This window comes from Agrobacterium sp. Ap1 (assembly GCF_017313375.1).
GTDB lineage: Bacteria > Pseudomonadota > Alphaproteobacteria > Rhizobiales > Rhizobiaceae > Neorhizobium > Neorhizobium cellulosilyticum.
This window is the reverse complement of sequence record NZ_JAFLMY010000010.1, coordinates 1-195604: the sequence shown is the minus strand read 5'-3', so window position 1 is coordinate 195604 and position 195604 is coordinate 1. Positions and strand designations below refer to the sequence as shown.

204 protein-coding genes, 1 tRNA gene and 13 pseudogenes are annotated in these 195604 nt (G+C 56.8%); 104 read left to right on the top strand and 114 right to left on the bottom strand.

The features are described 5' to 3' along the window. Window positions 1-377 (bottom strand): transposase (locus JZX87_RS19945; RefSeq protein ID WP_206827491.1); only part of this gene is annotated, 377 nt, incomplete at its 3' end. A gap of 299 nt (window positions 378-676) precedes the next feature. After that, window positions 677-811 carry a hypothetical protein gene (locus JZX87_RS31830; protein WP_353654223.1) on the bottom strand — a complete coding sequence of 45 codons (135 nt, stop codon included), beginning with the start codon at window positions 809-811 and terminating at the stop codon, window positions 677-679. Window positions 812-1347: 536 nt separating this feature from the next. On the opposite strand from JZX87_RS31830, the gene JZX87_RS19935 reads away from it, so the two are divergent. Further along, on the top strand, window positions 1348-1566 hold the full coding sequence (locus JZX87_RS19935; RefSeq protein ID WP_148148710.1) for a hypothetical protein: 219 nt from the start codon (window positions 1348-1350) through the stop codon (window positions 1564-1566). Window positions 1567-1607: 41 nt separating this feature from the next. On the opposite strand, the gene JZX87_RS19930 is transcribed toward JZX87_RS19935, so the two are convergent. From JZX87_RS19930 to JZX87_RS19920, 3 genes are all read right to left on the bottom strand, one after another. Then, complete coding sequence (locus tag JZX87_RS19930; protein WP_183688182.1) at window positions 1608-1775, bottom strand: hypothetical protein; 168 nt, start codon at window positions 1773-1775, stop codon at window positions 1608-1610. 105 nt (window positions 1776-1880) lie between these two features. Next, window positions 1881-2375, bottom strand: coding sequence for a DUF429 domain-containing protein (locus JZX87_RS19925; RefSeq protein ID WP_353654221.1), 495 nt, complete (start codon window positions 2373-2375; stop codon window positions 1881-1883). A gap of 333 nt (window positions 2376-2708) precedes the next feature. Then, on the bottom strand, window positions 2709-3098 hold the full coding sequence (locus JZX87_RS19920; RefSeq protein ID WP_206827490.1) for a response regulator: 390 nt from the start codon (window positions 3096-3098) through the stop codon (window positions 2709-2711). 198 nt (window positions 3099-3296) lie between these two features. On the opposite strand from JZX87_RS19920, the gene JZX87_RS19915 reads away from it, so the two are divergent. The 4 genes from JZX87_RS19915 to JZX87_RS19900 are packed head-to-tail and all read left to right on the top strand — an operon-like array spanning window position 3297 to window position 5395. Next, entirely contained in the window at window positions 3297-3737 is a 441-nt protein-coding gene (locus tag JZX87_RS19915) for a pyridoxamine 5'-phosphate oxidase family protein (protein ID WP_206827489.1), read from the top strand. Window positions 3738-3777: 40 nt separating this feature from the next. Next, window positions 3778-4044 carry a hypothetical protein gene (locus JZX87_RS19910; protein WP_206827488.1) on the top strand — a complete coding sequence of 89 codons (267 nt, stop codon included), beginning with the start codon at window positions 3778-3780 and terminating at the stop codon, window positions 4042-4044. Between the two features lie 16 nt (window positions 4045-4060). Then, on the top strand, window positions 4061-4837 hold the full coding sequence (gene xth, locus JZX87_RS19905; RefSeq protein WP_206827514.1) for an exodeoxyribonuclease III: 777 nt from the start codon (window positions 4061-4063) through the stop codon (window positions 4835-4837). Window positions 4838-4843: 6 nt separating this feature from the next. Then, window positions 4844-5395, top strand: a complete 552-nt coding sequence (locus JZX87_RS19900) for a GXWXG domain-containing protein (RefSeq protein WP_286194947.1) — start codon at window positions 4844-4846, stop codon at window positions 5393-5395. Here the strand turns inward: JZX87_RS19900 and JZX87_RS19895 are convergent. Continuing rightward, the gene (locus JZX87_RS19895; RefSeq protein ID WP_148148705.1) at window positions 5379-5591 is read right to left on the bottom strand and encodes a hypervirulence associated TUDOR domain-containing protein; all 213 of its coding nucleotides are present in this window, start codon (window positions 5589-5591) and stop codon (window positions 5379-5381) included. The genes JZX87_RS19900 and JZX87_RS19895 overlap by 17 nt on opposite strands. A gap of 412 nt (window positions 5592-6003) precedes the next feature. Next, on the bottom strand, window positions 6004-6315 hold the full coding sequence (locus JZX87_RS19890) for a hypothetical protein (RefSeq protein ID WP_206827487.1): 312 nt from the start codon (window positions 6313-6315) through the stop codon (window positions 6004-6006). A 1579-nt stretch (window positions 6316-7894) separates the two neighbouring features. Here JZX87_RS19890 and JZX87_RS19885 point away from each other — a divergent pair. The 3 genes from JZX87_RS19885 to JZX87_RS19875 all read left to right on the top strand — a co-directional run bounded on the left by JZX87_RS19885 (window position 7895) and on the right by JZX87_RS19875 (window position 9068). Continuing rightward, the gene (locus tag JZX87_RS19885; RefSeq protein ID WP_183688196.1) at window positions 7895-8065 is read left to right on the top strand and encodes a hypothetical protein; all 171 of its coding nucleotides are present in this window, start codon (window positions 7895-7897) and stop codon (window positions 8063-8065) included. A gap of 473 nt (window positions 8066-8538) precedes the next feature. Continuing rightward, window positions 8539-8685, top strand: coding sequence for a DUF982 domain-containing protein (locus JZX87_RS19880; protein WP_148148861.1), 147 nt, complete (start codon window positions 8539-8541; stop codon window positions 8683-8685). 80 nt (window positions 8686-8765) lie between these two features. Then, window positions 8766-9068, top strand: coding sequence for a DUF982 domain-containing protein (locus tag JZX87_RS19875; protein ID WP_206827486.1), 303 nt, complete (start codon window positions 8766-8768; stop codon window positions 9066-9068). A 176-nt stretch (window positions 9069-9244) separates the two neighbouring features. On the opposite strand, the gene JZX87_RS31415 is transcribed toward JZX87_RS19875, so the two are convergent. The 4 genes from JZX87_RS31415 to JZX87_RS31400 are packed head-to-tail and all read right to left on the bottom strand — an operon-like array spanning window position 9245 to window position 10149. Beyond that, complete coding sequence (locus JZX87_RS31415; RefSeq protein ID WP_286194958.1) at window positions 9245-9433, bottom strand: LysR substrate-binding domain-containing protein; 189 nt, start codon at window positions 9431-9433, stop codon at window positions 9245-9247. Next, a complete protein-coding gene (locus JZX87_RS31410) occupies window positions 9360-9755 on the bottom strand; it encodes a type 2 periplasmic-binding domain-containing protein (RefSeq protein ID WP_353654220.1) in 396 nt (131 codons plus the stop codon). The genes JZX87_RS31415 and JZX87_RS31410 overlap by 74 nt, the downstream gene beginning before the upstream one ends. A gap of 2 nt (window positions 9756-9757) precedes the next feature. Next, on the bottom strand, window positions 9758-9967 hold the full coding sequence (locus JZX87_RS31405; RefSeq protein WP_286194946.1) for a LysR family transcriptional regulator: 210 nt from the start codon (window positions 9965-9967) through the stop codon (window positions 9758-9760). Beyond that, complete coding sequence (locus JZX87_RS31400) at window positions 9958-10149, bottom strand: LysR family transcriptional regulator (protein WP_286194945.1); 192 nt, start codon at window positions 10147-10149, stop codon at window positions 9958-9960. Before JZX87_RS31400 ends, JZX87_RS31405 begins: the two co-directional genes overlap by 10 nt. A 106-nt stretch (window positions 10150-10255) precedes the next feature. On the opposite strand from JZX87_RS31400, the gene JZX87_RS19865 reads away from it, so the two are divergent. The 4 genes from JZX87_RS19865 (at window position 10256) to JZX87_RS19850 (ending at window position 13517) form a co-directional block, all read left to right on the top strand. Then, window positions 10256-10636 (top strand): SDR family NAD(P)-dependent oxidoreductase, encoded by a 381-nt coding sequence (locus JZX87_RS19865; RefSeq protein ID WP_206827485.1) that lies wholly within the window; start codon window positions 10256-10258, stop codon window positions 10634-10636. 500 nt (window positions 10637-11136) lie between these two features. After that, window positions 11137-11583 carry a hypothetical protein gene (locus JZX87_RS19860; RefSeq protein ID WP_206827484.1) on the top strand — a complete coding sequence of 149 codons (447 nt, stop codon included), beginning with the start codon at window positions 11137-11139 and terminating at the stop codon, window positions 11581-11583. A 39-nt stretch (window positions 11584-11622) separates the two neighbouring features. Next, the gene (gene dinB / locus JZX87_RS19855) at window positions 11623-12714 is read left to right on the top strand and encodes a DNA polymerase IV (protein ID WP_183688203.1); all 1092 of its coding nucleotides are present in this window, start codon (window positions 11623-11625) and stop codon (window positions 12712-12714) included. A gap of 140 nt (window positions 12715-12854) precedes the next feature. Then, a complete protein-coding gene (locus tag JZX87_RS19850) occupies window positions 12855-13517 on the top strand; it encodes a hypothetical protein (RefSeq protein WP_206827483.1) in 663 nt (220 codons plus the stop codon). Window positions 13518-14061: 544 nt separating this feature from the next. Here the strand turns inward: JZX87_RS19850 and JZX87_RS19845 are convergent. After that, entirely contained in the window at window positions 14062-14940 is an 879-nt protein-coding gene (locus tag JZX87_RS19845; RefSeq protein ID WP_286194956.1) for a 3'-5' exonuclease, read from the bottom strand. A gap of 284 nt (window positions 14941-15224) precedes the next feature. Between JZX87_RS19845 and JZX87_RS19840 the strand changes: the two genes are divergently transcribed. From JZX87_RS19840 to JZX87_RS31395, 7 genes and pseudogenes are all read left to right on the top strand, one after another. After that, window positions 15225-15767: a sigma-70 family RNA polymerase sigma factor gene (locus JZX87_RS19840; RefSeq protein WP_206827481.1), complete on the top strand. Its 543-nt coding sequence runs from the start codon at window positions 15225-15227 to the stop codon at window positions 15765-15767. Then, window positions 15764-16576, top strand: a complete 813-nt coding sequence (locus JZX87_RS19835) for an anti-sigma factor family protein (RefSeq protein ID WP_206827480.1) — start codon at window positions 15764-15766, stop codon at window positions 16574-16576. The genes JZX87_RS19840 and JZX87_RS19835 overlap by 4 nt, the downstream gene beginning before the upstream one ends. A 73-nt stretch (window positions 16577-16649) precedes the next feature. Next, complete coding sequence (locus JZX87_RS19830) at window positions 16650-17276, top strand: LysE family translocator (protein WP_206827479.1); 627 nt, start codon at window positions 16650-16652, stop codon at window positions 17274-17276. A gap of 351 nt (window positions 17277-17627) precedes the next feature. Then, a pseudogene (locus JZX87_RS19825) lies at window positions 17628-17831 on the top strand (WGR domain-containing protein); the annotation flags it as partial. Window positions 17832-17945: 114 nt separating this feature from the next. Further along, window positions 17946-18218 carry an HU family DNA-binding protein gene (locus tag JZX87_RS19820; protein WP_206827508.1) on the top strand — a complete coding sequence of 91 codons (273 nt, stop codon included), beginning with the start codon at window positions 17946-17948 and terminating at the stop codon, window positions 18216-18218. A 113-nt stretch (window positions 18219-18331) separates the two neighbouring features. Further along, window positions 18332-18757: an Lrp/AsnC family transcriptional regulator gene (locus JZX87_RS19815; RefSeq protein WP_206827478.1), complete on the top strand. Its 426-nt coding sequence runs from the start codon at window positions 18332-18334 to the stop codon at window positions 18755-18757. Window positions 18758-19327: 570 nt separating this feature from the next. Then, window positions 19328-19644, top strand: a pseudogene (locus JZX87_RS31395) (aldehyde dehydrogenase (NADP(+))); the annotation flags it as partial. Between the two features lie 558 nt (window positions 19645-20202). On the opposite strand, the gene JZX87_RS19810 reads toward JZX87_RS31395, so the two are convergent. After that, on the bottom strand, window positions 20203-20607 hold the full coding sequence (locus JZX87_RS19810; protein WP_148148825.1) for an OsmC family protein: 405 nt from the start codon (window positions 20605-20607) through the stop codon (window positions 20203-20205). Between the two features lie 658 nt (window positions 20608-21265). Here JZX87_RS19810 and JZX87_RS19805 point away from each other — a divergent pair. The 4 genes from JZX87_RS19805 (at window position 21266) to JZX87_RS19790 (ending at window position 23022) form a co-directional block, all read left to right on the top strand. Then, window positions 21266-21445: a hypothetical protein gene (locus JZX87_RS19805; RefSeq protein ID WP_206827516.1), complete on the top strand. Its 180-nt coding sequence runs from the start codon at window positions 21266-21268 to the stop codon at window positions 21443-21445. A gap of 55 nt (window positions 21446-21500) precedes the next feature. Beyond that, the gene (locus JZX87_RS19800; RefSeq protein WP_183688661.1) at window positions 21501-21692 is read left to right on the top strand and encodes an XRE family transcriptional regulator; all 192 of its coding nucleotides are present in this window, start codon (window positions 21501-21503) and stop codon (window positions 21690-21692) included. Window positions 21693-22130: 438 nt separating this feature from the next. Continuing rightward, a complete protein-coding gene (locus JZX87_RS19795; RefSeq protein WP_206827477.1) occupies window positions 22131-22691 on the top strand; it encodes a DUF4142 domain-containing protein in 561 nt (186 codons plus the stop codon). A 181-nt stretch (window positions 22692-22872) separates the two neighbouring features. Further along, window positions 22873-23022, top strand: a complete 150-nt coding sequence (locus tag JZX87_RS19790) for an SDR family oxidoreductase (RefSeq protein WP_353654219.1) — start codon at window positions 22873-22875, stop codon at window positions 23020-23022. A gap of 423 nt (window positions 23023-23445) precedes the next feature. On the opposite strand, the gene JZX87_RS19785 is transcribed toward JZX87_RS19790, so the two are convergent. Then, window positions 23446-24360, bottom strand: a complete 915-nt coding sequence (locus tag JZX87_RS19785) for a LysR family transcriptional regulator (RefSeq protein WP_183828899.1) — start codon at window positions 24358-24360, stop codon at window positions 23446-23448. A 99-nt stretch (window positions 24361-24459) separates the two neighbouring features. Between JZX87_RS19785 and JZX87_RS19780 the strand changes: the two genes are divergently transcribed. The 4 genes from JZX87_RS19780 to JZX87_RS19765 all read left to right on the top strand — a co-directional run bounded on the left by JZX87_RS19780 (window position 24460) and on the right by JZX87_RS19765 (window position 27784). Continuing rightward, a complete protein-coding gene (locus JZX87_RS19780; protein WP_206827475.1) occupies window positions 24460-25356 on the top strand; it encodes a pirin family protein in 897 nt (298 codons plus the stop codon). 27 nt (window positions 25357-25383) lie between these two features. Continuing rightward, window positions 25384-25980, top strand: coding sequence for an NADPH-dependent F420 reductase (locus JZX87_RS19775; RefSeq protein WP_206827473.1), 597 nt, complete (start codon window positions 25384-25386; stop codon window positions 25978-25980). 423 nt (window positions 25981-26403) lie between these two features. Then, window positions 26404-27303 carry an AraC family transcriptional regulator gene (locus tag JZX87_RS19770; protein ID WP_206827471.1) on the top strand — a complete coding sequence of 300 codons (900 nt, stop codon included), beginning with the start codon at window positions 26404-26406 and terminating at the stop codon, window positions 27301-27303. 166 nt (window positions 27304-27469) lie between these two features. Next, window positions 27470-27784 (top strand): putative quinol monooxygenase, encoded by a 315-nt coding sequence (locus tag JZX87_RS19765; RefSeq protein WP_206827469.1) that lies wholly within the window; start codon window positions 27470-27472, stop codon window positions 27782-27784. A 124-nt stretch (window positions 27785-27908) separates the two neighbouring features. Here JZX87_RS19765 and JZX87_RS19760 read toward each other — a convergent pair whose 3' ends face one another. Further along, the gene (locus tag JZX87_RS19760) at window positions 27909-28646 is read right to left on the bottom strand and encodes an alpha/beta hydrolase (RefSeq protein WP_206827467.1); all 738 of its coding nucleotides are present in this window, start codon (window positions 28644-28646) and stop codon (window positions 27909-27911) included. A 108-nt stretch (window positions 28647-28754) separates the two neighbouring features. Here JZX87_RS19760 and JZX87_RS19755 point away from each other — a divergent pair, with 108 nt between their 5' ends. Beyond that, window positions 28755-29684, top strand: coding sequence for a LysR family transcriptional regulator (locus tag JZX87_RS19755; protein ID WP_206827465.1), 930 nt, complete (start codon window positions 28755-28757; stop codon window positions 29682-29684). Here the strand turns inward: JZX87_RS19755 and JZX87_RS19750 are convergent. The 15 genes and pseudogenes from JZX87_RS19750 to JZX87_RS19685 form a co-directional block, all read right to left on the bottom strand. Continuing rightward, the gene (locus JZX87_RS19750) at window positions 29654-30553 is read right to left on the bottom strand and encodes an AraC family transcriptional regulator (protein WP_206827463.1); all 900 of its coding nucleotides are present in this window, start codon (window positions 30551-30553) and stop codon (window positions 29654-29656) included. The genes JZX87_RS19755 and JZX87_RS19750 overlap by 31 nt on opposite strands. Window positions 30554-30608: 55 nt before the next feature. Next, on the bottom strand, window positions 30609-31445 hold the full coding sequence (locus JZX87_RS19745; RefSeq protein WP_112651795.1) for an oxidoreductase: 837 nt from the start codon (window positions 31443-31445) through the stop codon (window positions 30609-30611). A gap of 395 nt (window positions 31446-31840) precedes the next feature. Further along, window positions 31841-33610 carry a hydantoinase B/oxoprolinase family protein gene (locus JZX87_RS19740; protein ID WP_206827461.1) on the bottom strand — a complete coding sequence of 590 codons (1770 nt, stop codon included), beginning with the start codon at window positions 33608-33610 and terminating at the stop codon, window positions 31841-31843. 15 nt (window positions 33611-33625) lie between these two features. Next, window positions 33626-35089 carry a hydantoinase/oxoprolinase family protein gene (locus JZX87_RS19735; RefSeq protein WP_286194954.1) on the bottom strand — a complete coding sequence of 488 codons (1464 nt, stop codon included), beginning with the start codon at window positions 35087-35089 and terminating at the stop codon, window positions 33626-33628. 102 nt (window positions 35090-35191) lie between these two features. After that, window positions 35192-35686: pseudogene (locus tag JZX87_RS31390) on the bottom strand (hydantoinase/oxoprolinase N-terminal domain-containing protein); the annotation flags it as partial. An 11-nt stretch (window positions 35687-35697) separates the two neighbouring features. Further along, window positions 35698-36672 (bottom strand): ABC transporter permease, encoded by a 975-nt coding sequence (locus tag JZX87_RS19730; RefSeq protein ID WP_206827457.1) that lies wholly within the window; start codon window positions 36670-36672, stop codon window positions 35698-35700. After that, window positions 36672-37598 carry an ABC transporter permease gene (locus JZX87_RS19725; protein WP_286194944.1) on the bottom strand — a complete coding sequence of 309 codons (927 nt, stop codon included), beginning with the start codon at window positions 37596-37598 and terminating at the stop codon, window positions 36672-36674. The genes JZX87_RS19730 and JZX87_RS19725 overlap by 1 nt, the downstream gene beginning before the upstream one ends. Window positions 37599-37678: 80 nt before the next feature. After that, a complete protein-coding gene (locus JZX87_RS19720; protein WP_206827454.1) occupies window positions 37679-39184 on the bottom strand; it encodes a sugar ABC transporter ATP-binding protein in 1506 nt (501 codons plus the stop codon). Between the two features lie 51 nt (window positions 39185-39235). Next, a complete protein-coding gene (torT, locus tag JZX87_RS19715) occupies window positions 39236-40297 on the bottom strand; it encodes a TMAO reductase system periplasmic protein TorT (RefSeq protein ID WP_206827452.1) in 1062 nt (353 codons plus the stop codon). Between the two features lie 246 nt (window positions 40298-40543). Then, a complete protein-coding gene (locus JZX87_RS19710) occupies window positions 40544-41593 on the bottom strand; it encodes an LLM class flavin-dependent oxidoreductase (RefSeq protein ID WP_206827450.1) in 1050 nt (349 codons plus the stop codon). A 243-nt stretch (window positions 41594-41836) separates the two neighbouring features. Next, window positions 41837-42862, bottom strand: coding sequence for a histone deacetylase family protein (locus JZX87_RS19705; protein ID WP_206827448.1), 1026 nt, complete (start codon window positions 42860-42862; stop codon window positions 41837-41839). 1 nt (window position 42863) lies between these two features. After that, a pseudogene (locus JZX87_RS19700) lies at window positions 42864-44345 on the bottom strand (NAD-dependent succinate-semialdehyde dehydrogenase). A gap of 18 nt (window positions 44346-44363) precedes the next feature. Continuing rightward, window positions 44364-45446 (bottom strand): ABC transporter ATP-binding protein, encoded by a 1083-nt coding sequence (locus JZX87_RS19695; protein ID WP_206827506.1) that lies wholly within the window; start codon window positions 45444-45446, stop codon window positions 44364-44366. A 25-nt stretch (window positions 45447-45471) separates the two neighbouring features. Continuing rightward, window positions 45472-46908, bottom strand: a complete 1437-nt coding sequence (locus JZX87_RS19690) for an amidase (protein WP_206827447.1) — start codon at window positions 46906-46908, stop codon at window positions 45472-45474. A 9-nt stretch (window positions 46909-46917) separates the two neighbouring features. After that, a complete protein-coding gene (locus tag JZX87_RS19685; RefSeq protein ID WP_206827446.1) occupies window positions 46918-48282 on the bottom strand; it encodes an aminotransferase in 1365 nt (454 codons plus the stop codon). 184 nt (window positions 48283-48466) lie between these two features. Between JZX87_RS19685 and JZX87_RS19680 the strand changes: the two genes are divergently transcribed. Then, window positions 48467-49144 (top strand): GntR family transcriptional regulator, encoded by a 678-nt coding sequence (locus JZX87_RS19680; RefSeq protein ID WP_206827445.1) that lies wholly within the window; start codon window positions 48467-48469, stop codon window positions 49142-49144. An 18-nt stretch (window positions 49145-49162) separates the two neighbouring features. On the opposite strand, the gene JZX87_RS19675 is transcribed toward JZX87_RS19680, so the two are convergent. From JZX87_RS19675 to JZX87_RS19640, 8 genes are all read right to left on the bottom strand, one after another. Beyond that, window positions 49163-49912 (bottom strand): SDR family NAD(P)-dependent oxidoreductase, encoded by a 750-nt coding sequence (locus tag JZX87_RS19675; protein WP_206827444.1) that lies wholly within the window; start codon window positions 49910-49912, stop codon window positions 49163-49165. A gap of 7 nt (window positions 49913-49919) precedes the next feature. Next, on the bottom strand, window positions 49920-50729 hold the full coding sequence (locus JZX87_RS19670) for an ABC transporter permease (protein WP_112651765.1): 810 nt from the start codon (window positions 50727-50729) through the stop codon (window positions 49920-49922). Between the two features lie 3 nt (window positions 50730-50732). Further along, entirely contained in the window at window positions 50733-52007 is a 1275-nt protein-coding gene (locus tag JZX87_RS19665; RefSeq protein ID WP_353654218.1) for an ABC transporter permease, read from the bottom strand. Beyond that, window positions 52004-52990, bottom strand: coding sequence for an ABC transporter substrate-binding protein (locus JZX87_RS19660; protein ID WP_353654217.1), 987 nt, complete (start codon window positions 52988-52990; stop codon window positions 52004-52006). Before JZX87_RS19660 ends, JZX87_RS19665 begins: the two co-directional genes overlap by 4 nt. Before the next feature lie 71 nt (window positions 52991-53061). Beyond that, on the bottom strand, window positions 53062-54093 hold the full coding sequence (locus tag JZX87_RS19655) for an ABC transporter substrate-binding protein (protein WP_206827442.1): 1032 nt from the start codon (window positions 54091-54093) through the stop codon (window positions 53062-53064). A 37-nt stretch (window positions 54094-54130) separates the two neighbouring features. Further along, window positions 54131-55429 carry an aspartate aminotransferase family protein gene (locus JZX87_RS19650; protein WP_206827441.1) on the bottom strand — a complete coding sequence of 433 codons (1299 nt, stop codon included), beginning with the start codon at window positions 55427-55429 and terminating at the stop codon, window positions 54131-54133. Then, a complete protein-coding gene (locus JZX87_RS19645) occupies window positions 55426-56415 on the bottom strand; it encodes a transketolase family protein (RefSeq protein ID WP_112651755.1) in 990 nt (329 codons plus the stop codon). Before JZX87_RS19645 ends, JZX87_RS19650 begins: the two co-directional genes overlap by 4 nt. Next, window positions 56415-57275, bottom strand: coding sequence for a transketolase (locus tag JZX87_RS19640; protein WP_206827439.1), 861 nt, complete (start codon window positions 57273-57275; stop codon window positions 56415-56417). Before JZX87_RS19640 ends, JZX87_RS19645 begins: the two co-directional genes overlap by 1 nt. Window positions 57276-57504: 229 nt before the next feature. On the opposite strand from JZX87_RS19640, the gene wrbA reads away from it, so the two are divergent. The 5 genes from wrbA (at window position 57505) to JZX87_RS19615 (ending at window position 60836) form a co-directional block, all read left to right on the top strand. Further along, the gene (gene wrbA / locus JZX87_RS19635) at window positions 57505-58113 is read left to right on the top strand and encodes an NAD(P)H:quinone oxidoreductase (protein WP_206827438.1); all 609 of its coding nucleotides are present in this window, start codon (window positions 57505-57507) and stop codon (window positions 58111-58113) included. A 73-nt stretch (window positions 58114-58186) separates the two neighbouring features. Beyond that, complete coding sequence (locus JZX87_RS19630; RefSeq protein ID WP_206827437.1) at window positions 58187-58960, top strand: SDR family NAD(P)-dependent oxidoreductase; 774 nt, start codon at window positions 58187-58189, stop codon at window positions 58958-58960. Between the two features lie 25 nt (window positions 58961-58985). After that, window positions 58986-59432 (top strand): ester cyclase, encoded by a 447-nt coding sequence (locus tag JZX87_RS19625; RefSeq protein ID WP_206827436.1) that lies wholly within the window; start codon window positions 58986-58988, stop codon window positions 59430-59432. 11 nt (window positions 59433-59443) lie between these two features. Beyond that, the gene (locus JZX87_RS19620) at window positions 59444-60220 is read left to right on the top strand and encodes an SDR family oxidoreductase (protein ID WP_206827435.1); all 777 of its coding nucleotides are present in this window, start codon (window positions 59444-59446) and stop codon (window positions 60218-60220) included. 181 nt (window positions 60221-60401) lie between these two features. Next, the gene (locus JZX87_RS19615; RefSeq protein ID WP_168340833.1) at window positions 60402-60836 is read left to right on the top strand and encodes a DoxX family protein; all 435 of its coding nucleotides are present in this window, start codon (window positions 60402-60404) and stop codon (window positions 60834-60836) included. A 55-nt stretch (window positions 60837-60891) separates the two neighbouring features. On the opposite strand, the gene budC is transcribed toward JZX87_RS19615, so the two are convergent. From budC to JZX87_RS19565, 10 genes are all read right to left on the bottom strand, one after another. Further along, complete coding sequence (budC, locus tag JZX87_RS19610; RefSeq protein ID WP_206827434.1) at window positions 60892-61662, bottom strand: meso-2,3-butanediol dehydrogenase; 771 nt, start codon at window positions 61660-61662, stop codon at window positions 60892-60894. Window positions 61663-61735: 73 nt separating this feature from the next. Beyond that, complete coding sequence (locus tag JZX87_RS19605) at window positions 61736-62575, bottom strand: oxidoreductase (protein ID WP_206827433.1); 840 nt, start codon at window positions 62573-62575, stop codon at window positions 61736-61738. Between the two features lie 20 nt (window positions 62576-62595). After that, window positions 62596-62898 carry a putative quinol monooxygenase gene (locus JZX87_RS19600; protein WP_112852968.1) on the bottom strand — a complete coding sequence of 101 codons (303 nt, stop codon included), beginning with the start codon at window positions 62896-62898 and terminating at the stop codon, window positions 62596-62598. Between the two features lie 100 nt (window positions 62899-62998). Continuing rightward, the gene (locus JZX87_RS19595) at window positions 62999-63283 is read right to left on the bottom strand and encodes a DUF1330 domain-containing protein (RefSeq protein WP_183688082.1); all 285 of its coding nucleotides are present in this window, start codon (window positions 63281-63283) and stop codon (window positions 62999-63001) included. 52 nt (window positions 63284-63335) lie between these two features. Further along, window positions 63336-63884, bottom strand: a complete 549-nt coding sequence (locus tag JZX87_RS19590; protein WP_183688084.1) for a flavin reductase family protein — start codon at window positions 63882-63884, stop codon at window positions 63336-63338. Between the two features lie 57 nt (window positions 63885-63941). Continuing rightward, window positions 63942-64691, bottom strand: a complete 750-nt coding sequence (locus JZX87_RS19585; protein WP_062579306.1) for an SDR family oxidoreductase — start codon at window positions 64689-64691, stop codon at window positions 63942-63944. Window positions 64692-64836: 145 nt separating this feature from the next. Then, a complete protein-coding gene (locus JZX87_RS19580) occupies window positions 64837-65841 on the bottom strand; it encodes a helix-turn-helix domain-containing protein (protein ID WP_206827432.1) in 1005 nt (334 codons plus the stop codon). Between the two features lie 47 nt (window positions 65842-65888). After that, window positions 65889-66161 (bottom strand): hypothetical protein, encoded by a 273-nt coding sequence (locus JZX87_RS19575; protein ID WP_183688088.1) that lies wholly within the window; start codon window positions 66159-66161, stop codon window positions 65889-65891. 64 nt (window positions 66162-66225) lie between these two features. Continuing rightward, window positions 66226-66477 carry an Atu4866 domain-containing protein gene (locus JZX87_RS19570; protein WP_183688090.1) on the bottom strand — a complete coding sequence of 84 codons (252 nt, stop codon included), beginning with the start codon at window positions 66475-66477 and terminating at the stop codon, window positions 66226-66228. After that, window positions 66474-67043, bottom strand: coding sequence for a hypothetical protein (locus JZX87_RS19565; RefSeq protein WP_206827431.1), 570 nt, complete (start codon window positions 67041-67043; stop codon window positions 66474-66476). Before JZX87_RS19565 ends, JZX87_RS19570 begins: the two co-directional genes overlap by 4 nt. Before the next feature lie 140 nt (window positions 67044-67183). On the opposite strand from JZX87_RS19565, the gene JZX87_RS19560 reads away from it, so the two are divergent. Then, window positions 67184-68083, top strand: coding sequence for a LysR family transcriptional regulator (locus JZX87_RS19560; protein WP_206827429.1), 900 nt, complete (start codon window positions 67184-67186; stop codon window positions 68081-68083). Window positions 68084-68708: 625 nt separating this feature from the next. Here JZX87_RS19560 and JZX87_RS19555 read toward each other — a convergent pair. Continuing rightward, window positions 68709-69248, bottom strand: a pseudogene (locus tag JZX87_RS19555) (alpha/beta hydrolase); the annotation flags it as partial. A gap of 243 nt (window positions 69249-69491) precedes the next feature. Here JZX87_RS19555 and JZX87_RS19550 point away from each other — a divergent pair. From JZX87_RS19550 to JZX87_RS31380, 3 genes and pseudogenes are all read left to right on the top strand, one after another. Beyond that, window positions 69492-70046 carry a hypothetical protein gene (locus JZX87_RS19550; protein ID WP_286194960.1) on the top strand — a complete coding sequence of 185 codons (555 nt, stop codon included), beginning with the start codon at window positions 69492-69494 and terminating at the stop codon, window positions 70044-70046. A 165-nt stretch (window positions 70047-70211) separates the two neighbouring features. Next, on the top strand, window positions 70212-70499 hold the full coding sequence (locus tag JZX87_RS31825; protein ID WP_353654216.1) for a GNAT family N-acetyltransferase: 288 nt from the start codon (window positions 70212-70214) through the stop codon (window positions 70497-70499). Beyond that, a pseudogene (locus JZX87_RS31380) lies at window positions 70466-70660 on the top strand (nucleotidyl transferase AbiEii/AbiGii toxin family protein); the annotation flags it as partial. The gene JZX87_RS31825 and the pseudogene JZX87_RS31380, both read left to right, overlap by 34 nt. A 484-nt stretch (window positions 70661-71144) precedes the next feature. Here the strand turns inward: JZX87_RS31380 and JZX87_RS19540 are convergent. From JZX87_RS19540 to JZX87_RS19530, 3 genes are read right to left on the bottom strand one after another with little or no spacing between them, the layout of a single operon-like run. Continuing rightward, entirely contained in the window at window positions 71145-71987 is an 843-nt protein-coding gene (locus JZX87_RS19540) for a type 1 glutamine amidotransferase domain-containing protein (protein WP_206827425.1), read from the bottom strand. A gap of 54 nt (window positions 71988-72041) precedes the next feature. Then, complete coding sequence (locus JZX87_RS19535) at window positions 72042-72344, bottom strand: putative quinol monooxygenase (RefSeq protein WP_183688098.1); 303 nt, start codon at window positions 72342-72344, stop codon at window positions 72042-72044. 14 nt (window positions 72345-72358) lie between these two features. Then, window positions 72359-73150: an SDR family NAD(P)-dependent oxidoreductase gene (locus JZX87_RS19530; RefSeq protein ID WP_183688100.1), complete on the bottom strand. Its 792-nt coding sequence runs from the start codon at window positions 73148-73150 to the stop codon at window positions 72359-72361. Between the two features lie 97 nt (window positions 73151-73247). Here JZX87_RS19530 and JZX87_RS19525 point away from each other — a divergent pair, with 97 nt between their 5' ends. Then, a complete protein-coding gene (locus JZX87_RS19525) occupies window positions 73248-74168 on the top strand; it encodes a LysR family transcriptional regulator (RefSeq protein WP_183688102.1) in 921 nt (306 codons plus the stop codon). Between the two features lie 62 nt (window positions 74169-74230). On the opposite strand, the gene JZX87_RS19520 is transcribed toward JZX87_RS19525, so the two are convergent. Continuing rightward, window positions 74231-75022, bottom strand: a complete 792-nt coding sequence (locus JZX87_RS19520) for an aldolase (protein ID WP_183688104.1) — start codon at window positions 75020-75022, stop codon at window positions 74231-74233. Window positions 75023-75031: 9 nt separating this feature from the next. Next, on the bottom strand, window positions 75032-75739 hold the full coding sequence (locus tag JZX87_RS19515) for a haloacid dehalogenase type II (RefSeq protein ID WP_183688106.1): 708 nt from the start codon (window positions 75737-75739) through the stop codon (window positions 75032-75034). Between the two features lie 87 nt (window positions 75740-75826). On the opposite strand from JZX87_RS19515, the gene JZX87_RS19510 reads away from it, so the two are divergent. Both JZX87_RS19510 and JZX87_RS19505 read left to right on the top strand, forming a co-directional pair. Next, the gene (locus tag JZX87_RS19510; RefSeq protein ID WP_206827423.1) at window positions 75827-76684 is read left to right on the top strand and encodes a LysR substrate-binding domain-containing protein; all 858 of its coding nucleotides are present in this window, start codon (window positions 75827-75829) and stop codon (window positions 76682-76684) included. 98 nt (window positions 76685-76782) lie between these two features. Next, window positions 76783-77649 (top strand): SDR family oxidoreductase, encoded by an 867-nt coding sequence (locus tag JZX87_RS19505; RefSeq protein ID WP_206827421.1) that lies wholly within the window; start codon window positions 76783-76785, stop codon window positions 77647-77649. Between the two features lie 71 nt (window positions 77650-77720). Here JZX87_RS19505 and JZX87_RS32030 read toward each other — a convergent pair whose 3' ends face one another. The 3 genes and pseudogenes from JZX87_RS32030 to JZX87_RS32020 form a co-directional block, all read right to left on the bottom strand. After that, a complete protein-coding gene (locus tag JZX87_RS32030; RefSeq protein WP_404946540.1) occupies window positions 77721-78011 on the bottom strand; it encodes a hypothetical protein in 291 nt (96 codons plus the stop codon). A gap of 144 nt (window positions 78012-78155) precedes the next feature. Next, window positions 78156-78440 (bottom strand): zinc-binding dehydrogenase, encoded by a 285-nt coding sequence (locus JZX87_RS32025; protein WP_404946541.1) that lies wholly within the window; start codon window positions 78438-78440, stop codon window positions 78156-78158. A 227-nt stretch (window positions 78441-78667) separates the two neighbouring features. After that, a pseudogene (locus JZX87_RS32020) lies at window positions 78668-78964 on the bottom strand (alcohol dehydrogenase catalytic domain-containing protein); the annotation flags it as partial. A gap of 410 nt (window positions 78965-79374) precedes the next feature. Here JZX87_RS32020 and JZX87_RS19495 point away from each other — a divergent pair. Continuing rightward, window positions 79375-79611 carry a hypothetical protein gene (locus tag JZX87_RS19495; protein ID WP_206827419.1) on the top strand — a complete coding sequence of 79 codons (237 nt, stop codon included), beginning with the start codon at window positions 79375-79377 and terminating at the stop codon, window positions 79609-79611. 300 nt (window positions 79612-79911) lie between these two features. On the opposite strand, the gene JZX87_RS19490 is transcribed toward JZX87_RS19495, so the two are convergent. Beyond that, window positions 79912-81195 carry a sensor domain-containing diguanylate cyclase gene (locus JZX87_RS19490; RefSeq protein WP_206827418.1) on the bottom strand — a complete coding sequence of 428 codons (1284 nt, stop codon included), beginning with the start codon at window positions 81193-81195 and terminating at the stop codon, window positions 79912-79914. A gap of 216 nt (window positions 81196-81411) precedes the next feature. Between JZX87_RS19490 and JZX87_RS19485 the strand changes: the two genes are divergently transcribed. The 4 genes from JZX87_RS19485 (at window position 81412) to JZX87_RS19470 (ending at window position 84517) form a co-directional block, all read left to right on the top strand. After that, window positions 81412-81630, top strand: a complete 219-nt coding sequence (locus tag JZX87_RS19485) for a hypothetical protein (protein WP_148148672.1) — start codon at window positions 81412-81414, stop codon at window positions 81628-81630. A 512-nt stretch (window positions 81631-82142) separates the two neighbouring features. Continuing rightward, window positions 82143-82688, top strand: coding sequence for a TetR/AcrR family transcriptional regulator (locus JZX87_RS19480; protein ID WP_206827417.1), 546 nt, complete (start codon window positions 82143-82145; stop codon window positions 82686-82688). After that, window positions 82685-83872, top strand: a complete 1188-nt coding sequence (locus JZX87_RS19475; RefSeq protein WP_206827416.1) for an MFS transporter — start codon at window positions 82685-82687, stop codon at window positions 83870-83872. The genes JZX87_RS19480 and JZX87_RS19475 overlap by 4 nt, the downstream gene beginning before the upstream one ends. Before the next feature lie 324 nt (window positions 83873-84196). Continuing rightward, window positions 84197-84517 carry an EAL domain-containing protein gene (locus tag JZX87_RS19470; RefSeq protein ID WP_206827415.1) on the top strand — a complete coding sequence of 107 codons (321 nt, stop codon included), beginning with the start codon at window positions 84197-84199 and terminating at the stop codon, window positions 84515-84517. A gap of 146 nt (window positions 84518-84663) precedes the next feature. Here JZX87_RS19470 and JZX87_RS19465 read toward each other — a convergent pair whose 3' ends face one another. From JZX87_RS19465 to JZX87_RS19445, 5 genes are all read right to left on the bottom strand, one after another. Then, window positions 84664-85149 carry a hypothetical protein gene (locus JZX87_RS19465; RefSeq protein WP_206827414.1) on the bottom strand — a complete coding sequence of 162 codons (486 nt, stop codon included), beginning with the start codon at window positions 85147-85149 and terminating at the stop codon, window positions 84664-84666. Window positions 85150-85263: 114 nt separating this feature from the next. Beyond that, the gene (locus tag JZX87_RS19460; RefSeq protein WP_183688123.1) at window positions 85264-86247 is read right to left on the bottom strand and encodes an aldo/keto reductase; all 984 of its coding nucleotides are present in this window, start codon (window positions 86245-86247) and stop codon (window positions 85264-85266) included. Window positions 86248-86310: 63 nt separating this feature from the next. Next, a complete protein-coding gene (locus tag JZX87_RS19455; protein ID WP_148148676.1) occupies window positions 86311-87066 on the bottom strand; it encodes an SDR family NAD(P)-dependent oxidoreductase in 756 nt (251 codons plus the stop codon). Between the two features lie 128 nt (window positions 87067-87194). Then, complete coding sequence (locus JZX87_RS19450) at window positions 87195-88625, bottom strand: MFS transporter (protein ID WP_206827413.1); 1431 nt, start codon at window positions 88623-88625, stop codon at window positions 87195-87197. Between the two features lie 70 nt (window positions 88626-88695). Continuing rightward, complete coding sequence (locus JZX87_RS19445) at window positions 88696-89316, bottom strand: TetR/AcrR family transcriptional regulator (protein ID WP_286194937.1); 621 nt, start codon at window positions 89314-89316, stop codon at window positions 88696-88698. A gap of 117 nt (window positions 89317-89433) precedes the next feature. Here JZX87_RS19445 and JZX87_RS19440 point away from each other — a divergent pair, with 117 nt between their 5' ends. The 3 genes and pseudogenes from JZX87_RS19440 (at window position 89434) to istB (ending at window position 91574) form a co-directional block, all read left to right on the top strand. Further along, entirely contained in the window at window positions 89434-89823 is a 390-nt protein-coding gene (locus JZX87_RS19440) for a RidA family protein (RefSeq protein ID WP_148148678.1), read from the top strand. Window positions 89824-90060: 237 nt separating this feature from the next. Next, a pseudogene (locus tag JZX87_RS19435) lies at window positions 90061-90816 on the top strand (Mu transposase domain-containing protein); the annotation flags it as partial. Then, window positions 90816-91574: an IS21-like element helper ATPase IstB gene (istB, locus tag JZX87_RS19430; protein ID WP_206827412.1), complete on the top strand. Its 759-nt coding sequence runs from the start codon at window positions 90816-90818 to the stop codon at window positions 91572-91574. The pseudogene JZX87_RS19435 and the gene istB, both read left to right, overlap by 1 nt. A gap of 356 nt (window positions 91575-91930) precedes the next feature. On the opposite strand, the gene JZX87_RS19425 is transcribed toward istB, so the two are convergent. The 10 genes from JZX87_RS19425 to JZX87_RS19380 all read right to left on the bottom strand — a co-directional run bounded on the left by JZX87_RS19425 (window position 91931) and on the right by JZX87_RS19380 (window position 102928). Continuing rightward, window positions 91931-93190, bottom strand: coding sequence for a D-tagatose-bisphosphate aldolase, class II, non-catalytic subunit (locus JZX87_RS19425; protein WP_148148680.1), 1260 nt, complete (start codon window positions 93188-93190; stop codon window positions 91931-91933). 107 nt (window positions 93191-93297) lie between these two features. Then, the gene (locus JZX87_RS19420; RefSeq protein ID WP_148148681.1) at window positions 93298-94050 is read right to left on the bottom strand and encodes an NUDIX hydrolase; all 753 of its coding nucleotides are present in this window, start codon (window positions 94048-94050) and stop codon (window positions 93298-93300) included. 5 nt (window positions 94051-94055) lie between these two features. Then, the gene (locus JZX87_RS19415) at window positions 94056-94829 is read right to left on the bottom strand and encodes a glucosamine-6-phosphate deaminase (RefSeq protein WP_148148682.1); all 774 of its coding nucleotides are present in this window, start codon (window positions 94827-94829) and stop codon (window positions 94056-94058) included. 53 nt (window positions 94830-94882) lie between these two features. Next, entirely contained in the window at window positions 94883-95980 is a 1098-nt protein-coding gene (gene nagA / locus JZX87_RS19410) for an N-acetylglucosamine-6-phosphate deacetylase (protein ID WP_206827411.1), read from the bottom strand. 18 nt (window positions 95981-95998) lie between these two features. Then, window positions 95999-96916, bottom strand: coding sequence for an ROK family protein (locus tag JZX87_RS19405; protein WP_206827409.1), 918 nt, complete (start codon window positions 96914-96916; stop codon window positions 95999-96001). Then, window positions 96913-97992 (bottom strand): AgaS family sugar isomerase, encoded by a 1080-nt coding sequence (locus JZX87_RS19400; protein ID WP_206827408.1) that lies wholly within the window; start codon window positions 97990-97992, stop codon window positions 96913-96915. The genes JZX87_RS19405 and JZX87_RS19400 overlap by 4 nt, the downstream gene beginning before the upstream one ends. Before the next feature lie 73 nt (window positions 97993-98065). Then, entirely contained in the window at window positions 98066-99031 is a 966-nt protein-coding gene (locus tag JZX87_RS19395) for a hypothetical protein (RefSeq protein ID WP_206827407.1), read from the bottom strand. 81 nt (window positions 99032-99112) lie between these two features. After that, the gene (locus JZX87_RS19390; RefSeq protein ID WP_148148687.1) at window positions 99113-100798 is read right to left on the bottom strand and encodes an ABC transporter permease; all 1686 of its coding nucleotides are present in this window, start codon (window positions 100796-100798) and stop codon (window positions 99113-99115) included. Further along, on the bottom strand, window positions 100798-101880 hold the full coding sequence (locus JZX87_RS19385) for an ABC transporter ATP-binding protein (protein ID WP_206827406.1): 1083 nt from the start codon (window positions 101878-101880) through the stop codon (window positions 100798-100800). Before JZX87_RS19385 ends, JZX87_RS19390 begins: the two co-directional genes overlap by 1 nt. A 103-nt stretch (window positions 101881-101983) precedes the next feature. Beyond that, window positions 101984-102928: an ABC transporter substrate-binding protein gene (locus JZX87_RS19380; RefSeq protein ID WP_148148703.1), complete on the bottom strand. Its 945-nt coding sequence runs from the start codon at window positions 102926-102928 to the stop codon at window positions 101984-101986. A gap of 341 nt (window positions 102929-103269) precedes the next feature. On the opposite strand from JZX87_RS19380, the gene JZX87_RS19375 reads away from it, so the two are divergent. Next, window positions 103270-104403, top strand: coding sequence for an ROK family transcriptional regulator (locus JZX87_RS19375; protein WP_206827405.1), 1134 nt, complete (start codon window positions 103270-103272; stop codon window positions 104401-104403). Between the two features lie 237 nt (window positions 104404-104640). On the opposite strand, the gene JZX87_RS19370 is transcribed toward JZX87_RS19375, so the two are convergent. Continuing rightward, window positions 104641-105207 carry a TetR/AcrR family transcriptional regulator gene (locus tag JZX87_RS19370; protein WP_210349081.1) on the bottom strand — a complete coding sequence of 189 codons (567 nt, stop codon included), beginning with the start codon at window positions 105205-105207 and terminating at the stop codon, window positions 104641-104643. A 106-nt stretch (window positions 105208-105313) separates the two neighbouring features. Here JZX87_RS19370 and JZX87_RS19365 point away from each other — a divergent pair, with 106 nt between their 5' ends. Next, window positions 105314-106498 carry an MFS transporter gene (locus tag JZX87_RS19365; protein WP_206827403.1) on the top strand — a complete coding sequence of 395 codons (1185 nt, stop codon included), beginning with the start codon at window positions 105314-105316 and terminating at the stop codon, window positions 106496-106498. Window positions 106499-106742: 244 nt separating this feature from the next. Here JZX87_RS19365 and JZX87_RS19360 read toward each other — a convergent pair whose 3' ends face one another. The 3 genes from JZX87_RS19360 to JZX87_RS19350 form a co-directional block, all read right to left on the bottom strand. Further along, entirely contained in the window at window positions 106743-107450 is a 708-nt protein-coding gene (locus JZX87_RS19360; protein WP_353654215.1) for an SDR family NAD(P)-dependent oxidoreductase, read from the bottom strand. 33 nt (window positions 107451-107483) lie between these two features. Next, window positions 107484-107966, bottom strand: coding sequence for a nuclear transport factor 2 family protein (locus JZX87_RS19355; RefSeq protein ID WP_206827401.1), 483 nt, complete (start codon window positions 107964-107966; stop codon window positions 107484-107486). Window positions 107967-108246: 280 nt separating this feature from the next. Next, window positions 108247-108990, bottom strand: coding sequence for an SDR family NAD(P)-dependent oxidoreductase (locus JZX87_RS19350; RefSeq protein WP_206827399.1), 744 nt, complete (start codon window positions 108988-108990; stop codon window positions 108247-108249). A 168-nt stretch (window positions 108991-109158) separates the two neighbouring features. On the opposite strand from JZX87_RS19350, the gene JZX87_RS19345 reads away from it, so the two are divergent. Next, window positions 109159-109749: a TetR/AcrR family transcriptional regulator gene (locus JZX87_RS19345; protein ID WP_206827398.1), complete on the top strand. Its 591-nt coding sequence runs from the start codon at window positions 109159-109161 to the stop codon at window positions 109747-109749. Window positions 109750-109767: 18 nt separating this feature from the next. Here JZX87_RS19345 and JZX87_RS19340 read toward each other — a convergent pair whose 3' ends face one another. Together JZX87_RS19340 and JZX87_RS19335 are read right to left on the bottom strand one after the other, a co-directional pair. After that, complete coding sequence (locus tag JZX87_RS19340) at window positions 109768-110094, bottom strand: nuclear transport factor 2 family protein (protein ID WP_206827397.1); 327 nt, start codon at window positions 110092-110094, stop codon at window positions 109768-109770. Window positions 110095-110109: 15 nt separating this feature from the next. Beyond that, a complete protein-coding gene (locus JZX87_RS19335; RefSeq protein WP_286194928.1) occupies window positions 110110-110538 on the bottom strand; it encodes a saccharopine dehydrogenase family protein in 429 nt (142 codons plus the stop codon). A 234-nt stretch (window positions 110539-110772) separates the two neighbouring features. On the opposite strand from JZX87_RS19335, the gene JZX87_RS31820 reads away from it, so the two are divergent. Continuing rightward, the gene (locus tag JZX87_RS31820; protein WP_206827502.1) at window positions 110773-111159 is read left to right on the top strand and encodes a DUF1214 domain-containing protein; all 387 of its coding nucleotides are present in this window, start codon (window positions 110773-110775) and stop codon (window positions 111157-111159) included. Window positions 111160-111759: 600 nt separating this feature from the next. On the opposite strand, the gene JZX87_RS19325 is transcribed toward JZX87_RS31820, so the two are convergent. Continuing rightward, window positions 111760-112971, bottom strand: a complete 1212-nt coding sequence (locus JZX87_RS19325; RefSeq protein ID WP_206827396.1) for an MFS transporter — start codon at window positions 112969-112971, stop codon at window positions 111760-111762. 168 nt (window positions 112972-113139) lie between these two features. On the opposite strand from JZX87_RS19325, the gene JZX87_RS19320 reads away from it, so the two are divergent. Then, window positions 113140-113691: a TetR/AcrR family transcriptional regulator gene (locus JZX87_RS19320; protein ID WP_206827395.1), complete on the top strand. Its 552-nt coding sequence runs from the start codon at window positions 113140-113142 to the stop codon at window positions 113689-113691. Window positions 113692-113992: 301 nt separating this feature from the next. Here JZX87_RS19320 and htpG read toward each other — a convergent pair whose 3' ends face one another. From htpG to JZX87_RS19305, 3 genes are all read right to left on the bottom strand, one after another. Then, on the bottom strand, window positions 113993-115885 hold the full coding sequence (gene htpG, locus JZX87_RS19315) for a molecular chaperone HtpG (RefSeq protein ID WP_206827394.1): 1893 nt from the start codon (window positions 115883-115885) through the stop codon (window positions 113993-113995). 618 nt (window positions 115886-116503) lie between these two features. Continuing rightward, complete coding sequence (locus tag JZX87_RS19310; RefSeq protein WP_206827393.1) at window positions 116504-116839, bottom strand: hypothetical protein; 336 nt, start codon at window positions 116837-116839, stop codon at window positions 116504-116506. Window positions 116840-117077: 238 nt separating this feature from the next. Next, window positions 117078-117245, bottom strand: coding sequence for a hypothetical protein (locus JZX87_RS19305; protein WP_206827391.1), 168 nt, complete (start codon window positions 117243-117245; stop codon window positions 117078-117080). Between JZX87_RS19305 and JZX87_RS19300 the strand changes: the two genes are divergently transcribed. Further along, entirely contained in the window at window positions 117244-117468 is a 225-nt protein-coding gene (locus tag JZX87_RS19300; RefSeq protein ID WP_206827389.1) for a hypothetical protein, read from the top strand. The genes JZX87_RS19305 and JZX87_RS19300 overlap by 2 nt on opposite strands. Before the next feature lie 628 nt (window positions 117469-118096). Here the strand turns inward: JZX87_RS19300 and JZX87_RS19295 are convergent. Next, the gene (locus tag JZX87_RS19295) at window positions 118097-118582 is read right to left on the bottom strand and encodes a DUF1214 domain-containing protein (protein ID WP_286194925.1); all 486 of its coding nucleotides are present in this window, start codon (window positions 118580-118582) and stop codon (window positions 118097-118099) included. A gap of 79 nt (window positions 118583-118661) precedes the next feature. Then, window positions 118662-119273 carry a TetR/AcrR family transcriptional regulator gene (locus tag JZX87_RS19290; RefSeq protein WP_286194924.1) on the bottom strand — a complete coding sequence of 204 codons (612 nt, stop codon included), beginning with the start codon at window positions 119271-119273 and terminating at the stop codon, window positions 118662-118664. A 92-nt stretch (window positions 119274-119365) separates the two neighbouring features. Here JZX87_RS19290 and JZX87_RS19285 point away from each other — a divergent pair, with 92 nt between their 5' ends. The 3 genes and pseudogenes from JZX87_RS19285 (at window position 119366) to JZX87_RS31815 (ending at window position 121560) form a co-directional block, all read left to right on the top strand. After that, a complete protein-coding gene (locus JZX87_RS19285) occupies window positions 119366-120373 on the top strand; it encodes an NAD(P)-dependent oxidoreductase (protein ID WP_148144979.1) in 1008 nt (335 codons plus the stop codon). Window positions 120374-120816: 443 nt separating this feature from the next. After that, a pseudogene (locus JZX87_RS19280) lies at window positions 120817-121316 on the top strand (YciE/YciF ferroxidase family protein). Between the two features lie 64 nt (window positions 121317-121380). Then, window positions 121381-121560, top strand: a complete 180-nt coding sequence (locus JZX87_RS31815) for a DUF2934 domain-containing protein (protein WP_206827388.1) — start codon at window positions 121381-121383, stop codon at window positions 121558-121560. Window positions 121561-121591: 31 nt separating this feature from the next. On the opposite strand, the gene JZX87_RS19270 is transcribed toward JZX87_RS31815, so the two are convergent. Both JZX87_RS19270 and JZX87_RS19265 read right to left on the bottom strand, forming a co-directional pair. Continuing rightward, a complete protein-coding gene (locus tag JZX87_RS19270; protein WP_206827386.1) occupies window positions 121592-122173 on the bottom strand; it encodes a cysteine hydrolase family protein in 582 nt (193 codons plus the stop codon). A gap of 76 nt (window positions 122174-122249) precedes the next feature. Continuing rightward, on the bottom strand, window positions 122250-122762 hold the full coding sequence (locus JZX87_RS19265; RefSeq protein ID WP_206827384.1) for a ferritin-like domain-containing protein: 513 nt from the start codon (window positions 122760-122762) through the stop codon (window positions 122250-122252). 585 nt (window positions 122763-123347) lie between these two features. Here JZX87_RS19265 and JZX87_RS19260 point away from each other — a divergent pair. Next, window positions 123348-123842 (top strand): sigma-70 family RNA polymerase sigma factor, encoded by a 495-nt coding sequence (locus JZX87_RS19260; protein ID WP_206827382.1) that lies wholly within the window; start codon window positions 123348-123350, stop codon window positions 123840-123842. A 257-nt stretch (window positions 123843-124099) separates the two neighbouring features. Here JZX87_RS19260 and JZX87_RS19255 read toward each other — a convergent pair whose 3' ends face one another. Next, window positions 124100-124336, bottom strand: coding sequence for a DUF6894 family protein (locus JZX87_RS19255; protein ID WP_206827380.1), 237 nt, complete (start codon window positions 124334-124336; stop codon window positions 124100-124102). Between the two features lie 141 nt (window positions 124337-124477). Here JZX87_RS19255 and JZX87_RS19250 point away from each other — a divergent pair, with 141 nt between their 5' ends. Next, a complete protein-coding gene (locus JZX87_RS19250) occupies window positions 124478-125185 on the top strand; it encodes a Crp/Fnr family transcriptional regulator (RefSeq protein ID WP_206827378.1) in 708 nt (235 codons plus the stop codon). A gap of 212 nt (window positions 125186-125397) precedes the next feature. On the opposite strand, the gene JZX87_RS19245 is transcribed toward JZX87_RS19250, so the two are convergent. Both JZX87_RS19245 and JZX87_RS19240 read right to left on the bottom strand, forming a co-directional pair. Then, on the bottom strand, window positions 125398-125877 hold the full coding sequence (locus tag JZX87_RS19245; protein ID WP_206827376.1) for a DUF3833 family protein: 480 nt from the start codon (window positions 125875-125877) through the stop codon (window positions 125398-125400). A gap of 248 nt (window positions 125878-126125) precedes the next feature. After that, window positions 126126-126653 carry a DUF4142 domain-containing protein gene (locus JZX87_RS19240; RefSeq protein ID WP_206827374.1) on the bottom strand — a complete coding sequence of 176 codons (528 nt, stop codon included), beginning with the start codon at window positions 126651-126653 and terminating at the stop codon, window positions 126126-126128. 804 nt (window positions 126654-127457) lie between these two features. Here JZX87_RS19240 and JZX87_RS19235 point away from each other — a divergent pair. The 6 genes and pseudogenes from JZX87_RS19235 to JZX87_RS19210 all read left to right on the top strand — a co-directional run bounded on the left by JZX87_RS19235 (window position 127458) and on the right by JZX87_RS19210 (window position 139626). After that, window positions 127458-128870 (top strand): putative bifunctional diguanylate cyclase/phosphodiesterase, encoded by a 1413-nt coding sequence (locus JZX87_RS19235; protein ID WP_286194918.1) that lies wholly within the window; start codon window positions 127458-127460, stop codon window positions 128868-128870. Between the two features lie 14 nt (window positions 128871-128884). After that, the gene (locus JZX87_RS19230; protein WP_148144977.1) at window positions 128885-129322 is read left to right on the top strand and encodes a BLUF domain-containing protein; all 438 of its coding nucleotides are present in this window, start codon (window positions 128885-128887) and stop codon (window positions 129320-129322) included. Between the two features lie 508 nt (window positions 129323-129830). Continuing rightward, window positions 129831-131315, top strand: coding sequence for an alpha-amylase (amyA, locus tag JZX87_RS19225; RefSeq protein ID WP_206827370.1), 1485 nt, complete (start codon window positions 129831-129833; stop codon window positions 131313-131315). Then, window positions 131305-133197, top strand: a pseudogene (gene malQ, locus JZX87_RS19220) (4-alpha-glucanotransferase); the annotation flags it as partial. The gene amyA and the pseudogene malQ, both read left to right, overlap by 11 nt. Before the next feature lie 884 nt (window positions 133198-134081). Then, window positions 134082-137081, top strand: a complete 3000-nt coding sequence (locus JZX87_RS19215) for a DEAD/DEAH box helicase (protein ID WP_286194916.1) — start codon at window positions 134082-134084, stop codon at window positions 137079-137081. Window positions 137082-137427: 346 nt separating this feature from the next. Next, on the top strand, window positions 137428-139626 hold the full coding sequence (locus JZX87_RS19210; protein ID WP_206827367.1) for a putative bifunctional diguanylate cyclase/phosphodiesterase: 2199 nt from the start codon (window positions 137428-137430) through the stop codon (window positions 139624-139626). 215 nt (window positions 139627-139841) lie between these two features. On the opposite strand, the pseudogene JZX87_RS19205 reads toward JZX87_RS19210, so the two are convergent. Then, a pseudogene (locus tag JZX87_RS19205) lies at window positions 139842-140060 on the bottom strand (transposase); the annotation flags it as partial. 380 nt (window positions 140061-140440) lie between these two features. Here JZX87_RS19205 and JZX87_RS31365 point away from each other — a divergent pair. From JZX87_RS31365 to JZX87_RS19180, 6 genes are all read left to right on the top strand, one after another. After that, on the top strand, window positions 140441-140563 hold the full coding sequence (locus JZX87_RS31365) for a hypothetical protein (protein WP_286194912.1): 123 nt from the start codon (window positions 140441-140443) through the stop codon (window positions 140561-140563). 191 nt (window positions 140564-140754) lie between these two features. Continuing rightward, on the top strand, window positions 140755-142062 hold the full coding sequence (locus JZX87_RS19200; RefSeq protein WP_183688277.1) for an HlyD family secretion protein: 1308 nt from the start codon (window positions 140755-140757) through the stop codon (window positions 142060-142062). Continuing rightward, window positions 142059-144194, top strand: a complete 2136-nt coding sequence (locus tag JZX87_RS19195) for a peptidase domain-containing ABC transporter (protein ID WP_206827366.1) — start codon at window positions 142059-142061, stop codon at window positions 144192-144194. Before JZX87_RS19200 ends, JZX87_RS19195 begins: the two co-directional genes overlap by 4 nt. Window positions 144195-144341: 147 nt before the next feature. Further along, window positions 144342-144539: a hypothetical protein gene (locus JZX87_RS19190; RefSeq protein ID WP_148144970.1), complete on the top strand. Its 198-nt coding sequence runs from the start codon at window positions 144342-144344 to the stop codon at window positions 144537-144539. Between the two features lie 102 nt (window positions 144540-144641). Beyond that, on the top strand, window positions 144642-145544 hold the full coding sequence (locus JZX87_RS19185; RefSeq protein ID WP_206827365.1) for an ATP-grasp domain-containing protein: 903 nt from the start codon (window positions 144642-144644) through the stop codon (window positions 145542-145544). A gap of 178 nt (window positions 145545-145722) precedes the next feature. After that, the gene (locus JZX87_RS19180; protein WP_206827364.1) at window positions 145723-146343 is read left to right on the top strand and encodes a response regulator transcription factor; all 621 of its coding nucleotides are present in this window, start codon (window positions 145723-145725) and stop codon (window positions 146341-146343) included. Window positions 146344-146361: 18 nt separating this feature from the next. On the opposite strand, the gene JZX87_RS19175 is transcribed toward JZX87_RS19180, so the two are convergent. Together JZX87_RS19175 and JZX87_RS19170 are read right to left on the bottom strand one after the other, a co-directional pair. Beyond that, window positions 146362-147987 (bottom strand): hybrid sensor histidine kinase/response regulator, encoded by a 1626-nt coding sequence (locus JZX87_RS19175; RefSeq protein WP_286194908.1) that lies wholly within the window; start codon window positions 147985-147987, stop codon window positions 146362-146364. 267 nt (window positions 147988-148254) lie between these two features. Next, window positions 148255-148503 carry a hypothetical protein gene (locus JZX87_RS19170; protein ID WP_206827363.1) on the bottom strand — a complete coding sequence of 83 codons (249 nt, stop codon included), beginning with the start codon at window positions 148501-148503 and terminating at the stop codon, window positions 148255-148257. A gap of 618 nt (window positions 148504-149121) precedes the next feature. On the opposite strand from JZX87_RS19170, the gene JZX87_RS19165 reads away from it, so the two are divergent. Continuing rightward, the gene (locus tag JZX87_RS19165; RefSeq protein WP_286194951.1) at window positions 149122-149565 is read left to right on the top strand and encodes a response regulator; all 444 of its coding nucleotides are present in this window, start codon (window positions 149122-149124) and stop codon (window positions 149563-149565) included. A 146-nt stretch (window positions 149566-149711) separates the two neighbouring features. Further along, window positions 149712-150335 carry a plasmid pRiA4b ORF-3 family protein gene (locus JZX87_RS19160; protein WP_148144966.1) on the top strand — a complete coding sequence of 208 codons (624 nt, stop codon included), beginning with the start codon at window positions 149712-149714 and terminating at the stop codon, window positions 150333-150335. Window positions 150336-150674: 339 nt separating this feature from the next. Here JZX87_RS19160 and JZX87_RS19155 read toward each other — a convergent pair whose 3' ends face one another. Continuing rightward, complete coding sequence (locus tag JZX87_RS19155) at window positions 150675-151343, bottom strand: GntR family transcriptional regulator (protein WP_148144965.1); 669 nt, start codon at window positions 151341-151343, stop codon at window positions 150675-150677. Between the two features lie 240 nt (window positions 151344-151583). Here JZX87_RS19155 and JZX87_RS19150 point away from each other — a divergent pair, with 240 nt between their 5' ends. The 8 genes from JZX87_RS19150 to JZX87_RS19115 are packed head-to-tail and all read left to right on the top strand — an operon-like array spanning window position 151584 to window position 157797. Continuing rightward, a complete protein-coding gene (locus JZX87_RS19150; protein WP_206827361.1) occupies window positions 151584-152063 on the top strand; it encodes an ureidoglycolate lyase in 480 nt (159 codons plus the stop codon). Next, a complete protein-coding gene (locus tag JZX87_RS19145) occupies window positions 152063-152977 on the top strand; it encodes a polysaccharide deacetylase family protein (RefSeq protein ID WP_206827360.1) in 915 nt (304 codons plus the stop codon). Before JZX87_RS19150 ends, JZX87_RS19145 begins: the two co-directional genes overlap by 1 nt. A gap of 24 nt (window positions 152978-153001) precedes the next feature. Further along, on the top strand, window positions 153002-153844 hold the full coding sequence (locus tag JZX87_RS19140; protein ID WP_286194906.1) for a substrate-binding periplasmic protein: 843 nt from the start codon (window positions 153002-153004) through the stop codon (window positions 153842-153844). Between the two features lie 55 nt (window positions 153845-153899). Beyond that, window positions 153900-154565: an amino acid ABC transporter permease gene (locus JZX87_RS19135; RefSeq protein WP_148144962.1), complete on the top strand. Its 666-nt coding sequence runs from the start codon at window positions 153900-153902 to the stop codon at window positions 154563-154565. 12 nt (window positions 154566-154577) lie between these two features. Next, the gene (locus JZX87_RS19130) at window positions 154578-155252 is read left to right on the top strand and encodes an amino acid ABC transporter permease (RefSeq protein ID WP_148144961.1); all 675 of its coding nucleotides are present in this window, start codon (window positions 154578-154580) and stop codon (window positions 155250-155252) included. A 4-nt stretch (window positions 155253-155256) separates the two neighbouring features. Continuing rightward, window positions 155257-156252 (top strand): NAD-dependent epimerase/dehydratase family protein, encoded by a 996-nt coding sequence (locus JZX87_RS19125; RefSeq protein ID WP_206827359.1) that lies wholly within the window; start codon window positions 155257-155259, stop codon window positions 156250-156252. Beyond that, the gene (locus JZX87_RS19120) at window positions 156249-157004 is read left to right on the top strand and encodes an amino acid ABC transporter ATP-binding protein (protein WP_183688259.1); all 756 of its coding nucleotides are present in this window, start codon (window positions 156249-156251) and stop codon (window positions 157002-157004) included. Before JZX87_RS19125 ends, JZX87_RS19120 begins: the two co-directional genes overlap by 4 nt. A 10-nt stretch (window positions 157005-157014) precedes the next feature. Beyond that, entirely contained in the window at window positions 157015-157797 is a 783-nt protein-coding gene (locus JZX87_RS19115; RefSeq protein WP_286194904.1) for an SDR family NAD(P)-dependent oxidoreductase, read from the top strand. A gap of 9 nt (window positions 157798-157806) precedes the next feature. Here the strand turns inward: JZX87_RS19115 and JZX87_RS19110 are convergent, their stop codons facing one another. Further along, the gene (locus JZX87_RS19110; protein ID WP_206827357.1) at window positions 157807-158673 is read right to left on the bottom strand and encodes a LysR family transcriptional regulator; all 867 of its coding nucleotides are present in this window, start codon (window positions 158671-158673) and stop codon (window positions 157807-157809) included. Between the two features lie 92 nt (window positions 158674-158765). On the opposite strand from JZX87_RS19110, the gene JZX87_RS19105 reads away from it, so the two are divergent. Next, entirely contained in the window at window positions 158766-159179 is a 414-nt protein-coding gene (locus JZX87_RS19105; RefSeq protein WP_206827356.1) for a VOC family protein, read from the top strand. Window positions 159180-159450: 271 nt separating this feature from the next. Here the strand turns inward: JZX87_RS19105 and JZX87_RS19100 are convergent, their stop codons facing one another. From JZX87_RS19100 to JZX87_RS19080, 5 genes are all read right to left on the bottom strand, one after another. Beyond that, on the bottom strand, window positions 159451-160182 hold the full coding sequence (locus tag JZX87_RS19100) for an SDR family oxidoreductase (protein WP_206827354.1): 732 nt from the start codon (window positions 160180-160182) through the stop codon (window positions 159451-159453). 87 nt (window positions 160183-160269) lie between these two features. After that, window positions 160270-161550, bottom strand: a complete 1281-nt coding sequence (locus JZX87_RS19095; RefSeq protein WP_206827352.1) for an MFS transporter — start codon at window positions 161548-161550, stop codon at window positions 160270-160272. 76 nt (window positions 161551-161626) lie between these two features. Continuing rightward, a complete protein-coding gene (locus JZX87_RS19090; RefSeq protein ID WP_183687979.1) occupies window positions 161627-162388 on the bottom strand; it encodes an alpha/beta fold hydrolase in 762 nt (253 codons plus the stop codon). Window positions 162389-162578: 190 nt separating this feature from the next. Then, the gene (locus JZX87_RS19085) at window positions 162579-163019 is read right to left on the bottom strand and encodes a GlcG/HbpS family heme-binding protein (protein WP_206827350.1); all 441 of its coding nucleotides are present in this window, start codon (window positions 163017-163019) and stop codon (window positions 162579-162581) included. Window positions 163020-163083: 64 nt separating this feature from the next. Further along, complete coding sequence (locus JZX87_RS19080; protein WP_206827348.1) at window positions 163084-163782, bottom strand: type 1 glutamine amidotransferase domain-containing protein; 699 nt, start codon at window positions 163780-163782, stop codon at window positions 163084-163086. 147 nt (window positions 163783-163929) lie between these two features. Here JZX87_RS19080 and JZX87_RS19075 point away from each other — a divergent pair, with 147 nt between their 5' ends. From JZX87_RS19075 to JZX87_RS19055, 5 genes are all read left to right on the top strand, one after another. Then, window positions 163930-164832, top strand: coding sequence for a LysR family transcriptional regulator (locus JZX87_RS19075; protein ID WP_206827347.1), 903 nt, complete (start codon window positions 163930-163932; stop codon window positions 164830-164832). Window positions 164833-165091: 259 nt separating this feature from the next. Further along, window positions 165092-165526, top strand: coding sequence for a MarR family winged helix-turn-helix transcriptional regulator (locus tag JZX87_RS19070; protein WP_206827346.1), 435 nt, complete (start codon window positions 165092-165094; stop codon window positions 165524-165526). Window positions 165527-165580: 54 nt separating this feature from the next. Then, window positions 165581-166327, top strand: coding sequence for an SDR family oxidoreductase (locus JZX87_RS19065; RefSeq protein WP_148144927.1), 747 nt, complete (start codon window positions 165581-165583; stop codon window positions 166325-166327). Window positions 166328-167763: 1436 nt separating this feature from the next. Next, window positions 167764-168834, top strand: a complete 1071-nt coding sequence (locus tag JZX87_RS19060) for a class I SAM-dependent methyltransferase (RefSeq protein ID WP_148144926.1) — start codon at window positions 167764-167766, stop codon at window positions 168832-168834. Next, entirely contained in the window at window positions 168777-170252 is a 1476-nt protein-coding gene (locus tag JZX87_RS19055) for a hypothetical protein (protein ID WP_353654214.1), read from the top strand. Before JZX87_RS19060 ends, JZX87_RS19055 begins: the two co-directional genes overlap by 58 nt. A gap of 213 nt (window positions 170253-170465) precedes the next feature. Here the strand turns inward: JZX87_RS19055 and JZX87_RS19050 are convergent, their stop codons facing one another. Next, entirely contained in the window at window positions 170466-170858 is a 393-nt protein-coding gene (locus tag JZX87_RS19050) for an RES family NAD+ phosphorylase (protein WP_353654213.1), read from the bottom strand. A gap of 286 nt (window positions 170859-171144) precedes the next feature. On the opposite strand from JZX87_RS19050, the gene JZX87_RS19045 reads away from it, so the two are divergent. Continuing rightward, window positions 171145-171372 (top strand): hypothetical protein, encoded by a 228-nt coding sequence (locus tag JZX87_RS19045; protein WP_148144925.1) that lies wholly within the window; start codon window positions 171145-171147, stop codon window positions 171370-171372. Window positions 171373-171463: 91 nt separating this feature from the next. Here JZX87_RS19045 and JZX87_RS19040 read toward each other — a convergent pair whose 3' ends face one another. After that, entirely contained in the window at window positions 171464-171652 is a 189-nt protein-coding gene (locus tag JZX87_RS19040; protein ID WP_206827345.1) for a hypothetical protein, read from the bottom strand. Window positions 171653-172111: 459 nt separating this feature from the next. Between JZX87_RS19040 and JZX87_RS19035 the strand changes: the two genes are divergently transcribed. From JZX87_RS19035 to JZX87_RS19015, 5 genes are all read left to right on the top strand, one after another. Then, window positions 172112-172318, top strand: coding sequence for a hypothetical protein (locus JZX87_RS19035; RefSeq protein WP_206827344.1), 207 nt, complete (start codon window positions 172112-172114; stop codon window positions 172316-172318). Between the two features lie 560 nt (window positions 172319-172878). Further along, the gene (locus tag JZX87_RS19030) at window positions 172879-173052 is read left to right on the top strand and encodes a hypothetical protein (RefSeq protein WP_183687967.1); all 174 of its coding nucleotides are present in this window, start codon (window positions 172879-172881) and stop codon (window positions 173050-173052) included. A 232-nt stretch (window positions 173053-173284) separates the two neighbouring features. Continuing rightward, window positions 173285-173503: an EsV-1-7 cysteine-rich motif-containing protein gene (locus tag JZX87_RS19025; RefSeq protein ID WP_148144921.1), complete on the top strand. Its 219-nt coding sequence runs from the start codon at window positions 173285-173287 to the stop codon at window positions 173501-173503. 337 nt (window positions 173504-173840) lie between these two features. Then, on the top strand, window positions 173841-174029 hold the full coding sequence (locus JZX87_RS19020) for a hypothetical protein (protein ID WP_148144920.1): 189 nt from the start codon (window positions 173841-173843) through the stop codon (window positions 174027-174029). 332 nt (window positions 174030-174361) lie between these two features. Beyond that, complete coding sequence (locus JZX87_RS19015; protein ID WP_148144919.1) at window positions 174362-174586, top strand: hypothetical protein; 225 nt, start codon at window positions 174362-174364, stop codon at window positions 174584-174586. Window positions 174587-175317: 731 nt separating this feature from the next. Here JZX87_RS19015 and JZX87_RS19010 read toward each other — a convergent pair. The 3 genes from JZX87_RS19010 to JZX87_RS19000 all read right to left on the bottom strand — a co-directional run bounded on the left by JZX87_RS19010 (window position 175318) and on the right by JZX87_RS19000 (window position 178722). Next, window positions 175318-175743 carry a PAS domain-containing protein gene (locus JZX87_RS19010; protein WP_286194948.1) on the bottom strand — a complete coding sequence of 142 codons (426 nt, stop codon included), beginning with the start codon at window positions 175741-175743 and terminating at the stop codon, window positions 175318-175320. A gap of 1228 nt (window positions 175744-176971) precedes the next feature. Beyond that, window positions 176972-177196, bottom strand: a complete 225-nt coding sequence (locus JZX87_RS19005; protein ID WP_206827343.1) for a DUF1330 domain-containing protein — start codon at window positions 177194-177196, stop codon at window positions 176972-176974. A gap of 1352 nt (window positions 177197-178548) precedes the next feature. Further along, a complete protein-coding gene (locus JZX87_RS19000) occupies window positions 178549-178722 on the bottom strand; it encodes a hypothetical protein (protein ID WP_206827342.1) in 174 nt (57 codons plus the stop codon). A 745-nt stretch (window positions 178723-179467) separates the two neighbouring features. Between JZX87_RS19000 and JZX87_RS18995 the strand changes: the two genes are divergently transcribed. Then, window positions 179468-179557, top strand: a tRNA-Ser gene (locus JZX87_RS18995). 282 nt (window positions 179558-179839) lie between these two features. On the opposite strand, the gene JZX87_RS18990 is transcribed toward JZX87_RS18995, so the two are convergent. Further along, a complete protein-coding gene (locus JZX87_RS18990; RefSeq protein ID WP_148144915.1) occupies window positions 179840-180271 on the bottom strand; it encodes a BA14K family protein in 432 nt (143 codons plus the stop codon). A gap of 334 nt (window positions 180272-180605) precedes the next feature. On the opposite strand from JZX87_RS18990, the gene JZX87_RS18985 reads away from it, so the two are divergent. After that, window positions 180606-180869, top strand: coding sequence for a DUF982 domain-containing protein (locus tag JZX87_RS18985; RefSeq protein WP_206827341.1), 264 nt, complete (start codon window positions 180606-180608; stop codon window positions 180867-180869). Window positions 180870-181531: 662 nt separating this feature from the next. Here JZX87_RS18985 and JZX87_RS18980 read toward each other — a convergent pair. Further along, window positions 181532-181756 (bottom strand): annotated as a pseudogene (locus tag JZX87_RS18980) (HNH endonuclease); the annotation flags it as partial. 220 nt (window positions 181757-181976) lie between these two features. On the opposite strand from JZX87_RS18980, the gene JZX87_RS18975 reads away from it, so the two are divergent. From JZX87_RS18975 to JZX87_RS18965, 3 genes are all read left to right on the top strand, one after another. After that, a complete protein-coding gene (locus JZX87_RS18975) occupies window positions 181977-182294 on the top strand; it encodes a hypothetical protein (protein ID WP_183687959.1) in 318 nt (105 codons plus the stop codon). 617 nt (window positions 182295-182911) lie between these two features. Then, window positions 182912-183196 carry a hypothetical protein gene (locus JZX87_RS18970; protein ID WP_206827339.1) on the top strand — a complete coding sequence of 95 codons (285 nt, stop codon included), beginning with the start codon at window positions 182912-182914 and terminating at the stop codon, window positions 183194-183196. 177 nt (window positions 183197-183373) lie between these two features. Further along, window positions 183374-183562 carry a hypothetical protein gene (locus JZX87_RS18965; RefSeq protein ID WP_183687955.1) on the top strand — a complete coding sequence of 63 codons (189 nt, stop codon included), beginning with the start codon at window positions 183374-183376 and terminating at the stop codon, window positions 183560-183562. Window positions 183563-184933: 1371 nt separating this feature from the next. Here the strand turns inward: JZX87_RS18965 and JZX87_RS18960 are convergent. Together JZX87_RS18960 and JZX87_RS18955 are read right to left on the bottom strand one after the other, a co-directional pair. Continuing rightward, window positions 184934-185791, bottom strand: a pseudogene (locus tag JZX87_RS18960) (transposase); the annotation flags it as partial. A gap of 344 nt (window positions 185792-186135) precedes the next feature. Then, window positions 186136-186294 carry an entericidin domain-containing protein gene (locus JZX87_RS18955; RefSeq protein WP_210298141.1) on the bottom strand — a complete coding sequence of 53 codons (159 nt, stop codon included), beginning with the start codon at window positions 186292-186294 and terminating at the stop codon, window positions 186136-186138. A 107-nt stretch (window positions 186295-186401) separates the two neighbouring features. Here JZX87_RS18955 and JZX87_RS18950 point away from each other — a divergent pair, with 107 nt between their 5' ends. Continuing rightward, on the top strand, window positions 186402-186599 hold the full coding sequence (locus JZX87_RS18950) for a hypothetical protein (RefSeq protein ID WP_183687953.1): 198 nt from the start codon (window positions 186402-186404) through the stop codon (window positions 186597-186599). A 149-nt stretch (window positions 186600-186748) separates the two neighbouring features. Here the strand turns inward: JZX87_RS18950 and JZX87_RS18945 are convergent, their stop codons facing one another. The 5 genes from JZX87_RS18945 to JZX87_RS18925 all read right to left on the bottom strand — a co-directional run bounded on the left by JZX87_RS18945 (window position 186749) and on the right by JZX87_RS18925 (window position 191856). Further along, a complete protein-coding gene (locus tag JZX87_RS18945; protein WP_206827337.1) occupies window positions 186749-187225 on the bottom strand; it encodes a PRC-barrel domain-containing protein in 477 nt (158 codons plus the stop codon). Window positions 187226-187364: 139 nt separating this feature from the next. Further along, window positions 187365-187568 carry a CsbD family protein gene (locus JZX87_RS18940; RefSeq protein WP_148144907.1) on the bottom strand — a complete coding sequence of 68 codons (204 nt, stop codon included), beginning with the start codon at window positions 187566-187568 and terminating at the stop codon, window positions 187365-187367. A gap of 1645 nt (window positions 187569-189213) precedes the next feature. Continuing rightward, window positions 189214-190800: a gamma-glutamyltransferase family protein gene (locus JZX87_RS18935; protein WP_286194902.1), complete on the bottom strand. Its 1587-nt coding sequence runs from the start codon at window positions 190798-190800 to the stop codon at window positions 189214-189216. Further along, window positions 190787-191185: an oligopeptide/dipeptide ABC transporter ATP-binding protein gene (locus tag JZX87_RS18930; RefSeq protein ID WP_206827335.1), complete on the bottom strand. Its 399-nt coding sequence runs from the start codon at window positions 191183-191185 to the stop codon at window positions 190787-190789. Before JZX87_RS18930 ends, JZX87_RS18935 begins: the two co-directional genes overlap by 14 nt. Continuing rightward, window positions 191176-191856: an ATP-binding cassette domain-containing protein gene (locus JZX87_RS18925; RefSeq protein ID WP_206827333.1), complete on the bottom strand. Its 681-nt coding sequence runs from the start codon at window positions 191854-191856 to the stop codon at window positions 191176-191178. Before JZX87_RS18925 ends, JZX87_RS18930 begins: the two co-directional genes overlap by 10 nt. A 277-nt stretch (window positions 191857-192133) precedes the next feature. On the opposite strand from JZX87_RS18925, the gene JZX87_RS18920 reads away from it, so the two are divergent. The 4 genes from JZX87_RS18920 to JZX87_RS18905 all read left to right on the top strand — a co-directional run. Further along, entirely contained in the window at window positions 192134-193045 is a 912-nt protein-coding gene (locus JZX87_RS18920) for a PhnA-like protein (protein WP_206827331.1), read from the top strand. A gap of 69 nt (window positions 193046-193114) precedes the next feature. Continuing rightward, window positions 193115-193495: an SPW repeat domain-containing protein gene (locus JZX87_RS18915; RefSeq protein WP_206827329.1), complete on the top strand. Its 381-nt coding sequence runs from the start codon at window positions 193115-193117 to the stop codon at window positions 193493-193495. After that, window positions 193492-194667 carry a zinc-dependent alcohol dehydrogenase gene (locus tag JZX87_RS18910; protein ID WP_206827327.1) on the top strand — a complete coding sequence of 392 codons (1176 nt, stop codon included), beginning with the start codon at window positions 193492-193494 and terminating at the stop codon, window positions 194665-194667. Before JZX87_RS18915 ends, JZX87_RS18910 begins: the two co-directional genes overlap by 4 nt. A 10-nt stretch (window positions 194668-194677) precedes the next feature. After that, on the top strand, window positions 194678-195604 hold a 927-nt coding region (locus JZX87_RS18905; protein ID WP_206827325.1), incomplete at its 3' end, for an NAD(P)/FAD-dependent oxidoreductase.

Below are 195604 nucleotides of genomic sequence, written 5' to 3'. Positions count from 1 at the left end.
CCGCTCATCCCCATTGCCTTGACCAGGTCGTCTACCGAGCGGGTCGAAACGCCTTGGATATAAGCTTCCTGGATCACCGCGGTCAAAGCTTTCTCGGCCATGCGGCGCGGCTCCAGAAAGCTCGGGAAATAGCTGCCGGTCCGCAGCTTGGGAATACGAAGTTCGACAGTTCCGGCGCGCGTCTCCCAGTCGCGATCTCGATAGCCATTTCGTTGAGCAAGTCGAAAGTCGTTCTTCTCGCCATAGGCCGCGCCAGTCTTTGAGCCGACCTCCAACTCCATCAGCTTTTCGGCCGCAAACCCAATCATCTCCCGCAGCAAATCCGCGTCGGCGCTCTTCTCAACGAGTGAGCGAAGGTCCATCATGTCTTTGGTCATCGGTGGTCTTTCCATCAGGTTGTGCTTGAACAACCCAACCCTACCGGAAAATCCCGATGACCACCCTTATTCAGCTACACCATCTCCCGGGACACGATCGACGCTACGTCCACCGCGATCCACCTGGTAAAAAAGCTGGAAAAGACTGGGATGTAAATTACGATCCCTGGGAATCGAATGAGGGGAACTTTAGGGGTTCTTGTTGATGTTGTTCGGTGGTGGCCAACAAGGAATGCGTGGTCACCTTGCGCGTTTGCCGAGTGCCCCCTCAAATCGGCATTCTGAACGTAAACGCGGTGTCATCCGAACTCACGGATATATTGCCCCCGGCCCCTTGGCGATCTCGGAAGCGATGAAGTGTCCAGGCCTAGCCCTTCCATACCGTTACCAGTTGACGCACCACCGCGCCGGAATGGCATGAAGAGTTTGTCGATGTCGGTCAGAGGGATCGGTCTGCCACCGTCACTGACTCTGACTTCGAGTTGCCCCGAACCGAATGTATCTGGGCAAACGGCTAATCCGGGGCCACAGCATCGGTGAGGCTGGAGAGCGGAGTGGGATAGAGATTTTTTCGATCTCAGCCGTCATGGCGCAGCCAATTTCCTATCTGGACAGTGCGAATTCGATCTTCCATCCCACTTTAATGTCTCGATGCGCTACGAAATAGCCACGGTGATCACGGGCATTGGCGTGTCCTGCTTTTTCGTTCCCAAACAAACTGACGTCCCCAAGCTTCGCCTTGTAGCGCATGAGCGGCTCCCCTTAAGCAATCACTCACGCGTCCATGGGGCTATAACTCCATTGATCAATGGCTGTTCCGCTAGACCAAGCCGCGCTGGTGTAGCGCGGAGCCACAATGCCGGGATGAGTTTCCACACTTGCGAGCGAAAAGTCGGGAACGCTTTCAGGCGATGCCGGTTCGATCTTTCGAGGCGTGTGCCTCGAACAAAACAAATAGGGAGTGAACATCATGGCAAATCAAGGTGGCTCGCACGAGCAGCACGTCAAGGCAGGTCAGCAGAGCCATAAGGGCTCTAGTTCCGCCAAAGGAACTCCTGCTTCCAAGGCTGCAGCGGAAGCCGATGCAGGAACCTCGAATAAGAAATCGTCAGCATCCATGGGCAAACAAGGCGGGTCTCACGAACAGCATGTGAATGCTGGCAAGCAGAGCCACAAAAGCAGCCATTGATCATCGAAGCGAGGCTCGGATTTTTCCGAGCCTTTTTCCGTTCAGCATTTATCTTCGCCATCGGCTGGGCGCTGGTCTGCATCCCTGGACAATCTCAGCAATCGAAGCCGCTCCGTCTTCAATTCTCGCGCCTCTGCTTCTTTATCGAGGATCTCATAGGCCACCCGATCCGTTTCGTCTCTTTTCGCAATTTTGTCAGCTTGCTTCATTTAAGGCTCCGATTACCGTTCCAACTGACGTAGCGCGATAGGTCCATTTTCAAATGCTTGACCGATATTAAAGATTCAAATCTGACACCTGATAGTCTTAAGCGGTCAGACACTTGGTATCCAGATTGCCGATCTGTCATCGCCGTAAGCTGTCGCCGTCCCTCCTACAACGCATGTACCTACCCAGGCGCACACAACCGCGTCCAAAGCATCCTCAAACGCCTTCAATTCGTACGCTCTGGAGCTGAGGTCTGGTAACGGCAAGGCTGCGGCCACGCCTTTCACTCTGGTCTCCAGAAGCATGATAATACGCTCCCAAGTTTCGAACAGCTTCAGACGGCGGGCCATCGGAGCGTCATCGGGCCAGTATTTGCGAGATTTCGAGTGTTTGTAGGGAAGCCTGCGTGTGGCGGCTGACAATTCGATCAGGGCTGGATGGGGATACACCTCGATGAGGCCTGGCAACCTTCCTTCTGATGTAAGCAACGGGTACCCCTCCCGATCGAACCCAGCCGTCAGGTCGTCGCTCAATTTGCCAGGACGCAGCGCGCTCGGCGTGTGCGTGCCAGCGTGCCGTGAACCATATACCGATGAAACCATATTATCGGATGTCCTGCGCCCGATGATTGGCGCCGTCGACAGAGGCATATCAATCGCGACGATAGTGACCGGCTGCTGAGCTATCGCGAAAGATTTTGCCAGAAGCGCGTGGGGGTCAGGAACTGAACCGCGATAACTGACAGTCGTTGCGGAATTTTCTCACAGGAATGCCTGGTATGAGGAAGCAAGCTTGAGAAGTCGCCACCCCTCGGCATCGTTAATAACCAGAGCTACGCCGCTAGGCTCATGGAAGGTCCATGCGGCATCGATACCAAGAACTGTTGTCATTTAGCTGCGCTCGATGAGATATTCGTCCAATGCAACGCAGCGCCGCTAGATCGCCTGAGCGACAACCCCGTCCTGAGCCTGGCCGCCAAGGTGACTTTCAAGGAGCGCCAGTATCCGATCAAGACTGTAAGGCTTGGGCATCAAACTCCATCTCGGATCAACGGCATCACTGACATCACGACCAGAGGCAACGATGATTACCGTTCGAGGCGCCACGCTCGAAACCATGGCGGCCAGATCGAGCCCCGTTCGAGAACCGGGCATATCGACATCGGTTATCAGCGCATCGAAAGTCGGGTTCCGGCCAATGGCTGCTATAGCCTCCAAGACCGTGCCTGCTTGAACGACAAGATAGCCATCGTCAGTTAGGGCATCTACCAACATCAACCGGATAAGGATATCGTCTTCTGCTACAAGCACGGTACGCGAGGACATGGCAGGCTCCATCGTTGTCGATCATCCAACTCGTCCACGCCCGTTTCGATCAGCCCCAACCAAAGAGTATTTGCGAACATATTTAATAAAACCCGAATGAATAGGAAATGCGAGAGCCTACGAGCGAACCGGCGAATTGCATAGCTAGCGGAACGATTGACACGGAGGCGGGTTTTTGAACGAACCCGGGAGGAAGTCATGTCAACGAAAACCTTGAAAGAGCTTTCGAAGCAATTGCAGAAGATCGACTTCTGCATGTTGAACACCTTTCCCAATGGAGACTCACTCAGCAGCCGTCCGATGAGCAATAATGGTGATGTCGAATACGACGGCGACTCGTATTTTTTCTCTTATGCAGACACACAAAAGATTCGCCACATCGAGCACAGCTCTCACGTCGGGCTGACTTTCACAGGACCGCCCGGCTTGCTAGGCAAGCCCGGCATTTTCATAGCGGTCGACGGCAACGCCATACTGATAAACGACAAGTCCCAGTTCGAGGCTCATTGGGTGAGCGACCTCGACAGATGGTTCCCGGAAGGGATCGACACTCCCGGCATCTTGCTCATCAAAGTCTCAGCAATCGAAATCGAATACTGGGACGGCGAGGAAAACGGTCGCATATCGCTCCCGAAGTAACCGTCATACTAGGCCCTTTAGTCACGTTAGGATAAAGGCGATGAACCTAAAGCACACGCGAGTCCAGCATGAAGGCGCTGGTAATTGGATTGTAGATTTTCTTGGAGATGACGGCGAGGCCGTCTCCGTAAAGGTCCGCGAGCACAAATTGTCGAACCAAGAAGACGTGGTCGAACAGGCCAAGCGAATAATGATCGAGCTTACTGGGTTTGAGACACGAGGCGGCAAGCCAACGGTAAACCAAAACGACGCTTTGAGTAAAGGTGATCTCGATAAACAAGAGACACCACCGAAAATCACACACTGATCTCGTGGACGCCAATCTGAAGATCGCGACCTACAACGTCAACGGCATCAATGGCCGTCTGGAAATCTTGCTTCGCTGGTTGAAAGAGGACAAGCCGGACGTCGTGTGCCTGCAGGAACTGAAATCCATGTCGTTCCCAGAAAAGGAAATTGGCCGTGCCGGTTACGGTGCTGCCTGGCACGGTCAGAAATCCTGGAATGGCGTCGCTATTTTGGCCAGAGGAGCGGAGCCACTCATAACCCGGCGCGGCCTTCCTGGCGAGCTGGACGACCAGCAAAGTCGGTATATAGAGGCTGCCATTGACGGCATGTTGATAGGATGTCTCTACCTTCCGAACGGCAATCCGGCCCCTGGGCCGAAGTTCGATTACAAGCTGCGCTGGTTTGAGCGGCTTCAAAGATATGCTGCTGATATCTTGGAACTTGACGTCCCTGCCCTTCTTGTCGGGGACTTCAACGTCATGCCGACTACTCTCGACGTGTATAAGCCGGAGCGCTGGGCCGATGACGCTCTCTTCCGCCCGGAGGTCCGAAAGGCTTATGCCGACCTGATCAAGGAGGGCTGGACCGATGCGGTCCGACACTTACATCCTGAGGAGCGGATTTACACGTTCTGGAAATACTGGCGGAATAGCTTCAAGCGCGACGCAGGGCTCCGCATCGACCATTTTTTGTTATCACCGGCCGTTGAGCCTTGGTTGAGATCAGCTTCAGTGCGCAGGAGACCAAGGAGCTGGCCGCATACAAGTGACCATGCGCCCGTGATGATCGAGCTAGACGTGCCGCAAAGGTAGGGTTCAATGATGGGCACCTTCGAGCTTTCGATAACCAATGAAAAAGCTTTGGACTGGTTCAGAACGCTTGAGCCGGTCGACACGGCCGAAATGATTGGCCTTTGGAGAGGATCGGGCTGCCCATCCGGGCATCCACTGGACGGTGTTCTCGAAAACCTTGGGTGGTTTGGAAAATGCTTCCACCAGAATCTGCGGGCCGACGCCCTTCTCTTCGAAAAAGCGCCCCGCAAGCTCATCGCTATAGACCCTGCATACTTTCCGATACGGTGGACTTTCGGTTTCGCGAGTATCGGGCGAAAAGCGTTTGCGCGTAGTTTGTTCCCACATATTACGCCCCATCTCCGTGCCCGGGGGACCACAGCCTTTCTCCAATCGCGTATGGACGACGAACTTATAACCGCCGCAATGGTCTATGATCGGCAGCCGATTGTAGATGTGTTCCGCCGGTCGAAACACGGGCAGATGATCGGCAAAATGATTATCGAAGGCGATCCGCGCCACTACTTTTTTGAACTAGCGAAAGTTGAGGGCTTTAGCTCGCCTATGACGTCTTCTTGAGAGCGCTCGGCTTGTGGGCTGCCTTCGCGCCGGTCTTCGAGCTTTCCACGATCATCTGAGGATCCGTTTTCGAAGCCTTTACCTCATGACCCTTGATTTTCGTCGGGGTAGTTTGCTTTTTGACGACTTTACCTTTGGTCTCACCCTGACTGGTTTTCCAGGAGACATGGTCGCCCTTTTTCAGATCTTCAGTCATCACGTCGCTCCGTTTTGTTGTGCCGACTAAACTCAGATGCTTTCTTCCTGTTCCGAAGCCAACAAATTAGGCGGCCGATGTTCGCGGTCTTGAAAGCTCAACTGGAAATCATCATCTGAACATAGAGAGAACTACTTAGTGAGCCGTCATGACGACGTCGGGGATTAAGCAGCTTTCCAGAACTTCCATCGATACCTTGTCGGCGATCAACCGGTACCGCCATCAGCGACGTTTGAGCAGCGTTGGTTGGTCGGCGACAAGCGTATTGCCGCCTCCACCGTTGCTGGTCTTGAGAGAAACGCCTACATCCGCGAGATCGCTGTCAACGGCTCGCCCTATCTTGTCCTTACCGACGAAGGGAAGCGCCTGGTCGCAACTAGCGCGGAGTAATCAGTCAATCGTAGAGCCTTCCTCACTTGGCGGTGACGCGTAAAGCCCCAAGATCGCCGAACGCGCGGTGAAGTGCGGCAGTTTTGTTCGCGGATATGTCAGCGGACACTTCTATCTCGCCGCTAAGTTGAGCGTCGCCGCGCCCGTCTTCGTTCACTGCTGGAGCATCTCCGCCGCTGATGTCGGAGCCAGAAGAATTATCCTGTCCAACGGGCTGGACGAAAATGTCCGCTCGATCCACACCAACTTGCTGAACTAAATGCTCGACAGCAAGATCCGCTGCTTCACGCGTTTCGAAAGTGGCGATGATGGTCTTACTGCTGCTATCAGACATCGGTACCTCCTGTATCGGAAGCAAAAGCGTAAACTTCGAACTATGTTCCGGTGGATGGACATCATTGATCACGACCCCAAGATTGAGAGCCGGGCAGATACCATTTTCAAATGCAACGAAGTGAAATATAGCCATGGTCTCAGGAGGATGGAATGGCCCGCCCCCTCTTGTGCAGTTGAGTTTGGACGAACGCCGCATCATTTCGCGGATGCATGAGAAGAATATTAGTCAGGCTGAGATCACCGTACCCTTCCTCGCGACCGGTCGACGATCTGCCGGAAGCTGCGACAGAATTTCCGGCACGACTGCGAGGTTCCGATCGCGGAAGGATACTGGCACGTCACGGCGCATGGAATGGCATCTGACCGGCGGCCCGGATGTCGCAAGCTGTTGCGTGATTCAGTCAATGTGCTGTCGTTGTCGACTGCCTCAATGACGGCTGGTCGCCGGAACAGATTTCTGGTCGGCTGCGGCCTGTCAGTGGCGCAGCCGCCCGGCTGAGACATGAGACATGAGACAATCTACCAGTACGTCTGTTCCCACGAAAGCCAGTATCAGCAGCTGGGCGGGCATCTGCCTGAACGGCGCTGCAAACGCCGATCGCGATACGCGCGTAACCCTGGTCCCCTTCCTTTTGATGGATCGCGTAGCAGAACCCGACGAGCGAGACGCTTGCATGATTCCCGTGATGTCAGGGTGTCATGTCATGTGTCTGATAGCGTCGTGTTCGTACGGTACCTTTTATAGATTATTGCAACTTTGCGTGGCTTCATGATCAGGAGGCGTTATTAGCGCGCTGTTGAATTGCAGTCTTTGCTTGCCCCTCGGAACCACACGAGTGGCTATTTGTGTGCCCAGTTCCGTAATCTGTTATCTGAAAATATGGCGACTATATCGGTGGTCGAGATACAAGGGAGGCTAGTCTCTTCTCAACGACCTTTATCTAGCCAATTGACATGTTGCTGCATCAACCGAATGCGATGCAGCCATCCAAATGATGTAAACAACCTGCGTCTGCCGCTGATAGAGGAATGGCGACGGTTACCTGCCGCCTCCTCCGCTCCTCATAATTTATGGACATTGACGACCCGACAAAGGCTCCGTTTGGACGTATTGAGCGTTGCCGGCCCGGTCTCAGCAGGGCGTGCCCGCCTGTCCGGCGCCGGGGTTGGTACTTGTGTTGTTGTTCTGTTCAGACTGCGCAGCGACCTGAGTGCCGCCCAGAGCACCGCAGTTCGTGTTCGAGCCACACCGATCAGCCCCTCGATTGCCATCGGTGTTGCTGCCGCCCGAATTGTTGCTGCCGGATGAGTTGCTGTCGCTGCTGGTTCCGCTGCTTTTTCCGCCGTTACCGCTATTATTGCCACCACTCGAACTCTGCGCCATTGGCCGATGTTGTAAGGCCAATCGATAGCGCTACTGCCGTGAGAGCTTTCATCATTTTGGTTGTTTCCGCTAGCGCGCCCTACCGCAAGCGCACTTCCGGAGAGTAACAATGTTTCCCCGCTCATCTCGATGCGAAGCGAGAACAAGGAACTAATAGCTTTGTCTCTTGTTACCGTTATCTCAGGAGGCCTTTATGCGACCACAAGATGAGCCAAGCCTACAAAACCACACAGAACCAGTAGCAAAGCAGCAGCAGAAAGCGGTTTTCGGACGCTCTGCTTTGACGCTCCTGGCGATTTTAGCAGCTATCGCAGCTTTCGTGTGGATCGGGATTGCAGTTTACGGCATCAGCACCGGCACGTGAAAAGACATCCCTCCGAATTCAGGTATGGGCTCAGTCTAGTAGTAATCGTGCTTAGCATACGATGATCGCGAGTGCCGGATTTTGGATCTTCCTGATCCAAACGACTTGAACTGGTTTTCAGCCCCGTCGAACTCACCCTTGGGCTCGGGGCGATGGGAGTATGAGGATGATCGCCTCCGGGTACCTCCGATATTTGGGGCGTTTTCGATGCGGCGTCTAGCCTCGGCATTGCAATGTTGCTGCATTAGATTGCCCTGTTTGTAATACGCTTGGTACATACCGCTTTGCCAAGATCCAAGCCCCACATGGTGTGTGAGTATTTACCAAACGCTTGGATTTGAGGGGCCTGGTTTAGGACTTCTGTCCGGTCCATTGGGCGAAGACATCGGAACGCAGCGGTGAGGGCCACTCTCTCGTAAATGGAGTTTTTCTAACGCTATCTGCATCGAGGGAATGTCTTGGAAAAAGACGAGTTGCATTACTTTCAGCCAATCAGGCTGATCGTCGATCCCGGCACGAACGATGTCGTCATCAACTGCGTTGAGGATGCTGCTGATGAACTTCTCGGTAATTGGCCCGACAATGATAGCGACCGGTTCTATGCGGGTGACGCGTTCTGAGCCACATTCCCGACTGGTATGGTTATTGCTCCTTGATCGTAAGGCAAGATGAACAGAAAGATTGCGTCTTGAAACAAAACATGCCGCACGACTTCCCACCCGTCAGGTTGAAACTCAAGACGGGAATTGATGACATCATCATCAGTTCCGTCGAAGAAGCGGCCGAGGAGCTGCTTACCGATTGGCCAGGCGATGAAGGGGATCGATTTTATGAAGCAGTAAAGGCTTGCTTCGACTGCCTGCAAGGTCAATTGGGAACTGAAATAGTACGACAAGCATTTGTTCAGGCTGCCGTAGAGGCAGGCATTTCGGTCGAATTGGAAGCCGGCCAGCTTACCAATGGCCTTGAAACTGAGACGAGCCGCGTACCGATGAACCGGTGAAATCGGATCACTGAAAATTCCGGCTTTTCACCTTCATAGTGTCGATATGCAAATCCCTGACTTATCCCGAGCCGGATACTATGCCAAGCCCGAGATTTCCGGTGAAGCCGCCTGGTAAGCTCGGCATAATAACCACCACTGAAAGGTAGGATTCGGCCCTAAACGTCGTGCCGACGTCAAGCTTCAGATCGGACGGTATCGATAAAGGCGCGTAGAGCGGCTCGCATATGTCGCTGATCGGGATAACAAACGTAGAGTCCAGGAAAAGGCGGACTCCATTCATCGAGCAGCTTAACAAGCTGCTTCTGGTGAAACAGTTCGGTGACCGTGTCCTCGATGACGAAACCGATACCGATGCTGTTCAAAACCGCGCCGAGCGCGGCTTCCCTGCTGTCTACGATAAGAGGGGCCATCGACAACGACGTCGAACCATGTGCCGTTTTCGAAGAACTCCCAGGCATAGGGTGTTGAACGACCTGGCCAGCGCCAGCGTATGCATCGGTGTTGGAGAAGATCGCGGCGATGCTCCGGTTGCCCGTGGGTCTCAACATATTCCGGTGTAGCTACGGCCACCTGCCTTAGCTCGGGCCCGATTCGGACAGCGATCATGTTCCTTTCGATCACTTCCCCGACGCGCAAAGCCACATCGTAGCCTCCCGCCACCAGGTCAGTCGCCGTGTCGTCCACCGTCAGATCGACAACGACATCCGGGTAACGCTCGCTGAACGCGCCAGGATAGGCTCGATGTATTTGCGGGAGGCTGAACGGATTGCGTGAACGCGAACGGTGCCTGAGATTGATAGGCTCGCCCTGCGGGCCTGCTCGACCGCCGCTTTCAGTTCGAGCGCGGCAGGACTGGCGCGTTCGAAAAGGATGGTGCCCGCTTCGGTCAGGGACACGCTGCGCGTAGTCCTGTGCAAAACTGGGAGCCCACTGTTTCCTCGAAATTGCGGACTGTCTGGCTCAGAGACGATGGCGTAATGCCAAGCACTTCCGCGGCCCTGCTGAAACTCAAATGTTTCGCGACCACCAGGAAGGCCCGCAGTTGGTGCAATTCGTGGCTGGCAAGATGAGCGGTCATGCCTCTGGTTACCATTATGTGGCTGGGTTAACAAGTTTTGTTAGTTTGGATGATATTCTGAAGTTTGTTGAGGTCCGGTACGATTGCCTTCCATAAGGAGCCTGACATGCCGAACACATCCGAACGAAACGAAATTCCACAGAGCTGGAGCCTTTGTGGCAAGGTCGCCATCGTAACCGGCGCAGCCCGTGGTATCGGGCGCGAGACCGTAAAGCTACTGCGGCAGCGCGGCGTAAGTGTCGTCGCTACCGACAAGAACCCCTCGGTGCATGATCTGGCTGGAAGCGAGATCGCCACGCTGGAGGGCGATGTTTCGATGGAGGAGACCGCCGTGCGAACCATTGCTCTGGCAAAGGAGCGGTTCGGCAGCGTGGATACGCTGGCTTCGTCAACATCATCAGAGGATCCGAAAGCGGCCAACCATCGCGCCGGGCCGAAGGCTTCCGAAACGATCCGCGCCTTTAACTCGTCCGGCCAGTGCCGGTGAACCTCACGCCAGGATTCCTGGTCGTGAGAACCACCCATGTACTCTCAATGGAGAAACTCTCGTTGATCGTCCCTGGATAGGCGATCACAGATCAGGGCGGCGAGGACAACGTGGGATCAGAACAGCGGTTACCTTCTATCAGTAAAACATCGCCGAAGCCGTGACCGGTTCAGCTGCCTGAGTTCAATGGCAAGCGCTTCATCCCGCCAACCAATCCACGAGAAACCCATGCCGATGCTTCTCCTGACCCAAGAGGACGTCGAGGTCTTGACGAAAAGCCCCTGGGATGAGGCAAAAACGCTTACCCCGCGACTGCGGGCGCACTCCCAGATCATCCCGTCGCGCGAGCCTGTGCTTCGTCGATCGCTGCGAAAGACGGTGAGCCCCTCGAGCAACCAATGCTATAGTGACCGAAACTGTCCTGAGGAGGCCTTCCAATTATTTGACTCTTTCGGCAATTGTTCTTACTTTGTTCTCTTCGATATTGGGAGGATACGGACATGAGATGGCTCAAACTCGACCCTGTAAAATCGTCGATGTCGGAACGTGATTTCCATCTGGCTGTCCAGCATCACTATCTGGAGCTGTTTCTGCCGCATCTGGAAAGCTTCGACTGGGATGTCGCCGCATTCTACCGGAGCCGAGAGGAGCCGCTGGTCTACTACTTTTCGCCGGGCGCCGCTGATCTGCTCCTGAAATTCGGTAAGTACCTTTATGAGACATGTGACCGGCCGGAATCTAAAGCAGTTCAATTGCAGGTCGGGACATCGCTTGCCTACGATACCGCCTGGGTGGAACTGCCCGATGAAACCCGTCCTTATCCGAAGTTTGATCAGGAGCTTGCGGACGCCGAGGCCGATTACTGGGACACCGTCTGGGGACCGGGCGGCGAATGCCGACCGATCGAAGAAGACGAGCATGACGATCACCAGGAGCGTCGAGCGTGATGCCAGTGCTCACCAGCTGCTGAGGGATCGGTGGACCCTATGACCTCCCCCGCCATCCGGAAGATTATTCACGTCGACATGGACGCCTTCTATGCGTCGGTGGAACAGCGAGACGACCCGGACCTTCGCGGTAAGCCGCTGGCGGTGGGCGGTGCTGCCGCACGGGGCGTCGTTGCGGCTGCCAGTTACGAAGCACGGAAATTCGGTGTTTACTCGGCAATGCCCTCGGTTACCGCCGCACGCAAATGCCCTGAGCTGATTTTCGTAAAGCCTCGCTTCGAGGTTTATCGTGCTGTCTCGCAGCAGATCCGGGAAATTTTCGCCGAATACACCCCGCTAATCGAGCCGCTGTCGCTTGACGAAGCCTATCTCGACGTGACCGAAAATCTGAAACAGATGCCGATTGCAACCGAGATCGCGCTGGAGATACGAGCCAAGATCAAAGCAGTGACCGGGCTCAACGCGTCCGCCGGCATTTCCTACAACAAGTTTCTGGCCAAGATGGCGTCTGACCTCAACAAGCCAAACGGCCAGGCTGTCATCACGCCCAAGAATGGTCCCGCCTTTGTCGAGGGGCTTGCCGTCAAGAAATTCCACGGCGTCGGACCGGCTACAGCACAAAAAATGCATAAGCTTGGCATCGAAACTGGCGCGGACTTGAAGGCTCAGTCGTTGCAGTTCCTCACTCAGCAGTTTGGCAAGTCGGGCCCCTATTTCTATGGCATCGCTCGTGGCATCGATGATCGCCGGGTACAGCCGGATCGGATGCGCAAGTCGGTCGGCGCCGAGGACACGTTCAGTCGAGATATCGACGATATCGACCGTGCGACCGGCGAATTGAAGCCGCTTGCAGACAAAGTCTGGACCTATTGCGAGGCCAAACGCATCTCCGGCAAAACGGTAACGGTGAAGATAAAATACTCGGATTTTAACCAGGCCACCAGAAGCCGAACCGGTGCCCTGCCCTTTTCAACCGGCCAAGATCTTCTCGATGCAGCTTCGGAGCTGCTCAAGACGGTCTATCCGTTCAGGCGATCGGTGCGATTACTCGGGGTGACCCTTTCATCGCTCACGGGCGCCCAAGACGATGGCGACAGTGAGGATCAGCCGGAACTGGATTTCAGCATGTAGAGGAATACCTAACTAGCGTTGGATGAACAGCTGCGAGACCCTCGACATCACCCGAATGGGGGATGAACGACTAGAGATCAGAATGCATCCCTAATTCGACATAGCCGGACAGCCGGCTCGCAGTACCGAAAGAGAAGAAGATGAAGACGATCACCGCGGGCTTGGGCATCACTTTCGTCTTAATGACGGCCATGAATGCGCAAGCTCAATGCAAGTTTGAAAAGCCGACCGGTGGCTGCGTCGGCCGAATAGAAATTCTGAAATCAGGTGGGTCGAAGCCAAGCTATAGTGCCGAGCTCAAAGTCACCAGTTCAGCCGGCGCCTGCTCGAAAGTTGAATTTTACGTCAATTCCACGCCCTACACTTCCATCATCCGCAGCAGCGGCGTCGAGAATGAGAGCTTGTCGGGCACATCCCCTATAAAGAAAAGCGACATAAAAGTCAGAAAGTGCACCTCATACGATGAAGGGGACGGCACTAGCTCAAGTGAAGAGGCAGGGTCGCACTTCTTCAACGGCACTTGGGAAGGGCAAGTCGGCATGTTCTTCATGAAAGCCGGGATGACATTGACATTGAACGTTAACGGTAGTGCGGTCAGCGGCGGCTCTCATGCTCACAATGGAACAGGGGACTATCAGATTAGAAACGGACACGCCTCTGGCAATCGCGTTACGTTCGATTATGCCCAGCCAGCCGATGGCAAGACTGCATCGGTTATCATAACCAAAAACTCCAGTAATTCAATCAATTACGCAGCGTCGGCATCTGGGATGACCGTGTCTGGCACTCTCACACGAAGGTAGACGCCACTCGGCGTCACCAATTTTGGCAAAACAGCGATGTGACGAAAAAGCAATTGCGTCCTAAGTCCCCCGACTTTGTCCCTAACGCCGGCATGATAGGCGCTCGATCTTTTCAGAAGGCAGGCACCGGGTCCAAATCCAGGCCCCAATCTCATCGCGCTGAAAAAGCTCGTAGGGGGTGGGTGTTTCATGAAGCACCGGGCAATACCGCCGCGTCAGGATGGATGGCGGATCAATAAAAAGAACGGCGCGACAATCCAGGTGACAGGACGTAAACGAATACGAAAAAGCCCGCCGCGGGAGGAGGAGCGGCAGGCTTTTCGAAAATAATCGAACAGCGACTGGGAGGAGGAGTGCCGCTGTTCACTCTGGCAACCTCGAAGAAGGGAGCGGGTTACCTGAAACACGAAGCCCTGGGGGAGGAGGTAAGTCGCTTCGTTGGGATTACTTATACAGCATCCAAAACGACGGGTTAGTCACCTTACTGCAGTCCAGCCATGAGAACAACGCATATCTCTAAAGTCGGCTGCCTAATTTCGAGCCGTCACGCACGAAAACGGTCAAAGGCTGTCAGGAACCTGATCGGCGGATCCGCTTCCGGATAGCGGTAGATTTCGGTCCTCAGGTAGTGGAGCTCGCCGTCAAGATCGGTGTGATCCACCTCAATCCACCAGGATTTCGGTCTTCCTTCGCTACCGTCCGACCACCGATAACCGCGAGCTTTGAGGTGATCCTTGAGATCGAATGGGCTGTTTTCGGCAAAGATGCGGACACGGGATTTCTGACTGTTAAGATATAGCTCCGCGAATGGACTGCCAGCATTGGCATCGATCCTCCGATCAAGGACTTCAAGCAGGGCGAAACAATCGTCGACTGCCCTGTGGCCGTCGTGGAAATAACCAGCCTGGCCAATCAGATAACCAAGCTTGGTGCCCTCGAAGCCCCGCGCCGACCAGTCGATCTCCGAGTTCGAACATGCCCAAGCCTTGTCGGAAAATGCCGACGAAAAAGCCTCACAGAACGGCCGGTCGAAACCGGCATTGTGAGCGATGATGAGATCGGCCGGCGCGACCAGCGCGCGCACAGCCCGCATGTCGATCATCTGACCTGAAACCATCTCGTCCGTAATACCGGTCAGCCTAGTGATTTCGGTAGGGATTGGTTTCGCGGGTTGCTGCAAGCCGCCATACACGCCAGTCACGTCACCTATTCCTCCCCGCTCGTCGAAGGTAAAGGCGATCAGACCGATCTCTATGATTTCCTCGCTTCGGTAACTGAGGCCTGTTGTCTCGGTGTCGAGAATGATACCTTTGAGAGGAAAACCAGGCCGGATATTGTCCGTCGTCACGCGCGGCACGAGCTTTTCCAAAATGCGATAGCGTCCGGAGGCTGAAAGATGCGCGACCATGTCGGCCTCCGTCATCTGTCGGCCAGCCGGCAGTTTGCCTCGCTGGCGCAGTGAAGCTTCGGTTTCACCACGAAGATCGTCGGAAAACATATCAAACTGGGTAGGCAAACCTAATCTTCCTAATGCCTGATGCGCGAACTGCTATCATGCGGACGCGCTACAGTCATCAAGACCGAAGAACCACGCCGCCACATTCGCATTGACTCCAGTGAAAATTTCAGCGCCATTTCCGTTTGTCAGGTGCCGCTATTTGACCGAAAGGCCAATGCAATGCGTTCTTTCATTGATTCCGCAAACCGATGACGACCTTGGCCAAGGCGCGTTTTGCCCAGATCGTATTGCCGAGAATTGACGAGGGTTATCGCCTCGCACGATGGCTGACAGGCAGTGCGACCGATGCGGAAGATGTGATGCAAGAGGCCTGCATCAGGGCGTACCGAGCGATTGAGGGCTTCGCCGAAGGTAACGCGAGGGCCTGGTTTCTGAAAATTGTTCGTAACGTTGCCTATTCCTGGCTGCAACGTCACCGTCCGGGAAAGCTCGTATTCCTTGAGGATCTTTCACCAGTCGCCCTGCAGGAAATCGAAACTGGCGGTTTGATGAACAGCGCCGTTCCAACCCCAGAAGACCTGCTTCTTGCCAAGCAGCGATCGGCGGAATTACAAAAAGCCGTAGAAACTTTGCCTCTCCATCTCAGAGAGACGCTGGTCTTGCGTGAGTTTCATGGACTAAGTTATCGGGAGATTGCCGTCATCAGCGACATACCTATCGGCACGGTCATGTCGCGTCTTGCCAAGGCAAGGCAGTCGCTTCTGTCGCGTATGAAGGAGACGGAGCAATGACGATCGACAACGAGACGCTCCTGCTGCTCAATGCCTTCCATGACGGCGAACTGTCGCCCGGCGAGACGCTTTCAATGCAGCAACGGCTGGAGCGGGAACCGGAGCTTGCCGAGATCGCACGCAAACTTTCTGGCCTATCATCGGCACTTGTCGATGTCCTTCCAGGGGAACCCGCGCCAGAGCGGCTGCGCGGCACAATCCTAGCTTCCTTGTCTCCGGAACTGACTGTTGGTAATGCGCAGGAAAATTCTGCCGAAGAGCCGGGATTGAAGCAGGTAGACACACCCAACGCACGCTGGGCGATCGCAGCCTCGCTGCTGATTGGGCTTGTTGGAGGTGGTCTCGGTGGAAATTATTTGGCTCGCGTCACAGGCGACACAATGGCTAGATCCACAATCGAGAACGAAATTCTCGCCGCACACCTGAGGGGATTGATCGCTCCCCAACCCTTCGACATCGCCTCATCGGAAGGCCATGTCGTCAAACCTTGGTTCAATGGAAAGACAACCATTGCGCCGACCGCACCGGATTTTTCTGTCGAGGGCTTTCCACTTGTCGGTGGGCGCATTGATATTATCGGCCGCACACCGGTTCCGGTCATGGTTTACAGGCGCCGGCAGCACACGATCAGCGTGACGGTCACAGATTCCACCAGACGGGCAATGTCCGCCCAGGACGTTTTCAACGGAACCAATGTCGTAAACTGGACAGAAGGCGACCTGACCTATTGGGCCGCCTCAGATCTCAATCCCGGTGAATTGACAACCTTCGCCGAACTCTATCGAAAGCGGCTTGCTGGCAAGTCTTAAGAAAATTTCTGACCGGTGCGAATAAAGTCCCGCAAGCTCCGGTTTACTCCACCGTGCAAGGTTGGGGGAAACCATGAGTGGGATGGCATGCCTTATAGCAGGTGCGGGTGCTGGGCTTTCAATCGCAATACCGTTTGGGCCTACAAGTATGATGTGTGTCGAACGGACACTTTGTGAGGGGATACGTACCGGGATCGCGGCGGGGGTCGGTGTCGCGACGGTACATTTCGCATATAGCAGCATTGCACTGCTGGGAGGCCTGGCACTGATGAGCCAGCCTGGAGCCGACAGCCTCCTAAGCTTTGGGGCAGGATTGCTCCTTTTGTATTTTGCCTCTCGGCTCTGGCGCCGGGACCTCGTTTTCGTCGCGCAGGGTAGGACGCCGTCCAGCTTCGGACGCACCTATTGTGGCGCGATCTGCTTTGGATTTCTCAATCCGGTAACTCCCGTACTATGTGCAGCCAGCCTCACCGCGTTTGCCAGCCAGATCGCAGTTCCAGGTGGGCTTTTGCCGATCGGGGTGTTTGTCGGCTCACTAGCGTGGTGGTCATTGCTCGCGCTTGCGGTGTCGATGTTGAGACAGCGACTAAACAACGAGGTACTTTCATTGGCAAACCGTGGAGCTGGCATTCTGCTTATCATACTGGGGCTCTCCATGCTTGCAAAAAGCCTTGAGGGGCTCTCGCAAATTATTACGTGACGATGATCTGTTCGCCAGTTCCTCACCTCCAGGGGGGCGGCAGACAGCGTCTGGGGGATTTGCTTTGCCCCAGGCGCTGTGTGTGGAAGGCCGCGCCTCTTCTCCGCGCGGCCTTCCATATCCGAATTAGATGACCGAGCGTCGTGGGGCTTATTGACCTGTTGGATGAATAGAGAGACGGCACTCAAAGCTTATCGGTCATCTGACTGTCGAGCCTTGAACGTCTACTCTTCGGAAGGGAACAAGCACGATCGTATATCGTCGGCGTGAGCTTCGCGCGAATGCCGATTGTCGACGCTCCGATGGTGGACGGCAGCTATCGGGCGAGGATTTTGACGGTCCTCGAAGGCGATCACGAAAGCACCAGAGCCACATACTGCTACCGCACCGCGCCGTATTGCGATCCAGCAAACCCTGTTCGGAGAAACCGCGTTGGTACGGACATGCGGACGGATCGGTAAGGCAGGTGAAGAGATGACAGAAATGTTTGGCACGGAGAAGGAAGCTATATCCCGTTTTCTCGAACTGGTGCTTCAGAAGAGCAAACGAGGTTATCGCGCGGTGAGAAGGCGTGGAAACACCGTCAGGGGCATCGCTTCGCAGAGCATCGGCACATCACAATCGCCGGGTCGGCTCAAAGGGTTTCCCGTCATTAACAAGGAAACCATCATGACCACGACCAATGAAACGCCGGCAAGATCGCTTCCGAACAGGACCAAAGCGCAGGCGAAGACGATTGTCGAGACCGTCTTCGCGTCCATTACGGCGGCTGCTACTTTGGGCGCGGAAACCTCGATACCAGGGTTCAGCAAGTTTAAAATCAAGGACACGCCGGAGCGCGAGGCCCGCAATCCGGGAACGGGAGCGACCATCAAGGTTTCGGCTGCGCGGAAACTTGCCTTCCAGCCTGCAAAGGCGCTGAAGGACACGCTCAACAAGTGAGCCGACGCTAGGAAACGAGTGCCCCTAAGCCCAATATTGGCGGCTTCTGCCGCCACGCTTATAGCTGATCACGATTTCGACTTAAGTCGCAAATCCTAACGTTTGCGACGAACATGATCGAAATCCTGCAGGACGACGGACGTATCAGCGTCTCCGAACTTGGAAGAAGGGTCGGTCTCTCTCAGCCGGCAACGTCAGAACGTCTGAGGCGGCTTGAGGAAAGGGGTATCATCACCGGCTACAGGGCTGTCATCGATCCGGCCTCCATAGGGCTTGGAATGATGGCGATCATCCGCCTGCACACAACGCATGAATACATCAAAACGTGCCTGAAGCAGTTTTCGCAGATGCCGCAGGTCATTGAGGTTCTCAGACTGACTGGAGAAGACTGTTTCCATCTCAAAGTGATCGTGCCCTCACCAGCCGAGCTGGAAAGCATCGTCGATGCCGTTGCCCGCTATGGTTCGGTTACCACGGCGATCGTTCTACGCAGCGAAGCCCCCAAGCGTATCGGGCGTGAGCTCATAAAGAAGGGTTGAATTCGCAATAGTCCCGATTAAAACGACACTTATTTCCCCGGGTTTTGCGGCAGGGTACGGTATTCTTAGATAGCTGCAATGACCCGCGTTGAGGCAAAGCGGGAGCCGGCCTAGAGGGGCGGCTCTGCGGAAACCATGGCATCGCGTGTAGCCTCTTTCTCAGCAAGCTGGCGCTCAGCGTTGGCAAGCTCTTTGAGAATCCATTCGCGTTCATCTTTGTAGACCGCGTTCGCAACTCGGCGCGCAGTTCTTCGATGAGTTGTTCCAGCAGCATCGTCATCTCCTTGACGTTTGAGAAAGATGACGCCGCGGGGCGTGAGGAAATGGCGGGGTCAAGAATCGCTTCAGCGACCGCCGCAGGCGGCAAGCGGAGGAACCGATTTTCTGGCGGCCTCCTTCAGGGTGGCTCCTGAAAATTGGAGGGGGCCGCGAAGTTCTTGAAGCCGGTACTTCCTCACGGCGCCATTCGTCATTCTGAGCAGACCCCACCTCTCCGTATCGCGACCGGAAGAAGAAAGCGGGCTCGATGCCCGATTTCTTCTTGTACTGAGCGCTGGGTAATCCCCGCAAGTAGTCCGTTGCAAAGATTTCAGCGAGTTAGATGCAATTCTTGATGCGTTAGAAGAGCAGCTTAACATTGCACTTCAACTGGATGGCGACAACCAAGTTGAGGTGCGCCGCCTATTGCCACGTCTTGAAATGCTGGCCGGGCGCATTCTCGTAAATGGCTTCGGCACTGGCATCGAGGTCTCCCCGGCGATGGTGCACGGCGGCCCTTTCCCAGCAACGTCTGACGGCCGGTCTACGTCAGTTGCCACGCTGGCCATTTATCGGTTCTTACCGCTGTTTCGTACCAGAACTTCCCAACCGACATAATGCCCCCTGCGCAGGTAGCCGCTGAGGTCGAGTGCTCTACGGCAATCCGCGCGAGAGGATGCCGTAGAGTACAGGGAGCATCGCCGACGCTGCTGGACTAGCCAAAGCGTTCAAGAGCGCTGTTCCTTGGTGCGGCAATCTTGTCGCAGAAGGCGCGCTAAGCGTTTACGTCAGATGCTCGATCACAGGAAGCGAGCGAAGCCGTCGTCTCGTAGTAGAGAAGATCGCATTGCCCAGCGCGCCCGCCGCCGCCGCGATCCCTGCCTCCCCGACACCACCAGGCTCCTCATCACTTTCGACTTGGTACACCTCGATCTGCGGAACTTCATTTAAGATGGATGAGCTCAGTCATATTTTGCCTCGGCGATCGTTCTACGCAGCGAAGCCCCCAAGCGCATTGGGCGTGAGCTCATAAGAAAGGACTGAATTCGCAAAAATGCCAGCGCCTTCACGAATGACGCCGTTTGCGAGCTCGGTTAGCCTCTCCGTAGAGGTACCGTCACCTCCGCACTATTGGCAGCCGTGCATCGACGCCGGGCGAGGGTCAGCGCCCTCGAGCCAGCGAGCTATCAGGCGACCTTGAGCGTGGTCGGGACGCCACGATGGAGAGAATTTGCTACCGTGCAGATCGACCATGCATGATCAATCAGGGTCTTAGGATCGGAGCCATCCAGTGTCGTGCATCTTACGGAGAGGACGGCGTTGGTGGCGACAAGAGGCGCACCGTCCAGTTCCAGGTGGACCGTCACTGCTATTTCTCCGATCTCGACACCTAGATCATGCGCCACATATCGGAGGTCATTGCAATAGCAACCTCCTACTGCCAGAGCGAGCAGTTGCCCGCCGTTGAAGCCGAGGCCCAATCCACCGGCCTTGCCTTCCGGCCTATCGACCACGATGGTATGGCCACCAGCCCAGCCGACTGCTGCTTCCGTACCCACCACATTACGCAACTCCACAATCGACTGAGCCATTTCCTTCACTCCGTCCGTATGGGGTTCATCGCAGGCTCCTGGCGTAAGCGGACCATGTCAAGCCGGATCATGATTGACTGATGCTGCTGTCGCGAGCTTCCTGTCATATTGAATTTCAGTAGCTTGAAACCGGGCATATTTGCTGGTTACTCTCAGCAATCCTCCGCCAACCTTGTTCATTCAGGCAATGTTCAAAGCAAACGCTGTACAGGTCAGAGTCTCCATCGATGATGGTTCCGGTAGCATTAGACATCATAAAACTCCTTTTTGGACATGTTCCCACATGATGAACGTCTGTGAAAACCTTGCTCGACCCTGGGAGTTCCGGACTATCTGGGCATGTTTGAACGTATGCCGAAGTATTCAATGTCCGATGAGCTCGGAGACTTGAGAATGATGATGGTGCGCCTCTCCAACTAGGGTGACGCGCTTCTCCGAGAGTCCGAGCGAGACATTGGTGTGCTCTTGGGCGGAACTGGCCATCGATCAGCGTGAAATCATTTGACTTTGCTGTATACACGACGCCTTGATCCCCCAATGTGGTTCCAGGGCACTGACGAGACAAGGCCGCGAACAGCGCCTGTACGATAGCAGACGGCGAGCTCCGACCTATTGTGAGCAATCTCCCTTTCACCCATCTATGAGGAAACACTCAAGGATGATTGTCATGGTAAGCCGGCTCAGGAACAAACTGACCGTGCAAGAACGCACGGCGATTTTTGAACACACCAACAAGGTTGCGGCCGATGCGGCTGAAGAGGAACGCCGTTTGCGCGCGGAAAAAACTGAGCGCCTTCGCCGGCTTAGGCTGGAGGGTGGCCGCGACGCTTCGCAGTAGCACGGAACTCGTTAGGCCCTCCTGCATTTCCTGGCAAATTCAAGGAGATCAAGACATGCATCAGATTGTGAAATCGTTGAGCAGTTCTGCAGCAAGCCGTCGTGCCGCCCGACTCGCTAAGGGTTACAACCTAGAAGAGCTCGCAATTGCGACCGGGCTGACGGTTGTGGAGATTGCTGCGGCTGAGGAGGACAATGCCGTGGTGCCCAAGCATCACGTGGAACGGATCGAGCATGCCCTCGGCTAAGCAGTTTGGCGATCAGGAGTAGGATTATGTCGAACGGCAAAGAGAGAAAGAATATCGAAAGCGATCTCGGGAAATCCGCGACCTCCTTTATCGGGCGGTTCAGGACCATATGGCCCAAATGAGTGCTGATGCTAAAGAGCCTACCAAACAAGCCTATGAGCGCCTGTCGTCATTGCTGGATAGCCTAGGTGGCGACTTAAAGCTGCCCTTGGACGATCGGAGCAGACAGCCGGGCGGTTTGCACGAATAGCCTGAGAGCCAGCGCGATGCCTGACAAGATCGGCAAGGTTGCGTGAGAAACGTTGAGCTGTATGGTTCTCTTGAGGTACGGGCAGGTCGAAGGCCCACGGCTTAGGCATCGAGACGGGGAAACCGGCGGTCAAGGAACTTTCGCTGATCGGTCATGTTCGAGGATCTCCACAAACCCGGGAGATGTTCATGAACCGCCGTAAAATGCTGACTGCAATTGCCGCGACGGCCGCTTTGCCCGTCCTCCTTTCTTCCACCGCTACCTTCGCGCAGACGGAAGAGACCACAGGCGAAGCCGAAAAGAAGCACGCCGACGAGACGAAGAAGGTCAGTTCGCTGTCCCTTGCCACAAGCCGCGTCGCTGCCGAAAAGGCGTCAGATCCCATGGTGAAGGAATTCGCGAAGTGGGAGGTCGCCGAGCAGGAGACGATCGGCGATATCCTCAAATCCATGGAGATGGACGGCAAACCCGAAGGCGCTCTCAAGCCGCCCTCTGACAGTGAGGTACAGGCGATGCTCGACGCGGAGGGCAAGGCTTCCCTCCACAAGCTGAAAGCTACAAGCGGAGCCGCATTCGACAAGGTGTATATCTCCGCACAGCTCGACGGCCACAAGAAGTTGCTGGCGATCCAAGAGGATTACCTGAAAGTCGGTCAGAACCGGGAGCATCTTAACGTGACGAAGCTGGCCCGCGGGCAGATCAAGGAGCATATCGACCATCTTGACATGCTGAGGTCGAAACTGGGTTGATCTTGTTCGGTGACCACGGATGTACTGGCACCGCACGCTCGAGAGGCCGGTCTCATCGCCGGTCTCTCGTTCTTCCGGCAAGGGTGTCCTTGCTGCCAGTAACGCCATTTGCGGAGATCAGGTTTGAGCGATAGCGATGTAAGCTCGTTATGAAAAAACTGTATCCGAGCGGCTCGCAGGGGTGCGGGATGCAGTGTCGAACATGATCCCTCTCGCACATATGGGCAGGCCTGAAGAGGTGGCCGCGGCCGCCTTCTTCCCCGCAAGCGAAGAAAGCAGTTTCACGACGGGTGCAGAGCTCGCTGTCGGCGAAGGCATAGCCCAGGTCTGACGGCAGCCTTACAATGGGCGGCGGACGCACTTAAGCTATACCATGGTCGTAAACCCGACCAGATTCTCGAGAGATGAACTATGCACCGCTTTTGGACAGACAACGCCTGAGTTCAAGCTGATGGCGCTGCACGACCAATTTCCGGCTAATGGATGCGAACCTTCGACCTTAAGACATATCAGCTAAGCGCCTGAAAAAATGGGAATTTGCGCTGCGCGCTGAGCACCGCCCGCACTGTGGCAGTCCGGCGGGTCGCTACGATGAAAAGTATTACGCTTTATCTCTCGGTCGCGAGTTGACCTACAACAGTCAAGCGGAAACGCCATCTCGTTGACGGTAACATTGCGTCCCCGGGCGATGCGGGCGGTAATCTGTAATTGCATCGACACGCCAAAACTGTTCGGTCGCGTCTTTTCCCAAAGTCTAACCAGCCGCTATCGGATCATCAATATCTTGGCTCTGGAAATGGTCGATCAGAAAGCGGGCGGCCGGTCCTGGAGGTGTGTCCGTTCGGTAAACAGCCTGAAGGCGGTAAGGACCGCCCTTGCAGTCAGGAAGATCAAGGTGCACCAAGCGCCCTGTCTCTATATCATCTCTCACCATTGGTTCAGGCATGTTGCCCCAGCCAATGCCTTCCTTGAGCAGCATATGCTTGGCGCCAAGGTCCGCGAGGCGCCAGGTATGGTTCCCGACAACAGCAAACTCGTGGCCCTGAGTGAGAGGCGATCTGTCGGTCAGGACCAATTGGATATGTCCTCGCGCCGCGCCCGGAGGGTGAGATCCGCCAGCTAACGGATGATCCGGTGAAGCGACCGGTATGAGTTTGACGAAACCTACCCCGATGCGCTCCAGGCCCGCGATCTCGACATCGAGCGGGCCACTGATGCCGATCGCTGCTGTACGGTTGAGAACAATCTGCGTGACCGCACCCAAAGCTTCGACATAAAGACGAAGTGATACGCTCGGAAACTCTTTTCGAAAGGCTTTCAAGGCGTCCATGACTCGGGCGGCAGGTAGCATGACATCCAGCGCAAGGTGGACCTCCGGCTCTACGCCGCGAAGCATACTCTTCACCTTGGCTCGAAGATTATCGATGCCGTGGGCAACGCTCTTAGCTTCGGCGAGGACCGTCCGCCCCTCCAGTGTCAGCTGCGGCTTCTTCGTTGAGAGCCGGTCGAAGAGCGTGACACCCAATTGCGTTTCGAGATTGGCAATCGTGTAGCTGATCACAGACGTGGCGCGGTTGAGCTTCCTGGAAGCTGCCGCGAAGCTCCCCGTCTCTACAACGGTAATGAAGACTTTAAGCTGATCCAGCGTCGGCTGGCCTGGGTCTGACATTTCTAATTCCTCGAACGTTTTCGCCGAAATTATCTGAGTTTTCCGAAACGTCTAGGGGGCCTACCTTCATTGCATCGAATTCAACCGCCGGAGCTGACAATGTCCTATTTGTCTAACGCTGACATCGAGCAGGTTATCCTGCCCTCGACCCGTGATCTCGGAGGCTTCTCCGTTCGCCGGGCGCTGCCTGCGGCCATGCGCCAAATGGTCGGGCCATTCATATTCCTCGACAGTTTCGGACCCGTGCGGTTCGGTGCTGGTGAGGGAATTGATACCCGCCCTCACCCACATATCGGCCTTTCAACACTCACTTACCTTCTGGAAGGTGAGCTGCTGCATCGTGACAGCGAAAGCTACGTGCAGTCGATCAGCCCCGGGGAAGTCAATCTGATGGTCGCCGGTTCCGGCATTGTCCACTCGGAGAGGACGCCGGACCATATTCGCAAGGACGGGGGAAAACTCACGGGCCTGCAGAGCTGGATCGCTCTTCCCAAACAATCGGAAGAGACTGCACCACTCTTTCAGCACCTCGGCGCCCATGAACTGCCGACGATCAATGGTGAGGGCATCGATATGAAGCTTCTCGCCGGCACGCTGCACGGACGGCGCTCACCTGCCAGCACCTTCTCTGACCTCTTTTCTGCAGAAATCCAGCTTCAGGCTGGAGCACGCTACAGGATCGACGGTGAGCATATCGAGCGAGCGATCTTCGTCGTCAGCGGTACGATCGAGATCATCGGGCAGGACGGAACCTACGGCCCGGATCGTCTTATCGTGTTCAAGCCCGGCGCGGAGATCGTGGTGAAGGCGAACGAGCCAGCCCGGTTTCTCGCATTCGGAGGCGAGCCGCTTCCTGAAAAGCGGTTCATCCGCTGGAATTTCGTGGCCACGGATCAGGAGCGCATTCGCCATGCTGCCGACCAGTGGCGCGAACGACAATTCCCCGGCGTGCCGGGCGACGACGAGTTCATTCCCCTCCCCGACAACTTCAACTGAAACCCCATCTAATCAAGGAGAAATACAATGACTACCTATGCAATCATCGGTTCTGGTGCGATCGGCTCTGCACTTGCTGAACGCTTCCATGCTGCAGGCGTTGACGCCGTTATCGCCAACACACGCGGTCCGGGCTCGCTTCAGCCTGTCACCGACAAGTTCGGCAGCACGGTGAAGGCCGTCGAACTCGATCAGGCTCTTCAATCCGACGTTCTTATCCTGGCCGTGCCTTATGATGCGGTACCGGAAGTTGCTGGCAAAAAAGCGGTCTGGGATGGCCACACCATCGTGGACGCGACGAACGCTATCGACTTTCCTGCTTTCAAACCACGTGAACTTGGTGGCCGGCTGTCTTCGGAAATCGTCTCCGATCTCTTCCCTGGCGCTCAGCTCGTGAAAGCGTTCAACACCCTCCCGGCCGCTGTACTGGCTGCCGATCCGGTGAAAGCGAGCGGAAAGCGCGTTCTCTTTCTGTCGGGAAACTTTCCAGAGGCCAGTAAGAAGGTAGCAGATCTGATCGCTCGTTTGGGCTTTGCGCCGTCCGACCTTGGCAGTTTCAAAGCCTCCGGTTCACTTCAACATTTCGGGCAGGCACTGGTCGCGCTCAACCTACTGAGGGACTGAATCCGCTGCTGAGACGGGACAGCCGTTCAGGTTCGTAGGATCGTGCAATTCCCTTATGGCATCGTGATACCGCCTCTCTCAAAGCTTGTGGGATTACTCAACCATCAAACGACACGAGAGGAGAAAGAGATGGAATTCTTTGCCAATATAGTCCGGTCCTGCCGCATGAAAAGGATGAAGAAGGAGCTTGACCGCCTCCCCGACGAGCATCTGGCAGATCTCGGCGTTTCGCGCCTGGGCCTGCTCGTCGGGGATCCGCGATTGGGAACGGAAGTGCCGCGTCGGGCTAAGAGTTCCCCAGCTCGCAGAACAGCCGGTAATCGGCGCTCATCCTGGGAAATCAATTTAGGATGAAATAGATTGATAGCCGCGAACTTCGCGGCTATTTTTGTGTGACATTATCAAACGATTTTAGGAACATAGATGATCGAACGTCTCGCGCGCATTCTGGCCGACAACTGCCGAAACGACGGTGTCACTGAGACAGATGTTCCGCGGGTCCATATTTTACGTTCAGTCACGCCGACAGAGGCGGTTCCAATCTTGCACAAGCCGGCGGTTTGTTTCGTCGCGCAAGGCCGCAAGCAAACCACGCTGGCCGATCAGGCTTATCTATATGAGCCAATGAAATTTCTCATCGTCAGTGTCGATCTTCCTATCGCCGGTCAAATTCTTGAGGCTTCGCCTGAAATCCCGTACCTCTGCTTGCGGCTCGATCTTGAACCTGCCGCCATTGCAGACGTCATCACCGCGGCCGTGCCCGGTGGGCTTCGAAACGAGGAGCCACAGCGCGGGATCGCGGTCAGTGACGTGCCAGCGCAACTTCTTGACGCGGTCGTCAGGCTTGCAGAGCTGCTGGAAAGCGGACGTGAAAGCGACCGGGCCGTTCTGGCGCCGCTTGCAGAGCGCGAGATTCTTTACAGGCTGCTCCTTGGCGAGCAGGGCGACCGTCTCCGTCAGATCGCAATGGCCGAGAGTAAGCTTAGTCAGATCAACAAGGCCATCGCGATCATCAAGACCCAGTACGATCGGGCTTTGAAGATTGAGGAAGTTGCCGCTCAGGTCCATATGAGCGTTTCGTCGTTCCATCAGCATTTCAAAACGGTCACGGCGATGAGCCCCCTTCAATATCAGAAGCAGGTCCGACTGCAGGAGGCACGGCGACTGATGATCGCTCAGGCGCTGGATGCCGCATCCGCTGGTTTCTCGGTTGGATATGAAAGCCCCTCCCAGTTTTCGCGCGAATATGCCCGGATGTTTGGCCTTCCGCCGAAGAAGGATGTGGAGAAAATGAAGGCGATGCCCGCCACGAGTTGGCAATAGGTTTTCTAACTTCTGAGCCGTCTTTGGGTGGCTTTTCCATTTATGGAACCTGTAGAATAGTGCAAGCCACGCAGAGAAGCTTTCTACCGCCATCGTGCCGAGGTCGTGCATGGTTGTCTCATGGACAGCCATTTGGCTGCCTCTCAAAAACGATGAGGAGAGAACCATGACAAAACTTACGAACATTGCTTTCATGCGAGCAAAACAGGGAAGCGCCGATGTGCTCGGCGAGTGGCTCAATCGGCTGGCCGAGCCAAGCCGTAGCGAGCCAGGCTGCATCAATTATGATGTCCATCGTTCGCTCGACGAGCCTGACGTCTGGTGCGTCTACGAGAACTGGCGCAGCAAGCAGGATCTGGACGCACATTTCGAAACGCCTCACATGAGACAGTTCGTGGATGCCGTCCCCACCATGATCCACGGCGTGCTTGATCTCCATTATCTGGCAATGACCACGGAGCAAGCTTATGCGCCGAGATGAACGACGCGCAATGATAGCTGCGTCGATCCTCCTTGGTGCGATTCTGATCCTCGCAAGCCACGGTGTTGAGGCGTGAACATTAAAGGTAGAACAGGCGGCTTTCCGGCCCGCCTGCTCTTTCCTGTTATTCTACTGCTCTCACCGCTTCCATGATCACGTCCGCTACCCGCTTGGGCTGAGACATTTGGACCATATGGCTAGCCTTTATCTCAACCGCCTTTGTGTTGGAGCGGGAGTACATCCAGCGCAACAGGTCCGGGGACAGGGTGTGATCTTCAGTGGTTATGATGCCAAATGTCGGCTTGTCCTTCCATGGGGTGTTGTGGAAGCGAACACTGTAAGGCTCGAACGTCATAGGTTTTGACGAGGCGGACAGAAAATCGGTCGTCGCTTTCGGCAAATCTGCTCCGATGTCCTCATGATAATACTGCGGATCCGGAACGAAACTCTTATCGTCCAACATCTTGACGTGGAACTTCATCGGATATCTTGAGGCAAGATCGTTAATGGTCTCGCCTTGCTCAGGCTGGAATGCCGCAACGTATACCAAAGCGCCGACATTATTACTGTTGCCCGCTTCCGTAATTACCCCGCCTGCGTAACTGTGCCCAACCAGCACGGTTGGTCCGGTTTGCTGCTTAAGAATAAGGCGCGTTGCGTCCACATCGTCAGCGAGGCTGGTATGCGGAAGCTGGACGATACTCACTTTCAGACCGTCCTTGCTTAGCAGCTCGTACACGTCGTGCCACGTTGAGCCATCCATCGTGGCACCGTGAACCAGCACGACATTGCGGGCGTCGGCAAGCGCGGGCTGGCTCATCTGAGCAATTATGGTGGCCGCAGCTAAGATTTCCCTGATCATATGATACTCCTGTCCTTCGTTGATTTCAGCACTGAGACGAAGGTAGCGAAATAGCTTTGGTTGGATTAGAGCAGGTAATTCGAATAGCGTTATAGAGGCAGCTTATAAATGGATAGAACAGTCCTACGGGATCTGGCCGTGTTCGAAGTCGTAGCCCGCCGCCAGAGTTTTACCAAAGCGGCTGCAGACCTCGGCATATCTCAGGCCGCTTTAAGCTATGCGATTACGCAGCTTGAGCAGCGCCTCGGAGTGGCGCTTCTCGCGAGGACAACCCGGAATGTCTCGCCCACGGAGGCCGGCACAAGGCTTCTTGCGACCCTGCAACCGGCATTGCGCGGAATCGAGGCCGAACTCCAAGGTCTGCAGGATATGCGTTCTCACGTAGCCGGGACAATCCGGCTGACGACCGTGCAGGTCGCCTATGACATGCTCATACGCCCGAAGCTATCCGGGTTTTTCGCCAGGTATCCGCACGTCAGCATGGAGGTCTCCGTCAACGACGGCCTGACTGATGTCATCTCGGCAAGTTTTGACGGCGGTATTCGCTTTGGTTCGCTGGTCGAAAAAGACATGGTAGCGGTTGGTTTGTCTTCAACGTCACCAGCCGCTATTGTTGGGAGCCCGGGATATCTGGCGAGCTTCAAGAGCCTGCCGTCAACGCCAGCTGACTTGCAATCCCACCGATGCGTAAACTACCGGTTTGCGACCTCTGGCAGAATCTTCCGATGGCCCCTTGAAAAGAACGATACCCGATTTGAGTTTCGAGGAGACGGGCCGCTTGTGCTGGACAGCGGGGAAGCGATCCGTGCAGCGGCTCTGGACGGCCTCGGTCTCGCCTTTTTGTTTGAGTCTCAGGTCGCTGGTGACCTTGCGGCAGGGACCTTGGTAAAAGTGCTGCCAGATTGGGTTCGCCCCCTGCCCGGGTTTAGCCTGTTCTACCCAAGCCGCCAGCAGGTCTCGCCGGCCTTCAGAGCGTGGATCGACTACATGAAGGACAGCAAGTCCGATCACTCTTCTCCGGCGGGTCTGGAGGTGTGACGCCAATGCTCGGCATCTGTAACGGGCGTCGAATGGAACGCGGCGCTGTAGTCCTGTAGAAAGGTAGATGCGTCGGCGTAACCCGTGCTCTTTGCGAGCTCGCATGGATCCTGAATACCCAACATCAGCAGTCGCCGAGACTCCTGGAGACGTAGGGTGCGCACATAGCCAAGAACGCTCATGCCTGTCACACGTTTGAAGTCGCGGTTGAGGGTCACGGTCCGAACGCCGACCCAACTGTCGAGGTCTCTCGGCGTATCGCTTCTGCGGAAATGTCGGCGCAGGTAGCTTACAGCCCGTGTAATGTGCTGAAACCGGCGTGCGGGCAGCGAAAGTTGGCTGAGGACAGGGCTCGAGCATTCCGACAGCAGATGATAGCTGAGTTCCTTTTCCAACAGGGGCCAGAGCACCCTAGCGTCTTGCGGTTCTGCGAGAAGCTGCAGTGTTCGGACAAGAGCGTCTTCCAGAGAAATCGAGGGCGTAACGATACCCATGCCAGGGTTAAGACCGGAAGCATCAGATCGGCTTGCGTTATTGCGGTGAAGTCCAGTGAAGGTTTCCTGCCTCAACTCAATGCGCAAACACAGAAATGGCTCCAGAGTGGAAGCCTCCAACACTTGCCCACGCACAGGCAGACCGATGGAAACTGCGAGTGCCGCCCCCTGTTGGTAGGTTAAATCCAAGGACCCGGCGGACACCTTCTTACGGCCCTGAGCAACGAAACAAAAACTCGGCTCATAGATGGTGTGTATAGGGGCCGTCGGATGTGAGGCGCGCAGCAGGAAAACACCGGGCAGGATGGTCGAAAAGACGCCATCCGTCCCGGTATTCTGTTCGATCAGCGCTGCGATCTTCTGATTGTTCGTCATCAGTTCAAACCTCAGGAGAGACCGGCAGGAGCCGCCGGTCTCTTCGTGACCATCCTTATTCAACGATATCCGTCGACGCGGAGAGGTCCTGCCAACGAGCGATTTCCTGATCGACCTTGCCGATCTTCTCCCTTGCCATGGCGACAGCGTCCGACCCCGTGAGCAGGCGCACCGGCGGCTCGTTCTGGTTGGCAAGCGTCACGATCGCGCTGGCCAGTTTCGTGGGATCGCCAGCTTGTTTGTGGCTGTAGCTGTCGTAGGTGGCGCGGATATTGGCGGAGACTTCGGCATAGTCATCGATCGTCTTGTCACCGTAACGAACCGATGAACTGTCGAGAAAGTCCGTACGGACGAAGCCAGGCGCCACGATCGAGACATTGATGCCGAAGTCGGCAACCTCAAGCGCGAGCGATTCAGAGAACCCTTCGACGGCATATTTCGTGGCGCAGTAGACTGTAGAACCCGCAAACCCGACGGACCCGCCAATCGATGATACGTTGAGGATGTGGCCGCTGCGCTGTTTGCGCATGACCGGCAGCACCGCGCGGGTCACGTTGAAGAGTCCGAACACGTTGGTGTTGAACTGGTTGACGATTGCGGCGGAGCCTATTTCCTCGAATAGTCCGAGTTGGCCGAAACCGGCATTGTTTAGGAGTACATCGATGCGGCCGAAATAAGCGATTGCTGCACTGACGGCCGTTGCCGCCTGCTCTTCATTCGATACATCGAGTTGAAGCGCCAGAACATTATCACCGCAACCGTCGTAGGTCTTCGCCAATTGCTCGACATTTCGGCCAGTGATGACAACCTTATCTCCGGCCGCCAAAGCGGCAAGTGCTACTTCCTTGCCGATACCGCGGGCTGCACCAGTGATAAACCAAACCTTCGACATTTTGCATTCCTCTCGCTTGCGCCGATTGCGCTTTGGACACGAGAGAAAACTAGCGACTGACCGAATGCGACCGGTAGATTAAGTCTCCACAAAGGTTGCCTGTTTCTCCAGAATGATTTGAAATGTAGAGACACCACCTACCGAAATGCCCGCCATCTGGCCTGACTCGCCTTGCAGATTGTAGGCGGATCACGCTGCCTTAGCGCGACGACATGGTGCTCGCTGGCGGTTCTTAGGGTGGAACATGGGTATTTCCAATGGCTTCCCGAAACCGTCATGAAAGCAGGCTGCCGACCAGGCATGTTCGCAGCCGACTTCTACGGTTCCGTCGGTATCGGAGTTAGTTCTTCGTCTCACGGTGGATACCGTGGTCCGTGAAAGCAACGAGATTGCCACTAAGTTATCAGCTCAAACAGGCCGGGCTGCGACGTCAATCGTACCCCTACTCCATATACCTCTTTGGCTTTCTCAGGTGATAGCCATCCACGGTTTACGGATTCTAAAACCCTCACCCGATCGCGATCAAGCGGACTACCGTAGCCGCCCCCGCCGCAAGCTCTGAAGGCGATCTTTGCCCCGTTTTCGATCACCACTTCCGCGAAGGCAGGTAGGTCGGCGGTATGGCCCGCGGAAGTAATCTTCCAACTTGAGCTTGCTCCCCCATTTCGACCACCTAGCACGCCCTTAGGGGGAAACGTCGTTCCATCCGCGGCATAGACGATCGTCATGTCGTGCTCCAGTGGATAAAAGACGCCACCAACTGCAGGAGCGCCTTCGAATTGGCCGTATCCTTGGCTGTCTGCAACAACACCTCGGCTCTCGATAATGATTGGATACATCGACTCGTCCACCTCGACCGAGTCTAACTGGATCAGACCCGCGTTGGCAGGGCCGCAATAGGTGAGCCAGCCATCGTACTCGCTGCGCGCTCCACCGCCGGCGTAGCCGACGAATATCTGGTTCACGTAAGACCGGCCGCCTTTGAAGGGGTCGCGACCCGAGATGACACCGATGCCTGCCGGAAGATGGGACCCGCCTTCCGCTTGGCCATACGGTGCACCCATCTCGGAGAATACACAGTTTCCCGCCATCATAAGGCGGTCATTGACGTTGGTGGTTGCAACCGATGTACCTACCTGCGGCGCAGGCTTGCCAACCACGCTCCCTTCCCTCAGGAGCACCTTGATCTGTGACTTTGCTCCTTCATTGTGAGGAACAGACTCATCAAGATTGTTGAAAACTCCGATACGGCAGGACCCTGTTGCTGTGTTCTCCGACAGATTGAGGCCGCCAGGCACGTTGTCGATATTATCGCGGGCGTCCACGACGATTTCTCCGGCTTGGGGATCGACCGTCACCGTGATCCTGACTGGAATTCCATCTTCCGCCACTCCAGGTACTGGATCGTGCCGGGTTTCATAAGTGTAGCTGCCGCCCGGAAGTTTTGCGATCGCAGCCTTCGCGCAGCGAGCACCATAATCAAACCAGTCTTCAACAAAGTCCGTCACGACGTCCCTGCCATACTTACCAACCAGTTCCGCAATCCGCTTTTCACCCGTGCGGCAAGCGCCGATCTGCGCACGGACATCGCCCAGCCAAAGTTCCGGCACTCTATTTCTCATGCTGCCGATCCGAAGGATATCGGCCTTCTCGACGTAATTCTCTGCCACACGCACACACGGAAAATGAATGCCCTCTTCGAATATGCTCTTGGCGAAAGGCAGATATGTAGAGGGCACAGGCGCTCCGGTGTCCGCGTGATGCGAGAGAGCGATCATCCAGAAGAGCGGCTCGCCGCCATAGAAGACAGGCATTGCCACTATAAGGTCGGCGTGATGGGTGCCGCCCGTGAAAGGGCAGTTATTGAAGAAGATGTCGCCCGGCTTGATGTCGTCAAAGAATCGGGTGATCGGTCGTGTCGCCATATCCATGGACATCACATGGATCGGCAGCGCGTCCTCGACGGAAACCAGGCGATGGTCGTAGGTGAGAATGGCGCAGCTGAAATCGCGGGCATTTTTGATCACGGCCGAGCGGCTGGCGCGCATCACCACGAGTGTCATCTCGCGCACGATCGCTTCGAAACGGCTCTTGAGAACCGACATTATGAATGGGTCCACCCGACGGTTCATGTGCTCGGCTTCGAACTTCGCGACAGTATTCATGTGGTTCTCCTGCGGTCATTCGACCGTTACGACGACATTCCCGTAGTCGTCGATCGTTGCGCGATGGCTCCTCTTGAGGAAGGCGGTGAATGTGTCCGCGTCGATGACGCAGGGGCCATCAACCGCGGCCCCGCAACCGAGAGACGAGAGCTTGAATACCGGAATCTCTTCGCGGCAACCGAGCGAATGACTGTAAACGGCTCGGGAACCTGCGGCCGTGACGGTTTCGATCTGACGAGGCACTTTGTGATTAAGCCAGATATCCTGGCCGTCGCGCTTGCCGATGGACCTGAGTTTCCATCCGGTGAACTCGACCACGTCACCATCCGACCTAATCGAATAGATGCGCTCGTGCATCCGATGGAAATCCTCCACAAGACGTTGAAGCTGGCTTGGCGTTACCGCGCCGTCTTTTGGAGCAAATGGCACCTCGATTTCGAATGACTGGTACTCGTATCTTCCAAGGAAGGCGAATTCGAAGCGCTGGTTCTCCGGCGACACCCCTGCTTCGGCAAGGAATTGACGGCCTGCTTTGAGGAGCCCTCCGAGAGCGTCAGCGACACCTTCAGCGTCAAACGTCGCGCTGGAAGTAAGTAGGACGGCGGTATCCTCTCTCCGGATATCAGATATGAGTCCGCCAAACGCGCTCAATCCCGCCATGAATCTTGGTATCATATATCTTTTGAGGCCGAGGATATCGGCCATGTCTGCAATGTGTATCGCCGTTGCGCCGCCACCGCAGACGAAGAAGCTATCACGTGGGTTGATTCCCTCACGCACCGTGATCTCTTCGATCGCGGCGACCATGTTGTGATTGCTTGTGGTATAGATCGCGAATGCCGCTTCCTCGATCGACAGACCTAGAGGCGCGGCGATTTCCGCCAGTGCTTGCTCCGCCAGCTCCTTGCTTAGTTTCATCCTTCCGCCGAGGAAGTAGTCGGGATCGATGATACCGAGGACGACGTTCGCATCCGTCACCGTGGGTTTCATGCCTCCGTGCTGATAGCAGGCAGGGCCCGGTCGAGCGCCTGCGCTATGAGGGCCGACATGAAGCATCCCTCCATCATCAACCGAAGCGATAGAACCACCTCCAGCGCCGACGGACCTTACGTCCACTTTAGGAATGCCCAGAGAGTCGTCGTGGATCATGGAATCTGGCGTGACGATGATCTGGTGGCTTCGCAGAGCTGAAACGTCAAACGTCGTACCGCCCATGTCGCCGACGATTATGTCGGGCTCGGATGATAAAGCCAGCGCCGCCATCGGTGCGAGTGTCGGCCCGGACATGACGCTATAGATAGGCTTCCGGATCATCTCTGGCACCGGCATCATCCCGCCCACGCAGTTCGCCAGAAGCAACTCCCCCGCGAACTGCGCCTCGTCTAGTGCCATCTTGAGCCGCTCGATATAGGTGCGAACGATGGGATTGATCGAGGCGTCGATGGCCGCCGCGATCACGCGTTTGTATTCCCGCGGCATCGGATTGATCTCATGGCTCAGGGTTACAGGAACTCCCGGCAGTTCACGCTCAAGGATTTCCCGGATCTTCAGCTCGTGCTGGCTGTTGACCACGGACCAAAGGAGCCCCACGGCGACCGCCTCGACGGCGGATGCCTTGAAATCGGAAGCGGCGCGCAAAACGTCGTCTTCGAGCAGGCTTGTGAGGACGCGACCCCGGGCATCGATCCTCTCGGTAACTGTCCTTGTCAAATGCCGCGGTACGTAAGGCTCAGGATAATTCAGTTTCCACTGGAAGGCTCCTTTTCGCGGGCCTTCGCGCAGCACGAGGATGTCCTGGTGTCCGGCTGTCAGGATCAACCCTACCTTCACCGTCTTCTTCTCGACCAGAGCGTTGGTCGAAACGGTGGACCCGTGGACGATAAGGTCGATATCTTTAAGGAAGGCGTCAGGCGCGAGGCCATAACCTTCGGCGGCCACGTTCAGGACATTGATAAACCCTTTCTCGAACTCGCCTGGCGTGGTGGGCGACTTGAAAATCGAGATCTCGCCATTGTTATCTGACACAAGGCAATCGGTGAAGGTCCCGCCAATATCGATACAAACCTGATATCCCATAGCTTCCTCTATTAATGTCTGCTGCGGCCACGGCTGGTGACTAGGGCAATGATGATGATAGCGCCGAGGCAGATTTGCTGGAGATAGCCGTCCACCTGGGTAAGGTTCATTCCGTTCGACAGCACGGTGACAAACAGCGCGCCAAGGACTGCGGCGGTAACGCCGCCCTCGCCGCCGGAAAGCTTCACGCCTCCGACTACGGCGGCCGCGATGGATTCCAGGGTGAGGTTGCCTCCCAGGTTCGGTTCGCCCGAGCCAGTTCGCGCTGTCAGCATCAAAGCGCCCAGCCCGGTGAGCGTTCCGCACAGGCAGTAGGCCGCCGCAACGATGGGACCGCTCCTGATTCCGGCGACCATGGCGGCTTTGGGGTTGGCCCCAATTATATAGAGGCTGCGTCCGAACGAGGTCCAATTCATCAATACGGACAATGCCGCGAAAACCACAGCCGTGACGACCACGGGAACGGGTAGCCCTAGTAACGAGCTTTGAGCAAACAACTGACTGAACTGTAGAGTGAAACCGCTGACCGGAAAGCCTCCGCTTACTGTTGAGGCGAGGGATAAAACTATGTTAGCGACCCCGAGTGTCGTCACGAGCGGGTTTATTCCGATTCCTGCAATCAGCACACCGTTTGCCATGCCTATAACCGCAGTCACAACAAGGCCGGTCAATATGCCGGCGGTTATGGCTAAGGTGGGCTCACCTGCCGCGACCATTACCATCGCAGAGAGGACACTGACGAGCGACACTGCGGAGCCGAGCGATAGATCGAATCCTCGAGTTACGATCACGACCGTTTGCGCCATTGCGAATATGGCTAGGTAGCTTGTTTGTGTGACTATATTGAAAATGTTCGCTTGCGAGAACACGCGGGGCTCGACGATCGAGAAGCCGACGAACACAGCTATTACTGCCACCGGCAGCGCCCATGTCCGGACCTTGGCCATGTCGAAGGGACGGTTTTCAGGGAGAGCCAATTCTGTCATCACTTCTTCCTCATGAGGGATCGTTCGATCCACAGCGCGGCGATCAGGATCACGCCCAGCATCAGCGTTTGGAAACGACTGTCGATCTTGAGGAGATTCATGGCGTTGTTTGTGACTGCGAGAAAGAGCGCCGCGACCGCCACCAGTTCGGCCCGCCCGACACCGCCGCGCAGGGACACACCTCCTATAACCGCGGCGGCGATCGTCTCGAGAGCAAGCGTGGCACCGATCGTGCCCTGCCCCGAGCCAAGGCGCGCCGTCATAAGGTATCCGGTTATCGCCGCCAGGGTGCTGGAAATCATATAGGCAGCGATTGTGGTGCGTATCGTGCCGACTCCGGAAAGCCGTGCCGAGCGAAAATCGCTACCCACCGCGTAAAGATGCCGACCGAAGGCTGTCTGACGCTGCATAACGACAAGGCAGACCGTTACGGCGAGTGTGATTACGACAACGACGGGTATTCCTCCGATTTGGCCCCGTCCAACGCCGTCGGAGAACTGCTGCAGGACACCATAAATCGGTATGCCCTGGGTGTAGTAGAGCGTCGTCCCTGTAATCATGGAAGCCGTGGCAAGTGTCACCATAAAAGGTGACAGCTTCCACACCGCGATAAGGACGCCGTTCACCAAGCCCACCAGACCACCAGCGAGAAGGCATGCTGCCAAAGCGGTCAATGATACCGCTACCGGCATGTCTGAAGCGAATGACGACAGGTACAGCATTACGGTGGCGGTCAGAACCGAGGAAATTGCGACCATCGCACCCACCGAAAGATCGAATCCCCCGGTGGTCATCACGACCATCTGGGCGAGTGCCGGAAGCAGGAGAAACGAGAAGTTTCTAAGAAGGTTGAGGATATTGAGGCGGTTGATGAACCTCGGCTCCAACAAGTATGTCCCTACTGCCGCGACAACGAGGAACGTCATGACAATTCCTCCCTGGGCGATGAACCTGTCGCGCTTGCTCCTACCGCGCCCATTCGGCATTCCCGAAACAGCTATGCTTGTCACTGGAGTTTCCTTTCCTCTGCCGAGTTCCCAAAATAGTGGGAAAGCACGGTAGCCTCGGTCATTCCTTCTCCGCGAAGCTCCGCAACGACCGAGCTCTGGTGCATCACGTAAATCCTGGAAGACAGGTTGATGAGTTCAGGGAGTTCGGACGTCGATAGGATCACGCACGCCCCTCGTTCGACCAGCCTCTTGATAAGTTGATACACATCGGATTTGGCTCCGACGTCGATGCCGACTGTCGGCTCATCGAATACGTAGACCTCGTATTCTTTGATCAGCCCGCGAGCGAGCATTGCCTTTTGCTGGTTGCCGCCGGAAAACGTCGACACCGGGCTTTCCGGCAAAAGTGGCCTAAGCTTCAATTCCTGCAAAGGTCGTCTAACGACGCGTCGCTCGCGCAGGATGTCTAGAAAAGGGCCTGCCTTCAAGGAGGTGAGGTCAAGGGAGCTCATTGTCACGTTCTCCCGAACTGGCCGCGAGAGTGCCAGCCCCTCCGCTCCCCTGTCTGGTGGAAAATAGCAAAGGCCTAGGTCGAGGATTGAAGAGGGATGCTGCTGGCCTATCTCCTTCCCAAGAACTTCGATCGAGCCTCCTGTTATAGAAGTGAGACCGAACATAGCGCGGCAGAGCTCGCTTCGCCCACAGCCCACCAGCCCAGCTAGACCGACCACCTCGCCCGCTCTAGCGGTGAAGGAGGCGTGTCTGACCGTGCCATCAGCGGTAGATAAGTCACTTACCTGAACGGCGACTGATCCGGGAGCGTAATTGATCACCGGGAACAACTGCTCCATAGGGCGGCCTACCATCATCTCGATCAGTTCTTGGTCCGACACGTCCGCTGTATTGACTGTGCCGATCCTGCGACCGCCGCGTAGAACGGTAACCCGATCAGACAGGTTGCGGATTTCGGACATGCGGTGCGAGACGTAGATGATTCCGACGCCGCCCATCTTGAGCTGGGCGATGGCGTCAAACAACTTTCCCGCTTCACCGTCAGTAAGAGATGCCGTCGGTTCGTCCAATATCAGGACACGGGGACTGGTCCTTAGGGCCTTTGCTATCTCCACCATCTGCTTCTGAGCGCGCGTAAGGCTTAAGACCTGTTGGTCGAGATCGATATCGAAGGAGAGTCGCTGTAACAACTGCTCTGCTTCGCCTCTCATGCCTCGGCGATCCAGTAGGAATCCCCGGCGCTTCTCACGTCCCAGGAACAGGCTCTCGAGCACTGTCAGATCAGGGGGCAGGCTGAATTCCTGAAACACGGCCGCCACGCCGAGCTCGTTCGCCATGCTCGGAGACATCGAAGCATGGCTCTTTCCCTGCAGCTCAATCGAGCCTGTTGTCGGGGGGAATGTGCCGACCAAGAGGTTGATGAGCGTCGACTTTCCCGCTCCATTTTCACCGAGCAGCGCGTGGACTTCGCCGCTCCGCAGTTCGAAATCGACGGCTTCAAGCGCAACAGCGCCCCCGAACCGCTTTCCGAGATTCTGACCTAACAACATCTGCTTCTCCAAAGTTTAGAACCGTAGGCGGCTAGTCCGCCCACGGGAGCTTCACTTCACGGAGAATTCGGGTTTTGTACCCTCAGGGGCGAATATCTGGGTGGTATCGAAGGTCGCAATATTGTCCTTTGTTACGATACCGGGCGCCACGAGTAGGACTTTCTCATAAGGCTTCTTCTCCAAGGCTCGAACAGCCAGGTCGACGCTGATCCTTCCCATCATGACAGGAAACTCGGAGGCGAAGCCAACGACTTTCCCATCCGCGACCGCTCTGAGCATCGTCTGGTTTTCATAAGAAGCCATGATTGTCACGTCTTCCCTTCCGGTATCTGCGACCGCTCCGACAGCTGCTTCGGCCGTGGGCGCTCCCCCCCAGATCACATTGATATCGGGGTAGGTCTGGAGGGCGTCCTCCACCAGCCTTAGCTGTGCCGGCACGCTGGCCTCACCATATTGCTCGGCCAGAAGCTGGATGTTGCCAGTTTTCAAAGCGTCGCGGAAACCGGCCATATAGCTCTCCGCCCATCCGCTGCCTTGCGGCCCGGGGAAGCCGACGGCAGCCCCTTTTTTCTCACCGAGGTACTTCTTGAGGAATTCCCCCGTCTGCAGGCCTTTCTGGTAGGTATCAGGGGTGATACGGGCGGTAATCGGAGTTTCAAGGATCGGGTTTGCAACTGCAATGTTTACGACCCCCTTTTTCATTCCCTCATTGATCTTCGAGGCGAGCCCCGCTTCAGAAATGGGGGCGATGAGGATCGCGTCGGCACCTGCAGCGAGGCAGTCGTCATACTGGGCAATCTGCTTCGGGAGGGCCGTGTAACCACCAGCCTGGAATGCACTCACTTTTACGCCGAGGCGCTTCGCCTCCTCGATAAGTCCATAGTTCACGGACACCCAGTAGCTGTCTTGCATATGAGGATAGAGGACGCAGAGGTTCCAAGCCTTTTCCGCTTTCAGGAGCGGCGTATACTCAATTTGCTCGACCTTCTTGAGGTCGCCGTCTTTTGCAGCTGCTATCTTGAACGGCCACCAGTCCTTTGCGTGCACAGGCTGGGTGGAAAGCAAGAGTCCAATGACTGCTGCTACTGAAGAAAGGCGCGACAGTGTCTGCATAACAAGCTCCCGGTTCCGATATAGTTCCCTTGCGCCTTTGGCGTCTGGAAATGGAGCTTATATCTTATAAGTTATTTATCAAGACGTTTTTTCGCTCTTTGTTTTTCTCAAATCATAGCGGCTGCACAGACAGGTTTTTAGTTTCGCCTCTCCAAACTCAGAGCAGGTTAGACGGGTAAACCCGCAAACCTCGTCCGTTCGCTACGCATGGATTTCCGCGACAATGTACATGCGGGTTCGAGAGAGCTAAGCTGCTTTCCGATCCCCCAGAGCGGCTTTAACCGTGGGAACAACTTCCTCGCCGAAAAACCTAATACTCGTCATCAGGTCCTTGTGTGGCAGAGTTCCCGCGCTGTATTTGAGCTGGAAACGCTGGATGCCTAGAGTGGAGATAACAGGAGCGAGCTTTGCCGCGACTGTTTCGGGGGAACCGACATACAGCGAACCGTTATCGATTTCAGAGACGAACTCATCCATGGTCACGGGTCCCCAACCCCGCTCCTTCCCGATCCTGTCGCGCATGACCCGGTAATGCGGCCAGAACTCGTCTCGAGCCCTTGCATCTGTCGCCGCTACATATCCTGGAGAATGGATGCCTACAGGCTGCGGTTCTTTGGTGAGCTTCTGTGTCGCCTCCCGATAGAGATCGACGTAAGGCTTGAAGCGGTAAGGGCTCCCGCCAATGATTGCCAACATCAAGGGTAGCGCGTACTGCGCCGCCCGAATGACCGAGTTCGGACTACCGCCAACACCGATCCAGGTCTTGAGCTTCCCGTTCTGGACGGGAGGAAATACACTCTGATCCTTTAGTGGAGGCCGCGTATCGCCTGACCACGTCACCGGCTTCTGTTCAAGCAGCTTTGAAAACAGGTCTAGCTTTTCCTGGAATAGTGTCTCGTATTCATCCAGCGAAAACCCGAACAGGGGGAATGACTCGGTAAAAGAGCCCCGTCCCAAAATCGCTTCGGCGCGTCCGTTGGAAACGGCATCCAGTGTCGAAAAGCGTTGAAAGACTCTGATCGGATCGTCCGAACTCAAGACCGTAACTGCGGAGCCAAGCTTGATCCGGGATGTCACTCCCGCAATCGCTGCCAGAACGGTTTCAGGCGAAGACACCGCGAAGTCTTCTCTATGGTGTTCGCCAACGCCGAAGAAGTCGATGCCGAGTTCATCCGCGAGCTTCGCTTCCTCTATAACATTTCGAATTACGGTCGCGTGTGGCTCCGGTCGGCCCGTGCTGTCGTAGGTAACATCGCCAAAGGTATCGAGCCCGAATTCTACTGCTGGAGTTAGCATGGTGCATTCCTTCGCTGCCTCCCATCTGTGGAGGCTGGTCGTTTGATTGAGGCAACATAGGCGTTCCCCGCCTGCTCTGGAATTTGGATAATTTCGATTATGTTGTTCGATTTCATCGAATGATCGCGTTGCCTCTGCAAATTAGGCGCCGAAAAGGGGACGTCTGTTTTGCGCGTTGAGCAATATATACGACTGCTACCTTGTCCCCGCCGCCGTTGGTTCCTCAATCAAACGCGACGGCCGCTAACGAGGCGAACAAATGCCATCAAGAAAGCGAGCGGCTACATGCTGCAAACTCTTCAGGTCGTAGCCGCCCTCCTGCACCAGTAGGACGGGCAGCGAGACATCTCCAAACAGCCTACCTACCTTTTCAAATGTTTCTTCGGTCACGGCCAGCCCCTTCGCTGGATCGCTCGCGAGTGCATCAAAACCAAGCGACACGACCACAGCCGCGGGGTTGTGTTCAAGCGCCGCGGTCAAGATGTCCTCGACGCCGACAAGGTACTCCTTGTCACCCGCGTCTTTGTCTAAGGGGTGGTTCAGGTTGGCACCTTCGGCAGACATTCCACCCACCTCTTCACGAAAACCCGTGAAGTGGGGGTAATAGCCTGCCGGGCTGCGGTGGATAGAGGCAAAAAAGATACTCGCATCGTTCCAGAATATGTCCTGCGTGCCGTTCCCATGGTGGACATCCAGATCGACGATGGCAACGCGCATTCCCTCCGCAGCCAGTCGCCGAGCGGCAATTGCGGCGTTGTTCAAATAGGTTGCACCTCCGCCATAGTCTGGCCCGGCGTGGTGACCTGATGGACGGCAAAGAGCGTAGACCTGACGTTCTCCTTTTACAACGAGATCAGCTGCAGTAACAGCTGTTTGAGCTGCCCAGTAAGCAGCTTCCCAGGTCCCCTCGCCCACGGGTGTTATTTGATCACGCAGATGAAAACCCGCCTTGGCAATGAGCGGCCAGTTAACCCGATAGGCCTCACGTCGCGTCTCAAAGGCTGCGGGCATAACGGAACCAGGCAAGCCATCTCTTTGCCATTCGCTGTGAGCGCATGCCAGAAAAGACAGGTATTCAATCGAGTGGACAGTGGAAAGCGCTTCAAGGCCATGGTCTGATGCGCTTACAACTTCAAGGCCCGCTAGCCTGACAGCTCGCAGCAGAGCATCCAGTCGTTCGGGGACGTCGCGGCTTGGACGAGGCACGCCGTTCTCGACCACGTCACCGGGAAGGTGTGATCTGTGGAGGTCGGAATACACGACCTTCATCTTAGGCGCCCAATCCTATCCCGGCGACGCAAACGTATTTGATCTCCAGGTATTCGTTGATCCCGTACTTCGATCCTTCTCTCCCGAGACCGGACTGCTTCACCCCTCCGAACGGAGCTGCCTCGCTTCCGATGAGCCCGGTGTTGACACCGACCATGCCTGCCTCAAGTGCTTCAGCCACCCTCCATATGCGCGCATAATTCCGGGTGAAGAAATAGGATGCCAGCCCGTATTCCGTGTTGTTGGCCATGGCGATGACCTCGTTCTCGGTGCGAAACGCGATCAGTGGAGCCAGCGGAGCAAATGTCTCTTCCTTCGCCACCTTCATCTCCTGGGTGACGCCCGTCATGACGGTTGGCTCGAAAAAATTTCCACCCAGTTCGCTCCTGCGCCCGCCAGCGATGACGGTCGCGCCTCTGGAGACCGCATCCTCGATGTGCTCCTCGATCTTGGCGACAGCCTTCTGGTCAATGAGCGGGCCCTGGGCCGTTTCAGGATCGCTACCATTACCAAGCTTAAGCTGAGCTACCCGCTTCGACAACGCTCTGGAGAATTCAGGGAGGATGCCTTCCTGGACCTATAGCCTGTTAGCGCAGACACATGTCTGGCCAGCATTCCGGAATTTCGAAGCGATCGCGCCTTCCACGGCGACATCTACATCAGCATCATCAAAGACGATGAAAGGCGCATTTCCACCGAGCTCGAGCGACAGACGCTTGATCTGCGCAGCTCCCCGCTCCATCAGCCAGCGCCCCACTTCAGTCGACCCGGTAAAACTGATCTTCGCGATCCTGGGATTGGTGCAAAATTCTTCCCCAATGGCTTTCGCTGGCCCGGTCACAACTGAAAACAGCCCATCCGGAATCCCGGCCCGCTGTGCGAGAAAGGCGAGCGCCAGAGCCGACAAGGGTGTTTGCGACGCTGGCTTAAGAACCATACTGCAACCCGCTGCAAACGCTGGCCCGGCCTTTCGGGTGATCATGCCGTTGGGAAAATTCCACGGTGTGATGGCGGCGCACGTGCCCACGGGCTGCTTGAGAACCATCAGGCGCTGGTCCGAAACCGGAGTGGCAATGATATCGCCATCAATTCGTTTGGCCTCCTCCGCGAACCACTCGATGTAGTGGGCGTTGGCGAGGATTTCGCCCTTTGCCTCGCTCAACGGTTTACCCTGCTCGCGCGTTAGTATGAGTGCGAGGTCGTCGCTGTTAGTCACGATCAGATCGTACCACCGTTTGAGCACTACAGCGCGGTCTCGAGCAGGACGTGCAGCCCAAGCCTTCTGCGTTTCGTCTGCGATGTCGATCGCATGCCGCACTGCGTCCATCCCAAGGCTGGGAAGGTCTGCGATAGCGCTTCCATCAAAGGGATCGGTCACGGTAATACGATCAGCCGACGTTGCGTCGACCCAGTTCCCTGCAACGAAGGCTCGATCACGCATCAGTTCAGGGTTGCGAAGTTCGAGGTCTCGGAAGATAGCCATAATAGTCTGTCCTGAAGTTCAAGCCGGGATCAGTACCGCATCGCCGCTGTCCCATCCGAGGGACAACGCCTGAGACGGCTTGATGTCGATGTTGGTGCCTGCATTGGGGACCTTTGCAATGAGCGTGGAAGCCTCGCTGACCCTGACGTGCACACGCTTGTGGTCGCCAAGATAAATTACCTCCTCGACGGTTCCGCCAAAGGTGTTCAGGCACGCCTCAGTGGTATCAAGCCGAACCCGTTCGGGCCGCACCGATATCATGACCCGCTGGCGTTCTGAGAAGTCCTTTTGGCTTCGAACGATCATTCTGTGACCGGTCTCTGTCTGGACGGCATATTCATCGCCGTTCCGCCCGGAAATCTCCCCCGAAAGGCGGTTGTTCTCCCCGATAAAGCCTGCAACGAAGGGAGTGGCAGGACGCTCGTAAAGTTCAGCTGGCGGAGCCAGTTGTTCGATCTTCCCGGCGTTGAACACCGCTACACGGTCGGACATCGTCAAGGCCTCCGACTGGTCGTGGGTGACATAGACCACAGTGATCCCGAGACGCTCGTGCAGGTGTTTTATTTCCAGCTGGAGATGCTCGCGCAAGTTCTTGTCCAGAGCGCCGAGCGGCTCATCCATAAGGACGACGTCTGGCTCGAAAACGATCGCCCGAGCGAGTGCAATCCGCTGCTGCTGCCCGCCCGAAAGCTGCGCAGGCTTTCGCTCTGCAAAAGCTCCCATCTGCACAACATCCAGAACCTTGCGGACACGATCATTACGTTCGGCTTTGGCCATCTTGCGGACGCGCAAGGGATAGTCCAGGTTTTCCGCCACGGTCATGTGGGGGAAGAGGGCATAATTCTGGAACACCATCCCGATGTTTCGGCGATGCGGTGGCACGGATTCCAATGAGCGACCAGCGATGCGGATGTGGCCGCCGCTAGGAGCCTCGAACCCCGCAAGCATCATCAGACTTGTCGTCTTGCCCGAGCCCGATGGTCCCAGCATTGTCAGAAATTCGCCTTGGGAGATGGAAAGGTTGAGGGTGTCCACGACGAGGTTTCGCCCGTCGTAGCTTTTATCGACATTGATGAATTCCACGTACTTTGAATATGACATAGCGGTTCCCCTTTTTTTGATGCGCTTATGCCGTTGCATGGACCAGAGGCCGTCTGCCCGACCACGGGCGAGCTTCCTCAAGCTGAGCGGCAAGTTGAAACAGTGTTTCCTCGTCGTTGAAGCGACCCGTAAATTGTGTGCCGACCGGGAGCCCAGCCGGTGTCCAGTACATAGGCACGCTCATAGACGGCAGACCGGCCATATTGGCGAATGTGGTGAACGATAGGAACTGGAGGAACCGCTCCATGACTTCCTCACCGCCGTGAATATCCGCATCGAAGTGCCCAAGCAAAGGCGGCGGGGAGCCGAGTGTCGGTGTCAGCCAGAGATCGAAGTCGCCGAGGAAGTTCGCGATGGTCCGGCCGACACCATGAAACCAGTTGAGGTCTATCAAATAATCGGCCGCCGTGACCTTCGAGCCAACGCTGTACAGGTATTGGTTGAAGGACTCGACACCGGACGCTAGGCTTTCGGGCCTGACATTCCTGCTTCTGGCCAGAGCCGTGATAGCCCTGGTGGCGGTCATTGCCCAGAACCGCTTGTAGTAAGTGCGGTAGGTATCGCCATTCAGCTGCGGGTTGGCTTCGACCACCTCATGTCCCAGGCTTTCGCAAAGACGTGCGGTTTCGATCGTCGCCTTTGCGCACTCCGGATCTACGTATGTGTCGAGCAGCGAGGTGGTGGTAACAGCGATCCTGAGCCGGCGCGGCTTTGATCGCAACACGTCGATATAGCTGAACTCCGGGATGGGAGCTGTATAGGGGTCTCCAGCCAAAGTCCCTCGGGTCGCATCCAGGAGAGCGGCGCTGTCACGGACGCTCACCGAAAGAACATGTTCATTCACGATCCCACCTGTACTGTCCCCCAGATCTGGGCCGAGTGTGATCCTTCCACGCGACGGCTTTAGACCAAATAAGCCACAGCATGACGCCGGAATTCGAATCGAACCCGCCCCGTCACCGCCATGGGCTGCGGGTATGATGCCAGCAGCCACGGCGGCCCCAGCGCCGCCGCTCGATCCGCCGCTCGACCGTGAAATGTCCCATGGATTGCGGGTTGCTCCGAAGAGTTTCGGCTCTGTGGTCCCGAGGGTACCGAACTCGCAGAGATTGGTTTTGCCGAACGTACTGAGTCCGGCTTTGCGGTACCTGCGCATCAGTTCGCTGTCGTGGTCCGGCACGAAATCCCGTGTGATCTCCGAAGCACCCGTGGTTGGCACGCCTGCCATGTGGCAATAGAGGTCTTTGACAAGGAAGGGAGCGCCTGCAAAAACGCTGCTCTTATCTGCGCCCCGCGCTTCCCTGCGAGCCTCCTCATGCAGAGGCCGGATGATGGCGTTCAGTTGGGGGTTTGTCTTTTCCGACCGCCTTATGGCCCCTTCCAGAAGCTCTTCGGCAGTCACCTGCCCTGCCTTGACGAGCGCCGCCTGGGCGCAGAGATCGAGTTTTGCAAGTTCATCCATCGTACATGCTCAATTCTTGAATTCAGAAACAGCGTCTTCGAGCGCCGCGGAAATACCGCCCACAAGCTCGTCGATCTGTGATGTTGTCATGATGAATGGCGGGCAGACGGAAATCACATCGCCCATATTACGGATCATGACGCCGTGCGCGCGGCAACGACGCTCGACAAATGCCCCAACTTTGAGGGCTGGCTCAAACGCGGTCCTCGTCGACTTGTCGGCTACGAGCTCGATCCCGGCGAGAAAGCCTGCGCCGCGAATTTCACCTACAAAGGGGCTGCCAGCGATCGAGGTCTCAAGCTTCTCAAAAAGATGACGGCCTAGTTCCCGGGAACGCGCGGGGATATCCATTTCACGGTATGTGCGGAGCACCTCGGCGGCCACAGCCGCCGTTACGGGGTGGCCGGAATACGTGAACCCGTGTCCGAAAACGCCGACGCGATCGGCCTCGTCGGCAATTGCCTGGTAAACATGATCTCCGATCACTGCTGCGGCGATAGGGACATAGCCCGAGGACAGGCCCTTCGCGATGGACATCATGTCGGGTACGAAACCGAAGCTCTCGCACCCGAACCAGTTGCCACTGCGTCCGAAGCCGCAGACCACCTCGTCCGAGAGAAGGAGAATGTCATGGCGCTTCAGGACTTCGCTGACGCGGGGGAAATACCCGGTCGGAGGCGTAACGACCCCGCCGGCACCCATGACCGGTTCGGCGATCATTGCGGCTATGCTTTCGGGTCCTTCTGAGGTAATCAGGCTCTCCAGGTCGGCAATCAGGCGATCGCAGTAAGCTTCCTCCGATTCGCCCGGCATACCGTGTTTGTAGAAGTGTGGCTTCTCCGCGTAGATAACGTTCAGACTTGGCAGATTGAAGCTCTCGTGCATGTGCGGCAGGCCGCCGAGTGCTGCTCCCATCACAGTACTGCCGTGGAAGGCGCCTTTTCTGCTGATGATCTTACGTTTGGATGGTTTTCCCCGGGCGATGTTATAATACCAGGCCAGCTTGACCATCGTGTCATTGGCTTCCGAGCCTGAGTTGACCAGAAATACCCTGCTCCCTGGAATTGGCGAAAGCTCGGCGATCTGCTCAACCACGTCAGCGCAAGGATCATTCGAGCGATGATTGAACGTATGGTAGGTCGCCAGCGTCTTCATCTGTCTGGCCGCCACTTCTGCCAAACGCTCGTTCTCGAAGCCGAGCGATGCACACCAAAGCCCACCCATACCTTCCAGATATCGGTTGCCGAGCTCGTCGACGACATAGCAGCCCTCCCCTTTGGTGATCATCAACGGGCCGTCAACCTCCTGACGACGGGGATTGGTCTGCGAGTGAAAATGGTACGCCATATCGCGTGACCGGAGCGAATTAAGCACGATAGCCTCCAAAGCGTTCTTGTGTTTTATAACTTATAAGTTATCAGAAGAAGTTGGCAACTGCTGTTGTTGGATTCGGAATAAAATTCGTCATCTAACGTGCACGGCTGGATTATAAGATATAAGTGGTTGGTCGTGGCGTCCGGTTCAGGTATGCAAGCAGTAGGGATTAGGAGTTGAGACGATGAGTGTTATGGACATGCAGCCGGGGGAGATGGGGAGCCTGTCTGCCAGGATTTATACCAAGCTGCGTGAGGGTTTGATTGTCGGGAGTTTTGCTCCCGGCGAGCGGCTTTTGATGCAAGAGCTCGCGGAAAGGCTCGGCACGAGTGTCACCCCTGTGCGTGAAGCGTGCTTGCGTCTTGTGAGCGAGCAGGCATTCGAACTCCGTTCGGGCCGGTTTGTCGTTGTCCCGGAACTCAGTCAAGATCGTTATGTGCAGATAAAAGTGATACGTACTGCTCTTGAGGGCCTTGCTGCTGAACTTGCGGTAGAGAATGTGTCAGCAGCTGACATCGAGCAGCTAAAGAACTTCCACCAAGCTTTTGTCGCGAGCGAGAAGTCTGATGACTTTGAGGCTGCACGATCGGCAAACAGGTCTTTCCATTTCGGCGTCTATCGCCTTTCAAAAATGCCGATGCTCATCGCGCAAATCGAGACAATGTGGGTGTCTATGGGACCCATCCTCAATGTCTATTATCGCGAGATACCACACGATTACGTTGGCGCGGAAGAGCATGAGCACCTCTTGGAAGCTCTTCGGTTGAAGAACAAGAAGAAGGCCCGGGCGGCAATCGAGAATGATATTACGCGGGCATCAACAAGCTTTCTGCGATATTTCGAAGAGCGGGAGCTGGTTTAGCTCCCGATCACTTGGTTCTCAGTTTGTAACTTCAGCAATACGCGGGGTGCGCAGGCCTGCCGTTTCACCGCCGTCGACAGTGATGACCGTTCCATTCACATAGCTGGAGTGATCGGACAGGAGCCATGCAACCACGTCCGCGACCTCTTCCGGCGTACCGAAGCGGTTCGCCGGAATACGCAGTTCAAGCTGCTTTTTCCTCAGTGGATCAGCGATGATATTGTTCATCATTCGTGTTGCGATCTGTCCAGGGCACACTGCATTGAAGCGCACTTCTTCCCCAAACTCGAGAGCCAGCGCTTCGGTCATTCCGATGACGGCAGATTTCGATGCGCAATAGACTGCCAGTCCCTCCTCGCCCGTCTTCCCGGCGATGCTGGCGATGTTTACAACCGAGCCCCTCCCCTTCCTTAGGCCCGCTAGAGCGTGGCGTGTGAAGAGGAACGCGCTGCGCGCATTAACCGCGAGTACCTCGTCCCAGTCGGCCTGTGTTGCCTCAGAGAATGAAATGCGTTTTGACATTCCCGCATTGTTGACGAGACCTGAAAGACTTCCACCACCCAATTCGAGAGCATACTCGACGACCTTTCTGCAGTCATTTTCCTCAGTGACATCACCCGGGACAAAAACGACAGTCGCGTTTGCTTCGGCAAGTTCTGCGCCGGCGACAGCGTCTCTACCGGTTGCAAGTACCTGTCTTCCTGCTGCTGCAAGCGTTTCGACGCAAGCCCGTCCAATCCCGTGCGTGGCTCCAGTTACGATGATCATTTACCAATTACTCCGACTTATTCTGCGGGTTCGCATGAGCGGCCGCGCGTTTCTGGACGAGGGCTCCACCACTCATCAGGATGATCGAGACGATGACGAGCAGCGTCGACATTGCCAGGATAGATGGGTCGATATTGTCCCTGAGACCGTCAAACATCTGTCGCGGCAGGGTTTTCTGTCCCGGACCACTGATAAATAGGGCAACCACCACCTCATCGAACGAAAAGACGAAAGCAAACAGCGCACCCGACACGACGCCGGGAGCAATCAGGGGAAGTGTCACTGTACGAAATGCGTGAAAAGGCGAAGCACCCAGGCTTGCCGCTGCTCGCACTAGGTTCATATCGAAGTTCTTCAGTGTCGCGGTCACAGTGATCACGACAAAGGGTACCGCAAGCACGGCGTGAGCCAGTACAAGGCCCAGGAAGGAAGCAACGAGGCCCAGTTTCGCGAAGAAGAAGTACATTCCGACACCGCTAATCACGACGGGGACGATCATCGGAGAGATGATGACGGCGAGTATCGTCGATCGTGCGGGAAGATGTCCTCTTGAGAGACCGAGAGCTGCCACAGTGCCGAGGACCGTTGCGACCGCAGTCGCGCCCGCGCCGATGATGAGGCTGTTCAGCAGCGCAGCCATCCACGGCTGCGGTTGCAATATCTTGTAGTACCATTGCAGCGAGAAGCCGGGTAGCGGATACGAAAGAAAGTTCGCCGAACTGAAAGAGATCGGGATGATCGCGAAGGTAGGTCCAATCAGGAAAACCATCGCGAAAAAACAAAACCCAATCTGTACGCGTCTGATGTTAGCAGGCATGACTCACTCCATTCCAACGATCCGGTCGATACCGACGATCCTGCCGACTATGATGTACAGCGCCAGAATGCAGCTCAAAAGAAGGACGCCGAGTGCGGCCGACATGCCCCAGTTGATTGTCGTGTTCGCATAGAAGGCGACAAAATAGCTGAGCATTTGGTCCGATGCGCCGCCAACCAGTGTCGGTGTGACATAATAACCTGCTGCGATGATGAATGTCAGGAGACAACCAGCACCGACGCCGGGCAGCGTAAGCGGGAGATATACTCTGAGGAATGTTGTCAACGGCCCTGCCCCCAGAGATGATGAGGCGCGCACGAAGGTCGGCGAGATACCCTTCATGACACTGATAAGCGGTAGCACCATGAACGGCAGCAGGATGTGGACCATTGCAATATAAAGGCCGGTTCTGTTGAACACGAGCTCAAGCGGGGCGTCCGTCAAACCAAGTGCCTGTAACACGCGATTGACTATCCCTTCCTTCTGAAGAATCACGATCCAGGCACTCGTTCTCACCAGAAGCGAGGTCCAGAACGGCAACAGAACGCAAGCCAGCAGGACGGCCGAGAATCGTCCCCCGACAGAAACGACCGCATTGGCTATTGGATAGGCAAGTAGAACGCAGATGAGCGTGACGACGGTGCTGATGACCAGCGTTCTCATCAGCGTGGAAAGGAAGAGCCGCTCTTCCGGAGGAGCGAGCTTGGCACCTCCTTCGTCTCCAGGTCTAAGATCGACAGCAGACAACAGATAGAATGCTGTCAATGCGGACCCGTTCCGCTGGATTACCCTCCAGTAGGCAGGATCATTCCATTGTTCGTCGATAGCCGATAAGTGCTGCTGCGCTATTGTTATTTCGGCGTTGCGAACGTTGCGAACTGTCTTGGCAAGGAGGCTGCGGAAGCCAGTTATCTCGTAGTTCAGACGACGGCCAGCTTCGGCAAGAACGTTCGGCGGAACATCGGATTTTATGTCAGCGACAAGCGCGTCGAAGGCCGCCGCGGGTGGAGGACCTGATCCATCCCATGTTTTCAAAACTTCCAGTGTTTGCGGCAGTGCGTTGCGAACCTCGGGGTTGTTCACCGCGTAGAACAGCATTGTTCCCAGCGGTAGAACGAATGCGAAGACGATGAACGCAACGAGCGGTCCGATCAGCATGACCGAGATCAGTCTCTGCCTTTTTCGGTCGGCGCGAAAACCAGCCGCGAGCGCTAACGCGCGTCCGGGCTGGGCGGCGGCAGCCCCGGGGGACTGCCGCACTGCCAATTCGGATGTCACTGAGCCCGCCATGTTGCGAACCTCGCCTCAAGAGCCTCACCATTGTCCGCCCAGAACTCGGTGTTGAGGCCGACAGCGTTTTTCAGATTTTCCTCGGTGGTGGGAAGGTCCTTCGCCAGCTCGGGCTTGACGTTTGAGATGGCTTTCTTGTTGGTCACTCCGTAGGTGATATACTGCGGGAAGGCCGACTGCGCGGTGTCAGAGGATGCGAAAGCAATGAATTTTTCGGCGTTTTCCCGGTTGGCGCTTCCCTTCACGATGCCCCAGTAGTCAATGCCATAAACCTGACCATCCCAGAGAAGGGCGAAGTTTTTACCCGTCGCATTCGCGGCCGACACACGGCCGTTAAAGGTTGCTGTTGCCGCGACGTCACCAGACGCCAGACGCTCCAGCGACTCCGCTCCAGACGTCCACCAGATTATGTCCGATTTGATCTGATCGAGCTTGGCGAAGGCGCGATCCTGACCGGCTTTGGTCGACAGAACATCGTAAACCTCTCTAGCGGGCACGCCGTCTGCAAGCAGAGCGATCTCGAGCGTCATCTTGGCAGTTTGTCTAAAACCTCGCTTGCCAGGCCACTTCTGAGTATTCCAAAAGTCTGCCCAGTTCTTCGGCCCATCAGCGAGCCTGGACTTGTCATAGCTTGGAACCATGGACCAGACGAAAGCACCAACTCCGCACTCGCTGTAAGCTTCAGGAATGAAGTCTCCCTGATTACCGATCCTAGTCCAGTCGAGTTCTTCAAACAGGCCTTCTGCGCATCCTGACAGCAGCGTGTTCTGCTCGACCTGCATGACGTCCCAGGAAACGCTCCCGCTGGCTACCATTGCACGGACCTTGGCCATCTGACCTGAATAGGAGTCTTCGGTGACGCTCACACCAGAGGACTTCGCAAAGGGTTCGAAAAAGGCTTTTCGCTCCGCGTCCTGAAGCACGCCACCTGCACCAACTATGGTCAGTTTTCCTGAATCCGCCAGCGCCACGGATGTAACGCCGAGGCATGCGAGCAGCATAAGCCCGCTGAAAAGTTTACGATATGGCATGGGGTCCCTCCTCATTGCGCTACCCACCGGTTGAATCGTTGTTGCAGCTCCTCTTCGTGATCGACCCAAAATGGGGTGTTCAGGGCCACAGCGCCTGCCATGTTCTTCTCAGCGGTAGGAAGTTGAGGGGCTATATCGGCAGAAATACTGGCGGTCGCCTTTGCGTTCGTGACGCCATAGACCATCTTTTCCGCAAATGCTTTTTGGGGCTCGGGGCTTGTCATGTAGGTGACAATATCAAATGCCGCCTTCGTATTGCTGCCCTTGGGAATAGCCCAAAAATCCATAGCGTAAAGTTGGTTGGTCCAGGACATCTGGAAGTGCTTGCCCTGCTGATTGGCTGCAATAACGCGACCGTTATACGCAGACGTCATGGTGACCTCGCCAGACGCCAGCCATTCCATCGGCTGAGCACCGCTTTCCCACCACTGGATGTTAGGCTTCAACTGGTCGAGCTTGGCGAAGGCGCGATCCTGCCCTTCCTTCGTCGCCAAAACCTTGTACAGATCCTCCGGCTTTACGCCGTCCGCCAGAAGTGCGATTTCCACCGTCATCCGCGCCTGCTTGCGCAAGCCTCGCTTCCCAGGCCATTTCTTGACATCCCAGAAATCTGCCCAGGATGTCACGCCGGTGGTCTTGTCCCCGTCGTAAGCCAGTATCTTCGACCAGACGAACGCGCCAATCCCGCAGTCGGATTTGGCAGGTCCAATGATGTCTGTTGCGTTCGGCAATGTCTTCCAGTCGAACGTTTCGAGAAGTCCTTGGTCGCAAGCCAAGATCATCTCATTCTCGTCCATCTGCACGACATCCCATGTCGTCGTTGCAGTCTCGACCATCGCCTTCACCTTGGCGATGCCTCCTGTGTAAGACTCCTCCAGAAGTGGTGCTCCCGACTTTTGTTCGTAAGGCTTGAAGAGTGTCTCGCGCATCGCCTCCTGCGTTGCGCCGCCGAAGCCGACGACCGTAAGATCGCGGGCAAGTGTCGGAGTCGTGGTCGCAAAACACGCGACCGTGACCATCAATGTAATTAACCGATGTCTCATTGGTTCCCCTTTTTTGATTGAGATCTGGTTCTGGAAGTTAAGCCGCGGCCGACCGCGCGAGGTGGGCCATGGTGGTGTCGATAATCTCGAGAGTCTCGTTCAACACGGTCTCGTCGTGGCTGAGGGAGAGGTAGAGGCGTTTGAGCTGAAGCGGCTGGAAAATCTGTTTTCCCTCTATCAGTGCCCTCCGGAACCGCATGTCGAGATCGTTGTCGTTCCGGAGCAGATCGGCGTATTCCCGGAACTCGCCATCGAAGAAGTAAACGAGCCAGACCGAGCCAAAGCCCGCCGACTGCGCTCTGATGCCGTGCCGCGCTATAATTTCGTCGATCTGCTTCCGGAGGTAGCTACCGAGCTCGAAGAGGCGGTCGTAGACGCCGGGCTTTGACAACTCTTGAATGGTGGCTTTCACGGCGGCCAGAGAAGACGGTGTTCCATTGAAGGTGCCACCCATAAACACGGCTCCGTCGCCAGTTCTCCCGACACGTTCCATGATGTCCCTGCTGCCGGCAACAAGACCAATCGGGTAGCCGCTAGTGGCTGCCTTGCCAAAGGTGGCGAGGTCGGGGGTGATGCCGACGATCGACTGGTAGCCGCCAAGCGCGTGCCGGAACCCCGTAATAACTTCGTCGAATATCAGTACAACGCCGTTTTCGCTCGTTATCCTGCGCAGGTCCTGTAGGAACTGGTTCTGTGCAATGACGGCGCCCATATTGTGCGCGATTGGTTCGATGATGATCGCGGCAACCTCGCCGGGGTTGGCTTTGATATAGTCCTCAACGGCGGTTGCATTGTTGTAGGGCAAAATCTTCGTATATCGAGCCGCGTCATAAAGGATCCCGTCGGACATCGGGTCGAACGAGCCGATCATCTGGCGGCTGGACTGGCCGTTCATCGCGACGTAGTCGTGCCACCCGTGATAGCCGCCCTGGAACTTGATAATTTGTTTTCGCCCCGTGTAGGCACGGGCCAGACGGAGGGCATGGTATGTGGCTTCCGATCCGCTGCTGCAGAACGCGACCTGGTCGGCGCACGGGATGGCCTTTACAAGGAGCTCGGCGACCTCGACCTCCAGTTCGAGCACACCGGCGCCGATCAGATCGACACTCTCGTTGACACCCGCGATCGCCTTGAAGATTGCCGGGTTGCGGTGCCCGAGCACGTTTGCACCGAACGCGCAGTGATAGTCTGTGTAGCGATTGCCGTCGGCGTCGTAGAGGTAAGGCCCGTCCGCCCTGGAGAAAGCGATAGGCGCTCCAAGGCGTCGGCTGGGGCTGAGAAGGCCGCCGGGAATGACGGCTTCAGCGCGGCGTGCGATTGCCTCGTTATTCGTCATGCACTTGCTCCTTCGATGGTCTCGAGCAAGACAGCGCGAATCCCGGCGGCATCAAGCCGATAGTGCCTGTAGAGATGGGTCGGAGGAGCGATGAGGCTGTATTCGTCCCTTATACCGTGGCGAACGAGACGAGCGCCTTTACCCTTTTCGGCAAGGACTTCAGCTACCGCGCCACCGAGACCGCCGATAATGTTGTGTTCCTCCACTGTGAGGATGATTTTGGAGCGCGCGGATGCCTCCAGTATGGCTTCCTCGTCGAGTGGTTTAATGGAATGCATGTCAATCAGACCGACCGAGTAGCCAGCCTCGTTAAGCTCTTCCATTGCTTTTTTCGCACCATGAACCGGGTACCCGGCCGCGATGATCGTAACGTCGTTGCCTATGCCGTGAACGATCCCCTTCCCAAGCTGGAAATCGACGCCGTTGTCGTAGACCACTGGGTCATGTCCGCGGTGAATTCGGAAATAGATTGGCAAAGGATAATCGACCGTCGCCTTGAGTGCCGCGGCGAGAGCCGGGCCGTCCGCTGTCGAAACGACGGCCAGGTTCGCGATGCTTCTCGTGATCGCGATGTCCTCCGTTGCGTGATGGGAGGTACCGTAGAAGCCGAGCGAAATACCGGTGTGATGGCCGATAAGGCGGACCGGCTGCCTGCAATAAGCGACATCCATTCGGATCTGCTCGCAGCAAAGCAGTGCAAGAAAAGACGCGAATGTGGCCACGTATGGAATAACACCCGTCGTTGCCATACCCGCTGCAGCGGAGACCATGTTCTGTTCAGAGATCCCAAACTGGACAAACCGCTCCGGAAAGCGTTGGGCAAATTCGTTCAAACCGTTGGAATACTGAAGATCTGCGGTTCCCGCCATCACAGGATGCCCGGCCTCGACGAGTTCGATCAGGGCATTGGAAAAAGTTGGAAGCGAGGGCGCGCGGCGATTGACTTCGCGGTACTGCCACGAGTCCTTGGAAATCAGCTGGTTCATTATGAGATCACCGTATTTTGGATCGTTTCGAGGGCATTCGCTTCGTCTTCCGCACCAAGGAAACCGAGATGCCAGCCTGGTTCGGTTTCCATGTAATCGATGCCCTTGCCCTTGACGGTCTTTGCGATAATGCAGCAAGGTTTCGTGCGACCCTTGTCGGCTTTGACCTGCCGCAGTAGAGCGGTGAGAGCATGGATGTCGTGGCCGTTGACGGTGTGGACTTCCCATCCAAACGCTCGCCATTTTTCATCCAGAGGTTCGACAGCAAGGATATCGTCAACCTTTCCATCAAGCTGATAGCCGTTGCGGTCGACAATCGCGATCAGATTGGAGAGGCCGTGGCTCGAGGCAGACAAGGCGGCCTCCCAGACTTGCCCTTCCTGCATCTCTCCGTCTCCGAGAAGAACGAAGGCGTTGAAGTCACGCTTATGGAAGCGACCCCCGAGGAGCATTCCGACGCCGTTGGACAAAGCATGTCCGATGGAGCCGGAGCTGAAGTCGACGCCTGGCACCTTGGTCATATCTGGGTGGTCGCCGAGTGGGCTCCCTAGACGCGTGTAGGAATCCAGCCAGCTTGGGTCGAAGTAACCGAGATCGGCCAAAATCGGGAAGAGCCCGACGGCGGCGTGGCCTTTACCCATGAGGAAGCGGTCGCGGTCGGGCCATGCGGGCTCGCCTTTTTTGATCCTCATGACGTCGTAGTACAGAGCTGCAAAAATCTCTGCGCATGAGAACACTGACGTGTAGTGCCCCACTTTAGCGATTGATATCAGCCTGATCGTTTCCAGGCGCACGAATTTTGCACGCTCGCGGAGATGCTCCAACTGCGCATCAGACAATGGGTCATTGTTGCGGTCCATCGGTGGATGGCCGCTATAGAAATTTAACGATGTCACGGATATACTCCCGTTGTTCCCTAACTTATAAGTTATAAGATATAGAGAATTTCACGGAAGGCAACATGGATTTTTGACAATGGAATCGGTCGATAAAATCGAACGTAATGGACAAAATTATGCGGGTTTTATCGAATGATGAAAAAGCAGATGTTGCATTCATCGACACCAACATCCTCACGGAGTTACAGAAATGACCAAGGTTCTCGTTCTCTACTACTCGTCCTACGGCCACATCGAGACAATGGCAGGCTCAATCGCTGAAGGCGCAAGAAGCGCCGGCGCCGACGTTACGATCAAGCGCGTCCCGGAAACTGTCCCGCTCGAAATTGCCGAAAAGTCTCATTTCAAGATCAACCAGGAGGCACCGATTGCGACAGTCGCGGAACTCGCCGACTACGACGCGATCATCGTCGGTACCGGCACACGCTTCGGGCGGATGTCGTCGCAGATGGCAGCCTTCCTCGACCAGGCCGGTGGTTTGTGGGCACGGGGTGCTCTCAACGGCAAGGTGGGCGCAGCGTTCGCATCGACCGGCACCCAGCACGGCGGCCAGGAAACCACCTTGTTTTCGATCATCACCAACCTCATGCACTTTGGCATGATCATCGTCGGCCTGCCCTATAGCCACCAAGGCCAGATGAGCAGTGAAGAAATTGTTGGTGGCGCTCCTTATGGGGCAACGACAGTTGCCGGTGGCGACGGGTCGCGCCAGCCTTCGCAGATCGATCTCGCCGGTGCCTTCCATCAGGGCGAAATCGTCGCCCGCACAGCCGCAGCACTCGTCGCTGCCCGCAACTAAACCCGCCTAACTCACTCCTAAAATTCAGCTCCAACCAGACCAGCCGATTGCGATCGGCTGGCAAGGAGAAGTCATGTCCTCGCTTTTCTCAAACAAGGTCGTCGCGGTCACCGGTGCAGGCTCTGGGATCGGTCGGGCGATAGCACTTGGACTCGCTCGCGACGGCGCGACAGTGCATCTGGCTGATCGCGACGCCGAGGGTCTCACCCAAACGGCAGAGCTCATCCGCGCCGAAGATGGCCGGGCATTCACAACCGAGCTCGATGTCGCGAGCGAACTTCAGGTCGTCGGATGGATCGAACAGATCGATGCCGCATTCGGTCGGCTCGACGCGGCCTTCAACAATGCCGGGATAACCGGCCCTGCAAAACGGATTGAAGATTATCCATTGGAAGACTTTCAGCGGGTCATCGCAGTCAATCTCCAGAGTGTCTTTCTCGGGATGAAGTACCAGATCCCGCTGATCAAGCGCAGTGGTGGTGGATCTGTCGTGAACACGGCTTCCGTCGCCGCTTTGACGGGACCGGGAGGCATGAGTGCCTACGCTGCTTCCAAGCACGGGGTGCAGGGCCTGACCCGGGTCGTCGCGATGGAGAATGCAGCGCACGGCATTCGCGTCAACGCGATCGCGCCTGGCTGGACTGAAACGCCAATGGTCGCGGCAAACAGCCACCAGAACCCGGCGTTTGCGGCACTCGCTCAGAACGCCATTCCTGCCAAACGCGGCGGCAAGCCGGAGGAAATCGCGGCCGCGGCAATCTGGCTTGCCTCCGACGCCGCCTCCTATGTCACCGGACACATGCTGACCGTCGACGGCGGCATGACAATCGGTGGTTTTGAACTCTGACACCGAACCTTGAAAGGAAAATCCCATGTCAGACCAACCTGAAGCATTGAAAGCAATCGTCCGCCGCAACACACTCGAGGTGCAGTCCGGCGGCAACTTCGAACTTTTCGACGAGCTTTTCGCCGACGATTTTCTGGACCACACACCGCAGCCAGGCGGGACGCCAGACAAGGAAGGAGCCCGTCGTCTTTACCACGCGCTGCGCGAAGCCTTCCCCGACTTCCGCGCGGAAATTCACTGGCAAGCGGTCGATGGCGACATCGTGACGACTTTCAAGACCTATCACGGCACGCACCGGGGCGTCGTCCTTGGGATCGCACCAACGGGCCGCCAGATCAAGTTCGAAACCGTGGACGCCATGCGCATTCGCAACGGCAAAATCGCCGAACACTGGGGCGTGGCCAACCTCTATTATCTTCTGCAGCAACTCGACGCCCTGCCCTCCTCGGCCCCCAAAGTGCCGGAACATTAAGGATCACCACAATGAGCAACAGTAACATTCTCGACGGCAAAGTCGTCATCGTAACCGGCGCATCAAGCGGCATTGGACGTGCGATCGCCATCCGGGCTGCCGAACATGGTGCCAAAGCAGTTATCGTCTCGGACGTCATGGAAGCACCGCGCGAAGGCGGTGAACCCACTGCTTCGGAGATCAGAAAACTGGGGGCCAAATCCGTCTTCGTGAAAGCAGACGTCAGCCGCAAGGCTGACAACGACGCCCTCGTTGCGGCGGCAGAAGAATTCGGCGGCGTCGATGTCATGGTCGCAAATGCAGGCATTACGCTGAAGACAGACGGGGCGGAGGTTCCGGAAGACGATTACCGCCGCCTGATGTCTGTCAATCTCGATGGCCCGCTGTTTGGTGCGCAGGCAGCTGCGCGTCAGATGAAAGCACTCAACAAGCAGGGCAGCATTGTCCTCATGGCAAGCATGGGCGGGATCTCTGGCGCCGGCATCACCGTCGCCTACTCGACCAGCAAGGGCGGCGTTGTGCTGATGGCCAAATCATTGGCCGACGCTCTTGGCCCCGACGGTATCCGCGTCAATGCAGTCGCACCCGGCACCATCGACACCGAGCTTCTTCGCACGAGCCCCGGTATCGCCCAGGCCTCCGAGGGCTTTCGCCAGAGGACGCCGCTTCGCCGGCTTGGCAAACCGGCAGAAGTCGGTGATGCTGTCGCTTTCCTTGGCTCGGACCTATCGAGCTATGTGTCTGGTACCGCGCTCCTCGTGGATGGAGGGCTGCTCTCCGTTATCTGATTTCTCGACCCTCCAGTCGGACCCGCGCCCTCAAAAGCGCGGGTTTTTCTTTGCCTCCATCGTTCGATTTTTTCGACGATAATCTGCGATATTATCCAGCTTTTTCGTTCGCTTAGATGGTGGCAATTTCTCCTCACGACGCAGCCACGGTGGCTACGCCCCAAACTTAAGGAGAACGTCCATGTCTTATTCCGATGCAATCGCCCAGCGCGTTGAAACTCTCTCCCATTCGGCCCTCATCAACGGCGTCACGCCTCTCACTGGCCGTGTCCTGCTGGCGGCAATCTTCCTTCTGTCCGGTATCAGCAAGATCTCTGATCCAGCTGGGACGATCGGCTATATCAATATGGTTGGCCTGCCCTTCCCGCCGCTGTCCTACGGCGCAGCGGTCGTGACTGAACTCCTGGGCAGCATTGCCCTGATCCTCGGTTTCCAGACCCGCATCGTCGCTCTGATCCTTGCCCTGTTCAGCGTTGCCACGGCACTGACGTTCCACAACAACCTCAGCGACCTGAACCAGTTCATCCACTTCTTCAAGAACATCGCAATGGCCGGCGGTCTGCTGCAGGTCGTGGCGTTCGGCGCGGGTCGTTACAGCCTCGACGCCCGCCGTTAAGCGAAGCACCCGATCAAAGGAAAAGCCCGGACGATGGTCCGGGCTTTCCGCGTTTTTACTTACCCCATTCCGGACCACCATCCGTGCAGGTCTGGCCCCCATCGACAGGCAAGACAATCCCGGTTATCCAGGCAGCTTCATCACTGGCAAGAAAAGCGACCGCCGAGGCAATCTCTTCAGGTTGGCCTGCCCGCCTCAACGGAATTCGGTCCCAGGCTTTCTCCAAAAGCCCATCATCGTCCATGATGGCATCCACCATTCCCGTAACAGTAAGTCCCGGTGCCACTGTGTTGGCTCTGACGCCGAACTTGCCCAGGTCACAGGCTGCCGAGCGCGTCAGGTTTGCCACGCCACCTTTTGCAGCATTATAGGCCGCATGGCTCCAGCCACCACCAAGGGATGACACGGAGCCGATGTTGACGATCGAACCCTTGGTCTCCTTAAGATGCGGAACCGCTGCACGGCTCATGTAGAAGACACCGGAGAGGTCAGACGCAATGCACTCCTCCCAATCCTGATCGCTGGTCTCTTCGATGGTGCCGACGAGATTCATGCCGGCGGCATTGACGACAGTGTCGATGCGGCCGAACCGTTTGGCCGTCGCCGCGACAAGGGCGTCGCAGTCCGGCCGTGAAGAAACATTCGCGACAAAGGTGCCGCTGCGCTCAGTCGGCATCTTAGAGACAGCTTCCAATAATCGCTTCTCGGTTCTGCCGGAGATCATCACGGCCGCTCCTTCCTCAAGAAGCCGGTTGGCAATAGCGGCGCCGATACCGGAACCACCGCCGGTCACAATTGCTACTCTTCCTTCAAATCGCTTTGACATGACACACTCCTTCAATCACCGTGGCGATGGCCGCGGTAGTTTTGGCTTCGTGTTGGTTTTTGACTTGATTGGTTCAGGTTGACGGGAAGTCGGCTGAACGAGACAAGGCCTCCCAGGCAACAACGTTTGCCTTTAGGTCCTCTGCCTTCTTCAGGGCAGCGTCCGCGGCGTCATTGCCGAGCGGAAGGTGGTGCGGAGGCTGCTCAGCCAGCACGGCTTCCCGGATGGCTTTCGCCGCACGTGCCGGGTCGCCAGCCTGTTTTCCGACCGATGCGTGGTAAGCCCGACGTGCCTCGCCCGCTGTCGCTTCATAGTCGTCGATGGACGCGGAGACCTCGTTTGACGATCCTGCCCATTCCGTCCGGAAGGCGCTTGGCTCGACAGTCATCACATTGATCCCGAGCTGAGCGACTTCTTTCCGAAGCGTATCCGACAGGCCTTCCACGGCAAATTTCGTGGCGCAGTAGTAGCCCACGCCTGTGTAGCCGACCAGGCCGCCGATTGATGTCAGATTGACGATCGTACCACTGCGGCGGGCTCGCATATGCGGAAGCACCGAATGGATCGTGTTGGCGACACCAAAGAAATTGACATCAAACAGGCGACGGGCGTCGGCGTCGGCGGTTTCTTCAATAGCACCGAAGAAACCGATCCCGGCGTTGTTGATCAGAACGTCGATGCGTCCGAAGTGCGCTTCTGCAGCGTCAACAACCTTTTGGCACTGATCCCGATCGATGACATCAAGCGGAAGGATCAGGGCGTCACCCTTCTGTTCAAGATCCGCGATCTTGTCGGTCTTGCGGGCGGTGACGACAACCTGTTCACCCGCCTCCAGCAAGTGTTCCGCGATGTAGCGACCGAAGCCCGTAGAGCATCCGGTTACGAGCCAGACTTTGGTTTTTTGCGTGCTCATTTCATTTACTCCTTTCTGTTTCAGGCCTGCGGGGACCGTTGCTGGTAGCCGCAGATTTCCACGTCTTCGACGCACAGGTCAGGAACCTTCGCCATGAAGGCCTGAACGTAGTTCGTGCTCATATGCAGTTTGAAATCCGAGGCATGCCGCCAGTCTTCGAGCACCATCCAAACGTCGGCGACGTCGTTGGACTGGTGGATTTCGTAGCGCAGGCAGCCTTCCTCATTGCGCGAGGGGGTGACGAGCTGAAGCAGCTCGGCACCCAGATCCTGAGAACGACCTGGCTTTGCGGTGAAGTAGGCCACATTGGTGAGTTCAGCCATTTCAGGTCTCCTTCTCGGTTAGGGCAACACCCGCATAGTGACGGCATGCCTGGAAAAGATCTGCCGCGTCTTTGCGGGAGCTGTCGTGACCTTGCTCTTTTCAGACTCCGTTGATTGCTATGATGCGCGATGCGGCGGCAGCCTGCCGCTGTGCGGCCAGAGGTGGATATTCCGGCGATGCGAAGAGCTCACTGATCGCTTGCTTGTCAGGAAACTCGATGATGAGCATGTTGGTGGCCGTCCAGCCTTCCAGTTCCAGAGGGGCTTCATCGATGGCGATGAGCTTGCCGCCGGCTTTGGCGACGAGCGGCAAGGCCTTCGACCGGTAGTCTTCGATCGCCTTCATGTCGTGGATGTCGAGATCAACGATGAGATAAGCAGACATAGTTTTCTTCCTTTCTAAATGGGTTGCTGGTGCATTTTGGGCCCGGCGCCTCTCAGGGGAGATGGCGCCATTTGACCATCCGATCTCGAAGGTCGAGTGTGCCGCCATCGACGGTGAACGTGCCGTCACCGCGGTGATGCATCATTCGACGCTCTTTTCGGTTCTCGTTGATCCAGATCCTCGTCGCCTCAAGGATGAAGAGGTTGTAAGGATCCGAGAGCCTGGTATCGACGACCCGGCATTCTATGTTGGCCAGGCAGTCTGAGAGGAGCGGGGCTGATCCATCCTTGGCAGGTCGCGTTTTGAGACCATACCTCTGGAATTTATCCACCCTGTCGCCCGAGCAGTTCCCGACGTCGACAACGGTCTCGGCGAGATCAAGACCGGGCACAGCGATGACACATTCTCCGGTTTTCCGGAGAGCTTGATAGCTGTGATCCCAGGGCCCGATCACACAACCGATCAGCGGCGGGTCGTGTTGGATCATCATATGGAAGCCCATCGTCATCACGTTGGGCTTGCCGTTGTCACTGGTCGAGACCATGACGATCGGGCCAGGTTCCAGGACGCGATATGCTTGAGATGCGGGTAATTCCTTCATGACAATCTCCCTTGAGAGGTCCCTGCGACAAAGCAGGGACCCTTCAGGGCCGGTCCGTTACCAACCCTGTTCTACTGGCAGAACGAACAGCTCGGCGACGTCCACATGGGCCGGGGCCTGGGCTGCGAAGACGATGGTGTCGCCGATATCCTCGCCCTGGAGGAAGGTCATCTGACCGGCCAGCTCATCCATCTGCTTGCGGTAGCCCGGATCTGTGATGTGGTCATAGAGCTCGGTGGCAACCGCGCCAGGCTGGATGCAGGTCACGCGAATGCCATGCTTCTGACCGACTTCCATACGCAGGCCATCAGAGAAAGCCGTGACCGCATGTTTCGTGGCGCAGTAGACCGACAGGCCCTTGAACACCTTGCGACCGGCGATAGACGACATGTTGAACACGTGGCCGGAATGCTGCTTGATCATCTGGGGCAAAACGGCGGCCGTCGTGTTGAGCAGGCCCTTCACGTTCACGTCCACCATCCGCTGCCACTCGTCGACCTTGAACTGGTCGATATCGGAAAGCGGCATCAGGCCGGCATTGTTGACGAGGATGTCGATCGAACCGTATGCGTCGATAAGCTTTTTGACACCCGCATCGACCGAGGTCGTGTCAACCACGTCCATCTCGATCACAAGGGCTTCTCCGCCCTTGGCTTCGATCTGTTTCTTGAGATCTTCGAGCTTGTCGGTGCGCCGTGCAGCGATACCAACTTTTGCACCGGCTTCAGCAAGCTTTGCAGCGGTCGCAGCGCCAATGCCACTCGATGCGCCGGTGACCAATGCGATCTTTCCGTTGAGGTTGGTCATTGTCTTCACTCCTTGTCTCAAAGCCCACCACCGCGGTGGGCGTTTCGTTTTGACAAGGAGGAATTTAAGCCGATCGTCGGCATCCTTCTCTCGGGACCTTGCTCGACCTGTTGCGATCTTGCTCGAAATCGCGACGGGTCAAAAACTAACCTCGCCGGTAGTGGCTCGGCGGCAGGCCGGTTTCGCGACGGAAGACCTGGGCGAAGTGACTTGGGCTCGAATAGCCGACGGACATGCCAATCTCGATGATGCTGGTATCCGTCTCCTGCAGAAGAAGCTGTGCCCGGGCAACGCGCTGGCGAATGAAGTAGCGCGAGGGCGAGAGCCCGGTCGCCTTCTTGAACAAACGACTAAAATGAAATTCGCTCATGCCGACCGTCTCAGCCAACTGGGCGAGATTGAACGGCTCGGCTAGATGTTCCTCCAGGTGGGCCAAGGCCCGACGGAGCTTAAAGCCGGGGAGCGCATTCTGCCGATCGTCGGGAGCTTCACTGGCGGCGTAATTCCGGATGAGATGCACGGCAAGGGTCTGGGCGAGGCCCTGAATGAACAGCTGGCTTCCCTTCCCCTCAGACGTGAGCTCTTGGTGGATCACGGAAAGAAGGAGCGACAGCTGCGTGTCCTTGCCCCCGGAAATGTCGCGAAGTGCAGGAGGGGCGGCGCAGCCCAGCACGTCGTAGGCGACGCGCTCGAACAGCGGAACGGAGAGATAAAGATGCATAACCTGGAAAGGCGCGTCGCCGATAGCGCGCCAGCGCATCTCATATGGGGTGGGAGAGCGGGTCAGGAAAAAATCGCCAACTGTGACCGTATTAGCGACCCATTCCCCGTCAAGGTCACGCTCCTCAACCACCGCTTCGCCTGACATCACCCAGACGATCAGGGGCTCAGCGACTGCGGGAACAAGAAATGGCTCCTGCTTGTTCAGGCGGGAATAGACCTGCACGAACATGTCATTCCACGCCGGACTATCGCCACTGACAAGCGTGCGACCGGCTATATATTGTTCAAGCCCGAGCGGGGACGTCCGCTCGGGCCTTGCAATAGCCTCCTCCAGTTCAGGCACGAGTACCGCTGGATAAATGGGCTTCCCGGTAACGGCCGGGATCGGCGGCAAATCGATTTGACGGGATGGTTCGATGGTTTCCAATGCGGACCCTCTCTTAAAACGAGCAGCTGCGAAGGTTGCCTAAGGGCTCAATGGAACCTGTCCTGGTTCACATCTCCGCCCACAACCACCATTAATGATGCGATGCAGCATTTGGTTTCGTCCGATAGGAAGATAAAACCGGTCTCATCCGACTCTTTGAGACAAATGAAGTCCACATCGACGTCGCAAGTGAGTATCTCGGGCTTCGTGGCACTATTCGGAAAGCCTCCAAGAGCATCTTTTTCAAGGAGCGAACGCAAGGCTGCTCCCTCTCCCGGCAGTGCTCGAATGAATGTAACTGCTGCTGTATCGCCACACATGGTCTACTCCATTGAAAAAAGATCGAGCTCGCCGGCAGGGTCTGCCGGCGATATCATGACCTGACTACCGCCTGCGATAGAGAACCATGCCGGCGTGGTACAGGACGCCATCAACAAAGTCGCCGTTGGCAGTAAAGCCGGTATCGTCCCAGTACTCGATGTGGTCTCTCGACACCTCGTATCGTCCTTGATAGGCACTTTCGCGTCGGCCACGCGCCTCGTCGTAGCGGCCGTTCGGGAGCAATTGGTGCCGTATGCGGCCGTCTGCGGTCTCCCACATGCCGACATAGGGGTGTGAAGGCGTTGCGGCGGTCATTGGGCCACCTCCGTCTTGCCTAGGAAAGACTGAATGGTCTCGGGCTCGACGACCCAAGCGTAGTTCAGTTCATGGCGGATTTTCCATTTGCCAGCGGTACATTCCCAGCCCAACTGCGAGCGGCCATCGAAAGCGATCACCTTGCCGTCAAGGCGATCGATGCGGCCAACGAAGCCAAGTGTCGTCGAAGCGACTGTCTCGCCGACGATCGCGTCATGACCTCCAGTCAATCCGTGGCGGACAGATCGAGCGGCGTTCTGCAACGCCTCCCAGTTGGCGCCGTAGCGAGCCGAGTTATCAAAGAGCTGTGTGCTGCCGGGCGCAAAATTGTCGTAGAAAACACCTTTCGTATTTTCCAGATCGTAATACGTGTTCAGCTTTTCTGCGAACACGAATTTGCCATCGCCTTCATGTCGCTCCCAACCCTTCATGATCCAGTCCGCATGAAGTGCGAGAGGAGCCTCGGAGCCTTCCCGAGGGCACGCGCTATCTTGTGCAGCGACAGGTCCGGCGCAGAACCCAAGAGCCAAAGCTGCTGCTGCGAGTCTGATCTTGATATGTGTCATGAGAATATCTCCTTCGATGATCGGTTGTTCATGCCTGCCCTGCCGCGATGGCGACCGTTGGCCACGGACAATAGGTAGACAAATTCGATTGTCGTCTGTATCCCCTTTCCGCTAACGAGATTGGTTAGCAAGATACGACAATGAATATCGATCTTAACTTGGTGCCTATGTTTCTGGCCGTCGCCGAAGAAGGAAATTTTAGGTCCGCGGCCGACCGGTTGGGTGTTACTCGCTCCGCCGTGAGCCAAGCGATCAGACGTCTCGAGGATATCTGCGGCATCGCGCTCGTCAGCCGCACGACCCGTAGCGTGCGGCTCACCGAAGCGGGCAACCGCTTCCGCGAAACCCTGTCCCAACCAATGGCAGAGGTCAGATCTGCGTTCGAGAATGTAGCGGGCGACGCAAGGCCGAGCGGGTTGCTGCGGATCGCGGTGACATCGATTGCCGAACAGTTTTTGTCCGGCCCACTGATCGCGTCCTTCGCTGAAGCCCATCCCGGCATAACGATCGACGTCACGGTGACGGACGACGTCTTTGACATCGTAGACGCCGGCTTCGATGCGGGCGTCCGGCTGGGTGATGTGATCGAGCAGGATATGGTCGCGGTTCCACTGACCAAAGAAGAGAGAGAAGTGGTCGTCGCGACACCGCGATATTTCGAAGTCCACGGAGCGCCCCGGCATCCTCGGGAGCTGGTGCGTCATCGTTGTATCGGTTGGCGTCCCTCTCCAAGTGCTGCGCCTTACCGATGGGAGTTCGAGGAAGATGGAATTCCTATCGACGTTGCCGTTGAGCCGCAAATCACCACCAACGATCTGTATCTGATGGTCCGGACCGCACTCGCTGGTGGCGGTATTACATTTGCGTTGGAGGAGACCTTTCGCTCATACATCGATCGCGGCGAGTTGATCACGGTGTTGGACGACTATCTGCCGCCCTTTCCAGGGTTTTTCCTATATTTCCCCAATCGCCGGAATATGGCGCCCAAGCTGCGCGCGCTCATCGAGCATGTTCGTGCCTACCGAGTGGCCCAACTATAGCCGTCAGCGGCTGGAGTTGGATCAGTTTCGCCGTTTTCCAATCGCTACATCCTGCAATTCGATGAAACTCAGCCTCATGTGTAAATTCGATATCGATCGAAAGCCGTATAGCAGTCCGCGCGGGCAATGCTGACGAATAACATGAGAAGCAGCGCGGGCGTGCCCGCTCTTGGAAGGACCCGAAGTAATGGCGCACATTATGTGGGAGACAGTCTTCCCGGAAGTGTTGAAATTGCGACGTTTTCTATCGATATCCCTCATTTATTTCAGTTGGTCATCCCGATTTTGACCTGCGGCTCTGTGGAGCTAGAGAGATTTTGAAAATGGCAGCGTCTATCACTTGTCCTGCATGACCATCCTCTTTGCGATGTCGGGATCCCGATGCGTCGCGCCAGATCGGCACAAAACGGGTTCCACGCTTCGTCCCTATTAACTGCCCTCCGCACACATTCTATGATCACATATCGCAATATTAGCGCTTTCTGCCTAAGCGCATCTTTAATAAACCGGCGGAGGGGAAACTATGCCGGTAACCGGCGAAGTTGCAAAGTCATCGATAGGCCCCAGGTCCCATTCGGAGAACCAATGGACGCATCAGCGCCGCAGGTGTAGATGGGCCCAACACACGCAAACGATGTTTCGTTTGCCAGTTCCCCATGGAATGAGCAAGGATCGAGACTTCCTTCACCTGCGCGTCCTTGGCGAGATATTGGAAGAGCAACTCCAAGGCATTGCGCGTGTAGTTGGTACTCTCCCGATCGTAGCCATACGCGAGCAAACTTCCCCGGGACGGCCATGTGACCAGCACCGGCGCGCTTGCTACGCCAGAATCGTGAACGATCTGGGCAAAGCGATAGACCGAGTCTTCGAACCGATTGTTGAAGCCGTGAATGAAGACCAGCACACTACCGTCCCGGCTCCTCTTGACGGAAGCACTCAGCCATTTTCTGGCATCATCTCGGCTGATTTCCTCCGCCTTCAAAGTCGCAAAGTCCGTGGCTGGATTGGATGGGAGTCTTTTCGGCCATGCCACCTCACCAACTTTGCGCACATTTGCCGGTGGGATGGAGACGGTGATTTCGGCAAAGGCCGCGTCCCTGGCTCGTTCACCGGTAAACATTTTGCCGTTGATCATCGAGCGACTGCGTGTGGTGGTGACTAGCATGTCAACCTTGGTGGATGTGGGGACGCTGTCGGCAACGGGAATGAGAACGGTCGCCGTTCTGATCCTGATTGCCGGTGCCTTTGACTCATCGTATTCACTAGTACCGAAAAGATATCCAAACACATGAAACCGCGAGCATGGTCGTTTCCGAGGTCGTCTTCGGGATCTTGCTAACTGCTGTCGCAATTCAGCTGATTGTCAATGGGCTGGGCGTCTAGGGATTATAGCACCCGTGGCTAATCATTGCCCCAGAAGGACGTCAGTTTTTCCAGAGGGCTGGCCAAGCGGAACATGACTGATCGACAAAAAAATACTATCGCCTACGCGGCACTTATGGTGCTCCAGTCTCTGGCAGTGGCATATCTACTCTGGGTGATCTTTCCGATCTTCTACGCCGTCGTCACCCATCTCGGCGAACGCCAACAAGTGCCATCGTCTACGTTCATTGCGATTCTCATAACGGCTTTGGTTCAGCAGGCGAGCTACTGGGCGAGAATGCGTTGGGTCGAGGTCCGTGCCCCGTTCCGCTCTATCCTCGTATCTCATCTGTTTTCCTTCGCCGCGCGCATGGCCTTCCTGTTCGGTGGTGTCCTGTTCTCAACCATCTTTTTTCGGCACTTGCCGGAAATCAACGCGCTGCCCCACTCGGTCAAGCGGTGCTGCTTGGCACGCTGGTCTTGTTGGTGCTGTTCGGGTTCTTTTGCTACTCCGTCGAACTTGAGCGCCTCGCTAAGACCCTCGAGGTTCCGCCTCAAACCTGATCGCGTGTCCTACTATTTGAAAGATCGGCATGTGTGATCCTGGCACCTTATCGCCATCGAAATTGCGATCGGCGACTAAGCAAAGTAGGGCTTGCGTTATTTCGCTTGGAACGATGAGAAGAGCCCTTCAAAGAACGAATCTCGCCTGATCGAGTCTCCGCGCCTGTCCCTTCGGTTACCGATATTCGCGGATTTCCACCCAATGGTTGAGATGTTCTCGGAAGAGCCGGTGTCGCGCCACCTGGGGAAGCTTAACCGCAGTGAAATATGGACTCGGCTCTTACGCGACGCCGGGCACCGGCAGTTGATGGATTTTGGCCAATTTTCCATTATTGAAAGGGCGCAAAACACTTACATCGGAAAGGTCGGGTTTGCTGTGTTCGAACGCCCGCTGGGCCGGGCGGACACAAATATCGAAATGTCTTGGACTCTTCGGAGCCAGTTCCATAGGCTCGGGTATGCGAAGCGTGCCGGCAGCATAAGGAACTGATGTTCTGTGCACCGGACCATCGCTATGATCGGGCAGTACCCGGTAGTTTCCGGCTGGTGCCGACGGCCGATATGCGGAAGAAACTCGCGACCGAGTACGGGAGAATGTCGGCGATGATCTTTGCGATGCCGCCTGATTTCGAGGCCATCATGAAAAGCATCTCGCCTGGGTCTTCCGTTCAGACGTCCGGTGCGGCTGGAGATCACCTTTTCGTCGCTCAACAGCGAAAAAAGGGCAAGGACAGCAGCTCGATCCCGGGTTCTCATCAGCCAGTCCCAAGACGAAAAAGCCTGCCGCGGGAGGAGGTGCGGCAGGCTTTCGAAAAGAACCGAACAACGGCTGGGAGGAGGAGTGCCGCAGTTCTGACAGACGCCCCTTGGGAGGAGGAGTGGGCCGTCTGAAATCGAAGCTCTGCGGGAGGAGATGCATTGCTTCGATGAGAACCACAATACCAATTTTCGCTGCACACGAAATAGACTTTGCTGCAGTGCAGCTATGCGCAGAATGCAGCGCCTGATTTCGAGGGAGGACAATGGTGACATAATTGTGCGACCATTGTAATCCAGAACTAATCCAGCGAACACGGCAATTAACCACATTGCAGTGAAACCGTAATCCCGCCTATTGAGGCGACATCGGCAGATGCTACTTCAATCGGCTCAGCAGTTCCTGGGCCACAGCCGGGGCTGATGCGGGATTCTGGCCGGTGATCAGCTCGCGATCCGTTACGACATGCGCGGAGAAAGCTGCATCAGCCTGACTAAATTGACCGCCCGCCTGTGTGAGCGCATCCTGCGGATAGAATTTCATCTCGCCGCCACCCAGCAGTCCCTTGGCCATTTCCTCTTCCTGGTTGCTGAAGACCGTGAACTTGTAGCCGGCATAGATCCAGCCAGTTTGCGCCTTTGCGGTTCCCGCCGTCTCGAACTTTGTCACGAACTCTTGTGCGTCCGGCAGCGTAGACAGCAGTGCGATGGGACCATGGCAGGCGAGCGCCGTCGTCTTGCCATTCTCATGGAACCAGATGAGCAGCTTGCCGAGTTCGGAACTCACCAGAAGATCCTGCATCGGTGCGTGACCGCCGGGCACGTAGACCGCGTCGAAATGGTCGTAGCCGATCTGCTCGACCCGCGCGAGGCTGATGACCGGCGACTTGTCGCTCGACATCAGGCCCAGTTCCGACAGCTGCGCTTCGCTGGCTTTCATCGCCGCTTCGTCACCGCCGAAATACATCTTGTCGATGGATGTCCGGTCGACGGAAGGCGCCATACCTTTGGGTGTGGCGAAGGTGACCTCATGGCCTGCGTCGAGCAAGGCCTTCACCGGCTGCATCAATTCATTGAGGTAGAATCCGGTTTTGAATACCTTGCCGTCCTTCAGATCGAGACGATCGTAATCGGACAGCACGATCAGGACGTTTCCGGCATGGGCGCTTAAGGTGCTGGCGCCGAGCGCAAGAGCGACGGCGAGGCTGCGCAGAAGTTTCATGGGTCTAGCTCCGAAAGTTAGAAATATGGTGGGGAAGGGAAAGGCGGTTGCTTCTCAGCCAGCGACCTTGGTGAGCCGGTGCAGCGCAAAGTCGGCGAAATAGTCGCCAACGCCGCTCGCCTGAAAGCGCTGCAGGACGGCGCCCTGCATATGGGCGCGCCATTGGTCTTCACTTTGCCAGGTTTCGACAAAGATGCGCACGCGTCCATCATCGAGCGACTGGTGCAACTCGTACCGGAGGCAGCCGTCTTCGGCCAGCGTCTCGGCGACCAGCTTTTCCTGGGCAGCGCCAAGCGCCGCCTCCTTGCCGGGCTTGGCGGTGGTGATGGCGATGATGGTCAGAGGCGTGTTTGACATGGGTAGTGCCTTTCTCAGGCGATGGTGTTGACGAGACCGCCTTCGGCACGAAGGGCTGCACCGTTCGTGGCCGATGAACGGGGGCTGGCGAGATAGGCAACGAGGTTTGCCACCTCTTCCGCCTCCACCATGCGCTGGAGGATCGAAGCCGCGCGGGCGGTGGCGAAGAATTCGGCCTCGATCTCTTTGATCGGTGCGGAAGGATCGCTTGCCTGGCTGCGCAGGAAGGCTTCGATGCCTTCCGAGCGGGTCGGTCCCGGAAGCACGGAATTGACCGTGACATTGGTGCCGCGGGTCAGTTGCGCCAATCCGCGCGAGATCGACAGCTGAGCCGTCTTGCTCGTTGCGTAGTGGATCATGTCCTCAGGGATGGCGAGACCCGACTCACTGGAAATGAAGATGATCCGGCCCCAATTGCGCTCCAGCATGCCGGGCAGATAGGTGCGCGACAGGCGCACGCCGCTCATGACATTGACGTCGAACAGATGGCTCCAGTCGGCGTCGGTGATGTCGCCGAAGGCCTTGCTCTCGTAGATGCCGATATTGTTGACGAGGATATCGACCAACGGTTCGGCCTTGGCGATGATCGCGGCACCCTCGGCGCTGGCCGCGTCTGCCAGAATGCCTGTGATCTCAGATCCGCCGGAAGTTTTGACGGCAGCGATCGCGCTGTCGAGCTTGACGCGGTCGCGGCCCGTGATGACAACCCTCGCGCCTTCGATGGCGAGAGAGCGGGCGATTTCGAGGCCGATGCCGGCGGTGGCGCCGGTTACAAGGGCGGTCTTTCCGTTGATTTGCAGATCCATGACGTGTCTCCAGATTGTTGCTGGAGACAATTTATGATTTAAGCCTCGGAGATACTATTGCCTGTAAAAGACGTGCACCTGTGAATGAGGATCATCAATGCCGCGCATTCTGATGGAACGTTCCGGCGAAATGGAGGTGTTTGCCCGCGTTGTTCAGGATGGGGGATTCTCCGCCGCCGCCCGTAACCTGGACATCACACCATCAGCGGTTAGCAAGTTGATCGCCCGTCTGGAAACAAGGCTCGGCACGCGCCTGCTGGTGCGAACGACCCGCGCTCTGACGCTGACCGAGGAAGGCGAAGCCTATCACCATGCGGCGCTTCGGATTCTGCAGGAACTGAACGATGCGGATCAGGAGGCAACGGGCGGTGCGGTCCGTGGACGGCTGAGGATCAATACCACAATACCGTTCGGAACGATGTTCGTCGCACCGGCCATTCCGGAGTTCATCGCCCGCAATCCCGACCTGATCGTCGACCTCTCCTTCACCGACGGGATTGTCGACCTGGTAGCGGAAAAGACCGACGTCGCTATCCGCATGGGAAACCTGCCGGACAGCGGCCTGATCGCCCGCAAGCTCGGACAGAGCCGGCGCGTGGTCTGTGCTTCACCTGACTATCTGGCGCGCCGACGTTCGCCGGAAACGCCTATGGACCTCGCGCAGCACGACTGCCTGACCTTCAATTTTCGGCGAGCAAGACCGTCCTGGCCGTTTCGTGACCGCGACCGGGACATCGCACAACCAGTCAAAGGCAGCATCGTCGTCAACAACGGCGAGACGATGAAGCAAATGGCGTTGGCCGGCGCTGGCATTGCCCGCGTCGGCCTGTTTCATGTGGCCGACGACATCGCCGCTGGGCGTTTGATTCCACTGCTCGAAGACTTCAATCCACGCGATCTTGAACTGGTGCATGCCGTCTATGTCGGTGGTGGTCCCCTGCCCCACCGCGTCCGTGCCTTCATCGACCATATGGTCGTGACACTGGGTGATTCACCGCTGCTGAAAGGGACGCCCTGACCCGGAGAAAAATAAGGAAATGCGCACTTCAAGATGCTTGATGCTTCGCCTTTCTTATCCGATCAATCGCGATATTCCGGCGCTTGCCGGTCCAGCACCCGACGGATGCTTTCCAGATGCATTCTGGCACTTTCCGGGTCCCCTTCGCGCATCTGCCGCGCGGCATCAGCCGCGACAGCGGGCACGACCGGCAGAAGTTTGCGGCCTGAACCCATCGCCTTCAACTGAACTTCGGCAGCACGTTCGAGATAGTAGAGATCATCCCAGGCTTCGGCGATGTTCGGCGCGCAGACCATCACGCCATGGTTTTTCATGAACAGGATATCCTTGTCTCCAAGGACGGCGGCGATCCTGTCGCCTTCGCTTTCGTCCAGAGCAAGGCCATTATAGTTCTCGTCAACCGCCACACGGCCGTAGAACTTGAGCGCCGTCTGGCCTGCCCAGACCAATGGCTCACCCTCGACCATGCTGAGCGCGGTCGCATTCGGCATATGGGTGTGAAACGCAGCACCGACCCGCGGCGCCATCTTGTGCAACCGCGCATGGATATAGAACGCGGTTGCCTCCGGTACGCCATCCCCGGCAACCACATTGCCTTCGAAATCGCAGATCAGCAATGACGAGGCAGTCGCCTCCTGAAACGCCCAACCCAGGCGGTTGACGATGAAGAGGTCGGGATGACCGGGCACAACAGCCGAGAAGTGGTTACAGATCCCCTCTTCAAGGCCGAGCCGCGCTGCCATGCGAAGGCAAGCGGCGAGGTCGCCCCGTGCTTGCCAAATCTCTTCGGTGTCCAGCAAACGATTGTGCCGTAGTGCAGGATTTGTCTTCGAAACATTCAGCTCATGCGCCATGTTAGTCTCCTATCGTTCCATCCAGCCCGCTGCGGCAAGGATGGCAGGCACCTTGTCGAGCGTCGGGACGATTTCGTCCGGGCGGTAATCTTCCAGGGGTTTGCGGCCGGTGCCACGATCGACCCAAACGGTACGAAAGCCAAGCTCGCGCGCCGCTGCAAGATCCAGATGCGGACTGGCGCAAATATGCACCAGATCCTCCATGCTGGTGCCGAGGCTTTTCCAGGCATGATGGAAGATCTGGCTGCATGGCTTGTAGGCACCGGCCTGTTCCGCAGTGATGACGCGGTCGATGTGGCCACCAAGTTGGGCCACGTTTCCAGCAATGATGGCATCATCAGTATTGGAGATGATCGCCAGGCGGAAACCTGCATCTTTTAACTTTCCAAGGGTTGCCACAATCTCCGGAAACGGCGGCATCTTGCCGATCGACGAGGTCAGGATATTGGCATCCGCTACCTCAAACGGAAGGCCGAATTCGGCCATCGCCCGTTCCAGGGCAAGGGCGCAGACCTCGGCAAACGTGCGGTGAGGACGCCCCTCCTCCAGCGAATGTTCATGGTGATCGTAGATCGAGATAAATGCCTTCTGATCGATATCGCCACCTTTTGCGGACAGTATTCTGCCCATTGCAGCAAGCAGCCCTTCGTCCCATTGAATCAGGGTTCCATAGCAATCAAAGGTCAGCCAGGTCGGCTTGGGTCCAGTCAGGGTCATACGTTTTCTCCTTGATTTTCCCGAGATTGACAAAACCTGCGTGGATTACGAAATTAAATCTCATCATCATCTTCATTGGGAAATCAAATGAGCTTCGGGTTCGATCTGGATCTTCTGAAAACCTTTGCTGCCGTCGTCGATTGCAGCGGCTTCACCAAGGCGGCCGAACGGGTGCGCTTGACGCAGTCGACGGTGAGCCAGCAGATCAAGAAGCTGGAGGTCAATTTAGGCACCTCACTGCTGCGACGGGACAAATCGACCGGAACTGTTGAAACTACGGAAGCCGGCGAGTTACTGCTGAGCTATGCGCGCAGAATACTCGCCATCGCAGATGAGGCCGCCGAGGTCATGCGAAGACCTCTGGCGCCGCGGTCCGTTCGCCTCGGCGTTCCGGAAGATTTTGCCGGGCGGCGCCTCATCGATCTGCTGTCGGGATTTTCAATCGCATCGCCTCACATAAGGCTCGACACGGTTAGTGGCTGGAGCACTGAGCTCCGGCGCCTGCTGGATGCGGGCGAAATTGACCTCGCGCTGATCAAGCGCGAGCCTGGAGATGGGGCCTGTCTCGCGAGTTGGAAAGAAGAGTTGGTCTGGGTGGAGAGCGCCACCCGTTCGATCGAGACGGACCCGGTTCCACTCGCGGTGTTTCCCGTCGGCTGCATATACCGGGATCGCGCCATCCGCGCGATCGAGCGCAGCGGTCGTCGCTGGCGGATCGCCTATACCAGCCAGGGACTGATGGGTGTGCAGGCGGCGGTTGCCTCCGGCCTCGGAATCAGTCTGCTACCTTCCGACGCGGTGCTAACCGAACACCGGCAACTTGGGCCATCTGACGGCTTCGACGATCAGCCAGCGTCCGAGATTGCATTGGTAAAAGGACGGACAAGTCTGTCCAATGAAGCAAAGTTTGTCGGCAGCTTCCTAACGGATATTCTGGAGCCGTAATGTCCTGGACAAAGATGTGCGGGTGACCGGCGCGGATAGATCACGGAACAGTTACCGATCCCAACGGTTAAGCCTCCTCATTCAACTGGAGGAAGATCATGACCGAAGAACGCCGACGCCCGAACCCACCCTATCCGGAACAGGAGCAAGAGCCGCCGGGCAAAACCGCTTCAATGAAACCCGTCCCGGATCACGGCGAGAAATCCTATCGCGGCAATGGAAGACTTGAGGGCAAGGTGGCGCTGATCACCGGCGCCGATTCCGGGATTGGCAAGGCCGTCGCCATTGCTTTCGCGCGTGAAGGCGCCGATGTCCTGATCTCCTATCTCAACGAAGACGACGATGCGGCCGACACCGCCAAATGGGTCGAGGACGCCGGCCGTAAGGCGCTTGTCATCGCCGGGGACATCACATCGGAAGACCATTGCCAGGAGCTCGTCGCGCGCGCGGTCGATGAGCTCGGCGGGATCGACATCCTGGTCAACAACGCTGCTTTTCAGCGCACCTACGGTGATATCGCCGATATATCTGCTGATGAGTGGGACACGACCTTCCGAACGAATATCTATGCGCCGTTCTTTCTAGCTAAGGCCGCCGCTTCGCATATGAAACCTGGAAGTGCGATCATCAACACGACCTCCATCCAGTCGCGACAGCCATCGCCGCAGCTTCTGGCATACGCATCCACCAAGGGCGCCGTTTCCAACTTCACGGCCGGCCTTGCCGAAATGCTCGCTGAAAAAGGCATCCGCGTAAATGCCGTCGCTCCTGGCCCAATCTGGACGCCCCTTATTCCGTCAACCATGCCAGCTGAAAAAGCCGCCAAGTTCGGGCAACAGACCTTGATCGGCCGCGCCGGCCAACCCGCCGAACTGGCTGGCGCCTATGTCCTCCTAGCTTCCGAGCTTGGGAGCTATATGACCGGCGCCGTCATTCCGGTCACCGGCGGCGAGATCATGATTTAATACTTCAGACTCCGAGGCCGGGCGGAAACATGTTTCCTCCGGCCCGGGTGGTTCTTTGCATAGGCAGCATTTCACCGATGCCAAAAAAATCCCAGCTCTCCAGATGGCGTCAAATACGCGTGCACAAACTGAATGGAAGACGCCATGCCGCGAGCTATCCATTCGGGCCGGGTGACAACTTTGACGCAGCCGTCCGCTTTGTCCCGAAAAGTCTTGTATGCCTCCGGTCCCTCTTCGAGGCCTATGCGGTGGGTGATGAGGAAAGACGGATCGATTTTGCCCTCCACAATCAGGTTCAACAGCGGCTCGAGATACCGTTGCACATGGGTCTGGCCTGTCTTCAGCGTTAGACCTTTGCCCACGACGGCTCCAAGAGGTACTGGAACTGCTGGACCCACGAATACACCGGGGACCGAAACCGTCCCGCCAGGCCGGCAGGCGAGGATCGCTTGGCTGAGGGCGTAAGGCCGTTCGGTTTGACGTCAGCTTTGTCTGGAGGGTCTCCATCACGCCACCCGCCTCATGGCTTTCCATCCCGACTGCCTCACGGCATCCGGTCCAAGCCCATTGGTGATCACGAGAATACGCTCCTGCAAATCTTCAGCGGTATAATCGAGCGTTTCCGCACCGGAGGCTCGGGCAAGGGCTAGTCGTTCCGGCACGGTGTCAATGGCAATGACCCGTTCAGCGCCAAGCAGAAAAGCCGATCTGATTGCAAACAGGCCGACCGGCCCGCAGCCGAATACGGCAACCGTCTGCCCTTGCTTGATGTCGCAGTTTTCGGCGGCCATGTAGCCGGTTGGAAAAATGTCGGAGAGGAACAGGACCTGTCGTCGATCAGGCCGTTAGGACAACAATCGGGCCAACATCGGCATAAGTAACGCGAAGATAATGCGCTTGTCCGCCCCGGAAGCGGCCGTACATTTTCGGAATAACCGAACAGCCCAGCCGTTGGATAACCGATTTGCTTGGCCTGCATCGCGCCGGATGGATTCGAACGCTCGCAAAGCGAAAACTGACCCCATTTACACTGCCGACATTCTCCACAGGCAATGGTGAAGGGCACAACCACACCTTCACCGACCTTGAGCCTGGAAGCCTCCCCGGCCGACCTCGACCACCTCACCCATGGGTCGTGGCCCATCACGTCCCCCGCATGCATCCCGGGGACGAAACCGCCGTAGAGGTGAAGATCCGACCCGCAGATCGCGCAGCTGGTCACCTTGATGATCGCGTCGCGATCGTCTTGGGTGACCGGATCGTCTACCGCTTCGCAGCGTATGTCGCCGCTGCCATGCCAAGTAAGACCTTTCATCTGCGGTCTCTCCCAATTTGCGGTCGGTCGTAGCCCTGATCTCGTCAGAGCAATCATCCGCCGTCAGCCCGTCAGGAACTCGCGGCATGGTCAACTGTTCCAGCTCTGTTGCTCAGACGCTTCCCGCATTCAGCCGCACAGGAAATGTGGGAGCGCACAGTCTGACCGGAAGTCACACCTGATATCGAGTTCGACGTTGCATCGAGGCTTCTGCCTCGTGCCGCTCCCACTTATGAACACCTCCAAGGATCCCTGAGGCAGCCACCTCATTTGTCTTGAACGGATCCGGGTCCGCGAGACGTTCACAACGGCCACACTGAGACGGGAGAGCTCAGCTGAGTTCTCTTTCGTCTTACAAGCTCGTAGGCAAAACATATTATCGGCCATGCGCAAATATCTTCAGTGACACAATGAACCAACATCAGCCGCTATCCAAATGCTCAGAGCTCTCCGGCCGTTACACTGAAGGCGGCATCACCGTCGTTGTGGAAATCTTCCGCCCTTCAGGCAGTGATGATTGGCGGATGGAGGTAACCAGCCTAGAAGACCAGATCACCGAATGGAATGAATCTTTCGCTTCTGCCCATGAGGCATGGGAAGAGTTCATCTATGTCGTCAGTACGGAAGGTCTCTCGGTCTTCCTCTAGACGCTCTCAACACCACCGGAGATGTAGGTTGGCGACCGACAGCGACAGACGGCGAACGATTTTTGATCGAGTGCGCACCAAGGCACTATTGCGGGGAATGCCTATCGACAGTGACCCCGAATTTCTGGCCTTAGTCGATCTTTGGATCAGCGGCGAGTACGAGATGTCAGAGCTCAGGTCTCGATACAACGACCTTACAGCCCGCCGAGCACAGCGATCAAGGTCTGGCCCTCCCGCACCGGAACCGACGCCCAATCAAGCGGATGCGTTTGGAGGTGTGGGCGAAGATGCTGATCCACGTCAACGCATCGCCCCGGAAGCCGACTGAAATCTGACGACATCCTTGCCGGCCGCCTTCGCATCGTAAAGAAGCGCATCGGCCTCCCTAAGAAGCTCGGAAATGTCACGCTTTTCACCCGCCCAAATTCCCCCAATGCTCGCGCGGACATCGGCGATTTCATCGGAAATCGCAATAGGCTCCCTCATCCGCGCGAGAATTCGCTCCGCCGCCGCCTCTCCTACGGAACGATCGCCCGCGACGACCACGACAAATTCATCCCCACCTGTCCGTGCCACGAGATCATGGTCCCTGACGGCTGAGGTCAAGCGCGCAGCTGCAGTCTGCAGGACGATATCTCCCATCGCATGACCATGAGCATCGTTCACCTCCTTGAACCCATCGAGGTCGAGCGCAAGGACAGCGAAGCCTTCGGCAGACTGCAAAGCCGCGAACTCGATCGACAGCCCACGACGGTTCAGCAGCCCAGTCAACGCGTCCGTGCGCGCCGTCTCCTCCAGCATCTCGATCCGGCGTCGATCTTCGGTAAAGTCGATTGCCATTCCGACGATCTTGACCGGACGCCCGTCGCTATCACGCAACAGCCGCCGATCACAACGCATCCAACGTTCGCCATGAACGGTGTCGAGACGATACTCGGCAACATTCTGATCGAGCTTTCCGGCAATTAGCGGCGTCAGATCGGCCTGGGCGCCGTCGTTCACGTTGACTCTGTTGACGTAGCGCTCAAGGTCGAGCCGCGCAGCAGTGGGCCCACCGATGAATTGAGCCAGTCGATCCGAGGTCTCGAATTTGCCTGTGAGGATATCCATTTGCCAGAAGCCGCCACGGACGGCTTCAAGCGCGAGCTCAAGCTGCGCTGCGCGCTCGGCGAGCTGACGCTCATGGTCCTTGTGTCGGGTGATATCCTCGATCTGCGAAATGAAGCGTACGACACGCCCTTCAGCATCGCGCATCGCGGCCACGTGGATCAGGACGTGGACAATCTCTCCGAAAGGCCGCAGGTAACGCTTCTCGATCGTGTAGCCGTCCCGCCTTCCTTGCAGGACCTGCTTAAATAGGATCAGATCTGCCTCGATATCCTCTGGATGGGTAAAGTCCCTGAAATGCGTCCCGAGCACCTTCTCTAAAGGCAGTGACAGAAGCTTGGCGAAAGCGGCATTGCCGCGAATGATGCGTCCCTCCAGATCGACCAGGGCGATCCCTATGGGGGCGTTCTCGAAGGCAAAGTCGAACAGCGCCAGGCGGGTTTCGGGATCGTCGGCCGTATAGGGTTCCGCTACCATCTTTCCTCCAAAGACAAGAGCTCCAAGCCGATAGGTGTGTTTTAGAGGATGATAATCAAGGTGCCGACCCGCTAAGGCGCGATGTGACATGCCGCAGTTGAAGCGGCTCCTTGATGTCAAAGACCCTCGAAATTATCTCTCCGAGTTAAGCACTGACACATTCAAGAAAGCAGATACGGGCCGGCATCCACAAACGGTGAAATCAGGGAGGAAGACATGGATGGAAGAAGCCGGGATCTTTCCGAAAGCGACATGCGGATATTGCGAACGCTACTTGGCCGCTACGCGGCACGTTACCATCTCACTGGCCCCGAAAAAGACGACTTGATCGAGCGAACGTTCCGGGCCTTGGCGAGCAATCCGGACATATTTTTCGAAATCCCTGTCGAGAAAGCCGCCGCGGAGACAATGCACCGGATCTATACCGACGATTAGATTTGAGGCGAATTGCATGGCGAGAAGTGGGGCTGGCTCAGGATGTTGATTGGTCGCGAACGTCACCTAATGGGGGCGGGAGACGCAGCAGTATTCGGCTGCAAGTTCGCTGGCCACTGAGCCGGCCGGCGATCAAGCCCCTCCTGATAAGATTAACCTAAGAGAGCTCTTGAACGATATAGCACTTTCGACCCAGTTATTCAAATGACAGTCATTCCAGATCTTCAACAGCGACCCCGGCTCTGAAGGCCGTGCGTGAACGAAATATCACCGCGCACGATAGACTATCGGCGCGGCGCCTTCGGTTCAGCCGTCACCTGTCACGGAGTGTGGCCTCAACCTCCGTGCCCACATATGCCTAACCGCAATAGATCAATCGAAGTCTTCGATCTTGGCCCGATCTCCCGGTCCCTAATGCCGCCAGCTTTTCTAGTTGCAGCGATGGAGGTCAAAATAATACCTCGCTGTTAACCATTACTTGACATGTAAAACGATCGCTTTACATCAACGTCATGAAAAAGCAGCAAGCGATTATAGGAGGCGCGGAGCGAGCGTTCGAAGCCGAAGGGTTTCGAGGAATTGGGGTCGACAAAATCCTCGCCCAATCGGGAGCATCGACACGAACCCTTTATAAGCATTTCGGGTCTCGGGATGGTCTCGTGGTTGAGGTCCTAAAGCAAAGGCATCTCGCCTTCATGGCATTGTTGAGGGAGGCGGATCCTTCCGACCCTGTAGGGCAGCTTTTCGATATCCAGCGTAGGTGGACTGATGATCATATTAATTCCGGCTGTATGTTTTTGCGCGCCCACGGCGAATACGCCGCCGTAAACGCGGAGATCACCGCCGTCGTCCACGATCATAAACAACAATTTGAAACTGAAATCGGACGGCGTGTGGAGATAGCACTCGGTAGTCCTGACGCGGATCTAGCAATGCAGATCTCGCTTTTGTTTGAAGGCGCGACGGCGTTGTTAAGCTTGAGAGGACCAATCACTCTTGAGACCGCGAAAGAGGCAGCGGCGCTTTTGGTACGAGCACGTCTGGAGCATAGGCCATGATCGGACGCGCAAACATGGTGGCTGCGGCCTTCGCCCTCACAGCCCTCACCTACGGGTTGACGAGGTTTGCGTATGGCCTTCTGCTGCCTTCGATCCGGGCTGACCTTGACTTGAGTGCAATAGCAGGTGGCTGGATCGGCGGGTTGGCCTTTGCATCGTATTGCCTCGGGGTTGTTTTGGCGTTCACCTTAGTCGACCGGTTCGGCGAGCGATACATCACCGTATTGGCAGGCTCGTGCGCGACTGTCGCAATGGCAATAATCGCCGTGTCGTGGTCAGTTTGGAGCCTAGGCTTCGCCATGGCACTTGGGGGCCTTAGCACCGGATTGACGTCACCTCCGCTCGCATCAGCGGTGGCAATAACTCTTTCTCATCCTGATCAGCACAAGGCCAATGGCCTCATCAATTCGGGGACTGCAGTAGGGATAGTAATTTCAGGCGCAGCGGCGCTCGCATTTTATGGTAGCTGGCGCGCGCTTTATGCGGCGTTTGCTGGTCTCGGATTAATAATAACTTTCTGGCTTTCCTGGACGATCCCGCCTCGAAACAGCAAAAACGTCGCAGAAAAATTGCATTGGGGTGACGCTCAGGTTCCGGGCGCACACAATCTCACGGCTGGCTCGTTCATCGTCGGCTTTGCTAGCACCGCAGTATGGACATTCGGCGCAAACGTAATGCAGGATGAAGTGGACTTCTCCAGGTATCAAATCGCTTTAAGCTGGATTGTACTCGGAGTGGTCGGCATAGGAGGATCATCAACGGGGTCACTTGTGCAGCATCTCGGACTTCCTTTTGTTTACCGCCTTGCGGTCGCAGTGATGGGTTTAGCCATCGCGATCCTTGCAGCAGCGATTGGTTACTCCCCCCTCGCCTTCATCGCTCTCGGTTTGTTCGGCTTAGGCTACATCGTCGCAACGGGTGCCCTTCTCATCTGGGGTGTATCGATCTACAGCAGACACCCTGCACTAGGGCTGAGTGTGCCGTTTCTCATTGTTGCTATCGGTCAAACCGTTGGAGCGCCGATCTTCGGGCTGCTATGGGATGTCGGTGGAAGCGTCTCGGCTCTCGCAATCTTCGCTATGGTCATGGCAGCTGCCGCAAGCTTCACCGCTGCAAAGAACGCACCTTCTGAAGAAAGTCACCAATCAGACCGAATTGGTGGCGCGGTCAGTGATAAGTCCTGAGGGACTATGCTGGTGAGAGGTGCGTGATGAGGACCAACTCCATCTAACCAACATTCTAAGCGACATGGCCAGAAGAGGTCGACGAGAGGAGCGCCCCGATCCTTCTTGCATCACGAAAAGCCAATCGGCGTCTGCGCCGCCCATGCTGGCAATCGGGGCGGAGCAGCCACCTCCTGCGCTTCGGCACTGACGAAATCTTTTCGCGCTCTTGATGGGAGGTGGACCGCCGTCACCCAGGACAGGCGAAGCTAAGGCCATTTCCGCCTCTTTCGAGAGCCGACATGCACCGGCGCCGAACCGAGGGCATCATAAGCAATAACTGCAATGGTCACGTTGTTTACTCCGGCAAGGCGCTCATTGCAGCGCTATCCGCTCACCACGTTGAAAATTGACCGGGGATTTATTCAGCACATTCTGGATAAGCCTCGTGACGCCGCGATCGCAAAAGCGTTGATCGGTCTGGGTTGCGACCTAGGCCTTGAGACGGTCGCGGAAGGCATCGAAACGAGTGCTCAGGAAGATGCTCTACTTGCACTCGGATGCCGGACAGCCCAAGGCTACCTTTACGGCCGGCCCATGCCCTACGCTGCCGTCCTTAAGTTTATCGAAAAAAACTGTCTTCCCCTATCTTCGATGGCTGGTTGAGGGCTCGCTCCGCAGTTTTTTTGCGTAATGAAGGATCTGAGATGGACGAGCGGGATGTGACATGAAGTGGCTGAGGCGACCTGCAGATCTTCGCGCGACGCGTTGCCTGATGTAGCGAGGACTATGGCATGCGCGCAAACCCTATCTCACCGGGCACGATCGCCGAGACGGGCCAAATTATAGATCTGAACCGCAAGACCCAATACAAAAATGGCCGCTATGGTCCCGACGGCACCCTTTAACACAACCGAATTTGGGTCCGCGACAAACGGATGACCGTCGGGCACGCGTCTCAAGGTCTCGGAAACAGATGGGACCATCAGCAAGAAGACAGTCAGGCTCAAGAGTATCGTCTCGATATAATTCCGAAGGCGCCCCAGAAAGACGAGCTTGTTGGCTGCGTAGCCACCAAGCAGACACAGCAAGGTAACAAGCGCGATCGCAGGGCTGACAGGTGCCTTAGCCACGAGGAAAATTGTCAAGCTGCCGACCAGCATGCATACGAAATAGATGTATCCTGGCACGCTGTCCGGCTTGATACGTCCAAATCGAAAAATCATGTAGGCGGCTGCGGGTATTGCAGGAAGGCTTCCTAACGTGTGAAGCCAGCCGAGCGGTGTTATTCCGAACATATTCATTCCTTCTCTGCGTAAGCTGGATTCAAAGACCAGGGAATATTTGATGGTTAGGAAGCGTCTCCGTCGTGGGTAAACGCTCCCGGCGACCCGGGCGAAAACGCCAAGCGATCAGGAAAACCCCACCACAGAGTGGGGAATGTAGTTGACCTCAAGGGTTTGTATTTCTGCAGCGGTGAGCCTGAAGCCCAGCGCAGCGGCAGCGTCATCCAGGTGATGCAATTTGGTCGCCCCGATTATGGGCGCCGAGATTTCGGATTTCGATAGGAGCCATGCGAGTGCAATCTGTGCCCGTGGTACCTCCCTCTTCTGCGCGATCTTTGCTACCGCCTCGACCACGCGTCGGTCGGCGTCCGCTGTCGTGCGAGTGTAAAGGCCGTTACCCAACTCATCGGTTTGGGAGCGCTCGCTTTGCTCCCTCCAGTCGCGGGTCAGGCGGCCGCGCGCAAGCGGGCTCCAAGGAATGACGCCGATACCCTCCGATTTGCAGAGCGGAAGCATTTCCCTTTCTTCCTCGCGGTAAAGCAGATTCAGGTGGTTCTGCATTGAGACGAACTTTGTCCATCCGTTCGCCTGGGAGACAGAAAGCATTTTGGAGAATTGCCACGCGTACATGGAGGAAGCGCCGATGTAACGGGCTTTGCCTGCCTTGACGACGTCATGCAGGGCTTCCAGGGTTTCCTCGATCGGGGTTTGATGGTCGAACCGATGGATTTGGTAAAGGTCGACATAGTCGGTGCCCAGCCGCTTCAGGCTTGCGTCGATCTCCGAAAAAATTGCTTTTCGGGAGAGGCCGGCGCCATTTGGTCCAGGCTTCATTCGGCCGTTGACCTTGGTGGCGATGACGACGTCGTCTCTGGCTACGTAGTCTCTGATCGCACGGCCGAGAATTTCCTCGCTCGTCCCGTCCGAGTAGACATTGGCGGTATCGAAGAAGTTGATCCCGAGTTCGATCGCCCTGCGGATAAATGGCCGGCTCTGCTCTTCTGGCAACGTCCAGGCGTGGCTGCCGCGATCGGGCTCCCCGTAGCTCATGCATCCAAGGCCGAGGCGCGAAACCTCAAGGCCGGTATTTCCAAGGCGCGTATAGTTCATGTCTATCTCCAATTTCGCTATGAGACGAACTTCACAGGCGACAGGTCTCGCGTCGCCTGACGCTCAGGCGCTTATGCCGCCGTCAACAAGAATGCCCGAGCCGGTGATATAGCCTGCGCCCGGCCCAGCGAGGAAAGCCACGACCTCTGCGACCTCTCTGGTCCGACCGTAGCGGGCAATCGACAGGCTTGGCAGGATAGCAGGTGCCAGTGCGCCATCGGCAGGGTTCATGTCGGTGTCAATTGGGCCCGGCCTAACCAGATTGACGGTTATTTCCCGCGGCCCCAGTTCGCGAGCGAGACCGCGCGTAAAGCTCTCAAGTGCCGATTTGGTCGCTGCATAGACCGCGATCCCCGCAAACGGGACAGCCAGGCCCGCGTTACTGCCGGTACTGATGATGCGTCCACCATTTGGGATGTGTTTGAGCGCCGCCTGTGTCGTCAAAAAGACGCCGCGCACATTGACGTCCAGCTGCCGTTGGATCTCTTCGAACGGTTGTGTGGCAAAATCACCAGCGAACAGGACGCCGGCATTGTTAACCAGGATGTCGAGGCCGCCGAGTTCTGTGACAGTCCGGTCGATAGTGGCGGTCGCGGTATCGGGCCTGGCCGCGTCGGCCTGGATGGCAACCGCTTTGCGACCTAGAGCCCGGATCTCTTCGGCGAGAGCTTGCGCTTTTTCGGCCGACTTCTCGTAGGTAATCGCAACGTGAGCGCCGTCTTCCGCCAGCTTCAGCGCGATGGCAGCACCGATGCTGCGTGCCGCACCGGTCACAAGCGCTCGTTTGCCGGCAAGAGGAAGGTTGGGGGTGATGTCCATGGGAGGTTACCTTGATGTGTTATGGTTCAATTTGTGAGGAAATGATTGTGCGGTAGTGGCAGCTGAGCCGTCGGAAACGTTCGCTCCCTCAACGACAAAGCGGGTGATCAAACCGCCAAGGCTCGCGCTCATCGGACGACCTCTTTCTTCGGTCCAAGCCCTGCAGAGAGCCAGCCTGCGACGAGTAGACAAAGACCGATCGCCACTGCTGCAATGCTGTAGGCATGACCAATGGATCGCTCATCGGTTGATGAGCCCAGGGTCGAAAAGAACAATCCGCCGATTAGGGCTGTGGCTAAAGCGCCCCCAATCTGAAGCATCGAATTGACTAGGCCGGAAGCCAGACCAGACTGCGTCGGGTCCACCCGCTGGACGACTGCTCTTACGAGATTTGGAAGCGCAATTCCTTGTCCGGCACCAACGATGAACAATGCAACGAAGAGGAACTCCGGCGCCCCAAACGAAATGAGAGCTGCTGTGCCAAATAATCCGGCGGCTTCCAGAGACATGCCCGCGGCGGTGGAGTACCTGCCGAAAATGCGAAAGACGTGGCCACTTACGAATGGCCCCAGAACGAAGCCGACAGCGGCAGGAAGGATTGCAACCCCTGCCTCGAAAGGGGTGCGACCAAGGCCGCCTTGTTGATAGACAGAAAATGTCAGCCAGAAGGCCGCGAAGGCATAGAAGAAAAATGCTGAGAGCAGCCCACGCTTCAGTCCCGGCACCTGAAGCAGGCGCGGAGCGATAATGGGATCTCTTCCAGCCGCCTCTACCCTCCTCTCGTGATGCCAGAACAGGAAAATAAGCGGAAGGGAGGCGGCAAGCATCAGGATTGCCGAGGTGGGCCAGCCATGCTCGCGGCCCTCGATGAGCGGCCAGATCAGCGCACAGAGCGCGAGTGCAATCAGCACTGCTCCGCCAAGATCCAGTTTGCTTGCGTGCTCTGCTCGTGTCTCTCGCAACATCATCATCGCCGACGGTGCGGCGATGGCGATCACCGGAAGGTTGATAAGGAAAATGGCCCTCCATCCCAACCCAAAAATATCGAGCGCAATGAGAGCCCCACCAAGAAACAGTCCGGCCATCGATGCGACACCGAATGTCAGCGCGTAAAAACTGAGAGCCCGTGATTTCTCTTGCTCTGGAAAAATTGCATTGATGGATGCCAAAGCCTGCGGCGCCATGATCGCCGCGGCAAATCCCTGAAGGATCCGACCGACAACAAGCACCGATGGAGACCAGGCAAAACCGCATAAGGCGGAGGCGGCCGCGAAAGCGACCATTCCTACCAGGAAGACATTCCGGCGACCGTAGAGGTCGCCTAGCCTGCCACCCGTGATCAGCATCACGGCATAGGTTGTGGCATAGCCCGAGATAATCAGTTGCATTGTCGATGCGCTGGCATGGAAATCCTGACGGATCGAAGGCAGCGCAACATTGACGATGAAGAAGTCGAGCGGTGGCAGGAAAGCTCCAGTTAAAAGGATGACCAACGCCGTCCATCTGCGCGGATCAGGGGGGAGCTCAAGATTACGGACACGTTCCACAAGTCTCTCCATGTCGAATGCAGACCGATCAGTCGGACCTTACAAATTCGCTATTTTGGAACCTTTTGGTTCCTAATAAAAGTCAGCCAAGCGGTCTCAGCGCGAAGTCGACCATCGCTTTAGTGGTGTCGCGATCCGCGCCGGCTTTTCCCAACACTCTCATTCCTTGGATTTGACACACGAGGAACCTTGCGAGTGTCCGCTCGTCCAGTTCAGCACTGATCTCGCCCAGCGCTTGACCTCTTATGATGGCGGCCGCATAGAGATCTTGCAGTCGCCGAAACAGCCGAGCGATCCGAGCGGAAACCTCTTCATCCGCCGGAAGCATTTCCACAGCCGACAACACGACAAAGCAGCCTCGCAGCCCCTCCTTGCCGGAGGATTCTTCGACCTGCCGCGAGAATGCATCCTTTATTGCTGCTTTAGGAGACGGGTTGGAATGTAGGATTTCGCCAACCTTGCGAATGGCTTCGTCGATGTAAAGGTCAAGGGCGCGCAGATAGATGCCCCGTTTGTCCACGAAAGCCTTGTAGAAGCTCCCTCGTGATAGCTCCATGCCTTCGAGCAGGTCGGGCAACGAAGCATCGTGATAACCTCGATCCCAGAACACGCTCATTGCCTTGCGAACTGCGTCATCGAGTTCGAATTCGCGAGGGCGTCCGATGGACGGGGATGTTTCAGTGCTTTTCACCATGAGAACCATATGGAACCATTCAGTTCCTATTGCAAGTGATTTTTCTCGGCGCTACCTAGAGAATCTGATTTCAAGGCGCCGCTCATCTATAACGGGGCGCCACTCTCTAATAGGAAGCGCAGAACAATGGATCGCGAAATCATCATACCGGAGGAAATGCGTGAGATCGTTGCAAGAGCGGGATATGCGCCGGCGGTTAAGGTCGGCGATACGATCTACGTCGTCGGGCAAGTCGGCCGCACCATAGACCTTCAGGTGATTGAGGACCCGCATGATCAGTTTCGCGCCATGTGGGAAAATCTCCGTATCGTTCTTGAGGCCGCAAACTGCACCTTCAATGACGTTGTGGAGATGACGAGCTATCACGTGGAGATGTCAAAGCACATGGATATCTTCCGGACGGCAAAGAACGAAGTCTTCCCTAAAGGGACATACGCGTGGACCCGCATTGGCGTATCCGAACTCGCCCATCCAGGCTTGCTTGCGGAGGTGAAATGCGTCGCAGTGAAGCGGTAGCAGATCCAGCCACACCTCTCTCAAGAAGAGGTGGGCGCTCGTCTGCGCCTAAGAGCGGTACCGGCATTAAAAGGCGGTCTCATTCATCTTGAACGGGTACGAACTTGCGACATACGAATGGAAACGTGCATTATCTCAGAAGCTTAGGCTCATCGATCTTCTTAGATCCCTGATCCGATTGCATTTTCCTATGCAGACTGTTTGCTGACTGCCTCAACGAGGATTTGATCAGCGAATATGGTCCCGATCCCACAGTTTCCAACATGGGAGGCGTTCAACGTCTGGCTGGAAGAGCAATGCCGCAAGCGCCAGGGCGACAGGCTACGCGGCGAGAGCGGGACGATCGGGGAGCGGCTACAACGGGATCTGGCTGCCATGCGCATGTTACCGGCATCGCCTTTCGATGCGTGCGACCAGGCCGGCGTCAAGGTAACAGCCCAGTCGCTCGTTCGCTACAAGACAAACGACTATTCCGTGCCGGTCGCCTACGGCCATCAGGATGTCTGGGTCCGGGGTTATGTCGACGAAGTGGTGATTGGCTGCCGTGGCGAGATCATCGCCCGCCATCCCCGGAGCTGGGAACGGGAAGACGTCATCTTCGATCCTGTGCATTACCTGCCGCTGATCGAGCAAAAGATCAATTCGCTGGATCAGGCAGCGCCTCTCCAGGGGTGGGACTTGCCAGAGGAATTCGCCACGCTGCGCCGGCTGATGGAAGGCCGCATGGCAAAGCATGGCCGACGTGAGTACGTGCAGGCTCTCCGTCTTCTGGAGAGTTTCGACCTGGCGGACCTGCATGCGGCGGTGAAGCAGGCCCTGCAGCTCGGAGCTATCGGCTTCGACGCCGTCAAGCACCTGATCCTATGCCGGGTGGAGCGCCGGCCGCCTCGACTGGACCTGTCTAACTATCCCTACCTGCCGAAGGCGACGGTCGAGACGACATCGGCGAAGGCGTACATGCGCCTCCTGTCATCGGATGCGGGAGAAGCGGCATGGGTACCGAAGCATCAGAGATCCTGCTTGCCCATTATCTCAAGACGCTGGAGCTGCCGACCTTCCAACGCGAGTACCAGAAGCTGGCCCGGCTATGCGCCACAGAGGGTGCCGATCATGTCGGATACCTGTTCCGGCTTTCCGAAAGGGAGATGATCGAACGGGATCGCCGCAAGGTCGAGCGCCGCATCAAGGCGGCCAAATTCCCCGTCGTCAAAAGCCTGGACAGCTTCGACTTCGCCGCCATCCCCAAGCTCAACAAGATGCAGGTGCTGGAACTGGCCCGATGTGAGTGGATCGAGCGACGCGAGAACGTCATCGCTCTCGGGCCAAGTGGCACGGGCAAGACGCATGTCGCACTCGGTCTCGGCTTGGCCGCATGCCAGAAGGGCATGTCCGTCGGCTTCACCACGGCCGCCGCCCTGGTCAGCGAGATGATGGAGGCACGTGATGAGCGGCGTCTTCTTCGCTTCCAGAAGCAAATGGCTGCATACCAGCTTCTCATCATCGATGAGCTGGGCTTCATGCCGCTGTCGAAGACCGGCGCGGAGTTGCTGTTCGAGCTAATCTCGCAACGATACGAACGCGGAGCCACCCTGATCACCAGCAATCTACCGTTTGACGAATGGACGGAAACCTTGGGTTCCGAACGTTTGACGGGCGCACTGCTCGATCGCATCACCCACCACGTCAACATCCTCGAGATGAACTGCGACAGCTATCGTCTCGCCCAAAGCCGCGCCAGAAAGGCCGGCTAAACCCTCCTTGAAAATCGCCACGTACGCATGAGACCCCCGCTCGGGCTACGCCCTCACGGAGGTCTCATGCGCGCGCCGATAGTGGCCTGGTTTTACTCCGCCGCCTGGCGTTAATTTGCTCCGGCGTTGACACGCAGTCATAGATGCGTCGTACCTGCATCGCTCAGCCAACTCATTGGGCACCCCATGCCAATGCTCACTGCACAATCAGCAATTATGCCAGGTAAAGGGGATTGTCGTTGCTGCCTACGAATTGTGACGAAGGGGCGCCTGACGAGGCGCCCTCTGCAGGAAGAGAAAGATATTACTGCTCCGGAAGCGGCATAAATACGGCTTTCAGAAATCGCCGTAGTACTTCAAACGCAAGCTCTGGCATACTCGTTAAGGGCGAGTTTTACGTATCCGAGCTTGATTGATGCGGCGTTGGGCTCAACCTCGCCCGACCTGACAGCTGGGACAAGTGGCGCAAGATATTGACTTATAAGCGTCTCGGAAATGATCTGATTTTCCAGGCGAAGCATCAACTCAGTGACTGCGTTTTGCGCTTTGGGATGTGCCCAATAATATCGAATTCGATCCGAATAGCTGAAGTGACGTTGCAGTTTCTGCTCAAGCTTGTCGCCAGAGTAATAATTCGCCCAATAGCCCTCTTCTTCTACCATGAGCATCTCCATCGCATCCTTTAGCTTTGGTGTCCCCCCATCAAGTTCCGCAGCGATCAGATCGAGCCCATAAAGCGCTTCCCTCAATGCGAAGGTTAGCCCCGGCCCCACCTTTAGGATTGAAAAACCATCAGTTACGAGAGCCGAAAGTGCGTCCACTGTCTGATAGTCTGTGGAATGCGCTTCGAAGACCACGTTCGGCATTTGCGTCAATGACTTCGAAAGTTCCTGGGAAAGCTCTGGCCTGTAGGCCACAACATTGGCGCTGCCAAACTCGACGCCCGGCTGGACGACGAGACCAATGACTCGATCGAAGGCGGCACCAACTCCTTGATCCTGAAATGCCTTGCGGTGAATTTCGTAAGTTTTGAGTGCGGCCGACGCATCAGTGACGTCAAGACTATCAACGACGTGCGAAGCTCCTCCGGGGACAGGTACCTCCGTGCCGATAATGTATACTGGCGGCGTCTCACAATTGTTTTCTGCAACCTTTGCCAATTGCGCAGCGCGGAGAGCCACAAGCTCGTCATCAAGGGCAACGGCCTCACCCTGGCAACCCATAGAGCAGTCCAGATGCAATTTTGTAAAACCGGCGGAGGCATAATCTGCGATCATCACCAGCGCCTTCTGCATGGCGCTGGCTGCGGGCAGATGCTTCCAAGGATTCGGGCCAAGATGGTCTCCACCCAGAATGAGCATATCCTTATTGAATCCGACGCTATCCGCTATCTTCTCTACGAAACCCCGGAAATCCGCAGGCGTCATCCCTGTATATCCGCCGTCCTGGTTTACCTGGTTGCAGGTGGCTTCGATGAGAACTTCGCGGCCGCTTTGGCAACCTAGCTCCAATGCAGCCCGGATGACGTCCGGGTGCGCAGAGCACACCGAGGTTATTCCGTATTTCTCACCGCGATCGTGTCTTGAACGTAGCGATGTCAGAGCAGAGGATGCCATGGTTTTTCTTTCGAATTATTATGAAGTTCGGGAGAACGCAGCAGAGCTGTTTGGCAGCGTCGCGTCTCGAAAGCCTGCTTTGCGCGAGTGGATAAAAAAGAGAGAGCCTACGGGACATCCACCAGCAACGCGTCGCGATGCTCGCTTAGAAGAGTAGCCAGATAATCGACTATGGCGTCGCCTTGTTGAGCAAGAAATTGGTCAACCGATCGCGGATCGAGGGGTATGGCGAGCAAGGTATCGAATTCGGGCTCTTCACCATGTGCAAGCTGTCCCTCCCGATGTGATCGAAAAAGTGATTGCGCCTGGCTGGCATCACCATCGAATAGAACAAGATAAATTAGGCCAACGGTTTCGAGCCTGCCGCCCGTCTTGATGCAGAGGGGTTTAAACAGCGGTTGATATTCCAGAAACCCGGCACCAAGCTCTTCAGCGAGCTCTCGGCGGCAGCATTCGCCCGGGTTCAATGTTCCATCGACCGTGAGTTCGACCCCGCCGCCTGCGCATTGTATCTGACCCGGCGACGACGTATGAGAGGCCATTCGCCCGGCAAGGAGATGGTTGTCACGAGTGATCACGACAGCCGCGGAGAAAACCGCGCGGCAGGCGAACTCGCGTTCTGCATCGGACATTGCGTACAGATAGTGCGCGTAATCGGTAGCGGAGACCTCGATTTCAGGGGGCGCCTGATCAATAGTCAGGTGGGATGCGACAAGGACGGGGCCGTTGAAAAACTTCCCTTCAGCGTTGATCTGAGCCCAATGGGCGTCCACTTCACGGCGATAGTCTTCCGGCAAGAACAGATGCCGTTTGGTTTGAGTGAGGCTGGCCGGCTGGTTGCAGAACGTTATCTTCGGCATATTAATCAGGTCCTTGAGAGCTGAGTGGCGGCTGCTTCATCGAGGAACCAGTGTATTCGGGCATGTTGCTGCAGCAGCGAGGCAGGACATGCGGTGCTCGGTGCACCCTCAAGGCTTTCTCGCACCGCATCTGCCTTGGCAGGGCCAGTAGCAAGCATGATGATCTCGCGGGCCTCGAGAATGTCGGCAACACCCATTGTGATGGCTTTGGATGGCACCTGTGCCAACTGCAGAAGTGTGGGTTTGTTGGCTGACAATGTTTCAGCTGAAAGCTCGACCACTCTCAGACGGCTGTCCCGGGCGGATGCCGGCTCGTTGAACCCGATGTGACCGTTGGTTCCCAGACCGAGAAGCTGAACATCCACGCCACTGCAGGCTTTCAGTTGCGAGGCATATCGTGCCGCCTCCAGATGTCCGTTCTCGGCATCGCCCGTAATCAGGTTTATATTGCGAGGGTCAAAATCGGCGCCGCCGAAGAGTTCGCGCCACATGAAGGCGGCAAAAGAGTCGGGATGATCGCCACGAAGCCCGCAATATTCATCGAGGTTGAAGGTTCTGACCTTGCTGAATGATACGGTTCCAGCCTCGAAGGCTTCGATCAGTTTCGCATAGACCCTCCGCGGCGTCTGTCCCGTGGCCAGCCCAAGCACGCTGTCGGGCTTCGATCTCACCTGCGAGAGAAGATGAGAGGCAACCGCATCGGCAGCATCTTCTGCTGTCGGAAGGATGGTCAGAGTCTGGAAGTTTTTCGTGGTTGCAACATTTGTCCGAATTGCCATGCCCTGTTCACATCCTGCATAAAAACTAGATCTGTTTGCGAATTCATCGGTTGCTAAAGCGATTGACGCGTAAGGCCATTATCCAGAGCCAATATTTCTGCAGTCGGCATCCCCGGTCGAAGGCTCGGACGGTCGAGACGCATGGCATCGAGAGGGATCATCGCCGCCATCCTATAGGCTTCCTCGAGAGAAAGGCCGACATGCTTCACGGCGTTGGCGAGGCAGGTCGCCAGATCGACGTGAGCACCCGCGAGAGAGCCTGCACGATTGATCAGGGCGCCGTTGCGGACACTGATCGTTTCACCATAAAGCTCGAAATGATCCGGCCCACCGATCGTTGCCATTGCATCCGAGACCATGAACATGCGCCCCGAGATCGGCCGTGCGCGGCAGGCAAGCGCCACCATCGACCATTCTACATGGTGGCCGTCGACGATTATCCCGGCGAACGCTTCTGAGTTGATCGCGGCACCAAGTATCCCGGGTTCTCGAGATTCCATCGGTGGCATCGCGTTATATAGATGGGTGAAGCACGAAACACCCGCATCAAGCCCCTCGCGCGTCTGCGCTGCCGTCGCAGCCGTATGTCCGGCGGACACGATGACACCCATGTCGACGACGCGTCGGATCGTATCGCTCGGCACGATTTCGGGTGCAAGCGTCAGCATGACCGGAACACCGGCTGCTCTCAGCTCCACCAGGACCTGCAGCGTCTCATCCTCCATCGGCCGGATGAACGCCGGGTTGTGTGTCCCCTTGCGCAGAATATTGAGATGCGGCCCTTCGATATGGAGGCCAAGAAAACCATTCATTCCCCAGGCTTCACGTGCCGCAGCAGCCGTCTTCTGCATACGTGCGGTTTCGCAGGTGATCAGCGTCGGCATCACCCAGCCAGTGCCAAGCTGACGCTGGGTCTTGACGATATGCTCGATCGTTTCTGCGCTCGGCTCCGAATTCAGCATCACGCCGCCGCTGCCATTGACCTGGAGATCGGTCAGCGCCGGTGCCAGTAGATGAACCAGCCGGTCAGGCGTCTCTCCGCTCTGCAACGGACGAATTACAACCAGCGCGCCCCCCTCGATTTCGGCCACAAGCCCCGTGTTCAATTCTTCCGCCTGCCAGACGAAATCCGCCGCTATGAGCTGGCGCATCACAAATCTCCTGTCGAACTAATTTCCTATACGGGCGGCCATGATAGCCGCCCCGCGAGCGCCGGAACTGTCGCCGTTGACTGCCACCCGGATCACCGGCAGGCGCATCTCGCCGAGACGGATGGACTTGAACGGCGTTTCGACGAGGCTGATCACGTCGGGGATACTCGAAAGTCCACCGCCCAGAACTATGCAGTCGGGATCGTGAGCGAGTTGAATGAGCAGAAGCAACTCGGCCACGACCTCAGCCCACTCAGACAGGATCGTGGAGCCTTCGGCATGTCCAGCCACGGCCTCGGCCACAATTTCCTCTGCCTTGACCGGGTACCCCTTGCGAAAACGGCCGAGGGCAGCAAGGCCGTTGCCCGAGGCGTAAGCTTCAAAGCAACCAATCTTGCCGCAACCGCAGGAAAAGAGCGGCAACCCACGCGCCTGTATCAGTCTCGCAGGCACGCCGAGGTGGCCGATTTCCAGCGCCGATCCGTTGCGCCGGCGGGTGAGAGCGCCGCTTGATGTCAGGCCAGCGCCAACACCGGTTCCCATGATCAATCCGATAACGGCATCAAACCCGTCGCCAGCGCCACCATTGGCTTCGGAAAGTGCGAAGGCCTGACAATCGTTCATCATCGGCAACTCGCGGCCGATTGCCCTGGATAGAAGTGCAGGAATGTCATGGCCGCTTGCCGGCAGGTTCGACGTAAATGCCCGTCTGGTCTCGGCATCGATCAGTCCCGGGATTGCAATGCCGATCGGCAAGGTGCCGCCTTGTCCGGAAAGTGTCTCCAGCCATTGAACCTGTTGGGCAAGCGCATCGATGAAGCCGGAGAGCGTTTCCTTCGGCGTCGAAATTCGACGCAGCTCGACTGTCTCGAACTCCTCGTTGAACAGCCGCGCCTCGATTTTCGTGCCGCCGACATCGATGCCGCCGTAGGTCATGCTTGCACCGGGTAAAGCGTAACACCCGATACGACGCGCGATAGATTGCCCTTACCGGCGAACGGATTGTCGATGTTGAGCGCAAGCTCGGCAGACCAGAAGACGGCCCAGAGCTGGGCGGCGAGGACGTAAAGCGGCGCTTCCCAGCATGCGTCTCCCAGCGCGCGCAGATCGACGTCGCATCCCTCTCCACCGAATGTCAGAACCGTGGCCTCGGGATATTGCGCTTTGATCTCGCGTGCGACGTCCCAGTCATAGAGCGAGGTGTGCTGGTCGGGATGGATCATGACGACCACGAGGTCCTGACCGGTGATGACTGCCTTCGGTCCGTGCCGAAAACCGAGCGTGCTATCCCACGAGGTCATCGTCTGGCCGGCGGTCAGTTCCAGAACCTTCAGCGCCGACTCGCGAGCAACACCTTTCAGGGCGCCGGAGCCAAGGAAGATGATCCGATCCGGGCGTGCAGGTGTCATTTGCTGCAGCATCGGCAGCAGATGGCCGGCTTTCTCGGCCAGCGTCGAAAGCTGTTTGGCTGCATCGACAGTGCCGTCCATGCAAGCCAGCGCCGACAGCAACATCGTCGTAAAGCTCGATGTCATTGCGAAGCCGCTGTCATGTGTGGCTTCGGGCAGCGCGATAACCTTCTGTTCGCCGGTTCCGGCCGGTGGGCGGGTGGCAAGAGCACCGTTCGGGTTGCAGGTGATATTCAGCCTGTGAACCTTCGGGAACTGACGATCTAGAAGGTCGAGGGTGCCGACGCTTTCGGAACTATCGCCCGAACGACCGAACTGCACGACGAGAAGCTGCGGATCGTCTCTAAGGCAGTCGTGAGGGCATGCGACGATGTCCGTCGTAGGAATGGCGCGGACGCGGAGGGAATTTGCCCTGGGAAAGCTCAATGCGTCACCGATGAAGGCGGAGGTACCTGCTCCAGCGAAAATGATCTCGGTGATCTGTTTTTCCTGGATCCAGCAGCGGATTTCCTTGGCTTTGATGGCAAGTTCAGGACCCCACTCCGCCCAGATTTTCGGCTGTGCAAAAATCTCGCTCCAGGTTGCACTCTCTTCTGGCCGCATGACCGATTTCCTTGTTAGCTTCTGTTTTGGGGATGGCGGTTGTTCGAGGCGAAAAACGCCATCAAGATATTTGTCAGGCATTTGTCGCGCGTGGTGGGATGGCGCAAACGATCGTCCGATCGTCGCAGCTTTCGAACGATGTCGAGCCCTTCACTGCCGGAAATGCCCCAGTCTTGTGAAAATCGACAGCTTCGACCCGCTCGAATTCCCGTTCCCAGTCGCTGGCATGAATGCCATCCGCCGGAATTGACACATAACCGTCGGAAAAGATTTCGATGCTCTCGACCTCGGCCTTCGGCAGCAGGATGTCGGTGACGCCATCCGTTATGATGTCCTTGCCGTTGATCGAGGCATAGCCCATGTCACATACGCTGTTCGCATAATGGAACTGAGTGCGAATTCCACCTTTCAGAAATTTAGCCGCAACATCATGGGGCGTTTTGGCTGCAGCGACGGCCGCAGCAATAGCGCTCGCCACGTCTTCCGCCGTCAGACGTCCGGTTTCCACGGCAGCATCGAGACCATCGAAAATAACCTTGCGGGTCGCCATTTCCGCCTCGTCTGCATCTCCCATTTTCGCCGACAGAATACCATGGACCGCTATGCGGGCTGCGGTACTGACGGTATCGATGAGCTTGTGGTGCTGATAGACGGTCTTGCCGTTAATGCGGATGCCGGTATCACCAAGCGCCAGAAGGCGGTAGTGATCGGCCGTCGTTACAACGATCGCTGCGGTGGTCGATGGCGGGTGGGCGATGTTGCGTTCAACTGCTGCATTCCGGACACTGTCGCTCAGCGACTGAAAAATCTCGTGGCTGCTTGCCGTTTGCAGTTGGCCTGAGAGCGCCAATTGCGCCGTGCATTGTGCAGCGCTGCGCGCGGCGATCCGGCCGGAGCTTTCTCCGTCATAAAAGGCCCCGGTTGGATCCGTCGCGCCATCAAAGACCGCCAGAACGCTATCTGGTTCGATCAGGATGACGTCGTCTCCCGGCTTTGTGGCCGTCTTGTACTTGGAGCGTGAAAAGGCTTCGATATTCATAAAAACTGTATTCCTTTGAGCGACAGTCCTCCCATCCGGCACCAGATGGTGCCGGTCGGGAACGTCAGCGACGTGGCGCGATCAGACGAAGGCGGATTCCTTGCGGTCCGAAAAGCGGAACACGGTGAACACACACAACCCGGTCGACAGAAGCAGGAGGGTGGAGAGAGCGGCGGCTGTGCCGAACTCGCCATCGATGACCTGCACATAGATAAGGACCGGCATGGTGATCGTCCGCGACGTATAGAGAATGAGCGTCGAGGAGAGTTCGTTGATCGCGGTAATGAAGCTCATCAGCGAGCCGATGATCAGGCCGGGCATCATCAACGGCACCGTGACCGATGCAAACGTCTTGGCCGGAGAGGCACCAAGATTGATGGCAGCCTCCTCGATCGACGGTTTGATCTGCCGAAGGATCGATGTCGTCGATCGCACGCCATAAGGCAGGCGGCGGATGAACACGAGAAGGATGATGATCAGCGCCGTACCGGTCATGTCGAAGGGTGGGTGCTGGAAGGTCGCAACATAACCGATCGCCATGACGACGCCGGGGATGAGATACGGCACCATCAAAAGCAGATCGAGCGAACCGGAAACGAAGTTGTCACGACGGACGACGATGAAGGACAACAGACCTGAAACGACAGCGATCAAAGCGACGGCAGCAAGGGCAAAAACAAAGCTGTTGTAGATCGCCTGCGGTGAATCCCTGAGGATCCGCTCGTAGCTTCCCAGGCCGAAATTACCGGTGAAGACCGGGCCGCTGGTTTCAAGGAATGACGTGTAGACGACGGTGAAGGCTGGAAGCATGGCAATGAAGACGACGAGATAGCAAAAGCCGTGCACCAGGATCGACTTTAGAGGCGACATGGCCTTCTTGCCCGGACGATTGGTCAAGGCGCTGGCGTAACGACGCTTTGAAAGAATACGACGCTGCAGGAGGAGCGCAATCATCGAGATCGCGATCATCAGCATGGAGACGGTCACCGCCATGGTTGGCGTACCACCCATTTCCGACGTGTACTGCGTGTAGGCGATTGTTGCCAATGTACGCACACCCCGACCCAGAATGGCCGGCGTTCCGAAATCGGCAATCGACAGGACGAAGCAGATGATGGCTCCGGTGCTGACCGCCGGAAAGATCAGCGGAAGAGTTACCTTGTAAAATCGCTGGAAAGCGGTGCAGCCCAGGTTCTCGGCTGCGTCCTCATAGGACTTGTTGATCGTGTTCAGCGCATTCTCCGTCATCAGGTAGATATAAGGGAAGAATTTCAGGCTGAAGACCATCACGATGCCCGGAACGCCATAGATGGTCGGAGCCGGAATTCCTATTGAAGAAAGGATGTTGGTGACGGCACCATTGGAGCCGAACAGCATGATCCAGGCATAGGCGCCGATGAACGGCGGAGCGCAGAGCACCAGAACTGCGAATGTGGCAATGACCGCACGGCCGCGTATGCGATAGCGGGATGTGCAGAACGCCAGCGGAATGCCGAGAAGGCAGGCGCCGAGCATGCCCAGAAGTCCGATGACGATCGTGTTCCAGAGTGCTGCCGTGTAGAAGCGGCGCGTCAAAACCTGCACGTAGTTTGAAAGGCCAAAATTACCTGTCGTCGCATCGAAGAAGCTGATCGCAAGGACATTTGCGATTGGAAGCAGAAGCAGGACTGCCAGAAGCAAGACAGCAAGTGCCGTGATAACGGTCCAGAATCCCGGGCGCTTGAGACGACCTGTGAAGAAACTCGGGGTTGCGATAGCTGCAGTCATCAGAACAACCTCGCTCCCGTGACGCCGTCTTCGAACAGCTGCACTTTCCTGGCAGGGAAGGCAAATACAGCTTCGTCGTTCGGATGAAGCGCGATGATGTCGGAGGTGGGCTTGGTGACAGCTTCGATCTCCTCACCCGACGCAAGGGTGCCGGCAACTGCCATCTCGCGACCCGTAAAGCTGACCTGGCGGATCTTGACCGGCAATCGAACCATATCGTCCTCATCATTGGCGGGATTGACGACGATATATTCAGGGCGAACGGCGGCAACGATCTTTCCACCGGCTTGAACCGAAGACAGTTGTGGCAGTGCTACCGATGTCTCGGCAATTGCCGCCTGCGTACCATCGATGGAGAGAGCCAGAAAATTGTTTGCGCCGACGAAGGACGCCACGAAACTATTGGCGGGGCTGTTATAGACATCCCAAGGCGCGGCGGCCTGCTGAATGACGCCGCCATACATGACGCAAACGATATCTGACATGGCCAGGGCCTCTTCCTGGTCGTGTGTCACGTAGATGGTCGTGATATTCATAGACTGCTGGATCGCGCGCAATTCGCGACGCAGATCGACACGCAGCTTCGCATCGAGATTGGAAAGCGGCTCATCCATCAGCAGAACCTGCGGATTGATGACGAGTGCACGCGCAAGGCCGACACGCTGCTGCTGACCGCCCGACAGTTCATGCGGCATGCGTGCTGCGTATGGCTTCAACTGGACGATATCGAGAATATCGGCAACCCGGCTCGCAATCTCCGATCTTGCCACTTTGCGCTGCTTCAGACCGAAGGCAATGTTATCGGCAACGCTGATATGCGGGAAGACTGCATAGTCCTGAAACACCATGCCGACGTCACGCTTGTGGGCCGGAACGTTTTCAATCTGCTGCTTTGCGATTGCGATGATGCCGCTATCCTGCTGATGAAAACCGGCAATCGTGCGAAGAAGCGTTGTCTTGCCGCAGCCGCTCGGCCCAAGCAGGGTGAAGAACGAGCCCGACGGAATTGTTATGTTGATATCCGACAGTGCGACAGTGGCGCCGTAACTCTTGCGGATGCTGGTGATTTCGACTGCGGACATAAAGGATCCCCGTGGACCGACAGGATTTAATCCTGCGGACAAACGAACTTAATTCTGGAAAAGGGTTTCAGGGCATGGCCACGAGGCCATACCCTGACGACTATTACTGGATGTCGAGCATCACGTCGTTCCACGCCTTCATGACGCGGTCACGGTTGTCTGCAGCCCATTTGAAATCATATTTTGCGTCTGGAACGTCAGACAGCGGGAGCAGAACCGAATTGGCATCAACGTCGCCGCGGATAGGGCGGCGACCGTGCTTGGCAACGACTTCCTGGCCTTCCTTGGAGACGATGAAGTCAATAAAGGCCTTGCCATTCTCGACATTCGGCGCGCCCTTGATCAAGGCCATGCCGTCAGGTGCGATAGCAGTGCCCTCTTTCGGATAAACGATATCGACCGGGGCCTGTCCGAGCTTGTAGCGAAGCGCTGCGTCCTCAAGCGTGATGCCGATTGCCTGCTCACCGTCATTGACGAAGCGTGGCACAGCGCCCGATGATGTCGAGAATACGGTATTGGCGAGAATGCCCTTGTAGATTTCCCAAGCCTTGTCTTCCGGCTTGAAAAGCTGGAGCACGGTCGACAGCTGGATGTAGGCAGAGCCCGACTGGTCAGCACGGGCGGAAGAGATCATACCCTTGTATTCCGGCTTCGTCAGGTCTTCCCAGGAGGTGGGAGCAGGCGCGCCCTTCAATGCGTCGCGATTGACGATAAACGCCGTCACAACCGCCGTGAACGGAATCCAGTTTTTGCTCGGCGACAGCGATGGAGTAATTGCTGACGCTTCCTTCGGCTCGTAAGGCTGGAAAAGAGCAGCAGAGAAGTCGATCACGGTACCGTCGACACTCCAGATAACATCGCCTGCCGGTTTACCACTCTCCGCTTTGATGCGGTTCATAAGCTCGCCCGAGCCTGCCTTGACCAACTCGACTTTGGTGCCGGTCTTCTTCTCGAATGCCGGCAACAGTTCATCCATCATCTGCTGGGGTGCAGCTGAATAGACAACGACGGTGCCCTCTGCGTGAGCGACGGTCAGCGACGTGAGCATCGCAGCGCCAGCGGCAAGCGATGTCAGAAAAGTACGAAAATAGCCCAAAATGGCCTCCAGATTTTTAGTTCCCGTTGGCGTCATGCGCGAAGTTATTTTTGTTTTTCGCTGAGCGTTCAGATCACGCGCATCCGTCGACATTTAATTTTCGTTACGTAACTAAATAAGTCAAGCGCGTTTTCATGAAACCGTCATAAATGTCTTAAGGCACTGAATCGGTGAGACTTTAATCCATATTCTGCTGTGAATAGCCGTGGCATTGTACGCCTCGACAAACAAATCTGATGTCACTTGGCCCGATCTGCGATAAGCCTCCAACAGAGGTCGAATAGGGGACACGGTTGATCAATCTCGGCTACAACGAACGTCGGCTCATAGAGATGCTGCGAGGCCGTGGAAGCATGTCTCGCACAGAACTTTCACGCGAGATGGATGTATCTGCGCCGACATTGACCCGCTTGACATCGAGCCTGCTCGAAGCAGGCCTGATACGCGAAGCCGAAACAAGTCGGCATGGCGGAGGGAGAGGCAAGCCTTCCACGGATTTGGAGTTAGACGCTGACGGGCTGTTCACCATTGGCGTCTATTTTAACCCAGACGACCTAAGGATTTGTGTCGCCGATTTGAATGGGCAGATAAGGGCGGAGATCCGCCAGGATCTGGACGACCATAGTTTCAGAAACATCATGAGCATTGCCGAGCCAGGCGCAAAAGAGGTCATCCGCAAGGCAAAAATCGATGCAAAACGAATTCTCGGATGCGGGCTTTCATTTCCGGGACATTTCTCTCGCCATCCCGGACATGTGTTTCAGATACCGCAATTTGCCGGCTGGCACGACGTGGATGTCGACAAGGATTTTCAGCCGTTCTTCGATTACCCGGTGCACCATGAGAACGATGGCAAGGCGGTGATTTTATCCGAACTCTATTACGGCGTCGGGCGTAACCTTGCGAACTTCGCCATGGTTTGGCTGACCTACGGGATCGGTGGTGGCGTAGTCGTACAGCGACATTTGTATCGGGGAAGCAACCGCAATGCCGGAGAATTTGGCGGGTTGTTTCCAAAATCCAGTAGCCGACCTTCCGGGCAGGACCTTTGTCAGATGCTTGCGATGAATGGTACGACGATACGACGGCTCAGCGACATTACCGAAGATTATGCCGACCATCCTCAAGTCCTGGAGTGGCTGGACCGTGCAACCGATCAATTGAGGAGCCTGGCTCTCACCGTTGCAAGGACACTCGATCCATCGGCCATCGTTTTCGGGGGATCGCTTCCCGACTGGCTGCTCGGCCGAATTGTTGAGCGATTGGGATCGCTTGAAACTTTGGGAGAAGACTTCTTTGTCGAGCCGCCGGAAATCCGCAAATCGGATCTGAGCGAAGTCCCTCATTTAGGTGCAGCGACCATCCCACTTTATCGAGCGACAACGCCTAGCTACTACTCTGGCAGAGCTCTCAAGGGCTGGGCGTGATGCATAGTTTCGTCTTGCTAAGGTCTTGAAAGGTAACGAACCCGCGACCCTGTCTTTAATTCGGCGGTTTGATCGTGGAATTAGCATGATGATCCCCAAGGTCGTTGAATGAGCGTGACCGACAGCACTGAGCACTGCGGGCCGGCTGCTTTCTCGAATCATCGACTACGAGCGCTCGACGTAAGCGACCATGCTTGGCTGGCCACGCGGTGGCAAAGCGTCCTGACACGGCATGCTTCAAACTCTTGCCGCTACTTGTGTCGTGAGAAACCGTGCCACCAATCGGCGGCAATAGCTTGCAGTCGGGACGCGGTCACCGAACAAAATATGATAGACGATCGGAGCCACGATCAGGTCCACGGCCTCGTCGAGGTCGAAGCCGTCTTCGCCGCGCGCAAGCGCACGTAGCCGGAGGGTTTCCAGATGCATGGAGGTGAAGCTACAGCATGCGGCGGCCGCACTTTCGCTGCTGGACAGTACATCGGTCAGCAACTGTCGGCCGACCGGGGACGACATTTCCTCGGCATATTGCAGGATGAAGGTTTCGATGTCCGTGTCCATCGCCCCGGTATCATCAGGATCACTGATCGGTCGCATGCGCGCAACTGCGACGTCGGCCAGAAGATCAGCAAGGTCACCCCAGCGGCGATAAATGGTCGACGGGGTGACGCCGGCCTTCTCGGCGATCATCGGAACCGTTATCTCGGTTCTATCCATCGTCTTCAGAAGTTCCTCGACGGCGCCGTGCACTGCTGTCTGGATACGCGCGCTGCGCCCGCCCTGCCTGACCATTTCCTTTGCCATCACACTCTCCATTACCCGCGGGCTGACCGCTAACGCAAAGATATTGCTTTAAGGTCATTAGTAGGCTACACCACCTTAAAGCAAAGTCTTAGCATTAAGGTGTCAGATGACGCAATTGCCCTCAGCCTCGAAGCGGATGACGACCTACGGGTTCATCGGCGCCGTCCTTTTGCCGGCGACCAGCGGCGCACCAACGCCGCTCTATCACCTCTATCAGGAGCTTTATCAGCTGTCGGCGGCAACCATCACGTTGATCTTCGGCTCCTACGCTTTCGCACTCCTGGCAGCCCTTCTGACCTTCGGCAGCCTTTCAGATCACCTCGGACGGCGACCGCTGATTTTGTTGGCGTTGATCCTGAATTCCTTGGCGCTGGCTATCTTCATCTTTGCCGACAGCGGCAGCGCCTTGATTGCGGGACGAGTTGTGCAGGGATTTGCCGCCGGCGTTGCTTTTCCCACGTTCGGCGCGGCCATTCTCGATAGCGACACGCGTCATGGTCCCCTGCTGAACAGCATGACAGCCTTCATAGGTCTCATGCTTGGGTCGCTCGCTGGTTTTCTGCTGGTCACTTATGCGCCGTATCCAACACAGCTGATCTATGTTGTCCTGCTTGTGGTCACGATTGCAGGGATCGCAACGCTACCGCTAATGCCGGAAACCGCCACTCGGCGGCCAGCCGCCTGGGCTGCTTTGAAGCCGAACGTGCATGTGCCGCGTCGTGCTCGGGCCGACCTCTTGCGGGTCAGCCCCGTTAACATCGCCTGTTGGTCGCTCGGGGGGTTCTACCTTTCGCTGATGCCGTCATTGGTGGCCACGGTTACCGGCATCCACTCGCCCTTTATCGGCGCTGCGGTCGTCGCTACGCTGATGCTCAGCGCAACCGCCTCCGTGTTCGCGTTCCGTGGTCTGCCTCCTACGCAAGCACTGTTTGCTGGAACAAGCGGTCTGATGGCAGGTGTTGTCGTGACCATGTTCGGCATTGAACAGCAGTCGGTTACCCTGCTCTTCTTGGGGACCGCAATAGCGGGACTCGGCTTTGGTTCGGTGTTCTCCAATGTCCTGAAGATCGTCCTGCCGCTCGCCCAGCTCCATGAACGTGCTGGTTTGTTCGCGGCATTCCTCATCGAGAGCTATATTGCCTTTTCGGTACCGGCAATCATGGCCGGCTTGGCGGCGCCAGTGTTTGGCCTGCCGATGACAGCCCATGCCTACGGTACCGCCGTCCTCGTCCTGGCAATCGTTTCGATCCTTGCGACGCGGGGAAAATCGCTAGGCCATAGCGCACCTTGAATACAGTCAAACGAGGAAAGTTGTAAATTCAGATACAGCGAAGATGTCGCTGCGGTTCTAAAGAGCCTGTCCCAAACCGGGGAGCGCGCCTCGTGGGCTCCTCGCTGTCACGGTCTGCGATCCTTTGATGCGATCTCTCAAGCGAGCCGAATAAGCAAGGACGTGCTGGAGGCGTTTGCTCGGGCGCAAAAAATAGGCGCCCGATTTCGCAATTCTGCGTGGTGGCGACTGATGTCAGCGTTCTTCACTTACCAGGGCTGCCGCCCATGGCTTCATAAGAACCCACATGTCGCCCGTCGCTTCCGATTATTGCCATCTTGATCGCAGTAACGGCACCCTCGTCGGGCGAGATAAAGTCGGTGTTCTGGTTGAGATCGGTACGCACATGACCGGGCTCAACGACGTTGACCTTGATGCCGAAGGGCGCCAGCTCTGTGGCGAACGAGACGGTCACGGCGCTGAGAGCAACCTTCGAAGCGGTGTAATCGAGGAGATTGACGCCGGAATACAGCGAAGTCGGATCGGTGATAAGAGAAAGCGAACCGACGCCGCTCCCCATCATCACGACACGGGCATCGCCTGCTGCCTTCAACAACGGGATGAAGGCCTGTGTCACACGGATAGGGCCAGACAGGTTCACTTCGAAGGTCGATTGGATCGCTTCCATCGGAACCTCGCCCGGGGGCGTGGTGACATCAACCAGAATCCCGGCGTTATTGACCAGTACATGCAGCGTTGCGATCTCATCGGAAAGCCGGGTGGCGGCTTGGCTGACGCTTGTGTCGTCGGCGACATCGATGACAAGGAGCCTGACATCCAGACCATCGTTTCGCAATTTTGCGACCGCCTTCTCTCCACGCTCGAGATCGCGGGCTCCCAGCCACACGGTCATGCCTTGCTCGGCCAACCCTTTGGCGATGGAAAGACCTATGCCCTTGTTGGCGCCGGTCACGAGCGCCTGTTCTTTTCCGTCGTGCTCATCGCCTCAATTTTCGGAATTGTCGGCTGGCGTGGCGACATGGTAGCCAAGCTCGCCGATAAGCCGTGGCTGGACCGAGCGAGAGGCGAAGCGCCACTTGCCATCGACGAAATTGAACGTGTCCAGATAGCGTCCGGTCACGATCGGCTGCAGCGGCAGTCCGGCAAGTTCCTGATGGACGGTGAAGTAACTTACTGCACGGGCGCTTGTGGGAGTATCGACGTCGATGATCACATTCGAGACCGCATGCCAGGTTCTTGGCGTTCCATCGTCATGATGCTGGACATTGTTCTGGAAGAACTTCGCGACTTCGTCCCGACCGTGGACAATTGCCTCACCGACTTGAAACCGTGCGTCGGCGAGCAACTCGGCATTTTCCGCAATCTTGCCGTCGTCGACATTGTGCACGTACGTCGAGATCAGGCGGCTGATCTCGCTCTCTGCGATCAGACGGTCGATACTGTCGAGTTTCGAAAGATTGTGAGACATAAGATTTCATTCCTTTTTGTTGAGATTTTGCGGTCAGCAAAGCTGCGGCCGTCATGTCCGAACAACCCGCCTGTCGAGCCGTAGGAGCCATTGGTGCACGAGGGATCGCACTGGCGGCCCCTTGATCCGGGGCCAGGGCACCATCGTCGCTGTTGAGGCCCGTTGCTGCGGTCCCAGGCTCTATCGGGTTGAGCTTGATTTCGAGTGGCGCCTGTGTCGCGCCACTTTTCTTGAAGTCACTGTGTAAAGATCGTGCCGAGAAAGCCTCGGCCCGTTGGCGTCAGACCTGGGAGGCGCCGCCGTCCACGATGAGCTCGATACCGTTGATGTAACCGGCATCGTCGCTTGCAAGGAATGCTACGGCCTTTGCGATGTCTTCCGGTTTACCGAGGCGGCCTACCGTGCTCTTGTTCTCGAGATACGCCATTATCTCATCCCGCTTGTCGTCCGGGAAATAGTCATGAAGAGACTGTGTTTTAATGGGACCGGGGCTCACGACGTTGATGCGCACGCCCGTGCCGCGGATGTCTTCAATCCAGGATCTTGCCAGATTGCGCAGTCCTGCCTTAGTCGCGCCGTATACGCTCATCGAGCCGCCGGGCTGAACAGACGCCGTCGATCCAATCAAGACGACTGCAGCGCCGGACCTCATCAGCGGCAGGGCTTTCTGCACTGTGAAGACGACGCCTTTTAGATTTGTATCGAGGACACTGTCATACTGTTCTTCAGTGATAGCACCCAATGGCGCCAGTATCCCGAAGCCAGCATTGGCAACGAGGATATCAAGCGTCGCGTAATCGGCCTTGATCGTGGCATACAGCGTATCGAGTTCCTGAAGATCCGAGACATCTGCTCTGATACCTTTGGTCTTTCCGCCGATTTCTTTTACGGCGGCTTGTAACTTTGCATCCTGACGACCAGTGATGATAACGCGCGCGCCAAGTGCTGCCAGTTCCTTGGCGATCCCAAAACCGATCCCGGACGACCCGCCGGTGACAAGTGCGACTTTTCCTTCGAATGACATCGATGTTTCCTTCATAAAAATGGCAACCTATATAGCGGTCGCTATAGACGCGACTACAGGCGATCAAGGCGTCGCGCAACAGCTATTTAGCAGTCGCTATATAACTTCAACCCTGTCCTTGTCTTGTTAGCTAGTATTCGCTATATGGGTCGACTGAGAAGGTGATTCATGGAAGCGAAGATCCGCAAGAGACGCCCAGCGTTCGACAGGGAAGAAGGAGTGGCGATCGCTCAAGGCCTCTTTCACGAACGCGGCTACGACGCCGTTAGTGTGGCCGATCTTTGTGATGCTCTCGGTATTGTCGCACCGAGCCTGTACGCCGCTTATGGCAGTAAGGCCGAACTGTTCAATCGGGCAATGGGGCGCTACGTCGAAAACGACTTCCTGCCGCTCGATGACATCCTTGCGCCTGACAGCAATCCCACGGAAGCCCTGACCGAATTGTTCGTCAGAGCGACTGAGCATTACACCCGGCACGATAAGTGGAAGGGATGTATGGTCACCGAAGGCATGCGCGCTGACGACGAGACCGCCCGCACCATGGCTGCAGAACATGCAAAGGTGGGCAGCGATTTAATCGGTACCTACATCCGCGACCACCACGCCATAGATCCGGAACGCGTCACCGACTACGTCTTGATGACCCTTCGCGGTCTATCCTCCTATGCGTGTCTCGGATATTCGACCGAGCGTCTGACCCATTGTGCAGAGATGGCTGGCCGCGCGCTGGAAGGCGATTTCGACACGCACGCGGCCTGATCCAGTCCGTCTCGGCACTCACTCGAGATCCGCGTCGATCCGCTGGATCAGCCCGGCTGAATTTGCCGCAATTTTGAGGGTGCCGATCTCGTGGCCGAAGTCACCTGTGAAATCCAGGCGAACGACCGCATTGAAGTTGTCGAGGTTTTCCAGCGACAGAAGCTCGCTACGGGTGTTGTATCCGACGAAGAACCTCTCGATGTAACGTCGCACACCTTCGGTTCCGACGAATGCATCGCCGAAAGATACGTCATCGATGACAGCATCTGCTGCGAACAGGAATAGTGCACCATCGACGTCGAAATCGTTGGTGGTCCGGATAAAATTTTCGACGAGCTTCTGCATGGGTTGCTGGCTCCCTCAGAGATCGGTGATCGTGGTGTCGGCGATGGTTTCGGCAAACCGATTGCCGAACAATCCGGCCGGGGTCTGTAATCCCGGACGTGTCTCGCCCGCCAGGACGCGTCGACCGGCCTCCGCCACCGCGATTGCCGTAAAGCTGTAGCCGTTGACCGTATCGAGGAGCGAGCGAAAAAACTTCCCCTGAGCATCGGTCACTTCAACGATTGCCTGATATCGGTTGGCCAGTCGCTCGTCTTCCGTCGGCCCATCGGGCAGCAAGGATAAGTCGCCCGTAGGAAACCCGTTTCCCGTCACATGGAGGAAGGTCTCGATGTCAGGAATGCCGGTGGCCCGCCAGATGGTGATGAGATCGGGAAGTGTCACCTGGAAACTATCGACAGCGCCCTGCCCGAAGTCGAACTTCCGGATACTGTTGGCGACCGTCACCAACTCTCCATTCGACCCCGCCCCAGACGTTCGTGACGTCCTGCAAAAGGCGGCGCTGGAGGCGCGGACCCTTCTGGAGCTGCGGTACCAAGCGTTGTTCAAACCGGCCTTTTACGAAAATAGTCAGTGGGCTCTCCCGGTCCCGCATGATCTGAGCGAAGGCCTAGCGAATTCGTTTAGTACACCTGGCGTCTATCCTGTCGACAGTCGCGGTATTTTTCGAGTGTTAAGCATCTGGGAACAGGACAGTTCTATCTCGTCACAATTCGAGACAGCGACGGCAACCTGCTAAACGGAGGCGCCACCTATAAGCTGACGGTCCCCGCCGACGCGCCCGTCTCACTTTACTGGTCGGGGACCGTTTACGATCGTGCCACCCACGCTCTCATTCGTGATCAGGTCCGCTCCAGTCGTGGTTCGAACACACCCGAGCTGAAAACGAAGCCGGATGGATCTGTTGATCTTTTCTTCTCGCCTGAGCCTCCTGCGGGTAGGGAAACGAACTGGATCCCGACACGCCCTGACGGCGGATGGGAGATCATCTTTCGTTTTTATGGACCAACAAAGCCGCTGTTCGATAAGTCTTGGCGGCTGCCCGACATAGAAAAAGTCGCCGAATAGGCTTCCCGAAACGACTTGCGCCTAGGGATGCTGGGCTTGGAGTCTTGGATATATCAGCAGGTGCAACAGTGTCGTCAAAGTCCGCATCTCGGTTGGATATGACACGGATCTCGGGAAAACCCGCAGAGACACCAGAAAGTTCGCTGAGATAACAGCTGATGGCAGAAAGGGGCAAGAAATTGAATACATGATGTATCGGTTTGAGGATTATGGCGACTGCGGCGTGGTGTGACCCTCGGCATGACGCGAAGCCATGGCCACTGCTGTCGGTATTTGCGGCAGGGCCAATCTTCTCTTACGCGACGCATTGCCTGCCAACGACATTAGATTTGCTTTGCCGACCATCGCCGTCGGAGGAGATAACCGTCCCAGGCCACCGAGACGATCAACGTCGTCCGAACGCCAGCTCGGGGCAGCTGGTCGAGGCGCTGGATAGTAACAAGTTCGTTCAGACTGGGACGTCTTCTGTCTTGAACGGAATCGAATCGCTGACCCGTTGTTACTGCGCGCCAATGGGAGACATGGCTCCGCATTTCGGTCGCGGTCGTGTTTCGGCCCCATCGCTGCAACGATAGGACCGATCCATGTCTTCGTGAAGCGTCAGTGTCCCCCCACCTTTGCGTTGGAGGTGCGTGCACCCGAAGTAAATCCGCGCGCCCGTCCGGACCAGGCGATCAGAAGGGCGATGACGAGCAGAAAGGTTAGTGCCCAGGGAAACGCCGTGGGTCCATAGGCATCCAAAAGAACACCGCCCATGATTCCGCCACCTGCGATGGCACCATTCCAGGCGACGACGTTCATCGACAGTGCAACGTCCGCACCATCACCCGCAGTGTCGGCCAGGGCGGTTTGCAAGAGCGTTGCGGCGCCGCCGAATGTCAGGCCCCAAATGGCAACGCCACCATATACCACCCAAGGCAACATCGAAACGATCCCGAAAAGCAGGGATACCAGCCCGAAGGCGGCTAGACTGGTCAGCACGGTTGCTCGCAGGTGACGGTCGACCAGCTTTCCCGCCATCCAGATGCCGACGAGCGCAGACAATCCAAAGACCAGGAGAACAAGGTCGACCCGATCCTGCATCCCGGCCGACTCAACGAATGGTGCGATGTAGGTGTAGAGAATGTTGTGAGCGAGCATCCAAGCAACGACAACGGAAAGGACCGGTCGAACGCCGGGGGTTAAAAATACCCGAAGCAGGGGCAGTCGATCGCCCTTCTTCTGGCCTGGATAGTCCGGCACTTTCATCGCGACCCAGCCGATCAGGACCAATGTCAATATCGACATGATCCAGAAGGCAGTTCGCCAGCCGACTTGCGCACCAAGCCATGTCCCCATCGGCACGCCGAGCGACAGCGCGATCGGCGTTCCTACCATAGCGATCGCCATCGCCTTCCCCTGTTGATGTGAAGGGACCATGCGTCGCGCATAGCCCGCCAATAGGCTCCAGGCCAGACCAGCTGCAACGCCGGCGAAGAAACGTGCGACCAAGGTAAGTGTGTAGTTGGACGAAATTGCTGTAACAGAATTGAAGATCAGAAACCCAATGATGGTGGACAGCAGGACTGTCCTGCGCCGCCAACTGCTTGTGGCAATGGTCAAAGGTATCGCCGCTAGCAGCGAACCGAGGGCGTAGACAGTCACCATCTGGCCAGCGAGGGATGGAGAAACGCCCAAACCCTCAGTGATTTGCGGCAGTAGCCCCGCGGGAAGCGTCTCTGTGAGAATGCAGATAAAGCCAGTCATCGCCAATGCGAGTAAGCCAGCAACCGGCAATCGTTCGGTATCATTTTCAACTTCGGTAGTTTTCATTGAGTTCGTGCACCTTGATATATGGATCAAGCGGTCCAGATATCTGCACCAAACACGCTTGGCAAGATATTCTGGATCGAGTAGTACAGAATAAATTTACGGAGGCACGATATGGCTCGAACTGGGCGGCCAAGGGCGTTTGACAGAGACAAGGCACTGGATGCCGCGATGATCCTATTCTGGGAGCAGGGCTATGAGCCGACCTCTCTCAATCAACTGAAAGCCGCGATGGGAGACATTTCTCCGGCAAGTTTTTATGCGGCCTTCGGGTCTAAGGAAGCCCTCTTCGACGAAGTCGTCCTGCGCTATCAGGCCTCCTACGGGCGCGTAACTGCAAGCCTAAAGAATGAGGCTCTGCCACCACGCGAAGCTATCGAGACGGCTCTGAGGCTTTCAGCAAGGATGCAAACCGACAAGACGCACCCGCCAGGATGCTTGATGATCCTTGGAGCCAACAACTGTGCGCCCGAAAATCGGCACGTAGATGATGTGCTTGTAGCCGACCGGATGCGAAATCGTGCGGGCATCGAAACCTGCATCAGGCGTGCAGTCGATGCAGGAGAGCTTGTCAGCACCACGAATGTACGTGGGTTGGCGACCCTGTTTCATACTTTTCTGATGGGTATCGCATTTGAAGCACGGGACGGTGGTGATGGCGGCGATATCAACGAAGCTGTGACAACACTGATGCAGATATGGGATCTGCACATGGCGACGTGAGAGTAGCTTGGGCAAAGGGGCGATACTGGATGACTGCTTCGGGGCGACTGCAAACCAATTGTGTTTAGATAAGCACTTGAAGGGAGCCGAACCACCGGCCCGTAATTCTCGAACAATCAAAGACTAAGATATTCTCTGAAAATCAGTTGCTAGTGCATCGATTGCGGACGGCGATGAACTAGGGTCTTAGACCAAGAACCCAGTCTATTCCCGAAGATTGCGAACATCGGCGGTCACGCACACGATCTTATCTTCTGAGGCTTTTGGCGAGGCAGCCAACGACCACCTCGCCTGGAACCATTTAATTGCCGTGCCCGATCGCACGCCCGAACAACCTGGCCTGCCGATCGGCAAACGCGCGGGGATTGGCCGGTTTATCCCCGTCGAGGATGCGGGCCTCGTCAAGCAACAACCACGCCGCATCCTCGCGGAAGGACTGATCGTTGATCGATGCGATGCTTGCAACACGCTCGCTCGTTGCATTTATCTCCAGGATTGGCTTCGATGCTGTCTGCAACCGCCCTGCCCCTTGGAGGAGCTTTTCGAGCTGGCGATCGGGCCCATGTTCCGACGCGACGAGGCACACCGCGCTTTCGGTCAACCGATCGGAAACGCGCACATCATCGACCTCGTCACCAAGGACACTTCGAGCGAAATCGATAAATGCCCCGACTTCGGGAGAAGCTTGCCGACCAGCTTCATCAGTGCCGCCATCGCCGGTCACAGCGTTCAGATCGGCAAGACCCTGGGTAACCGATTTAAACGGCTTGCCCTCGAAATCGGGGGCGCTGGGTGGCCAGAAACTGTCTACGCCATCGGTAAGCAGAAGGACTTCGATACCTTTGGCTCGGAACCCTTCAAGGTGCGGCGACGACTTGAGTTGATCCAGGTTGGAGCCGCTAATGTAATAGATCGCCGACTGGCCCTCCTTCATTGAAGTCAGATAGTCGGCCAGGCTCCGAGTTGCCTCGCTGGACGCCGTACTACGGAAGCGCGACAGTTTCAGCAACTGCGAGCGCCGCTCGAAGTCGTCGTAAATACCTTCCTTGAGAATGGGTCCGAACAGGTCCCATACCTTGGAAAACGTCTCGGCTTCGCCTTCGGCCATCTTCTCCAGAGCGGACAGTATCCGGCTCGTTACGCCCTTTTTGATAGCGGCAAGCACGGGACTTTCCTGGATCATCTCACGGGAAATGTTGAGTGGCAGATCCGAGGTGTCGACGATGCCACGCACGAACCGCAGGTAACGCGGTAACAACTCGGCTTCGTCGGTTATGAAGACGCGCTTCACGTAAAGCTTCATCCGGCCCTGTCGGTCCGGATCGAACAGGTCAAATGGTTGGGAGCCGGGGATGAAGGCAAGCGTTGTATATTCGTGGCGTCCCTCAGCGCGGAAATGCACGTTTGCAAGCGGCTCATCGTACTGGCCCGAGACGCTCCGATAGAAATCGTCGTAATCCTGCTTGGATATCTCGCTCTTTTGCTTTACCCAGAGCGCTGCACCATCGGACACCTGTGACGGCTCCGCGCCCTCTTTTTCTACGAGACGTATAGGAACAGGCACGTGGCCGGATTGTTCACGGATAATCTTCTCGACGGTCCATTTGCTGGCGTATTTCTTCGCATCTTCCATGAGATGTAGCACGACACGCGTACCGCGCGCTGGTGCTTGCCCGACATCGACACCGACGATGTCATAGCTTCCCTTACCGTCGGATGACCATTTCCAGGCTTCGCCCTCGCCGGCACGGCGGGAGATTACATCAACCCGATCAGCAACCATGAACGAGGAATAGAACCCGACGCCGAACTGTCCGATCAGTTCAGCCTTCTCCCCAGCTTTGGCCGCCTCAAGCCGCTCCATGAACGCTTTTGTCCCCGAGCGCGCGATCGTGCCAAGCGCGTCGATCATCTCGTCGCGGTTCATGCCGATGCCGTTGTCCTCGATAACGAGCGTCTGCGCCTCCTCATTAAGCGTCACCAGAATTCCCGGCTGGATTCCATCGGAAGAAAGCTTCGGCTTCGAGATCGACTCATACCGCAGCTTTTCGCAGGCATCCGCCGCGTTCGAGATCAATTCTCGGAGGAACACGTCTTTGTCCGAGTAAACTGAATGCACCATCATGTGCAGGAGCCGGCTCACGTCGGCTTCAAATACGTGTTGCTCGGGCTGCCGCTCTTCTGCTGTCGTCATTGATATCTCCATCCTACTGAAATCGCCGGACAAATGATCTCTATTGCATCAGAATTCAAGAGCTGACCGCCGCGTCGCGCCGACAGGAATGACGTCCTGAACAGCTTCCTCAGATGAACCGGGCAGAACTCTATCTTTCTGCAAACATCGCAGTAAGCCTCTCAAGCGGTGTTGCTACATGACAGGCTCGACAAAGCAGACGCGGAGACGGCCATTCTTCGCGACGGCATAAAGGAAGACAAGCCGCATATGACGCTGTATGGCAGTGGTCGCGGATGGTCTGTAAGCAGTAGGGGGCGAACATTTCAGGATTGCACTTGTGCTGATTTCCGATAATCGGAGGAGCGTTTTTTTCAGCCCTAATGCCCGAATCGAGTGACGTTTGGACTATTCTCTGCAGACCGAAGTTATACTCTCAGTCACGCCCGCCCTTGGCCATTGGGCTACCGACAGACCAAGGAGGCGCTATCTTCCGCATGCATTGCGAGCTGTCATTCAAGATATGGAAAGCGGTTGGATTACGGCCTTCAAAATCACTCTGCCGGATGAAGGCGTCATTAGCGATGTCGCAGAAGCAAAACAAATATTGGCTTGCTTGCAGCAGCTCTGAAAAAAGCGCTATCGAACCGGCTTGAGGGATTCCTCAACTTCAATGGATTGTCTTCTCAACCTTGGATGCCAATTGACGCCTACATAGATCTGATCAGTTGCGGAGGCTCCACCAGAGACACCAACCTGTGCCCTTGGCGAAAGCACTTTGTTTAGACCGTCTTCTGAACTATCGAATGGAGCAAAGAAGACTTCCGCAGAGCCGACAAATCCTCGATCCTTTGAGGAGTCGCTGTCAATAAGACCGCTTCCCCCAAATCTTATCTCGTCAAAGATTTCGCCAGCCTGGCCATCAATCGACGAAAAAAGGAGCGGAACAATTGCCGCCGCAAATATAAGTCTCATCCTTGCAATCCCTCGAATCACCCGCGCCGAGTATTTCCAAGCCGTTTAGGTTTGTCACGAAGCGGGGACTGGGGCGGTGCTCTTTATCTTGCGCTGCAACTGACCAATCGATCTTCAGAAGGTAAGAGGTACTCCTTTTCAGCCCGTATGTTTGTTAGCTTCTAATGGCTGCCGCCGTGAGGTGCAGCATCATTTGGTTTAACCAAAGCGATGCGGCCGTAGGAACCGGATGACGTCTCTAGTCTAAAAAACCAAGATGCGAGGTGGCTTTGTCGAGCAAAGCGACGCTGATCGCACTCGCCGCGTTCTTTGGAACGGTAACGGCGACGTGGCGCGTGCCTTCGATCTGCGTCAGGCCGGGTCCGTAGTGCGCGACAGGACGGACGGGCTGATGGTGGAGCAACATGTCGGTCTCCTCGCTTGGAGCCGGGGACGTACACTCGCGTCGGCCTCCGGTCATAGTGTTTCATTACGGCAAAATTCTAGACCTGGAATATAAGCTTGGCGCGACCAAGACCTTCAGTACCGAACTCATTCGCTCTGCGAACGAAATTGAAAAGATCGGCACCTATGAGCAGCGCCGCTTTTTACAGAGGGCGATCATGCGCTTTTGCGGGCCGCAGCCATGACCCGCGATCTACATATTCTCATTAATACAGGTACAGTTTTCCGTTACCTTCGAAGCTCTTTCAGCGGAGCGTTGGTACGTGAATGCGACATCTGCGCCGTTTAGCTCGCAATTTGGCGGATTTGGGGGCGGAAGTGTGGTTGCGCCCCTCAGCCTCGGCCACGAGAAGGAACTCGCGCCGTCGGCGCATACCTGATGACGCCCCAGCTCGAACCGCAAGGCAATGCCGAATTCACGCTTGGCAAGCTGCTTGCAGATTCGGCCGTGGAGGCCAGCGTAGGCCACATTGTTTTTTCTACTCCTCAAATCAGTATCGGGTCCGCGCTCTGACCAGAAACCGCGATGCAGTGGCAACCTTCGACACAGGAAGTTGCAGACCCCGATTCCCGAAGCAGGTTTTGGCGGCTAGTCTTGTTAGCTCGACCTCGGCGACAAGCGAGCCACGTCTCACTGAGGGGCCATGATTCGCGAGCTTGTCGCTGTGCGTTCACCCCCAAGCCGTGGGCGTACGCTTTGCCAGTCCTCCGACTTGATGTTGGAGTGGACGGCCCCTGAACGGCATCGAAATGTGCCAGAATGAGCTGTTAAGATCTCAATCGAAGGGGCCGCCCATGGACAAGATTCTCGCCTTACCATCGATCCAACCTGATGCCATCCTCGTTATCTCCTAACCGATGGCGGCGTCCAGCTACGGTCAGCAATTTCAGTCTTCGGCCAGTACGTCCGAGATAGAGAGAAAAAGCGCCTGCGGGTGCTGGAAGCCAATTGGTCTCGAGATACTTCCCTGGTGACGTAGGTTGAACGTAAATCGTCAGCGACCCGTCGTCATGGATCTTCTTCTTGGTACCCAGCGAGTAGCGACCGAGCTCTTTAGGCGAGAAAAAGTGCTGGGCATCGTACACCGTCAGCAACCAAGACCCATCGACAGGCGGCGTATCGGCCTTAGGGAAAGTCACCTTGTAGCTGCTCGCTCCATTCAGCCGGCGGCCATTCGCATCTAGGTCATGATAAAAGTATTTCGTTTCGGTCGGCGATCTACTACCCCGCCGAAGCTTTGCCTCGCAAGGCTGGTGCCAGTAGCTATTTCTACAAGCCCTCGTTACCAGCGGACTCAAATTATCGGCAAAGACGGCTTCTCTTTCCTAGAAACGCGCGTTGTAGACCCCTTCTAGGTTCGCTGTCTGTAGACTGTGGCTATGCTTTGGTGAAGGCGCCAGCGATAATGGCGCTGAACGTGGCGATTGCTTCACTCTCGTCGCAATCGCCACGCAACCGGGCTGCCGCGATTGCTTCACCAGCGCCAACCATGCCTATGCAGCGTCTTGTCAATTCATCGGGCGCTAGCGCGCTGTGCGGCGCCAGCACTGAGACTAACATCGCGACATTGTTTGCCAGCAGCTCTTGGAACACGGCCGCCTTCTCCTCGCTGCCAGTCAGCGCTGCTCCGACCGCATGGAATTCGCCGTCTATTTCGGCGGCACATTGAATATAGGCTGCGGCGAGCAGATCGACCGTTTCCGCCGCGCGGCGCCCGCTTCCGGTCACCGCCTCGCGAAAGGCATTGACCTTCTCCGTGTCGATCCAGCGATAGAGAGCGATCAGAAGCTCGGACTTGGTCTCGAAATGATCGTAGGCAACGGGCTTGGACACCCCGGCGCGGGCTGCAAGATGTCCCAGTGTCAGCCGGTCGGCGCCTTCTTCGCGGACAATCAAAAGGGCGGTGTCGAGCAACTGCCGGCGCCGGTCGGCGCGCGGCAGCCTTTTCGCCGCCGTTGCGTGATCCGTCATATCGTCGCTTCGCTTCATTGAAACCTCGTCTGTTGCCAATACTACTAAAGGTAGGTTATGAACGTTCTGCCTACTAATAGTAACTTACGAAATAGTAGAAGGAAAAACCTATGTCCGTAAATCCTATCCTGATGATGGGTGGCTCCGGCGCAATCGGCCGCCTGAGCGCTCAAATGCTACGCAACCTGCATCAGGACGCACCATTTTTGATTGCCGGCCGGAACATCGAAAAGGCACAAGCGGTGGCCAAGGAGCTTGGCAATGCCGAAGCCGTGCAACTGGACCTCGGCGCGGACGATCTCGGATTGGGCAGTCGCCAGGTTGGCGCCGTCGCTGTCTTCTATTCGGACGAAAGCCTCGCCGGACTTCGCTATGCCAATTCACGTGCTCTGCCCCATCTCGGCATTTCGTCCGGCGTCTTCGAGATCGCACCCGAAATTGCAATATTCATGCACAAGCCGGACGCGGGGGCCGTCGTTCTCGGCTACGAATGGCTCGTCGGCGCCACAACGGTTCCCACACTCCAACTCGCGAAAAAATTCGATCGCATCGACGAGATCAAGATCGGAGCCTTGGTGGATGAAGAGGATGGCGGCGGACCCGCCGTGGCGGAAGATTTCGAACGCCTGTCCAAGATGATGTCCGCAGCACTGACGCGTCGCGATGGCGCCTATATCTGGCGTGACGGCGACGATGCCCAGGCGCTGTTTCATGCGATTGACGGCACCGAGATCAAAGCCTCCGGCTTTTCTTCGATCGACGTCGCGGGGTTGGCAACGGCCACCGGCGCGAAGAACGTCCAGTTCGATCTTGCAACGGGCGTCAGTTCGGCCCGTCGCCGTGGCGAACCGAAATCGACAGAGATCATCATCGAACTCTCCGGCAAGGATCATGATCGTCAGCCGCTACGGACACGACATGCGGTCTTTCACCCAGGGGGAGCGGCACCTCTTACCGCGATGGGCGTGACGATGATCCTCGAGCGCCTGACCGGGCTCGACGGTCGAGCGCCTGCACCGCCCGGTCTCTATTTTCCGTATCAGTTGATCGGGCCCGACACGTATCTGCATCGGTTGGAAGCAGCCGGGGGCAGCGTACTGACACTGAACCTCCCTTGAGGGTCGTCATCAAAATGTGGCTGCCAGTAGAGTCAATCTTAGTCAGCGCTCAGCCACGAAATCGAACAGCCCGTCGCCATATTTGCCCGGACTGCGGGCACCCGACAGAAAACTAGCGGCCAAGCGGATATCTGCCATACCCGAGGCACCTCCTGCTTGACGAGCACCGATAATACGAAGCTATTTCAGCGCGGGTGTACTGCCCACCGTCACAGGTTTCGCGCTGTGGACAGCATTCGGCGTCACGCGAATGGAATGGCCCACTATACTGACCAACTCGGCATGTTTCATCTCGTCAGCGTTTATTCTGTTCAAAAAACTGAGCACCAAAAAAGCAACTGCAAAATAGCTTTCGCCTTGGCTTCCAATGGCACGGCGAAGACAGGAACTTTCCAAGCTCCGCGCGGTTTATGTGGCCAATTTCAACCGAGGAGGAAGCAAATATGGCTGAGAAAACACTGAACGATCTTTTCTGGATACGCTCAAGGACATTCACTTTGCCGAAAAGCAGATCCTGAAGGCGCTCCCGAAGATGGCACGTGCGTCGCAATCGGAAGAGGGCAAAGCAGCGTTCCTGAAGCACCGGGATCCGACAGAAGGTCAAATTGACCGTCTCCAGCAAGTGTTCGAGCTGATTGGAAAACCGGCTCGCGGCAAGACCTGTGAAGCAATCCAGGGCATCATCGCCGAAGGCGAGGAAATCATCGAGGAGTACAAAGGCTCGATCGCTCTCGACGCAGGCCTGATTTCTTCTGCGCAGGCGGTAGAGCATTACGAAATTGCACGATATGGGACGCTCAAGAGCTGGGCTGGCCAGTTGGGCCTTGAAGAAGCGATCCCGCTTATCGATGCCAATCTCCAGGAAGAGCTCGAAACCGACGAGCTGCTTACGCAGCTTGGGGAAGCGTCAGCAAACTCCAAGGGTGCTAAAAACACGGCCTGAAGTGAAGATCGGGGGCGCGCATATAGGTGCTCGCCGACAATTTCATATTCGTGTGGAGGAAATTATGCGTACCGAACGCGAGGAATGGATCTCAAAGCGCGCGTACGAACTCTGGGAGCAAGCTGGCCGGCCTGAAGGGCAGGACAGCGAGCAGTGGGCACAGGCAAGTGCGGAATGGGAATCAAAATCCGGAAAGGACGGAGGAAAAGCCGCTAACACTGTTTGGGATGATGAAGAATCCTGATCAGAACCTGCCCACAATCCTTCGCACCGCATTACTCCGCGGTGCGAAGGAACTGTTCAACAGTCTGCACGTCAAGCTGCATGGAAAACCGGTCTCGTAGCAAAGTGATCGCCGCGTCGTGGGTGGCATTTGCCCCGCTGCAGACGGCATCCGACAACACGGTCACGTGGTAGCCGAGATCGACCGCGCCCAAGACCGTCGCCAGGACGCAGACATCGGTTTCGCCACCTGACACCGCGATTGACGATATTTCTTCCTGGCTGAATACGGAATGTAGGCGACCATCGGTCCAGGGACTGTAGGTAGACTTGTCGAATACCCGCGCCGGGGGAATGTGCCGCCTCAAGGGTTCGACAATTTCGACCATCTCGGGCGGAAGCTTCGCGAGGGTCATGGCCTCCCACCGCTCATAGTAGCCGCGCCAGTTGCCGCTGGCTTGTGAGGATTTTTCCGGGGGAACAAACCGTGTGAATACCGTCTTGTCCGGGAAGCGCCCGACGACCTCGCAGACGACAGGTAGGACGGCCCCCATCCACTCGACTTGCCACGGCGTGTCCTCACTGAACATCCGCTGCATATCGATACAGAGGTGACGCCAGTTTCGAGACGACATCTTGCCCTTCCTCAACCAATTTAACGTAAGGCTGATGCGAACAGGCGCGATGAATAGGTCACGCTCCATTCGAACCTTAGACTTTCGCCGTTTGACCGGCCTCTTTAAGATTTGCAAACTTGATCGTCGTCGGCCGCAAATTCTCTTCCAGCCAGGCGGCCATGGCAACTTCCTGGTCAAGGCTCATTTGCAATGGGCTCACCAGACCTGCGTAGCCTCCAAGCTCGGCGATCGTAATCAGCGACTTATACGCCGCAATTTCGAAATTCTCGAAGGCGAAATTCGCCATGCTATTTTTGAGGATCTCGTCGCCGGCAACCGAATGCCCTAACGCCGCAAGCGATCCAGTGAGAGACAATGCCAAATCCTTCAACGTCGAATGGTCCTCGGCAAGCGAAGTGAGGATTTCCTCGATCCGATCAATCTGACCCTGAGTTTCGTTAATGTGCTGCTGCAGCATGGCGGCCATTTCGGGATAGTTCTCAATTCGCTTCACCTGCGGCTTCATGATCGACAGGGCCTGGTTTTCCATGGCGTGAGCGTTTCTCAAGCCAGTCACAAAAATTTCGCGGGTCTTATCATCAGACATTAGCTTCTCCTTTGGGGCTTTGCGAACCGCTTAAGCGGGCGAAAGTTCCATTCTAGGATTGCGGCTTCGCGTCTCACATTGAGGCTGCAATGACGGCTTTAGCGACTCTGAGGCCCCGATGTCCTCTCCTGTGGGCGTTGGATCGTTGCGCTGTTCGGATCGCCGGGTGTCAACACGAAGTAATACAGCTCTGCCAAAAGAAGCGCCGAGATAAGAATAATTGCCGCAAACAGCATCATCCCATGTGCCGCCTTGTCGCCTGAGCCATAGCCTCATCTCCTTCACGCTCTCCTATCCCGCGTCATTGGTTGGTAGTTGAAACATCGGGTGGGTCTGCGGGGCCTTCGTGGCTGCCATTTCAAAAATAATAACCGACATCAAAAGCGCCGACCACCGTCAGCGCAATGCCTAACTCAGTCACCTTTTTCGAGGCAACGCACGACCGAACGGCAATCCGTCGGGTTCAGCGAATGGCTCATGAGTTCTTACGTGAGACCTTACGCCGGTCTGATATCGTACGAACGAATTTAGGGTCGGAACGTAATTCAACAGGGAAGGTTGTGTCGACTAACGGGGAATGAGGCAATGAACCAGTTCGATTCCATTGGCTTCACTGAGGCGCAACTTCTTGAGCATACCCAAGCGTTGAGAAACTTCGCGAGGCGATTTCATCCTTCATCCAGCGACATTGACGATCTTGTGCAGGAGACGATGGTAAAAGCAATCGCTAACGCGGATAAGTTTCAGCGTGGCACTCAGTTACGGTCCTGGCTGTTCACAATTATGCGTAACACCTTCTGCACGAAATTCGGGATCGTCAAGCGAGAGCAAGTAGGGAACGTGGAAGACGCAGCCTTGCGGGTGTCTACCCCAGCGAACCAGGAATGGACTGTTCGGGGCCATGAACTCGAAGTCGCGATAGCGGGACTATCGAAAGATCATCGGATGGCAATCGAACTTATTTTTATCGAATGCTTGAGTTACGAGGATGCCGCAGGCCGATGCGGCTGCGCGCTGGGTACAATAAAAAGCAGGGTTAACCGAGCTCGGCTCCACTTGTCGGCGATGATAAATCAATAGAAGTGTCATTTGAGATCAATGGGCTCGATGCGAACCTAGCTCCGCTAGCGCGGCATAAGCTGACAGTCCCCCGTCCGGCCTATAAGCACTTGTCGGGGAGCATTCGGGGCCGCGGTTTTCGGCGCGGGCAGCTCCGCCTGGAGCTGGTCTTTTCTCATTAACATGTGATATCCTTTCGGTTCGAGACGAACGTCGAACCGAACGATATCGCCAACGTTTCTTCGTAATAATTGGTTCCGAAAGCGTACCGCCACCGTCTATGTGAGCCGCAGGACATCCTTGAACTTTACCACAGCGGCGATGGACCCGTTTTCATCTGTCAGCTCGAAAGCCTGGCCATCAACGAGCTCCCCGTCAAACACGCGCTGCGAGAGCAGCTCACGAGCTGATTTGACGGCTTCGGCTTCAGCGCTTGCCAGGTCAACGAAATCAGCGCCTTCAGGGTCGTGTGCGATCTTATCGCCGTCCCGAATGTGGAAGTAGTACCTTGGCATGACTCACTCCTGCTATGTTGCGTGCTCAACAGCAAAGTTGCAGATAAGTTTCCTCGCTCCGCGCGTAAGTTGCTTTTTCTGCTAGGAATCGTTCATCTCAGCCATATGTGGAGTTTTATTTGCATTAAGATGAATTCTGAAATGTCCTGGACCACAAATAAGCTACTTTCATTACTGCCGCCGATCGAGACAGAGTTCATACGCCAGCACCTAGTGCCGGTCAGGTTGACGCTTGGTGAGCGACTGTTTGAGGCCAACGATCCCATCGGGCATGTCTTTTTTTTCGAAGGCGGATTGTCTTCCGAGATTGCCGGAGGACGGTCCGGGAAGGAAATCGAAGTCGGATGCATAGGCCGTGAAGGTTTCTCCGCTGTGCCCATCGTCCTCGGCGTGGAAACGACCCCTCACTATGCGTTTATGCAGTGCGGAGGCCCAGCATTGCGAATTGAAGTTGGCAGACTTCGAGAAGCGATGTCGAGGTCCATACCGTTGCGAGACCTCTTACTGAAGTACGCGCATGTATTCATGATCCAGATTGCAGCAACCGCACTTTCTGACGGTCGGTATAACGTTCAGCAGCGCTTGGCACGTTGGATACTTATGAGCCAGGACAGGATCGGAGACGAACTTCCCCTCACCCACGATTTCCTTGCGCTGATGCTCGGTGTACGACGGCCGAGTGTCACAGACGCCCTTCACAAGCTTGAAGGTGATCTTGCGATCAAAGCCGAACGCTCGATGATAAGAGTCACGGACAGGCTGGAACTGGAGACGATAGCCGGTCAAGCTTATGGGATCGCCGAAATGGAGTATGTACGACATCTCGGAACCGATTGGCGCCGTGATTGAAAGGCAGCCGATATTTGATCAGCAGCCAAACGGAACGAAGGCGGTTCGGGATTCTTGCATGGGTCATCGATGACTTCGTCCAGACCCGTTGCAGCGCGTGTTCGATGCGCATCAGGGTTAAGCAGCTTTCGTCAGCCCGTTGGAGCTTGCCCGGCGAGCAGGCGAGGTTCCCGCGACATCGGGCATGATCATCGCGGCCCACCCTACATGGTTCAAATCAGTCGTTCATAGAACGCTGTGAGCGTCGCAAATTCTATGCCAACCTTGGTCATCGAGGCATGTGCCGTCATGTGGTCCTTGTCATGCAGATAGAACCAGTCGTCAAAGCCGAACTTCGTTTTCGTGCCGTCTGCAGCGGGCACCTCGCGGGTATACTTCCAGCGAAAGGTATTGCCGAACTGCTCGCCATCTGCGGTGCCGTCGATGAGCGTCTCCCGTCCTTCGTAAGCGCCCTCGCCCCGATTGATGATTGTCCAGGTCAGGAAATCATGGTGGCCATCATCGAAGCTGTATACTTCCTTAAGAGACAAGGTATTGGCCTGGGCATCCCACCGACCCTCCGCCTCGATGGAGAATCGGTTCTTAAGACCGCCCATTCGGCCGAGCGAAACACCCCATCCTCGAAGCGAGCCCGAGAAGAACTCTTCCAGCACAAAGGCAGGGGCCGTTTCTGAATTGTTGTCAATGGTCACATTCCAGCTCCTTGATCGCAGATTCCACATGCAGCTGATATCTCAACACCAGCGGCGATATGTCATCGCTCGCCTCAACTTCCCGCCCTCCATCAGGGAGTGTCGGGCATTTATCACGTCCATGATGGCGGTCATGGACTCCACCCTATGCCAACGAGTCAGCTTCCTGAACGAAGAGCTTAACGCCATGGCTGCCGATAACCAGAGCTCAACGCGGGAAGGCGACAGCTGCCTTCCCGCCAAAGACGTTACTTGTCGAGATCCTGAGCCATCTTGTAGTGGTGCTCCAATGCAGGAAGCGTCTTTGCCGCCCAAGCCTTCAGGTCAGCGTTTTCCCCTTCGGTTGCATAGCGCTTGAAGAGATCAACAGCGTCTTCGTGAGCTTCGACCTGATCATCGATGTATTCTTCATTGAACTCGGCACCGTTAAGCTTGCCTAGCTCATCTACCTCTTCCTTGTGATCCTCAATCAGAGCAGTCACAGCATTACCTTGGACCTTGCCACCCGTAAGAAGTGCTTTGAGTTCGACGGTCGTCTTCTCGTGATCGGTGATCATCTTCTGCGCGAATGCCTTGATGGTCTCGTCACCCTTCTGAAGCGCGAGCTTGCTCGATTCGATCTCAAACACATCGCTGGCGGAAGCCTGCAGGATGAAGTCTTCTGTCTTTGGGGCCACGCCGAGAGCTGAATTCACTCCGGTCGATTCCGTGGCGGACTGCGCCAAGGCACTTGTGGCAGCCAAAGCGAACGCTGAAGCGAGTAGGATCTTTTTCACGATGTCTCTCCTGTTGTTGTGCGGCTACAACTGGGCGAACTGCCATCGGTTCCCGTTAAATGTCTGTGTTTGAAGAGAAATTATGGGCTAAAAGGTCACGTTAGAGGCGGCCTGACGTTTCTTAGAGAGTTACAAACCCACCAACCTCTAGTGCTACAATTAGCACCACACTCGTATTCTCCCGGCTTCCTCGCGCGGACGTCATGTGAAGATTTCACCAACTATAACAACGTTCAGCCGATGAGGAGAAGCAGCCCCGCGACGTTCGATCACCGACGATTGAGGTCCCTACCTCCGCTCTCGCTTGGCAGCACTGCAAGGCGTTGAGCGTTCTTGATCGGAAGCCGTCGCAATCGTTGTTGAACAGAACCATGATGTAGATTTTTCTCGAAAGCGCGCTGGGGGCGGAAGATGATGCCTGACTATCAAGCGCCGACTTGCTAATCGTGTCCTCTGTAGTGGCGCCAACCCTTATGCAACCTTGTCGATGTTCAGCAATTGGTAACCGTCTGGCATGAAACATCCACGTTTACCGGGCCGATCCGTTGTTGGGTAACTTCCGAGGCTTACCTTGTGGCCAACTCGCATTGGTAGGCCCCCATGAACGTCGCAACGCCGTTTCCGCAAATAACCCAAGCTCATCCAGCTGGCATCCCCAGTGCCGAGCAGATCCTCGAGCTATTGCCGCGTCCAGTCTTGGTCGTCGGTTCGGACGGGCTCGTCACATATGCGAACACGGCCAGCATGACATCATTGGCAGCGGTCGTCGGGAGCGAAATGCACGACCTTTTTCCAGGATGCGCGTTGAACCTTGCCACCATGACCGGCGCACCCTCCTCTCTCCTAGTATCCAGGGACAGCGAGAATTTCGATGCCGCCATTGCAGCATTGGGTGCAGGACAGTTCCTCATCGATTTGCGGCCCTCCCTACATTCACAATGCGCCGACAAACCAAGCGGTTTGGATGAACTGACCGGTCTAACCAAACGCAATGCCTTGCTCGCGTACCTTTCTTCGGCCTTGTGCACTGGACCGGCGTCTTCGGTCGCAGTTCACTGCCTCGATCTCGATCGTTTCAAGATGATCAACGACACGCTCGGACATGCGGTCGGCGACCTTCTTCTAAAAAAGGTTGCAGACCGGCTCACAGCTGCCTGCCACAAGGATGATATCGTCGCTCGTATCGGTGGGGATGAATTTGTCGTCCTGCAGCGGCACGTTGAGGAGGAGGGAGCAGCAGAGACCTTGGCTTCTCGTATTGTCGACCTCATCGGCCGCACATATGTCATCCATGGTCACACCGTCAATATCGGCGTCAGCGTCGGCGTAGCGATCGGCACAGATGCCGTTCAGGCGCGCGACCTCCTCCGCAACGGTGACCTCGCCTTGTATGAGGCAAAGAAGGCCGGAAGAGGCCGTTACAGCATGTTCAAGAACGGCATGGACGCGCTTCTCTTCGCGCGCCGGGAGATGGAAATCGATCTGCGCCGTGCGCTGGCGCTGAAGCAGTTCAAGCTGAACTACCAGCCGTTTATCAATGTCACCAGCAACAGAGTAGACGGGTTTGAGGCGCTCCTGCGCTGGGAACACCCGGTCAAGGGCAATATCCCGCCTCTCTCCTTCATCTCACTTGCCGAGGAGAACGGTTTAATCTTGAAGATCGGCGAGTGGGTAATGAGAACTGCGTGTGTTGAAGCCATGTCATGGCCTGGCGAGATGATCGTGGCTGTTAACGTTTCGCCGCTGCAGTTCAAAGCCGACACGTTGCTCGACACGGTAGCTACCGCGCTCAAACGGTCCGGACTGCCAGCCCATCGGCTGGAAATCGAGATCACCGAAGGCGCGCTTCTCGACGATACCGACAACGTCATTCAGACGCTCAATTCCCTGCGCGAGCTCGGCGTTAAGATCTCGATGGACGACTTTGGAACCGGCTATTCGTCACTGAGCTATCTGCAGAAGTTTCCCTTCAACAAGATCAAGATCGATCGGTCCTTCGTTGCCAGTGACGACGCCGACAGCGAAGCCATTCTGCGCTCCATCGCAGGTCTCGGCGCCAGCCTTGGCATGGCCATTACAGCCGAAGGCGTCGAGACCGCCGAACAATTGTCTCGGATCCGCGGAGAGCGTTGCACGCATGTGCAGGGATACCTTACCGGCCGGCCGATGGGCATGGATCAGATCCCTGCCTTCCTCGCGCAAAATGATGTAGAATGACAAAGGGTTTAACCATGGCTTCTGGCATGTACCGGCTCGTTTATTACAGTCGCAATCATATTGCCCACAATGAAGCGACCTTTGGCTCACATGTGGAGGAAATCCTCGAAAAGAGCCGGATAAACAATCAACGCGACGAGATTACCGGAGCGCTGCTATTCAATGCCGGGTGCTTTGCCCAAGTTTTGGAAGGCCCCCTCGATAAAGTCGAGGCAGCCTTTGAGCGCATCCAGCAAGATGAACGGCACGGAGATGTGTCGCTGCTCGCCTTGGATCCAATCGATCGCCGGTCTTTTCCGAACTGGGCAATGGGCTTCATCGGCACGTCGGACATACACGCCAAGCGCTTTGCTGGCATCGGCCTCTCCAGTGGTTTTGACCCTTCCCGCCTGAGTGGCGACGAAATCCATGCCCTGCTGAGAGACCTCGCGATCGAGGAGGAGGCAGCTTGACTCGATGGCTATAGATGATGGAGTGCTATCGGGCGCCTCGATGGGATCGGCCTTGCGGCCCGTCGCTCGCACCCACATTCCTCTTCCTTCCTCGGCGGTGAATCAGCAAAGGTCGCTGTCATCGGCGGTACCCGGCGTGATCGCCGTCGGCGACACAGCTTACAGAATTGCGGCAGACATTGCCCATCAGGCGATTGACAGGACCGGCGGGGCTTCCGTTTCCAGTATCGCCTTCGATATCGTCTCAGCGATGTCTCTGACGCTCTTGGCGTCTTCGACGATGGAAGCTTGCGCAGCAGGAAGGCAATCGAGCAGCAATAGCGCTTGTTCGACAGATCGTGTTCGAACACAGGCCTGAACTGGTCAAGGCGGCCTAAGTTCCGTCGCCGTCTTAGTACACTTAATTTTTTCTGACAGAGCTGGCCCAAAGAATCTGTGCGTGGCGACGGACCCCGCGAAACCAAATCTTCTCACGTCCGTTGAATGGCGCCACTCAACGAGGTTCGCAATGATGCAACGCACACTCCTGCAATTCTTCCACTGGTACACGCAAGACGGAGGCGGACTTTGGAAAGAAGTCGTGGAGAAGGCGGAAAGTTTGGCGGCAATCGGCATCACGGATATCTGGTTGCCCCCAGCCTACAAGGGTTCTGCCGGGGGATTTTCCGTTGGTTACGACACCTACGACCTGTTCGATCTCGGTGAATTCGATCAGAAAGGAACGGTCGCGACCAAATATGGCGACAAGGCTGCGCTCGAACATGCATGCCGGATCCTGAACGAAAACAGCATCGGTGTGATCCACGACGTGGTATTCAATCACAAGATGGGCGCCGACGAGAAAGAGACGGTCCGTGTCAGGCGGGTCAATCCCGACGACCGCACCCAGATCGAGGACGAGGAGTTCAAGGCGCTCGCTCATATACGCTTCAACTTTCCCGGGCGCGGCGGCGCGCACTCGAAATTCGTCTGGGATCAAAAGTGCTTCAGCGGTGTCGACCGCATCGAAAATCCGGACGAAAGCGGTGTCTTCCGGCTCGTCAACGAATATGGCGAAGGCGAATGGAATGACGAGGTCGACGACGAGCTTGGCAATTTCGACTACCTGATGGGCGCCGATGTCGAGTTTCGCAACAAGGCCGTCTATGAGGAACTGAAATATTGGGGGCGATGGCTGTCCGAGCAGGTTCGTGTCGACGGTTTCCGGCTCGATGCGGCAAAGCACATTCCCGCCTGGTTCTTCCGCGATTGGGTCGGCCATATGCGCCAGACCGTCAAGCAGGACTTGTTCGTGGTTGCCGAATACTGGCACCCGAACATGGGAACGCTGAAGAGCTACCTCGATCTCGTCGATCACCAACTGACCGTGTTCGACGTGGCGCTCCACCACCGTTTCCATGAGGCGTCGAAGTCCGGCGGCGATTTCGACATGCGGACTATCTTCGACGGATCGCTCGTGTCGGTGCATCCCGACCATTCTGTGACCATCGTCGACAATCACGATACCCAGCCGCTTCAATCCCTCGAAGCCGCCGTTGACCCATGGTTCAAGCCGCTTGCATATGCGCTGATCCTGTTGCGCGAACAGGGCGCACCATGCGTCTTCTATCCCGATCTCTATGGCGCAAGCTATACGGAGAGCAAGGACGGCGAACATCGCTCGGTCGACATGCCGGCGATCGAATGCCTGCCAAAACTGGTCGAGGCGCGCAGACGCTTCGCGCACGGACCGCAGACGGATTACTTCGATCATCATTCATGCGTCGCATTCGTGAGACATGGAACCGCCAACATGCCCGGCTGCGTCACCGTCTTGTCCAATAGTGACGCGGGCGAGAAATCAGTTGATCTCGGCATGGAGGTAGCGGGCGCCAATTTCCGGGATTACCTCGGCCACCGCGATGACGAGATCGTCGTCGGCGATGATGGCAAGGCAAGTTTCCCGGTTCACGGCGGCAGCGTCAGCGTTTGGGTTCGCGCCGATGTTGCGTAGTAGGTCAGATTACCGTGCGGGAGTAGAGCATGGATTGCAGCTTGATGGTCTCAGGGGAAGCGCACTTGATCGGCTGGCGCTTGGGCATGGTATCGATCTGAAACGTCCGACGCCCAGCGGAGAGGCGGTGGAAATTTCCGATGACACCAAGCGAAGGCTTCTCCAGGCGCTGAATGTGGAACTGATCGATGATCATCCTGCCGGATCCGGTGGCCGGAATGCCGGATCGCACATGCTCGAAAATGCGGCTTCATGCTTCGTTCCAGACTTCCTGTCCGCAGAGCGCGTCTGGGGCCTTAGCCTCCAGCTATACGAGCTGCGCTCTGAGAGGAACTGGGGCATCGGCGATCTTGAAGACCTGCGTGTCATGATCGATATGGTCGCGTCGCTTGGTGGCGATTTCATCGGGCTGAACCCGCTGCACGCTCCCTTTCTCGCTGACGCAGGGCGATGCAGTCCCTATGAACCTTCCAACCGGCTCTTCCTCAACCCGCTCTATATCGCTGTCGACAAGCTGCCCGGTTTCCAGCCGGATGCCGAACAACAAGCAGCGATCAGCGCATTACGCGCCACCGATCTCGTCGCATACGGGGCAGTGACTGATGTGAAGCTTTCAGCCCTACGATCAATCTGGGAGCGGTGGAAAACCACAAATGCGGCCGATGACGCACACACGGACTTCGAAGCCTTCGTCGGTTACGGCGGCGAGGCTCTTCGACGTCACGCCCTATTCGAAACCCTGTCGGAGTATATGGTACAGAGCGGCTTTGCGGCTGGCTGGCACTCCTGGCCGGATGAGTTTCAGGATCCAGACGCGCCATCGGTTGTTTCATTTGCCGCCGCGCATAGCGATGAAATCCGGTTTCATTCCTGGCTGCAATGGATCACCCACCGACAGCTTTCGGACGCCGCGGCATATGCCGGCACTTGCGGCCTGCGAATCGGACTTTATCTCGACCTTGCCGTCGGCGAGGCTCTCGACGGCTCCGCGACGTGGAGCGAAGGCGATAACTACCTGACAGAAGCGACAATCGGCAGCCCGCCCGATCCGTTCGCACCAGATGGTCAGGACTGGCACCTTGCAGGGTTCCAGCCGTCACGGATCGCCTCGGGTGAGGCTTCGCCATTCGAGCGAATGGTGACCGCGGCCATGCAGTATGCCGGCGCCATCCGGATCGACCACGCGGCAGCGCTTCGTAGACTGTTCCTCGTCCCGATAGACAAAACGCCATCTGACGGCGCCTATGTCAGCTATCCGCAGGAAGACCTGATACGGATCCTGGCAGATACGTCCGGGCGGCATCGTTGCCTCGTCATCGGCGAGGATCTGGGATTGCTCCCCGACGGACTTCAGGACGATCTGACGGCCGCCAGCATCCTGTCTTACCGCATCCTCTCCTACGAGCGCGATGACGAGGGCTTCAAACCCGCGACAGAATATCCGGCTCTCGCACTGGCCTGTATATCGACACATGACCATCAGACGCTAACGGGATGGTGGCGCGGTGCGGATATCGATCTTCGTGCCGAACACGGCATTGTTTCGCCAGACCTGACACGCCAGCATGAGGCCGAGCGCAAGCAGGAACGGCGGCAACTGATCCAGGCGGTTGGCATTCCTGATGCAGGCGATCTGATCGAGACCCTGTCGCAATCCACCCTGCAAGACCTAACCATCCGAGCACATCGATTTATCGCCGGCACGCCGAGCATACTGGTCGTTATCCGTCTGGCAGACCTGACAGATGAAATGCGACCGACTAACGTTCCAGGCACCAGCAGCAGCTATCCCAATTGGCAACCCAAACTTTCGGTGGCGATCGAGACGCTGTCCGACTTGCCTCTGGTCAAGGCGGTAGCCGACGCAATTAACGAGGGACGGTCGTCAAGCCAGCCTGGCCGTGGCCCGAGTTCAGACTATCGAGACAAGAAACGCTCTCCGGAGATACTCGGCACTTCCAGGCAGGCGGCCACCAAAGAAACCGACAAGACAGACGCCCAGAAGCTCGATGCAATCGTCGAGAGATACGCCGACAAAATACCGAGACCCCTTGGCCGCTTCATCCGGTCGATGAGAAAGCCGGAACTGCGATGGCTCCGTCTCATCGTGGGTATCCTGTTTGTCATATTCGGATTTGTCGGGTTTCTGCCGATCCTGGGTTTCTGGATGGTGCCGTTGGGATTGATTATTCTTGCACAGGACAGCAAGTGGCTACAGTGCCCGACGCTGAAAGCGATTACCTGGCTAGAAGGAAAACTGCTTAGATAGTTCAAGCAGCGGCAATCATTCGGCCGTTGCGACGATTTACATTTGAAGGGCTTCGAGGATCGCTTCGACATTTCAGCGGCTTTGGCAGGTTACCTGTAACTATCGCTCTCAATAGAATTAGCCAACAGACCCGCTCGAATGGAACAGCCTGATTGAGAAGCCGTTTGGTTAAGCTGGTAAAGTCGCCGGCGATAAAATGGCAGGTTCATGTGAGTGTCGTTGAGTCCAGAGATGAAGATGCCCCCCCACCCGCTGCTACGGCCGATCACACCCAAGTCTCCAAGCCTCCGCCGGGTGTCGTAGCGACCAGGCTGGCCGCAGCTCTAAGAAGCTCCGAGAGTCCCCTGTGCTATGTGGCACAAAGCGAGGGCGCGGCTGCCAGAATCGCTGAGACTTTCAGTGCGCTGTTTCCTGAGATCGAGGTGATCGTTTTTCCGCCATGGGATTGCCTGCCCTATGACCGGGTGCCACCGTCGCGGCACTGCATGGGGGTGCGAATGGATGCATTACGGATCTGGAGCACGCCGAGCGGCGCGGCGCGGCTGTTTTTAACATCGCTGGATGCAACGCTTCAACGTATCCCGCCAGCGGCCGTTATTTCGGAAAGCCATATCGAGCTTGTAATGGGAAAGCCGTTCGATCGCGAAGCGTTTTCCGACTTCGTCCAGCGGACCGGCTATGAGGAAGAAGGCGTCGCGGACGATCCCGGCGAGCTGGCGGTTCGAGAAGGCTTGATCGACATCTACCCCGCCGGCGCACCGGGTCCAATGCGGATTGTTCTGTCGGAGAACGAGACGGTCAAGGAGCTCAGAGGTTTCGACCGCTCAACGCAGCGGACAGAAAGTAATCTCGACAACGTGACGTTCGGTCCGGCATCCGAAGCCATTTTTGTTGGCGATCTCGCAGAGGACCGTGCTCCACTGCCGGAAACGATGGAGCAATTGCTGCTGCGCCTTTATCAAGACATGCCGACCGTGTTTGACGTGCTCGGCGATACCACAGTCCTTCTGGCTCCCGGCGCGACCGAGCGTGTCGGACGCTATCTTGAGATTATCGAAGATGCACGTCAGTCACGAGCAGACTTCGGCGATAGTCAGCCTTCCTCCTCCCGGTCGCTCTATCTGGATAGAGCGGAGTGGGAACGGCTCTCTGGCAGCGTTCTCACAGGCGTTCTCGATCTCGAAAACGGAGGTGACATCCCAACAGATGTAACCGAGAGAGAGCAACGCAAAGCCTTGGTCGAATTCGTGCAAGATCACCTGCGCGAAGGAATGAAGGTTCTCATCACTGGAAAGGGAAAAACCGCCGAAGCGATGGGTCGGCGTTTGGCAAAAGCATCCAGGAAAGTGCCTCGGTCCGTCGATACATGGGAGGCCGTATTGAAAGCAGAGCCCGGCACCCTCCTAAGCTTGGCCTGCGACCTGGACCAAGGGTTTATCGACGCCGGACAGAACGTCGTTGTTATTGCCGCAACCGATAGAGCGGGCAGGGTTGCGAGTTCGAGTGCCGTTCTGGCGGAAGCAGAGCTTCGAATAGGCGATGTCGTCGTTCACGAAGATCATGGCGTCGGCGTCCTGAAAGATCTGGAAAGCATCACCGTGGACGATGTCACACGGGACGCTGCTCGCCTGGAATATCGCGATGGCGGCTCTCTCCTCGTACCGGTGGAAGAATTTGGAAAGCTATGGCGTTATGGCTCCGAGCCAGAAGCAATCACGCTCGATCGCCTTCACACCGATGCCTGGCAGAAGAAACGCGACAAGATTCACGCGAACATTCAATCCACCGCGCGCCATTTTATGAAGGTAGCGAAACAGAGGCAGGCGTCGCAAGCAGAGAGATTCGTCTCACCGCGTGCCGAATTTTCTGCCTTCGCGCGGCGTTTTCCATTTTCCGAAACTCCCGATCAAGCCGAAGCCATCCGGGCCGTCTTCTCCGATCTCGCCTCCGGACATACCATGAACCGTCTCGTCTGCGGAGATGTCGGCTTCGGCAAGACCGAAGTCGCCTTACGCGCCGCAGCAGCGGTTGCGCTTTCGGGCGGCCAGGTGGCTGTTATCGCACCGACCACAGTGCTCGCTCGACAACACTTTGCGACCTTTGAGCAGCGGTTCGCGGGAACCGGCATCTCTGTCGGCATGCTGTCTCGCATGCTCAAGCCAAGTGAGGCGAAAAAGACGAAGACGGCGCTCGCTGAGGGCGAGATCGGCATCATTATCGCGACCCAGGCGATCCTTTCGAAAGACGTTCGCTTTGCGCGTCTTTCGCTGCTGATCGTGGACGAGGAACACCGATTTGGTCTGAAAGAAAAGCGGGCGATGAACAGCCTCGCGCCATCTCTTCACACGCTGTCCATGTCGGCCACGCCGATCCCGCGGACATTGCAATCGGCGATGGTGGGCGTTCAGGAGGTCAGCCTGCTGACCACACCACCATCCAGGCGCCGGCCCGTCCGCACCTCACTTGCGTCATTCGATCCGGCGTCCTTGCGGACCGGCCTAATGCGGGAATACCGGCGCCGAGGCCAGAGCTTTATCGTAGTGCCGCGTATCGAGGATATAGAAAATGTCGAGACACTGCTGCAAAAGATCGTTCCGGAACTTGCGGTCAAGGTCGCTCATGGGAAGATGCCGCCTGCTGCGATCGATGAAGCAATCGTCGACTTTGCGAAAGGCGATGGCGACGTCCTTCTCGCCACAAACATCATTGAAAACGGCCTTGATGTCCCGCGCGCCAACACGATGTTCATCTGGCACGCTGATCGGTTCGGCCTAGCTCAGCTCCATCAGTTACGTGGACGCGTCGGGCGCGGAGCAACCCAGGGCATCACTACCCTTTTAACCGAGTCGGACGCTGAGCTGGCTGAGGAAACGCGCTTGCGCCTTTCGACCCTGGTTGAGAACGACCGCCTTGGCGCTGGCCTCGCAATCAGCCTGCGAGATCTCGATCTGCGCGGCGGAGGGGATATCGCTGGAGAGGACCAGGCGGGCCATATGAAGACGATTGGTATCGGGCTCTATCAAAAGCTGCTCGCAGGCGCCGTTGCAAGACTTCGCTGGCAACCGTCAGGCGTACAACAGCGCGCGGTCGTCAATCTCGGAGAAGTCGGGACAATACCGTCAAACTATGTGTCGGATCCAGCTGTCAGACTCAACCTTTACGCCAAACTGTTGCGGGCATCCGCGGTCGGTGACCTGAACGACCTGGAAAACGAGTTCGAGGACAGGTTCGGCGACGCGCCGCACGATCTACTGCTTCTCTTGAGAACGACCAAACTGCAGCTTATCGCGGGAGGGTTGGGTATTGCCAAGCTTGAAGCCGGGCCGAAAGCACTTGCAATAACGCTGACAAAGAACGCGTCGGCAAAGCTTGTGGCAGCATCGACGAAAGCCGGCGCGGTTCGGCGGGAAGACCGGCTGATATTCGAGGCCTCAAGTCTGGCCGGCGAGGATCCGTCCCATTTCTTTGACCGGGTTCTGTCGGCAGCCGCAGGATAAGATTTTGTGAGGAAGATCGAAACGGCCAGGAGACTGGATTAAGTAGAGCGGTCGCCCTTGAAGGAACGTGCTATGGGCGACTGTCCCTCGCATTCGCCAGGCGATCGACGGCAAATCAGATGGCTTGTGGCGACGCATTCAAAGTTATCGCATTGCTCAATGCCATTCGTGATGCTCAAGGCAGCTCGCCAGCAACAAGCGTCACTTGGTCGACAGTACTCGGCTCCAGTTCCGAATTGTACGAAATCGGACGCACGGTGCTTAAACCCTCCCCTAACCACTTTGCTTGCGATCGTTTTAACAGCCGCTGTTTTATGATTGCGTGAAATACAGGAAAACATTCGCAATGAGCATACAGCTTCAGTCGCAATGGGTTTTACGGTGGGTCGTGCCAGCGTGCGCGTCCCTCTTGGTATGCGGCCTGCTTCTACTGGCGCTTGTTTGGGCGGCAGGGCGAACTGACGAAGTAGCCGCTGTTCGCCAGCGCGATCTCGTGACGCTGACAGTTTCAAAATTGAAGGCCGGATTGGCGCACGATCAAGAGAGCGCCACCGTCTGGGATGACGCCGTTAAAAACACCGCGAGCGGCAACCTCGAATGGGTCGAGGCGAACTTGGGCTCATGGATGCACAGCTATTTCGGACATGACGCCGCATTGGTGCTGCGGACAGATCTGTCGCCGCTTTATCAGTTTTTGGCCGATGCGGAGTATGCTCCAGCGCCGGACGATCTTAAAAGAGCCTACCTGCCCCTGGCGATAAGACTCCAGGCTCGTCTGGCGGCTGGTGATACCGAAGGCACGAATGATAGAGTTCTTTCTATCGGAGAGTCGGACCTGCGTTATGTTGGCTTCCGACCAGCTATCGTCAGCGTTAAGCCGATTGTCTCTGATTCAGGTGACATCGAGCAGGTTCCTGGGAAGGAAAGGATTCACGTCGCTGTCCGCTTCCTTGATGGAGACCTACCGCCAATTATTGGTAGTGAGTATGCCTTCGATGCTTTAAAATTCTCTGCGAAGCAGCCGCGAGGGCGCGATCTGGCATTTGTCCCATTGCGAGCGAAGGATGGCCAGGTGTTTGGGTATTTTCGCTGGAGACCGTTCCAGCCAGGCAAACAGGTTCTCAACAATACCGCTCCTGCTCTTCTCCTTGCATTTGTAGCCTTATTTTCTGGGACAAGCCTTGCTGGTGGAGCGTTTTGGCGGCGCTCCGAACGGCTGGCAACAAGTCGAGCAGAGCTGAAACATCAGGCATCACACGACGTGCTGACGGGGCTTGCAAACCGCGCCCATTTTGGCGAACAGCTGGACTTGCGGCTTCGCCGCGCCCAAGCTGACGAGCAGCATTGCCTTTTGTTTGTCGATCTTGATAGGTTCAAGGCAGTGAATGATACGTTCGGCCACCCTGTCGGTGACGAGTTGATCGGCATGGCTGCGGCGCGTATGCGCGCTCTCCTGCCCGAGGCGCTCATTGCCCGTATAGGAGGCGACGAGTTCACGATCTTGCTCCACGCCGGAGACGCTCGAAACGCTGAGGAGCTGTCGGACAACCTCGTGCGCAGGCTTAAAGTACCATTTGAGGTCGGGGCGTCGCATATCACCATCGGAGCAAGTGTTGGCGCAGCTCACGCGGCCGGCGCCAGCGATCCCGCCGAACTTATGCGTCAAGCAGACATTGCGCTTTACCACGCAAAAGCCGCCGGTCGGAATACCTATGCGATATTCGGCGGTCATATGGACGAAGTTCTGCGCAAACGCCGCACTTTGGAAGACGACCTCCGTTCCGCGTTAGAGAACGGAAGCCAACTGGAAGTTTTCTATCAGCCTGTGTTCGCGGCTGATGAGGGAAACCTTTGCTCGCTCGAAGCGCTTGCGCGCTGGAAGCATCCCCTGATCGGTTACATCAGCCCTGAGGAATTCATCCCCCTGGCCGAGGAAATCGGGCTGATCAATGACATAGGCACTCTCGTCCTGGAGGATGCTTGCAAGACACTGGCGGAGTTTCCCGAGATCTCGATAGCAATCAACGCTTCCGCGCTTGAGCTCGCTGCGCCTGGGTACCCGCTCCGGGTCCTAACTGCACTCGCGAAATGGCAGATCAGCCCATGCAGGCTGGAAATCGAAATGACCGAGAGCGCAACAACGGGCGACGGGGGCGAACTCGAAAGAACGATTTCTATGTTGCGAAAAGCAGGGGTGCAGTTTGCCATCGACGATTTCGGAACAGGCTACTCGTCGTTTTCTCGTGTTCAAAAGATTGAGGTCGATAGAATAAAAATCGATAAGTCTTTCATCGACGAGATGCATCGCAATGACAGCAAGGCACTTGTCGTCGCCATGATCGACATGGCACGAGCCAAAGGCCTTAAAATCACGGCTGAAGGTGTAGAAACGACAGAACAGCAATCCGTATTGAAGAGCCTTGGCTGGCACAGTCTACAGGGATTTCTACTCTCCCGTCCCATGCCCCGGCCTGCCGTGGTCGCGCTTATGTTAAAGATACGACAGGAATCGAGCGACGCGATTGCGGTCTTGCCAAGTAGTTGATGTGCGGCACTATTGAGAATGTATTACAATCCATATATAGTTTTGCAAATGCACGCAGATATCTGGATAAGGGCCGGCTGCCCAATTTTCAGCAGCGCCGCGACTACCTAAGCCCTGTCGCTTTTGCCGCGCGGATCGCTTCCATCTGCTTAGGTTATGTTGACAAAGTATGGCAGCCATATCTTCGCCGCGGCGATCGCCAGGAATGCGGCGAACCCTTGCTCAGCCCAACGGCGGAACCGGACATAGACCGAGTTCCACTTTCCATATCGCTCATGCATATCACGCCAAGGGCACCCCACCCGAAGTACGTGCAGCATGCCGTTCATGAACTGGCGGTTACCATGCGAAGGACGAGATTTTCGCCCCCGCTCCGCGGGAAGAAGCGGCTCCACGATCCGCAATTCTGCATCGGTAAGATCACCACGTGCCATCACTGTCTCCTGAAAGACAGCCTTGAACTCAGACCTAAGCTGATTTGAGAAGGCACTTTGTCAACATGACCTAGGCGCGGAAAGCCGCAAACCGATCCCAGAGGTCCTCGAGTAAATTGCAATGAAAACATAGCACTAACTCGCAACGCCGATTTTCCAACGCGATCGTTGCCGTAACCGAAATCCACAATGCCGATTGCAGGCGACCCGCACCATAGACCATTCGCACTAATTGATCTTGTCCTGCAGGCACTCAAATATCGGCGTCTCGTCAATCGACCGCTGACGGATGAGGAGTGCGGAGCCGCGCCGACTAGCCGGACCGATCGACAAGACCAGAACGTCTATGAAGATCACGTTGAAAAACACTGGAGCAAACCATGCAGAAAAGCACCGAAATAAGGAAATTGTGCGAAGCGGAAATCAAGGACGTGTCCGGCGGCGTTCATCTCGGCGGGCTCGTCGACCGGCTTGCCCAATACCTCTGGAGCCGAAGCCTGTAATTCGGGGTGACGAGTCAGCTCTTGAACGAAAACGCGTCGGTTGCCAACCATGATCTTGGGTCGGAGCTTGGCACGCCCGAACGCGCCTTCGACGCCGTCATCACGATCAGGCAGTGCGGAGATTTTCTAGGTTTCACCAGCGATCCCGCATCAGCCCTCCAATGCAAAAACATTAGACATGGTAGGCAATGATGAGTGAAGCCGCCCGCAAGCATGCGGAACCACAGGACGCCAAAGCCTCTCCCCCTCCACCGCACAACAACCTGTTTCGACAGGAAGCGTTGGCCAGCCAGAACGCCCGGCTGGAGGGTGAGGTGATCCTCACTCAGCCATTGGCGTCACGCGTACTCGGCTATGCGGGCATGGCGATCGTCGTAGCGGGCTTGCTTTTCCTTTCGACCGCAACCTATGCCAGGATGGAAAGTGTATCCGGCTGGGTCGTACCTGAGGGCGGCATTATCAGGATTGGCGCACGGCAAGGTGGTATCGTCGAGCGTATCAACGTCGTTGAGGGAGACGAGGTACAGGTAAATCAAACGCTTGCGCAGGTGCGTATATCCTCTGATTTCAACAGCGGTAATGCCGGCACGCTTCTGGAGAACCAACTGCGGACGGAAGCAGAGGCGGCAGCGGCTCAGGCCGCGGCAACAAAGGGGCAGTTGCAGGCCGAACGAGAGCAGGTCAGCTTGCGCAAAATCGCTCTTTTGCGCGAACTCGATGAAACCCGATCCGGCCTGACCGTGCTGGAAGAGAAGGCAGACCTTCTCAAACTGAACGTCGCACGCGCCACCCAATTAGCCGCACAAGGTGCCTTTACCCAGAAAGGCCTTGAGGACGCTCGAATGGGAGAGCTGGTGGCGCGCCAGGATGTCTCCCAGGCAAAAGCGTCGATCCTCAACTATGAACGGCAGATCAGTGATCTTGACGCGCGCCACCGCACCCTGCCGCTGGAAATCGACGCAGCGCAGGCACAGGCGCGTGTGTCGCAAGCGGCGCTGGCCCAACGCCAGACCGAAGCGGCGGTCCGCCATAACTATATCGTCGGCGCAACGGTTTCCGGCCGCGTCGTGGCACTGCCCGTCAGTCAGGGCCAGGATGTTGCGGCAGGAACTATGATCGCAGCTATCACGCCCGCCGGTAGCAAGCTCGAGGCGGAGCTTTTCGTTCCTTCGCGCGCGGCCGGTTTTATCAAGCCGGGCCAGGACGTTCGGCTGATGTATCAGGCGTTTCCGTATCAGAAATTTGGCAGCGCCGAAGGCACGGTTGTGCAGGTATCGCGCACGGTGCTTGGCCCCGACGAAATTTCCGTACCTGGCCTGCAGCTGAATGAACCGGTTTTCCGGGTGAAGGTGAGGCTCGATCGTGAACTCGTCAGCGCCTACGGGCAGGACATGCCCGTTCAACCTGGCATGCTGCTCTCAGCCGATGTGATCATCGATCGCCGCACGCTACTGGAGTGGCTGCTCGATCCTCTTTATGCAGTGGGGCGGATGGGATGAGCTTGCAGGAACTCAATTTTTCACGCAGCCGCAGGCTCCCTGTCGTGCTTGCCAGTGAGGGGGCGGAGTGCGGGCTTGCGTGTCTGACCATGGTTGGCAGCTATCACGGTCACAATATCGACCTCAACGGACTACGGCAGCGGTTTCCGCTTTCGATGAGTGGTGCAAACTTGCGCGGCCTAATGCAGATGGCGAGCAAGCTGTCGCTTGCGCCGCGAGCACTTCGTGTCGGCCTAGACGCCCTGTCGAAGGTAAGCCTGCCCGCCATCCTGCATTGGGATTTCAACCATTTCGTAGTTTTGAAATCTGTCTCGGGTAAGAAGGCGGTCATCCACGATCCGGCACTGGGCATGCGCGAACTGCCGCTGCAGGAGTTTTCCCGGCATTTCACCGGGGTGGTGCTGGAACTGGCACCGGCTCCGGTTTTTGACAAGATCGAAGCGACGGAAACGCTGCAGCTGACCGATCTCTGGTCACGGCTTACCGGCATCTGGCCGGCGATTTTTCAGATTATGGGTTTGTCCCTTGCCTTCCAGATCGCGTCATTCGGCATTCCATTCCAGATTCAGTTGGTGGTTGACGAGGCGATTGGACGTGCGGATAGAGACCTTCTGGCGGTGCTGGCGCTGGGTTTTGGCGCCTTATTCATCGTCCATGCTGGGCTGGAGGCCGTGAGGGCCTGGGTGGTCAGGATTCTCGGATCTATGATGCTGTTCCAGATCGTTGGCAATCTTGTTCGTCATCTCCTGCGACTGCCATCTTCATTCTTCGAAAAACGGCATGTTGGCGACATCATATCGCGGATCGAATCGACCAGTGCCATTCAGGATGCCGTAACGCGCGGCATGGCGGTGGCGCTGATCGACGGTCTGATGGCGCTTGTGGCGGCCTTCATCCTGTTCCTCTATTCGCCACTTCTGGCATTCGTCGTCTGCCTCTCGCTGCTCATGGTTCTAGCTGCGTCCTTTGCCTTTTATCCTGTCATGCGCTCCCGCACGCAGGAGCAATTAATTGCCTCGGCGAAGGAACAGTCACAGCTGATGGAGACGGTACGGGCAGCCACCACGATCAAGATCATGGGTGGAGAATCCGAACGGGAGAGCAACTGGCGCAATCGCTACGCCTCGGTCATAAACGCGTCGATTTCGCTCGGCAGATACGAGATCACGCTGAAGCTGGTTCACAGCATCATCATCGGGTTACAGACTGTTATTGTGATCTATCTCGGCGCGCGATCCATCCTCAATGCCGACGGCCTGTCGATTGGCATGCTGATGGCTTTCCTGTCCTTTCGCCAGACGTTCAGCGACCGAACGATGTCGCTGGTGGCCGAGATTATCCAGTTCCGGCTTCTCAAAGTGCATCTCGATCGCATCGCCGATATCGCGATGGCACAAGGTGCCATCCAGTCGAGTGCCGGCGCCGTCACCCACGAGGCTCGTGGCGCAATCGAGCTAAGCGACATTTCGTTTCGCTACGGCACCTCCGATCCGCTTGTGTTGGAAGACGTCAATCTGAAGATCGAGACGGGGGATTATGTGGCAATCACCGGCCAGTCGGGTGGAGGCAAGAGCACTCTGTTCAAGCTCATCCTAGGCCTGCATGAAGCGGAGACAGGTGAAATCCTTCTCGACGGGCGCAGGGCGACACCGGAATTGTGGCAGGCATGGCGCAGCCACATCGGCGTGGTAGCGCAGGACGACCGCCTCCTTTCCGGATCAATCGCCGACAACATCGCCTTCTTCGATCCCAATCTGGACATGGAGCGCGTTGTCATGGCCGCAGCGGCGGCCCGTGTTCACGACGACATTGTAAAAATGCCGATGCAGTACCTCTCTCTGATAGGAGATATGGGAGCGGCACTTTCCGGTGGTCAACGCCAGAGACTACTTCTGGCGCGGGCGCTCTATCGGCAACCGAAGCTATTGCTGCTTGATGAAGGGACAGCAAATCTTGACGAGCAAACGGAGGAAGAAATCGCCATGCTGGTTGCGTCGCTTCCGATCACCCGCATCGTCATCGCCCATCGTCCGGCCCTGATACGCAATGCTTCAAGAGTTTTTCGGGTACAGAACGGTCGGGTGCACGACGTACCTTTGTCGCCCAACGGATTGTCGCCAGTCACGTCATGAGGCGGCTTCGTGGGATGACGTCCCCCTTTCACGATGGCCTATAGCACATTCGCGCGAGTTGATGCCGCCCTGCCCGGCAGCCATGTTCGCAACCGGGAGAGGCACCGAAGTCTGTCCCCGCAATGTTTCAGGTAATAGGAGGCCTAGATGGAGAATGACAAGCGCGAGCACCGGGTGCTGAACGAAGAGGAAACCAATGCCGTTGCCGGCGCCGGCTTCGATCGCATAACGACTCTTGCAATCGGTGAAGAAGATGGCGGCGGCCGGGCAACGACCCTTGCTGTCGGTGAGGAAGACGGCGGCGTAATCCACTTCCCGGTGCTGGAAGCAAAGCTGCACGGTTGATTGTAGACTTGTTGCTATCCATCGGGTCGGTCCGGTTTGCCCGGACCGACCTTCCCGATCAGACAGGTTGCGGCTGAAAGGCCAAGCGAAGGCAGAACGATCATGATTTTAGTTTGCGGCGGCCAGAACGACCCCAATCTGCGGGTTCTCATTCACCGATTGAAAGCGCGGGACCTTTCGTTTCGCACTTTGCTGGTCGGTCCGGATACGCCTCCACGGGTTCGGCTCGATATCCAAAACGATACATTCGAGCTTGAGGGCGAAACCTTGCGCCCAACGGCCTATTTCATTCGCCAGGACGTCTTTCTCTACGAGACCGCGGACTTCGCCTATGCCCATGCACAGGCTCATAACTGGTATTATACACTTCGGGGATGGGCCGAGAGCCGCACTGATGCCAAGTTGTGCAACCGCCGCACCGGACTGCGGGAGAACAACAAGATCCATAACCTGATCGAAGCGGCAAAAATCGGCCTCGTCATTCCCCGGACAATCGCGACGAACGCTTTCGAGGAATTTGCCGGCCGAGCCGAAGCGCTAATCCAGAAGCCGGTTGCGGGTGGAGACTATACTACGCTTCTGAGCGTATTGACCGGCCAGAAAGGCGGCCCGCGCTTTGTGCAACCTCGCCTCAACCGCCCCGAAATCCGTATCTACCGTATAGGGGCACGACTTCTGGCGTTTGAACTGCAATCGCCGGAACTCGACTACCGACAGACGCGCGATGTCGAAATCCGGCCGGTCGCCGTCCCGGATGCGGTCGGCGACAAGCTGCTTGCGCTTTGCGACCGGCTCGAGCTTGATTTCGCGGCGGCCGACTTCATGGTCGCTGATCATGGGAAATTGAATTTCCTCGAAGTCAACTCACAGCCGATGTTTGCCGCTTTCGATCGCATCGCCGATGGCGCAGTTTCCGATGCAATCATCGACCACCTTCTCGACACCGGCGAACAGGTCTGCGTGGATTGCGACAAGGATCGTCAACGCATCCTTGCTTTGGTCTAGAAACGCGCCGTACCGGCGAGATTCAGCTATTGAAATTTACCGTGCCCAGCCCATTTCGACCCCTCCGGAAGTCATGCTTACTCAGGAAACGTCGACGGGCAAAATCCGGCGCTCTACCGGCATCCAATCCGCTTACATCGCCTGGTTTAGAGCAGGTGCGGCAGAGGAGAACTTAGCCTTGCGAGAAGACACAATCATTGTCGCAGACGATCACCCAGTGTTCCGAGACGGTCTAACGACGCTGCTGACGCGAATGATGCCGAACGCCGAGATTACCGCAACGGACACGTTCGATGACGCTCTCACGTTGGCCCGCTCGCGGCAGGAGCCGCCGTCAATGTTCATACTGGACCTGTTCTTCACCAGGCGCAGCATCAAGGATGACTTGCCTGCCCTCAGGCGTGAATTCGCAAGTTCGTCGATTGTCGTCGTCTCGATGGCAGACGACAGGCTCACCATCGATGACGTTCTTGCCTGCGGGGTCAACGGCTTCATCAACAAGGCCGTTCATCCCGAGGTTCTGACGGAAGCTCTGACGGCGATCCGCGAAGGCGATGTCATCACGAGAGTTCCGGAGGCGGATACGATCACCACCCCGCTTTTGACGGACAGGCAGTCCGATGTGCTTCGCTATATTGCCGAAGGCAAGAGCAACAAGGAGATCGCCATCGTGCTCGGCATATCGCCATCCACGGTGCGGATTCATGTATCCGCCCTGTTCAGGGCGCTCGGCGTCACAACCAGGGCCGCTGCTGTCTCGCAAGCCGTCAACGATGGCCTGCTACCCATGCGCGCCTGATTTCCAAGTACCGGACGTTCAGCTGCGGTCCGACGCGTCCATCGCGGCCGCCATGATGACGGACCTCAGCTCGGCCGGGCGTACCGGTTTTGACAAGATCGGGATCGTCTCGTCGCCAGTGTCTTCGCGTACACGAGCCGCATCATGCCCGCTCATCACGACAGCCGGCACATCCCAATCTGCCAATCGGCGGACCTCCGCAATGCAGTCCGAACCGGTGACATTGCCGCCGAGATCGAAATCAGTGATGAGAAGATCGCAAAAGATCGAGCGTACGGGGATCGCCTGCATGGCCTCTACCTCGCAGCCCCACCGGCGCAAAAGGCTTGCCGTCGCGTTTAACACCGCCTCATCATCCTCGACCAACAGGATCTGCAGCCCTTCGACGCTGGCGGTCGGGCGCGCCGGCGGACGCCCGACGGATGGTGTGGGAGCTGCCGCGACGGGAATGCCCGACAGGCTCACCATCGTTCCGCGCCCACGGTGAGAGGTAAGATGGACCTCCAAGGACAGAAGCTTGGCAAGCCGCGACACAATGGAGAGCCCCAGCCCGACGCCCTCGATGTCACGGTCACCGCGTTCGCGGACCTGGTAAAATTCGTCGAAGACCCTGGCCTGGTGGCTATCTTCAATCCCCGGCCCTTGATCAACGACGGATAAAGCCAGCGTCACGCCCTGACGCCGACAGCCGATAAGGATCGTTTTACCGGGGGCGTATTTGATTGCGTTGTTGACGATGTTCTGCAGCATCGTCGTCAACAAGGCGCGGTCGCTGATGACACGCTGGCCGCATTTTACGATCCGGATCTGACAGCCATTTCGCAACCCGTTTTCCGAGTTCTGCCGAACGACATCCTCCACAATATCGGCAATCGCGATGTTTTCGAACTTCGGCACAACACGTCCGCTGTCGAGCGTCGAGACATCCAGCAACGATTTGAACAGGCGGGAGACGCCCTGGAGCGAGCGGTCGATGTTATCGACCATCTCCAGTTCCTTTCGAGCAAGCCCCGCATCACGCAGACACGCCGTGAACAAGCTGATCGCGTGTATCGGTTGCCTGAGATCGTGGCTTGCCTGGGCAAGGAATTTCGATTTGGAAAGGCTGAGTTCCTTTTCCGCAATATAGGCCGTCTGCAGACGGCTCAGGAGAATGCCTACATAGATCGGCAGCATCAATGTCGTCACGATCATCGTAATGCCGAGATAGACATTTTTCTGCCAGTAGTCGCTAAAGCTCATGGTGACGAGAAGTGACCCCACCAGAATAGCGGTTGCTCCCCAGAGCGCTTCACGTCCGTAGCGAAGCCCATGGCCGACGACAGTGCAAAGCGCAAATGCGTAGATCGGCATAAACGGGGCGCCCCCGAGCGCCATGGCAATTGTCATAGCCGAATAATCGTGGAGCATCGCGATCCAATGTCGCCAACCCTGGCCATAGCTGGACTTCACCACCCAGAGAAGGAAAAGAAGCGAGGTCATTAGGGTTGCTATGCCGAGATAGATCAGCCTCCCATCTTCCGGATCAGCAAGCCCCGTGCCGACGAGAATGGCGCCGTAAGTCGTCATGCAGACGATCGAGGTGACCCGTAGAACGGCGTGGGCCAGATCGGTATTGATGTCGTTTTTCAGATTGATTGCCAATTTGCCCCCCAGATTTGCCCTTGTGACTGTCTCACCGAAAAATGTTTCCAGCCATTAGTACTGGTGTTCTATCGGTGATCACATTGAGGTGAGCCATTGGCGACCCGTTTTGGCGGCATCCTCACGGAGCGGCGGCGAAATGTGTGCTGGAGTGTTGGCGACAGGTCCGCCATAGGCCGGGTAGGTGCCGCAGAGGCTCTCACATATAGACCTGTGCCGGTAGGTAACGACGGCGGTCTTCGTCCGCCGTCGCTGATTGTCGTCAGATCATTGTGCAGCGTAATACATTGCCATGCCGGAAGAGACGATCGATGCGCCGAGCATTACTCCCATACCGACCGGGGTCAGAGCCGCAGCGCCCAAAGCGCCCATCGCCAGGAATCCGCCGGCGGCCCCAAGCGCTGCTCCATAGCCCGTATCGTTAGAGATACCACCGCTGACGGCCTCGATTTCGCTCGGGTCGAGCTCAAACATCGCCATGTCTTTGTTTGCGTTTTCAACATGTGGATTGTTCATAATTTTTCCTTTCATGTGAACACGGGATCGACGTCAGTCCGAATTTTTCATAACACATTTACGCACACGCATCGCCCCCTAAACGAGGCGACGGAAACGTTCACTTGCCAATGAAAAATCCGCCCCGGACTAGGGTATGGATGCCGACGTGATCCCAATCACAAATTAGGCCAGTTAAGTCGCTGCTACTATTAGGGCACATGTACTAGGTCGGTTCAGTTTTCACCGCTTTGGACCATTCCTTACGATCCAATCTTTCAGCTTTGGACACTCAGCTCTCAAAGTCAGCGACACCGCGAAAAATCTCCACTGTGTCTCCGTGATCCCCGTCAAAATCGAAGCGATTCTGGTTAGAGTGCGTCGGGAAGCCGATTAAAGCCTCCTTTCTGGTTTGGGACTGGAAGAACCTCAGGATGCGCTAGACTAAATGTTCGCCTGGGACCGGGTGACCCGTCTCACAATATGCAGGTATCGAGGGTTGCGAGAGCGATGCCCTCGTAGAGCCTCATGCATAGGAGACGGGCCATGGACGAGACTATCACATCGGCTTGGTTGTTCATAAAGAGACGATCGCGGTGTCGCTGGCTGACGGCGGTGGGCGTGGTGACGCGCGCGCGTTTGGCCAAATCGCCAATACACCAACGGCCCTGGCCCGCATGCTGGCCAAGCTTTCGTAGCCAGCGTCAACACCGGATCCTGTTTGTCGAAGATGAGGCACTGATCCGAATGGTCATGGCGGAAAACCTTGCAGACCAGGGTTTTCTGATTGAGGAGGCCGGGTCTGCGACCGAAGCGATGGAGCGCCTCCACGTCCTGGATGGTCAGATCGACGGTGTGGTCCTCGACCTTGGACTTCCCGATCGCCCCTGCGATTTCTTGGCTAGCGAAATTTGCGATCTCAGACCGGATCTGCCGATCGTTGTTGCCTGCGGACATAGCGAAGAGCAGATGCGGTCACGGTTCCCAGATACAGAGCGGATGGCCTTCGTCGGAAAACCCTATGACACTGAAGCTTTGGTTCAGGCGCTGAAGACCTTGTGGGCAGAGGGCAACATCAGCTAGCCAATGCGGCGTATCCGCTTGTTTGAGGCGGCAGCTAGCCTATTGGTCTCGTGGTCAGCTGAGATCAGAGCTTTACAGCTATCGCTTGATAAGTCGCCACGAAGGACCTCTTGACGGGTCACTGTCATACTTGTTCACTCGGCACTATGTGCAAAACTCCGAATGCCGCGCTGATCAGAGTTTCCATCGACGAGATCAATCCGGACGTCTGGCGCCGCTTGATCCTGCCGATCCATTGGAACCTGGAACAGTTGCACCTTGGCATACAGGCCGCGTTCAATTGGTGGAACTATCACCTTTATGAATTTCGCATCGGCGGTCTACGCTATGGCGACGTCGAGATCCTGACCGAAGACGCGACTGACGAGGATCCTCGGGTCTTCGATCAAACAGAGGTTCGGCTGCTGGATTTCGAGGAAGGCGCAGTGTTGCGCTACCACTATGATTTCGGGGACGGCTGGCGGCACACGGTTGCGATCGAAGAGTTTTTGACGCTCGCCACTGCGCCGAAACAGGGCAGCTGTATCGCCGGCGAAAGAGCGCGTCCGCCTGAAGATGTTGGCGGCGTGTCTGGTTACGAGCGGTTCCTCGACATCATCGCCGACCCGGGTGATCCCGAGTTCGAAGAGACCATGCGCTGGTGCGGTGGTCATTTCGATCCGGAATGGTTCGACCTTGCGATGACCGACAAGGATCTCCGGAATGCTCTTCGGTCGAATGCCAAACGACGGCTGTATCAACCGAAGCCCAAAACGGCTCCGAAGAAATGAGTTAGCGAGCGATCGAGCCCTTCGGCAAGAGCCCCATGGATTGAAGCGATCTAGCCGAAGGAATGGCGACCAACTCACAGGATCAAATAGGCTGGCTGCAATTAGCCCGCCGCTATCGACGTCGGAGCCGCTCTCGAAGCCATGAGTTTTCCTGGCGCAGCTTTGCCGCCAGCATCGTCTTTAGAAGACGGTCCTCATATTATATTCAATAAAATCACTTGCGTTCAGGTTTAGAGCAATTGCGGCATCGGCCTCTGCGGCCTGGAGAAAACACTGGCGTTGAAGTGATATCACAACTCAATGCCGCGTATAAATCTGGAAGCAGTTGGGCCGACGTCGCTAAGCAAAATACCAGCGAACAAAACGGTCTTTTACCCCGTCGACATGCGCTTCCATCGCCGCGCGTGCACGAGGAGCATCGCCGGCGGCAATGGCCTCCAGAACGGCTATATGCTCGGCCGCCTGATGTTCAAAACTCTTTTCCATTCGCACGACATGGCACATGCGCGCCCGCTGACGGATGTTTTGGACATACTGTTTCAGCACCGGTCGGCCACTGGCTTCCGCGACAAACTCATGGAACTCGTCGTCGTATTTCCAGAACGGCTCCAGCTCCATTTGGGGATGGGCCACGACTTCCCGGCTCTTTAGAAGAATGGCATCAACACTTGCTGGCACATGGCGCTGTGCCGCCTGTGCGGCGGCCTCGCCTTCCAGCATTCGCCGAATGATGAGGATGTCCATCAGTTCCTCGATTGCCACTTGCTTGATCACGATCGTGCCATTGGACAGGCGTTCAACCAACCCCTCCCCCACAAGGCGATTGATCGCAGCCCGCATCGGCGTCCTCGACGCGTTCAACTGGTCCGCCAGAGCGCGCTCGGTAAACACTTCGCCGGGCTTCAGTTCCTGTGCAAGGATGAGGCTGCGGACATACTGGTAGGCCTGTTCCGTTAAGTTGACGGACTTTTTGCCTGCGGTCCTGACGATTTCTGCGGCCTCGGCCATGTGATGTCTCCCAACTGGTAGCGTGTGCGGTCAAGCACTCCACAACTATCCTCGTTACTGCAGGCGCCCGCCGAACTCCAGCCGATTGACCGGCACCGCACCCTTTCGCAACAAATTATGCTGCAACGCAATGAAACTCTTTACATCGGACTTTTTCCCGATAAAAATCCCACGTGTATCCGCTTGGGATACCACAGGTATTCAGGCCTGGTAAAGCGCATCGTCAGACGGAGTTCCCTTGTGAAGTTGCATGCCCGCCCACTTTCCGCGGAAGCCTTTTCGGAGTTCGGTGAAGTGATCGCCCATCGGGGCAGTGATCGCCGCCACTACTTCCCGCTCAAAGGCCAGAAAGACCTAGGTCAAGCATTCTGGGTGACAAAGATCGCTGAAGCAATCTCGTTTCCTTTTGAAATTTCACAGATGGAGCGGCATCCCTATTCCGATCAGGCTTTCTTCCCGCTGTCAGGCCAGCGCATGCTGATCGTCGTCTGCCCCACGCTTGCAGATGGTGGGCCGGACCTGTCGGATCTTCGCGCCTTCGTTTCGGAACCCGGTCAGGGCATCCTTTATCGTCGCAATGTCTGGCACGCCGGCATGTCGGTCCTCGATCTTCCTGCGGAATTCGTGGTGACGATGGCGATGGAGCGCTCGGCCGCCGATACGGATATCTTTCTGCCCCTGGAAAAGCCCTTCCACGTCGATTTCAAGGAACTCGTCTGATGCAGGCAAAGCACCCGCAGCGCAATTTCGAGGGCTATGGCCCGACGCCGCCCGATCCTAAATGGCCGGGCGGCGCGAAGCTGGCACTAAATTTCGTCATCAATGTCGAGGAAGGCTCAGAGCCTTCGATCGAGGATGGTGACCCGGCCACCGAATCCGCGCTGACGGAAGGCGCTTCCGGCAGCTTTCCCGGCCGTGATCTGGCGGCGGAATCGATGTTCGAATATGGCAGTCGCGTCGGTTACTGGCGCATTGCCCGCCTGTTCGAAGAGCGCGAGATGCCGGCGACGATCATGGCGTGTGGCCTTGCACTGGAGCGCAACCCGAAAATTGCCGCCCATGTGCGCGACAGCGAACTCTTCGATATCTGTGCCCATGGCTGGCGTTGGGAACATCACCGCGCATTGACGCGCGACGAGGAGCGCGAGCGCATAGCCCGCACCGTCGCGTCGATCAAGCAGACGACGGGGCGTGCACCCGATGGCTGGTATTGCCGCTACGGACCGAGCACCAACACCCGTTTACTGCTTAGCGAAAACGGCAGTTTTCTTTATGACAGCGACGCCTACAATGATGAGCTGCCCTATTGGCTCGACGTTAACAGCAAGAGCCACCTCGTCGTCCCTTACAGCCTGACTAATAACGACGCAAAATTCCTGCGCGGCGCAGTCGATAGCGGCGAGGCTTTCTTCCGCATGCTGCGCGAAAGCTTCGACATGCTGATCGCAGAAGGTACAACCGCACCGAAGATGATGTCTATCGGCCTGCACCTGCGCATTGCCGGTCATCCCGGTCGCGCCTCGGGCCTCAAGCTGTTTCTCGAATACGTTGCCCGTCACGGCGATGACGTGTGGGTCACTACCCGCTCCGATATCGCCCGCCACTGGCATCGCCACCATCAACCGCAAGCATAGTTCGACAAAAGGGGAACTTAAAAAATGAAGAAAATGCTTCTCTCTACCATCGCCGGCCTCATGGCACTGACAATGGCATCGGCCGCCACCGCCCAGGATGCGAAACCACTTGTCGTCGGTTCCGACTTCGGCGTTGCCCCGTGGATGGTGCGCGGCGCGAACGGCCCCGAAGGCTTCGGCGTCGACCTGATCAACGCCATTGGTGAAAAGATCGGCCGCCCGAAGGTCGAGATCACCGACGTCAACTTCTCGGGTCTGTTTGCGGCACTCTTCGCCAGCCGCATCGACATTACCGTCAACCCGCTCAACATCACCAAGGACCGCAGCGAGAAGATGCTCTTCGCCGAGCCGATCTTCGCAACCGGCAACGGTTTTATCGTCGCCAAGGGCAACAAGATTGCCGGCTTCGAAGATCTGAAGGGCAAGGCGATCGCCGTTAACCGCGGCACGCTGTCGGACACCTGGGCGACCGCCAACGCCGAAAAATACGGCTTTGAAGTCCAGCGTTACGATACATTCCCGGATTCCGTCCAGGCCGTTCTGACGCGCCGCGCCTTCAGCGCACTCAACGAAATCCCGACCACGGTCTATGCCGCGAGCAAGAACCCGATGATCGAAGTCGCCTTCAAGGATTTCGACGGCCGCAAGTTCGGCTATGCTTTCCGCAATGAAGACGTGGCGCTGCGCAATCAGGTAGAAGACGCGATCGAATGCCTGAAGCAGGAAGGCGTGCTCGTTGCCCTTTACGAAAAGTGGTACAACGAGAAGCCGGCTCACGACAGCCCGCTCAGCACGGTCTATCCTGGCTATGGCGCTCCGGGCTTCACCGGCTACGACGCCACGCCGCATGAACTTGCCTGCAAATAAGTCCGGAAACCGAAGCCGCTGATCAATGATCGGCGGCCTCTTTCGGGAGCGCGCGATGCAGAAAATTATCGACAACTATCTCAATTGGGAAATCCTCAAAGAGGCGTTTCCCGAAGTGCTGGCGGGTTTCTGGGTCACGGTCCAGGCGTCGCTGGCCGTCATCGTCATCGGTCTTCTGACCGGGCTTGCACTTGCAGTGCTTCGCTGTTTGCGCAACCGTGTGATCGATGGGGTGATCACCACCTTTATCGAGATCTTCCGGACCCTGCCGCAGCTGGTCGTGCTCATATTCGTCTATTTCGGCCTGCCCTATCTCGGCATCACGCTGTCTCCCTTCCTGGCAACAGTCTTCGGCCTTTCCGCCGTGCTGTCAGCCTTCGCTGCGGAAATATTCTGGGCGTCGATCGTTGCCGTACCGAAAGGACAGTGGGAGGCCGCGACAGCGCTCGCCTTCAAGCCCTGGCGCACACTTGCTTTCATCATCCTGCCGCAGGCCGTCCGGCTTGCGCTGCCGCTCGTGACCAACCGGTCGATAGCGATTACCAAGGGCACCGCACTCGGCGTCGCCGTCTCGATGCAGGAAACCCTCGGCAGCGCCCAGAGCATCATGTCAATCAAGGCCAATCCCTCGCCGCTGACGCTCGCCGCCTTTTTCTATCTTCTGTTCTTCATCCCGCTGGTGGCCTTCAGCCGCTATGTGGAACGTCGATTTTCGCATTGAGGAGAAACGGACATGGAACTTCTTCTACTCAATTTTGCCAATATCGACTCCCTGAAACTCGTCTATCCGCTGCTGCTGCAGGGCCTGCAGCTTACATTGCTGTTGGCGATCGTCGCTCTGCCCCTGTCGCTGCTCTCCGGCCTGACCGTCGCCGTCACCTACAGTTTCGCCGGTGCGCGGGTTCGCAAGCTGATGGTTATCTTAATCGACCTGCTGCGCGCTTTCCCGGTCCTCGTGCTTCTGGTGCTGATCTATTATAGCCTGCCGTTTTTCGGCCTAACGCTCGGCAGCTTCACCGCCGTGGTCGTCGCGCTTGTCATCAACAACACCGGCTATTTCAGCGAAATCTTTCGCGCCGGCCTGGAGTCGATCCCAAAGGGTCAGCATGAAGCGGCGGCGGCACTGGGCTTTCATAAGTTCCGCGGCATGATCTACATCATCCTGCCGCAGGCGGTCCGCAAAGTCGTAGCGCCCCTCGCCAGCAACTCGCTCGAACTGGTCAAGACAACGTCGATCGCTTCGCTTGTCGCCCTTCCGGAACTGCTGCGTTCAGCACGCGTTGCCCAGGAACAGACCTACAATCCGACGCCGTTGACCGCAGCCGCCGTCATCTTCTTCATCATGCTCTGGCCCTTCTCCCATTGGGTTTCGCGCTTGGAGCGCAAAGCCATCATCGGAAAGGCGTGACCGCGTGCGCATTCTGATTACAGGCGGCACCGGCTTTGTCGGTCTTGCAACGGCTGAAGCACTTCTCAAGGCCGGCCATGACGTGACGCTCTTCGCCACGGCCGGAATGCCGGATGCCTTCGTGCACGCGGAAGAACTTGCCGGCGTAGCCGTCATACTGGGCGATATCTGCTGCGAAGCGGATGTCGGAGCGGCGATTGCAAAGTCAAGGCCGCAGGCGGTCCTGCATCTGGCCGCCATGACGCCCAACCTGGAAGCCGAGCGGGAAATGGCGACGCGGATCATAACCGTCAATGTCGGCGGCACCGCGACGCTCCTGAAGATGCTGCGTCACGCACCGGAGCTGACCCGTATCGTCGCGACGAGCAGCGTTGCCGTCTATGGTCATGTTGATGTCGAGGACGGCCCGATAGCCGAGGGCAGCTTTTCCCCCAATCCGGCAAGCCTATACGGCATCACCAAGGTCGCAGCGGAAGACACGGCGCTGCGCCTTGCATCGCTTTACGGCTTCGACCTGAGGATCGCGCGCATAGGCCCGCTTTTCGGCCCGTGGGAATATCACACCGGCGTTCGTCCGCTGCTGAGCCCGCATGCGCAGATCCTGTCGCAATGGCGCAAGGGTTCTGTCGCGACGCTGGCTCGCCCGCTGGCTGGCGACTGGCTCTACAGCCGCGACGCAGCGGCCGGTCTCGCCGGACTTCTCACCGGCAATGGCTTGAAGCACACCACCTACAATATCGGTGCAGGTGCGTGCGAAACGGTCCTCGATTGGGCAAACGCCTTCTCGACGCTCGTCTGCGGGAATGGCGCGGCACTTGCTGCCGCGCACGAAGCGGCCAGCGTCACCGTGACGATGGCTCAGGATCGCGCGCCGCTCTCTATCGAGCGGCTCTCGTCCGACACCGGTTATCACATCCATTATCGCGGCGAGACCGCCGCCATCGACCATGCCGAATGGCTTACCCGTTTTGACCCGCTTCCGAAGAGGATCAGCGCATGAATACCGTCAACCTCGGCCGCACCGTGATCGAGATGCGCGCCGTCACCAAATCCTATTCGAACTTCAAGGCGCTGGACGGCATCGATCTCGATGTCGCGCGCGGCGAACGTATCGTCATCTGCGGTCCGTCCGGTTCCGGAAAGTCGACGCTCATCCGCTGCATCAACGGGCTTGAGACCTTTGACACCGGCTCGATCACCGTCGATGGGATTTCGATCGGCGCAAGCGCCCGCAATCTGGACAAGGTGCGCCAAGAAGTCGGCATGGTGTTCCAGCACTTCAACCTCTTCCCGCATCTGACGGTCCTGCAGAACCTGATGATCGCGCCGATGAAGAACCGCGGCAAGACGCGCTCCGAGGCGGAAGCGCTTGCTCGCCATTACCTGGAGCGCGTTCGCATCGCCGATCATGCACACAAGATGCCGTCCCAGATTTCCGGCGGCCAGCAGCAGCGCGTCGCCATCGCCCGAGCGCTCTGCATGGAGCCGCAGATCATGCTGTTCGACGAGCCGACCTCGGCGCTTGACCCGGAAATGATCAAGGAAGTGCTTGACGTGATGGTGGAGCTTGCTCGCGAAGGCATGACCATGGTTTGCGTCACACACGAAATGGGCTTTGCCCGATCGGTCGCCGGCCAGGTCATCTTCATGGATCGCGGTACGATCGTCGAGCGCAACACGCCGGAACAATTTTTCTCCTCTCCGCAGCACGAGCGGACGAAGACCTTCCTGCAGCAGGTCATCAGGCACTAGGATCATGACAATGAGATTGACTGGGAGATTGACCGGCAAAACCGCGATCGTCACGGGCGCATCCTCGGGCATCGGGCGTGCGATATCACTCCTGTTTGCACAGGAAGGCGCAACTGTCATCGCAGCCGATGTAACGACCGACGTCGTCCAAGGCGGCACACCGGTGCTGGAAGAGCTGAACAAAGTCACCGACAAGGCGATCTTCGTCAAAACGGACATTTCCAAGGGCTCGGACGTCCAATCCCTGTTCGACGATGTCGCCGGTCGTTATGGCCGCGTCGATATCCTCGTCAACAATGCCGTCATTCGCGGCGGCTCCTCGCTCGTCGATACCGACGAGGCGGAGTGGGAACGCGTCACCGATGTGAACCTCAAGGGCGCCTATCTCTGCCTTCGCGCCGCCGTACGCCAGATGGTGACCCAGGAGATCATCGGCGAGGCGCGGGGCCGTATCGTCAACATCACCTCGCAGCACGGCATGATCGCCGCACCCGGCGATTTCGCCTACGGTGTCAGCAAGGCGGGCATGGTCTACATGACCAAGCAGGTGGCCTCCGACTACGGCCATGAAAGCATCATCTGCAATGCAGTTGCACCCGGCAAGATCCTCACCGGCAAGGGTGGCCGCGCCGTCGATCCCGATATGCTAGCCTATTCCGAAAGCCGCACGCCGCTGCCCCGCCTCGGCAAGCCGATCGACGTCGCCCGCGCCGCACTGTTTCTCGCCAGCGATGAGGCGACCTATCTGACCGGCCACAATCTCATGGTCGACGGCGGCTGGATGGCGCGCTGACCAAACTGGTCAATCTATCGTTTCGACCAGCGTCCTGTGAAAAATATCAAGCGCTTTCGGCCGCCGCGGCTGCGACGACCGAAGGAGGACGATCTCGCGGTCGTAGCGCCCATCGTCATCGACTTCGGTGACGAAAAGCCCCTGCGGCTGGAAGCCGGCCCATGCCGGCACCAGGGAGTTGCCGATACCGTTTGCTACAAGAATGGCGATTGCCTCCAGTCCGTCGAGGTCGCAGAAGATGTCCGGCTGAAGATTGCGTTCTTCGATGAACAGAGCCGCCATCCGGCCTCCCCATGAACCGGGATCGTAACGGAGATAGGGCTCGCCCATGAGTGTCATTCCTATTGCGTTCGGATCGACGGCATGTTTGGACAGAAGCATGAGGCGTTCCCGGCGCAACGCATGTATGCGCAACGACTTCGGGATCGCGAATGGCGGCTTCACCAAAATCGCGGCGTCAAGTTCACTGGACAGCACCGCTTCGTAAAGCATGTCCGACGTACCGGGACTGATCTTCAGCCGCAGATCCGGCGCCGTGCCCGCAAACTTTTTGAGCACCGTCGGCATCATCCCCGTCAGGGCCGTCGAGATCGCGCCGATGGCAAGTTCGCCACTCAATTCACCACCCGCCGCTTCGGCGATAAGCACCTTCGCTTCGGCGATCAGATGGCGCATTCGCGGCATCAGCGCCAGACAGGTCTCGGTCGGCCTTGCCGAATGTGCACCGCGGGCAAGCAACGCACTGCCGAGTAACGTTTCAAGCGTCTGCACCCTTTGGCTGACCGCAGCCGGTGTCAGGTTCTGGCGTCGCGCAGCCGCAGCGATCGAACCGGTTTCGATCACGGCAAGCAGGCTCTCGATAAACCGAATATCCAAAACATTTCCTTACGCTCGGAGAGAGAAAAAGGCATTAAATGTTTTTCTGAAAGCAGGCTAGAGCTTGGACGTTAATCTTGAAGGGACACCCTATGCGCTCGCTTTTTCACCTCGCCTATCACGTCAAGAACCTCGATGACTGTCGCCGCTTCTACGGCGACGTGCTGGGCTGCACCGAAGGCCGCAGCACCGATACCTGGGTCGATTTCGACTTCTACGGCCATCAGATTTCGCTTCATCTCGGCAAGCCGTTCGAGACGACGCGCACCGGCAAGGTTGGCGACCACATGGTGATGATGCCCCATCTCGGTGTCATCCTGCCACTCGACGAGTGGTTCACACTTGCCGAACGCCTCCAGAGTGGCGGCATCGCTTTCGACATTCCGCCGGTCGTCCGCTTCGAAGGCGAGCCCGGTGAACAGCGCACCATGTTCTTCTTCGATCCGAGCGGAAACCCCATCGAGGTCAAAGGCTTCAAGGATTTTGGCAGCGTTTTCGCGCAGTAATGCAACGTTTGCATCGCATCGACGAGATCCGAGTGCTACGTTAGGATCTCGTCGCAGCAACCTTAATTCCCAAGTGTACAAGGTACTGTGCTCTTGAAGGGACACGAACAGTCGCCCCCTATTACAACCGTATGGGGGATGACAGTTGTGACACCTTACAGTGTTTCATCTTTGTGCTTCCGTGTCGCCGAATATGTGTGACGCTGCCGTCAGCTTTCGAGATTCAACACTAGGCTCGGGCGAGAATCGATCTCGCCCTAACCCAAGTTGACTAGAATTCCTGCACTGTGGGACGGATCACAATCGCATTGATATCGACATCGTTAGGCTGCTCGATTGCAAAGGCAATCGCACGTGCCACGGACGATGCCGGGATGGCCTGTTCGTAGAAACCGTGCACCGTGTCGCGCGCGGTGCCGGTCGTTCCTAGCTTCAGATCGCTCTCAACGGCGCCCGGTTCGATCGACGTGACGCGTACGGCACTTCCGACCTCCATGCGCAGCCCCTCCGCGATCGCGCTGACCGCGAACTTCGTGCCGGAATAGACGGTACCGCCCGGCGCAAAGACTTTGATGCCCGCGACGGAGCTCAGGTTGATGATATGACCGCTCTGCTGCGCGAGGAACAAGGGCAAGGCAGCGGCGATCCCATAGAGGGTGCCTTTGATGTTCACGTCGATCATCGCGTCCCACTCGTCCGTGTTGACTTCGGACATCGGCCGGATCGGCATAATGCCCGCATTGTTGATGATGACATCGAGGCGGCCGAAGTCTTGAACCACGGTCTCGACGACAGCCTTGACCTGATGCTTGTCGGTTACATCCATCACGTACACCCGGATGTCCCCGCCCTGCGCTGCGATTTCGGCTCGGACTGCATCGAGCTTGTCTTGGCGCCTTGCGGCAATCGCTACCTTTGCGCCCCTTGCCGCCAGAGTTCTGGCGACCTCCGCTCCGATGCCTGTGCTGGCGCCGGTAATGAGAACGACTTTGTCTTTGATCATGATCTTTTCCTTGAGTTTGGTGGGGTTATGGCCAGCCGCGAGGCAGCCGTTTGATGCGGGCCCAGGCCAGCAACTTGGATGAAAATATTATGCTTGCACGCGACGGTGGTGATGCGGCTGCAGGAAAGGTGAGAGAGCAAACATCAAGAGCGCCACAACAGAGAGGATCCAGAGAGGGAGCCTGAAGTCGCCGGTGCTGTCACGAAGGATCCCCAGGAGCAGGGGGCCAAGTGCCCCGGCAGAATAGCCAATCCCCATCACGAACGCCGTCCATGTGTTGGCGTCCTGTGCATCGGCTGCATTGTCGAGGGGCAGGATCATCGCGAGCGTGAAGGATCCGCCGATACCGAACGCAATCATCGGGATAAAAAGGAAAGGCAGCAGCGTCGGCGAAATCGCGACGGCAGCCGCCCCCGCAAGCGCCAGTGCCGCAAACAGGGCGATCACGATGCGACGGTCTTCATCGCGGCTGATCACTCCAGCCAATGGATTCGCCACCATGAACGCAGCAGTGAAACCTGCCAGCAGGAGCCCTGCCGCAGTGGCACTCATGCCGAGTTCTCTGAATATCGGTGCTGTCCATGAGACGTACCCGAAAAACAGGATATTGTTGGCAGCAAAGTAGAGGGCGATCAGCCACGCAACAGGATTGGCGGTGGGCAGGCCGCGTCGCGCCGATGGTGAGGTTTCTTTGACGAGCGCCCGTGTTCTACCTTCAGCAGTGGAGACAACAATCCAAGCGGCTATGGCCGTGAGGGAGGGAATTGCAAGGATACCGTCAGCGAACCTCCAGCCTCCGCCCAGATTTGCAAGCGGCTCGGTCAGGCCGGCCGCAAGCGTGCTACCGAGGCCCAGTGAAGATGCGTAGATCCCCATTAGAACCGCTGCCTGCTTCGGAAAACTCTTCTTTGCGAAGCCTGGGATTAATGCACCTGCGATCGCAATCCCCGCTCCTACTCCTACAGTGGAAGCCAGAAGCATAACGACGGAGCCGGAGAGGGCGCGCAGGATTGTCGTCAGCATGAGGACAATCAGCGCGGTCAGAATAACCCTGTCGCGGCCAAATCGGTGGGCCAGCCAAGGAGTGGGAAACGCCAGCAAACCCATCAGCATTGCAGGAATGGCTGTCAGCAGGGATGCCTCAGCGTTGGACATCCCAAACTCTTGACGAATATGTGGCAGCAAGGGTCCGATCGAAACGATCCCCGGACGAAGATCGATGGCGACCAGCACAATCGCAGCGACGGTGGCGGCGAACGAAAGCGCCGGGCGGGCGAGTGGTGCCGGAACCTCTGCCGTAGCAGCATCGATCTCGATAACTCGAAGACGATAGTGGGCTAACGGGCGGGTGGAAAGAATATGCGTCATCGGGGATCTCCAAGGCGAGAAGCAGATTGATGGGCATGGCGGGCCGAGACGAAAACGACCCACCATGACATTGGAGTTACTTCGCAGCCTCGAGGATCAGCTTCGCCACCACGTCCGGGTGCGACAGCATGACGACATGGCTGGCAGCCACCTCGACGGCAGTCGCCTTGAGGCGCTTGACCTGATCTCGCTGCAGCTGCGGCTGGATGATCTTGTCCTCGGTCGACACGACCTCGAAGGAACGAACCGTATGCCAGGCCGCCTGGGTCACCGGGGTCGAGATTGCCTTGACGCCGAACGCACCCTGGGTCGCCGCGATCAGTTCCTGTTCAGGGCGCGGCAGGTCGGCCGCGAAATAATGGAACACGCCTTCGTCGGTGAATTTCAGATAGCCTGCATCGTCCTTCACGATGAACGGTCTGCCGGGCGCATCCGGATATGGCTTCTGCGTATCGAGGACCGACTGGCCGACTTCAGGCGCGTAAGCCGCGACATACACCAGTGAATGAACCTTCGGGTTGATGCCTGCCTGCGTGATGACGGCGCCACCGTAGGAGTGACCGACCAACACAACCGGGCCTTCAGCATCGGCAATGGCCCGGTCGGTGAAAGCGACGTCGTTTTCCAAGGTGTCCAACGGGTTCTGGACAGCCACGACCTTCAATCCGGCCTTTTTCAGAAGCGGGATGACCTTGTTCCAAGACGAACCATCGGCAAATGCGCCGTGAACGAGGACAACGGTCTTGGCCTTGAAGTCTGCCGCAGCCGCGGGAAGGGCGACACTTGCTGTAATTGCGAAGACGGCCACGGCCGAGATGAGGGAGTTCAGGAGTTTCATTTCGCGTATCCTTTTGAAATCATGGTGATCGGAGGGGAAATTGAGCGCGCAGTTGTCCGATCCCGAAACAACTTCGGTTGAAATCGGGCGCTACGATGCGTGATGAAGGGTCAAGCCGCGGACATGGGCGTTCGCGACAGGTTTGGATTATCGGGGCCGAATTCTATTTGGCTTCAGCCCATTGGTCGGCCTAGGCGCGACCGGGGACGAGAAGCTCGGCCAGAATTCCAGCGCCAGCCTCCGCGATGGCCACATCTTCTGCGACAGTGCCGCCGCTAACGCCGATCGCGCCGATCGCCTGCCCCTGGAATTGGATAGGAATGCCTCCTCCGAACACGACCACGCGACCATTGTGGGAATGCTGAATTCCGAAGAGCTCAGCACCCGGTTGAGCCAACACGCTCAGCCTGTCAGTCGCGTTGTTGAAGATCTGAGCGGTGAACGCTTTGTTGATCGCCAGTTCAACGGATCCCGCCATGGCTCCATCCTGGCGCTCGAAGGAAAGCAAGTGGCCGTCCCGGCCAATGACTGCGATCGAGCATGGGACATTCAAGGCGGTCGCCTTGGACTTTGATGTCTCGATCATCTCCCGGGCCTGTGCAGCCGAGAGCGTTGGTATGAAGCTGATCATTTCGGTATCCGATTTTCGGGTGGCCGACCGCCGTCTGCTGGCGGCCGTCCACAATGCTGAACGATCAGGCTACCCGGGCACGCGTCTGGCGCAGGGCGGTGAGCAGAGCTTCAGCGGCCTCACCGGAAGATCCCGGGTTCTGGCCGGTGATGAGTTGGCCATCGACGACCGTGTGGACGCCCCAGTCTTTTACCTTGGAGAACACGGCTCCCTGGGCGATGAGCACATCCTCGACCAAGAAAGGGACAACCTTGGTCAGGCCAACACCTTCTTCTTCGGTGTTGGTGAAGCCTGTGAGGTAGCGACCCTGAGCAAACGGCGAGCCGTCGGCGTTCTTGACATGGCGCAGCACGCCCGGAGCATGGCAGACAAGCGCAATGGTCTTGCCGGCGGCGATGAAGGATTCGATGAGCGCGATGGAATTCTTGTCTTCAGCGAGATCCCACATCGGGCCATGACCGCCGGGATAGAAGACAGTGTCAAAGTCCTTCTGATCGACGCTGTCGAGGCGTACTGTCTGGGCGAGCTGAGCGTTAGCGTCGGCGTCTGCCTTGAAACGAGCAGTGAGCTCGGTCTGGAACATCGGTTCGTCGCTCTTCGGGTCGAGCGGCGGCTGGCCGCCCTTGGGCGACGCAAGCGTGATCTCGGCGCCGGCGTCCTTGAAAACGTAATAGGGAGCTGCCAGCTCCTCAAGCCAGAACCCGGTCTTGCGGCCGGTGTCGCCGAGCGTATCGTGCGAAGTCAGTACCATGAGAACTTTCATCGTCTTATCCTTTGTTTGTCGCGGCCGGACCGGCCTGGATTGTCGATCAGCGCTGCTGGCCTTTCGATGAAGTGATCATGTCATCCGCAGAGATATTTGAGAAATTTACTTATTGGATTTTAGATATTCACGTGCCATTACATCTGAATGAAATACGATCTGAACCTTCTGCCCGTCTTCCTGGCTCTCATGGAGGAGCGGAGCGTCACCCGCGCTGCCAGCCGTCTTGGCATCACGCAGCCTGCGCTGTCGAATTCGCTCAATCGGCTCCGCGACATGCTGAAAGATCCGCTGTTCATCCGCGAACGCTACGGCATCAGGCCGACACAGCTTGCCGAGGAAATTGCGCCGACGATCGAGGCGGCTTTGGCGCAGCTTGATGATCTCGTCGTCCACCAGCAAGATTTCGATCCGGCAAGCGCGGAACGGCTGTTTCTGATCGCGCCAAACAGCTACGTCGAACTGGTGTTGATGCCAGCGCTGGTGGCAAGGCTGCGAGAGCAAGCTCCGGGGATCAAACTTCGCATGACGCCTTTCGGCAACGATCTCGTCGATACCGGAGTGATTTCGGGGACGACGGCCATGGTGCTAGGAAGGGTTATCGACCCACCGGACAACCTCGTCCTCCAGCATCTCATGGACGACGGACTGGCTTGCATCGTACGTCGCGACCATCCGGATGTCGGTGCCAGCCTGACGCGAGATCTCTACGAGAGCCTGAAGCATGTCAACGTGTTGCCGCCGGGTCGCATTCGTGCGGGCGTATTCCAGGCGTTGGGGCAGCAGAATCTCAAGCGCGAGGTTGCTGTCTCCGTCACCCATTTCCTGTCAGTTCCCGAGATGGTCGCGGTGACCGATTATTGCGCAACGTTGCCGCGCCTGATCTGCCGCAGCCTAGAGCGCGACCCGCGGCTTAAGGTCTTGGAAGCGCCTGTCGATCTTGGAACATTCCCGGTCGAGATGGCCTGGCATGTGCGATATCGTCACGATCCCGCTCATCGTTGGCTTAGGGGTGTCGTGAGCGAACTTGCGAAAGACTTGGTAGCGTAACAGAAGCCGTCCCCCCATTTCGCTCGTCCGCGCGATAGCATTCGCCTTGACGAGGATCGAACCGCGGACCCTCAGTTCGATGGTTTTGTCTGTCTGAAATTTTCCAAATTAGGAAACTACGTTCCTCTTCGGAATGGCCGGCTTAGGTCGGCGGTTTCGGCAGCTTTGCGCCCCAAGCGTTCATCGCATAAATTCAAGGAATACCTATTTCTGGGGTATACGTCTTACGTCCTCCGAGCAGAAATGTTTAATACCGGGAATGACAGAACCTACGCCCGATCAAATCGAAAAACTCGCTACTGCCTTTGAGCGATTTACCCGTCGTTTCAAGGTCGCGGAGGCAGCGGCAGTCATGCAAAACTCGCTCAACGCACTCGACATTCAGGCGCTTCTATTCATTGATGAACATCCCGAGTGTAATTTGGGGGATGTTGCCCGGCACCTTCAAGTCGCTCTGACGACAATGTCGTCTTCAGCCGACCGACTGGTACGTCGGGGTATGATTGACCGACAACGGCCAGAGGCGAACCGTAGGTCGGTGGCTCTGACCATCACAATCAATGGACAGCAAGCGGTTGCAGGCTATCTCGATGGATATCGAGCCTCTTGCAAAGCAATGCTTCAGGCTCTCGATCCCGTTGATCAAACCGAATTCTTGCGGCTTACCCAGCAAATCGAAAAATACGGCGTTTGAATATTACGAACTTCGTAGTATCTCTCCGAGATCGAAACGATCAGGGACGTCATCATGACCAACACATCGCCCACTGCACTCATCACAGGAGCAAACAAGGGTATTGGCCTCGCCATCGCGCGGCAGCTTGGCACAGCCGGACACACGGTCTGGCTGGGATGCCGAGACATTTCACGAGGTGAGACGGCAGCTAGCGACCTGCGAGATAGCGGAATAGACGCTCATGCTGTGCAACTTGATGTCACAGACAATACAAGCGTTTCCAACGCTGCCAAAACCATCGAAAGCAAAGTGGGGCATCTGGATGTTTTGGTCAACAATGCCGGGCTCATGTTTGGTCCGCCGCCCTCGCTTGCCGAAGAGTCACTTGACGAGATGCAGCGGATGTTCAACACCAATGTATTCGGCGTCATGCGCGTCACTCAAGCTTTCTTGCCGATGCTGCGCAATTCGAAGGCGGCCCGGATCGTAATGATGAGCAGCGGCCTGAGTTCATTGACGGACGCCTTGGACATGCGCAGCGAAACATGGACGGTCGGCTATGCCGGATACTGCGCCTCTAAGACTGCGCTGAACATGTTGACCGTCAAGCTCGCGAAGGAGCTGGATCGGGAAGGGATAAAAGTCAACGCAGTAGACCCCGGCCTCACATCGACCGATATGACAGGCAACAAAGCCGGGCACTCACCCGAGGAAGGCGCTCGCCCAGCATTTGCGCTAGCAACGACCCACGCATATGGACCGACAGCGGGGTTCTTCGCTTGCGCTCCATCAGGCGAACTTTTGCAAATGAGTTGGTGATACGGAATCAGGGGATATGGGATGCGAGCCAATCGGTTCCGCATCTCAGTGTCTCCAGGCGGGATAGCGTCGATACCTGTCATGGTCGGCAGGCCTGATGGAAGCGACGCGTTGAGACGAGTGGCGGAGGTTTTGGCAAAGACACCACGGTAATGCGTAATCGATTTTCATGGGAACGAAGGTATCTTACCTACACATACTTCGTTGGAACCTCGAAACCGGCCTTCATGCAATTCGAGAACCGTGGACGTCTCAGAGCTTCACGCGCCTGAGGTCGCAGCGGTGGCGAAGCCGCCATACCATCGACGACCCGTCACGCTTTCGAAACGCAACCTCCGTGGGAGCCTACTGGGCCTGACGTCACGCCGCAAGCAATCGGGTGAAACGGACACTGCCGGCCAAGTCTCGCAATGGGGAGATCCGAAAGTGCGGCTGCGCCTGATGTCGCGCGCCGCGGCCGGAGCAGCAGACGCGGGCCTGGGCTCTCGGCTCTTGAAGTTTTTTTCGCTGCCTGCGCCATAGTGTCCATGTCGGGACGCTTGGTTGGCGTGGGCTGGAAGTCGCTTAGGTCAAGGACGGGACCAGGTTCCGGCGTGACGATGCCATCGACGGGAGGTGGGGCAGTTATGCGGGGTGCCGGATCGGGGGCAGTCGATCCCGCCTCCCTTCTGGCCACTATGTTGAGGCTCCTGCGGCTGCCCTATTTCCCGCTCCTGCACGGCGAGAATTCCCGAAATCACGTCCTGCGAACGTCGCTATGCTGATTTCTCCGATACTCTTCATCTTCCTGGATCGGCCTTGCTCGTTACACTGCGCGCAGGCCCGATCGCGCGGCGGCCGATCTATCGCGATTTAGCCATCTTCGAATCGCAGGCAGTCTCCAAACATGGGATCGGGTGGGTGAAATGACAGGGTTGCCCCGCTGATAAAATCCAATTGCAGACCGGATTTCCAGGAAGGTCTATGACCGACTTTCCGGACGTGCGCTTGCGTGCGCGATAAATGCAAGAAATCACTTGGTGAGGACTCAGAAGATCGGGGACATTTCGGAGACGATATCGTTCTTCTGCGCGACACATGCGACTGGAGAGGCCGTCGCCTGTTCCATGCCGGCAGCAAAGGCCAGTAGATATGTTGACGTAGCGAGACGATAAGAATCCGGGACATGCGCAGAAGATCGTACTGGCGTCTCACGCCCAGGCTGCAGTCGCCTACTCTTTAGAGCCTTCCCCACGAATGATGCGTGACTTCTATCTGGTTGGATCAATCGTCCGCGCACGCGATATTCTGGCACCTTAGTCAATCTGGCGAAAACGATAGATTGCTGAAGTTGTCGTCAGAGGTCACAAATTGTCATAGGGAGACGCCACGCTGCGTGCGGGCAAAGTCAACAAGCCAGGGAGGTTCTCTAACCGCGCAAACGGAAGGATGCGGCCATGGTTGAAAAACACGTGATCGATAAATGGCGAAACGCCCCCCGATTGACAACGCTTGCGGGTTTTTTCGAACGGACAGCGAGCGGAAAAGGCGGCGCGCCTGATCGGAGAGAGCCGGATGTGGACCTCAGCTTGCTGGACTTCGACCTCGATTGCACGGTTTTCGCATCTACCCACCGGCGACTATGGGGTGCGTTCGACAGTCATTACTTTGCGAGCATACCTTTCCGGCTCGAGGAGGAATGCCGTATTGGATCTTCACTTCTGTCGCTGGCCTTGAGGAAATGGGCGCGATCCGGGGCCCCATCTAAACTCTATACGCTCGGAACCGGCACGGGTTGTCTCGCACGCACGCTTTCTACCCTGGGAGACGGTCGTATCGAGGCGCTTTGCTGCAGCCCAACCTCTGCAAACCGAGATGCTTTCTCTGCAAACCGTGGAAGCGAACACGCCCATTTTTTTCATGGACCTTTCTTCGATCTCACCGAAGATCGCTATGATACGGATCCAGAGCTTCGCCCATTTCGTGACGGTTTCGACGTGCTTCTCGAAGACACGACGTTCCAGATGTATGATAGCGACCGTCTGAGGCAACTCGACTTCATTGTCCCGCGTATCAAACCGGGTGGATTGTTGGTCCAGATTGAGAAACTGGCTCACAATGATGTCGACATCTATCTCGATCGCGAGCGCCAGAAGGACGAGCTCTTCAAACCGCGTTTCTTCACCCCGAGCAGCATCGCTAACAAGCAGGACGAGGTGCTTGATACGATGCACGATCTTCAGGTCGACATGCAGGCGACGGGCGCGGCGCTTGCCTCGTTTTTCCGTTACTCCGCAATCACCTGGAACAGCGGAAATTTCTACACCATCATCTCGTCCAACGCCCGAGCGACCATCGTCGAATTTGTTTCGCTGATGCTCAAGCCTGCAATTCCTCCCGCCTTTTGCCATCATCCGCTGCCGATCGTGCTGGTTGACACCGATGCAGATGCGGTCGCATCGGAGCTCAATTGGCGATCTCCAAGCCCAATGGTCGCATTCGAACCACGCCGGCCATTCGTTTACTGAACATTGGCGGGGCGAGCATGTCTGCGTCTATCATGCACTATAGTGGCGCTGCCGAAATCCGGTTCGCGCTCACGGCTCTGATGCCATCCATTGAGCCCTTCTGGAACCAACCGATCGCCGCCTATGCCGCGGCGGCCTACCGATTGGATAGACCGCAGTCAAGGAGCTGCGTGCGAAACCATGCGGTGACGCTCCTGCGTGCTGTCACCGAGCGGGCCGCGCTCAAAGCAGGCTACGATACAGACGAAACCGCAGCTGCTGGCCGTGAGTTGCTCCAATCTCCGGTCATACAGACGGGGCCCCATTGCTTGCTGCTTTTCGAGCCGGATGCGTTTTATACGCATCTGTTCAGCCTGCTCGGCTTGGCCGCTCATCGTAGAGAATGGCACATCACCTATTTCGGCACGACGATGTCATTCAAGGAATCGGCCAAGAAGGGGCCCGGCTGGCTTAGGATCGATGGAGAGCCGCTCAATCTCTTCGGCCTGCCCCGTAGTCGAATGGATGGACGCAGCATCTGCTGCCCAAACGGCCCATATCGTTTCGCGCTGACGAACTCGGAAGGTAAGAAAACGCCGACCCAGGCGTCCCGGCAACTGCTGGACGACCTTCCCTCTTTCTCCTTCGGCTCCGCAGCCGAAGCTATCAAATGCGCAAACCAGATATTGTGGCAGAAGCGGATGGGCACACCCCTGAAGCTGCTTCAGCTAGACGATTTCGATGTTGCCGAGCTCATCGCCGATCACCTGGATGATACCGGATCATGGATGGCGAAATGCTTCGTTTCTGGAGGTGAAGCTGAAAAGATTTCTGCAGATATCGACCGGCTCAATGCTGGTCCTTGGCGAGGATGGATCAAGAGGACGACAGATCATTTCTGGCTGGTGGAGAGAGATAGCGTCGTGCCCTTACGGCTGTACGCCGGCTATCTGCGCAGCGGCAGTGCTTGCCATCCCGACATCGAATTCACACCTTCTGCAATCGCTGCGGCGCTCCGCGATCGGAAACTGCTTCCAAGCCTGTTCACGGCATTTCTCGTGCTTTCGATACTTCCTGGTGTTCGCGCGCTCGGTGGATGCCGGCAAACAGTCTACCTCCCGCTTATGCGTTACCTCACCGCTTTAAGTGTGACGCGGTACGGAGACTATGAGCTACTGGATGCGCTAAGGCAGGATGAGCGACCAGGACAGTGGGGCCATCGTGTCTTTCTACCCGCAGCTGCGGATCCCATTCTGGAGGTCGATACAGCCGGTGGCATTTCAACGCTATTGCACAAATATCGAAACATGCGAGTGACCGAAGCAAGTGGCGATTTGACGAGCTTTACGAAGGACGCAATCTGGGCGGAAATGGCCAAGCATCTGGCAAACGGCGACATCTCTGCCGGCTCTCCAGAGTGGTCCTGGTCAGCGGCGTGACGGGTTTTCGCTGCAGCGCAATTGAAAAATGACTTCCGCGGTAATGCGGTCGTGGCGTTCAACGCCAGCCATATGGCGACTGCTGGCGCCGCCGCCCGGAAACCGCCTGCAGTCCGCAGAGGTCGAATGATCACGCCTCCAAGCAATCGCCTCCGGCGGGGTTGGTAGATGGGATCGGCACTCCCTGTCGAGACAAATGGTGTCCTCCGTCCGCTATAGCGACAGTCTGTGTTCGTCGCCGATAAGGATCAGGCGACTGGCCGACGCGTTGCTCCAGTTCCAAAGGACGAGATTGAGATCATCGGCGGTTGCGGCGGGTGCGTAGCTCTTCACGATCAGCCCGCAATAACCGTCAGCGGCAAGCCGACGCCCGAAGGTCTGCTTTCTTGTCTCTCCAGCAGACTTCATCTGGTAACGCAAGGTCGGATCCGCGAGTGCCGCCGCATCCATGCCTTGCGCCCGACCGGCCGTGTGGTCCCGACAGTCGAATACATGTTCGAGATCCGCATCATAGGAGACCAGCGTGGTCGGTTGCAGATAACCGACTTGATTGGCCTCTTTGAGCGCAGTCATGATCGTCAGCGACGGATAAAAGGGCCGGCACACCTTTCGATCGCCTCAGCCAGTGCCAGTACATCCGTGGTCACCGGCGAGCGAGCGTTAGCTTATAGATAAGGCGCTCATATTTTAGCGCGACCCATTTCGGCCTCGGAAGGAACGTTCCGGAGCCGTGCCCGTTCCTTGCTAATCGGATGGAGGCTCACCCAGATGTTCAAGAAGTTATCTACGCTCACCGCAGCGGCAATGGCCTGCCTCACTCTCGTAGGCTGCGTCAGCGAGAGCGGTTATTCAACGTACGACAGAGGCTACAATCGCTACGACAGACCATCGTATGTTTATCGCGCTGACCGGCCCGGTAGGGATTGGGATCGCCGACATCATGACAGGCGCGATTGGGACCGCCACCGGGAGACGCGACGGGATGATCACCGTGACCGCCGCGATTGGGATCGCAACGACCGTCGTCGATCGGAAACTCGGGAGTACCGAAACTATCGCAGCAACGACCGAGACGGTAACGAACCCATCATTCTGCCGCCGCGTCGTTCTTGATCCTTAGACGCGAGAAAGCCGCCCCTCGTGAAGGGCCGGCTTCCTTGCCGGTGGTGTCGGTGGGCCAAGGTTGCTGAAGCCTTGGTACTGAATTGCGCCTACTGCTTACAAGGCAGTTGCTGGTGGACCAGGGCCGGCCGTTCTTCAGATGCCTCCGATACCCGATAGGCCTGCCAGATCTCGTTGTCGCTTCCTGCTTCCTTGGCGTGGGGGGTAAGGGCGGACATGATGCGGATCTTGATGCCGAGGGTTCGTACGGTCGCTTGGAGTTTGTCGGTCGCGTTCATTGACCGGCCTCCCCAAATTCGTATCCGTCGGTTCGGGGATCGGAATAATAAAGTAGGCCCACCTCCTCGTAACGCCGCTTGTCTCTTCGATGTACCTCGTCATCTGATTAAGCATGCGCTCTAGGTTGCGGTACAGGTTAGTGCCAACGAGGTCGTCGAAGTAGGTGGCCACGAGGTTGTCCGCATGCGAGCTCGCTACGCCTAATTGGTAGAGCGCCGTCTCTGGCGTGGAAGTGGTATAATATGCTGCTTCGTCTCGAGCCCTTCAATTCGGCAAGCGAAAATTCCCCGCTCTGTGTCACGGTGATTTTCGTTTGCCAGACGCCAGCTTAGAATGGCGTCCACAGCGACTGCTGCCACTAATCTGCCGCTAGCTTGTAACTGCGGCTACAAACCGCTAGGCCGCACCCTGCCCGGCCACCACATGAATGGGTCATTGATCGGCTTTCCCGAGCCGATTTGTTCGTATTGATGGTTGTGAAATTGGTTCGATCCAACTTACACGAAGCCTCCCTCATCTACGCGCGATCCGCGCAGCCACTTGAACCCGAGATGGGTTGGCTGCGCGAGGACGTGCAGCTCACCTTCTTTGCCGGCGCCGAACATCGTGCCGCGCAGCGCAGCATCATCCCTCGGACAACTGAAGTCTTCGAGGAACAGCCATGACCTCGCTCATCAAACAGGCTGACGAAAGTTCGCAAAACTCTCGCCATCGGTGAAACCAGCACCTACTGCTAGGCTTGGCGAGGCGGGCCTCTCCTCAAAGACAAATCCGGCCGGTCTATCAAGCCCGACGACCCTGCCCTGGCCCCCCGCGCGTCCTACCCCTCCTCGCATAAGACCGCACAGAACTTGATCCTGTCTTCGGCACGCTCACGTTTGGCCTGCTCCTTCCCTTCTGTCGAAACGGAAGAAGCGCCCTCCGCGATTAGGCAGAGGGCGCTTGTAATGGAGGCGGCTCTTTCGTAACATGCTGTCGCGTTCTCGTGGGGACGAGTGTGGCCGGAGCGCGCTTTGTGCAGCTCTGGCCACTTCACAAGGAACCAACGCGTGCCAGCTTCGTTATATCGACGTCGCGAGAGCCGTCCCCCGTCCCCTGACAGAGTTTAAGTCCCCTCTCGAACTCAAGCTCTCGCGACACCCTCCTCCCTCCGATGTCAGTGCGAATCACCATTGACTTTTTGCATTCTATATGAGCACATACAGTGAACATTATGGAGGTGCAGATGAACCGTACCGATGAAGTTGTATCTCGAGCCTTGGCTGTCGTTGCTGCATCGCGCGCGCTGCGTGAGAAGCAGGAAAAGCAGAGGCGTGAAGTTTACGAACGCGTTCAGATCGCCTCTCTAAAGCGTCCTACTGTCCCGAAGGGCATACAGCTGCGACTTAACCTGCAGTGACACTTCCTCGTCTGAAAGACTACCCCGCAGACAAGATCGACATGTCGTGCAATTGGTGCGGCAGCTATGGGGAATTCGAAAGGAAGGCGCTTATCAAAAAGTTCGGCGCCAACACGAAATTTTCCGAGCTTCGGAGGATCTTGGCAAATGGGTGTGAGTACGCAGAAACTGATCGCTGCTACGCATCTTTCCCTTGCCTGCTGAACGCCAGGCTTCTCATAGAGGCGCGAGGATGAGCGACGAAACCAGAACCACCCGCACCGACTCTGTAATCGTTGAACACTACTGCTGCCATGACGGCTGCAAAAAGTGGGGCTGTTACGGCTTCGAGGAAAGCAGAGCCATCACACTTTGGTATTGCGCCGAGCATCAGCCGCCCATCTATCGGGGCCTGCCTCGGCATGGTGAGGCACGGTTAGCTGCAGCCGAGATCGCCGACATTCTCCGGTGATATGGACTGAAAAATACGATTGGCGCATCGCCTGGCCGGGCGAAGGCCATCAGAACTGTAGCGGCTATGACGGCTCAATCTAAATCGGCCGCATCATGCGAGAGCTGACGACACACACCAGCAAGAACGAATTCATGTGGTCAGGCGTCGCTCATGGGAAAGGCGGCTTCACGCGTCGCATCACCAGGCCGTATCGAGGATGGGGGCCAGAGCACTGGCAAGCCGCGAATGCGGTCGAAGATTGATATGATCGGATGCGCGAGGCGAACGGGTTGCCGCCCGCTCGATGACGGGCGGCTGCTTTGCGAAGGCTACGACAGTAACGAGGAGACTGCTGATGTTGCAAAAAGAGCCCGAATTTCTCATGCAGTGTGCTGTCGAAACTATTCACGCGTCGCCGCCGGTCGGCATCCTGCACTTACTGACCGACAAGCGCCAATTCGCAGTTGCCATCACCGAAGAAGCTGCGCGGGACGTCGCAACCAAATTGCTGGCTTTCGCAAACCAGTCAAAGGATGACGGCTGATGTCCCGGTGGCATACTCTAATGACAGATAGGTCCCCGTCGTACGATCCCCGAGAATGGACAAACGTCAATTTGTGTGATTTCATGGTTGTATGGCGCTTTTAGCGCGCCCCTGACTTGCAGTCATTCTAGCCCCTCGGAACCACCCGAGGGGCAATTTGCGTGTACGGTCTCGTACTCTTTTCTCCAGGAAGCATGACGACTATATCGATGGTCTGGGTGCGATGGAGGCTAGTCTCCTTCCGACTATAGTTTTTCTAGGCATTGACATGGTGCTGCATCAACCGAAGCGGTGCAGGCACCCAGTTGATATTGAGGCAACAGATTGTGGAAATGAGCGAAATTATTCACGCTGGCTTCGAGAGCCCGACCCTTTCATTTATCAGGGATATCGACATCGAAGAACTTATCGAGCAAATCGTGGATAATGTCGATGTGTATGCTGAGGCTATGGAAGCAGCTGCGATGCTCCAATCAAACTCTGTTTGCGGCATGTATCGAGGTGCCGGCTGGAGCGTCTGGTTCTGGCGGACCTCTCATGCTGGCTCCGTTCACTGATCTCAGGGCGGTGGTGCGGACAGCGGAACCTTTTTACGAAATTCGCAGTTATACAGCCGCCAAACCCTTGTTGCGTCCGCTCCGGGGCTGGGTAACAAGCCCCGCTACTTCCACGAAGTTGTAGCGGGGCTTTTTGATGTCCCGGCTGAATTAGCAGAATTAACCTTCTACGCTTACCATTATCCGAATAGTTTCTTGCCGACCTAGATAATTACCTAAATATTACCTCGTTCAATCGCGAGGCATATTATGGCAGGCAAAAGGCTCTATAGTGTTCGTTCTCCGAGACTGACATTTCGGAAGCGCCCGAAGACGCCCGTAAAAAATGTACCGCTACCCATACGCCCAATGAAGCCCGATATTGTGTTCGTTTATGCTGACGAAATATTGGATCACGTGTTCGTAGAGCCGTCTAATGATAACGGCCATCGGTATTGGTCTTTGAGGTGAGCAGCCTCGCGCTAGTAATTTTGGCCATCCTTCGAGTGCTGTCATTTACCCCTCTTGGACAGTTAAACGGGTCGGGCTGTGTTTAGTCCGGCCCGTAGCCTCTTGATGTCAGGGTGGTGGGTTCGGCCATCATGAAATTCCCGTAAATGCTGGCAGATCCCTCACCCCCGGCGAAGAGCCTACGGTCTATTCGAGGCTGCCTCCGCAGAGATTGTCAAATACCGTACCATTTAGCGGAACGGCTGGGGGACAATCACGGCACGCCAAGCGCGCAGAAGATGTTAGGGTGGCATCTGGGAGCCATCAGTCTGTGCTTCCTGGCCAGGTTCCCTCAGTTGATCGATGGGATAGACTATGCCGGAGAAAAATAGCGGCATCGAATTCTCGTTCTGGAAACAACGTCCCATAGCAACCGACCATCTATAGGCACCTGAAGCGTTCATCAGCCGGTGCTCTGCATGATATGATTGGCCGTCGAGAATAGCTTGTTTAATCAGACGCTTCGTTTCAGCTCGATCTTCTTCATGTACGCGAGCGAAATAGGATTCGAAAGGAAGGCCTTTAACGGTTTGCCTGGGATCGAGCCCAAATAGCGAGGCCACCAGGGTATCTCCAAAAATGAGGTTGCTCTCCACAACCCATGTGAAAATACCGGCTTCAGTGGGCGCTAAATGATCTTCCGCATCTTGTTGGTTTTCCACTTCCATCAAAATCACGTCTTTCCTCCTAGCAGCGCCGCTTCCTCACTTACGAACACCCGTCCTGCAGCTAGGCGGGATACAGCGGCTTACTATCTAAGGTAGACCAACCCAAAAAAATGCAAGTAGTTCCTTCACTAATCGTTTAAAAAATTGCCCCCACCCAAGTATTTAGGTGATAACTTGTCACAATATTCGATTATGAGTAATAATCTCCGGCTGGGACATACAAAAGAACTGAAAACCGTCTCGGATATAAAATAACAAGACGTTCGCCTGACATGCTGAAAGGTACCGAAATGGATAAGACTATCGCGGCTCGTTTGGAGCGGTGGAAAACCGAACTCAATATGGCGCCGTCATCCGAAAGACATCAGGCGTCGTCCTCTGCATTATCTCGCCATATCAGTAAAGTCCGCGACGCAAAACGTCAGGCTCACGTTGGACACCGGAAGACTAGCGCAGGCGATGGCCCTGACGAGACCAACAGGTAGTCTTTGAAACCACCGACTGATGCCATGGCGGTGGTGTGCCGTCAGTTCCGATAGACAAAATCCATTAGCTGTGGCTAAATATCGGTGGGCGCAACTGCGCGTCTTTGACCTCCAGTCGAGGCACAGGCCTCTCGGAACCACACGAGTGGCCTTCGCTCGGTACGGTATAGGACCTTTCCTCGCTATTACCATCTGACTATATCAACTTTGGGGTGCGGGAGGGGCTTGTCTCTCCCCGATTTCGCTAATGCGGAATAGTTGGCTTTACAGCTGCGTCAACCGAAGCGGCGTGGGCACCCCACGATGTCAGGGCGGCAGTCCGAGCGCCTCGCACAAGTTTCGATATTGATAACATAGTTTCCTCGTTATTCTGCGAGGAAGCCATCACGCCTTTTATTCAGTTAACATTGCGAAAGTGTCATGAACGTTGCCAACGACAATTTGGACGAGCTACGGCGCGCCGAAAAGACTTTCATTGAGGCGGCCAAGCTGCTCCAAGCGCGGCTGGACGAGATGAGATCAAACCTCGAACGTTTAAGTGAGATCTCTGACAGAAGACAGGATGCTCCTGATCCAAGGTAGGCTCCGATTGAGGATGTCGGTGCGCACGAAACTTCTCTCTGTCTTTCCGGTTTTTCACCCGCCAACACTGTTTTGTCCATCTCAAGGTCTTCCTCGGCCCCGGTGCGCCATCATCGCAGCGGGGCTTTTGATGTCAGGGCGGCGGGTACGCTGTCCTCAAGTCACACACCTTCGACGATACGGATGTCTCGCTCTACGACACCTTCGAGCAACGCCATCGCATCCTGATAAGCCGGGCTGTCGTGCGCAGCTTTTGCATGTTCCACTCTATCAAATTCAAAAATCACCGTGCGCTGCTCAAGTCCTGCTTCGTAACATCGCGTGTGATGAAAAAACACGCTGTTTAACCTCCGACGAAATGCTGCAAGGGGAATGCGAATCGGCATAAATAATTACCTTCAGTCTTCGCCCCCTACCGAGACATATCCCGCGGAACCTTCGGGTCTATTCGCTGTTATTGGCGAGAACGGAGAGCCCCAAAATGACGAGACTGGAGAACGACCCCGGCCTGCAGAACAAGAGTGAGCCGGTGTATGAGCGCAGAAAGAAAGCTTTGCTTGGTCGAGGGGCAATAATCGCTCTGGCGTCCTTCGCGGCGCTTATAGCTGGGATTTGGCTAATGATCGTTAGCTATGGTCTGATCAGCGGAAGGTGAGGCCAATCGGATAATGCGACGGAACCTTCTCCTGCCCTCGCCGTTCGATAGCCGCCAAACCCTGTTGCATCCGCTCCGGGGATGGGTACCAAGCCCCGCTACTTCCACGAAGTTGTAGCGGGGCTTTTTGATGTCAGGGCAGACGGCCCCGACAATCGGCTCACCTAGCCCTGCCAGCTTTAAGCAAGCCAGCGCAGATACCCCTCTCTACAGTAATTGAACAAGAGCGATTCGAGATGATTTGGCGACCTGTGTCTTCGTTAGCTGCCAACAAGCTAGTCTTCCTAAAGTTCGACCACCTGACGAACGCACATTGGATAGGCTACGTGAATGCCGACGGGATCTGCGAGTGGCCAGAGAAGGTTAAGGGCTATCGCCCCACGGGCTGGCAGGAGGCGCTTAGCGACATCTCAGCCGTCGCTGAATTCTGCAAGTGAGCGGCGGTTTAGAGATACCAGCGATGATGTCTCTTGGGATTCCGGATACTGAGCGCCAGCTCGATTATGCGCATGTCCCGTTAACCATGAAATTTATCGGCCACTTCTCGTGGAGCTGCCTTCGCAGTCTGGTCTTTAAGTAAGCTGAGACGGACATCAATCGGTCACTGGACATCGCACTATTCTGAGCAAGGCGCTCTGCTAACTATTTCACGAGCAACTCCACTATCAACGCGGAGATAAAAGCAGATTTGAATGCATCGGCGCAATCGATGTGGTGAGTAATTTCCAGCGCGGTTAATTCTCCCTTTGTCGGTTCCAAAAGAGGGTGATTGACAAATGACATCGGGTTGGGCTGGCACCGGAGCTTTTCTTGGTCTGTCCGGTTTCCCAGCCGCCACCCTTGGTTTGTCCATTTCGAGGTCGGCTTTCGGCCACGCCGCGATCCCAAACCCTCAGCGGGGCTCTTGATGTCAAAGGTGATGGTTTCGCTTCTGATCTAATCAACCAGGCGGGTCGGTGATCGGCGCTTTGCCGTCCACGGTGCCAAACCGGCCAGTCATCCATGTCTGCACCACTAAGACCGACAGGATTATCGCGGCAGAGAAAAGAAACGTCGTTACTAACGGGCGTCGTTCCAGAAATCTCATGAAGGCGCAACGTTGTCATTCGCGATCACATCCAGATCGATGTGGGGCGCATAGCCGATGAGCCAAATTTCCATCCGCTCCGGGTTTTCGTCCTCGGCATAAGGGCAAATAGATGCTGGATCGCCACGTTCACTATCCCGGCATCCAGGATGAAATCTCGGGTCGCTCATCGCGTTCCCTTAACCCCGCGGGTGCTGCACCTTCTAGAAAACGAGCGCGACAAATCTGCACTGCCTCGGGAATTGGTATTTTGGTCTCGCGCCGGAACCCCCGTCAGAGGTATGGCGCTAACGAAGATCCTTCATGAGAACCAGATGGGAAGCGATACGAAAGGCAGATTGCGACTGCTCATTGATTTCGTTCGAGCTTTCGCGACTGGGTCTCGAAAAACGGTTACTCCAACGATCTTGCTGAGCGCACACTTCCCACAGCCTGAAGAGCGAGGCTGCCTACCGCAGAACCGATTTGCTTGAACAAAGAAGGATGCTGATGTTGCAATGGGACGACCATTCTCTTCAAAAAGTCAGGTCGGAGGATGAGCATCGCCGCAATGTCGAGACAAAGCGATTAGAACAGCTACTTGGCAAGGCAAAGACATTTCGCCAAGCGGCGGATATCCGCGCCTATGTTTCTGCAGTGGTGGACCGTCGCGATGCCGATTCGCTCGCATTCGATAGCGGACTGGACCAACGGACGAACTGGGCTCTAAGGCAGGCCGGTCGGATAGATCCTACTGGTTCCAAACCCCGGCCTTAAGGAAATTGCTCCGCCGCTGACTCTTTTCCAACATTTTCTTGAGGAAACGCCAAGTTTTCGAGATATTTCTGTAAATATCGGTTGATCCCTCGAAAATCATCGGTATATATCGCGCCGTTCCAACGTTTTTGGGTCGGCAGCGACGCAGAACATCCTGAAGGACAGGTGGCCGAGTGGTTTAAGGCGCACGCCTGGAACGCGTGTGTGCGTGAAAGCGTACCGTGGTTTCGAATCCTACCTTGTCCGCCATTTTCTCAATTAAAACAGATATTTACGTGAGCAAAACTGATATTCGGGTCGTTTTATCGTAACGGCGTCTGCAACACCTTTGTTTTTTGGATATCGGCGAGCCCATCCCATGTGGGTGGGGCAATCACGATCCTCTGGAGATCGCTGCTCCGTAGAATCACTGGTCACCTACATCACCAGATCGTTGGCTTGCAGTCCGCGTCGACAAGTCCCATTCGCTACATCATGGAGTAAGAAAAAAGGCGGCATCTCTGCCGCCTCTCTTCACGCTGCCACGATCAATCAGTAAGGCGACTGGCACTGCGCACGCACGCCCGCGCGAGGTACATACGTGTTGTCCGATGCACGGTAGGTACGATAGCGATTAGCGCACCACTGCGCGTGGCTGCTGCCGTACGAACGATTGCCGGAGTTGGCAATCGCACCACCGATGATGGCGCCAGCCGCCAGGCCACCGATTACCGCACCTGCATTCGATCGACGATGCCTGTGGTGGTGACGGTCATACCGGCGGTGGTGTCGGCTATAGTGCCGCCTATCACCGCGATGATGCCGGTAGTAGCGGCGATGGTCGCGGTATTGGACCTGTTCAGCGTTGCTAGCCTGTGGGGCAGAAACTGTGGGAAGTGGTAGGGCCGCAGCCGGGGCAAACGAGGTCAGCGTTACGATCGCCGAAAGCGAGACCGCAGAAAATACCTTGGAAATTGTTCGCATAATTGTCTCCGTTAATACGGGACATAATGCTCCGGAAACGTACTGGTTCCAAAATTAGTTAGTGCGCAAACAATCAGAGAGAACAAAAAGGCCGGAACGAATCCTCGCCCCGACCTCCGCTGATCGCCCCAACCAGCGCCACGTACATCCGTGGTCACCTAGCAAAGCTTATCTAACATATAGATAGGCGATCTTGTTCTTCTTCCAAATTAAGCCGCCCTGACGAACACCGCCATCTCTCGCCGACCATCGACAGGAGAACTTTCAAGCTGACGGCCGGGAACAGAATCAACGCTATCGAGTTCATTGCGCGCTTAATGAGAGTACGCATGAAATGAAGTACGAGAAGTTCGAGACCCGGACGGATGCGCGATGGCTCGCTCCTGTCTGGATCCGTGTCGGGAGCGGCGTCGCCGAGGCCGTGAGAAGCCCTAACGATGCCCTCGAAAAGCTAGTGTATCGATGGCCCAGCCAGAGCGGCACCTATTATTCGCTTGCCAAGGCGACCTGCCTCAAAGCTCTTGGCAGCCGGCTTGAATTGAATGCTTCGCGTGAGGTGTTCATTAAGGCGGCGATTGAAGCGCAAATGCTTGACTGAAATCATGCCGGCATGCCCAGCGAAAACAAGAGAAGCCGCCCCTCGCGAAGGGACGGCTTCTCTACTGCTTTGTTAGCGATCACGAGACGAAGGCTTCAGTCCCTCGCAGCGAAGCTGGTGAGTTCCAGACAGGTAGCGATGACGATCGCCTACCGACATGTCTTGTGCCTAGGGCAGCTGCTATTGGTTTTATGAGGCTTGCATAAACCGCACGCAGCAATCCTAGTACGTTTCCGTTTGTGATGCATCATGATCTCCGACAGGTGCAGGTGCGCCCCGATGGCGCACGCGCATGTGCAGAAGGCCGCTGATCAAGATGTCCATGTGACTATCGTAGACGCGCGCAACTGTTAGCGCAATCACACAGTCTCGCGTAGCCTCACACCTCGGCCGCTTGCGTCTTGGTCAGTAGCGTGACCGGATTATTGTCGTTAGCGGCTCTCATCGCTCTCCGCTTCGTAACCGTGGTATTGACGGCGCTTACTTTGGGCGTGGTCAATTATTCGGTGGCAAATCTTATGGTCAATTCCAAAAGGCCGCACACAAACCGGAAGGTCAATCAAGCCATTCACATTGGCTGCCGTCAATAAAAAAAGGCCGCCCCGCGCTCCAAGCAAGGGCGGCCAAAACGACAGGAGCGGAGGCAACCGCGCTGTAGCACCTTATCGAGAACACTCGATCGCCCGGTATTCCGTGTACTCACTCCGCCGAAATGTCTTGTGTAGCCAATCCGTGTCGCCGCGCTCGTCGTTGCAGCGTTTACACGACATGGCGATGTTGGATGGACGGTCTGTTCCGCCGTTGGCTCGCCGGCGTATATGCTCGATTGTCGCATTGTCTGGGCGTTTCAGCGAGTCACTATCCCACGAGAGGGAAACACATCTGCCGCAGTAGCAACAACGTTGAAACTCAGCTGGTTGAAACGGTCGGCGACTATCCTGCCGGCGCGAACCTTGGGCGGCTTATGGGCGTCCTCAATTTAAGGACACCGTCAATAGGACTGGTACGATCGGATGCGCGAGGCGGACGGGCTTCTCCCTTTAACCTGATTTTATTGCGCGCATGTCATCTCTGGCATCGGTGCCCTTGGCGCTATGAGAGGAAAGCTTGAAGCACAACAAATTGATCACGGAGCTCATCAGATCAGCAAACCTGATCGAGACGATCGGCGTCTCCGAGCGTCGTCAGTTACTCGAACGGGCTGTGGCGGAAATCTACGAATTGCGGGTAAAGGTCGGAATTCCTCGAAGTGTAAAGGGAAACGACGCTGTCACCGATCTAAAGATCCTGGCCACAAAAATCGATGCTATCCCTCTTCCAGCTGAGGAAGTTCGACGGGGGATGCTGCAAGCCGCCGGGATGATCCGTGACCTGTACATAGTTCGCGATAACGGAATGGAATTTTACTTTGGAAATCGCACATGAGACGTAAGCAGCAAACGGCGGAGTGGATAATCTTTTCAGGGATTATCTTTATTATCACCATCTCGGTGGCGGCAGTGATCGAGCAAATCTCTCTCGCTTCCGTGTGAATATCGCTCCTATACGAGAAGTGCATATGACGCGCGGGAACATTTTCCTGCCTTCATTATTATATAGCCGCCAGACTTTTGTTGCGTCCGCTCTAGAAGTAGGCAGGCCCCGTTGCGATCCCAAAGCCGCAGCGGGGCTTTTCGATATCTGGCGCTTGGTCATGGAGCGAGTGCATCACGCAAACATTAAAACATTGGGAACTTTGACTGCGTAGGGTAGTAAGATAGGTACTGCTGCAAGGGAATTGCAATGCGCGGTCGCATCCCATCGAATGTAATCCTTCGACCTGACGATCTGGCGTTGCTTGAACGCGTTTTCGCCCAAGTGATTCCGGAACACGATACTCACCCGGATGAGCTCGCAATGCTGCTGGTGCGGTTGTTTCAGGACGGATTAACCACTGAACCAGAACTCCTCAAAGCGGCTGAGCGATGGTTTCGGTAGACAGTTAAAATCGATGGGAACGAATCCCTTGAGTAACGATCGAGTCGCAAAACGGAGTACTGCGTGTGGACCTCAATCAGACCGAGCCATTAGCGTTTTCGCAGATGACGGCTCATCAGCGTGATCGCGTGCTAGTCGAGCTCGCAAAAAGCCTAGCGTATACGGCCCTAGCTTCTCGAACTCTCTCAACGAACCATCATTTTGGCTTGGAGGAACTCGGCACGCAAATTGAGCGAGACCACGCTCTCCTTTTTGCCGACTATGAGGCTGCGGCAAAGCTTGTCTTCGAAGCAATCACTCTGATTGCTGATTTCGAATACGAGATGGGCAGAGGCGAGACGAAGCATTAGTTTGCTTGTTTGTGAACGCTCGCCCGGCACATGGCGAGCTTTATCCGCGGTAATATCCTTCGATTGATGTCAGGGCGGCGGGGTTTCTTTTTTCGACTTCAGCACTACGTAATTGGTATCGCCGGTTTCCCGGTGACTGGGAGATTGTTGAGCTCTCGCCTTAGCGCGGAGAGCCATATGATCACCACCGACCCCATCTATCGCGCCGTTCAAGAACCCGATCACAGCTGGAGTGTAATCGTGGTTGAGACTGGCCTTCCCTACCGCGTCTCTGGTTACCCCATGGATCTACTCACTGAGGACGTTGCGACAGCCTTGGCTGAGGTGCTGAATGATATCGATAACGACAAGCGTACGATCCATTGAATGGTTCGTATGAAGTCAGGGCGGTGTGCGGCGAACGTCCCGAATGAGTAGCGTCAATAATCGTTCTTCGATTGCAATAGTGCGCTCAACTCGCGCAATTTCCTCGTCCACCTCGGCGCTACCGGAACCATCACGGTCCCTTGACGACCAAAGCACCGCAGCCCTTGCATGGTTTCGCGCTAATCGCTCTTTCAGTCGCTCAATCAGGTCAAACATCGACGACCCTTACTCCATACTTGAGGGACGCTAGAAATAGCTTTCCGAGACCGGGCATCACAAATGTGGGTAAGACGATGTCAGGGCGGGGAGCTACGCCCCCGTTGAACAGACTAAACTAAAAATTGTATTTGAAGTTCCTTTCGCCGAGTAAGTTTCTCAGCCCATAGCTGGCGGAAGCGATAAATGACATTCGTCGATGTCAGGACGGTGAGGAAGCGGCCCTCTTTGCAAGGGGTCAATGAAGACTGCCGCCATTGGTTTGGAAACGGTGACGGCAGGGAGCGAAACAGGCCGATTAATTAAGGACCTTCCAAGTGGAACTAACTCGGCCTCATCTGGTTCGGCTCACCTAATTGGGAGAGTGACACAATGGATCGTAAAGTTGTCGAGACTGGCACAGACGCGCGACAGGGCAGAACCGGTCGTCCGGTGTTGATTGTTCTTGTTGCTGGTTTGGCGCTGGCAATGATTGCTTGGCTTGGAGCGGAGATGTGGGGAGAGTCTACCGATGCTCCCGCCGAGAATACCGCGACACCCCCAGCTCAAAGCAACTCACCAACGCAACCCGCCCCGCCCAGTACCGGACCTGCTGTGTCGGCGCCTACTGACCAAAGCCCTCATCCGGACGGTGGGACAGGTGGGCCTTCTCAATCTAACCAGCCTGAAGGCAGCACTACTCGCCAGTGATGGCATAGTGGTGAGACAACGGCGGAACCTTATCCTGAATTAGCAGTTCCATGGCCGCCACACTCTGTTGCGTCTGCTCCGGGGCTAGATATAAAGCCCCGCTACTTCCAGTAAGTTGTAGCGGGGCTTTTGATGTCAGGGCGAAGTGGGCGGAAACAAGCTTTACCGTTCTTCGCCGCCTCCCATGCCATATCGAATTAGAACGGTGCCCATGGCGACGGAAAAGCCGATGATGACAATCGCGTAGATCATAGGTTGTTACTCCCATTGCGAGCAACTAACTTAGGCACTCTCGAAAATCTTCAAGCCCCTTTGTTAGATGTCAGGGCGGTGGGGTCCGCTTTCGGCCGATTTCGTTGAAAAACTCGCTAGATTGGCTGCTCATCCGCCGATTTTGTTTTCCGGGCGGAGTGCCAATGGGTTTCTGCTCCGCGCTTCGGCGCAGGGTCTCCATTCATGTCGCTCTCATGCGGCAATGACGCCATGTGTTGGCGTTTGCGGCCTGAGTTTGGCCAATCTCCTTAGATTTTGTGCGGTGGCTGCAAGCAAGAATTCGTCTTGCGCACCACACCGTCCTTGAAGCCGAAGACGCGCCATCCGTAGAATGCGTTTGAGATGCGCGAAGAGCATCTCGACTTTCTTTCGGCGGTGACGCGACAGTTCATATTCCGGTGTGGCTGCAATCGCTCTGGCAACATCGCGCGCATCCTCATTGAGATCGCGCGGCACCTTGCGCATAGGCGTGTTAGGGCAACAAAGCTGCTTCAGATCACAGACATCACAGTCCTTTTTGCTGGAACGATAAATCCGTGTGCCTTCGGACGTGATCCCCGATCTTGGCGTATCGTAAGTGCGGTGGAACTGCTTCAGTTCGTTCCCGGCCGGACAGATGTATCGCTCGTTCTCGGCTTCCCAAGTGAAGTCCGAACGGGAGAAGGTGCCGCCCGTCCGGTTCGACTTGTCAAAGACCGGAATGTGCGGCTCGATCTTCTTCTCCTTGACAAGCCATGCCAAGTTGTCGGCGGAACCGTAAGCGCTGTCAGCAGCCACATAGTCCGGCCTCAAGCCAAAGCGGCTCTCGGTCCTTTCGAGCATTGTGCGGGATGCCCCGACTTCGGCTTGGCGGATCGCACGCGTCGCCTCCACATCGACAATGACACCATGATCGGTGTCTATCAGATAATTGGTGGCGTAGGCGAAGAAGGCATGGCCTTTGTGAGCGCCGGTCCATTGGGCGGCAGGATCAGACGGGGAGATGAACTTCGGTGTCACTGGCGACGCAGCACCGAAAGCGGCATCCGCGAGCCGGTCCACTATGGGGCGGCAGATGCCACTGACAACCTCGATCTGTAATCGCTGCCCTTGGACTCGCCATGATCCGATGCGTTCCTGCTGATCCTTGTCTGCAAGGTAAGCGGCGCCCGAATGACATCCATTAACAACCGTGCGTGCAGCACGCTGCCCTGCGCTTACCGGGCATCGTTGTGCAGGTGTCTCCGCCCAGATGTCACAGATAATGCACGGTTTTTGAAGTGTCCCCAAGGAGACCCCCCATCAACAGCACGACCTGACAAAGATGTCGGACCAATTCGACTTCACTTGCGTTGCACGTATGCCTTGAAAATAAAAAGGCGGCATTTCCGCCGCCCTTTTGTCGCTTTGGTACCTCACCTAGCGGCAGCATTCCCAACACGATTGCCGGCATCCTGGGTTGCGTTCACGGTGTTGGCCGTGTCCTGCCCCATGCCGCGGATCGTGTTGCCGCAAGACGACAACGCGACGGTAGCCAAAGCCACGGCGAATACAGTAGTGATTGCTTTACTCATGATACCCTCTCCGGTTTTCACTTCTTCGAGATAGGGCGGTAGAGCACTGTGACCATGTGCTAAAGCGTAAGTTCTGCGCCGGCGCCCTCAGCAGAAACTGACCGCAATTGTCGAGACATAATGTACGCTACAACGTCACCGTCGCAGGCCTCAACCAGACGATCTGCGCTGTAACCCGCGGCTTCGGCTTCCGCCCTAAGGACACCCGCAAGCATTGCGAAATCGTGCTCATTGCCTGCTGGCAAGGCCGCAAACCGGCGCTCCTCAAGACGGTCGTCAATCCAGTCGTGGATGATCATCATTGATTAATCTCCCGTGGTGACCGACATAATCGGTGGCCGCAAATTTCGTTCCGCGATCAAATAAAAAAGGCCGGAGCGAAACCTCGCGCCGACCTTGGTCTCGAGCTTAACCGGGCGCCATTACATCCGTGGTCGCCGGCAGAGCTCGATAATTACTTCTTCAGCTTGTCGTAGTCGAACTTCGGAGCCTTCGACAGGTCGTCCTTGTTGGTGTCGACGTAGGCCTTCCAGGTGCCGTTATCGTCTGCAAGTGCCATAGACGCCGGATCGATCACGACGTAGCTTGCACCAAGGCCAAGGAAGCCACCAACGCTCGCGATTACGCCGATGACGGACTTCCCGTTCCCGATCACGACGTCGGAGATCTCGCCGACCTCTTCGTTTTCCTTGTTGTAAATGTTCAGACCGACAAGCTTCGAGGTAACTAGGTCTGTGTCTTTGATCTCTACGGTCTTGAGCGGCATTGTTGCTGCCGTGCCCATGGTGATACCCGGACCTACCATCGTCGCATCGGCGCCCGAAGCAGCTGTCGCGGCAGGGGCGGTCGCAGCGGGAGCAGAGGACTGCTGAGCGAGAACAGCGGTGCTCATCGTTCCAAGAGCAAGGGCGGCGGCGATAATCGTCTTCATGAGCATTTCCTCGTATGCAATTGATCCCACGAATTTTTTCGTGGCGGTGATAAACGACCCTGCCCTGCTTTGGTTCCGGCAAAAAAAGAAAAATATGACAAAATAAAAAAACCCCGCCGAATGAAGCGGGGTCTCGTGATTACCAACTCTGACGCCCATACCAGTCGTCAATGTCTTTGGTGGTGCGGTCCTTTTCGTAACCGTATCGCTCCTGGATCTTGCCTTCCAACTGATCGCGCTTGCCGGCTATGACGTCGAGATCGTCGTCAGTGAGCTTGCCCCACTGCTCTTTGACCTTACCCTTCACCTGCTTCCAGTTACCTTCCACGCGGTTCCAGTCCATGTCGTTTCCTCCTGTTATACGCTTGTCAAATAAACCGATGAGCGCAAGGAAGGTTCCGTACCGCTATGCGCGCCGCCGAATGCAGCGGCTCATAAATCTGTCAATGCGGGTTTTCTCCCCACCAAATTTATCAATTATTTGGGCAGCTTGAGGAATGTTTAGCTCGTAAGCCTCCTGCAGCTCTTCCAGAGTATAATGCGCCGCTGGCCTTATGAGGTTCATTGCGATCTCCTTTCTGGATGGAAATGCGACACGTCTTCAGTTGTTCCTGATCTTGCTGCCCCCACCTATCTAACACCCCAGCGGAACGTTCAGCATAGTGCCCGTTTCTGTGCCGATCGAACGGAGGGTCGCAATTAGGTTTAGGAAGTTATCCACGCTAGCCGCAGCAGCCATGGCCTGCCTCACTCTCGCAGGCTGCGTCAGCGAGAGCGGCTACTCGACCTACGGGCGCAGTTACAGCCGCTACGACGGCCCCCCGTACGTCTACCGTGTCGACCGGCCACGTCGGGACTGGGATCGTCGGCATCACGACAGGCGCGATTGAAACCGTCACCGCGAGGCGCGACGTGATGATCACCGCGACCGTCGCGATTGGGATCGCAACGACCGTCGACGATCTGAAAGGCGTGACCACAGGAACTACCGCAGCAACAACCAAGGCGGTAACGAACCAATCATTCTGCGACGGCCCAGATCCTGATCCCTAGAAACAAGAATAGCCGCCCCTCACGAAGGGGCGGCTTCCTTGCCGGTGGTGTCGGCAGAAATAAGGCCGGTGAAGCCTTGGTGCAAGAATTTATGAGGGCGATTCGAACTCTTGGCCATGTCGTAGATCCTCGTCGGTCCTGGCGTGCTTGCGCACGCGAGAGGCAAAAAACCGTATTAGCGCTATCGCTGTTGGACACCGCCGGTAGGGCTGCCGGACGGGTCAGACTTTGACCTACCCCTCAATCCCGCCTCGTCGGCGCGGAACGCCGAGGCATTTTGGCAGTTAGGCATGTAGGAGGAGTTACTAATGCACAGGAAGTATACGCGAGAATTCGCCCATTACATCGGTCTCATTGTCGCGCTTGCTCTGCTAATCTTATCGCTCGCGTGGATGGCGCATTAGCTCGCTAGCCTAGCTCGATCGGATACCCATCAACTCCGTCTACCGCGACGTTCTTGCCCTTATCGATGATCTGCTTCGAGCTGTCGTAACGATGATTGCAAAGCGACTGCAGGTTGTCCGGGTTAAATAGATCGAGGTTGCCTTTGTGAGCCTTGCGATTGTCGACAACCTCAGGGCCGGAATATTCTCGGTGATCAGACAGAATTCGCGGAGTGGCGCTATTGCAAGCCGACGACGTGTAGCCTCCTCCATGCGGTCGTGTCGTAGCGACACTTCCTGAGGCATTCAGTTGAGGGGGCAGGATTTCATCTTAACTTGTGGGGTACGAACACCCGAACCGGTTACCTATGGTTCTGGCTGCCGAAAGGGGCATCGGCCTTTTTCGTAGTGCTGCGTGAACGTGGCATAGTAACGCTGCACTCCCCATCAATCTGGAAGCCGGATGTGCTCATCACCGCAAGCTCCCCAATCAGGTTGCTTTCAAGAACTCACCAGAAGCGAGAAGAGCCGAAGGCACGTCCGCCGTCGGCTTCAAGTACCGAGAGCCATGCCATCCTTACGGCTGTCGGAACCGCCTTCGAGCACGCCATTGCCGATGCGGATCGCCTGGCTGCCACCGATTGGGCTACTGGCGACTTTGAGGACATGGCCGCGGGCTTCCAGTTCGGCGCGGACCTCCAGCGCAATGGTCGGTTCGACTTCCAGCACGCCGCCGAAGCCAAAACTGCGCGGTACATCCATCGCTTCCTGAAGACCAAGACCATGGTCAATGACGCAGGACAGGAATGCTGCGTGTCCCGCCGCCTGATAATGTCCACCCATCACGCCAAAAGGCATCAGCGCCTTGCCGTCCTTGGTCACCATGCCCGGGATGATCGTGTGCATCGGGCGTTTCCGTGGGCCGATCGCGTTCGGATGGCCCTCGATCAGGCGGAAAGAAGCGCCTCGGCTATGGAAAAGCACGCCGGTCGCCGGGTCGAGACGGGTCGAGCCAAAAGCATGGAAGATGGAGTTGATGAAGGAGATCGCGTTGCCCTCACCATCGACAACGCAGAGATAGATCGTGTCCTTGTGTTCCGGCTCATCCCAGAGAACCGGTGGCAGGGCGCGTTTCATGTCGATACGGGCGCGCAGTGTGGCGATCACCTCGTCGGAGAGCAATTTCTCGGCAACGCCCGGGCAGTGCTCGGGATCGGCGATCAGAGCATCACGGTGATGATAGGCAATCTTGGTAGCTTCCGCATGCAGATGGATGCGATCAGCATCGGTCATTGAGGCGATATCGAAACCCTCGATGATTTTCAGGATCAGCAGGGCGGCAAGGCCTTGGCCGTTCGGCGGGCATTCGTGCACGTCATAACCGCGATAATTCGTGCTGACCGGCTCCATCCAGTTTGCACCATCGTTGCCAGCGGCGAAGTCTTCCACCGTGTGCAGCCCGCCCAGCGAATTGAGATGGGCGACCATTTTTGCCGCGGCTTCTCCTTCGTAGAAAGCGGCCGCACCCTTGGCAGCGATTTCCTCGAGGCGTTCGGCAAGCAGAGGCTGCTTGATGATGTCGCCGGCGGCCGGCGCCTTTCCGTTCGGCAGGAAGACGGCTGCGGCATGGGTGTCGCCCGCTATGCTTCCCTCGTGGTTGGCCCAGTCCATGGCGACACGCGGGGTGACGACAAAACCCTTGCGGGCATAACCCATGGCACGCATGAACAGACGCTCCAGCGACAGTGTACCGTGATCGGCATGCAGGCGGCACCAGGCGGAAATCGCGCCGGGCACGGTGATCGCATGCGGGCTGGTTTGCGGAATTTCGCCGGAAAGACCGAGTTCCGTCAGTTTGGCTACACTTGCTGCCGCTGGTGCGCGGCCGGAGCCGTTCAGCGCCTTGACCTTCTCTCCAGCAGGCGCGTAGAGCGCAAAACAATCGCCACCGATCCCCGTCATCAGCGGATCAACGACGCACTGGACCGAAACGGCGGCGATCGCCGCATCCACGGCATTGCCGCCATCCTGCAGGATTTCCAGCCCGGCTGCGGTCGACAACGGGTGGGAGGTGGCGATCATGGCTTCGGTGGAGAGCGTCGACGGGCGTCGCGCGGAGAAGAAATCAAAATGTGACATGCGGTTCCTTGGTGCCCTCAGGCGATATGTTTGACATTGCGTATGGGTGGTAACAGGCGACGGCCCGGTCGTGCCCCCTGCGGGTCAGGACCGGATCATTTGCCAGACAGTCGGATTGTGCAACCGCACAGCGACCGGAAAAACGGCAGCCGGGCGGAAGATCTAGCGGGCTCGGGATTTCGCCGGGCAGCGGGTCGGAGATCGGCTCGAAAAATTCCGGCGCGGAATGGCGGAGCGCCTTCGAATAGGGATGCGCCGGATTGTTCAGCACCGCCTGTGTCGGTCCGGTCTCGACGATGCAGCCGAGATACATGATGGCGATTTCCGCGCAGAGATAACTCGCCACGCCGAGATCATGGGTGATGAAGATCAGCGTCAGCCCCATTTCCTTCTGTATTTGCGCAGCAGATTGAGGAGTTGTGCCTGGGTCGAGACGTCTAGCCCGGAAACGGCTTCGTCAGCGACCAGAACGGTCGGGTTGGAGGCAAGTGCACGGGCAATCGCCACGCGGCGGATCTGCCCGCCAGACATGGCGGCCGGATAACGCCCTGCGACATCGGCGGCGAGGCCGACGCGTGCCAGAAGCGATCTTGTCTGCTCCGCAATGTCGCTCTCCGGGCAAATGCCGAAATGGCGCAGCGGCTCGGCGATTAACTGGCCGACCGTCATGCGCGGATTGAGCGAGCCGCGCGCGTCCTGGTAGACCATCGCCACGTCGCGGGCGAAGTCCGGCCCTGCTTCGCGCATCTGGTTGACCGAACGACCGCGATAAAGTGCCAGCCCCTGTGTCGGTTCCGTCAGGCCGAGAAGCACGCGCAGAAGCGTGGATTTGCCTGAGCCACTCTCGCCGACCAGCGCCATGCTGGCGCCCTGATCGATGCGCAGGCGCACACCATCGAGGGCCGCGAGTTTTCGTTTGCTGCGTTTCAGAAACCCTTCGGATTTGGTGACCTCATAAACTTTTTCGACATCGAGAAGCTCGAAGATAGTTTGGCTGTCGGCACCTGCCTTTTCCTTCGCCGGATCGATCATTGCATTCATTCCGGGTTCCAGCATGCGAGCGCACGTCCTTCCGTTTCGACAACCGGCGGGCGTACTGCCCGGACCGCTGGATGTCGGCGAGGCGCTCTGGAGCCATTTGCAGGACCCATTCTGGCGCGCGAGATTGGAAGGGGGCGGAAATAGTCACCGGGTGGCCCTTGCGATGAGGGAGGTTCCGACACGATCTCAAAGAAATTCGCTTCTGACGTTTTCCTTTGAAGTTGCATGGAACTCGCCGGGCTTCGCCGTGTTAGCGAGCACCGCGATGGCGGAGCCAATCAGGAGCACTCCGATGACGCTACCCACTTCCACTCATCTCCACCACGATACGGGCCATACGCTCGATCCCTCGGCCACGGCCGCGTTGAACCAGGTCTCCTGGGGCGCGATTTTCGCTGGAGTCGTCATTGCACTCGCGATCCAGTTCCTCCTCAACCTGCTCGGCGTCGGCATCGGCGCTGCAGTCCTCGATCCGGCCACCTCCGACAATCCGGAAGCAACGACGTTTTCGATCGCCGGAGGCCTTTGGTTCGTGGTTGCCGGTATCGTCGCGGCGTTCGTGGCAGGCTATATCGCCAGCCGACTTTCTGGTCGACCCAGCAAATCGACCGGTGGCTATCATGGCGTGACGACCTGGGCGGTCACGACTCTCGTCGTTCTTTACTTGCTGACGACCTCCGTCGGCGCTCTAATCGGCGGCGCGTTCAACGGGCTGTCCAGCGCTATAGGCGGCGTAGGGCAGACCGCCGCGACGGCGGCAATGACCGCAGCACCTTCGCTCGCGAGCGCCACCGATCCTATGGCCGGCATCGAACGTCAGATCCGAGGCTCGACGGGAAGCGATCCGAAGGCGCTTCAGGATGCGGCAGTCTCGGCCGTACAGGCGGCTATGACTGGAGATCAGGCAACGGCTGAAGATGCGAGAACGCGCGCCGCTGACGCGATCTCGCGGGCACAGGGCATTCCGGTCGACCAGGCGCGCACCCAGGTCGAACAATACGAAAAGACTTACCGCGAGAACATGGCGGCAGCGAAGCAACAGGCGGTCAACGCAGCCGAGGTCGCAGCCACGACGGTCTCGACGGGTGCCATCCTCGGGTTCCTAGCCCTCGCGCTTGGTGCGGCTGCATCATGGATTGGAGGAGTCGCAGGTACAAAGCGCGCTGTCCTCACGATGGAAACATCCGGCCGCCGGTATCTCTGACCGCCATGCCTGGGCACTGGCCCCAGTACCGTCGTCGCGACACTCACTCGCGACATAAGGAGGAAGTAAATGCGCTTAATACCTACGCTCGTGCATGGCGTGATCGACTATATCGTGGGTCTCGTCGTCATCGCGCTGCCGTTTGTGCTGGGCCTCCAAGGCGCCACGAGGATGACGTTGGTTGCCTTGGGGATCATTGCCATTCTCTATAGCCTGATCACGGACTATGAACTTGGCGCGGTCAGATACCTTCGAGTTCGTTTCCACTTGCTGCTGGACATCGTGTTTGCCGTCGCGATGCTGGCCTTGCCATCACTCCTCGAATTCCCGCCGGACCTCCGGTGGCCCAACTATCTCATCGGCGTAGCCGCGCTCGTCCTCGTGGCGACCACTGAAATCCGTGCGACCGGGACAGCAAAACACTACGACAACAAGGAGATCATGCAATGAAGGCACTATGCTGGCACGGCAAAGGCGATATCCGCTGCGACAATGTTCCGGAACCCACGATCGAAGATGGCCGTGACGTCATCATCAAGATGACCGCCTGCGCGATCTGCGGATCGGACCTCCACCTTATGGACGGATACATTCCCTTCATGGAAAAAGGCGACATCCTTGGCCACGAGTTTATGGGCGAAGTGGTCGAAGTCGGTCGCGACAACAAGAAGCTGAAGGTGGGCGATCGGGTTGTCGTCCCCTTCACGATCTGCTGCGGCGAGTGCCAGCAATGCCTCAAGGGCAACTGGTCGGTCTGCGAACGGACCAACCGTAATGCCGATAACGCGACGAAAGCCTTCGGTTATCCGACGGCAGGCCTGTTCGGATATTCTCACCTTACCGGAGCCTATGCCGGCGGCCAGGCGGAGTATGTCCGCGTGCCCTATGCCGACGTCTCGCCGATCGTCATTCCGAACGGCATGAGCGACGAACAGGCGCTGTTTCTCGGCGACATCTTCCCAACGGGCTGGATGGCTGCTGCCAACTGTGAGATCGAGCCTTCCGACATCGTCGCGATCTGGGGCTGCGGCCCCGTCGGCCAGTTCTGCATCAAGAGCGCACTGATGCAGGGCGCGGCCCGTGTCATCGCGATCGACAACGTGCCGGAGCGCCTCGCGCTGGCGCAGCAGGCCGGCGCGGAGATCATCAATTTCGACGACGAGGACGCGACCATTCCCGACCGCATCAAGGAGATGACGGGCGGTCACGGCGCGGACAAATGCATCGATGCCGTTGGAGCCGAATCCCACGCTACTGCCTCCTTCGACGCCGTCATCGACAAGGTCAAGGCAGCGACGCTCCTGGGCACGGACCGGCCACACGCCTTGCGCGCCGCCATCATGGCTTGCCGCCCCGGCGGGATCGTCTCGGTTCCGGGCGTCTACGGCGGCTTCCTGGACAAGATCCCGTTTGGCGCGGCGATGAACAAGGGCCTGACCATCAGAACCGGCCAGACTCATGTCAACCGTTACTCGCTCGACCTGCTGCGCCGTATCGAGGAAGGCGAGATCGACCCAAGCTTCATCATTACCCACCGGGCAAAGCTCGAAGACGGGCCCGCCCTCTACGAAACCTTCCGCGACAAGAAGGACAACTGCATCAAGGTGGTGCTGACCCCATGATCTACCCGCAATGAATTATGATTGCGTAGTCATCGGCGGTGGGCCTGCAGGGCTCACCGCCGCCATTTACTTGGCACGCTTCCATCTGGCCGTGATCGTATTGGACCACGGTCAGGGCCGCGCGGCGTCCATCCCGATCACCCACAACCACGCCGGTTATCCGGAAGGCATAGCCGGGCGCGATCTCGTGCGACAGATGCGGCTCCAGGCCGAACGCTATGGAGCAAAGTTTCGGGTCGCCGAGGTGACGTCCCTGGAAAGGAATGGGGACGGTTTCATTGCAATGGCGGATGGCGAATTCGTCGAGGCGCGCGCCGTGTTGCTCGCCACCGGCGTTGTCAACCATCGTCCGCCGATGCCGGACGACCTGCACACGGAGGCTCTGGAGAAAGGCTTGATTCGGCTGCCCGATCTGCGATGGTTTCGAGATCACCGACAGGATGTCGGCGTTGTCGGTACCGGCCAACGGGCTTTGAACGAAGCGCTGTTCCTGCGGAGCTTTACCTCCCGAGTCAGCATGATATCACCTCGAGATACTCACGACCTGAGCCGGGAGCAGTTGGCGACGCTGGCGCGACATGGAATAGAAGTTTTCTCAGGTCCGATCAGCGGAATCGACTTGAAGGAAAACCGGATCATCGTCGGCCTGCCTGGGGCATCCATGACCTTCGAGTCGATTTACCCGGCAATGGGATCGGATATCCGGTCGGAGCTTGCAGGAGCACTCGGAGCCAAGCGAACGGAGGTCGGATGCGTCGAGGTCGACTGGCAGTCGAAGGCCTGGCCCAGCTTTCTGGCAACGAGTTCAAAGAGGAATATTTCGACGTCGACGCGCACGAGGACGCGGTGGTTCTCTGTAAGCGCTTCTCTAATCGGCGGGGTAAGGTCAAGCTCTGTTCAAAGCTATTCCACGGCAGCGCGATCAGGGCTTTTGTCC

Excerpts from the sequence above, each read along its gene's own strand:
- JZX87_RS19935 (WP_148148710.1), top strand. The coding sequence starts at position 1,348 with ATGGCAAATCAAGGTGGCTCGCACGAGCAGCACGTCAAGGCAGGTCAG.
- JZX87_RS19930 (WP_183688182.1), bottom strand. The coding sequence starts at position 1,775 with ATGAAGCAAGCTGACAAAATTGCGAAAAGAGACGAAACGGATCGGGTG.
- JZX87_RS19925 (WP_353654221.1), bottom strand. The coding sequence starts at position 2,375 with ATGGTTTCATCGGTATATGGTTCACGGCACGCTGGCACGCACACGCCG.
- JZX87_RS19920 (WP_206827490.1), bottom strand. The coding sequence starts at position 3,098 with ATGTCCTCGCGTACCGTGCTTGTAGCAGAAGACGATATCCTTATCCGG.
- JZX87_RS19915 (WP_206827489.1), top strand. The coding sequence starts at position 3,297 with ATGTCAACGAAAACCTTGAAAGAGCTTTCGAAGCAATTGCAGAAGATC.
- JZX87_RS19910 (WP_206827488.1), top strand. The coding sequence starts at position 3,778 with ATGAACCTAAAGCACACGCGAGTCCAGCATGAAGGCGCTGGTAATTGG.
- JZX87_RS19900 (WP_286194947.1), top strand. The coding sequence starts at position 4,844 with ATGATGGGCACCTTCGAGCTTTCGATAACCAATGAAAAAGCTTTGGAC.
- JZX87_RS19895 (WP_148148705.1), bottom strand. The coding sequence starts at position 5,591 with ATGACTGAAGATCTGAAAAAGGGCGACCATGTCTCCTGGAAAACCAGT.
- JZX87_RS19890 (WP_206827487.1), bottom strand. The coding sequence starts at position 6,315 with ATGTCTGATAGCAGCAGTAAGACCATCATCGCCACTTTCGAAACGCGT.
- JZX87_RS19885 (WP_183688196.1), top strand. The coding sequence starts at position 7,895 with ATGCGACCACAAGATGAGCCAAGCCTACAAAACCACACAGAACCAGTA.
- JZX87_RS19875 (WP_206827486.1), top strand. The coding sequence starts at position 8,766 with ATGCCGCACGACTTCCCACCCGTCAGGTTGAAACTCAAGACGGGAATT.
- JZX87_RS31400 (WP_286194945.1), bottom strand. The coding sequence starts at position 10,149 with ATGACCGCTCATCTTGCCAGCCACGAATTGCACCAACTGCGGGCCTTC.
- JZX87_RS19865 (WP_206827485.1), top strand. The coding sequence starts at position 10,256 with ATGCCGAACACATCCGAACGAAACGAAATTCCACAGAGCTGGAGCCTT.
- JZX87_RS19860 (WP_206827484.1), top strand. The coding sequence starts at position 11,137 with ATGAGATGGCTCAAACTCGACCCTGTAAAATCGTCGATGTCGGAACGT.
- dinB (WP_183688203.1), top strand. The coding sequence starts at position 11,623 with ATGACCTCCCCCGCCATCCGGAAGATTATTCACGTCGACATGGACGCC.
- JZX87_RS19850 (WP_206827483.1), top strand. The coding sequence starts at position 12,855 with ATGAAGACGATCACCGCGGGCTTGGGCATCACTTTCGTCTTAATGACG.
- JZX87_RS19845 (WP_286194956.1), bottom strand. The coding sequence starts at position 14,940 with ATGACGGAGGCCGACATGGTCGCGCATCTTTCAGCCTCCGGACGCTAT.
- JZX87_RS19840 (WP_206827481.1), top strand. The coding sequence starts at position 15,225 with ATGACGACCTTGGCCAAGGCGCGTTTTGCCCAGATCGTATTGCCGAGA.
- JZX87_RS19835 (WP_206827480.1), top strand. The coding sequence starts at position 15,764 with ATGACGATCGACAACGAGACGCTCCTGCTGCTCAATGCCTTCCATGAC.
- JZX87_RS19830 (WP_206827479.1), top strand. The coding sequence starts at position 16,650 with ATGAGTGGGATGGCATGCCTTATAGCAGGTGCGGGTGCTGGGCTTTCA.
- JZX87_RS19820 (WP_206827508.1), top strand. The coding sequence starts at position 17,946 with ATGACCACGACCAATGAAACGCCGGCAAGATCGCTTCCGAACAGGACC.
- JZX87_RS19815 (WP_206827478.1), top strand. The coding sequence starts at position 18,332 with ATGATCGAAATCCTGCAGGACGACGGACGTATCAGCGTCTCCGAACTT.
- JZX87_RS19810 (WP_148148825.1), bottom strand. The coding sequence starts at position 20,607 with ATGGCTCAGTCGATTGTGGAGTTGCGTAATGTGGTGGGTACGGAAGCA.
- JZX87_RS19805 (WP_206827516.1), top strand. The coding sequence starts at position 21,266 with ATGATTGTCATGGTAAGCCGGCTCAGGAACAAACTGACCGTGCAAGAA.
- JZX87_RS19800 (WP_183688661.1), top strand. The coding sequence starts at position 21,501 with ATGCATCAGATTGTGAAATCGTTGAGCAGTTCTGCAGCAAGCCGTCGT.
- JZX87_RS19795 (WP_206827477.1), top strand. The coding sequence starts at position 22,131 with ATGAACCGCCGTAAAATGCTGACTGCAATTGCCGCGACGGCCGCTTTG.
- JZX87_RS19785 (WP_183828899.1), bottom strand. The coding sequence starts at position 24,360 with ATGTCAGACCCAGGCCAGCCGACGCTGGATCAGCTTAAAGTCTTCATT.
- JZX87_RS19780 (WP_206827475.1), top strand. The coding sequence starts at position 24,460 with ATGTCCTATTTGTCTAACGCTGACATCGAGCAGGTTATCCTGCCCTCG.
- JZX87_RS19775 (WP_206827473.1), top strand. The coding sequence starts at position 25,384 with ATGACTACCTATGCAATCATCGGTTCTGGTGCGATCGGCTCTGCACTT.
- JZX87_RS19770 (WP_206827471.1), top strand. The coding sequence starts at position 26,404 with ATGATCGAACGTCTCGCGCGCATTCTGGCCGACAACTGCCGAAACGAC.
- JZX87_RS19765 (WP_206827469.1), top strand. The coding sequence starts at position 27,470 with ATGACAAAACTTACGAACATTGCTTTCATGCGAGCAAAACAGGGAAGC.
- JZX87_RS19760 (WP_206827467.1), bottom strand. The coding sequence starts at position 28,646 with ATGATCAGGGAAATCTTAGCTGCGGCCACCATAATTGCTCAGATGAGC.
- JZX87_RS19755 (WP_206827465.1), top strand. The coding sequence starts at position 28,755 with ATGGATAGAACAGTCCTACGGGATCTGGCCGTGTTCGAAGTCGTAGCC.
- JZX87_RS19750 (WP_206827463.1), bottom strand. The coding sequence starts at position 30,553 with ATGACGAACAATCAGAAGATCGCAGCGCTGATCGAACAGAATACCGGG.
- JZX87_RS19745 (WP_112651795.1), bottom strand. The coding sequence starts at position 31,445 with ATGTCGAAGGTTTGGTTTATCACTGGTGCAGCCCGCGGTATCGGCAAG.
- JZX87_RS19740 (WP_206827461.1), bottom strand. The coding sequence starts at position 33,610 with ATGAATACTGTCGCGAAGTTCGAAGCCGAGCACATGAACCGTCGGGTG.
- JZX87_RS19735 (WP_286194954.1), bottom strand. The coding sequence starts at position 35,089 with ATGCCGCGGGAATACAAACGCGTGATCGCGGCGGCCATCGACGCCTCG.
- JZX87_RS19730 (WP_206827457.1), bottom strand. The coding sequence starts at position 36,672 with ATGACAGAATTGGCTCTCCCTGAAAACCGTCCCTTCGACATGGCCAAG.
- JZX87_RS19725 (WP_286194944.1), bottom strand. The coding sequence starts at position 37,598 with ATGACGTTCCTCGTTGTCGCGGCAGTAGGGACATACTTGTTGGAGCCG.
- JZX87_RS19720 (WP_206827454.1), bottom strand. The coding sequence starts at position 39,184 with ATGTTGTTAGGTCAGAATCTCGGAAAGCGGTTCGGGGGCGCTGTTGCG.
- torT (WP_206827452.1), bottom strand. The coding sequence starts at position 40,297 with ATGCAGACACTGTCGCGCCTTTCTTCAGTAGCAGCAGTCATTGGACTC.
- JZX87_RS19710 (WP_206827450.1), bottom strand. The coding sequence starts at position 41,593 with ATGCTAACTCCAGCAGTAGAATTCGGGCTCGATACCTTTGGCGATGTT.
- JZX87_RS19705 (WP_206827448.1), bottom strand. The coding sequence starts at position 42,862 with ATGAAGGTCGTGTATTCCGACCTCCACAGATCACACCTTCCCGGTGAC.
- JZX87_RS19695 (WP_206827506.1), bottom strand. The coding sequence starts at position 45,446 with ATGTCATATTCAAAGTACGTGGAATTCATCAATGTCGATAAAAGCTAC.
- JZX87_RS19690 (WP_206827447.1), bottom strand. The coding sequence starts at position 46,908 with ATGGATGAACTTGCAAAACTCGATCTCTGCGCCCAGGCGGCGCTCGTC.
- JZX87_RS19680 (WP_206827445.1), top strand. The coding sequence starts at position 48,467 with ATGAGTGTTATGGACATGCAGCCGGGGGAGATGGGGAGCCTGTCTGCC.
- JZX87_RS19675 (WP_206827444.1), bottom strand. The coding sequence starts at position 49,912 with ATGATCATCGTAACTGGAGCCACGCACGGGATTGGACGGGCTTGCGTC.
- JZX87_RS19670 (WP_112651765.1), bottom strand. The coding sequence starts at position 50,729 with ATGCCTGCTAACATCAGACGCGTACAGATTGGGTTTTGTTTTTTCGCG.
- JZX87_RS19655 (WP_206827442.1), bottom strand. The coding sequence starts at position 54,093 with ATGAGACATCGGTTAATTACATTGATGGTCACGGTCGCGTGTTTTGCG.
- JZX87_RS19650 (WP_206827441.1), bottom strand. The coding sequence starts at position 55,429 with ATGACGAATAACGAGGCAATCGCACGCCGCGCTGAAGCCGTCATTCCC.
- JZX87_RS19645 (WP_112651755.1), bottom strand. The coding sequence starts at position 56,415 with ATGAACCAGCTGATTTCCAAGGACTCGTGGCAGTACCGCGAAGTCAAT.
- JZX87_RS19640 (WP_206827439.1), bottom strand. The coding sequence starts at position 57,275 with ATGGACCGCAACAATGACCCATTGTCTGATGCGCAGTTGGAGCATCTC.
- wrbA (WP_206827438.1), top strand. The coding sequence starts at position 57,505 with ATGACCAAGGTTCTCGTTCTCTACTACTCGTCCTACGGCCACATCGAG.
- JZX87_RS19630 (WP_206827437.1), top strand. The coding sequence starts at position 58,187 with ATGTCCTCGCTTTTCTCAAACAAGGTCGTCGCGGTCACCGGTGCAGGC.
- JZX87_RS19625 (WP_206827436.1), top strand. The coding sequence starts at position 58,986 with ATGTCAGACCAACCTGAAGCATTGAAAGCAATCGTCCGCCGCAACACA.
- JZX87_RS19620 (WP_206827435.1), top strand. The coding sequence starts at position 59,444 with ATGAGCAACAGTAACATTCTCGACGGCAAAGTCGTCATCGTAACCGGC.
- JZX87_RS19615 (WP_168340833.1), top strand. The coding sequence starts at position 60,402 with ATGTCTTATTCCGATGCAATCGCCCAGCGCGTTGAAACTCTCTCCCAT.
- budC (WP_206827434.1), bottom strand. The coding sequence starts at position 61,662 with ATGTCAAAGCGATTTGAAGGAAGAGTAGCAATTGTGACCGGCGGTGGT.
- JZX87_RS19605 (WP_206827433.1), bottom strand. The coding sequence starts at position 62,575 with ATGAGCACGCAAAAAACCAAAGTCTGGCTCGTAACCGGATGCTCTACG.
- JZX87_RS19600 (WP_112852968.1), bottom strand. The coding sequence starts at position 62,898 with ATGGCTGAACTCACCAATGTGGCCTACTTCACCGCAAAGCCAGGTCGT.
- JZX87_RS19595 (WP_183688082.1), bottom strand. The coding sequence starts at position 63,283 with ATGTCTGCTTATCTCATCGTTGATCTCGACATCCACGACATGAAGGCG.
- JZX87_RS19590 (WP_183688084.1), bottom strand. The coding sequence starts at position 63,884 with ATGAAGGAATTACCCGCATCTCAAGCATATCGCGTCCTGGAACCTGGC.
- JZX87_RS19585 (WP_062579306.1), bottom strand. The coding sequence starts at position 64,691 with ATGACCAACCTCAACGGAAAGATCGCATTGGTCACCGGCGCATCGAGT.
- JZX87_RS19575 (WP_183688088.1), bottom strand. The coding sequence starts at position 66,161 with ATGTGTGGCGATACAGCAGCAGTTACATTCATTCGAGCACTGCCGGGA.
- JZX87_RS19570 (WP_183688090.1), bottom strand. The coding sequence starts at position 66,477 with ATGACCGCCGCAACGCCTTCACACCCCTATGTCGGCATGTGGGAGACC.
- JZX87_RS19565 (WP_206827431.1), bottom strand. The coding sequence starts at position 67,043 with ATGACACATATCAAGATCAGACTCGCAGCAGCAGCTTTGGCTCTTGGG.
- JZX87_RS19560 (WP_206827429.1), top strand. The coding sequence starts at position 67,184 with ATGAATATCGATCTTAACTTGGTGCCTATGTTTCTGGCCGTCGCCGAA.
- JZX87_RS31825 (WP_353654216.1), top strand. The coding sequence starts at position 70,212 with ATGGTTGAGATGTTCTCGGAAGAGCCGGTGTCGCGCCACCTGGGGAAG.
- JZX87_RS19540 (WP_206827425.1), bottom strand. The coding sequence starts at position 71,987 with ATGAAACTTCTGCGCAGCCTCGCCGTCGCTCTTGCGCTCGGCGCCAGC.
- JZX87_RS19535 (WP_183688098.1), bottom strand. The coding sequence starts at position 72,344 with ATGTCAAACACGCCTCTGACCATCATCGCCATCACCACCGCCAAGCCC.
- JZX87_RS19530 (WP_183688100.1), bottom strand. The coding sequence starts at position 73,150 with ATGGATCTGCAAATCAACGGAAAGACCGCCCTTGTAACCGGCGCCACC.
- JZX87_RS19525 (WP_183688102.1), top strand. The coding sequence starts at position 73,248 with ATGCCGCGCATTCTGATGGAACGTTCCGGCGAAATGGAGGTGTTTGCC.
- JZX87_RS19520 (WP_183688104.1), bottom strand. The coding sequence starts at position 75,022 with ATGGCGCATGAGCTGAATGTTTCGAAGACAAATCCTGCACTACGGCAC.
- JZX87_RS19515 (WP_183688106.1), bottom strand. The coding sequence starts at position 75,739 with ATGACCCTGACTGGACCCAAGCCGACCTGGCTGACCTTTGATTGCTAT.
- JZX87_RS19510 (WP_206827423.1), top strand. The coding sequence starts at position 75,827 with ATGAGCTTCGGGTTCGATCTGGATCTTCTGAAAACCTTTGCTGCCGTC.
- JZX87_RS19505 (WP_206827421.1), top strand. The coding sequence starts at position 76,783 with ATGACCGAAGAACGCCGACGCCCGAACCCACCCTATCCGGAACAGGAG.
- JZX87_RS32025 (WP_404946541.1), bottom strand. The coding sequence starts at position 78,440 with ATGGCCGCCGAAAACTGCGACATCAAGCAAGGGCAGACGGTTGCCGTA.
- JZX87_RS19495 (WP_206827419.1), top strand. The coding sequence starts at position 79,375 with ATGAACCAACATCAGCCGCTATCCAAATGCTCAGAGCTCTCCGGCCGT.
- JZX87_RS19490 (WP_206827418.1), bottom strand. The coding sequence starts at position 81,195 with ATGGTAGCGGAACCCTATACGGCCGACGATCCCGAAACCCGCCTGGCG.
- JZX87_RS19485 (WP_148148672.1), top strand. The coding sequence starts at position 81,412 with ATGGATGGAAGAAGCCGGGATCTTTCCGAAAGCGACATGCGGATATTG.
- JZX87_RS19480 (WP_206827417.1), top strand. The coding sequence starts at position 82,143 with ATGAAAAAGCAGCAAGCGATTATAGGAGGCGCGGAGCGAGCGTTCGAA.
- JZX87_RS19475 (WP_206827416.1), top strand. The coding sequence starts at position 82,685 with ATGATCGGACGCGCAAACATGGTGGCTGCGGCCTTCGCCCTCACAGCC.
- JZX87_RS19470 (WP_206827415.1), top strand. The coding sequence starts at position 84,197 with ATGGTCACGTTGTTTACTCCGGCAAGGCGCTCATTGCAGCGCTATCCG.
- JZX87_RS19465 (WP_206827414.1), bottom strand. The coding sequence starts at position 85,149 with ATGTTCGGAATAACACCGCTCGGCTGGCTTCACACGTTAGGAAGCCTT.
- JZX87_RS19460 (WP_183688123.1), bottom strand. The coding sequence starts at position 86,247 with ATGAACTATACGCGCCTTGGAAATACCGGCCTTGAGGTTTCGCGCCTC.
- JZX87_RS19455 (WP_148148676.1), bottom strand. The coding sequence starts at position 87,066 with ATGGACATCACCCCCAACCTTCCTCTTGCCGGCAAACGAGCGCTTGTG.
- JZX87_RS19450 (WP_206827413.1), bottom strand. The coding sequence starts at position 88,625 with ATGGAGAGACTTGTGGAACGTGTCCGTAATCTTGAGCTCCCCCCTGAT.
- JZX87_RS19445 (WP_286194937.1), bottom strand. The coding sequence starts at position 89,316 with ATGGTTCTCATGGTGAAAAGCACTGAAACATCCCCGTCCATCGGACGC.
- JZX87_RS19440 (WP_148148678.1), top strand. The coding sequence starts at position 89,434 with ATGGATCGCGAAATCATCATACCGGAGGAAATGCGTGAGATCGTTGCA.
- istB (WP_206827412.1), top strand. The coding sequence starts at position 90,816 with ATGGGTACCGAAGCATCAGAGATCCTGCTTGCCCATTATCTCAAGACG.
- JZX87_RS19425 (WP_148148680.1), bottom strand. The coding sequence starts at position 93,190 with ATGGCATCCTCTGCTCTGACATCGCTACGTTCAAGACACGATCGCGGT.
- JZX87_RS19420 (WP_148148681.1), bottom strand. The coding sequence starts at position 94,050 with ATGCCGAAGATAACGTTCTGCAACCAGCCGGCCAGCCTCACTCAAACC.
- JZX87_RS19415 (WP_148148682.1), bottom strand. The coding sequence starts at position 94,829 with ATGGCAATTCGGACAAATGTTGCAACCACGAAAAACTTCCAGACTCTG.
- nagA (WP_206827411.1), bottom strand. The coding sequence starts at position 95,980 with ATGCGCCAGCTCATAGCGGCGGATTTCGTCTGGCAGGCGGAAGAATTG.
- JZX87_RS19405 (WP_206827409.1), bottom strand. The coding sequence starts at position 96,916 with ATGACCTACGGCGGCATCGATGTCGGCGGCACGAAAATCGAGGCGCGG.
- JZX87_RS19400 (WP_206827408.1), bottom strand. The coding sequence starts at position 97,992 with ATGCGGCCAGAAGAGAGTGCAACCTGGAGCGAGATTTTTGCACAGCCG.
- JZX87_RS19395 (WP_206827407.1), bottom strand. The coding sequence starts at position 99,031 with ATGAATATCGAAGCCTTTTCACGCTCCAAGTACAAGACGGCCACAAAG.
- JZX87_RS19390 (WP_148148687.1), bottom strand. The coding sequence starts at position 100,798 with ATGACTGCAGCTATCGCAACCCCGAGTTTCTTCACAGGTCGTCTCAAG.
- JZX87_RS19385 (WP_206827406.1), bottom strand. The coding sequence starts at position 101,880 with ATGTCCGCAGTCGAAATCACCAGCATCCGCAAGAGTTACGGCGCCACT.
- JZX87_RS19380 (WP_148148703.1), bottom strand. The coding sequence starts at position 102,928 with ATGCTCACGTCGCTGACCGTCGCTCACGCAGAGGGCACCGTCGTTGTC.
- JZX87_RS19370 (WP_210349081.1), bottom strand. The coding sequence starts at position 105,207 with ATGGCAAAGGAAATGGTCAGGCAGGGCGGGCGCAGCGCGCGTATCCAG.
- JZX87_RS19365 (WP_206827403.1), top strand. The coding sequence starts at position 105,314 with ATGACGCAATTGCCCTCAGCCTCGAAGCGGATGACGACCTACGGGTTC.
- JZX87_RS19355 (WP_206827401.1), bottom strand. The coding sequence starts at position 107,966 with ATGTCTCACAATCTTTCGAAACTCGACAGTATCGACCGTCTGATCGCA.
- JZX87_RS19350 (WP_206827399.1), bottom strand. The coding sequence starts at position 108,990 with ATGTCATTCGAAGGAAAAGTCGCACTTGTCACCGGCGGGTCGTCCGGG.
- JZX87_RS19345 (WP_206827398.1), top strand. The coding sequence starts at position 109,159 with ATGGAAGCGAAGATCCGCAAGAGACGCCCAGCGTTCGACAGGGAAGAA.
- JZX87_RS19340 (WP_206827397.1), bottom strand. The coding sequence starts at position 110,094 with ATGCAGAAGCTCGTCGAAAATTTTATCCGGACCACCAACGATTTCGAC.
- JZX87_RS19325 (WP_206827396.1), bottom strand. The coding sequence starts at position 112,971 with ATGAAAACTACCGAAGTTGAAAATGATACCGAACGATTGCCGGTTGCT.
- JZX87_RS19320 (WP_206827395.1), top strand. The coding sequence starts at position 113,140 with ATGATCCTATTCTGGGAGCAGGGCTATGAGCCGACCTCTCTCAATCAA.
- htpG (WP_206827394.1), bottom strand. The coding sequence starts at position 115,885 with ATGACGACAGCAGAAGAGCGGCAGCCCGAGCAACACGTATTTGAAGCC.
- JZX87_RS19310 (WP_206827393.1), bottom strand. The coding sequence starts at position 116,839 with ATGAGACTTATATTTGCGGCGGCAATTGTTCCGCTCCTTTTTTCGTCG.
- JZX87_RS19300 (WP_206827389.1), top strand. The coding sequence starts at position 117,244 with ATGTCGGTCTCCTCGCTTGGAGCCGGGGACGTACACTCGCGTCGGCCT.
- JZX87_RS19305 (WP_206827391.1), bottom strand. The coding sequence starts at position 117,245 with ATGTTGCTCCACCATCAGCCCGTCCGTCCTGTCGCGCACTACGGACCC.
- JZX87_RS19290 (WP_286194924.1), bottom strand. The coding sequence starts at position 119,273 with ATGAAGCGAAGCGACGATATGACGGATCACGCAACGGCGGCGAAAAGG.
- JZX87_RS19285 (WP_148144979.1), top strand. The coding sequence starts at position 119,366 with ATGTCCGTAAATCCTATCCTGATGATGGGTGGCTCCGGCGCAATCGGC.
- JZX87_RS31815 (WP_206827388.1), top strand. The coding sequence starts at position 121,381 with ATGCGTACCGAACGCGAGGAATGGATCTCAAAGCGCGCGTACGAACTC.
- JZX87_RS19270 (WP_206827386.1), bottom strand. The coding sequence starts at position 122,173 with ATGTCGTCTCGAAACTGGCGTCACCTCTGTATCGATATGCAGCGGATG.
- JZX87_RS19265 (WP_206827384.1), bottom strand. The coding sequence starts at position 122,762 with ATGTCTGATGATAAGACCCGCGAAATTTTTGTGACTGGCTTGAGAAAC.
- JZX87_RS19260 (WP_206827382.1), top strand. The coding sequence starts at position 123,348 with ATGAACCAGTTCGATTCCATTGGCTTCACTGAGGCGCAACTTCTTGAG.
- JZX87_RS19255 (WP_206827380.1), bottom strand. The coding sequence starts at position 124,336 with ATGCCAAGGTACTACTTCCACATTCGGGACGGCGATAAGATCGCACAC.
- JZX87_RS19250 (WP_206827378.1), top strand. The coding sequence starts at position 124,478 with ATGTCCTGGACCACAAATAAGCTACTTTCATTACTGCCGCCGATCGAG.
- JZX87_RS19230 (WP_148144977.1), top strand. The coding sequence starts at position 128,885 with ATGGCTTCTGGCATGTACCGGCTCGTTTATTACAGTCGCAATCATATT.
- amyA (WP_206827370.1), top strand. The coding sequence starts at position 129,831 with ATGATGCAACGCACACTCCTGCAATTCTTCCACTGGTACACGCAAGAC.
- JZX87_RS19215 (WP_286194916.1), top strand. The coding sequence starts at position 134,082 with ATGGATGCATTACGGATCTGGAGCACGCCGAGCGGCGCGGCGCGGCTG.
- JZX87_RS19210 (WP_206827367.1), top strand. The coding sequence starts at position 137,428 with ATGAGCATACAGCTTCAGTCGCAATGGGTTTTACGGTGGGTCGTGCCA.
- JZX87_RS31365 (WP_286194912.1), top strand. The coding sequence starts at position 140,441 with ATGCAGAAAAGCACCGAAATAAGGAAATTGTGCGAAGCGGAAATCAAG.
- JZX87_RS19200 (WP_183688277.1), top strand. The coding sequence starts at position 140,755 with ATGAGTGAAGCCGCCCGCAAGCATGCGGAACCACAGGACGCCAAAGCC.
- JZX87_RS19195 (WP_206827366.1), top strand. The coding sequence starts at position 142,059 with ATGAGCTTGCAGGAACTCAATTTTTCACGCAGCCGCAGGCTCCCTGTC.
- JZX87_RS19190 (WP_148144970.1), top strand. The coding sequence starts at position 144,342 with ATGGAGAATGACAAGCGCGAGCACCGGGTGCTGAACGAAGAGGAAACC.
- JZX87_RS19185 (WP_206827365.1), top strand. The coding sequence starts at position 144,642 with ATGATTTTAGTTTGCGGCGGCCAGAACGACCCCAATCTGCGGGTTCTC.
- JZX87_RS19170 (WP_206827363.1), bottom strand. The coding sequence starts at position 148,503 with ATGAACAATCCACATGTTGAAAACGCAAACAAAGACATGGCGATGTTT.
- JZX87_RS19160 (WP_148144966.1), top strand. The coding sequence starts at position 149,712 with ATGTGCAAAACTCCGAATGCCGCGCTGATCAGAGTTTCCATCGACGAG.
- JZX87_RS19155 (WP_148144965.1), bottom strand. The coding sequence starts at position 151,343 with ATGGCCGAGGCCGCAGAAATCGTCAGGACCGCAGGCAAAAAGTCCGTC.
- JZX87_RS19145 (WP_206827360.1), top strand. The coding sequence starts at position 152,063 with ATGCAGGCAAAGCACCCGCAGCGCAATTTCGAGGGCTATGGCCCGACG.
- JZX87_RS19140 (WP_286194906.1), top strand. The coding sequence starts at position 153,002 with ATGAAGAAAATGCTTCTCTCTACCATCGCCGGCCTCATGGCACTGACA.
- JZX87_RS19135 (WP_148144962.1), top strand. The coding sequence starts at position 153,900 with ATGCAGAAAATTATCGACAACTATCTCAATTGGGAAATCCTCAAAGAG.
- JZX87_RS19130 (WP_148144961.1), top strand. The coding sequence starts at position 154,578 with ATGGAACTTCTTCTACTCAATTTTGCCAATATCGACTCCCTGAAACTC.
- JZX87_RS19120 (WP_183688259.1), top strand. The coding sequence starts at position 156,249 with ATGAATACCGTCAACCTCGGCCGCACCGTGATCGAGATGCGCGCCGTC.
- JZX87_RS19115 (WP_286194904.1), top strand. The coding sequence starts at position 157,015 with ATGAGATTGACTGGGAGATTGACCGGCAAAACCGCGATCGTCACGGGC.
- JZX87_RS19105 (WP_206827356.1), top strand. The coding sequence starts at position 158,766 with ATGCGCTCGCTTTTTCACCTCGCCTATCACGTCAAGAACCTCGATGAC.
- JZX87_RS19100 (WP_206827354.1), bottom strand. The coding sequence starts at position 160,182 with ATGATCAAAGACAAAGTCGTTCTCATTACCGGCGCCAGCACAGGCATC.
- JZX87_RS19095 (WP_206827352.1), bottom strand. The coding sequence starts at position 161,550 with ATGACGCATATTCTTTCCACCCGCCCGTTAGCCCACTATCGTCTTCGA.
- JZX87_RS19090 (WP_183687979.1), bottom strand. The coding sequence starts at position 162,388 with ATGAAACTCCTGAACTCCCTCATCTCGGCCGTGGCCGTCTTCGCAATT.
- JZX87_RS19085 (WP_206827350.1), bottom strand. The coding sequence starts at position 163,019 with ATGATCAGCTTCATACCAACGCTCTCGGCTGCACAGGCCCGGGAGATG.
- JZX87_RS19080 (WP_206827348.1), bottom strand. The coding sequence starts at position 163,782 with ATGAAAGTTCTCATGGTACTGACTTCGCACGATACGCTCGGCGACACC.
- JZX87_RS19075 (WP_206827347.1), top strand. The coding sequence starts at position 163,930 with ATGAAATACGATCTGAACCTTCTGCCCGTCTTCCTGGCTCTCATGGAG.
- JZX87_RS19070 (WP_206827346.1), top strand. The coding sequence starts at position 165,092 with ATGACAGAACCTACGCCCGATCAAATCGAAAAACTCGCTACTGCCTTT.
- JZX87_RS19065 (WP_148144927.1), top strand. The coding sequence starts at position 165,581 with ATGACCAACACATCGCCCACTGCACTCATCACAGGAGCAAACAAGGGT.
- JZX87_RS19060 (WP_148144926.1), top strand. The coding sequence starts at position 167,764 with ATGGTTGAAAAACACGTGATCGATAAATGGCGAAACGCCCCCCGATTG.
- JZX87_RS19045 (WP_148144925.1), top strand. The coding sequence starts at position 171,145 with ATGTTTATCGCGCTGACCGGCCCGGTAGGGATTGGGATCGCCGACATC.
- JZX87_RS19040 (WP_206827345.1), bottom strand. The coding sequence starts at position 171,652 with ATGAACGCGACCGACAAACTCCAAGCGACCGTACGAACCCTCGGCATC.
- JZX87_RS19030 (WP_183687967.1), top strand. The coding sequence starts at position 172,879 with ATGAACCGTACCGATGAAGTTGTATCTCGAGCCTTGGCTGTCGTTGCT.
- JZX87_RS19025 (WP_148144921.1), top strand. The coding sequence starts at position 173,285 with ATGAGCGACGAAACCAGAACCACCCGCACCGACTCTGTAATCGTTGAA.
- JZX87_RS19020 (WP_148144920.1), top strand. The coding sequence starts at position 173,841 with ATGTTGCAAAAAGAGCCCGAATTTCTCATGCAGTGTGCTGTCGAAACT.
- JZX87_RS19015 (WP_148144919.1), top strand. The coding sequence starts at position 174,362 with ATGAGCGAAATTATTCACGCTGGCTTCGAGAGCCCGACCCTTTCATTT.
- JZX87_RS19010 (WP_286194948.1), bottom strand. The coding sequence starts at position 175,743 with ATGGAAGTGGAAAACCAACAAGATGCGGAAGATCATTTAGCGCCCACT.
- JZX87_RS19005 (WP_206827343.1), bottom strand. The coding sequence starts at position 177,196 with ATGCCGATTCGCATTCCCCTTGCAGCATTTCGTCGGAGGTTAAACAGC.
- JZX87_RS19000 (WP_206827342.1), bottom strand. The coding sequence starts at position 178,722 with ATGAGCGACCCGAGATTTCATCCTGGATGCCGGGATAGTGAACGTGGC.
- JZX87_RS18990 (WP_148144915.1), bottom strand. The coding sequence starts at position 180,271 with ATGCGAACAATTTCCAAGGTATTTTCTGCGGTCTCGCTTTCGGCGATC.
- JZX87_RS18985 (WP_206827341.1), top strand. The coding sequence starts at position 180,606 with ATGAAGTACGAGAAGTTCGAGACCCGGACGGATGCGCGATGGCTCGCT.
- JZX87_RS18965 (WP_183687955.1), top strand. The coding sequence starts at position 183,374 with ATGATCACCACCGACCCCATCTATCGCGCCGTTCAAGAACCCGATCAC.
- JZX87_RS18955 (WP_210298141.1), bottom strand. The coding sequence starts at position 186,294 with ATGAGTAAAGCAATCACTACTGTATTCGCCGTGGCTTTGGCTACCGTC.
- JZX87_RS18945 (WP_206827337.1), bottom strand. The coding sequence starts at position 187,225 with ATGAAGACGATTATCGCCGCCGCCCTTGCTCTTGGAACGATGAGCACC.
- JZX87_RS18940 (WP_148144907.1), bottom strand. The coding sequence starts at position 187,568 with ATGGACTGGAACCGCGTGGAAGGTAACTGGAAGCAGGTGAAGGGTAAG.
- JZX87_RS18935 (WP_286194902.1), bottom strand. The coding sequence starts at position 190,800 with ATGTCACATTTTGATTTCTTCTCCGCGCGACGCCCGTCGACGCTCTCC.
- JZX87_RS18930 (WP_206827335.1), bottom strand. The coding sequence starts at position 191,185 with ATGGGGCTGACGCTGATCTTCATCACCCATGATCTCGGCGTGGCGAGT.
- JZX87_RS18925 (WP_206827333.1), bottom strand. The coding sequence starts at position 191,856 with ATGCTGGAACCCGGAATGAATGCAATGATCGATCCGGCGAAGGAAAAG.
- JZX87_RS18920 (WP_206827331.1), top strand. The coding sequence starts at position 192,134 with ATGACGCTACCCACTTCCACTCATCTCCACCACGATACGGGCCATACG.
- JZX87_RS18915 (WP_206827329.1), top strand. The coding sequence starts at position 193,115 with ATGCGCTTAATACCTACGCTCGTGCATGGCGTGATCGACTATATCGTG.
- JZX87_RS18910 (WP_206827327.1), top strand. The coding sequence starts at position 193,492 with ATGAAGGCACTATGCTGGCACGGCAAAGGCGATATCCGCTGCGACAAT.